This is a genomic window from Pelodictyon clathratiforme (assembly GCF_982375515.1).
Genome location: NZ_OZ455102.1, coordinates 1,922,522 through 2,150,828 on the forward strand (window position 1 = coordinate 1,922,522; position 228,307 = coordinate 2,150,828).

At 47.6% G+C, this 228,307-nt stretch carries 237 protein-coding genes, 4 tRNA genes and 3 pseudogenes (2 of these 244 cut by a window edge); 101 read left to right on the top strand and 143 right to left on the bottom strand.

Annotated elements, in window-relative coordinates:
* Both AC56AD_RS09230 and AC56AD_RS09235 read right to left on the bottom strand, forming a co-directional pair.
* A protein-coding gene (locus AC56AD_RS09230; protein WP_012508545.1) for an ABC transporter substrate-binding protein crosses the window boundary here: on the bottom strand, positions 1-302 show its start. 844 nt of this gene lie to the left of the window's left edge; the window shows 302 of its 1,146 coding nt (coding positions 1-302); the start codon lies at positions 300-302; its stop codon lies beyond the left edge, outside the window.
* Between the two features lie 205 nt (positions 303-507).
* Complete coding sequence (locus tag AC56AD_RS09235; protein ID WP_012508546.1) at positions 508-957, bottom strand: cupin domain-containing protein; 450 nt, start codon at positions 955-957, stop codon at positions 508-510.
* 324 nt (positions 958-1,281) lie between these two features.
* Here AC56AD_RS09235 and AC56AD_RS09240 point away from each other — a divergent pair, with 324 nt between their 5' ends.
* Positions 1,282-2,715 carry a glutamate-cysteine ligase family protein gene (locus AC56AD_RS09240; protein WP_012508547.1) on the top strand — a complete coding sequence of 478 codons (1,434 nt, stop codon included), beginning with the start codon at positions 1,282-1,284 and terminating at the stop codon, positions 2,713-2,715.
* Positions 2,703-3,746: a M14 family metallopeptidase gene (locus AC56AD_RS09245; RefSeq protein ID WP_012508548.1), complete on the top strand. Its 1,044-nt coding sequence runs from the start codon at positions 2,703-2,705 to the stop codon at positions 3,744-3,746. The genes AC56AD_RS09240 and AC56AD_RS09245 overlap by 13 nt, the downstream gene beginning before the upstream one ends.
* A gap of 77 nt (positions 3,747-3,823) precedes the next feature.
* Here AC56AD_RS09245 and AC56AD_RS09250 read toward each other — a convergent pair whose 3' ends face one another.
* The 7 genes from AC56AD_RS09250 to AC56AD_RS09280 form a co-directional block, all read right to left on the bottom strand.
* Positions 3,824-3,982 carry a type II toxin-antitoxin system MqsA family antitoxin gene (locus AC56AD_RS09250; RefSeq protein WP_012508549.1) on the bottom strand — a complete coding sequence of 53 codons (159 nt, stop codon included), beginning with the start codon at positions 3,980-3,982 and terminating at the stop codon, positions 3,824-3,826.
* Positions 3,983-4,116: 134 nt separating this feature from the next.
* On the bottom strand, positions 4,117-5,007 hold the full coding sequence (locus AC56AD_RS09255) for a class I SAM-dependent methyltransferase (RefSeq protein ID WP_012508550.1): 891 nt from the start codon (positions 5,005-5,007) through the stop codon (positions 4,117-4,119).
* A gap of 50 nt (positions 5,008-5,057) precedes the next feature.
* Entirely contained in the window at positions 5,058-5,489 is a 432-nt protein-coding gene (locus AC56AD_RS09260; protein WP_012508551.1) for a thiol-disulfide oxidoreductase DCC family protein, read from the bottom strand.
* A gap of 621 nt (positions 5,490-6,110) precedes the next feature.
* Complete coding sequence (locus AC56AD_RS09265; protein ID WP_012508553.1) at positions 6,111-6,506, bottom strand: type II toxin-antitoxin system MqsA family antitoxin; 396 nt, start codon at positions 6,504-6,506, stop codon at positions 6,111-6,113.
* Positions 6,507-6,518: 12 nt separating this feature from the next.
* Positions 6,519-6,827 carry a type II toxin-antitoxin system MqsR family toxin gene (locus AC56AD_RS09270; protein WP_012508554.1) on the bottom strand — a complete coding sequence of 103 codons (309 nt, stop codon included), beginning with the start codon at positions 6,825-6,827 and terminating at the stop codon, positions 6,519-6,521.
* 166 nt (positions 6,828-6,993) lie between these two features.
* A complete protein-coding gene (locus tag AC56AD_RS09275) occupies positions 6,994-7,524 on the bottom strand; it encodes a hypothetical protein (RefSeq protein WP_012508555.1) in 531 nt (176 codons plus the stop codon).
* Positions 7,521-7,823: a type II toxin-antitoxin system TacA family antitoxin gene (locus AC56AD_RS09280; protein WP_223293891.1), complete on the bottom strand. Its 303-nt coding sequence runs from the start codon at positions 7,821-7,823 to the stop codon at positions 7,521-7,523. Before AC56AD_RS09280 ends, AC56AD_RS09275 begins: the two co-directional genes overlap by 4 nt.
* Positions 7,824-7,997: 174 nt before the next feature.
* Between AC56AD_RS09280 and AC56AD_RS09285 the strand changes: the two genes are divergently transcribed.
* Both AC56AD_RS09285 and AC56AD_RS09290 read left to right on the top strand, forming a co-directional pair.
* Positions 7,998-8,378 (top strand): type II toxin-antitoxin system RelE/ParE family toxin, encoded by a 381-nt coding sequence (locus tag AC56AD_RS09285; protein ID WP_012508557.1) that lies wholly within the window; start codon positions 7,998-8,000, stop codon positions 8,376-8,378.
* Entirely contained in the window at positions 8,365-8,688 is a 324-nt protein-coding gene (locus tag AC56AD_RS09290) for a helix-turn-helix domain-containing protein (RefSeq protein WP_041526503.1), read from the top strand. The genes AC56AD_RS09285 and AC56AD_RS09290 overlap by 14 nt, the downstream gene beginning before the upstream one ends.
* Before the next feature lie 268 nt (positions 8,689-8,956).
* Here AC56AD_RS09290 and AC56AD_RS09295 read toward each other — a convergent pair whose 3' ends face one another.
* The 8 genes from AC56AD_RS09295 to AC56AD_RS09330 all read right to left on the bottom strand — a co-directional run bounded on the left by AC56AD_RS09295 (position 8,957) and on the right by AC56AD_RS09330 (position 13,370).
* On the bottom strand, positions 8,957-9,313 hold the full coding sequence (locus AC56AD_RS09295; protein ID WP_012508559.1) for a helix-turn-helix domain-containing protein: 357 nt from the start codon (positions 9,311-9,313) through the stop codon (positions 8,957-8,959).
* 9 nt (positions 9,314-9,322) lie between these two features.
* Positions 9,323-9,409: a type II toxin-antitoxin system HigB family toxin gene (locus tag AC56AD_RS09300; RefSeq protein WP_083765320.1), complete on the bottom strand. Its 87-nt coding sequence runs from the start codon at positions 9,407-9,409 to the stop codon at positions 9,323-9,325.
* Positions 9,406-9,858 carry a retron system putative HNH endonuclease gene (locus AC56AD_RS09305; protein WP_012508560.1) on the bottom strand — a complete coding sequence of 151 codons (453 nt, stop codon included), beginning with the start codon at positions 9,856-9,858 and terminating at the stop codon, positions 9,406-9,408. Before AC56AD_RS09305 ends, AC56AD_RS09300 begins: the two co-directional genes overlap by 4 nt.
* A complete protein-coding gene (locus AC56AD_RS09310) occupies positions 9,855-11,126 on the bottom strand; it encodes an AAA family ATPase (RefSeq protein ID WP_049759920.1) in 1,272 nt (423 codons plus the stop codon). The genes AC56AD_RS09305 and AC56AD_RS09310 overlap by 4 nt, the downstream gene beginning before the upstream one ends.
* A 250-nt stretch (positions 11,127-11,376) precedes the next feature.
* Positions 11,377-11,859 (bottom strand): helix-turn-helix domain-containing protein, encoded by a 483-nt coding sequence (locus AC56AD_RS09315; protein WP_012508562.1) that lies wholly within the window; start codon positions 11,857-11,859, stop codon positions 11,377-11,379.
* A gap of 4 nt (positions 11,860-11,863) precedes the next feature.
* A complete protein-coding gene (locus AC56AD_RS09320) occupies positions 11,864-12,319 on the bottom strand; it encodes a hypothetical protein (RefSeq protein ID WP_012508563.1) in 456 nt (151 codons plus the stop codon).
* A 236-nt stretch (positions 12,320-12,555) separates the two neighbouring features.
* Entirely contained in the window at positions 12,556-12,864 is a 309-nt protein-coding gene (trxA, locus tag AC56AD_RS09325) for a thioredoxin (protein ID WP_012508564.1), read from the bottom strand.
* 50 nt (positions 12,865-12,914) lie between these two features.
* Positions 12,915-13,370 carry an OsmC family protein gene (locus AC56AD_RS09330; RefSeq protein ID WP_012508565.1) on the bottom strand — a complete coding sequence of 152 codons (456 nt, stop codon included), beginning with the start codon at positions 13,368-13,370 and terminating at the stop codon, positions 12,915-12,917.
* A 212-nt stretch (positions 13,371-13,582) separates the two neighbouring features.
* Here AC56AD_RS09330 and AC56AD_RS09335 point away from each other — a divergent pair, with 212 nt between their 5' ends.
* Together AC56AD_RS09335 and folE are read left to right on the top strand one after the other, a co-directional pair.
* Positions 13,583-14,032 (top strand): 6-carboxytetrahydropterin synthase, encoded by a 450-nt coding sequence (locus tag AC56AD_RS09335; RefSeq protein WP_012508567.1) that lies wholly within the window; start codon positions 13,583-13,585, stop codon positions 14,030-14,032.
* Positions 13,992-14,663, top strand: coding sequence for a GTP cyclohydrolase I FolE (gene folE, locus AC56AD_RS09340; RefSeq protein WP_041526504.1), 672 nt, complete (start codon positions 13,992-13,994; stop codon positions 14,661-14,663). Before AC56AD_RS09335 ends, folE begins: the two co-directional genes overlap by 41 nt.
* A gap of 70 nt (positions 14,664-14,733) precedes the next feature.
* Here folE and AC56AD_RS09345 read toward each other — a convergent pair whose 3' ends face one another.
* From AC56AD_RS09345 to AC56AD_RS09435, 19 genes are all read right to left on the bottom strand, one after another.
* Complete coding sequence (locus tag AC56AD_RS09345; protein WP_041526812.1) at positions 14,734-15,210, bottom strand: HyaD/HybD family hydrogenase maturation endopeptidase; 477 nt, start codon at positions 15,208-15,210, stop codon at positions 14,734-14,736.
* Between the two features lie 108 nt (positions 15,211-15,318).
* Positions 15,319-16,002: a Ni/Fe-hydrogenase, b-type cytochrome subunit gene (gene cybH, locus AC56AD_RS09350; RefSeq protein WP_012508570.1), complete on the bottom strand. Its 684-nt coding sequence runs from the start codon at positions 16,000-16,002 to the stop codon at positions 15,319-15,321.
* Positions 16,003-16,015: 13 nt separating this feature from the next.
* Positions 16,016-17,734 carry a nickel-dependent hydrogenase large subunit gene (locus AC56AD_RS09355; RefSeq protein WP_012508571.1) on the bottom strand — a complete coding sequence of 573 codons (1,719 nt, stop codon included), beginning with the start codon at positions 17,732-17,734 and terminating at the stop codon, positions 16,016-16,018.
* Between the two features lie 15 nt (positions 17,735-17,749).
* On the bottom strand, positions 17,750-18,838 hold the full coding sequence (locus AC56AD_RS09360; RefSeq protein ID WP_012508572.1) for a hydrogenase small subunit: 1,089 nt from the start codon (positions 18,836-18,838) through the stop codon (positions 17,750-17,752).
* 204 nt (positions 18,839-19,042) lie between these two features.
* The gene (locus AC56AD_RS09365) at positions 19,043-20,584 is read right to left on the bottom strand and encodes an NADH-quinone oxidoreductase subunit N (RefSeq protein WP_012508573.1); all 1,542 of its coding nucleotides are present in this window, start codon (positions 20,582-20,584) and stop codon (positions 19,043-19,045) included.
* A 43-nt stretch (positions 20,585-20,627) separates the two neighbouring features.
* A complete protein-coding gene (locus AC56AD_RS09370; RefSeq protein ID WP_012508574.1) occupies positions 20,628-22,262 on the bottom strand; it encodes a complex I subunit 4 family protein in 1,635 nt (544 codons plus the stop codon).
* Between the two features lie 41 nt (positions 22,263-22,303).
* Entirely contained in the window at positions 22,304-24,580 is a 2,277-nt protein-coding gene (gene nuoL, locus AC56AD_RS09375) for an NADH-quinone oxidoreductase subunit L (RefSeq protein WP_012508575.1), read from the bottom strand.
* 55 nt (positions 24,581-24,635) lie between these two features.
* Positions 24,636-24,953 carry an NADH-quinone oxidoreductase subunit NuoK gene (nuoK, locus tag AC56AD_RS09380; RefSeq protein ID WP_012508576.1) on the bottom strand — a complete coding sequence of 106 codons (318 nt, stop codon included), beginning with the start codon at positions 24,951-24,953 and terminating at the stop codon, positions 24,636-24,638.
* Positions 24,954-24,976: 23 nt separating this feature from the next.
* Positions 24,977-25,489, bottom strand: a complete 513-nt coding sequence (locus AC56AD_RS09385) for an NADH-quinone oxidoreductase subunit J family protein (RefSeq protein ID WP_012508577.1) — start codon at positions 25,487-25,489, stop codon at positions 24,977-24,979.
* 4 nt (positions 25,490-25,493) lie between these two features.
* Positions 25,494-26,138, bottom strand: coding sequence for a 4Fe-4S dicluster domain-containing protein (locus AC56AD_RS09390; RefSeq protein WP_012508578.1), 645 nt, complete (start codon positions 26,136-26,138; stop codon positions 25,494-25,496).
* A gap of 45 nt (positions 26,139-26,183) precedes the next feature.
* Entirely contained in the window at positions 26,184-27,302 is a 1,119-nt protein-coding gene (nuoH, locus tag AC56AD_RS09395) for an NADH-quinone oxidoreductase subunit NuoH (RefSeq protein WP_012508579.1), read from the bottom strand.
* Positions 27,299-28,501, bottom strand: coding sequence for an NADH-quinone oxidoreductase subunit D (locus tag AC56AD_RS09400; protein WP_012508580.1), 1,203 nt, complete (start codon positions 28,499-28,501; stop codon positions 27,299-27,301). The genes nuoH and AC56AD_RS09400 overlap by 4 nt, the downstream gene beginning before the upstream one ends.
* Positions 28,502-28,532: 31 nt before the next feature.
* On the bottom strand, positions 28,533-29,051 hold the full coding sequence (locus AC56AD_RS09405) for an NADH-quinone oxidoreductase subunit C (RefSeq protein WP_012508581.1): 519 nt from the start codon (positions 29,049-29,051) through the stop codon (positions 28,533-28,535).
* A gap of 25 nt (positions 29,052-29,076) precedes the next feature.
* Positions 29,077-29,646 (bottom strand): NADH-quinone oxidoreductase subunit B, encoded by a 570-nt coding sequence (locus tag AC56AD_RS09410; protein WP_012508582.1) that lies wholly within the window; start codon positions 29,644-29,646, stop codon positions 29,077-29,079.
* 28 nt (positions 29,647-29,674) lie between these two features.
* Positions 29,675-30,106 carry an NADH-quinone oxidoreductase subunit A gene (locus AC56AD_RS09415; RefSeq protein ID WP_012508583.1) on the bottom strand — a complete coding sequence of 144 codons (432 nt, stop codon included), beginning with the start codon at positions 30,104-30,106 and terminating at the stop codon, positions 29,675-29,677.
* A gap of 211 nt (positions 30,107-30,317) precedes the next feature.
* Positions 30,318-30,569 carry a hypothetical protein gene (locus tag AC56AD_RS09420; RefSeq protein WP_012508584.1) on the bottom strand — a complete coding sequence of 84 codons (252 nt, stop codon included), beginning with the start codon at positions 30,567-30,569 and terminating at the stop codon, positions 30,318-30,320.
* Between the two features lie 6 nt (positions 30,570-30,575).
* Entirely contained in the window at positions 30,576-31,181 is a 606-nt protein-coding gene (locus AC56AD_RS09425) for a tetratricopeptide repeat protein (protein WP_012508585.1), read from the bottom strand.
* A 12-nt stretch (positions 31,182-31,193) separates the two neighbouring features.
* On the bottom strand, positions 31,194-32,243 hold the full coding sequence (locus AC56AD_RS09430; protein ID WP_012508586.1) for a ferrochelatase: 1,050 nt from the start codon (positions 32,241-32,243) through the stop codon (positions 31,194-31,196).
* A complete protein-coding gene (locus AC56AD_RS09435; protein ID WP_012508587.1) occupies positions 32,240-32,833 on the bottom strand; it encodes a hypothetical protein in 594 nt (197 codons plus the stop codon). The genes AC56AD_RS09430 and AC56AD_RS09435 overlap by 4 nt, the downstream gene beginning before the upstream one ends.
* A 112-nt stretch (positions 32,834-32,945) precedes the next feature.
* On the opposite strand from AC56AD_RS09435, the gene AC56AD_RS09440 reads away from it, so the two are divergent.
* The 4 genes from AC56AD_RS09440 to AC56AD_RS09455 all read left to right on the top strand — a co-directional run bounded on the left by AC56AD_RS09440 (position 32,946) and on the right by AC56AD_RS09455 (position 34,644).
* Positions 32,946-33,030, top strand: a tRNA-Leu gene (locus AC56AD_RS09440).
* Positions 33,031-33,041: 11 nt separating this feature from the next.
* Positions 33,042-33,129: transfer RNA gene (locus AC56AD_RS09445), tRNA-Leu, on the top strand.
* A gap of 38 nt (positions 33,130-33,167) precedes the next feature.
* On the top strand, positions 33,168-33,686 hold the full coding sequence (locus AC56AD_RS09450; protein WP_012508588.1) for an HIT family protein: 519 nt from the start codon (positions 33,168-33,170) through the stop codon (positions 33,684-33,686).
* 13 nt (positions 33,687-33,699) lie between these two features.
* Positions 33,700-34,644 (top strand): class I SAM-dependent methyltransferase, encoded by a 945-nt coding sequence (locus tag AC56AD_RS09455; protein WP_012508589.1) that lies wholly within the window; start codon positions 33,700-33,702, stop codon positions 34,642-34,644.
* Between the two features lie 163 nt (positions 34,645-34,807).
* Here AC56AD_RS09455 and AC56AD_RS09460 read toward each other — a convergent pair.
* The 11 genes from AC56AD_RS09460 to AC56AD_RS09510 all read right to left on the bottom strand — a co-directional run bounded on the left by AC56AD_RS09460 (position 34,808) and on the right by AC56AD_RS09510 (position 46,157).
* Positions 34,808-36,024, bottom strand: a protein-coding gene (locus AC56AD_RS09460; RefSeq protein ID WP_150085534.1) for an IS3 family transposase whose coding sequence is annotated in 2 segments (ribosomal slippage) — positions 34,808-35,748 and positions 35,748-36,024 — 1,218 coding nt in all. Because the reading frame shifts where the segments join, the coding sequence is not laid out codon by codon here.
* Between the two features lie 110 nt (positions 36,025-36,134).
* Positions 36,135-36,638: a hypothetical protein gene (locus AC56AD_RS09465; protein ID WP_012508590.1), complete on the bottom strand. Its 504-nt coding sequence runs from the start codon at positions 36,636-36,638 to the stop codon at positions 36,135-36,137.
* Complete coding sequence (locus AC56AD_RS09470; RefSeq protein WP_012508591.1) at positions 36,635-37,744, bottom strand: AAA family ATPase; 1,110 nt, start codon at positions 37,742-37,744, stop codon at positions 36,635-36,637. Before AC56AD_RS09470 ends, AC56AD_RS09465 begins: the two co-directional genes overlap by 4 nt.
* Positions 37,745-37,872: 128 nt before the next feature.
* The gene (locus AC56AD_RS09475; protein WP_041526813.1) at positions 37,873-39,243 is read right to left on the bottom strand and encodes a TolC family protein; all 1,371 of its coding nucleotides are present in this window, start codon (positions 39,241-39,243) and stop codon (positions 37,873-37,875) included.
* Between the two features lie 96 nt (positions 39,244-39,339).
* On the bottom strand, positions 39,340-40,683 hold the full coding sequence (locus AC56AD_RS09480) for a replication-associated recombination protein A (RefSeq protein ID WP_012508593.1): 1,344 nt from the start codon (positions 40,681-40,683) through the stop codon (positions 39,340-39,342).
* Positions 40,684-41,340: a riboflavin synthase gene (locus AC56AD_RS09485; protein ID WP_012508594.1), complete on the bottom strand. Its 657-nt coding sequence runs from the start codon at positions 41,338-41,340 to the stop codon at positions 40,684-40,686.
* 75 nt (positions 41,341-41,415) lie between these two features.
* Positions 41,416-43,395, bottom strand: coding sequence for an alpha-amylase family glycosyl hydrolase (locus AC56AD_RS09490; protein WP_012508595.1), 1,980 nt, complete (start codon positions 43,393-43,395; stop codon positions 41,416-41,418).
* 23 nt (positions 43,396-43,418) lie between these two features.
* On the bottom strand, positions 43,419-43,919 hold the full coding sequence (gene tpx / locus AC56AD_RS09495) for a thiol peroxidase (RefSeq protein ID WP_012508596.1): 501 nt from the start codon (positions 43,917-43,919) through the stop codon (positions 43,419-43,421).
* Positions 43,920-44,027: 108 nt separating this feature from the next.
* A complete protein-coding gene (locus AC56AD_RS09500; protein ID WP_012508597.1) occupies positions 44,028-44,480 on the bottom strand; it encodes a DoxX family protein in 453 nt (150 codons plus the stop codon).
* Positions 44,481-44,520: 40 nt separating this feature from the next.
* Positions 44,521-45,621 carry a bifunctional diaminohydroxyphosphoribosylaminopyrimidine deaminase/5-amino-6-(5-phosphoribosylamino)uracil reductase RibD gene (gene ribD, locus AC56AD_RS09505; protein ID WP_012508598.1) on the bottom strand — a complete coding sequence of 367 codons (1,101 nt, stop codon included), beginning with the start codon at positions 45,619-45,621 and terminating at the stop codon, positions 44,521-44,523.
* 2 nt (positions 45,622-45,623) lie between these two features.
* A complete protein-coding gene (locus tag AC56AD_RS09510; RefSeq protein ID WP_012508599.1) occupies positions 45,624-46,157 on the bottom strand; it encodes a deoxycytidylate deaminase in 534 nt (177 codons plus the stop codon).
* Positions 46,158-46,248: 91 nt separating this feature from the next.
* Between AC56AD_RS09510 and AC56AD_RS09515 the strand changes: the two genes are divergently transcribed.
* Complete coding sequence (locus AC56AD_RS09515) at positions 46,249-47,889, top strand: NFACT RNA binding domain-containing protein (protein ID WP_012508600.1); 1,641 nt, start codon at positions 46,249-46,251, stop codon at positions 47,887-47,889.
* Here the strand turns inward: AC56AD_RS09515 and AC56AD_RS09520 are convergent.
* The 8 genes and pseudogenes from AC56AD_RS09520 to AC56AD_RS09555 all read right to left on the bottom strand — a co-directional run bounded on the left by AC56AD_RS09520 (position 47,873) and on the right by AC56AD_RS09555 (position 53,297).
* On the bottom strand, positions 47,873-48,283 hold the full coding sequence (locus AC56AD_RS09520; RefSeq protein WP_012508601.1) for a universal stress protein: 411 nt from the start codon (positions 48,281-48,283) through the stop codon (positions 47,873-47,875). The genes AC56AD_RS09515 and AC56AD_RS09520 overlap by 17 nt on opposite strands.
* A gap of 1 nt (position 48,284) precedes the next feature.
* Entirely contained in the window at positions 48,285-49,529 is a 1,245-nt protein-coding gene (locus AC56AD_RS09525; RefSeq protein ID WP_012508602.1) for an Nramp family divalent metal transporter, read from the bottom strand.
* Entirely contained in the window at positions 49,529-50,086 is a 558-nt protein-coding gene (locus AC56AD_RS09530; RefSeq protein ID WP_223293893.1) for an NADPH-dependent FMN reductase, read from the bottom strand. Before AC56AD_RS09530 ends, AC56AD_RS09525 begins: the two co-directional genes overlap by 1 nt.
* A gap of 26 nt (positions 50,087-50,112) precedes the next feature.
* Positions 50,113-51,057 (bottom strand): hypothetical protein, encoded by a 945-nt coding sequence (locus AC56AD_RS09535; RefSeq protein WP_012508604.1) that lies wholly within the window; start codon positions 51,055-51,057, stop codon positions 50,113-50,115.
* A gap of 131 nt (positions 51,058-51,188) precedes the next feature.
* Positions 51,189-51,602: a formylglycine-generating enzyme family protein gene (locus AC56AD_RS09540; RefSeq protein WP_049759922.1), complete on the bottom strand. Its 414-nt coding sequence runs from the start codon at positions 51,600-51,602 to the stop codon at positions 51,189-51,191.
* Positions 51,545-52,234 (bottom strand): annotated as a pseudogene (locus AC56AD_RS09545) (formylglycine-generating enzyme family protein). Before AC56AD_RS09545 ends, AC56AD_RS09540 begins: the two are co-directional and overlap by 58 nt.
* Before the next feature lie 250 nt (positions 52,235-52,484).
* The gene (locus tag AC56AD_RS09550) at positions 52,485-52,727 is read right to left on the bottom strand and encodes a helix-turn-helix domain-containing protein (RefSeq protein WP_083765321.1); all 243 of its coding nucleotides are present in this window, start codon (positions 52,725-52,727) and stop codon (positions 52,485-52,487) included.
* Between the two features lie 9 nt (positions 52,728-52,736).
* A complete protein-coding gene (locus AC56AD_RS09555; RefSeq protein WP_049759924.1) occupies positions 52,737-53,297 on the bottom strand; it encodes a response regulator transcription factor in 561 nt (186 codons plus the stop codon).
* A 516-nt stretch (positions 53,298-53,813) separates the two neighbouring features.
* Here AC56AD_RS09555 and AC56AD_RS09560 point away from each other — a divergent pair.
* The gene (locus AC56AD_RS09560; RefSeq protein WP_012508605.1) at positions 53,814-54,206 is read left to right on the top strand and encodes an acyl-CoA thioesterase; all 393 of its coding nucleotides are present in this window, start codon (positions 53,814-53,816) and stop codon (positions 54,204-54,206) included.
* 22 nt (positions 54,207-54,228) lie between these two features.
* On the opposite strand, the gene AC56AD_RS09565 is transcribed toward AC56AD_RS09560, so the two are convergent.
* Complete coding sequence (locus AC56AD_RS09565) at positions 54,229-55,554, bottom strand: LptF/LptG family permease (protein WP_012508606.1); 1,326 nt, start codon at positions 55,552-55,554, stop codon at positions 54,229-54,231.
* Positions 55,555-55,905: 351 nt separating this feature from the next.
* Between AC56AD_RS09565 and AC56AD_RS09570 the strand changes: the two genes are divergently transcribed.
* Positions 55,906-55,978 (top strand) — tRNA-Gly (locus AC56AD_RS09570).
* A gap of 65 nt (positions 55,979-56,043) precedes the next feature.
* On the opposite strand, the gene AC56AD_RS09575 is transcribed toward AC56AD_RS09570, so the two are convergent.
* The gene (locus AC56AD_RS09575) at positions 56,044-56,637 is read right to left on the bottom strand and encodes an Lcl C-terminal domain-containing protein (RefSeq protein ID WP_012508607.1); all 594 of its coding nucleotides are present in this window, start codon (positions 56,635-56,637) and stop codon (positions 56,044-56,046) included.
* Positions 56,638-57,030: 393 nt separating this feature from the next.
* Between AC56AD_RS09575 and AC56AD_RS09580 the strand changes: the two genes are divergently transcribed.
* The 3 genes from AC56AD_RS09580 to AC56AD_RS09590 all read left to right on the top strand — a co-directional run bounded on the left by AC56AD_RS09580 (position 57,031) and on the right by AC56AD_RS09590 (position 57,959).
* Positions 57,031-57,120 (top strand) — tRNA-Ser (locus tag AC56AD_RS09580).
* Between the two features lie 202 nt (positions 57,121-57,322).
* Entirely contained in the window at positions 57,323-57,688 is a 366-nt protein-coding gene (locus AC56AD_RS09585; RefSeq protein WP_041526817.1) for a type II toxin-antitoxin system RelE/ParE family toxin, read from the top strand.
* Positions 57,669-57,959, top strand: a complete 291-nt coding sequence (locus AC56AD_RS09590; RefSeq protein ID WP_012508609.1) for a helix-turn-helix domain-containing protein — start codon at positions 57,669-57,671, stop codon at positions 57,957-57,959. The genes AC56AD_RS09585 and AC56AD_RS09590 overlap by 20 nt, the downstream gene beginning before the upstream one ends.
* 126 nt (positions 57,960-58,085) lie before the next feature.
* On the opposite strand, the gene AC56AD_RS09595 is transcribed toward AC56AD_RS09590, so the two are convergent.
* Positions 58,086-58,376 carry a hypothetical protein gene (locus AC56AD_RS09595; protein ID WP_150085651.1) on the bottom strand — a complete coding sequence of 97 codons (291 nt, stop codon included), beginning with the start codon at positions 58,374-58,376 and terminating at the stop codon, positions 58,086-58,088.
* A 182-nt stretch (positions 58,377-58,558) separates the two neighbouring features.
* On the opposite strand from AC56AD_RS09595, the gene AC56AD_RS09600 reads away from it, so the two are divergent.
* Entirely contained in the window at positions 58,559-59,275 is a 717-nt protein-coding gene (locus AC56AD_RS09600) for a type 1 glutamine amidotransferase (RefSeq protein WP_012508611.1), read from the top strand.
* Positions 59,268-59,603: a deoxyribodipyrimidine photo-lyase gene (locus AC56AD_RS09605; RefSeq protein ID WP_481859564.1), complete on the top strand. Its 336-nt coding sequence runs from the start codon at positions 59,268-59,270 to the stop codon at positions 59,601-59,603. Before AC56AD_RS09600 ends, AC56AD_RS09605 begins: the two co-directional genes overlap by 8 nt.
* 66 nt (positions 59,604-59,669) lie before the next feature.
* Here AC56AD_RS09605 and AC56AD_RS09610 read toward each other — a convergent pair whose 3' ends face one another.
* Complete coding sequence (locus tag AC56AD_RS09610) at positions 59,670-61,229, bottom strand: substrate-binding domain-containing protein (RefSeq protein ID WP_012508613.1); 1,560 nt, start codon at positions 61,227-61,229, stop codon at positions 59,670-59,672.
* 22 nt (positions 61,230-61,251) lie between these two features.
* Positions 61,252-64,110, bottom strand: coding sequence for a tubulin-like doman-containing protein (locus AC56AD_RS09615; protein ID WP_012508614.1), 2,859 nt, complete (start codon positions 64,108-64,110; stop codon positions 61,252-61,254).
* A gap of 702 nt (positions 64,111-64,812) precedes the next feature.
* Here AC56AD_RS09615 and AC56AD_RS09620 point away from each other — a divergent pair.
* Complete coding sequence (locus AC56AD_RS09620) at positions 64,813-65,607, top strand: deoxyribodipyrimidine photo-lyase (RefSeq protein ID WP_499052152.1); 795 nt, start codon at positions 64,813-64,815, stop codon at positions 65,605-65,607.
* A gap of 303 nt (positions 65,608-65,910) precedes the next feature.
* Entirely contained in the window at positions 65,911-66,234 is a 324-nt protein-coding gene (locus tag AC56AD_RS09625; protein ID WP_317623593.1) for a hypothetical protein, read from the top strand.
* Positions 66,235-66,280: 46 nt separating this feature from the next.
* Here AC56AD_RS09625 and rnr read toward each other — a convergent pair whose 3' ends face one another.
* Positions 66,281-68,656, bottom strand: coding sequence for a ribonuclease R (gene rnr / locus AC56AD_RS09630; RefSeq protein WP_041526508.1), 2,376 nt, complete (start codon positions 68,654-68,656; stop codon positions 66,281-66,283).
* A gap of 374 nt (positions 68,657-69,030) precedes the next feature.
* Here rnr and AC56AD_RS09635 point away from each other — a divergent pair, with 374 nt between their 5' ends.
* Entirely contained in the window at positions 69,031-69,516 is a 486-nt protein-coding gene (locus AC56AD_RS09635) for a YqhA family protein (protein ID WP_012508616.1), read from the top strand.
* A gap of 18 nt (positions 69,517-69,534) precedes the next feature.
* On the opposite strand, the gene corA is transcribed toward AC56AD_RS09635, so the two are convergent.
* The 3 genes from corA to AC56AD_RS09650 are packed head-to-tail and all read right to left on the bottom strand — an operon-like array spanning position 69,535 to position 74,339.
* Positions 69,535-70,722, bottom strand: coding sequence for a magnesium/cobalt transporter CorA (gene corA / locus AC56AD_RS09640; RefSeq protein ID WP_223293894.1), 1,188 nt, complete (start codon positions 70,720-70,722; stop codon positions 69,535-69,537).
* Complete coding sequence (locus AC56AD_RS09645; protein WP_012508618.1) at positions 70,710-73,097, bottom strand: phosphoketolase family protein; 2,388 nt, start codon at positions 73,095-73,097, stop codon at positions 70,710-70,712. Before AC56AD_RS09645 ends, corA begins: the two co-directional genes overlap by 13 nt.
* A 42-nt stretch (positions 73,098-73,139) precedes the next feature.
* Positions 73,140-74,339: an acetate/propionate family kinase gene (locus tag AC56AD_RS09650; RefSeq protein ID WP_012508619.1), complete on the bottom strand. Its 1,200-nt coding sequence runs from the start codon at positions 74,337-74,339 to the stop codon at positions 73,140-73,142.
* 509 nt (positions 74,340-74,848) lie between these two features.
* Here AC56AD_RS09650 and AC56AD_RS09655 point away from each other — a divergent pair.
* Complete coding sequence (locus tag AC56AD_RS09655; protein ID WP_041526510.1) at positions 74,849-75,034, top strand: hypothetical protein; 186 nt, start codon at positions 74,849-74,851, stop codon at positions 75,032-75,034.
* A 141-nt stretch (positions 75,035-75,175) separates the two neighbouring features.
* On the opposite strand, the gene AC56AD_RS09660 is transcribed toward AC56AD_RS09655, so the two are convergent.
* The 3 genes from AC56AD_RS09660 to AC56AD_RS09670 are packed head-to-tail and all read right to left on the bottom strand — an operon-like array spanning position 75,176 to position 76,798.
* Positions 75,176-75,490: a helix-turn-helix domain-containing protein gene (locus AC56AD_RS09660; protein ID WP_012508620.1), complete on the bottom strand. Its 315-nt coding sequence runs from the start codon at positions 75,488-75,490 to the stop codon at positions 75,176-75,178.
* On the bottom strand, positions 75,487-75,912 hold the full coding sequence (locus tag AC56AD_RS09665) for a type II toxin-antitoxin system RelE/ParE family toxin (protein WP_012508621.1): 426 nt from the start codon (positions 75,910-75,912) through the stop codon (positions 75,487-75,489). Before AC56AD_RS09665 ends, AC56AD_RS09660 begins: the two co-directional genes overlap by 4 nt.
* Before the next feature lie 43 nt (positions 75,913-75,955).
* Positions 75,956-76,798 (bottom strand): SDR family NAD(P)-dependent oxidoreductase, encoded by an 843-nt coding sequence (locus AC56AD_RS09670; RefSeq protein WP_012508622.1) that lies wholly within the window; start codon positions 76,796-76,798, stop codon positions 75,956-75,958.
* 478 nt (positions 76,799-77,276) lie between these two features.
* Between AC56AD_RS09670 and nifV the strand changes: the two genes are divergently transcribed.
* Both nifV and AC56AD_RS09680 read left to right on the top strand, forming a co-directional pair.
* Positions 77,277-78,437: a homocitrate synthase gene (gene nifV, locus AC56AD_RS09675; RefSeq protein WP_041526512.1), complete on the top strand. Its 1,161-nt coding sequence runs from the start codon at positions 77,277-77,279 to the stop codon at positions 78,435-78,437.
* Positions 78,438-78,453: 16 nt separating this feature from the next.
* Complete coding sequence (locus AC56AD_RS09680) at positions 78,454-80,085, top strand: sigma-54-dependent Fis family transcriptional regulator (protein ID WP_012508624.1); 1,632 nt, start codon at positions 78,454-78,456, stop codon at positions 80,083-80,085.
* A gap of 28 nt (positions 80,086-80,113) precedes the next feature.
* Here AC56AD_RS09680 and AC56AD_RS09685 read toward each other — a convergent pair whose 3' ends face one another.
* The 12 genes from AC56AD_RS09685 to AC56AD_RS09740 form a co-directional block, all read right to left on the bottom strand.
* Positions 80,114-81,136 (bottom strand): rod shape-determining protein, encoded by a 1,023-nt coding sequence (locus AC56AD_RS09685; protein ID WP_012508625.1) that lies wholly within the window; start codon positions 81,134-81,136, stop codon positions 80,114-80,116.
* A 298-nt stretch (positions 81,137-81,434) separates the two neighbouring features.
* Positions 81,435-82,915, bottom strand: a protein-coding gene (locus tag AC56AD_RS09690; RefSeq protein WP_150085532.1) for an ISNCY-like element ISPph5 family transposase whose coding sequence is annotated in 2 segments (ribosomal slippage) — positions 81,435-82,453 and positions 82,453-82,915 — 1,482 coding nt in all. Because the reading frame shifts where the segments join, the coding sequence is not laid out codon by codon here.
* 191 nt (positions 82,916-83,106) lie between these two features.
* Positions 83,107-84,045, bottom strand: a complete 939-nt coding sequence (locus tag AC56AD_RS09695; RefSeq protein ID WP_012508626.1) for an aldo/keto reductase — start codon at positions 84,043-84,045, stop codon at positions 83,107-83,109.
* 22 nt (positions 84,046-84,067) lie between these two features.
* The gene (locus tag AC56AD_RS09700) at positions 84,068-84,256 is read right to left on the bottom strand and encodes a hypothetical protein (protein WP_150085655.1); all 189 of its coding nucleotides are present in this window, start codon (positions 84,254-84,256) and stop codon (positions 84,068-84,070) included.
* Positions 84,219-84,623: a type I restriction endonuclease gene (locus tag AC56AD_RS09705; protein ID WP_012508627.1), complete on the bottom strand. Its 405-nt coding sequence runs from the start codon at positions 84,621-84,623 to the stop codon at positions 84,219-84,221. Before AC56AD_RS09705 ends, AC56AD_RS09700 begins: the two co-directional genes overlap by 38 nt.
* Before the next feature lie 402 nt (positions 84,624-85,025).
* Positions 85,026-85,346: a hypothetical protein gene (locus tag AC56AD_RS09710; RefSeq protein WP_012508628.1), complete on the bottom strand. Its 321-nt coding sequence runs from the start codon at positions 85,344-85,346 to the stop codon at positions 85,026-85,028.
* The gene (locus AC56AD_RS09715) at positions 85,321-85,620 is read right to left on the bottom strand and encodes a BrnT family toxin (protein ID WP_012508629.1); all 300 of its coding nucleotides are present in this window, start codon (positions 85,618-85,620) and stop codon (positions 85,321-85,323) included. The genes AC56AD_RS09710 and AC56AD_RS09715 overlap by 26 nt, the downstream gene beginning before the upstream one ends.
* Before the next feature lie 155 nt (positions 85,621-85,775).
* Positions 85,776-85,955 carry a hypothetical protein gene (locus AC56AD_RS09720; protein ID WP_150085657.1) on the bottom strand — a complete coding sequence of 60 codons (180 nt, stop codon included), beginning with the start codon at positions 85,953-85,955 and terminating at the stop codon, positions 85,776-85,778.
* Positions 85,956-86,176: 221 nt separating this feature from the next.
* Positions 86,177-86,314, bottom strand: a complete 138-nt coding sequence (locus AC56AD_RS09725; protein ID WP_190273985.1) for a hypothetical protein — start codon at positions 86,312-86,314, stop codon at positions 86,177-86,179.
* Between the two features lie 171 nt (positions 86,315-86,485).
* Positions 86,486-86,863, bottom strand: coding sequence for a hypothetical protein (locus AC56AD_RS09730; protein WP_223293895.1), 378 nt, complete (start codon positions 86,861-86,863; stop codon positions 86,486-86,488).
* Positions 86,802-87,017: a PD-(D/E)XK nuclease family transposase gene (locus tag AC56AD_RS09735; RefSeq protein ID WP_083765323.1), complete on the bottom strand. Its 216-nt coding sequence runs from the start codon at positions 87,015-87,017 to the stop codon at positions 86,802-86,804. The genes AC56AD_RS09730 and AC56AD_RS09735 overlap by 62 nt, the downstream gene beginning before the upstream one ends.
* 239 nt (positions 87,018-87,256) lie before the next feature.
* Positions 87,257-87,604, bottom strand: coding sequence for a type I restriction-modification system subunit M N-terminal domain-containing protein (locus AC56AD_RS09740; protein ID WP_041526513.1), 348 nt, complete (start codon positions 87,602-87,604; stop codon positions 87,257-87,259).
* 302 nt (positions 87,605-87,906) lie between these two features.
* Here AC56AD_RS09740 and AC56AD_RS09745 point away from each other — a divergent pair, with 302 nt between their 5' ends.
* The 3 genes from AC56AD_RS09745 (at position 87,907) to AC56AD_RS09755 (ending at position 88,528) form a co-directional block, all read left to right on the top strand.
* The gene (locus AC56AD_RS09745) at positions 87,907-88,065 is read left to right on the top strand and encodes a hypothetical protein (protein ID WP_273278610.1); all 159 of its coding nucleotides are present in this window, start codon (positions 87,907-87,909) and stop codon (positions 88,063-88,065) included.
* A 66-nt stretch (positions 88,066-88,131) separates the two neighbouring features.
* Positions 88,132-88,203 carry a hypothetical protein gene (locus AC56AD_RS09750; RefSeq protein WP_397234044.1) on the top strand — a complete coding sequence of 24 codons (72 nt, stop codon included), beginning with the start codon at positions 88,132-88,134 and terminating at the stop codon, positions 88,201-88,203.
* A 49-nt stretch (positions 88,204-88,252) separates the two neighbouring features.
* Complete coding sequence (locus tag AC56AD_RS09755; RefSeq protein ID WP_012508631.1) at positions 88,253-88,528, top strand: helix-turn-helix domain-containing protein; 276 nt, start codon at positions 88,253-88,255, stop codon at positions 88,526-88,528.
* Positions 88,529-88,553: 25 nt separating this feature from the next.
* On the opposite strand, the gene AC56AD_RS09760 is transcribed toward AC56AD_RS09755, so the two are convergent.
* Complete coding sequence (locus AC56AD_RS09760; protein ID WP_012508632.1) at positions 88,554-88,820, bottom strand: hypothetical protein; 267 nt, start codon at positions 88,818-88,820, stop codon at positions 88,554-88,556.
* A gap of 250 nt (positions 88,821-89,070) precedes the next feature.
* Between AC56AD_RS09760 and AC56AD_RS09765 the strand changes: the two genes are divergently transcribed.
* A complete protein-coding gene (locus AC56AD_RS09765; RefSeq protein ID WP_397232529.1) occupies positions 89,071-89,235 on the top strand; it encodes a DUF4160 domain-containing protein in 165 nt (54 codons plus the stop codon).
* Complete coding sequence (locus tag AC56AD_RS09770; protein WP_012508634.1) at positions 89,216-89,488, top strand: DUF2442 domain-containing protein; 273 nt, start codon at positions 89,216-89,218, stop codon at positions 89,486-89,488. The genes AC56AD_RS09765 and AC56AD_RS09770 overlap by 20 nt, the downstream gene beginning before the upstream one ends.
* Positions 89,489-89,536: 48 nt before the next feature.
* On the opposite strand, the gene AC56AD_RS09775 is transcribed toward AC56AD_RS09770, so the two are convergent.
* From AC56AD_RS09775 to AC56AD_RS09790, 4 genes and pseudogenes are all read right to left on the bottom strand, one after another.
* Complete coding sequence (locus tag AC56AD_RS09775) at positions 89,537-89,887, bottom strand: hypothetical protein (RefSeq protein WP_012508635.1); 351 nt, start codon at positions 89,885-89,887, stop codon at positions 89,537-89,539.
* A 113-nt stretch (positions 89,888-90,000) separates the two neighbouring features.
* On the bottom strand, positions 90,001-90,252 hold the full coding sequence (locus AC56AD_RS09780; RefSeq protein ID WP_012508636.1) for a hypothetical protein: 252 nt from the start codon (positions 90,250-90,252) through the stop codon (positions 90,001-90,003).
* A 64-nt stretch (positions 90,253-90,316) separates the two neighbouring features.
* Positions 90,317-91,131: pseudogene (locus AC56AD_RS09785) on the bottom strand (IS1634 family transposase); the annotation flags it as partial.
* 1 nt (position 91,132) lies between these two features.
* Positions 91,133-92,695: a TIR domain-containing protein gene (locus AC56AD_RS09790; protein WP_481859660.1), complete on the bottom strand. Its 1,563-nt coding sequence runs from the start codon at positions 92,693-92,695 to the stop codon at positions 91,133-91,135.
* Here AC56AD_RS09790 and AC56AD_RS09795 point away from each other — a divergent pair.
* Positions 92,684-92,851 (top strand): hypothetical protein, encoded by a 168-nt coding sequence (locus tag AC56AD_RS09795; protein WP_223293896.1) that lies wholly within the window; start codon positions 92,684-92,686, stop codon positions 92,849-92,851. The two genes, AC56AD_RS09790 and AC56AD_RS09795, sit on opposite strands and share 12 nt — an antisense overlap.
* Before the next feature lie 16 nt (positions 92,852-92,867).
* On the opposite strand, the gene AC56AD_RS09800 is transcribed toward AC56AD_RS09795, so the two are convergent.
* The 8 genes from AC56AD_RS09800 to AC56AD_RS09835 form a co-directional block, all read right to left on the bottom strand.
* Positions 92,868-93,476 (bottom strand): hypothetical protein, encoded by a 609-nt coding sequence (locus AC56AD_RS09800; RefSeq protein WP_012508638.1) that lies wholly within the window; start codon positions 93,474-93,476, stop codon positions 92,868-92,870.
* A 93-nt stretch (positions 93,477-93,569) separates the two neighbouring features.
* A complete protein-coding gene (locus AC56AD_RS09805; RefSeq protein WP_012508639.1) occupies positions 93,570-94,436 on the bottom strand; it encodes an Rpn family recombination-promoting nuclease/putative transposase in 867 nt (288 codons plus the stop codon).
* Positions 94,437-94,755: 319 nt separating this feature from the next.
* Positions 94,756-96,309: an SUMF1/EgtB/PvdO family nonheme iron enzyme gene (locus AC56AD_RS09810; protein WP_012508640.1), complete on the bottom strand. Its 1,554-nt coding sequence runs from the start codon at positions 96,307-96,309 to the stop codon at positions 94,756-94,758.
* A 189-nt stretch (positions 96,310-96,498) separates the two neighbouring features.
* On the bottom strand, positions 96,499-96,633 hold the full coding sequence (locus tag AC56AD_RS09815) for a formylglycine-generating enzyme family protein (RefSeq protein WP_083765324.1): 135 nt from the start codon (positions 96,631-96,633) through the stop codon (positions 96,499-96,501).
* 264 nt (positions 96,634-96,897) lie between these two features.
* Positions 96,898-99,387, bottom strand: coding sequence for a formylglycine-generating enzyme family protein (locus tag AC56AD_RS09820; protein WP_012508641.1), 2,490 nt, complete (start codon positions 99,385-99,387; stop codon positions 96,898-96,900).
* A 2-nt stretch (positions 99,388-99,389) separates the two neighbouring features.
* Positions 99,390-100,472 carry an AAA family ATPase gene (locus AC56AD_RS09825; protein ID WP_012508642.1) on the bottom strand — a complete coding sequence of 361 codons (1,083 nt, stop codon included), beginning with the start codon at positions 100,470-100,472 and terminating at the stop codon, positions 99,390-99,392.
* 15 nt (positions 100,473-100,487) lie between these two features.
* Entirely contained in the window at positions 100,488-101,408 is a 921-nt protein-coding gene (locus tag AC56AD_RS09830) for a hypothetical protein (protein WP_012508643.1), read from the bottom strand.
* 21 nt (positions 101,409-101,429) lie between these two features.
* The gene (locus AC56AD_RS09835; RefSeq protein WP_012508644.1) at positions 101,430-102,329 is read right to left on the bottom strand and encodes an Rpn family recombination-promoting nuclease/putative transposase; all 900 of its coding nucleotides are present in this window, start codon (positions 102,327-102,329) and stop codon (positions 101,430-101,432) included.
* A gap of 731 nt (positions 102,330-103,060) precedes the next feature.
* Here AC56AD_RS09835 and nifH point away from each other — a divergent pair.
* The 9 genes from nifH to AC56AD_RS09880 all read left to right on the top strand — a co-directional run bounded on the left by nifH (position 103,061) and on the right by AC56AD_RS09880 (position 112,225).
* The gene (gene nifH, locus AC56AD_RS09840) at positions 103,061-103,885 is read left to right on the top strand and encodes a nitrogenase iron protein (RefSeq protein WP_012508646.1); all 825 of its coding nucleotides are present in this window, start codon (positions 103,061-103,063) and stop codon (positions 103,883-103,885) included.
* Positions 103,886-103,903: 18 nt separating this feature from the next.
* Positions 103,904-104,260 (top strand): P-II family nitrogen regulator, encoded by a 357-nt coding sequence (locus AC56AD_RS09845; RefSeq protein WP_012508647.1) that lies wholly within the window; start codon positions 103,904-103,906, stop codon positions 104,258-104,260.
* Entirely contained in the window at positions 104,261-104,638 is a 378-nt protein-coding gene (locus tag AC56AD_RS09850; protein ID WP_012508648.1) for a P-II family nitrogen regulator, read from the top strand.
* Positions 104,639-104,674: 36 nt separating this feature from the next.
* Positions 104,675-106,309 (top strand): nitrogenase molybdenum-iron protein alpha chain, encoded by a 1,635-nt coding sequence (gene nifD / locus AC56AD_RS09855; protein ID WP_012508649.1) that lies wholly within the window; start codon positions 104,675-104,677, stop codon positions 106,307-106,309.
* 26 nt (positions 106,310-106,335) lie between these two features.
* Entirely contained in the window at positions 106,336-107,718 is a 1,383-nt protein-coding gene (nifK, locus tag AC56AD_RS09860) for a nitrogenase molybdenum-iron protein subunit beta (protein ID WP_012508650.1), read from the top strand.
* Positions 107,719-107,825: 107 nt separating this feature from the next.
* Entirely contained in the window at positions 107,826-109,187 is a 1,362-nt protein-coding gene (gene nifE, locus AC56AD_RS09865) for a nitrogenase iron-molybdenum cofactor biosynthesis protein NifE (protein ID WP_012508651.1), read from the top strand.
* Entirely contained in the window at positions 109,184-110,536 is a 1,353-nt protein-coding gene (locus AC56AD_RS09870; protein ID WP_012508652.1) for a nitrogenase component 1, read from the top strand. The genes nifE and AC56AD_RS09870 overlap by 4 nt, the downstream gene beginning before the upstream one ends.
* 12 nt (positions 110,537-110,548) lie before the next feature.
* Complete coding sequence (gene nifB / locus AC56AD_RS09875; RefSeq protein WP_012508653.1) at positions 110,549-111,820, top strand: nitrogenase cofactor biosynthesis protein NifB; 1,272 nt, start codon at positions 110,549-110,551, stop codon at positions 111,818-111,820.
* Positions 111,821-111,916: 96 nt separating this feature from the next.
* On the top strand, positions 111,917-112,225 hold the full coding sequence (locus AC56AD_RS09880; protein WP_012508654.1) for a (2Fe-2S) ferredoxin domain-containing protein: 309 nt from the start codon (positions 111,917-111,919) through the stop codon (positions 112,223-112,225).
* Between the two features lie 57 nt (positions 112,226-112,282).
* On the opposite strand, the gene AC56AD_RS09885 is transcribed toward AC56AD_RS09880, so the two are convergent.
* Positions 112,283-112,450, bottom strand: a complete 168-nt coding sequence (locus tag AC56AD_RS09885; protein ID WP_012508655.1) for a hypothetical protein — start codon at positions 112,448-112,450, stop codon at positions 112,283-112,285.
* Between the two features lie 103 nt (positions 112,451-112,553).
* Between AC56AD_RS09885 and AC56AD_RS09890 the strand changes: the two genes are divergently transcribed.
* The 3 genes from AC56AD_RS09890 to AC56AD_RS09900 all read left to right on the top strand — a co-directional run bounded on the left by AC56AD_RS09890 (position 112,554) and on the right by AC56AD_RS09900 (position 114,844).
* Positions 112,554-113,720 (top strand): ATP-binding protein, encoded by a 1,167-nt coding sequence (locus AC56AD_RS09890; protein ID WP_012508656.1) that lies wholly within the window; start codon positions 112,554-112,556, stop codon positions 113,718-113,720.
* A gap of 244 nt (positions 113,721-113,964) precedes the next feature.
* Positions 113,965-114,438, top strand: coding sequence for a hypothetical protein (locus tag AC56AD_RS09895; RefSeq protein WP_041526824.1), 474 nt, complete (start codon positions 113,965-113,967; stop codon positions 114,436-114,438).
* Entirely contained in the window at positions 114,428-114,844 is a 417-nt protein-coding gene (locus AC56AD_RS09900; protein ID WP_012508658.1) for a hypothetical protein, read from the top strand. Before AC56AD_RS09895 ends, AC56AD_RS09900 begins: the two co-directional genes overlap by 11 nt.
* A 127-nt stretch (positions 114,845-114,971) precedes the next feature.
* Here the strand turns inward: AC56AD_RS09900 and htpX are convergent, their stop codons facing one another.
* Entirely contained in the window at positions 114,972-115,847 is an 876-nt protein-coding gene (gene htpX / locus AC56AD_RS09905; protein WP_012508659.1) for a protease HtpX, read from the bottom strand.
* A gap of 346 nt (positions 115,848-116,193) precedes the next feature.
* On the opposite strand from htpX, the gene AC56AD_RS09910 reads away from it, so the two are divergent.
* Genes AC56AD_RS09910 through AC56AD_RS09925 form a run of 4 tightly spaced genes read left to right on the top strand, consistent with a single transcriptional unit; the run spans position 116,194 to position 118,956 of the window.
* The gene (locus tag AC56AD_RS09910; RefSeq protein ID WP_041526518.1) at positions 116,194-116,376 is read left to right on the top strand and encodes a hypothetical protein; all 183 of its coding nucleotides are present in this window, start codon (positions 116,194-116,196) and stop codon (positions 116,374-116,376) included.
* A gap of 59 nt (positions 116,377-116,435) precedes the next feature.
* Complete coding sequence (locus AC56AD_RS09915) at positions 116,436-118,043, top strand: tetrathionate reductase family octaheme c-type cytochrome (protein WP_012508660.1); 1,608 nt, start codon at positions 116,436-116,438, stop codon at positions 118,041-118,043.
* On the top strand, positions 118,040-118,645 hold the full coding sequence (locus AC56AD_RS09920; RefSeq protein ID WP_012508661.1) for a cytochrome b/b6 domain-containing protein: 606 nt from the start codon (positions 118,040-118,042) through the stop codon (positions 118,643-118,645). The genes AC56AD_RS09915 and AC56AD_RS09920 overlap by 4 nt, the downstream gene beginning before the upstream one ends.
* 50 nt (positions 118,646-118,695) lie before the next feature.
* Complete coding sequence (locus tag AC56AD_RS09925; RefSeq protein WP_012508662.1) at positions 118,696-118,956, top strand: hypothetical protein; 261 nt, start codon at positions 118,696-118,698, stop codon at positions 118,954-118,956.
* Between the two features lie 363 nt (positions 118,957-119,319).
* Here the strand turns inward: AC56AD_RS09925 and AC56AD_RS09930 are convergent, their stop codons facing one another.
* Positions 119,320-119,505, bottom strand: a complete 186-nt coding sequence (locus tag AC56AD_RS09930) for a hypothetical protein (RefSeq protein ID WP_150085659.1) — start codon at positions 119,503-119,505, stop codon at positions 119,320-119,322.
* Between the two features lie 44 nt (positions 119,506-119,549).
* Between AC56AD_RS09930 and AC56AD_RS09935 the strand changes: the two genes are divergently transcribed.
* Both AC56AD_RS09935 and AC56AD_RS09940 read left to right on the top strand, forming a co-directional pair.
* Positions 119,550-119,966: a DUF6088 family protein gene (locus AC56AD_RS09935; RefSeq protein WP_012508663.1), complete on the top strand. Its 417-nt coding sequence runs from the start codon at positions 119,550-119,552 to the stop codon at positions 119,964-119,966.
* Positions 119,956-120,846, top strand: coding sequence for a nucleotidyl transferase AbiEii/AbiGii toxin family protein (locus AC56AD_RS09940; protein WP_012508664.1), 891 nt, complete (start codon positions 119,956-119,958; stop codon positions 120,844-120,846). The genes AC56AD_RS09935 and AC56AD_RS09940 overlap by 11 nt, the downstream gene beginning before the upstream one ends.
* Positions 120,847-121,326: 480 nt before the next feature.
* Here AC56AD_RS09940 and AC56AD_RS09945 read toward each other — a convergent pair whose 3' ends face one another.
* The 3 genes from AC56AD_RS09945 to AC56AD_RS09955 form a co-directional block, all read right to left on the bottom strand.
* Positions 121,327-121,725 carry a tetratricopeptide repeat protein gene (locus AC56AD_RS09945; RefSeq protein ID WP_012508665.1) on the bottom strand — a complete coding sequence of 133 codons (399 nt, stop codon included), beginning with the start codon at positions 121,723-121,725 and terminating at the stop codon, positions 121,327-121,329.
* A 124-nt stretch (positions 121,726-121,849) separates the two neighbouring features.
* Positions 121,850-122,200, bottom strand: a complete 351-nt coding sequence (locus AC56AD_RS09950) for a DUF4019 domain-containing protein (RefSeq protein WP_012508666.1) — start codon at positions 122,198-122,200, stop codon at positions 121,850-121,852.
* Between the two features lie 121 nt (positions 122,201-122,321).
* A complete protein-coding gene (locus tag AC56AD_RS09955; protein ID WP_012508667.1) occupies positions 122,322-123,371 on the bottom strand; it encodes a Fic family protein in 1,050 nt (349 codons plus the stop codon).
* Between the two features lie 87 nt (positions 123,372-123,458).
* Between AC56AD_RS09955 and AC56AD_RS09960 the strand changes: the two genes are divergently transcribed.
* Together AC56AD_RS09960 and AC56AD_RS09965 are read left to right on the top strand one after the other, a co-directional pair.
* The gene (locus AC56AD_RS09960; protein WP_041526521.1) at positions 123,459-123,653 is read left to right on the top strand and encodes a hypothetical protein; all 195 of its coding nucleotides are present in this window, start codon (positions 123,459-123,461) and stop codon (positions 123,651-123,653) included.
* A gap of 428 nt (positions 123,654-124,081) precedes the next feature.
* Positions 124,082-124,441 carry a tetratricopeptide repeat protein gene (locus tag AC56AD_RS09965; RefSeq protein ID WP_012508668.1) on the top strand — a complete coding sequence of 120 codons (360 nt, stop codon included), beginning with the start codon at positions 124,082-124,084 and terminating at the stop codon, positions 124,439-124,441.
* Between the two features lie 175 nt (positions 124,442-124,616).
* Here AC56AD_RS09965 and AC56AD_RS09970 read toward each other — a convergent pair whose 3' ends face one another.
* The 10 genes from AC56AD_RS09970 to AC56AD_RS10015 form a co-directional block, all read right to left on the bottom strand.
* Positions 124,617-125,576 (bottom strand): formylglycine-generating enzyme family protein, encoded by a 960-nt coding sequence (locus AC56AD_RS09970; protein ID WP_012508669.1) that lies wholly within the window; start codon positions 125,574-125,576, stop codon positions 124,617-124,619.
* Between the two features lie 25 nt (positions 125,577-125,601).
* Positions 125,602-126,117, bottom strand: a complete 516-nt coding sequence (locus tag AC56AD_RS09975; RefSeq protein WP_049759884.1) for an IS630 family transposase — start codon at positions 126,115-126,117, stop codon at positions 125,602-125,604.
* A gap of 11 nt (positions 126,118-126,128) precedes the next feature.
* Positions 126,129-126,596, bottom strand: coding sequence for a helix-turn-helix domain-containing protein (locus tag AC56AD_RS09980; RefSeq protein ID WP_041526412.1), 468 nt, complete (start codon positions 126,594-126,596; stop codon positions 126,129-126,131).
* Positions 126,597-126,652: 56 nt separating this feature from the next.
* Positions 126,653-127,945: an NACHT domain-containing protein gene (locus tag AC56AD_RS09985; RefSeq protein ID WP_012508670.1), complete on the bottom strand. Its 1,293-nt coding sequence runs from the start codon at positions 127,943-127,945 to the stop codon at positions 126,653-126,655.
* 92 nt (positions 127,946-128,037) lie between these two features.
* Positions 128,038-130,728 carry a DEAD/DEAH box helicase gene (locus tag AC56AD_RS09990; RefSeq protein ID WP_012508671.1) on the bottom strand — a complete coding sequence of 897 codons (2,691 nt, stop codon included), beginning with the start codon at positions 130,726-130,728 and terminating at the stop codon, positions 128,038-128,040.
* Between the two features lie 81 nt (positions 130,729-130,809).
* On the bottom strand, positions 130,810-132,453 hold the full coding sequence (locus AC56AD_RS09995; protein WP_012508672.1) for a site-specific DNA-methyltransferase: 1,644 nt from the start codon (positions 132,451-132,453) through the stop codon (positions 130,810-130,812).
* A gap of 125 nt (positions 132,454-132,578) precedes the next feature.
* On the bottom strand, positions 132,579-132,788 hold the full coding sequence (locus AC56AD_RS10000; protein WP_012508673.1) for a hypothetical protein: 210 nt from the start codon (positions 132,786-132,788) through the stop codon (positions 132,579-132,581).
* A gap of 50 nt (positions 132,789-132,838) precedes the next feature.
* Positions 132,839-133,189, bottom strand: a complete 351-nt coding sequence (locus tag AC56AD_RS10005) for a HigA family addiction module antitoxin (RefSeq protein ID WP_012508674.1) — start codon at positions 133,187-133,189, stop codon at positions 132,839-132,841.
* Between the two features lie 11 nt (positions 133,190-133,200).
* Complete coding sequence (locus AC56AD_RS10010; protein WP_012508675.1) at positions 133,201-136,101, bottom strand: SNF2-related protein; 2,901 nt, start codon at positions 136,099-136,101, stop codon at positions 133,201-133,203.
* Positions 136,102-136,363: 262 nt separating this feature from the next.
* Positions 136,364-138,316 carry a hybrid sensor histidine kinase/response regulator gene (locus AC56AD_RS10015; protein WP_012508677.1) on the bottom strand — a complete coding sequence of 651 codons (1,953 nt, stop codon included), beginning with the start codon at positions 138,314-138,316 and terminating at the stop codon, positions 136,364-136,366.
* A gap of 256 nt (positions 138,317-138,572) precedes the next feature.
* Here AC56AD_RS10015 and AC56AD_RS10020 point away from each other — a divergent pair, with 256 nt between their 5' ends.
* A complete protein-coding gene (locus tag AC56AD_RS10020) occupies positions 138,573-139,382 on the top strand; it encodes a TOBE domain-containing protein (protein WP_012508678.1) in 810 nt (269 codons plus the stop codon).
* A gap of 206 nt (positions 139,383-139,588) precedes the next feature.
* Here the strand turns inward: AC56AD_RS10020 and AC56AD_RS10025 are convergent, their stop codons facing one another.
* The 10 genes from AC56AD_RS10025 to AC56AD_RS10070 all read right to left on the bottom strand — a co-directional run bounded on the left by AC56AD_RS10025 (position 139,589) and on the right by AC56AD_RS10070 (position 150,025).
* A complete protein-coding gene (locus AC56AD_RS10025; protein ID WP_012508679.1) occupies positions 139,589-140,467 on the bottom strand; it encodes an energy transducer TonB in 879 nt (292 codons plus the stop codon).
* A gap of 5 nt (positions 140,468-140,472) precedes the next feature.
* Positions 140,473-141,468 (bottom strand): ATP-binding cassette domain-containing protein, encoded by a 996-nt coding sequence (locus AC56AD_RS10030; protein WP_012508680.1) that lies wholly within the window; start codon positions 141,466-141,468, stop codon positions 140,473-140,475.
* Positions 141,465-142,163, bottom strand: a complete 699-nt coding sequence (locus AC56AD_RS10035; protein ID WP_012508681.1) for a GTP-binding protein — start codon at positions 142,161-142,163, stop codon at positions 141,465-141,467. The genes AC56AD_RS10030 and AC56AD_RS10035 overlap by 4 nt, the downstream gene beginning before the upstream one ends.
* A gap of 12 nt (positions 142,164-142,175) precedes the next feature.
* Positions 142,176-143,252: an ABC transporter substrate-binding protein gene (locus AC56AD_RS10040; protein ID WP_049759925.1), complete on the bottom strand. Its 1,077-nt coding sequence runs from the start codon at positions 143,250-143,252 to the stop codon at positions 142,176-142,178.
* Positions 143,253-143,263: 11 nt separating this feature from the next.
* Positions 143,264-144,364, bottom strand: coding sequence for an ABC transporter substrate-binding protein (locus AC56AD_RS10045; protein ID WP_150085661.1), 1,101 nt, complete (start codon positions 144,362-144,364; stop codon positions 143,264-143,266).
* Positions 144,365-144,485: 121 nt separating this feature from the next.
* Positions 144,486-146,549, bottom strand: a complete 2,064-nt coding sequence (locus AC56AD_RS10050) for a TonB-dependent receptor plug domain-containing protein (protein WP_012508684.1) — start codon at positions 146,547-146,549, stop codon at positions 144,486-144,488.
* Position 146,550: 1 nt separating this feature from the next.
* Positions 146,551-147,366 carry an ABC transporter ATP-binding protein gene (locus tag AC56AD_RS10055; protein ID WP_150085664.1) on the bottom strand — a complete coding sequence of 272 codons (816 nt, stop codon included), beginning with the start codon at positions 147,364-147,366 and terminating at the stop codon, positions 146,551-146,553.
* Entirely contained in the window at positions 147,360-148,355 is a 996-nt protein-coding gene (locus AC56AD_RS10060; RefSeq protein ID WP_012508686.1) for a FecCD family ABC transporter permease, read from the bottom strand. The genes AC56AD_RS10055 and AC56AD_RS10060 overlap by 7 nt, the downstream gene beginning before the upstream one ends.
* Before the next feature lie 387 nt (positions 148,356-148,742).
* Positions 148,743-149,612 (bottom strand): ABC transporter ATP-binding protein, encoded by an 870-nt coding sequence (locus AC56AD_RS10065; protein ID WP_012508687.1) that lies wholly within the window; start codon positions 149,610-149,612, stop codon positions 148,743-148,745.
* A complete protein-coding gene (locus AC56AD_RS10070) occupies positions 149,609-150,025 on the bottom strand; it encodes a TOBE domain-containing protein (protein ID WP_041526524.1) in 417 nt (138 codons plus the stop codon). The genes AC56AD_RS10065 and AC56AD_RS10070 overlap by 4 nt, the downstream gene beginning before the upstream one ends.
* Before the next feature lie 436 nt (positions 150,026-150,461).
* On the opposite strand from AC56AD_RS10070, the gene AC56AD_RS10075 reads away from it, so the two are divergent.
* The 12 genes from AC56AD_RS10075 (at position 150,462) to AC56AD_RS10130 (ending at position 164,411) form a co-directional block, all read left to right on the top strand.
* A complete protein-coding gene (locus tag AC56AD_RS10075) occupies positions 150,462-152,687 on the top strand; it encodes a TonB-dependent receptor (protein ID WP_012508689.1) in 2,226 nt (741 codons plus the stop codon).
* A gap of 103 nt (positions 152,688-152,790) precedes the next feature.
* Positions 152,791-153,516, top strand: a complete 726-nt coding sequence (gene modA, locus AC56AD_RS10080; protein WP_012508690.1) for a molybdate ABC transporter substrate-binding protein — start codon at positions 152,791-152,793, stop codon at positions 153,514-153,516.
* A complete protein-coding gene (locus AC56AD_RS10085) occupies positions 153,483-154,196 on the top strand; it encodes a molybdate ABC transporter permease subunit (RefSeq protein WP_223293898.1) in 714 nt (237 codons plus the stop codon). The genes modA and AC56AD_RS10085 overlap by 34 nt, the downstream gene beginning before the upstream one ends.
* Positions 154,197-154,538: 342 nt before the next feature.
* Positions 154,539-155,492, top strand: coding sequence for a cysteine synthase A (cysK, locus tag AC56AD_RS10090; protein ID WP_012508692.1), 954 nt, complete (start codon positions 154,539-154,541; stop codon positions 155,490-155,492).
* 312 nt (positions 155,493-155,804) lie between these two features.
* A complete protein-coding gene (locus AC56AD_RS10095; RefSeq protein ID WP_012508693.1) occupies positions 155,805-156,941 on the top strand; it encodes a trans-sulfuration enzyme family protein in 1,137 nt (378 codons plus the stop codon).
* Between the two features lie 212 nt (positions 156,942-157,153).
* Entirely contained in the window at positions 157,154-157,366 is a 213-nt protein-coding gene (gene thiS / locus AC56AD_RS10100) for a sulfur carrier protein ThiS (RefSeq protein WP_317623594.1), read from the top strand.
* Positions 157,367-157,381: 15 nt separating this feature from the next.
* Positions 157,382-158,161, top strand: a complete 780-nt coding sequence (locus AC56AD_RS10105; RefSeq protein ID WP_012508695.1) for a thiazole synthase — start codon at positions 157,382-157,384, stop codon at positions 158,159-158,161.
* Entirely contained in the window at positions 158,158-159,258 is a 1,101-nt protein-coding gene (thiH, locus tag AC56AD_RS10110; protein ID WP_012508696.1) for a 2-iminoacetate synthase ThiH, read from the top strand. The genes AC56AD_RS10105 and thiH overlap by 4 nt, the downstream gene beginning before the upstream one ends.
* Positions 159,249-159,998 (top strand): HesA/MoeB/ThiF family protein, encoded by a 750-nt coding sequence (locus AC56AD_RS10115; RefSeq protein WP_012508697.1) that lies wholly within the window; start codon positions 159,249-159,251, stop codon positions 159,996-159,998. Before thiH ends, AC56AD_RS10115 begins: the two co-directional genes overlap by 10 nt.
* 30 nt (positions 159,999-160,028) lie before the next feature.
* Positions 160,029-160,715, top strand: coding sequence for a DUF3307 domain-containing protein (locus AC56AD_RS10120; protein WP_012508698.1), 687 nt, complete (start codon positions 160,029-160,031; stop codon positions 160,713-160,715).
* 139 nt (positions 160,716-160,854) lie between these two features.
* Complete coding sequence (locus tag AC56AD_RS10125; protein ID WP_012508699.1) at positions 160,855-162,222, top strand: hypothetical protein; 1,368 nt, start codon at positions 160,855-160,857, stop codon at positions 162,220-162,222.
* The gene (locus tag AC56AD_RS10130) at positions 162,219-164,411 is read left to right on the top strand and encodes a tetratricopeptide repeat protein (RefSeq protein WP_012508700.1); all 2,193 of its coding nucleotides are present in this window, start codon (positions 162,219-162,221) and stop codon (positions 164,409-164,411) included. The genes AC56AD_RS10125 and AC56AD_RS10130 overlap by 4 nt, the downstream gene beginning before the upstream one ends.
* 46 nt (positions 164,412-164,457) lie before the next feature.
* On the opposite strand, the gene AC56AD_RS10135 is transcribed toward AC56AD_RS10130, so the two are convergent.
* Entirely contained in the window at positions 164,458-165,135 is a 678-nt protein-coding gene (locus AC56AD_RS10135) for a hypothetical protein (protein WP_012508701.1), read from the bottom strand.
* A 335-nt stretch (positions 165,136-165,470) separates the two neighbouring features.
* On the opposite strand from AC56AD_RS10135, the gene AC56AD_RS10140 reads away from it, so the two are divergent.
* The 6 genes from AC56AD_RS10140 (at position 165,471) to AC56AD_RS10165 (ending at position 172,650) form a co-directional block, all read left to right on the top strand.
* Positions 165,471-168,299, top strand: coding sequence for a 2-oxoglutarate dehydrogenase E1 component (locus AC56AD_RS10140; protein WP_012508702.1), 2,829 nt, complete (start codon positions 165,471-165,473; stop codon positions 168,297-168,299).
* 9 nt (positions 168,300-168,308) lie between these two features.
* A complete protein-coding gene (odhB, locus tag AC56AD_RS10145) occupies positions 168,309-169,586 on the top strand; it encodes a 2-oxoglutarate dehydrogenase complex dihydrolipoyllysine-residue succinyltransferase (protein ID WP_012508703.1) in 1,278 nt (425 codons plus the stop codon).
* A 15-nt stretch (positions 169,587-169,601) separates the two neighbouring features.
* A complete protein-coding gene (gene lpdA, locus AC56AD_RS10150; protein WP_012508704.1) occupies positions 169,602-171,038 on the top strand; it encodes a dihydrolipoyl dehydrogenase in 1,437 nt (478 codons plus the stop codon).
* A 102-nt stretch (positions 171,039-171,140) separates the two neighbouring features.
* Positions 171,141-171,422, top strand: coding sequence for a PDDEXK nuclease domain-containing protein (locus AC56AD_RS10155; protein WP_041526525.1), 282 nt, complete (start codon positions 171,141-171,143; stop codon positions 171,420-171,422).
* Between the two features lie 233 nt (positions 171,423-171,655).
* Entirely contained in the window at positions 171,656-172,123 is a 468-nt protein-coding gene (locus tag AC56AD_RS10160) for a helix-turn-helix domain-containing protein (protein WP_041526526.1), read from the top strand.
* A gap of 11 nt (positions 172,124-172,134) precedes the next feature.
* Positions 172,135-172,650, top strand: a complete 516-nt coding sequence (locus AC56AD_RS10165; protein ID WP_049759926.1) for an IS630 family transposase — start codon at positions 172,135-172,137, stop codon at positions 172,648-172,650.
* Between the two features lie 104 nt (positions 172,651-172,754).
* Here AC56AD_RS10165 and AC56AD_RS10170 read toward each other — a convergent pair whose 3' ends face one another.
* From AC56AD_RS10170 to AC56AD_RS10230, 13 genes are all read right to left on the bottom strand, one after another.
* Complete coding sequence (locus tag AC56AD_RS10170) at positions 172,755-173,618, bottom strand: branched-chain amino acid ABC transporter permease (protein ID WP_012508706.1); 864 nt, start codon at positions 173,616-173,618, stop codon at positions 172,755-172,757.
* On the bottom strand, positions 173,618-174,496 hold the full coding sequence (locus tag AC56AD_RS10175; RefSeq protein ID WP_041526834.1) for a branched-chain amino acid ABC transporter permease: 879 nt from the start codon (positions 174,494-174,496) through the stop codon (positions 173,618-173,620). The genes AC56AD_RS10170 and AC56AD_RS10175 overlap by 1 nt, the downstream gene beginning before the upstream one ends.
* Before the next feature lie 459 nt (positions 174,497-174,955).
* On the bottom strand, positions 174,956-175,471 hold the full coding sequence (locus AC56AD_RS10180) for an IS630 family transposase (RefSeq protein ID WP_049759884.1): 516 nt from the start codon (positions 175,469-175,471) through the stop codon (positions 174,956-174,958).
* Positions 175,472-175,482: 11 nt separating this feature from the next.
* On the bottom strand, positions 175,483-175,950 hold the full coding sequence (locus AC56AD_RS10185; RefSeq protein WP_041526412.1) for a helix-turn-helix domain-containing protein: 468 nt from the start codon (positions 175,948-175,950) through the stop codon (positions 175,483-175,485).
* Between the two features lie 195 nt (positions 175,951-176,145).
* Positions 176,146-176,676, bottom strand: coding sequence for a M15 family metallopeptidase domain-containing protein (locus AC56AD_RS10190; RefSeq protein ID WP_499052156.1), 531 nt, complete (start codon positions 176,674-176,676; stop codon positions 176,146-176,148).
* Between the two features lie 46 nt (positions 176,677-176,722).
* Positions 176,723-178,300 carry a B12-binding domain-containing radical SAM protein gene (locus tag AC56AD_RS10195; protein WP_012508709.1) on the bottom strand — a complete coding sequence of 526 codons (1,578 nt, stop codon included), beginning with the start codon at positions 178,298-178,300 and terminating at the stop codon, positions 176,723-176,725.
* Positions 178,284-178,466, bottom strand: coding sequence for a hypothetical protein (locus AC56AD_RS10200; RefSeq protein ID WP_012508710.1), 183 nt, complete (start codon positions 178,464-178,466; stop codon positions 178,284-178,286). Before AC56AD_RS10200 ends, AC56AD_RS10195 begins: the two co-directional genes overlap by 17 nt.
* A gap of 34 nt (positions 178,467-178,500) precedes the next feature.
* Complete coding sequence (locus AC56AD_RS10205; protein ID WP_012508711.1) at positions 178,501-180,462, bottom strand: hypothetical protein; 1,962 nt, start codon at positions 180,460-180,462, stop codon at positions 178,501-178,503.
* A complete protein-coding gene (locus AC56AD_RS10210) occupies positions 180,459-181,580 on the bottom strand; it encodes an ABC transporter substrate-binding protein (RefSeq protein WP_012508712.1) in 1,122 nt (373 codons plus the stop codon). The genes AC56AD_RS10205 and AC56AD_RS10210 overlap by 4 nt, the downstream gene beginning before the upstream one ends.
* 10 nt (positions 181,581-181,590) lie before the next feature.
* Positions 181,591-182,229: an ATP-binding cassette domain-containing protein gene (locus AC56AD_RS10215; protein ID WP_012508713.1), complete on the bottom strand. Its 639-nt coding sequence runs from the start codon at positions 182,227-182,229 to the stop codon at positions 181,591-181,593.
* A gap of 22 nt (positions 182,230-182,251) precedes the next feature.
* Positions 182,252-182,932 carry an ATP-binding cassette domain-containing protein gene (locus AC56AD_RS10220; RefSeq protein WP_049759927.1) on the bottom strand — a complete coding sequence of 227 codons (681 nt, stop codon included), beginning with the start codon at positions 182,930-182,932 and terminating at the stop codon, positions 182,252-182,254.
* Positions 182,929-183,162: a hypothetical protein gene (locus AC56AD_RS10225; protein WP_150085668.1), complete on the bottom strand. Its 234-nt coding sequence runs from the start codon at positions 183,160-183,162 to the stop codon at positions 182,929-182,931. The genes AC56AD_RS10220 and AC56AD_RS10225 overlap by 4 nt, the downstream gene beginning before the upstream one ends.
* 457 nt (positions 183,163-183,619) lie before the next feature.
* Complete coding sequence (locus AC56AD_RS10230; RefSeq protein ID WP_012508716.1) at positions 183,620-184,102, bottom strand: hypothetical protein; 483 nt, start codon at positions 184,100-184,102, stop codon at positions 183,620-183,622.
* Between the two features lie 464 nt (positions 184,103-184,566).
* Between AC56AD_RS10230 and AC56AD_RS10235 the strand changes: the two are divergent.
* Positions 184,567-184,782, top strand: a pseudogene (locus AC56AD_RS10235) (transposase); the annotation flags it as partial.
* Between the two features lie 100 nt (positions 184,783-184,882).
* Here the strand turns inward: AC56AD_RS10235 and AC56AD_RS10240 are convergent.
* Positions 184,883-186,529 carry an IS1634-like element ISPph1 family transposase gene (locus AC56AD_RS10240; protein ID WP_012508717.1) on the bottom strand — a complete coding sequence of 549 codons (1,647 nt, stop codon included), beginning with the start codon at positions 186,527-186,529 and terminating at the stop codon, positions 184,883-184,885.
* 281 nt (positions 186,530-186,810) lie between these two features.
* Here AC56AD_RS10240 and AC56AD_RS10245 point away from each other — a divergent pair, with 281 nt between their 5' ends.
* The 15 genes from AC56AD_RS10245 to AC56AD_RS10315 all read left to right on the top strand — a co-directional run bounded on the left by AC56AD_RS10245 (position 186,811) and on the right by AC56AD_RS10315 (position 204,858).
* Positions 186,811-187,104: a type II toxin-antitoxin system RelE/ParE family toxin gene (locus tag AC56AD_RS10245; protein ID WP_012508718.1), complete on the top strand. Its 294-nt coding sequence runs from the start codon at positions 186,811-186,813 to the stop codon at positions 187,102-187,104.
* Positions 187,031-187,444 carry a HigA family addiction module antitoxin gene (locus AC56AD_RS10250; protein WP_223293899.1) on the top strand — a complete coding sequence of 138 codons (414 nt, stop codon included), beginning with the start codon at positions 187,031-187,033 and terminating at the stop codon, positions 187,442-187,444. Before AC56AD_RS10245 ends, AC56AD_RS10250 begins: the two co-directional genes overlap by 74 nt.
* A gap of 12 nt (positions 187,445-187,456) precedes the next feature.
* Positions 187,457-187,600, top strand: coding sequence for a hypothetical protein (locus tag AC56AD_RS10255; protein WP_190273987.1), 144 nt, complete (start codon positions 187,457-187,459; stop codon positions 187,598-187,600).
* 210 nt (positions 187,601-187,810) lie between these two features.
* Entirely contained in the window at positions 187,811-188,032 is a 222-nt protein-coding gene (locus AC56AD_RS10260) for a hypothetical protein (protein ID WP_012508720.1), read from the top strand.
* Positions 188,029-188,433, top strand: a complete 405-nt coding sequence (locus AC56AD_RS10265) for a pepsin/retropepsin-like aspartic protease family protein (RefSeq protein WP_012508721.1) — start codon at positions 188,029-188,031, stop codon at positions 188,431-188,433. The genes AC56AD_RS10260 and AC56AD_RS10265 overlap by 4 nt, the downstream gene beginning before the upstream one ends.
* Positions 188,434-188,517: 84 nt before the next feature.
* Positions 188,518-189,294 carry a BrxA family protein gene (locus AC56AD_RS10270; protein ID WP_012508722.1) on the top strand — a complete coding sequence of 259 codons (777 nt, stop codon included), beginning with the start codon at positions 188,518-188,520 and terminating at the stop codon, positions 189,292-189,294.
* Positions 189,278-189,871 carry a hypothetical protein gene (locus AC56AD_RS10275; protein ID WP_012508723.1) on the top strand — a complete coding sequence of 198 codons (594 nt, stop codon included), beginning with the start codon at positions 189,278-189,280 and terminating at the stop codon, positions 189,869-189,871. Before AC56AD_RS10270 ends, AC56AD_RS10275 begins: the two co-directional genes overlap by 17 nt.
* Positions 189,872-189,882: 11 nt before the next feature.
* On the top strand, positions 189,883-193,518 hold the full coding sequence (gene brxC, locus AC56AD_RS10280) for a BREX system P-loop protein BrxC (RefSeq protein ID WP_012508724.1): 3,636 nt from the start codon (positions 189,883-189,885) through the stop codon (positions 193,516-193,518).
* Positions 193,519-193,538: 20 nt separating this feature from the next.
* A complete protein-coding gene (locus AC56AD_RS10285; RefSeq protein ID WP_012508725.1) occupies positions 193,539-197,264 on the top strand; it encodes an Eco57I restriction-modification methylase domain-containing protein in 3,726 nt (1,241 codons plus the stop codon).
* 12 nt (positions 197,265-197,276) lie between these two features.
* Positions 197,277-198,479 carry a PDDEXK nuclease domain-containing protein gene (locus AC56AD_RS10290; protein WP_012508726.1) on the top strand — a complete coding sequence of 401 codons (1,203 nt, stop codon included), beginning with the start codon at positions 197,277-197,279 and terminating at the stop codon, positions 198,477-198,479.
* On the top strand, positions 198,469-200,691 hold the full coding sequence (locus AC56AD_RS10295) for a PglZ domain-containing protein (RefSeq protein WP_012508727.1): 2,223 nt from the start codon (positions 198,469-198,471) through the stop codon (positions 200,689-200,691). The genes AC56AD_RS10290 and AC56AD_RS10295 overlap by 11 nt, the downstream gene beginning before the upstream one ends.
* A gap of 30 nt (positions 200,692-200,721) precedes the next feature.
* Complete coding sequence (gene brxL / locus AC56AD_RS10300) at positions 200,722-202,776, top strand: protease Lon-related BREX system protein BrxL (protein ID WP_012508728.1); 2,055 nt, start codon at positions 200,722-200,724, stop codon at positions 202,774-202,776.
* A gap of 110 nt (positions 202,777-202,886) precedes the next feature.
* Positions 202,887-203,135, top strand: a complete 249-nt coding sequence (locus AC56AD_RS10305) for a hypothetical protein (RefSeq protein ID WP_012508729.1) — start codon at positions 202,887-202,889, stop codon at positions 203,133-203,135.
* 1,263 nt (positions 203,136-204,398) lie between these two features.
* A complete protein-coding gene (locus tag AC56AD_RS10310; protein WP_012508731.1) occupies positions 204,399-204,587 on the top strand; it encodes a RelB antitoxin-like protein in 189 nt (62 codons plus the stop codon).
* Positions 204,588-204,606: 19 nt separating this feature from the next.
* Positions 204,607-204,858 carry a type II toxin-antitoxin system RelE family toxin gene (locus AC56AD_RS10315; protein ID WP_083765327.1) on the top strand — a complete coding sequence of 84 codons (252 nt, stop codon included), beginning with the start codon at positions 204,607-204,609 and terminating at the stop codon, positions 204,856-204,858.
* Between the two features lie 45 nt (positions 204,859-204,903).
* Here the strand turns inward: AC56AD_RS10315 and AC56AD_RS10320 are convergent, their stop codons facing one another.
* The 9 genes from AC56AD_RS10320 to AC56AD_RS10360 form a co-directional block, all read right to left on the bottom strand.
* Positions 204,904-205,659: a HipA domain-containing protein gene (locus AC56AD_RS10320; protein WP_012508732.1), complete on the bottom strand. Its 756-nt coding sequence runs from the start codon at positions 205,657-205,659 to the stop codon at positions 204,904-204,906.
* Positions 205,660-205,671: 12 nt separating this feature from the next.
* Positions 205,672-205,923 carry a helix-turn-helix domain-containing protein gene (locus tag AC56AD_RS10325; RefSeq protein WP_012508733.1) on the bottom strand — a complete coding sequence of 84 codons (252 nt, stop codon included), beginning with the start codon at positions 205,921-205,923 and terminating at the stop codon, positions 205,672-205,674.
* A gap of 155 nt (positions 205,924-206,078) precedes the next feature.
* Entirely contained in the window at positions 206,079-207,122 is a 1,044-nt protein-coding gene (hypE, locus tag AC56AD_RS10330; RefSeq protein WP_012508734.1) for a hydrogenase expression/formation protein HypE, read from the bottom strand.
* Positions 207,119-208,213, bottom strand: coding sequence for a hydrogenase formation protein HypD (gene hypD / locus AC56AD_RS10335; protein WP_012508735.1), 1,095 nt, complete (start codon positions 208,211-208,213; stop codon positions 207,119-207,121). The genes hypE and hypD overlap by 4 nt, the downstream gene beginning before the upstream one ends.
* A gap of 11 nt (positions 208,214-208,224) precedes the next feature.
* Complete coding sequence (locus AC56AD_RS10340) at positions 208,225-208,497, bottom strand: HypC/HybG/HupF family hydrogenase formation chaperone (protein ID WP_012508736.1); 273 nt, start codon at positions 208,495-208,497, stop codon at positions 208,225-208,227.
* Between the two features lie 90 nt (positions 208,498-208,587).
* Positions 208,588-211,137 carry a carbamoyltransferase HypF gene (hypF, locus tag AC56AD_RS10345; RefSeq protein ID WP_012508737.1) on the bottom strand — a complete coding sequence of 850 codons (2,550 nt, stop codon included), beginning with the start codon at positions 211,135-211,137 and terminating at the stop codon, positions 208,588-208,590.
* Entirely contained in the window at positions 211,098-211,907 is an 810-nt protein-coding gene (gene hypB / locus AC56AD_RS10350; RefSeq protein ID WP_012508738.1) for a hydrogenase nickel incorporation protein HypB, read from the bottom strand. The genes hypF and hypB overlap by 40 nt, the downstream gene beginning before the upstream one ends.
* Before the next feature lie 4 nt (positions 211,908-211,911).
* Positions 211,912-212,265 carry a hydrogenase maturation nickel metallochaperone HypA gene (hypA, locus tag AC56AD_RS10355; RefSeq protein WP_012508739.1) on the bottom strand — a complete coding sequence of 118 codons (354 nt, stop codon included), beginning with the start codon at positions 212,263-212,265 and terminating at the stop codon, positions 211,912-211,914.
* 121 nt (positions 212,266-212,386) lie between these two features.
* Positions 212,387-212,551, bottom strand: coding sequence for a hypothetical protein (locus AC56AD_RS10360; protein WP_190273988.1), 165 nt, complete (start codon positions 212,549-212,551; stop codon positions 212,387-212,389).
* A gap of 87 nt (positions 212,552-212,638) precedes the next feature.
* On the opposite strand from AC56AD_RS10360, the gene AC56AD_RS10365 reads away from it, so the two are divergent.
* Both AC56AD_RS10365 and AC56AD_RS10370 read left to right on the top strand, forming a co-directional pair.
* Positions 212,639-213,565, top strand: coding sequence for an aspartate carbamoyltransferase catalytic subunit (locus AC56AD_RS10365; RefSeq protein ID WP_041526840.1), 927 nt, complete (start codon positions 212,639-212,641; stop codon positions 213,563-213,565).
* A 52-nt stretch (positions 213,566-213,617) separates the two neighbouring features.
* A complete protein-coding gene (locus AC56AD_RS10370) occupies positions 213,618-214,496 on the top strand; it encodes a DUF1207 domain-containing protein (RefSeq protein ID WP_049759959.1) in 879 nt (292 codons plus the stop codon).
* A gap of 97 nt (positions 214,497-214,593) precedes the next feature.
* Here the strand turns inward: AC56AD_RS10370 and AC56AD_RS10375 are convergent, their stop codons facing one another.
* Positions 214,594-215,100, bottom strand: a complete 507-nt coding sequence (locus AC56AD_RS10375) for an NUDIX domain-containing protein (RefSeq protein ID WP_012508743.1) — start codon at positions 215,098-215,100, stop codon at positions 214,594-214,596.
* A 262-nt stretch (positions 215,101-215,362) separates the two neighbouring features.
* On the opposite strand from AC56AD_RS10375, the gene AC56AD_RS10380 reads away from it, so the two are divergent.
* The 14 genes from AC56AD_RS10380 to mtnA form a co-directional block, all read left to right on the top strand.
* Positions 215,363-216,466 carry a porin gene (locus tag AC56AD_RS10380; RefSeq protein ID WP_012508745.1) on the top strand — a complete coding sequence of 368 codons (1,104 nt, stop codon included), beginning with the start codon at positions 215,363-215,365 and terminating at the stop codon, positions 216,464-216,466.
* 328 nt (positions 216,467-216,794) lie between these two features.
* Positions 216,795-217,232 (top strand): universal stress protein, encoded by a 438-nt coding sequence (locus tag AC56AD_RS10385; protein ID WP_012508746.1) that lies wholly within the window; start codon positions 216,795-216,797, stop codon positions 217,230-217,232.
* A gap of 80 nt (positions 217,233-217,312) precedes the next feature.
* Positions 217,313-218,893, top strand: a complete 1,581-nt coding sequence (locus AC56AD_RS10390) for an MFS transporter (RefSeq protein ID WP_012508747.1) — start codon at positions 217,313-217,315, stop codon at positions 218,891-218,893.
* Between the two features lie 26 nt (positions 218,894-218,919).
* Positions 218,920-219,144 carry a DUF6814 family protein gene (locus AC56AD_RS10395; protein ID WP_012508748.1) on the top strand — a complete coding sequence of 75 codons (225 nt, stop codon included), beginning with the start codon at positions 218,920-218,922 and terminating at the stop codon, positions 219,142-219,144.
* Between the two features lie 102 nt (positions 219,145-219,246).
* On the top strand, positions 219,247-221,130 hold the full coding sequence (uvrC, locus tag AC56AD_RS10400) for an excinuclease ABC subunit UvrC (RefSeq protein ID WP_012508749.1): 1,884 nt from the start codon (positions 219,247-219,249) through the stop codon (positions 221,128-221,130).
* A gap of 115 nt (positions 221,131-221,245) precedes the next feature.
* Complete coding sequence (locus AC56AD_RS10405; protein ID WP_012508751.1) at positions 221,246-222,643, top strand: tetratricopeptide repeat protein; 1,398 nt, start codon at positions 221,246-221,248, stop codon at positions 222,641-222,643.
* Entirely contained in the window at positions 222,640-223,491 is an 852-nt protein-coding gene (locus tag AC56AD_RS10410; RefSeq protein WP_012508752.1) for a shikimate dehydrogenase, read from the top strand. Before AC56AD_RS10405 ends, AC56AD_RS10410 begins: the two co-directional genes overlap by 4 nt.
* A 27-nt stretch (positions 223,492-223,518) precedes the next feature.
* Positions 223,519-224,028 (top strand): signal peptidase II, encoded by a 510-nt coding sequence (gene lspA / locus AC56AD_RS10415; protein ID WP_012508753.1) that lies wholly within the window; start codon positions 223,519-223,521, stop codon positions 224,026-224,028.
* On the top strand, positions 224,018-224,791 hold the full coding sequence (locus AC56AD_RS10420; protein ID WP_012508754.1) for a TatD family hydrolase: 774 nt from the start codon (positions 224,018-224,020) through the stop codon (positions 224,789-224,791). The genes lspA and AC56AD_RS10420 overlap by 11 nt, the downstream gene beginning before the upstream one ends.
* A 117-nt stretch (positions 224,792-224,908) precedes the next feature.
* Positions 224,909-225,601 (top strand): tetratricopeptide repeat protein, encoded by a 693-nt coding sequence (locus tag AC56AD_RS10425; RefSeq protein WP_012508755.1) that lies wholly within the window; start codon positions 224,909-224,911, stop codon positions 225,599-225,601.
* A 33-nt stretch (positions 225,602-225,634) separates the two neighbouring features.
* The gene (locus tag AC56AD_RS10430) at positions 225,635-226,126 is read left to right on the top strand and encodes a peptidylprolyl isomerase (RefSeq protein WP_012508756.1); all 492 of its coding nucleotides are present in this window, start codon (positions 225,635-225,637) and stop codon (positions 226,124-226,126) included.
* 14 nt (positions 226,127-226,140) lie between these two features.
* A complete protein-coding gene (locus AC56AD_RS10435; RefSeq protein ID WP_012508757.1) occupies positions 226,141-226,830 on the top strand; it encodes a YggS family pyridoxal phosphate-dependent enzyme in 690 nt (229 codons plus the stop codon).
* A gap of 67 nt (positions 226,831-226,897) precedes the next feature.
* A complete protein-coding gene (locus tag AC56AD_RS10440; RefSeq protein ID WP_012508758.1) occupies positions 226,898-227,719 on the top strand; it encodes a purine-nucleoside phosphorylase in 822 nt (273 codons plus the stop codon).
* Between the two features lie 16 nt (positions 227,720-227,735).
* Positions 227,736-228,307, top strand: the 5' portion of a protein-coding gene (mtnA, locus tag AC56AD_RS10445; protein WP_012508759.1) for an S-methyl-5-thioribose-1-phosphate isomerase. 493 nt of this gene lie beyond the right edge of the window; only the first 572 of its 1,065 coding nucleotides appear in the window; the start codon lies at positions 227,736-227,738; its stop codon lies beyond the right edge, outside the window.

A 228,307-nucleotide genomic window follows, 5' to 3' on the forward strand; every position in this document is an offset into this window, starting at 1 on the left:
GCACACCCCGAGGTATAAGGGCCAACAACACCGATAACGGCATCACGAGTCACCAGCTTTTCATACGCCGCAAGAGCATTTTTCGGGTCACCGCCATCATCTTCCCTGACAAGCTCAACCTGAATTCCCTTGGCCTTCAGATCTTCAATTGCCATAGCCGCGCCATTGGTCAGATTCTCGCCAATTTGCGCCTCTTTACCGGTGATTGAGTTGATAAATCCTATCTTGACTGGAGCTGCCGATACCTGTAACGGGAAAGCCAACAGGGCGGCTGCGATAATCGATAAAAACTTCTGTTTCATGTACTGTCATCTCCTCTGGTTAGGGTTATTGACCTGCACTGAGTACTACGGATGAAGCTTTTGCTTGAGGGGTTGAAGGCTTTTGATGGTTCATAAAAAAAAACACTATCTGCAATCTACGACACATAAAAATAATAAGGAAGCCTGAGCCTCCTTTATTATCGACAAGATCCGTGATGGAAACAACAGAATGTCATCACGGAGATCATCGCAGAACAGGAGCAGCCGCAGACTCCTCTCTGATCACATTCGGCACACCAACCGCACCGGTATAAAAGACAACAAGAGATGCCGTTACCCTGCCGGAATTATAACCATTATGCAGGGTATTGATAACCTCAAGAATGGCATCACCCTTCCTGAATACAAAGGTACGACCATCTTTCAGCTCAACGGTAAGCTCCCCTTCCAGCATATAGGCATAAACCGGCACCGGATGCTTGTGCCAGCCAGTTGAACCCCCTGGAGGAAAATTGACTACAAGGGCCGTCACCTCTGGCTGGGCCGTCTGCAGATAGACCAGCGGATCCCCATTACTCGACGTTGACGAGGTGATCAGTTTCTTTACCTCAACATTCCGGTACTCCTCACCATTTGCCGCACTGTTCAGGACAAAGAGCAAAAAAAGCGCGATAACACTCTGTACAACTCTCATGCATGCTCCTCTTTTTGAAAAATTAGCATTCTTCGGTGCGTATACTTTCGCCAGAAAATTCAGGCCTCAGCGTACACGCCACCCTGCAATATAATCAGCAGTATTTTAAAGTTTCACGACTGAATCGAGGGCCGCATGGATAAAACAAACCATAACTGCCCGCCCAAACCCCGACCATGAACAGATCGATCAACGGCTGAACGTCCAAGCCTCAACAGCGGTATTTCATAGCTATGAAACCAGCAAAACATTTGCATCTGATCATGCAATTCTCCAGATTGTTCCTGATACCCTATCCGTCAGAACGACCATAACGACTCATTGATGGGCAGTGAAATAACAAAAACAGAGTTCAGCGAGGAGGATTTCCGGCAGTTTCACCAGAATCTGAGAAAGGAAACACGGATTCTGATGGATTGGTTTTCCTCGGATCTCTTCGATAATCACCAGGAGATGTGCGGCTTCGAACTCGAAGCATGGCTCATCGATCAGCATTGCGCTCCGACTGCCAGAAACGAGGAGTTCCTCCAGCGGGTCAACAATCCCCTGGTTGTGCCTGAGCTCTCAAAATATAATTTCGAACTCAATATTGCACCGCATCCTCTGGATTGCCATCTCCCGGAATTTCTGAAAAATGAACTACAGAAGCTCTGGAATATCTGCACCATCAATGCCCTTGACATGGGGTGCAATACCCTTCTGACCGGTATTCTGCCGACCCTGCAAGACAGGATGCTGACGCTTGAGAACATCTCATCGCTGAAACGGTTTCACGCGCTGAACCACGAAATTCTGCGATCGATATCTCGTCACTCGCTTAAAATTCACATAGAGGGAGAGAAGGAGTCGCTGGATATCGTCCATCATGATGTCATGGCCGAGGCGGCAACGACATCACTGCAGATACACTTTCAGGTTCCCGTCAGCAAGGCGGCGGCTGTTTACAACATCGCCCATATACTGTCGGCGCCGATGGTCGCACTCACAGCCAATTCCCCGTTCCTCTTCGGCAAGGAACTCTGGGATGAGACACGCATTCCCCTGTTCGAACAGGCTGTAAAAACCCCTGCATTTGTTGATCTCTCCGGAAGAGTGGTTTCGCGCGTCACATTCGGACGGGATTACGTCCGTGATTCACTCAAAGAGGTTTTCCTCGAAAATCTCGACGGATTTCCGGCGCTCCTGCCGATCACTTTCGATCAGGATTTCAGCCTGCTGAACCATCTGCGGCTGCACAACGGAACCATCTGGCGCTGGAACCGCCCTCTGATAGGATTCGGTGAGGATGGTCGCCCTCATGTGCGGATCGAACATCGCGTACCACCGGCAGGACCTTCGATTCCGGACATCGTAGCCAATATCCTCTTTTTTTATGGCGCGACACTTCACCTGCAGCCCGAAGTTCCGCAGGCTGAGATATCGTTCGAACATGCTCGCTCAAACTTTTACGCCGCCTCACGCTTCGGGCTTGACGCCAGGGTCACCTGGAGTTCGGGAAACGCCATGCCCGTGGATACTCTTCTGCTGCAACAGTTGATCCCCGGAGCCATTCAGGCTCTTGCCGAACGAGGAATCGACAGTCATGAGCTGAAATACTACCTTGTCGATATTCTTGCAAGACGCGTAGCGACGCGACGGAACGGCGCCTGGTGGCAAAAAACCTTCATCCGGCGTCACGGCCCCGATTTCAGGGCGATGACCCAGGCATACCTCGAAAACCAGAGAAAAAACATTCCTGTACACGAATGGAGCATCTGAACCAGTATCATCCACCCGATCTGCACCTCTTCGATCGACTTCCCGACGGCTTCACCGGAATCGCGATAGAAAAGCTCGGCTCAATCCTGCCCGGCCCTTCGCTCATCCGTATCGATGGTAAAAAAGGGGCGCCACTCTTCGTTTCGATACTGCTGCACGGCAACGAAACCACAGGGTTTGCAGCCATGCAGCAACTTCTCACCGGGTTCGGGGCGCCCCACCGTCGGCTGCCGAGACCATTGCTGCTGTTTGTCGGCAACGTCGCCGCTGCTGTACGTGGCGTAAGGAAACTCGACGGGCAGGCCGATTACAATCGCATCTGGCAGGGAGAACGCTATCCGGAACACCTTCTTGCACGGCATGTTCTGGCGGAAATCGTCAAGGCTGCTCCGCTTGCCGGCATCGACCTGCACAACAACACCGGCAAAAACCCGCACTATGGCTGCGTCAACCGGCTCGACCAAAACTCTCTCTCTCTTGCCCGGCGGTTCAGCAAAACCATTGTTTGGTTTACCGAACCGCACGAAGTCCTTGCGGTCGCACTCTCCGCGATTTGCCCTGCGGTCACGCTTGAATGCGGAGTTTCAGGTGATGCGGCAGGGACAAAGCATGTAGAAAATTATCTCCGCCACTGCCTTGAACTGCCCGAGGAGAGCCTTTTCACTCCACCAGCGAATCACCATAACGATCTGTTCCATACCACAGCAAGGATACTCCTCTCTGAAGGCATACGGCCCGGATTCGGCCAGTTCGATGACAATACTGATATCTGTTTCCGTGAGGAGCTCGAAACACTCAATTTCGAGAGGGTGCCAGAGGGAACGGAACTGGGTCGTTACCTTAACGGGCAACCGCCGCTCATGGTCATAGACAACCTGAACCACGACGTCACCGACCGCTACCTTCTTTTCAGCGACAACCGCATTCTCACCAGAGTGCCGGTCGTGCCATCAATGTTGACCCGCGACGTGAAGGTTATCCTGCAGGATTGCCTCGGCTATATCATGGAGCCTTACCAGGCAAAAGAATAATCAGGCCGCGCCACCTGCATTCAGCTCACAAATGATCCTTCTGCCAAAACCACCGATTCATCAGCAAGAAATGTGCCTCAAATGTTTCGCATCTCCCCGAGTAAATCCGGATGGCGATCAATGAGTTTCAATAACTTGACCAGAGGAGCAGGAGGTCGGCTTTCACCTCTTTCATATCTGGAAAAAGCCATTTTCCCGACACCAAATAACAGCCACGCCATCCTGAGTTTAACCATATTTTACTATTGGTTACCGTTCAAGATAGCATGATTATGTTGCATCATGGATTTATGAAAAAAAATCTCAGGCAACACCGAAAACCGAGCTGCAATTGGCAAAAAACAGAATGCGGAGTACATAATGACATATGTCACCCCGATTTCTCCGGCTTTTCAGCATAGGAGAGAATATAGTCAAGGCCAGCGTAGACACTCTCTGCAGAGCGATGGAATGCTGATTTTGCAAACGTCCTGGCAACCGGAGGCAGCTTCCTGACAAACGTTTGATCTCTTGACAGATACTCATGAAGAGGCTGATAGACATCGTCGCGTATTGATTTGATCTCGATACTGACGAATCCGGCGCTCAAGAGCTTGCTGGTGTATGACGGAATCAGATAGTAGTTTTCCTGCGGAATATTGAATTTACCGGCCACAAGACTCCATGAAATCCATTGCTCCATCAGCCTGAAGGGATTACCGGACTGTTTGGTCGGGACAATGTCGGCCGTCACCAGCCTTCCACCCGGTCGTAACACCCGATACGCCTCCCTGAAAAAATCCTCACGGCTCCTGTAGTGGAAAGCGCTTTCCAGAGAAACAACCAGATCGATGGATTCATCTGCAATCGGCATCTCTGTTGCCGAACCTTCCCTCAAATCGATCATATTCCCGAGCCCTGCATCCACAACATGTATCCGGGCCCGTTCAACCTGAGAGCGTGTGATATTCAGACCGATGATTTTTTCAGGTTTCATGATCCTGGCCCAGAGAATATCCTGGTCGCCAAAACCATACCCGCAATCCAGCACCACATCACCTGCAACCATACCACCCCGTTCCGCCACCAGAAGAGCAAGCGCTTCACTGGCCTCATCGATGGTATCCGCATCCCGCCAGTAGCCAAGATTCAGATAGAGCCTGTGCTCGGTAAGAGAAGTGGTACCAATCAGATCATAGACTTCCGTTGTCTCCAGTCCGTGAAATGGATTGAGAAGCCAGTTGAGATATGCAAAAAAACGATCCGCTGTGTTGTCTGACATGGTTTTTATTCTTTTCCGATGAAGAGATCAATGTCGCTTGCGATGGCTGGCTATCCCGACAGTTGTTCGAGAAAACGCCTGCGCAACTCATCGGACGGCAACATGCATTGCTCTTTTTTTCCGAACAACTGATACCGGTTCTGCGCTATCAGATCGTACATCACATCCCGCAGGAGTTCGGGAACCGCCTGGAATACGGTGAGCAGATTCCATGGCATGTCGAGTCTGGAGGCGATTTCAATGGCAGCGGCACTTCGGGTAAAGGCGCGGTCACCCCTGACAAGAACGACAGTGTCAAGACGCGACGTATTGATGCCAAAATGCTTGAGTAACGACGCTCCAAGAGGAGACTGGGCCGGAGTGAAAGAGAAATGCCCGGCAGTATCGTGCTCAAAAATAAAATTCACCAAAAATTCGCACAGATTGCAGACACCGTCAAAAATGACAATGTTTTCCGGAAGAGCGGCAAAGGACTTATGCATCTGTTTCAAGATAACGTTCACGATTGCATTGAAGACTTCCTGACAGGGTACGGCTCTTTTTTTTTATAAGGCCCCTTCAATGGCGTCAAGGGCTCCAACATTCATCTACTCAGACCATCAAGCCCGGAGCTCCAGATAGCTAATGTTCAGGTTTTCATAAAGATGACTGAAACGAACAACTCGAAAACCGATGAAGAAGTTCCTGATGCCAGGGGTTGAACCACGAGTTCCCGCGCAACGCACGGAAATCTGTGTTATCATCGTACCGGTCTCCTGCCACTCCCGAATGTTCCCTCTATGTCGGATAATTTCCGACAGTAACGTTGCCCTGGTAAACAGTCGCGCGACCCTCCTGTCGTGGTAACACCAGCTTGACCGAGCGGTTACAACAGTCGTTGGGCTATCAGACACCAGATGATGTCTATGCTTCTGCATCAGGCGGTTGAGCAAGGATTGTGGATAAATTCGATGAAATGGGGCAGCGCCTTTCCGCTGCATGAACAGGTCAGGCTACCAACTTAAACTCAACCTCTTTTTGTCTACCGGTTGGGGTCCACTTCAATAATCGCCTTGAATTCCTGAACCACTCCCCTGAATCCGTTCATCAGCAGGAAATATGCCTCAAACGTTTCGCATCTCCCCGAGTAAATCCGGATGGCGATCAATGAGTTTCAATAACTTGACCAGAGGAGCAGGAGGTCGGCTTTCACCTCTTTCATATCTGGAAAAAGCCATTTTCCCGACACCAAATACCGATGCAAGTTCAGCCTGGGTAAGATTGAGTTTTTTACGGATACGACGAATGTCTTCCCCGACATCCCCCTTCACCGAACGTAACAACCCGGCCTGCGCCTCTGTATAACGCCGATAACTCTCGTCGTCCCAGACACCTTCGCCGCAATGCGAACAGAACTCTCCATGCATTGCATGCAACGTCAGCGATTGCCCTCCATAAGCAAGCGTTTCATCAAGAACTTTTTTAACCATATCGGGATGGCCGCATACAGGACATTTCATCTGAACCTCACTTCATTTTGCCTTAAACTGAATAACAGGCGGTCTTCCATCAACATAACCGGTAATTTTGATATAAACAGCCACGCCATCCTGAGTCTCACCATGATAGACATCCTGCCATAGTTGATGGTCGGCATGAGTTGTCATAGATTTGTAAAAATCTGATCGTGAAAGAGAAAGCACGACCAAGCGCATCTCAACCTCGGTTAAACCCAACGACAAGCCGCCACGTAATGCTGCTACAGTAAACGGTCGGGAGTTTTCATCGGCGACGATAGCTTGAACCTCGTCGAGATGGTAATGTGGTGTTCGTTTCTCCAATTCAGCACATTTTATCCATTTTGATTAATTTAATCATTTAGGATAATTCTGCAAAAATGTAATCAGATTGCTGACTGAAACTGAACTATGAGCACTATAGGGAAATAAACAGCAGCACCTCTTGTTGAGCTACGTGCTCACCGAGCGAATCCCACAGATCAGCTTTTCAAAGTTTCCCTGCTGAAACAAGGGCCGCATGGATAGTTTTGAACGGCAAAAGAAGTGAAAGCGGTGCATCAAGCAACGGCACTGCCCCATAGCTGGCATACCACTGTGCAACCAGATCATTCTTCGCATCGATGAGAAGAGCAACACCGCCAACCTGTGCAGCAACAAGCAAGCAACGACGAGCGACAGCAAGCAATAACTGCCCACCCATACTGCGGCCCGGAACAGATCGGTCAACTGCTAAACGACCAAGCCTGAAGACCGGCACCTCATGGCGGGCTAATCCTCGTTTGATCACTTCCGGAGTTTTCTCATAGGTAACAGACGCCGGGGCTATACTGTAAAAGCCGAGAATCTTCCTGACGTCACTATTTTCCACTGCCAGAAAAGTTTTGGCCCCGCCACTGATATGAGTTTTTCTGGCATGACGCCACAAAAACTCATTCAAGGCTTCATCCCCGCAATCAAAAGCAAACCGGCGGTCATGGCTTTTGGTGATCGGCTCTTCGTGCCAGGCAGGAAGAGTCATGATCGCTTCGGCAAAGCACGTGCTGCTGCCATGAGTTTTGCATTAGGTAGCGGAGGATCTTCCAGCAATTTCAGGACATGTACGCGATCCCTCCCTGTAAGCTCTATCAGTTCGTACTGATCGATTACCTTTTGAGCCGCAGAAACAACGGTGCGGGTGACAAACTCCGTCAAATGCGTATTCTGTATTGCCGCAGCACGCATCAAAAGAGACTTCTCTTCCGAAGCAATCCGCAGCGACAACCTCTCGTTACCTTCTACCGGAATCTGTGGCATAACCATACCCTCCTGTTGGTTCATGACTATTCACAGGAATATAGGACGTTATTCGAGACGTACACCTTCAAAGCGTACAAAACATCATAACTGCCTTATATTCAGCAAGAGCCTCTCCCGGTAGACGGACTCTTGTAACACAGGACTTGGTTCTATATATTCAAGCATAAGGCAGCTCTCACCAGTTGGGATAAAATCATGAAGATTTTCAAAAACAAGTGGTTTGCCAAGTTCGCCAGGGAAAAGGGCATTCTCGACACTGACCTGTGCGAAACAGTAAAAGATGCCGAGAGTGGGCTTATAGATGCAGATTATGGAGGCGGAGTTATCAAGCAGAGAATTGCTCGACCAAATGAGGGGAAATCAGGCGGCTTTAGGTCAATTGTTCTCTATCGCGCAAAAGAAAAAGCATTCTTTGTTTATGGCTTTCCAAAAAAGGACAAGGATAACATAAAAACAGACGAGATTCGATGGTTCAAAAAGATGGCAAAAAGCACTTTTGCACTTTCCGAGGAACAGCTCGAACAACTCATTACAACCGGGAATTTTATACCTGTAGAACCCAATGAAAATGACTAAAACCTACAAGAGCGATGCATTTGCAGCGATCCATGAAACCATGTCAGGCATGTATGATGCTGGTGTTATCGACAAAAAAACGATGCGCCAGTTTGACGAAGCCTGCCTGACACCGGTACATGAGTTCAGTGCAACTGAGATTAAAGCCTTGCGTGAGCGTGAGGAGGTGAGCCAGACGGTTTTCGCCCTATACATGAATGTGAGCAAAGATTCAGTCAGCCAATGGGAACGCGGACTCAAAAAACCGGCAGGCCCGACACTCAAGCTCCTTTCTCTAATAAAACAGAAAGGGCTGTCAGCTATTGCCTGACTTATCCTTATTGATGGTTTTAGAGCAGCCTACACAAAACTCACCGTAAATCAGACCGAGGCTGCGTTTTAAAAATAGCACCCCGCTCCATTCAACGGATAATCACATAATGCAATGTTCCCGGCGCATCAAGTCTCGCTCCTCTCGGCATGTCACCTCCCCACATGTTATGCTGACTGATTCTTTACTGTGAGTAATATATAAACATACACCGGCCTCTTCTCTTATTGAACAATCTCCCCTGGGGGCGAAGCCCCCTGGAAAAATCTCAATAGACCTTCAGCAATACATCAGCGGGTATGTGCAGTTCCTTGTGCAGAAGCCGAATTTGACGGATCGATAACGGGCGCTTCCGGTTTAACAGGTCACTTGTCCGGCTTTTCGATCCGATAATCCTTGTCAAATCCTGTTGGTCCATCCCCATTTGATCCATTCGAAATTCAATGGCAGCAATGGGATCAGGACTATCAATGGGAAAGTGCTCTTCTTCGTAGTTTTCAATCAGAATTCCGAGGATTTCAAGCTCGTCACCATCCTTTGTATCCGTTTTTGCATCAAATATCTCCTCAAGGCGTTTGAGCGCCTGCTGATAGTCTTGTTCTGTCTTTATCGGTTTGATTTGCATGACATTCTCCTAAATCATTGTTGCATCAATTTTATCATATTCAGCATGCGTTCCCACAAACCGGATGAATACCTGACCGTAATCAGAGTTAATCATTGCAGATTGAGAATTTCATTAAGCTGGCAATCAAACAGAGCATCGTCTGACTTGATAGTCCCGTTAAACTCATAGCGAATCTTCAATCGTGAGTGATGACCGGGTTCAGCAGGGTTAAAAAGAAGGTCATCATCACGTTTTTTGGTATCACAATGAGCCAGAGCATCAGGAAATCCCTCATTACCACAACAGCAACCGAGCAGGTTGGCATAGTTGAGCTGTTGTTCCGGATATTTCTTGCGGGAGTGCCAATGCTCTACTTTCATATTCCTGTCGTCAGGCTCAATGCGACCCATGCAGTAAGCACAAAGATAACCCTGTTCTGCAACAAGTTGAACTCGTATATCCTGTTTTACTGGTGTAAAATTCTGTCCATCAAAAACTGCTCCTTGTTGCAACCTGTAATGCTGCAAGGATTGTGGTTCCGTAGTTTTGGTAATGGGAATCATTCGCCAACTTCCCTCTCGGGCTCCAGCATAGCAATAGTCGCTTCAGCTTCCACAATATCTGGAATCGATCCCTTCAAATCGACTTTCAGTTTTTGGATAAGCTCCCTTGCAACATCAAACTGATCATGGTCGATTTTTGCAGCAATCTCTTCAATACGCTTCGGGACGGCGCTGTTGATTCCCGGATCATCCATCAACTCCCGGAGAATTTCTGCCGAGTTCAAACCGATGGACTGCCTGGGAATGGTAAACTTTATGTGGTTATCCTCCTGGTAAAGCAATCGAATAGATTCGGGTGCAACTTCACTGAGTATCTGTGGCGAATGAGTTGTGACAACAAACTGCACATTCGGAAAGACCTTTGTGAGATTGGTAACCGCTCTTCTCTGCCAAGCCGGATGGAGATGAAGATCTATTTCATCAATCAGGATAACCCCTTCGCCATCAAGTGGATTCTGCTTCCGGGGATTTGCAATTGCCAGACGACGGGCAATATCGCCGATCAGCGCAATAAAGCAGGTTTCACCAACCGAAAGCGAATCAATTCTCAACTCCTGATCTCCTTTCGTTACAACCATGCGAAGGGGCTGACGCTTTATCCTAAAGTCATGGTATTCAGGCAGAAACTTCTCAAGCGCACTCCGCACGGCTTGCAACTGCGGATCAAGAAACTCCATTGGGTCGACGTTATTGAGTATGCCTTTGGCTCGAAGGTTCTCATTTTCAATATCTTCCCGTTCACGGAACCACTCAAAAAAGAGGCGAAAATTCGCACCGCTGCTCAAAAGGTTATCGTAGACTGAGATGGGATCAAATTCGTGCCTTGTTCTTATTCGTTGAGGCAAATCAGTATCCTTCACTGCCCGATCAACAGGATAACAGGTAAAAACAGGCAGGGAATGATCTCTCTCCAACTGATGTCGAAAGTGACGAACGATATCCTGAAGAACGGTAAAGTTACTCATGCTGAGAGCGTGTGTTCCTATGCGGTTTTTTGCTATCAACCACTCGCCAGAAGATGTTTGAACGGAAAGAAGAGAAAATTTCGCTCCATTTTTAATCTCAACGTCTTTGATATAACGTCCCTTGCCTGAATCACGTTTCGTTCGAGCTGTCAACCAGGATAGTAACATGGCCAATGCATCAACAACCGTCGTTTTCCCTCCCCCGTTAACCGCAGCGATAACCGTCAGCCCCGCATCAAACGGGAGGCACAACTCCTCAATACCCCGAAAATTCTTCAGTGTGACTGTCCGGATTTTCATCATGAGTCCATAACGATCTGTAACGTGGCCGATAACTGCTTTTTTCCTCTTTTAAATTTGGTGAACAGTTCGCTTTCAAGCAACAACTATCTCCGTTTTGGCGGATCGTTTTGATCTGGGCTTTTTGGTGCTTTCGAGTTTGGCTTTTTCTTTGAGAATCCGTTTCAGCAGATCTTCTGCGGGTTCGTCGTTGGGGTAAGAGGTGGCGAGTTCGCCTTTGAATGCTTTGGCGAGTACTGACTGTTCGATTTTTTTAACCTCTGATGTTTACCTTTTTCCTTGCCTTTTTTCCATAACCTGACCCGGCTTCGTGAACTTTTTCTGCTGCACGGCCTTGAGGAGCGGATAGCAAAGCTTTTGATCCTCTTATCCTTGATGCAGATTTTTTTTGAACGTGTGCAGTGCTCAATTCAGCCTCACTCCCGCTAACGCTTTCCGGTATTGCAATGAGCACTATACAAAGGGCAGCCTCAAACTTTGCTATGGTTTCAAGGGTAAGATTTTCATTCCCTTTGAGCAGTTTGCTTACCTGCTGAGGGCTGACTCCGGTTTTTTCAGCAAGCTCTTTCTGCGTCATTCTATTTGCCTGTAAAGCACCAAGAATACGCAGTGCAATATTGGAAGACCTCTCCAGCCAAGCCTCATTTACCTCATCGCGTAACGCTTTTTCCATCCACCTCGAAGGCTCTTTTGACAGGAGGTTATCAATTTTTTCTTTCATGTTGCTTATGGTCATCGGTTCATATCTCCAGATATTCAAAATCAGTTTGGTCTCGTAAATCATGGTCAACAAGGAATTGCCTGACTTTTTCAAGTTTCTGCAGCTCTTCCTGCAAATATGGAGCCTCCATGTTCAGTGTTACTTTTATAGCGCCACCGGTGATAACAAAACAGTTTGCCGCAAAGCGTATTGCATAAATTCGCAACCATCGTTTTTCCCTGTTGCCCCGTGCCTTGCTTTTCTGCAGAGGTTTCAGGGTATACTCATTGTTGTTGAGCGGCTGAAAGATATTCTGCAACACTTGCTGGCGACCTGAAATGCCGTTCTTCGCAAGCGAAAACATGGTTTGCTGCAGAAGTTTCGCCTCATGACGAGTAGCTTTAACCGCTTGTTCAACAGATATTCCTTTGTATATGCCACTTTGTACTTCACTCCTGTGATCCTGAAAAAAGCGGTAAAGATAACCCGAATCCAAAGGTCAAAAAGCCGCTCAAACTCGTCAGGCTGACTTGCGGCAAACCGGATTGCGTACAAACCTTCCCCGGTAACCCTGTCGGTAATAATACGAACCAACTTCATAAAAATCAACCTATAAGTTTATTTTTTGAATTTTATTGAGCAACTGCAACCTGATGTTGCGGAGGTCGCTAGAAATTTCAATGCAGTGCCAGCGGCCAAATTCGCACTTATCATGCACGTCACACTTTTAGATTAAATACCGAGCGCCTTCGTCACCTCGGCTTTCAGTTGCGGATAGGAAAGGGCTCCGGCAGTTCGCCATTTCAGCTCTCCCCGGTGAAAGAGCATGAGCGCAGGAATGCTCTGTACCTGGTATCGGGATGCTGCTTCGGGCTGTTTATCGACGTTCACCTTCACCACCGTAAGCCTGCCTTTGAATTCTGCGGCAAGCTGTTTGACCACTGGAGCAACGCTTCTGCAGGGTCCGCACCACTCTGCCCAGAAATCGACAAAGACGGGAAGAGGACTTGACTGAATGAGATCATGGAGTGACTGTGCCATAATGAAATTTTTTGATTGATGATACCGCGGTCAAGAACGTAAAGATTTTATCACTCCTTTACCAACCCTGATTCCTCTTCTTTCCGTTCTCCCTGCACAAGCTCCGCTGACCAGGTTATGTTGCACCCCGACGCTCTCAGCATGGCGGCAACGCTGCAGTACTTCTCCATCGAAAGGCGCACGGCTTTTTCACATTCGGCAGGGGTGCAACCTGGACTTTCAAGGGTGTAGAGTATCTGGATTGCGGTAAAAACCTTGGGGTGCTCTTCAGCCCTTTGAGCCGTTACCTCTGCCTTGAGGAGGAGCGGCTCTCTTCTCATCTTTTTCAGAATGCTGATGATATCCATCATGGAGCAGGCGCCAAGCGCTTCAAGGACGGTATCCATTGGTGAAGCTGCAGAGCCGGTGCCTGAAAACTCGGGAGAGGTGTCAAAAAGGGTTTGATGGCCTTTGCCATCTATGCCGGAGAGCGGCATTTTTTCATTGAACGTGACAGTTACATGCATATCTGTTTAGAGAATAAAATTAGCCGAATAACGAGCTTGTTCTGCCTTTGAGTGGCAGCAGTGCCACTAATGCTTTCGAAACATGAAACTTATAGAGAGCGGCCCCGGTTAGAGCAGAACAAAAAGGAAAATAATCAGAAAAAAGTAACTTACGCTCCCCCCGAAATGAGGCTGAAGCGCCTCGGCAGAGCGGTAAATTATCTGACCAATCTATGAATGATCTTTTAAGGAAGCCAAGGAAGGTCTACGTTTCACGGAAAATCGAGTTTAATGCCGCTCACCGTCTTTTCAATCCGCTCTTTACGGAGCAGGAGAACCTTGAGCTTTATGGAAAATGCAGCAATACATTCGGCCACGGGCACAATTATCTGCTTGACGTGACCATTTCGGGCATTGCAAACCAGGAGACGGGTTTTCTCTTCGATTTGAAAGAGCTTAAAATAATCCTTGAGGAGGAGATCATTGCCCGGTTCGACCACAAACACCTGAACCATGACGTACCGGAACTGCAGGAGTGCGTTCCTACTACCGAAGTGCTCGCGGTGCTGATATGGGATATTCTTGAAAAACGACTGCACAACATCAATAACCGGGAGCTTTCGCTCCATGAAGTGACTATCTATGAAACAGGAAAAAATGCCGTCCGCTATCTCGGAGAGTAACCCCCTTCCTTCAGGCAGGAGGAGCTGCTACGATGATGACGACTGCATGGCGGAACATGTACAAAACGACCCCATGATTATCAACGGGATCTCCAGTGCGGTCTCTGCCATGCTTGAAGGAATCGGAGAGGACCCTCAACGGGAAGGGTTGCTGAAAACACCTGAACGGGTTGCGAAATCGCTTCGCTTTCTGACCAAAGGGTATCGTGAGGATCCTGAAGAGCTTTTGAAAAAGGCGGTTTTTACCGAGGCCTATGATGAAATGGTGCTGGTGCGGGATATCGACCTCTTTTCAATGTGCGAACACCATATGCTCCCCTTTTTCGGCAAGGCGCATGTTGCCTATATTCCAGACGGTAAAATTGTGGGGCTTTCAAAGCTTGCCCGGGTGGTTGAAGTCTTTGCTCGCCGACTCCAGGTACAGGAACGGCTTACCCAGCAGATCCGGGATGCCATTCAGAATGTGCTGAACCCGAAAGGTGTGGCGGTTGTCATTGAGGCAAAGCATCTCTGCATGGTGATGCGTGGCGTTGAAAAAATCAATTCTGTCACCACAACCTCTGCCATGTCGGGTCAATTCATTACTTCACAGTCTACCAGAAGTGAGTTTCTGCGTCTGATCAAGCCGTAGCTCTCCCTTCTCTCTTCCCCCATCGCTCCCGGAATCAAACCTCCGGGACGATGAGAACAGAATGTTCAGGCTACTCCTCCGCCAACCATCCTTCTACAATTTCCCGCCCCGCCTCTACCGCTTCAGGCAGCAGGAGAGCAACTTCAGGACTTAATTCCATGGAGAGTTCAAGCTCTTTGGGAGGAACGCCAATCAGCACAAGCTCATGGGGCATTTTGCCGCGCAGCCGGGCCAGTCCGAGCAATTCGCTGAATCCCATCTGATGCGAGGACATTTTGCGATGAATAAAAGCGGGTAGTTCATCATTGCGATAGACATAGACCCGGCGCTCATAGTCGAGGGGAATGAGTGCGTCAAAAACAATGACGGCATCGCACGACTCGATGTAGTCGAGCAGGTAGATTCCCTGGGTTCCGCCATCGATACAGTTCACCCGTTCAGGAAAATCCGATGATTCACGAAAACGGTTGAGAGCTGCAACTCCGAAACCCTCATCGCCATGGAGCACGTTGCCAAGGCCGATAATATTGATACGATTGTACTTCACAGCAAAATTGATTGGTTGAGCATGATAACAAAAAGCCCACTGCGGGAAGGTTAAACCTCTGCAATGGGCTTTAGACAGAACAAAAACAGATAACGCAATACTTTCCACTCAAACAGGTTCTTCTTCAACCTTGTGCTTGAAACCGGTAATGATTGAAGAGGTAACGCTGGTACGATCGACCACATCGTGACGGATAACCGCATAAAGGTGCATGATGACATAAATCGGCAACATCCATGCCCCAAGATGGTGTATGAAATGAAGGGTGTAGCTACCGCCGAAAAGGGGAATCATCCAGCCAAACAAGGTTTCGTTGAACCCTCCCGGATTGTTTTCACCATACATTGCCAAGCCCGAAAGAATCATGAAGGTCGAGCCGCAGAAAATGAAGACAAAGTGAGCCAGAGCTGCAACGGGGTTATGACCTACGTAGTTCGGCTCATCCGTGCGCAGAAAGAGATAGGACTCAACCTGCTCCCTGAAGGGCTTGCCCCACCAGGAGGGCGACCATGGCCTGAAACCGCCAAAGCGGGCATATTTATCACCACCAAAGAGCGCCCAATAGAGGCGGAAAAGAAAGTTGGCGATAAAAATAAAGGCAAAAACGAAATGCATATAACGCCACCAGCCCATGCCCTTATACCAGACCGCTTCACCGAGCGGAGGGCTCAGCAAAGGGGCGGCGATATACATTCCCGTTACAAAAAGAACCACCATACACAGGGCATTGATCCAGTGATAAAACCTGACAGGCAGCCTCCAGACGTAGATTTCTTCTATTATTCTCCCCATGACACAGCTCCGTTTAGACGATTGTAACCGATGTAATCTCCTTGCCGTTCATGTCAAAGAGATGCGAGGCACAGGCAAGACACGGATCGAATGAGTGCACCGTTCTGAGAATCTCAAGCGGTTGTTCCGGATTGACCATCGGCGTACCTTTCAATGCTGACTCATAAGCTCCTGAATTACCATTGGCATCACGCGGAGAGGCATTCCAGGTGGAGGGAACAACAATCTGGTACTCCTTGATCTTCTGATCTTTGATGTGAATCCAGTGACCAAGCGAACCACGGGGCGCTTCAGTGTAACCGAATCCCTTGCACTCTTCAGGCCAGGTTGAGGGGTCCCACCGCTCACTGTTAAAGGTACGGAGATCACCGGTTTTGATATTGGCAACCAGTTGATCGTAGTAATGGCGCATGAAGCCTGCCGTCTGCTTGCATTCAATGCCTCTGGCCGCAGTTCGGCCCAGCGTCGAAAAGAGCGCTTCAGGGCCAACACCAAGTGTTGAAAGCACCAGCCCGACCGTCTCCTTGATCATGGGGTCGCCCTTGGCATAGGCAATCAGCACGCGAGCAAGAGGGCCCACCTCCATCGGATGATTTTTCCAGCGCGGGGTCTTGAGCCAACTGTACTTTTTGTCGGTATCGAGATGCTCGAAAGGTGGTTTTGGGCCGGTATATTTCGGGGTGGTCTCTCCCTGCCAGGGATGCAGACCCTTTGCATCTCCCTTTGTGTAGGTATACCAACTGTGGCTCACCTCTTCGGTTACCTGTGACGCATCCCTTGGATCGACATCAATAACGGTCGTGAGATCCTTGTTGAGAATCGCTCCCCTCGGCCAGAGCAGCGTCTTGAAATCTTCAAGCGTTGTCTCGGGAAAATCGCCATAACTGAGATAGTTGCCAAGGCCTCCGCCATACAATGAATCCTTGTAGTATCCTGCAATGGCAAGCAAATCGGGAATATAGACCTGGTCGATAAAAGTCTGGGTTTCGTCAATGATTTTCTTGATCATCGACAACCGCTCGATATTGATAGCCGTATCACTGTTGGGATCAATGGCACAGGCCATACCACCCACCAGATAGTTTGGATGAGGATTCTTGCCTCCAAAAATGGTATGGATCTTGACAATCTCTTTCTGGAAATCAAGCGCCTCAAGATAGTGCGCCACAGCAATAAGGTTCACTTCCGGTGGAAGCTTGTAGGCCGGATGGCCCCAGTAACCGTTTGAGAAAATGCCAAGCTGACCACTTTCAACAAAGCCGACAAGGCGCTGCTGCAACTCCTTGAAGTAGCCTGGTGATGATTTCGGCCATGGAGAGATGCTCTGTGCTATAACGGAGGCCTGTTTCGGATCGGCCTTGAGAGCGCTGACAACATCGACCCAGTCAAGAGCGTGAAGGTGGTAAAAGTGCACCAGGTGATCCTGGGTCACCTGTGTTGCATTCATCAGATTCCTGATGATACGGGCATTGGTCGGAACCGCGATACCAAGTGCATCCTCAACGCAACGAACCGATGCAAGGGCGTGTACGGTCGTACAGACACCGCAGATACGTTCGGCAAAAGCCCATGCATCCCTCGGGTCGCGTCCTTTAAGAATCACCTCAATCCCCCGCCACATCGTGCCGCTGGAGTAGGCCTCCTCAATCATATTGCTGTCGTTCAGCGTCGCCTCTATTCTCAAATGTCCCTCAATACGAGGAATCGGATCAACTACTATTTTTTTGGCCATGAGCTACTCCCTGGGTTAAGCTTTATCTTGATGATCATGCTTCTCTGATTTTGCCTTCTTTACAGCGGTCACTGCAGCATGTGCGGCAGCGCCCGCAGCGGCGGCACCAACGGCAATAATACCAATTTTGTCGGCATTGCTGTCAGTGCCAAGGAACGGGACATCGGCAAGTCTCTGGTAGAATGGACCTCTGTCCCAGAAATTCGGCTCAGAGCAGCCAATACAAGGGTGACCGGAACCGATCGGAAAGCTTGTGCCCCCGTTCCACTGTATCTTGGAACAGGAATTATAGGTGGTTGGACCTTTGCAACCCATCTTGTAGAGGCACCACCCTTTTCTTGTCGCTTCATCATCAAAGCTTGAAACAAACATGCCTGCATCAAAAAAAGCACGCCGATAGCATTTATCGTGAATCCTCGTGTTATAAAAAGCTTTTGGACGACCAAAACGGTCAAGTTCAGGTAAGGTGCCAAAGGTATGGAAATGGGTAATAACACCGGTCATCACCTCTGATATCGGTGGACAGCCTGGTACCTTGATAATGGGCTTGTCTTTGATGATATCGGAAACCGGAGCGGCTCCTGTTGGGTTGGGATCAGCATTCTGCACACAACCAAATGAAGCACAGGCACCCCACGCAACGATTGCTGCTGCATCGGCGGCAGTCTCTTTCAGAGTATTCAGAAAAGAATCGCCGCCTACCATGCAATAAACGCCATCATCTTTTGTGGAGGCGTTTCCTTCAACAGCGAGGATGTATTTTCCCTTGTACTCTTTCATGATCCTGCGGCGCTGATCCTCAAGCTGATGACCTGCAGCAGCGCTGAGAACATCATCATAATCAAGGGAGATCATGTTGAAGAGTATGTCTTCAATAGAGGGGTGGGATGATCGGATAAAAGACTCGGAACAGCAGGTGCATTCAAGGCCGTGAAGCCAGATTACCGGAGTCCTTGGTTTCTTCTCCATTGCCTCGACAATAGTGGGCAGCAGAGACGGTGAAAGACCAAGATAGACTGATGTAAGGGAGCAGAACTTCAGAAAGTCTCTGCGGCTTACCCCCCTCGCTCTGAATACATCGGCAAAGGTCTGATTACTTTGCATCACTACCTCCATTTAATAATATCAGTTTATCTGGAACTATTTCTTAAGAAAATAAGAGAATTAAGGGATTTATCCTTTCATTTCCGAAATGATCATCATAAAAACTCATTATCCAAAAGGTAACAATTGTTCTCGGAACTCCCATAAAAAAACCCCGTTCATCCTTGCGAAAAACGGGGTCTAAAGCATTGACTCAGGCTCTGCTCACTTCACTGGAAAGGTAATGCCAAACATGGAGGATGAATGCATGGCAAAATCAGAGAGCGGTGTGAAAAAGAGACCGAAAAAGATGGTCAGAAACATCAGGAAGGCCATCAAAATTTGAGCGGTCATCCCGGGGTTCATATTCCTGTCGTCAGGCTGTTTTGATTCACGAAGGAACATGTTGAGAGGAATCAGCATGTAGTAGTAGAGCGATATCACACTGGTCATGATACCGATAAGGGCAATCCAGATGTAGAGGGAACCTTTGTCGAGCAGTGCAAGGAAGATCATAAACTTGCCATAAAAGCCCACCGTCGGGGGAAGGCCGACAAGAGAGATCAAAAAGACGGTCAATGCAGCGCCTGCAAGCGGCATTCTTTTGCCAAGGCCACGATAATCGTCAAGGTTTTCACTGCCGGTTTTGTTCGAGATAAGAATCACGACATAGAATGCTCCGAAATTCATGAGGAAATAAGAGAGCAGATAGACAAGGGTCGCCTGGGTACCAATCTTGTTTATAAGAATGACACCGAGGAGCAGATAACCCGCATGAGCAATGGAAGAGTATGCGAGCAAGCGTTTGACATTTTTCTGCCAGAGAGCCACGACGTTGCCATAAATCATTGATGCAACAGAGAGGATCAGGAGCAGCGAGAGCCAGTCGAAACCGAGAATATCTTCGTAGGGAAGACCACCATGGGGCACAGCGACATAGAAAAAGCGCATAAGCAGGGCAAACCCTGCTGCCTTTGAGGCAACGGAAAGATAAGCGGTAATGGGAGTCGGGGCTCCTTCATAGACGTCGGGCGTCCAGAAATGGAACGGTACGGCACCAATCTTATAGCCAAATCCAGCCAGAATCAGGAGCGTAGCCAGAATCATCAGGAGCGGATCGTAGCCATGTGTGGCGAGCTCGGCGCTGATCTTGATGAGATTAGTCTGGGCAGTAAGACCGTAGATGAGTGAAAAACCGTAGACCATGAGGCCTGATGAGACTGCGCCATACACAAGATATTTCAGGGCAGCTTCCGATGAACGGGCGTCGCGTTTGAAATAGCCGGTAAGAATGTATGCGGTGAAACTCACCAGCTCCATCGAAAGGAAGATCATCAGCAGATCAGCAGAAGAGGCCATCATGATCATACCGATTACCATAGCTACGATGAGCGCATAATACTCACCCATACTTTTCACCTCCCGCTCGAACTGCTCGTCAGCCATCGTAACGATAACGGCAAGCATACCCGAGAAGACGGAAAAGTATTTAAAAAAGAGAGCAAACTCATCAAGGACATACATCCCGAAAAAAAGCTCTCCCGCTGGCAGGCTATCCTGCTGGTAAATGAAGACGACGCTGCCCGCAAGCCCGAGAAGGGTTGTTATGGAGAGCAGATTGTTTTTGCGCCCTTTTGCAACGAGATCAACCAGGATCAAGAGCATAAAAAGCACGGACAGATAAATTTCAGGTATAAAAAATCCAACGCTTGCTTTCAGACTCGCAATTATACCTTGAATTTCAGCACCTGATGGCAGCTCGAACATAATTCTCTTCGTTTATTCTTTAACCTCAGTCAATTCCATTAAATCACATCTGTGACATCACCACGGGTGAAAGCACTTGAACCAACTTGTTAATGCTCGTCGTCAGCATACCGAGCACAGGCATCGGATAGATACCAAGGAAAATAGTAATCACAACGAGCGGGACAAGCATGGCAAGCTCACGTCCGTCAAGATCAAGCTTTCCCTTCCAGTCATGAAAATGGATATGCTCATGACCATCTTCACCAACTTCAAGATCATAAGCCGCATCATCCCTTCTCTTGCCAAGGAACATCCTTTGCAGAGACCAGAGCAGGTAAGCTGCACCGAAAACAATGCCGAGCACCGAGACAATGGCGATAGGCCTTGTTGTTTCAGAACTGAAAGCGCCAACAAAGACCAACGCTTCAGAGATAAAACCACTCAGACCAGGAAGACCAAGAGAGGCAAACCAGGCAACCGTAACAATGGCCGCATAGACCGGCATGTATGAAGCGAGTCCGCCGAATTTTTCGATCTGGCGAGTATGCGCCCGGTCATAGATAACACCGACCAGAAGGAAGAGCATGGCGGTAATGGTGCCATGATTAAACATCTGATAAAGCGCACCAACCATACCTTCGCTGTTTCCGGCAGAAAGACCGAGCAGCACGTAACCCATGTGACTGATCGAAGAGTAGGCAACCATTTTTTTAAGATCCTTCTGTGCCAGTGCACAGAAAGCGCCGTAGATAATGTTGATGGCACCAAATATTCCTATGACATACATCGAGGCCTGAAAGACCTCGGGAAACAGCGGAAAGTTGATACGAATCATGCCATAGGTACCAAGCTTCAGAAGCACACCGGCAAGGATAACCGAAATAGGTGTCGGCGCTTCAACGTGAGCATCAGGAAGCCATGTATGGAATGGAAACATAGGCACCTTGATAGCAAAACCGATAAAGAGAACAATAAAGGCGACATAACGCCACACAACATTATCGGGGCCGAGAATGGCATCCTTGATATAATTTTCCTGGCTTGCCATGGCAACAAGGCTGAAGGTATGGTTTCCGGTCAGCGGATCGATGACACTGAAATAGAGTCCGATCATGACAAGAAGCATGAACACCGAACCAAAAAGCGTATAGAGGAAAAACTTGATCGCTGCATATTCACGGTTAGGACCACCCCAGATGCCAATAAGGAAGTACATCGGAAGAAGCATAACCTCCCAGAAAACGTAAAAGAGGAAGAAGTCAAGCGCTACAAAACAGCCCATCATAGCCGAGGCGAGCAGGTTGTAGAGGATAAAATAGCCCTTCACCTGTTTCTGTATGGTCCAGCTTGAAAGAATACCAATTGCCGAGACAAGGGCAGTCAGAATCACCATGGTGACCGATATTCCATCAATACCAAGGAAATACTCAATGTTCAGTGAACCAAAACCACCAAGATTGAGACTGATCCACGGAACCCTCTCAACAAACTGGAATGAGCCCAGCGGACTTCCCCCTGGCCCAGCGGTTATTCCGGGTAGCGCAGGATCATAACCTCTCCAGATCAGAACCGCCAGCACTCCCTGGGCAAGAGCCGCAAGCAATGAAACAATTCTGATTATCTGCTTTTGCGATGAAGGCACAGCAAGTATTACCAGACCGGCAATAATAGGCAGAAAAACAATTAAACTCAGCATGTTCCGTGTCTGTAAGTTTTCAGATTAAAAGTAAATCTATCTTAGTAGATCAGTCGTGTAAAATAAAAAACAAAGTAACCAGCAAGCACAAGAAGCAACATCACAACATAGGTTTGCACCTTGCCGGTCTGAAACTTTCTCAATACAGCGCCCGTTGTATTGACGGTGAAAGCTGTAAAATTCACGAGGCCATCAACCACGTTTCTGTCAAATCCGTCATTAAGGAAAGCGAATTTTCTGACCAGAAAAGCAACGCCATTGACTATTCCATCAACAACATTGGTGTCGAACCAGGAGAGCATTTTAGCAATAACCATTGACCCCTTGATAACCGTAGCATCATAGATCTCATCCCAGTACCACTTGTTAAGCGAAAAGAGGTAAAGTGGCCTGATGGATTGGGCTGTTTTATCAGGATCAATAATCCTGAAGACGTAAACAACAAATGCCATGCCAATACCGAGCGCAACCATCAGGGTGGAAATATAGATTGCGGTGTAGTGCGCAGCATGTCCGGCATGAACGATTTCTGCCTGGCGCGGATCCGAGTAGACTTGTCCGCCATGTCCAACTGAAGCAACACCATGTTCGGCAACACCATGAGCAGCTCCATGTTCAGGAAGAGCGACTTCAGCAGCCGGAACAACTCCCGCAAGATGCGGTGCAACCGTACCTGCAGGATGGGCACCTATCTGTGGATTGGCGGCACCCACAACCGTTGCCGGGGTCGGAATCATCTTCATAAACCACCCTTTTGCGCCATCAAGGGGATCCGGGGAATAGACAAAAAATACGGAAAGTGTCGCCAGAACAACAAGTGGCGCCCGCATGTTCCATGAAACCTCATGTACTCCATGAGCAGCATGATGATCGTCGGTATGCGCATCATGACTGGCATGTGCATGATGAGCCTGATGATGATTGTCGGCTGGTTTCAGGTGCGTGCGACTTTCACCGAAGAAGACAAGCCATATCTGACGCCCCATATAGAAAGCGGTAAGCATGGCAGAAAAGAATCCAAGAGCAGGAATGAGATAATAAATACCGCCACCCTCTACCTCAGCAAAACCGAGAGCGCCTGCAAGAATAGCATCTTTGCTCAGAAAACCGCTGGTAAGAGGCAAACCGGCAAGGGCAAGCGTTGCAAGGGTAAAGGTTGCAAAGGTCCATGGCATCTGTTTGCGAAGACCGCCCATCCAGCGCATGTCCTGTTCATGGTGCATGGCATGGATAATGGCGCCTGAACCAAGAAAAAGACAGGCTTTAAAAAATGCGTGCGTAACAAGGTGAAAGAGTGATGCCGAGTAGGCGCCAACACCAAGACCAAGAACCATGTATCCAAGCTGCGAGACCGTCGAATAGGCAAGAACCCTTTTGATGTCATGCTGGGTAATTGCTATGGTTGCTGCCATGAAGGCTGTCATGGCACCGATAAAGGCGATAACATGCAGTGCGTCAGGTGTCAGCATCACAAAGATGCGGGCAACAAAGTAAACGCCTGCGGCAACCATAGTAGCCGCATGGATCAGGGCCGATACCGGTGTCGGGCCCTCCATGGCATCAGGAAGCCATACATGAAGCGGGAACTGAGCCGACTTGCCTACGCAGCCCATAAAGAGAAGGATACCCGCAGCCGTTAACCAAGCATTGGAGAGAGCAAACTTTCCTGCTGCAAGATTGGCATAGATCTGCTCGAAGCTGAAGGTGTGGAACTGGGAATAGAGAATCAGAATACCAAGCCACATACCGATGTCGCCGACACGGTTGGCAAGAAATGCCTTTTTCTGTGCATCAGCCGCACTATCCTTTTCAAAGAAGAATCCGATAAGAAGATAGGAAGAGAGACCGACGAGTTCCCAGAAAATATAGATAGCGAACAGATTATCAGAGAGTACGATGCCAAGCATGGAGAAGGTAAAGATCCCCAGATAGGCAAAATACCTTCCATAATTCTTGTCCCCGGCCATATATCCGGTTGAATACAGGTGAACAAGCAGGCTGATAAGCGTTACCATTGTGAGCATAATGGCCGTGAGGTTGTCGATAACAACGCCCATCTTGATCTGCAGCGGGCCTACCCCCGGTACATTGCCCAAATCAATCCAGGTAAAATCCCAGGCAATCCTGAATGCCGGATCGTAGGCCTGCACAATGACCGACCAGAAGATATAGGCAGAGATGCCAAATGCTGTGCCAAGTATTCCAACTCCAAGAAAATCACCGTTTCTGGGAAGACGACGATTAAAAAAGATAAGAATGACAAACGAGAGCAGCGGCAGCAGCAGTACGACTATTGATAACTGAATTAAACTGTGCATGTTCCTTTAGTTTACACCGAAAAAAAATTAATACTTTTGGAGCTGTAACGCCCTGTTACTCTTTCATTGAATCAATACTTGAAACATCGACGCTCTTGAATATCTTGTAAATATTGATCACGATAGCGAGAGCAATGGCAGCTTCAGCGGCGGCGATAACAATAATAAAGAGAGCAAACATCACTCCTTCCATCCCACCGTTATATTTTGAGAATGCCAGAAAATTGATGTTGGCCGCATTAAGAATAAGCTCAACACCCATCAGGACAACGATGGCATTTCTCCGGGTCATGACGGCAAAAAGGCCGAAACCCAGCAGAAAGGCCGATATTGTCAGGTAATGATTGAGTCCAATAGTCGTCAACTGTTCCATACTGTAATAGACTTATTAATTCGTTATTTACCAGGCTTGTCGAAACGCGCGAGAAATGCTGCCCCGATAAGTGCTGCAAGCAGCAGAATCGAGACCATTTCAAACGGAAGAACATAGCGTGACATGGTTTCAAATCCAATCCGCTCCACAATACTGCCCTGAAGCATGGTTTCGGAGGGCATCCATCCATGCGTGGTATAAAAAGTATAGAGCAAGCCTCCAACAATGGCGGCAAGCAAAAGCGTACCGGGAATGATATGAAGCACCTCACTTTTCTGACCGACATGCATGATGCTGTTGGTAAACATCACACCGAAAAGCAGCAGAACAAGAATACCACCCACATAAACAACAACCTGGGTAACTGCAATGAAATCAGCACTCAAAAAAACATAGAGAGCAGCCACACCAAAAAAAGTGAAGAGCAGCGAAAAAGCAGAATAGATAACATTCCGCGTAAAGACGACAAAGGCGGCTGAAAAGAGCGTTATGGCCGCAAAGAGATAAAAGATGACCGTATAGGTTGGGTTACTCATAGTGTTAGAGCACATTAATTGGTTCGCCTGATTCTCCGCCCTTGCTTGCCTTAAGGGCCTCCGCTGCCTTCTTCTCCTTTTCCGCCTGCGCCTTGGCCTGGATTTCAGCAAGCTTGCGACGTTTGGCCTCAGCCTCAAGATGGGAAAGGTTTCCGAAATGATAGATAAAATTGCTTCGGTCAAACTCAGAAAAATCACTTACCGGAGTATGCACAAGACATTCGGTCGGACAGACTGTTGTGCAAATACCGCAGGTCATGCACTTTGCCACATCGATATCAAAAACAGGAATCCAGAACTTTTTCTGCTGTCCATCGGAGGTTTTTCCACAAAGCGCCATATCATCCGGAGCAACTTTGATAGTCTCCATAGTAATACAGGAAATCGGACATGCCCTGACACACTGACCGCAACCGATACAATCTTCAATTTTATTATAAAGACGGTAGCGACCATGCTTTGGTGTGGGGATCACCTCCCTCGGATACTGCAGGGTGCAGAGACCGTCAACCTGACGGAAATAATCTACATCATCAAGACCAGCATCACCTTTGCGATGGATGGCATTGAAAAAATGCTTCAGGGTGATTCCCATGCCGGCAGCAATCGTAACTGCTCCGGTTTTTATATTCCCGAAATACTCACTCATAATCTATACGTCATTACATTCCCGGTCATTGACTGTTGAACTCTCTTAAGGGACATACACTTCCCATATTGCGGTCAGCACAAAACTGATAAAGGCAAACGGCGTCAATACTTTCCAGCAGAGGTACATCAACTGGTCAACCCTCAAACGGGGAAGAGTCCAGCGAAGCCACATCTGCACGAAAATAAAGAAGAACCCTTTCGATATAATCCAGAATGCACCCCAAACAGGCCCGTTTGTCCAGTCGTTAAGGGCAATTGCTCCGAGGTTAGGCAGAGGAGAATTCCATCCACCAAGAAAGACAATGGAGATAATGGCTGAAACCATGAACATGCTGCCATATTCAGCAAGAAAAATAACGGCGAACTTCATGCCAGTGTATTCAGTAAAGTAACCCGCAACCAGTTCCGATTCTGCTTCCGGAATATCAAATGGAGCACGGTTCACTTCAGCAAGCGAAGCGATAAAATAGATGAGGAATGGAAGCCAGGCAATCGGCGACTGAAAGAGGAAAAAGTGTGCAAATCCCCAGGTGCCCGACTGCAAAACGGTAATCTGCTGCATATCAAGTGTACCAGCCATCATCGCACCACAAAGAAGCGCAATTGCTGCAGGAATTTCATAACTCACAATCTGGGCAACGCTGCGGACCGCTCCATAAAGCGACCACTTGTTGTTGGAACCCCAACCGGCAGCAAGAATACCAACAACTTCAATTGCCACAATGCCGATTGCAAAAAACAACCCGACATTCAGGCTTGCCCCGATAAAGGCGGAACTGAAAGGAAGAACAGCAAAAGCAAGGAAAGAGCCAACAAAAAGTACACCAGGGCCAATAACAAAAAGGAACTTGTCGGCTGATGCAGGAACGATATCCTCTTTCTGCAGAAGTTTCAGAATATCGGCAATCGTCTGCAGAATACCCCATTTGCCAACCTCCATAGGACCAAGGCGATCCTGCATGAACGCTGAAATCTTCCGTTCACCATAGACACCGTAAGTCAGCGAGTAGAGTGCAATAAAGACAAGGGGAATGGCTGCGAGAATAACTAACCCAAGTGGCAAGCCAAAAAGATAGAACCCGGCAAGAGCTTCCGACCAGGAATTGAGACTGTTACCCATAAGAAAAGGCATGCTAAATTGCGATAAAGCCGTTGAACTCATCTATCAACCTCCCCAAGAACGATATCGATACTGCCAATAATAGCAACAAGATCGGGTATCAATTGGCCTTTTGAAAGGTCCTTCATTGCTGAAAGGTTGACAAAGCAGGATGAACGCGCCTTGCAACGAAGAGGTTTTGTCGATTTTCCATCACTCATAATGTAAAAACCAAGCTCGCCACGGGGATTCTCTGCGCGGGCATACACTTCGCCTGCTTTAGGACGGATCCGTTTAGGAATGGCCGATCTCGGATTGAAACCCTCAGCAGTTGGCATCTTGTCGATACATTGCTCAATAATTTTAAGGCTCTCGTCCATCTCATAGGCACGCACCAGATGGCGCGAAAGGCAGTCACCAACCACAGAAACCTTGCCATCGGGCACCGGAACAGAAAAGTCAAGCTCCGGATAGACCGAATAAGGGTCGTTTCTCCGTAAATCCCACTTGACACCTGAACCGCGAAGCATGGGACCCGACCAGCCATAGTTGATAGCAACGTCCGCTGGCATGATACCGATCCCTCTGGTTCGTTTGACAAAAATCTCGTTCTCGGTAAGCAGGTTGCAAAGCTCTACCGCTTTAGGCCTGAAATAAGTGACGAACTCCCCGACCCTCTTGAAAAAATCAGAAGGCACATCATAGGCGAGACCACCGATCCATATATAATTATAGAGCATTCGGGCTCCTGATGCCCATTCAAGGAGACCAAGAATAATTTCACGATCACGAAAACAGAAAAGGAAAGGCGTAAATGCGCCAAGATCAATTCCATAAGTACCGATAGCAACAAGGTGTGAAGCTATCCGGTTCAGCTCGGCAACAATAACACGGATAAATTCGACTCGGCGGGGGATCTCAATATCAAGAAGCTTCTCAACGGCCATAGCGTAAGCCTGCTCACTGTTCATGCTGGCCAGATAGTCGAGGCGGTCGGTATAAGGCACAATAGCCGGATAGTCAACATGCTCACAAGACTTTTCAAAACAGCGGTGGAGGTAACCAAGATAGGGCTCCGCCTCGGTAATCACCTCACCATCGGTAAGACACTCCAGCTTGAGAACACCATGGGTTGAAGGATGCTGCGGGCCCATGGCAAGGATCATCTGCTCTGTAGCAAGATCTTTTTCAATCACAACGACATTGTCGTTTTTTCGGGTAACCCTGACCGAACCCACTCCGGCTATATCTAATTCCTGCATACTTGAGCTGCTTTTACTATTTAAACCACTGTTAGTAGGGTACCTTTATTCCGTGATAGCTCTCCTGCACCTTATAATCCTTGCGGAGCGGAAAACCTTCCCAGTCCTCGGGACAAAGAATTCTTCTCGGATCGGGATGGCCGGTAAAAACCATGCCGAACATATCATAAGCCTCCCTTTCATGCCAGTTGGCTGTATGCCAGACACAGGCAACACTCGGTATGAATCCACCATCACGGGCACACTTCACCTTGACAGCCAGCTTATGATTGAATAAGCCAAGAGATTCAAGATTGCAGACAATACCTACTTTCTCCTCGGCCTGATAATCCACACCACTCAGGCAGGCCATGTAATTAAACTTGAGCTTTGCATGATCACGCATGAAGAGGGCGATATCAACCCAGAGATCTGTGTTGAGAACCTCAAAAAACGGCATGGTCTCATTGGCATCGAAAGCCGACACTGCAGAACCAAATCGTTCCTGGATAATCGCATAAGCCGCTGCACTCTCTGCTGCCGACCGCGAAACAACCTTACCTTCTTCCATCTTGACAGTATGCCTGTTTATTTAATTATGCTCCGGCAGCCTTACGCTCCCGCTCAATAACAAACTGGGGATCAACACTTTTTTCAGCCAGCTTCTTCAGTGCGTCCGCCCTTGAAAGACCAATCTGCTCCATCCGGATAAGCTCCTGAACCTTCATCAAACCACCAATAAGTGACTCAGGTCTTGGAGGACATCCTGGTACAAAAACATCAACAGGAATAACACGATCAACCCCCTTAAGCACATGATAGCCATGCTCCCAGTACGGACCGCCGCAGTTGGAACAGCTTCCCATCGATAACACATAACGAGGTTCAGGCATCTGCTCGTAGAGACGAATAACCCGTTCCGCCATCTTCATGGTTACGGTACCGGCAACAATCATCAGATCGGACTGACGGGGAGAGGAACGAGGGAAAATACCAAAACGCTCCAAATCGTAATTGGAGGCATTGGTCGCCATCATCTCGATAGCACAACATGCGAGACCAAAACCCATAGGCCAGAGCGAAGAGAGCCGAGCCCAGTTCAAAACATTGTCAACCGATGTTATCAGCACATTGTGCTGTGTTATCCCGGCATCAAGTAAACCCATAACATCTAAAAAATATGGTGAATAGGAGTTAACCCCTGAGAGCGCCTGACTTTCCTGACGGCATTTCAGGCATTTTCGGAATATTTGGAGTAGGCCTTACCCAATCCAGATCCCCCTTTACCCAGGCATAAGCAAGACCAAGCACAAGGATACCGGCAAAAACAAGAGCCTCAATCAGCGCAAATTCGCCAAGTTGCTTGAACACGGTCGCCCAAGGGTAAAGAAACACAACCTCAACATCAAAAATGATGAAGATAAGAGCTACAACATAAAACCGGATATTGAACTTTACCCAGGCACTGCCTACAGCCTCTTCGCCACACTCATAGGTTGAGTTTTTGGCTGGATTCGGTCTGCTTGGGCGCAGCATTCGAGCTGTCAGATAACCACCGGCTACAAAGACAACTCCGAGGGCGAGGAAGGCAAAGACATTGCCAAAATTACTCAGGGTCTGATCCATACAAGGCCATTTTGAGTTAATCCCGGTCTAAAAAGCAACACATTTTGATTCTGCATATAACTTCAGTGCAGGTGCGCAAATATAAAAAAAAAATCCTTTGATCACAGAAAAAAAGAGGCTTCATGCTGCACACTCGAGTATTTATTCTCAAACCATGTGCATTCATTCAAAAAATACAGTATTTTCAATAAATAATTATTCTTTCAGGCAATCAATGCCCTTCGCCGTAAAATTTATTGCCAATTTGCATAAATACCCTTAAAAGTACATACACCACAAGAAAAACAATCACAAGGACAACCACTTGCGTGACAAGCCATGAGCCAGTAAGCGCAAACACTCCCTGCCCAAGTGTGGCAATAACCACCATCCAGATAATCGGTGACCAGGCAATTCCAAGAATAATCGGCAGGCCGGTTTTCATAAACCGCTTCTTGGTCTCAAAATCAGGAAAGAGTTTCATAGTATTTTAAAAAAAGAGGCTTCCGATCTGCTCAGCCAATGCTGCATCGAGCGTTTTTAATAATTCATACTCCCTTTTCAGCCCTTTCATATCCCCTCTCGCCAAATAATACATGGCGCTCTTGCTGTGTGCTTCAGCATTTTCAGGTTCAAGATCAAGCGCTTTTTCAAAAGCCTCCTTTGCCTTGTCATACTCACCAAGATCAAGATAGGCATCGCCCAAAACGCAATAAATTTCAACATAGTCAGGGTCAATCTCCAGCGCTCTCTTCAGCGTCTTCAAAGCCGCCTCTTCCTTGCCAAGCGTAAACTGTACAAAACCAAGATGTTTGTATGCCGGTATACAGCCCCTGTCGAGCACAATGGTTTTCAGCAGATCACAGGCCGCTTTTCGATAAACACCCATCGAAATATTGGTGACCGCACGTGCATAGAGGGCCTCCGGGTCACGAGGCCTGACCTTAATGCAGCGGTCGAGCAGCTCAATTGCCTCCGTGTTGCGCTGAAGGTCAATATAGAGTAACGCCAGAGCATATTGGTGAGCGGTATTCCCGGGCTCCTCCCGAAGTGCCAGCTCCAGTTGCTCTCTCTCTTTGTCAAGTACAGCGTTCAATGGCTCTAAATTTTACGGTTTACATGCAACACTCTCAAAAGCTGACTGCAGATTGAAGAGAGCCTGAAGTTCATCGAGCACCTCATCGGCAAGCCAGCGTCCAAATGCCGGGGAATCATTAATACAGCGGACATACTGGAATACAGGAAATCCGGCCTGTTCAAGCTCCTTGCAGGCATCATACTCGGTTTCACTATTATCGGCAAAAAAGCCATAGGGAAACATAACCACTCCATCATAACCCTCACGCTTGAACTCCAGCAGCGCCTTTTCAATCGTATCAGAAGTCCACTCCCCTCCTGTCGAATGATTCATGCAACCCTGACGCACATCGTGAAAAATATTTTCAGGATCTGCCATGATCTTGCGTTTCATCACCTCAAAAAATGCAATAGTCTCCTCAAGACCGGTAAAAAGTTTCGGAGGATTTCCTGCACGATTCTTCACCAGCGTGCCATGAATAACCAAAACAAGACCGATTTTCCCACCTTTACAAAGACGCACAGGAGCGGAAAGCTGGCTGAAAAGGTACTCAATATAAATACGGTGAAGGCGATCCTTTTGCCACAGTTTGCTCATCACTTTTACCTTGCTGAAGGACGTATCACCATAAAGGTCGATAACCATCTGACATGCCACACCGCAGGAAAACGCCGATTCCACAGGGATCATAGGCACAACAACAATACCGTCATAATCATGACGCAACTGCGGAAGCATCACATCGAGATAGGGGGGAACAAAATAATAGGCATCGACTACGGTAATAGAAGCCTTTGCAAGCAAAGGGCTCCCGCTTTCAGAAATAGCCGCCGCAACTATTTTTGTCTGGGCACGATTGATGGCAAGGAGCGAAGAGCAATAACGATTGAGCTTCCAGTTGATATAATGCCTTGTTGAACGAAAATCAGCAATAAAGTAGATCATTGCTGTCGGTATTTTAACAATCTGGCGAGTAACAACCTTAAGAATTTTCCGTGAACTCGGCCAGAGGTTCCTTACAGTAACCTTTTCAACCTCTCCGTATGTAGTGACCACAACGGCATATCGCTTCTTTTTCACAATCCTGTCCACCACTGTAACTCAGCAACCATGAGAACAAAACCAACGATAGCCCCCACAAGGGTTTGCATTAAGTTATGGGCTTTCAGAAAAATTCTCGACCACATCAGTATCGGCACAAGAAGCAACAACCACAAGGCAACAGCGCCAAACTGCATAAAAAGCAGCCCAACAGATGAGGAGAGGGTGAAGAGATGAATACTGATCTTCCATTGCAGGGTAATGAGCAGGATAAAGACCGTATTGACCGCATTAAACAACAAAATACCCGTAAGAATCCTCGGAGGATGCAGTTGTTTCATAAACTCATAACCAAGGGCATTGACCGCAATCAGCACCAGCAATGGCAGAAAGCGCTGCTCCCTGTAAGGAATATTATAATCAGAAATCTTCCCCACCTTTTTCAGGCCGGAAATAAGAAGGACTGGAGCAACCGTACTTGAAAAAAAGAGCACCATCAGGTACGAAAGACTTTTCACGTCATGACCATATCCAAGCAGAACAACCGCGATATAGACTGCAGGCGCAACAACTATCGGACTGATAACCCAGGAGATAACGTTTGCAAAACGGTGTAGGTTAAACGGCATAGGCTCAAAAACGTATAAACCGAAATGAAAATTTTAGCGTCATACGCCGCAAAAGTATCCCGAAATATAGTTTTTTTTAGAAAAAAAACCACGTATATTCTTATCCTGTAATGCGAGAGTGGTGAAATTGGTATACACGCTAGTCTTAGGAACTAGTGCCGTGAGGCGTGAGGGTTCGATTCCCTTCTCTCGCACCACTCAGAAACAGGCCAAAGTGGCGGAACTGGTAGACGCGCTGGACTCAAAATCCAGTGAGTGAATAACTCGTGTGGGTTCGATTCCCATCTTTGGTACCAATATCAGCAACCCAAGCAATTTAGCGGGACACTTCTCCATGAACAGAATGTATTCACCATGGCGTGAAGTTTACATGCAGTCTTTCAAGGATGACAAGCCTGCTGCTGAAGATGGTAAATCGGTTTTTGCCGATATTCCCCCGGAGGAAGATGAAAAGCGCTTTGTTCTTTACAGGGCAAAAAAATGCTTCATCATCATGAACCTCTACCCCTACAACTGCGGGCATCTCATGGTGATTCCCTATCAGCAGACCCCCGACCTGTTAGAGCTTGACAAGGAGACAAAACTTGAGCTCATGGAGTTGACCGATCTCTCCATCAGGGCTTTGAAACTTACCGTTCGGCCCCAAGGGTTCAATGTCGGTGTTAATCTTGGAAGTATCGCCGGAGGAAGCATCGATAACCATATCCATTTCCACATTGTTCCACGCTGGGAAGGTGACACCAATTTCATGCCCGTCCTCGCCGACGCAAAAGTTCTCAGCAATGATATGCGCTCCACCTATAAGAGCCTGAAAAAAGCCTTCACTGACCTTACCCAGGCAGAAGAACAATAGCCTCCTGCATGGAATGGAAACCGTTCCCTGCCCGATAAGCGGCTCTACCAACTTCACACCCTGCCTTCAGGTGCCCGACCGTTTCGACTCTACCGGAAAAGAGCGATGGCAGCTTCTGCGATCATCTGCCTCAGGGCTGATTATGCTCAACCCCCGTCCTGACAGCTCCGAAATAGCCCGGCATTATCACTCTGAACACTATGACCCTCACCTGCTGGCACAAAACAACCCCTCCTTCAGAGATAGAGCATACCTCGCCGCACGATCACTCCTTCTTGGTTACCGAGCCTCACTCATCCTGAGAGAGTGCCGGACACCCCTGCGGCAAGTTCGCGTACTTGAAATCGGCTGTTCAACCGGAGATCTCCTGAACTATTTTCACCGACGAAAAAGGATTCCACTCCATAACCTTGCCGGAGTGGAACCCGACAGCGAGGCTGCGGCATACGCAAGGGAGCGCTTCAGACTGAATATCTCCCCTTCACTGAGCGATGCAACAGACAAAGAGAGAGTGTTTGATCGCATTGTATTGTGGCACACCCTGGAGCATATTCACACCATCCACGACACCCTTGATTATGCCGCTAAACAGCTTGCAAAGGAGGGAGTGCTGATTATTGCCCTGCCCAACCCGGAAAGTTATGATGCAAAACAGTACAAGGAAAACTGGATAGCCTGGGACGCACCACGGCATCTCTACCACTTTGTACCCGAAACCCTTGAAAAGCTGCTGGAACAGCATAACCTGCGGGTTGTCAATCGCCAACCCTACCTCCCCGACTCACTCTACAACACCTTGTACAGCGAAAAACTTCGCTGCAAGAGAGCGAAAAAAGGGTTTCATGCTCCGCAATGGGGAAACGCACTGCTAAAAGGAGTTGCAGCAGCAGGTATCGGAGCGCTGCTGCCAGTGAAAGCATCAAGTCTGATTTATTTCGTCAGAAAATCACAGCCATAAACGAACGGCCAGTGTCAATTCCATATTGGCACGATTGTAGGGGCAGGCCACAGCGTACCCTTTTTCAATATGCGAGAATTGACGAAATATAAAACGAGATATTGAAGTGGACCCCAACCGGTGGACAAAAAGTGGCTGAGTTTAAGTTGGTAACCTGACCTGTTCATGCAGCGGAAAGGCGCTGCCCCTCTTTTACCTTTAACTCTTCTGTCTGCTTGTTCTTGTTATACTTGTCAACTATTCTTGCACCACCTCCAACGGCTGTCCGGTAAACCTTATCTGGCGTACTGTAGCCCAACGACTGATGCTGCCTTTCAACGTTGAACAATACAAAATATTCCTTTAATCCGCACTGTAATTCTGCTGCGGTGGAGTAACCTTTGAGATATATATCCTCATATTTGACACTCCTCCAGAGTCGTTCGACAAAGATGTTGTCCAGTGCTCGGCCACGTCCATCCATGCTAATACTGATGGATGGGTGCTCCGTGAGCGCTCCGACAAAGGCGGCACTCGTAAACTGGGCGCCTTGATCGGTGTTGAAGATATCGGGTGTCCCGTATTTTCGTAACGCTTCTTGCAGACAGTCAACGCAAAAGGTGCTTTCCATCGAGTTCGATAATCGCCAGGAGAGTACTTTCCGGGAATACCAGTCGATGACTGCCACCAGATACATAAAGCCCTTTGGAAGGCGAATATAGGTGATGTCAGTCGACCAGACTTGGTTGGGTTTTGTGACATCAACTCCCCGCAAGAGATAGGGGTAGATCTTGTGCTCCGGATGCGGTTTGCTGGTGTTGGGGCCCGGTGCCATACCGGCCAGACCCAACCTTCGCATAAGCCGCTGAACCCGTTTCCGGTTGATCTGGTAACCCTCGCTACGAAGATAGTGCATGATTTTACGACTACCATAAAATGGATGCTTGGTGTACTCCTTGTCAATCAGTTCAAGCAACTGCAAGTCTTCTGCATCAGGAAACAACACGATAGACGGCAAATATATCGTCGAACGATTAACGGACACAAGGACGCATTGCTTTGCCACCGGCAATGGCTCTTTGTCGCTGACCCACCATCTGCGCACACTCATAGGGACAGTCCGGACTTTTTTTTAAGCCAATCCAGCTCGACCTTTAACCGCCCGATTTCCGTATAAAGCTTTTCAGGATCTGCAGCCGGTTCAACTGGTTTTGGACCCCGTTTGGCTTCAAACAAGCTTGATGCCTGTTCCTGCAACTCTTTCTTCCACTTACCGACCTGAACGGGGTGTACTCCAAATTCCTGACCGATTTCATTCAGCGTCTTGACCCCTTGAATAGCCTCAAGTGCCACCTTGGCCTTAAAGTCACTGCTGAAATTTTTTCGTGTCCTTTTTGTCATTACCTGCTCCTTTTTGGGGCAAGTTAACAACTTAAACCACTGTCTAAAATTCGGGGTCCACTATATAAAAAAACATTAACTCAATTTTCATAAGCATGACGGTTTCTCTTTCAGACACTGAATAAAAATGGCCTGACCGATAACAGGATGCGGCTGAGTTCATCTTCATTATGCTTCATAAGCTCATCCATCCATAGCTCATTTTTGTTATCGGGACAACCATCTGCAAGAATTTCGCCAATTTGCTCAAAACTCTTTCTGCATTTTGTCTTTAACTTCTCTGGTTCAGACAGCACTCCAAGAACAAACACCCTGTTTTTCAGATCATCCGGAATATCGCATGTCACCCTATGTAACCGTTCTTTGTGAGAACACCCTTCGTAACAGTCAAAATCAATCAGCAAGAGGACAATACATGCCCTGTATTTTCGCATTTCCGGAACAAGTTGAGCTGTAAATTTCGACACCACCTTTCGCCAGCCTCCCGCGAATTTGTCAATGATAATCGAGCGGGCGTTAATATTCAGGGAAAGCGTAAAACCGATTGCAATTTTTTCGTTAGCCTCGTCTTCCGGCAAAACAATGACATGCGGCTTTTCCCTGTTTCCACTCATAGCTCTATATCTCCACGAATAAGGGATTCAGCGAGATTGCCGTTGAAAGGTATATCACTGAGCAATCTTATCAATGTTGGTTCCAGATGGCTTTTCCGATCAAGCACAAAAATGTTGTCATTCGAAAACTTGCGGATAGCTTCTTCATTGTGTGAAGTTACCAGAATTTGGCCGCTGCATTTGAATGACCGGCGCAATGCTGTTATAAAATGTCCAACCTCTGACAAGGAGAGATAGTTGTCTGGTTCGTCCCAGAAGCAGAAAAGCGGTCCATAAAACTTATTAGCAGCAAGGACAACAGAACAGAGAAAAAAGCATTTTTCGCCGTCTGATAAGTCTTTAAAGTCAAGTTTAAGTGTTGCCTGGTTTGCTTCAAATTGAACAACCATACTTTTGGCATCTTCGCCAATCACCTTGTTCTGAATATCCTTGATATCAGGGATCACTTCACGGAGATATTTATCAAGCTCCGTATAAGCTGCTGGATAAAGACTGAGCAGGCCGGAAAACCACTCTCCGAAGTTTGATCCATCACGTTTGGCTTGAAAGGTTTCACCGCTGGACTTTCCCGTCATAAAACCCGGAATTGGAGCTAAGATAATCATGTTGGCAAGCCATGTTCTGAAAATACGAAGGGGATCAGTTTCTGACTTTTCCTGAATTACCGGAAGCGCAACAAGATGCCAGTCAACTGAAAACTGAGGCTGATGATTTCCCGGGCTTTTGGCAAGAGTAACGGAAGCCTCTTTTCGGAGATAAACCGGCTGCTCAGAAACGATAAGTTGCTCTTCAAGAACGCGAAGCTCTTTGAATTTTTCCGGCAAATCAAAAGCAAGCACATATTTGTATAAATTCTCGCCCAGCAATATCTCTATTTCAAAGCGCATCGGCACATCGGATCTTCCACGTGAAAAATCCTTGGACTGAACAAGCTCTTTTACTCTGTTTACACCTCTGCCGATAGATTGAAACAGCTCCAGCACATACGATATGGTGGATTTACCTGAACCGTTTTTTCCGATAAGAAGAGCTGATTGGAATTCTTTTAAATTAAGCTCAAAATTTTCCAGACATCTGTAGTTGTGTACATAAAGTCTTTGAATCATCACACAGCAATTTTCTATTAATCAAGCAATACATCCTGAATGACCAACTACGTGAAATTACTGAAGATCACGATCACTTGAACAAGTTAATCAGGAGCAGAACGCACATGAATTATTGTTCCGGTCAATCAACCCTGTAAAGCAACCTCAACACGTGAACGCCCCAAGGCCTTTTCGAGCTGAACGCCTGCTACAAGATAGTCGTAAACGGCCTGCAGATAGTTGGTTTTTGCCTTGTTGAGCTGGAGTTCGGCATCCGTTAACTCAAGACGGGAGCCAATACCCTCCTTGAAACGGAGGAGCGATATGCTGTAACTGCGTTCCGCAACACCTATGGTTTGGGACTGCACCTCAATTCTCTTTTGCGACTCCCTGAAATTTAATACCCGAACCTCAATTTCAGCCCTGATGTTTGCCCTCAAATCTTCAAGCCTTGTGCGGGTCTGCAGTTGGGCTATCTTTGCCTGCTCAACCTGGGAGCTGATGCGATACCCTGTAAAAATCGGCATGGTGAACTGAAGGCCAACTGAAGAGGAGGATGGCCAAACCGAATCAACGGTACGGACATCATCATTAAATGCTGTTTGCGTCTCCAGCTTGCCGAATGCCGAGATCACAGGAAAGCGTTCGGCACGCACAGCGCTGACTTTTTCACCCTCTGCCTTGACCTGAAAATCAAGCTGGCGAAGATCGGGCCTTGCATCAAGCGCTTCACGATATGCCGCAGCAATATCCGCAGGATAGGTGGCCGAAGAGAGTTCAAGCTTGCCACTCAGCACGATGCTGCTGTCGGCAGGAACTCCCATCACATTTTTCAGCTTGGTCATGGTAATCGCCACCCGGTTTTGCGCTTGCAGAAGATCGGGGCGAAGATTTTCAACCGAGAGAAAGGCCTTGAGGGTATCGATATCAGCGGCAATACCCTGACGGAACATGGCGCGAGTATCCTTTCTTGACTGCTCCCAGCGGTCAATACTCTGCTCAATGAGCTTCAACTGATCTTTGGAAATGAGGGCATCAAAATAGGAGATCTTGATGTCGGCAACGACGGACGCTTCAGCATTCAGGTAAGCTGCCTCGCTCATCTTCCGGACAATACTTGCCGCTTTGATACCGGTAAAAGCAGATACATTGAAAATTGGCTGACGAAGATCAAGGGTAGCGTGTCCGGCATTATCGGAACTTGTTTCGAGTGTGCTGGGAAAACCCTGGCCCGGTGGCAAGAGCAGCACGGAGGATTTCAGTGTGCGGGTATAGGTAAATCCGGTTGTAAGCTGAGGCAGCACCTCCGACCATGTCTCCCGGATTTTTTGCCCGGCCATATCCCTGTCAAGCCGCGCAATTTCAAGCATACGACTTCTCTCAAGCCCGATACGCACGGCATCGTCAAGGGTTATTGATTTTGTCTCCCCCGCAGCGGCGGCAGCATGCAACGACAAGGGAGAGGTGAGCACAAGGACAGTCAGCAGCAACAAAAGTATCAGTCTCATCCTGTTCATAAACGGGTCAGTCTTGATGAAAAAAAACTTGCCTCCAGCTTTCTGGAAACGCAACGGCACGAAAGAATATACAAAGAGCATCAGGTTTCATAACAATCAGGGGCTGTATCGCTCACTCCATAAATGGCTGAGGCGCTCCCGAATATATTTTTCCCGCCCCTCATCACCGGGACGGTAATAGGCTTTCGGCTCCATTCCTTCGGGAAAATAGTGCTGCGAAACAAAATGGAAAGGATAACTGTGTGGGTATTTGTAGCCAGCGCCGTACCCTTCATTTTTCATGAGTTTGGTCGGCGCATTGCGCAGATGAAGTGGAACTGCGAGATCCTGCATCACTTTGGCCTCACGCATGGCTTCATTGATGCCCTGATAGCTTGCATTTGATTTTGGTGCAGATGCAAGGTAGGTAACTCCCTGGGCAAGATTGATGCGTGCCTCGGGCATACCAATCATCGCTACTGCCTGAAAAACAGCGATGGCAAGCGTTATGGCATAGGGGTCGGCATTACCGATATCCTCGCTTGCGAAGATGACCATCCGCCGTGCGATGAATTTTGGATCTTCCCCTCCCTCGATCATGCGGGCAAGCCAGAAGAGTGCTGCATCGGGATCGGAACCCCGCATGGATTTGATAAAAGCGGAGATGATGTCATAATGGTTCTCTCCTCCCTTGTCGTAGATCGGCGCCTTGTACTGCAGGGCACGCTCAAGCAGCTCCCTCGTCAGCACCATTTCTGAAGCGCCTTCCGGGAAAAGGGATATGGCCGCTTCGACAGCGTTCAATGCTTTACGTGCATCGCCGCCGGAAAACTGGAGCAGAAAATCGAGGTCGGTAATCTCAATGGAGAGATCCCGTAACAGACGATCCTCTTTCAGCGCGCGCCGAATAACCAGCTCAATCTCTTCACTGCCAAGAGGCTTGAGAATATAGACCTGCATCCTGCTCAACAGAGCGCCGTTCACCTCAAAGGAGGGGTTTTCGGTCGTTGCGCCGATAAGCACGATGAGCCCCTGTTCTATCGCATGGAGCAGCGTATCCTGCTGCGCCTTGTTAAAGCGGTGAATTTCATCAATAAAGAGGATGGTTCTGCGACCTGAACGGCGTGATTTCTCAGCCTGCTCAAGCGCCTTGCGCACCTCCTTTACTCCGGAATCGATGGCTGAAAGCTGTTCAAACGAGTAGTTGAGTGATGTGGCGCAAATTTCAGCGAGGGTGGTTTTACCGGATCCGGGAGGGCCCCAGAAGATCATTGAGGGCATCTGGCCACCGGAAAGAAATTTGCGAAGCGGCCCGTTTGCTCCAACCAGGTGCTCCTGCCCTGCCATATCATCGAGGGTATGCGGTCGAACCCGTTCGGCAAGGGGCTGAAAAGAATCCCCGGCAGATGAAGTGGCAGAAAAGCCGAAAAGATCGGACTGCATGTTTTCCGTTTCCGCCATTTAAAATCCCTGCTCCCTGAGCCATCCCTCATCAATTTTCGAAGCGACTGCGACAGATGAGGGGGGGCGACCAAGCTGGCGGGCCACATATTTGCCAAGAATATCGAACTCAAGGTTCACCCGGCTTCCTGATTTCAGCTCATTAATGGTGGTTTGGGCAAAGGTATACGGGATAACCGCCACAGCAAAAAGCAGGGGCTCAAGCTTTGCAACGGTCAGGCTGATGCCGTCAATCGTTATCGAACCGGCAGAGACAATAAAGGGGCTGAAAGCGTCAGGAAATGCAATCCAGATTTCGCGGCTGGAACCAAGCTCCCTGATTTTTTCGACAACGGCAGCACAATCAACATGGCCGAGCACAAAATGGCCGCCAAGGCGATCCTGGGGACGAACCGCCCGTTCAAGGTTAACGAGAGATCCATGATGGAGCGAGCCGAGCGTTGTTTTGGAGAGGGTCTCCTCGACAGTATCGACCTCAAACCACCCCTCTCCAAGAGCGACAACGGTCTGGCAAGCGCCGTTGATGCTCACACTCTCGTCAACAGAAAGGTCAGCAAACTCTGCAGCATTACTGAACTGCACCCTGAGCCGCAGACCTCCCTGACGCCGTGTCACTCCCCCCACCCGGCCAACATCCTTGATAATTCCAGTAAACATGGTATTCCTATTCACTTCAATAAACAAACAGCATCACAATGATACATCAAAACCCGGCTTTCCCGGCTCAATATATCACCCTTGACCGTAGACCACAAACCCTGCCGCTGGTACCGTAATTTGTACCGCAGAACCCTCAATTGGCATAACAGAAACACTGCGGCCAAGCTGAAGAGCATCAGTAGAAAAAAGGCAGTTCATGGTACTTCCCGCTGCATGAATAGCGCTGTCTACCACAATCCAGAGGGTAAGCTCGCGCTCGGTATCGGTATTGATTGCACAAAGAGATTCCGAACCGGCAAAAATTCGTGACCAGGCAATCACCCAGTGCAATTCACCATTGACTGGCTGAGGATAGTAAAATTCACCATCACGACCACTCTCCGACACAGGCCGCAGATATTGCCGGCCACGGGAAAGCTCAAGATGCTCGCGACGCAGACGGATTACTTTCTGCACAAAGCGGTAAATCTCGTTCTTCTCATTAAAAAAGTGTTTTCCGCTACTCCTGAAGGAGCCGAAATCACCTCCAAACATGCACTCCCGCAGAAACACATCACTATAGGAGTTGTCATCCGTACGGGGATCAGCGCCGTTAAAGCCCTGTTCTGTACCGTAATAAATGCAGGGAATACCCGCTGAGGTCAGGTTAAGACCAAGCGCTGCAGGAAGCAGACGGGCGCTTCGGGCAGCATCACCGGCAAAACGAAACTTGTGATTGACGCCAACCTGGTCATGATCATCAAGCATGGTGACAATATGCTTTGAATACCATTGATGGCTCCTTCGGTTATCGAGAATACTGTTGCGGAAAAGATCGAAATAACCCTCCTGCTCTGCCGTTTCGGGATTTCCGGGGCTCCTCCACCCTTTGACCAGAAACTCAAGTTTATCGGGAAGATCATCAATACCAAGCGCAGCATCAAGACCGGTAGTATCAAGAATGGTTGCCGCATAAGAACGACCACCTGTGATTTCACCAATAATCGTAAAATTTTCCTTACCGATTGATTCAGCAAATTCATGGATAGCGGTCGCAAAAAACCTCACCGCCCCCGGCTCCATATGCTTGACCGTATCAAGCCGGAATCCGTCAAGATCGGCAAAAGCAATCCAGAAGCGATAGACATCGGTCAAATAACGAAGCGCCAGAGAAGGGGTAAACTCCTTGACACGCCGTTCGATATCCTGAACGACAAAAGGATCACGAAGGGCATCTCCAAGATGAATATCCTTGAGCGAACAAAAATCACCATCAAGAAACTCAGGAAAAGAGTCCCACTGCATGATCTCTCCATGACAGGTCCAGGTATCGGGTGACTGCAGCTCCTCAGGCCAGACAGCCCCGTCAGGCCAGGCTCCGTTCTCAAAACAGGCTGGAGCTGTGTTGAAGGGAATGCTGCCCGCCTCACCACTGGAAAGCCGGTAACCGCTGACCGGCCACTCTCTTCCTTCCGAATAAAAATGGCGCTGATTACCCTCGTAAGCAAAAACGTCACCAGCATGATTGATGATGATATCAAGAATCACCCTGATGTCAAGCTCGTGCGCCGCCTTCACAAACTCCTTCAGCTCCTCTCTGCTACCGAAATGAGGATCAACATCAAGAAAATTCTGGATACCGTACCCATGATAATCGTTACTTCCCGTTACCTGCCGGAAAACAGGACTGACCCAGATAGCCGTTATGCCAAGCCTCTTGAGATAACCAAGTTTCTTCTTCATCCCGGCAATGGTACCGCCACACCACTGTTTTCCTGATTCAAACCAACTCGTCCATTCCGCCGTACCACTGTCGGTCAGGGGGTTAAAGGGTGGAGTCGTACGTTTTCCCGAGTGCCTGGCCACCGGCCTCCCTTTTGTATCACCAAATCCACCATACTCCCGGCCATCAGAAAAACGGTCAAGAAAAAGAAAATAGAGCACCTCATCCGACCATGAGGCTGGGGAGGGATAAAAAGGACGTTTTTCAACGAGAGACTGAAAATCTATATCACTGAGCCGTCGTTCAACGGCAGGAACAGATATACCTGCAGCTTTTGCACTCATTATCATGATGATTTTTATGGTTGAAACACTTACGCAAGAACCTTGAGCGCTGCACTGTAGTCCGGTTCTTCGACAATTTCTGCCACCTGTTCGGTGTAGCGCACGATCCCGTCAGCATCAATAATAACAATGGCGCGCGAAAGAAGCCCCTTCAGAGGGCCGGTAGCAAGAGTAACACCATAATCCCTACCAAATTCGGGAGAGCGAAAAACGGAGAGCGAAACAACATTTTTCAACCCCTCGGTTTCACAAAAACGTTTGTGGGCAAAGGGCAAATCGGCGGAGATACAGAGCACAACCGTATTGTCGAGCGATGAAGCCTCCTTGTTGAATTGCCTGACTGAAGCAGCGCAGACTGGCGTATCAAGACTCGGAAAGATATTGAGAACTATTCTTTTACTTCCGAAATCAGCAGGTCCGGCTTCGGTGAGATCGGTTTTCACCAGACAAAAAAAAGGAGCTTCTGAACCTTTGGCGGGAAGAGTCCCGACTGTTTCAACTGGAGTGCCCTTGAAGGTAATCTGTGCCATAAAAATAGTTTCCGGTTAGGATTGATAAGGAATAAAGAGCAATAAACAAAGCGAGCGAAGATACAACAGCAATTCAGGCGAATGCGTTCACTACAAATTCTGGCGCCATCAATCCCACTGACTGCCGCCGCGAGAAACCGTGAACCCTCCTGCACCAAAAAAGAAAACGGCAAGTGAGCCAAAGAGATAGAGTATCTGGAGTTCAAGAGCATATCCACCATGTGCTGTCACCGAAAAAAGCTCTTTGGTATGAACAAGATAAATTGCCATAAGCATAACAATTGACATTGCGAGGGCTGCCTGGCGGGTATAGAGGCCCAGTATCATAAAAAGCGGGGCCAGAAGCTCCCCGACAAGAATTCCATGTGAGAGATAACCCGGAAACCCCGCCTTGAGAAGCATCTGTTCCACAAAACCATATCCGTGCTGCAGTTTATTGACTCCATGAAAAAGCATCATGGTGCCAAGCGAAAGGCGCAGAAGCAATTTGCCAAGGTCACTATTATCAACAAAACGGTCAATAAAAAGGAACCTCCTTTTTGGATATTTTTTTACCATCATAACCACTGTTTTTAGAGTTATCTCCGCTCGATTCCCCCCTTCAGGATGCAATGTAAGCCTCAAGCAGCAGATCATGACCAAAAAAGTGTGGTCTCCCGAAACGCAGATCCACAGCCTGATCCGGCATGCTGACACCAAGCGGCGCAAACGCGCTCAGGGCATCTCCACCAAAGAGTTTCGGCGCAACAAAGATAAGAATTTTATCAACAAGCTTTTCACGTACGAATGCAGCCGACAAGCGGCTCCCCCCCTCTACCAGCACCGAAAGAATGCCTCGTTTATGCAACTCCACAAGCGCCTGGCGAAGATCAAGCTTGCCGACATGCTCATCAACAAAAAGCACCGTCACACCTCTCTCCCTCAACTGTGCAACCTTTGGAGAAGCCGAAAATGAAGTTGACGCAACAACAATTGTTGGCGCCTCAGATCCGAAAATTTTCGATTCGAGGGGCAAACGTAACTGGCTATCAAGAACAACTCTCTGAGGATTACGCCCGGAACAGTTCCTGACGGTCAGTTGCGCATCATCTGCCCGAACTGTAGCCTCACCAACCATCACCGCGTCATAGATACTCCGAAGGCGATGCACCTCACTTCTCGACTCTTCCCCCGTTATCCAGCGGGAGGCTCCAAGCGAGGTCGCAATTTTACCATCAAGGGTCTGGGCCAGTTTCAGGCAAACAAAAGGTAACCCTGTGGTATGGCTTTTGATGAAAGCCTCATTACAGCCGATACACTCCGCTTCCAAAACCCCTTCAGTAACCCTGATCCCCGCTGCCTGCAGCTTTGCAATCCCCTTTCCAGCCACCTTGACATGAGGGTCCCGGCAACCGATGACAACACGGGGTATCCCCTTCTCAACAATCAGATCGCTGCAGGGAGGAGTTTTGCCAAAATGGGAACAGGGCTCAAGTGTAACATAGAGTGTCGAATGATGAAGCAACGCCTCATCCTCCACCGACGCAATGGCATGGACTTCGGCATGAGGCCCGCCAAACTGCTGATGGTAACCTTCACCAATAATCTCACCGTCACAAACAATAACCGCGCCAACCATGGGGTTAGGGCTAACCGATCCGGCACCCAGCACGGCAAGTTCAAGGGCGCGCCTCATAAAAAAAAGATCATCATGCTGCACCATCTTCACCCCCTCTGGTCACTCTGCACGTTGACCTGCACCAGCCGGATGCCGGAAAGCCTGAGCAATTCAGCGATATGCTCTATTTTATAGGGTTTATCATAGTAGATGGTCTTTATACCCACATTTATGAGCACTTTCAAACAGTGGATACAGGGACTGGCCGTAATGTAGATATCGGAATCCTTGATCGATACGCCATGCTTTGCAGCCTGGGCAATGGCATTGATTTCAGCATGGATGGTGTTAACACAGTTCTCCTCGACAGTCCCATCAGGATGAATGCTGCGGTAGATACGGCAATTGCTTTCGTTACAGTGAGGAAGTCCGGATGGCGCTCCGTTGTACCCGGTCGAAAGAATACTGTTCTCCCTGACGATGACCGCACCGATATGACCCCTGGTACAAGTCGCCCTGCGTGAAATAAGATGGGCAACGCTCATAAAATATTCCTGCCAGCCAAGTCGCTTTTCAGTTGCTGAACCTTCATTTCCTTCCACACCCGGGCAGCAACATCCGCTCTTCGTTTCTTCCGGCATAGTCACGTTATTTAATACATTGTAAAAACAGAATCAGGATTTTACCTAAAATAGTCAAAAAGATCGTGCTCACGCAACCTGTTCAACAATCATGCAACGCAATTACTTTACCCTCTACCACGCAGCAATGGAACTGCATCAGCGTCTTGCGGGCGGCCATCTTGAAGAAATCTTTTCAGAGCATAAAAATGAAGTGACCCTCAGTTTCATCACTCTCAGCGGTCAACACCTGCAGATTATTGTTGTCACCCATACCCCTCTGCTCTGCCTCTATACAAGAGAAGGTAAAAAGAAAAAAAACGTCAATTCAGCAAGCCTGATGACCGAACTCGCCTTGCAAACCGTGAAAGGCGTTTCCATCTCTCCCTCTGACCGTGAGATCCATATCCATTTTGCCATTGACGCCTTTCTGGTACTGCAACTCTTCAGTTCAAACACAAACCTCTTTCTTGTCAGGGAAGAACGCATAACCTATGCCTTCAAGCATAACAGTTCACTTGCTGGCCAGCCCTGCCCGGCAGCTCATGACAAGAGCAGTGTTTTACGGGAACTCGAAAGGCTTGCCATGAACAAAACCCTTTTTCTTGAACGCTATAACCATCTGAAAAGCGAAAACAGCGCAGAGAGCGTTGCTGCCACCCTTCCGGGCTTTGACCGTACACTGGTGCATGAGCTGCTGCAACGCGCCAAAAACGAGCAAAACCCGGAAGCGCTCTTCACCAGCTTTCAATCTCTCTTTTTCGAACTGCTCGACCCGCAGGTTACCGTGTCAGAAAAAGAAAACGGGGAACCGGAATTCACTCTCCTGCACAACAGCCATGCATCCTGCCGCTCTTTTGACTCTGTTCTTGAAGGGCTTGCCCACTACAGCATCACTATGCGCCGCTATCTGGAGACAAAAGAGGAGCTGAAAGGGATGCGCTCAAAACTGCTGCGACAACTCGAAAAAAAACAGAAAGCTCTCGAAGGATTCAGCCCCGAACTGCTTGACGGGTTTGCCCGGAACTATGAACAGTGCGGCCACCTGCTCATGGCAGCTCTCTACCAGCCAGGAAATGATCGAAAAAGCATCACGGTCGAAAACATATTTGAACCTGGAGCGCCAGACATAACCATTGCATTGAAAGAGGCTCTGACCTTGCAAAAAAATGCGGAAGCCTATTTTTCAAAAGCATCAAACACAAAAGAAAAACTCCGAATAATGAGGGAGAGGCACCTGCTGCTGCAAAAAGAAAAGAGTGCACTCGAAGAGCTTCTTGCCGCAACAGAGAAGATCTCCAGCCCAAAAGAGGCTCGCCGCTTTCTTGAACAACAGAATCTCCGTCCGGGCGGCGCTCCGGCACTAAAAAATATCCGCACGGCACCAATATTCAGAACAGTAGACCTCACTCAAACCATTACCCTTCTTGTCGGAAAAAATGCGGCAAACAACGAGCTGCTCACCTTCAGCCATACCAAGCCCAATGACATCTGGCTCCATGCCCGGGGAGCCTCCGGCTCACACTGCGTCCTGAAAGGCACAACACTCAGCAACCTCGCAGCAATCCGGAAAGCCGCCGAAATTGCAGCATGGTACTCCTCAGCAAAACACTCCTCACTGGTTCCGGTGATCTACACCCTGAAAAAATATGTCCGGCGCGGCAAAAAGCTCGCTATCGGCCAGGTGATCGTCGAGCGGGAAGAGGTGCTGCTCGTAAAACCATCAAACAGGCTCTTCAGCGATCCTGTTTGATCAGCAACAACGGGATGGAGATATTTTGCCTCAGAGTTCTTGAAACGCTGCCGAAAAGAATTCTTTCCGGCAAACTGTGACCATGGGCAGCCATTGCCACAAGATCATAATGCCTCTCCTCAATCTCCCTGAGAATCTCCTGCTCCGGCTCTCCGCTCCTGATCACCACACGCACCCCAATCCCCTCTGCCTCCAGTTTCTGGCGATATTGATCGAGAATACGCGTTGTCTCTGAACGAAGAAAGCGCTCCTGGTCGAGGGTGTGGGAATGGACAACATGCAGCAGATGCAGCGTGGCGCCAAGCTGCAGGGCAAGCGCCGATACCTGTTCGACAAGAAAATCATCAACCGGCGAGCAGTCGATGGCAACAAGAATCTCCCGGTAAACCTTCATCTCAGTCTCCTCCGGTTATGGTTGTATAAAGAAAATAGCTGTTGAGAGCAATAACAAGCAGAGAGATGAGAGTGGCTGCAAGAAACTCAACGGTACCGCTTCTGAAACTGCCCATCACCTTGCGATCACGACAGAGCATCAAAAGAGGGATAAGGGTAAAAGGAAGCTGAAGGCTCAACACCACCTGGCTCAAAATCAGAATACGAAAGGAATCAAGACTGAAAAGAATGACGAGAAGAGCCGGAATAGCGGTAACAAAGACCGCAACCCGATAGAACATCGTTCGCGGATCCGCCGGTCTGCCCAGAAAACCTGTTATCACATCAGCTTCCGCCATGGAAGAGGTGATGGAAGAGCCGACTCCCGAAAAAACAAGCGCAACGGCAAAGAGCAGTCCGGCAAGTGGCCCGGCAAGCGGTTTCAGTGTTGCCGATGCCTGCTCGATACTGTTGATGGGAACATGATTGTGGAAAAAAACGGCAGCGGCAACAATAATCATCGAAGAGTTCACCACCCACCCAAGTGTCATGGCGAGGATGGTATCCATCTTTTCATAGCGAAGCAGCTCCCTCTTCTCCTCCTCCGATATCCCCCACTCCCTGCTGTGAATGACATTTGAATGGAGAAAAATATTGTGCGGCATCACCAGCGCTCCAAGAATCGCCAAAGCAACATAAATGCTCTCCCGCCCAACCCTCGGCACAACCAGGCCGGAAGCTACCCCGGACCAATCCGGTCTCACAATGAAAAGCTCGGCAAGATAGCAAAGAGTGATAACGCCAAGGAAACCCACAATGATGGTTTCGACCCGATGGTAGCGCTGGCTGATAATCAGAAAAAGCTCCAGAAGCAGCGTCAACAAGGCTCCCATCCAGAGCGGCATCCCCAGCAGCAGGCTGAAGCCTATAGCGCCTCCAAGCAGCTCGGCAACATCAGTGGCAATGCAGGCAAGCACCACACTCACACCCAGAAAAGCGGAAACCTGCTTAGGAAAATGGTCGCGGATATTGACCGCCAGAGACTTTCCTGTGGCAATACCGAGTTTGGCCGCCATATGCTGAATGAGCACCAGCATGAGCGTACCAAGCGTAACAACCCAAAGCAGCTCATAACCAAATTTTGAGCCCCCTTCAATATTCGTCGCCCAGTTGCCGGGATCAACAAAGCCGACCGTTACCAGAAAGCCTGGCCCAAGAAAACCAAGAAGTGTCTTGAGCGAAAAAGTCTTCCTCTCCGACACTTTCATCAGAGAGCGTGCTTTTTTACCCAGGCAACATAGCGCTGCATCCAATTCTGCAAAAAATGCCTGCTCGCAGCGCCAATGTTACCCTCTTCATCAAAAAGCCCCTCTTTCATCTGAATAAAAGCTTCAGGCTGCCCGAGGGTAGGAACATCGAGAAATGCAAGAATGTTACGCAAATGTTGTTGAGCCAGAGCCGTTCCGGTAGAACCAATCGAAACACCAAGAATCCCGGCAGGCTTTCCCGCCCATACACTCTTGCCATAAGGGCGCGAACCATGATCCAGGACATTTTTCAGAATACCCGGTATTGAACGGTTGTACTCAGGCGTCACAAAGAGAATGCCCTGAGCCGCCTTGATATCAAGCTTCAAACGTTTGACAGCATCAGCAGGATTTGCATCATCATCCTCATTATAGAGCGGCAAATCAGCGATCTGCACCTCACTGAACGAAAACTCGGGAGGGGCAAGCCGCACAACTGCATGTGCCAGCTTACGATTAAATGAACCCTTGCGAAGAGCGCCGACAACAACAGCAATATGGTATTGGCTCATCATCATGCCTGATTAAAGGTTTTTTTGCTGCTTTACAATCCTGAGGCCGGGCGCATCGCCTCTCCGGCTTTCTCCTTCAGGGTACGGAACTTGTCACTGACAGCCTCAATTTTTGCCTCCCAGGCCGGATCAGGTCTCGCCATTTCAGCCTCCTTCAAAAAGGTGAGCAAGGTCGAAGTACAGGCAACCGGATCAAAAAGAATCCATTTTGCCGATATGCCAAGAAAAAGAGAGAAGACAAAGAGCGCAAACTTGACCAATCCCCATGAAGAGGGAAGAAACAGGGCAAGAGCGCCAAGGGGAAGCATAAAGGCAAAGGTGGTCAGCAGAACAAATACATAACTGAGCAGCGTCAGCGCCACGGCATTCTTCAGCAGCGCTTTCCATGACTGACAGTAAATGATAATGCCTGATCGGGCAGCATCAAATACATTCTCATTACCGGTACGAAAGGTATAGGCGATAACCGACTCATCAATATAGGTAAGGCTGAAATTCACGATGCGCTGCACAACTTTGGCAAGACCTTCAAGCGCGGGTATGGGCAAAGCATTCATCACATTGAAGAGCGTCCGGTTGAGCGAAACAAGTACCCCCTTCACCAGTTGATCAACGAGAGCGAGAACACTTACCTCTTTGTAGTATTGCATCACCCGCTCTTTTGCCCATGCCGTCTGGGAAATCCCTGATGGTAAACTCCCTTTTGCAGCAATCTCCGTAATCAGGGCAATATGACCTGCCTGAAGAAGATAGAGCACATATTCACGCAGAAGCCTGAAACCAAAACCACCGGCAAGCAGGGCAATAATGAACAGCACAACCGCAGCTCCGCTACCGAAAACACTCCCGATAAGCACAAGAATGGCAAGAAAGAGTGCCACAACAACGGCTATAGAACTGTACACCACTGTCCGGTAGAGAAGATAGACCTTTGTTTGCGCCACAATTTTGATGGCTTCACCAAGTTGCAGACCCATAACTATTTTGATTTATTAAGATTAGTTATCAACGAATGATGATAAGTGACGTATTCCTTTCTTACGCCGCCTAACCCAATAATATAGCAATCCTGCAACTTCAACAGGCACTGAAATAAGCTGCAAAATGATTACTGCTCACAGACAAGTCGGAAACCAATAACATTCGTTCGCAAGGAAGGTCGGGCATTATAACGGTAAGCTGACCGACAGAGCCTCGCCTCGCAATTCCAACTCCCACCACGAAGCACTCGGACCAAACCAGTTGCCGTACCCGGTGGATTGGCAACCGTTCCATTCGATAGAGATTCATCATAGTAGTTTCCGCTGTACCAGTCACTGCACCATTCCCAGACATTGCCAGGCATGTTGTACAGCCCCCAGGCATTTGGAACAAAATTATCAACAGCAACCGTGTTCCGACGCTCAAGCCCCTTATGTTGTCCGAAGTACAAATTGCCTCCTTTATGGTTTGCCTGCCCGGTCGTCAGCTTCTCTCTGGTATTAAAAGGGGTTGTGGTGCCGCTCGGCAAGCATACTCCCATTCAGCTTCCGTCGGCAGGCGAAACACCTTTCCCGTTTTTTCCGTCAACCACTGTCAGTAGGCAACAGCATCATGCCAATTCACATACAAAACAGGATGATTATCTTCACTCCTCGGTCGATCCTTGCCAAAAACTCCTTTAAACCAGTAGACTCCATCTCCCATTTTTTCTTCACCATGACGCTGAATAAAGCGGAAAAGACCTTTTGACGCATCAGACCGGTAACCTGACTCTTCCGCATATCTCCCGAACTCGGCAACGGTTACAGTGTATTTGCATAGAGAAAAAGTATTCACCCGTACCTGATGCTCGGTTTCATCGCTTCCGCGAAGCAATTCACTCGCAGGACTGCCCATCGTAAACTCACCACCGTCTATCAGAACAAAGTTCCGGAGGTAAGAATCATCATTTTTATCAAGAGTACCCGACGTCGCATCCGCGTAAAGCTGTTCAGGTGAGACTTCACTGGAGCGTTCCTGTTTATGGCCCAAGAGTTTCGTAACCAGATTCATTCTACCCTTATTTACGGTTATTAATGCTTTGAAATCATTATTAGATAATTGCGACAGAAAAAGTCCGAATCGACAATCTTCCTGAATCGGCGAGGTTGAGCTGCTAACCACACTGTTCATATGGCGGAATCATAATATCCTGTCATAAGAATACACCCATAACAGGCAATAAGCCCAAATATTAATTATCATATTTCATAACAGTTACAATCAAAAATATGACGTATAACCGCAAGAAAAAGCTCCTGGGCGCGACAGATTTATAAGGATCTTGTGAGGACTTGTTTGATATTTTATTTATTGTGCCATGGCAGTGAGTCACGGCAAATAAAAACAGTTGTTGTCAGGAATAGCAGGGGGGGACAGTAAGTTACTCCACGGTTATATCGTCCAGAAACGTATAACCGACACCATGGGATGTCAGTATTGGAGATTGCATGTTGTGCAATTCTATTTTTTTACGCAAGCGGTTAACGAGCGACTGCAGTGAGTGGTGGCCAGATTCGTTAGGCAGATAGCCAAGTCTCGTCAGCAGTTCAAACCGAGGAACAACTGCGTTAGGGACTGCGACGAGCAGGGCAAGAAAGTCAAGCTCTTTATTGGTAAGCTGAATCGCGTTGCCCTAGGGAGAAAGGAGGATCCATCTCCGGCTTATAAGTCTCCAGTGTGCCTGTGGCTTCGAAGGTATTGGTTGCTGTCGGGTCAGGATGTACGGTTGTATCGTTGGTTGGGCCATACGGCTAAGAAGCCCTGAGATTGCGGCTGAAAGTTGACGAACATCAATCGGCTTAACCAGATAGAGATCAGCGCCAGCATAATGGCCGGCAAGCTGGTCATCAATTGCATCGCGACCGGAAAAGATAATGATGCGCATTTCAGTGTTCTTTCTGACATACTCAGCAAGGATCAGACCACTCTGGTCAGGAAGACCTACGTCGAGTACAACAACCGCGTAGGGCTCTCTGAAGATGTGCTGGTAAAACTCATGAGCTGAGCTAACCGCAGTGACAACATACCCCTTCTGCGTCAGGTAAATTTGAACACATTTCAGGACCGCTTCGTCATCTTCGACAATGAGTATCCTGCTTCCAGCCACTCCCTGCGGTATCGCGCATAATTCCTCCTCCGCCCGCAACAGTTGCGGTGTTTTCAGCCCTCTCTCCTCTTCACCAGCATTGTCCATCGCGACCTTCAGAGTACCCGGATTTTGGAGTACATATACAATTATTGCCACACAGAGCACGACTGAAATGATAGCAAAAAAAGACAGTCAACTCAGCGATACCTGCGTGTAATTTAACGACATATTATCGTTATTCCTAATAGATAAAAAAGGTTACGCCATCGCACAGCTTCGACATAATTTGCCTCTTCCGTATCAAAAAAGGAGGTGAACACAAAAAAACGAAGACCCAACGTCCCGAAAATCCATAAAGGAGCAAAGCGCCTTTGTTGCAACGAAAACCATGACGCCCTTTGCTGGAAGAGTTGAGTTGACCTGCAACACTTCTTTTTACAAAGTACGACGAATGAATAAAAATTTATAACCCAATCTCTTTTTTTCTTTCAACAGTGCAGAGGGATTCGTCCGCAATCAAATCGCTGACGCAATTTTATAAACGGCTATTTTGTTTCTGATCGTTGTTGGACTTACCTTGGTGAGACCTGTGTCTCCCGCTAACTTGTATCTGTTAAATTTATGGAAACCTATAAACTTGTTCTACCCGAACATCTTAACCATTACGGCTTTCTGTTCGGCGGCAACCTTTTGAAATGGATTGACGAAATTGGCTATATCACAGTCTCTCTGGATTATCCCGGCTGCAACTTTGTGACCGTCGGTATGGATAAGGTGGAATTCAAAAAAAGCATTCGGGGCGGTTCTATCCTCTGTTTTGTGACTGAAAAAAACAAAATCGGTCACACATCGATTGAGTACACCGTGCGTGTCTACAAGAAAAGTATTGAGAGCGGTGAACGGGTTATGGCTTTCAGTACGCACATCACCTTTGTCTGTCTTGATGACAAGGGGGCAAAAAAAGAGCTCTGCTGCGGCTATAAAGAGAAGGGTGAAGACAATAACTGCCTCTGAGTTCTTTTTCACCTCCTCCCCGTCAACGGGAAGTATTGAAAACCGAACCGTTCAGGCTGGCCATAAGCGAAATTCCGACAGTAGCCATAACGGCATTGGCCAGCCACATTGAGATCATGGGATCAAGGATCCCCCGCTCAGCAATTTTCTCTCCTGAAATCATCAGCATCCAGTAGAGCACAAACAAAAAAAGCGAGATGGCTGCACCAACACCGAACCCTCCCCGTCTGGCAAGAACTCCAAGGGGTGCACCAACCAGAACAAAAACAAAACAGGCAAGGGAGAGCGCATATTTCTTGTGATAGGCTGCCATATAACGATTGTACATGTTCCGGTTTGCTTCGATATTTTTAAGTTCTCCATCAAGCCGGGCAAGCTGACGATCAACATAACCCGCAGCTTCCGCTCTCGTTTTGTTGGCCATTTTTGCTGTTATCATCCCCCCTTTTGCACGAACAGAACTGCTTTCAGCCATGCGTTCTCCCAGGGTTTCAAGCGGCATCTGAATCCTCTTTTCAGATGCCGCTATCCTCTTCCTGAATTCATCGCCAATAGTTATCAGCTCTTTAGCAGAAAGTTCGCCATCGCCTGAACGCATTCGGCTCTCCGAAGAGCGTGAAAAACCAAAACCGGATGATTCAAAGACAAAACGGTGCTTCTGGAAGCTCATGTTGCGGTAGCTTTTGTGATCGGGTTGACGTACCTGATGAATTTCGCCATTGAAAAGCGTCATCACCAAATAATGATCATCACCACTAAAGTCAATAGTACCCTTTTCAGCCGTCACCATCGTTTTGTAATCCGATCGTGAGGCATCATAGATAACGATACCCCTAAGCTCCTTTGAGTGTTCATCTGTGCTGCGAACAAAGATGGAGTAACCATCCACAAGAGTTGAAAAAGCATTTTCGGCCAAGCCAAAGGCCGGTTTGGAGCGCGCAATATCAACCATCAGCGATTTCGCATAATAATTTGCTTCGGGAAGCACGACATTGTTAAAACGCTCAACAAAGAGTGAAAGAAGCAGGCCTGCAAGAAGAACAGGCATCATCAACCGGTAAAGAGAGATGCCGGAGGCCCTGAAAACGGTCATTTCAGAGGTGGTCGTCAGGGATCCGAATGCCATGACAACCGAAACGAGTACCGCCATGGGCGCCGCAAGCCCAACCATCCAGGCCGACTGCAGCAGAATGAGTTCCACCATCGCAGTAAATCCGATTCCCTTTCCCATAAAACGATCGGCAAACGTAGCAAAGAACTGAAGGATCAAAACAAAAATAATGGTGACAAAAGCAAACAGGAACGACCCGACATGCGCTTTCAGGATATAGCGATCGATGATTTTCATAAAACAGCTCTCTTTTCTCCCCCATGTAATGATGACCTGAGCGTAACGGGCAGGTTCAAACAGCCTGACGAACATGAATATAACCTATTCTCCCATTCTCCATCTATACCTCCACCACCTTTGCCAGAGGCGTTGTGAAAAAGAAACATCCCCGAAATTCTCCTCCCCATAAACCCCAGTCTGGTGTTCACCTGCCCAGATATCGAACAACAGAAGAGGGTAACGGCGTCAGATAATGAGGTCGCATCATCCAAAAACGTTAATGATGAAGCAAAGAGTCAAAAAAGCTTCAAAAAAATGAATCCAAAAGTTGCACAGAAAAAAAATATCTTTATATTTGTCACTCATTAAGCGGGAATAGCTCAGTTGGTAGAGCACAACCTTGCCAAGGTTGGGGTCGCGAGTTCGAGTCTCGTTTCCCGCTCAGAATAAAAACAAAAAAGCCTCGTCACTGAAACGAGGCTTTTTTGTTTTCATAATGTAAACCGTTTAAAAGGCTCGAACAGCCCGAACACGGTCAAGGCCGTATGTCTTGCTGATGACATAATGGGTACCATTACTGAAATTCTGCAACCATGCAATATCCGCATTATACTCCGACGAACTCCAGTAGTAACCATGGTTATCAGCAAACCCGCCAACCGCACGCTTATTGAGATAAAGCTGGTTCAACTGCTCCTTGTTTGGTAAAAACCAGTCTTGATAGCCATTGCTCACAAAATTATCACATACAAGCCTGGCATCACTCCATGTAAAACCCCCTTCCTCCTTGTCTGATGAGTACGCTGGCATATCGGCTTTGGCAACAACAAGACCATGCTTCCCCGTACCATCAACATAAAAAACAATCCCGCCGCCATACTCTTCACCTATTGAGACACTCTCCTTTACGGTTTCCGTCACCTGCTCTTGCAGTAATGGTAAAGAATTACCCCGCTCTCTTGCAGCTTCTGATTGGTATTCAGAGCCTGAGCGCCTCTCATACAAATCACCATGACGAGAACTGTTATGATATGCAGCATGGAACACATGAGCCAATTGCCTGATGGAACTGGTGTAGCCGACCAATAATTTATTTTTCATGGGCTAAAGAATTTATCGATAAACAAAGACTCATGTCCGCATACCACATGTATATATTTTCCGTAAAAAGTACAGCGGAAATATATATAATTATTGCATAACAAATAGTATTTCTTCACCACTTTGCTCTTTTATTGCAGCTCACGCAGAACGAGGCCAATCCATCGCATCTCCAGCTCCACAAGAATACCACTTCATCAGACGGAGCAATATAGTGTATATTGTGCGTATACCAACCAACAATATGGACACAAAACAAACTATGCGGAAAACCAGCTATATTTTTTTAAATTCCCAGCCACATAAGCGGAAAACAAGACTGTCCTCTATTATCCCGGGCTCTCCCGGACCGTCAGAAACAGCTCAATTCTGCTGAATTGTTAGAAAATATACGGAGAGGTGCGAGAGTGGTTGAATCGGACGGTCTCGAAAACCGTTGTGCGCTTCGGTGTACCGTGGGTTCGAATCCCACCCTCTCCGCCATATATTCCAGACTGCGCAGTTAATTGCAAGTTATGAGCCCGAATGCCCGCTCCATTCGAGCTTCCTGGTTTTGTGTTTTCAATCAGAATCTTTTTCTGTCGTTTTATGGTGTGAGTAGGAGCATTTGATGCCCTCATACAGTTTCCCTCTTTTTCCCGAACTACCCCTTGTATTATATACGGCATTGCCGTACATTAGCGTCATGCATGTTGTTATTGAAACGCCGAATTATCTTTCCGATGCCAAAGCGCTTGGGTTAACTGCCGATGAGCGTCGATCAATCGTCGATTGTATCGCGCAAACCCCTGACGCCGGAGTTGAAATGAAAGGTACGGGCGGTGCGAGAAAAATTCGATTCGCTGGAAGGGGCAAAGGAAAAAGCGGAGGGTACAGGGTTGTTACTTTTTATGCCGGAGAAAATATTCCCGTGTTTCTATTGTCTATTTTTTCAAAAGGCGAAAGAGCAAATTTATCGCAAGCTGAAAGAAATGAACTGAAGCAAATTTTAGGATCGCTTGCTGATGTTTACAAGAAAGGAGTTAAAGACTATGTCCAAAGCAGGAAATAAACTTATCAAGTCCGCGAATCAGGCGCTGGCCTATGCTCGCGGTGAAATTTCTGACGGCTTTAACGTCAATGTTCCTGAGGAGATCGACGTTAAGTCTATCCGCAACGGTTTGGGGTTGACTCAACCGGAATTTTCTTCACGGTTCGGGTTTGACGTCAGGGCGGTGCAGGATTGGGAACAAAAACGCCGTCAGCCTGATCGGGCCGCCCGGATTCTTTTAACCGTCATTGCCCATGAACCGGAGGCTGTCGAAAGGGCCTTGGCGCATTAGGGAGTACATACTGTCGGGCTCACATAATTGAATCATGGGGTTGCGGTGAGTGATTTGCAGTATGTGGCGCGGATGTGCAGTGGTCGATGTATAATGATGTCGGAACTGGCGCAGATGGTGCGAGGGTCAAATCATAAGACGCTGCTGAAGATATTTTTTTGAAAAAAAATCGCTATGCTTGGCAGCTATACGCCTAACCCGACGCCGATTCTTGCATACGGTGTTTCGAAATGTTCGGCTGAGATCCATGGTCTGCTCGTCTGGCGATGGGAGGTAGCTGATCTGTTTTCGCTTTTCGGCAAAGTACCCAATGGTCGGCTCATAGAAGAAGGAGATCTCGTCGAAGTCCTCGACGCTGACAAGCGCTGTTAGCTGAAGAGACAGCTTCACCAGAGTGACGTGTAGCTGCGTTAGCATGGCCTTCGTACGGAGGCACTCGTTGCGATGGGCGGGTGGTCCGAGGTCAACTATTGTTGTTCGTTCACTGATTTTAAGGACTGGAACTGAGCAACAGAACTGTTTTGGTGCTATTTTGGTTTCATTTCCAAAATTGCCGTTCCTGTGAACAGGAATTCTTGACCATCTTCCAGCAACAGCTTATGTCCAGAAAAGTACTGATTGTCAAAAACATCACCCACGAAGGGCCGGGTCTGCTTGAAACCCTGCTTTGCGAGCATGGTATCGCATGGCATAGTGAGGATCTTTCTGCGGGCGGAACCGTTCCCGATCCACGTGGCTACAGCGCACTCGTGGTGCTTGGAGGGCCCCAGAGCGCCAACGATGAGAGTCCTGCCATGCTGCTTCAGCTCCGCCGGATTGAGCAGGCTCTGCATGAGGAGATCCCCTCTCTTGGCATCTGCCTTGGCATACAGTGCCTTGTTAAAGCGGGTGGAGGAAAAGTGGTGAACTCTCCGGTAAAAGAGATTGGATTTCTTGATCCTGAAGGGAATCCCTTCCGCATCGACCTTACCCCGGCGGGCAAAAAGGAGGCTCTTTTTGGCGGGCTTGGCAAAAGCTTTCCGGTCTTTCAGCTTCATGGCGAAACGGTGGAGCTTGCATCTTCAGGAATGGAGCTGCTTGCGACCGGCAAACAATGTCCTGTGCAGGCTGTCAGGGTTGGCAAAAACGCCTACGGACTGCAGTGTCATTTTGAACTGACAACTGCGATGTTTTCGGATTGGTGCGATACGGATAGTGACCTGAAAAGAATGAATCGTCAGGAACTCATGGAACAGTATGAAACGATCAGAGAGGAGTACCATTCGACCGGACTCAAGCTCATGCACAACTTCCTCCGGATTTCAGAACTTGTCTGAGCCGCAACGCTTCATGATCGATCCGCGCCGCATCCGCCTCCTGAACGAGAAGCATGACGGAGAGGGTGCGGTGATCTACTGGATGTCGCGCGACCAGAGGGTGCGTCATAACTGGGCGCTGCTCTTTGCCCGCAGAAAAGCGGAACTCCTGCAGCAGCCTCTTGTGGTGCTCTTTACGCTTGCTCCCACTTTTCTCGGGGCCCCGCTCCGCCATTACGATTTCATGCTCAAGGGCTTGCGGGAGGTTGAAGCCGATCTCAAAACACTCAACATTCCCTTTTTGCTCCTCCAGAGCCAGCCGCCAAAACGCACGACAAGCACTGTCTAAGGTGGCAATCTCGATAAGGAGATAAATAGAATCTGGATAACCTGTTTCCCATTCGTAATTTATCCTTTATTTTACCCAAACCTCGATTCTTCTGTTTTTTTCCCTGTTTTCCTGGGTATCATTCGGAGCGACAAAAGCTTCAGCTCCTACCCCTGTTACTTCAGCACATTGTACACCTTCTTCTATGAGCGCTGTAGCAACAACTTCAGCACGTTTTTGCGCGAGTTCCTTATTGTGTTTTATTGAGCCTGCCGCATCCGCAAAGCCAATAAGCACTACTCGTTTGTCTTTGTACTTTGGCTGCGATAATACGGCTACGATTCGACCTATATCCCGGTTTGCTCGGGTATCCAATACTTCACTATCAGCACGGAATCTGAAGCGTGTCGCGATTTCGGTTGCGCCGCTTGTCAGATTTCTCCATCCCATGGAGATATTCCGGGGGTCATACTCAGGCACAACATTTGACGGTTGGCTGACAGGTGTCGGGTCGAGATTGACCAGACCGATAGATGCGACGATTTGCTGGCCGGCAGTTCCTGTGGCAAAATCGATGAAGCGGGCAACCAGAGGATTTTTGCTTGTTTCCGATGCGTACAGGAAGAGGCGCCGTGACAGGATATAGTCCTCTGTCTTTACAGTAAACGGACTGGGTTTGCGCGCCTGTACACCGACATCGGAGAGGGAGAGCGCATGGTTAGAACCGATATAGTTCAAACCGATGAAGCCAATTGCATTCGGATTAGTTGCTACCGAGGCCGAAAGTTTTTTGCTGTTTTCCAGGAGGAGTGCATCACCAGCAAGGGTTTTACCATATTTCTTAAGGACTGCGTCATTGAAGAAATCCCTGGTGCCCGAGTTTTCATCACGAGCATAAATGGTGATAGCGCCATTCAGCCCGCCCACTTGCGACCACTCTTTGATCGTTCCGCTGAAAATATCTGCAAGCTGGGAGACGGACAAAGACTTTATCGGATTTGAGGGATGGACGATGACTGCGATGCCATCGAGTGCCAGAACAAATTCACTGCCATTTGATCTGAGATCGCCCACTACAGGTTTAAGCGCCTGCCATTCATCATTTTTAATTGGTCTTGAGGCCATACCAATATCGCACTGCCCATATTTCAAACCTTCAAAGGCGGTTTTGCTGCCATGAGCGGCAATTTCGATTCGACCCTCAACTCCATTTTGTTCGCCTACGATAGAGCATTCATCTTCGGTTTCTGAAACCTTGTGAACATTACTGTATCCCTCCTGTTTGAGGAATTGCTCAGCCAATGCTGGCAGGAGGTTAACACCGATGGTGTTCGAACCGTGAAAACGTAAAAGCGTTTTGCCGTTAAACGGTTGATTCATGTCTTGAACCAGGGCTGTACCTGGTTTCGGACTTGGGTTCGACCGCATGAAAAACAGCCGACCTCCGCCGATAATCAGAACCAATATGCCGACAATGAGAGCTATGGTTTTGTTGTCCGGCATCTTGAGGACTGTTTTCCCGACAGGAATAAGCTTGGATTTGCATTCAGGACATATCGGATCTGCACCTGCAGGAAGGGCAATCTGTTCCTGATTGTCAGCCTTGTGACAGTTGCCCAGATTCGGACATTTGTATGTGGTTGGCATGGTGAATTCCCGGTTTGATCGTTCAGTTGTTGGTTAATGACGTGATGGCCTTACGCGCAGCGGCTTCGAAGCGTTGATATGTCGGGTCTTCGAAATCTTCCTGCCGTTCGCTCAGGATTGCTTTCAGCTCATTCAGGATGCGCTGTTTCAGTTCGTTGATTTTGTCGATGTGTTTCCACTCATTCTCCTTGAGCTTGTCATTGGCTGTTTGTTCCAGAACCTGGGCCACCTTCAGATCGATGTTTTCGGAGATTTCCGGCAGCGATTTTCCAAGCTTTGTCCGAACGGTCATTCCAAGTTCATCTTCACCGATCAGGAAAAGATCGCTTCTGCCGGTGGTGGGATTGACGACGGCCGTAATCAGTTCCATCGCTTTGGCAATGAACAGGGATGGCAAGACTTTTTCGCGTATATCGCCCTCATTGGCAATGAGCAGTGCAGAATACTGGCTTCCGTCACCTTCGCTATGCAATTCAAGCTTGACCTGCTCCGGATTGTTTGCACTGTTGATGCGCAGATCGTACTTCTCTTTCAAAAAGCGCACCATCCTTGCATAACGCAGGGGGAACAGGTTGGTGATGCCAAGCAGAGTGATTTCGTGTGGTTTGGTGTCGCTCTCGATTATTTCAACGGGAATGCCACCTCTCAGATGATCGCGGAACATCGTTTTCAGGATTTCAGCGAATTCCGAGTGTTCACCGGCATTGGGCATGATGACAATGAATTGAGATACCTTGACAACATTGCCATTTCCTATTACAATAGCCTGTGGGTCGAATTCAAGATAGTTGCCGGCAGAGCGTACAAGATCGTTGACAAACTTCCTCAGCTCTTCAGGCTTTCCTGAATACTCCCGTTCGAGTTGACCGATAATATTGACGCCAAGCAAAGACTGGCGGTTATGGTCTGAGGAAACCAGGTTGTCGTGTGCGATCTGGGAACTGAGCGTACTCTTTTGTTCGAGAACGTTGAAAAAGCGTTGCCTGCTGATCCGGTTATGAAACGTGGCAAATGAAGGTTCCGAAGCGATCTGTTCGATGAGCGCATCTCTGATGATTTGCGAGTGGTTTTTTTGTATGGCAGCCTCTTTTTCCAGATCACGGGAAAACAGACGGACATTTTCGGCGTTATAGAATCGAACCAGAGACTGACGGAGATCGGGTTTTTCATTATCGTTGCACCGTTCATCGATACGTGTGTTGAACTCCTTGATTGTTTCGTCCACCAGCGTGGAGCAGAGCGAAATATCAGTGGCCAGATGGTTGAATTCCGTGATCGATTCCTGCAACAGGCGCTTGGCAAAGTTCCATGCTTCTGCCTGTGTGCGGAAGAGGTACAGTTCACGCAGGAGCTCGCCGTGAGTATCGAGTAGTTTACGGCGTCTACCGAGCATATGTGAAAGCAATCCTACTTTGGCCCACTCGTTCCGGTTTGCGGTAACCTTTTGTTCTGCATCTTCTACGTTAGCTTTAGCCTTGGAGATTCTATCATCTCCGGCACGGGCGCGTTCTTCCAGAGAGGCGATCAATGCCATGACACACCGACTCAGGTCATGCATGGATTTGACGCCATTCTGCCACTCCTGGAATAGCTCACTTTCGACACGCCGGCGCAATTCCTTCACATAGTCCTTTCGTGCTTCCAGTTTGGTCTCATAAAACTTGCGTACGCCCAATTTCCGGTAATTTTCCTCATAGCGCTGCACCATCAGTTTTTCCAGATCGTTCAGCCAAACCTTGTCATCCTGGGCCTGCACCATACCTATGAATAGCGGAACAATATCCAGCCATTCGTTGAGAATCGGTTTCCAGCTCTTGTTGTTGATCTCTTCGGCAAGGATTCCCCGTGAAAGCGTGAAGTGATCATCGGTTAACGACCAGCGCTCAAGGGTCTGCTTGTCTCTGACGAACTCCCCGAAATCCTGGTTTCGCGCATCGTTACGGAAGCCGAAGGTGTCGTCCCAGTTGTTAAAACGCAGTTGAAGCGCCGCCTGCCGGGCAAATTTGTAAGTCAGATATTCCCTGATTTCCGTTTCGGGAACAGCAAGTCTTTTGATACCAAAGGTCAAAAAGCGCTTGCTTCTCGCCTTCCCGACGATTCCATGATCATTTTCGGGGGTGCCATCTCCGTTTTCTGCATTCTCCATTTTGTCAAGGAGGCGCATGGTATCAGCATTGCTGACGGCTATCAGCTTCTGAAAAAGAAAGTCGGCGACGATGGAGGGAAGGGTTTTATTTACATCGACCTGCAAGCCGTTCTCATTCCGGTTGGAAAAGATATAGCATCCGTTGAAGGGATCCATGAGTTGCAGGCGCTTTCCGCTTTCGGCGACATCACAAGGTTGATAGCTCCCGGTGCTGAGGGCGTTCAGTTCGGCAAGCGCGGCATATCCATTGGCATGGTAATTACCGGTATCCCAATTGGGATTGGGTATCTCTTCAGGCAAGAGTGCATACACTACGATGCGGTAGGTTCTCGATTCGGGATAGAGCGCCCTGATTTGTGCAATGACATCGATCAGGCTTCCGCTTCCGGTGCCTCCAGCCAAACCGCAACAGATATGAAAGGTGATACTCGCTTCACCGCCAGTCGTCAGTTCGGAAGCGAGTTGTTTGAGCTGATCCTTGAAGGTTCGCGCCTTACTGGCGAAAAGAAAGCGTCCGAGACGGCGTTTCTGACCTCCCAGCGTTTCTCCGACGATGCTGTTAAGGATAGCTTTCCACTGTTCGTGACTGCCTATCCATGGTTTGATATTTGGATAGCCTCCCAGGTTATCGAGCACCTGCTTGAGATTGCTTCCGGTAATGAGCAGTTGATTGCGCGGTGAAAGTTGAACATTTTCGCCCAATATTCTCCAACTGACATCATCGACAGCCATCATCTCTTTACTGGAGTCTATATAGAGATATTGAAGGTTTATGATTTATGGATGATTGCTGCGAAACTCCTGAAAAACGTTTTTCCGTAATGCGCGAAGTATTTTACCTCCGGTTCCACCAAGGCCGATCAGTAAGTGGTTGTGCATATATATTTGTTATTTATTAGCAAACAATGTTGATCCTGGTGTGACCCGCGATGACGGGTTATTGCTCCAAAGTACTGTTGATAAATCATTGGTCTCAGCAAGTGAAATACAGATATCTCCTATGAAAAAAACAGCAAATTCCAACGGCGAACCAAAACACCTTCGTTAATCGATATAACTTCCCTGCAAATAAGGGAGTAGCTGATCTGTATTTTTATAAGAATTTTAATTTATCAAATACCAACAAATTTCTTTTTTTGTTACGGGGTATTTATGTTAATTCTTTGTGAACTCTTTGTTATAGTGGCAATTACAGTATATGATTGATACCTTCATAGGGCTTGTAGATATTGCTCATCTGCCGATGCTGTCAAGATTATACTCAAGCTCCAGAAAAAAGTCATGAGCAAGATCCTGAGAAATCGGTCTTTTATGGCCAAAGCTGAAAACAATGCTCTTAGTAGCAAAAGACAGTGCGCCCCTCTCTTGGCACTATCAGGGAGGAGTACCATTCGACCGGACTCAAGCTCATGCACAACTTCCTCCGGATTTCCGAGCTTGTCTGAGCCGCAACGCTTCATGATCGATCCGCGCCGCATCCGCCTCCTGAACGAGAAGCATGACGGAGAGGGCACGGTGATCTACTGGATGTCACGCGACCAGAGAGTGCATCATAACTGGGCGCTGCTCTTTGCCCGCAGAAAAGCGGAACTCCTGCAGCAGCCTCTTGTGGTACTCTTTACGCTTGCGCCCTCGTTTCTCGGGGCCCCGCTCCGCCATTACGATTTCATGCTCAAGGGCTTGCGGGAGGTTGAAGCCGATCTCCGGGAACTCAACATTCCCTTTGTGCTCCTGCCGGGTGAACCGGGAACAGCACTCCCCCGCTTTGCAGAAAAGATCAAAGCAGGGGTGGTGGTCACCGATTTTTCACCGATAAAGATTGCACGAGGGTGGAAAAAAGAGGTGGCCCGGCAGCTCACCGCTCCGCTCTATGAGATTGATGCCCACAACATTGTCCCCTGCTGGATCGCTTCCGGCAAACAGGAGTATGCTGCCAGAACGTTCCGTCCAAAAATAAACGCCCTGCTTGGTGAGTTTCTGACCGACTTTCCCGAGCTTGAGCCGATTGCTTCGCCCTCTGCATACCCGACTGTCGATTGGAGCGCTGTTTACCGTACCCTGAAGGCTGACCCGGAGGTGTCGCCTGTTGAGTGGCTGAAACCGGGAGAAAAGGCGGCAAACGAGTGCCTTGAGAGCTTCCTGCAAAACAGGCTTGCCTCCTATGCGGTAGAGCGCAATGATCCCAATGCAGGAGCAACCTCCCATCTCTCCCCCTATCTGCACTTCGGCTAGATCAGCGCCCAGTTCATCGCCATAGAGGCCGGTAAAAGCGAGGCACCGGAATCCGACAAAAAAGCCTTTCTTGAAGAGCTGATTGTACGGCGGGAGCTGGCCGATAACTACTGCTGCTATAATAATCACTATGACTCCTATGAAGGCATCCCGGAATGGGCCAGAGAGAGCCTGAAGCAGCATGGCGACGACCAGCGGGACTATCGCTACACCGTCGAAGAGTTTGCCGCCGGAAAAACGCATGAAAAGCTCTGGAATGCCGCGCAGCATGAGCTGATAAGAACAGGGGTCATCCACGGCTACATGCGGATGTACTGGGCAAAAAAAATTCTTGAGTGGAGTGAAACCCCTGAGCAGGCATTTGAGACGGCAATCTTCCTCAATGACCGCTTCGCCCTTGACGGAAGGGAGCCGAATGGTTACACCGGGGTCGCATGGTCAATCGGAGGGCTACATGACCGTCCCTGGTTTGAGAGGCCGGTCTATGGAAAAATCCGCTACATGAACGCATCAGGGTGTGCTCGGAAGTTTGATGTCAACCGATATATCGCCCGCAATGAAGGTGGTTCGAAGGGTAGCGCAGAGGGGTACACAGGGGCAAAGGAGCAGCACGACCTGTTCCCCTGAAGGTGCAAGAGCGCCATCAGGGGAACAGGTGAGCATATAAAAGGCCTTATTCGATAACCAGATCAATGGTGCGGCGCTGCAAATCCACACTGTTCACCTTGACCTTGACCCGCTGACCAATCTGCAACCGCTTTTTGCGCCGTTTGCCGACCAGAGAGTAGGTTGCCTCGTCATATTCGTAATAGTCATCGGTGAGATTGCGCATGTGCACCATCCCCTCAATGGCAAAATCAACCATTCTCACATAGATGCCGTAATCGGTCGCGCCTGAGATAACACCGGGATAGACCTTGCCGACATGGCTGGCCATATACTCAACCTGCTTGAGCTTGATCGACTCGCGCTCGGCCTCCACAGCGCTTTTTTCACGCTCGTTTGATATCTGGCAGACCGTCTGGATCTTGTCGGTCAGTTCAGCAAGGCGTGTTGCCGAGATTTTCCGGCGTTTCTTCCGGAGGTTCTCATACTCAAAGAGCATACGGTGCACAATCAGGTCAGGATAGCGCCTGATGGGCGAGGTGAAGTGGGTGTAGTGCTCAAAGCCGAGACCGTAATGGCCCACATTGTCGCCGGTATAGACCGCTTTCGACATACAGCGCAGCACCAATTCGCTGACTAGAAACTCAATATTGGAACCCTTCACCTGCTGCAAGAGCTGCCGAAGCGCTGAGGCTGAAACAATCGGCCCCTCCTTGCCCCGGTTCAGCTTGAGATCAAAGCCGAGCCTCTTGACAAAGTTTGCAAGAATAAGCACCTTCTCCTGCTGGGGAGCGCCATGCACCCTGTAGATCACCGGCTGCGGCTCCTTCTTGTTCTCCTTGAAGGTCTTGGTGAGATATTTGGCCACCTTGCGGTTGGCAAGCAGCATGAACTCCTCGATAAGACGATGGCTGCCGAGACGCTCCTTCTTCATCACTTCAAGCGGTTCGCCCTTGCTGCCAAGCTTGAAACGCACCTCTTCGGTTTCAAAATCGAGACCGCCATGCTTGAAGCGTTTTTCACGCAGAAGAACACTGAGGCGGTCAAGCGCCTGCAACTCATCAACAAAATCACCCTTGCCCTGCTTCAGAATCTCCTCGACATCCTCATAGGCAAACCGGCGCTTGGAGTGAATAACCGTTTTGTTGAACTCATGCTTGCGCACTTCACCATCAGCGCTCAGCGTCAGAAAAACGGAAAAGGCCATCCGGTCAACACCAGGATTGAGGCTGCATATCTGCTCGGAAAGCCGTGCAGGCAGCATCGGAATCACCCGGTCAACCAGATAAACCGAGGTAGCCCTTTTGAGCGCTTCACGGTCAAGAGGAGAGTTTTCCGGCACATAGTGCGATACATCGGCAATATGGACGCCTATTTTATATTGTCCATCCTCAAGCATCTCAATTGAGAGTGCATCATCAAAATCCTTCGCATCGACAGGATCAATGGTAAAGACAACCTTGTCGCGAATATCAAGTCGCCCTTTCAGATCCTCATCGGTAATACCCTCACGAATGGAGGCCGCAAAATCGAGCAGTGGTTTGTCGAAGGTTTCGTCAATGCCACGGCTCCGGGCAATGGCGCTCACTTCAACCGCTGAGTCGCCCGCAGTACCCAGAATTTCAAGCACCTTGGCCTGGATCTGCCCCTCCTTGCTGAAATCAAGCTCCCCTACAAGCACCTTCTGACCATCAACCGCCTTGCGGGCATTTCTGATTGGTACAATGATTTCAGGCAGAATCTTTCTGTCGTCAGCCTTAAGCACAAATTTGCGGTTTGCCTTGGTCAGTGTACCGACAATTGTGGTAATACGACGGGTAAGAACCTTCTGCACCGCGCCTTCACAGCGCTGATGGGGAGTGGATTTGGAAGAATAGGTATCCGGAACCTTCGAAACAAGCACCTCGACTTCGTCGCCATGGATGGAGAGACCCATATCGCCAGCCTTGATGAAAATATCGTCATCAAACCCTTCGACATCAACAAAACCATAGCCATTGGGATGGGTCGAGATATGGCCGGTATAGCTCTTGGCCACGGTGTACTGCTTCTTTCCGGGAAGAGGAAAGGGCTTGGCAAGCTCAAGATGATCTTCATAGGTGGTCGCCTCTGTGCCCGACATGCCATAACAGCGGTTGGAGTCCTTGTCAACGGCCCCCTCTTCCTGCAGTTTGTGCAGCACATACCAGAAACCGGGAAGTTGTTTTGATTCGGTATACCCAAGAGCTTTGGCCAACTCTACCGACTTGAAGCGCTCACCATCATGGTCAGCAAAAAAAGTAACAATTTCGGCACCGAGAGAGCTCTCTCCCCGCCTGAAAAGAAACTCGTTAATAAGAATATGGTCATTCGGCTTCACCCGCTCACCGGTAAACTGCACAGAAGGCCTGTGCCCCTTGTTGCCAGGGCTCCTTGTTTTTCGTTTAAAACGCTCTTTTGCCACTACATTCAATCGTTTATGTTAGCATTCCATTTCCGGCATCACGCACTATTGCGCAACACCGGATCTGTTCAACCAAAACCTTTTTATGCTTCCGAAAATTATTAACATCAGAATACTTCAGCAAAAAAAAATCAGCAATAGAAGCAATAGAGACAATGAACACGCTTGAAACTCATGAAGCTGCAAATGCAAGAGAAAAAAACCGGCGCGTTGAGGAAAAAAAGTAACGGCAAAAAGGTTAAATTCCTGTTTCAGGGGAGTTCTGTCAATAAGGTCTTGAATGAAACTTTAGAATTTTAACATAATGAAAAGTCGCCACAAAACACTCTGAAGAGCGGGAATTTTCATTGTTTTCAATAAGAAAAGAACCAGATATGAATCGATTTCTCTCATCAAGCCGTTACCTTATCCTGATTGCTGTTGCCGGAACATTCCTTGCTGCCAGCACTTTGTTGCTCTACGGTGGCATTTCCGTTTTTCAGCAGATCATCTATACCGTTATGGAGAGCTCGGTCAGCTCCAAAGGGGCAAAGGTGCTTATGCTCGGATTCATAGAAAACGCGGATATCTTCCTTGTGGGAACAGCCCTCTATATCATGTCACTGGGGTTGTTCGAGCTCTTTATTGACGATTCCATAGAACTTCCCGAATGGCTTGTCATTCATACGCTCGACGACCTCAAAGAGAAGCTAATCGGCGTGATTGTTGTTGTTATGGCTGTTGTCTTTCTCGGCCACGTCGTAAACTGGCATGGTGAAACCGAAATTCTTTACCTTGGTGGAGCCATAGGTCTTGTTGTCGTCGGACTGACCTATTTTACCGAACACAAGAAAAAAGCGCCTTACGAAAAGAAACCGTAATCTTCGACTGTTTGACGTTCAAAACCACCTTCGCGTACGAAAATAAGCCATCATGGCAACGAGAATGACACTCATGACTCCAACCATCGCCCAAAAGCCCCACTGCCACTCAAGACCCGGCATGGAACGAAAATTCATGCCGTAAACTCCTGCCAGAAAAGAGAGCGGCATGAAAATGGTGGCGATTGTGGTCAGCACCTTCATGATCTCGTTCATCCGGTTGTTGACTATGGCCAGCCAGGTATCGTACATGCCAAGAACAATATCTCGATAGGTTTCGATGGTTTCATTGATAAGAATGACATTGTCGTACACATCCCTGAAAAAAGGCCAGGTTGCCACATCATCAATAACCTTGTAGTGATCACGGCTGATACTGTTGATAATCTCCCGCATCGGCCGTACCGATTTCCGTAAAAGAATCAGCTCCTTTTTTAGGATATAAATAGATTGAAAGATATCCCCGCCAGATGTTGTGAAGAGCTCCTGGTCGAGCAGTTCAATACGACTTTCAAGCTCTTCAAGAACGGTAAAATAACTCTCCACAATGGCATCAACGAGAGCATAGGCAAGATAGTCTGCTCCCCGTTTTCGTATTCCAGTCCCCTGACTTTTGATTCGCTCCCTTACCGCATCAAACATATCTCCCGGTTTTTCCTGAAAGGTGAGGACATAATTACTGCCGATCACCATGCTCAACTGCTCTTCAACAACATCTCCAGTTACCTTTTCAAGTTCAAGCGTCCGGAGCACCAGAAAAAGGTAACTCTCAAAGTCCTCAAGTTTGGAACGCTGCTCCGTATGCAGGATATCTTCAAGGGTCAGGGAATGAATACCGAAAAGCTTGCCAGCCTCCTCAATTACCGACACATCATGCAGTCCGTCAATATTGATCCAGAGAACCCGCTGCTGATCTTTCCATTCCGCACATTCGGTAACATTGCCCACCGGCATGTGAAACTCACGCTCTTCATCATAGCCGAAAACCGTTATGACGCAATCGGCTGTTTTCTGTTCGCCGATATGAAGCAGTGTACCGGGAGGCTGCCCTATCGTCCTCGACAGGTTGCGCATCACCTTTTTCATGGGCTTGGGCGGAGCATGAACTGCCTTCCCCTTGCGTCGCACACTCTTTTTGGCTGTCATAACCATACGCTCCTGTTTTCCCGGCTCCTGACCAGTCGGCACCTTTGTTACCGCGTCCATTGCCAGTTCCTGATTTCCGGCATATCCTCGCCGTATTTACGGATATACTCCTTGTGGGCAATCAGTTTGTCGCGCACATGCTGCTTTACGTAAGCTGCCCGCTGCCTGAGACGGGGAACCCGCTCCACAACGTCGGCTACAAGATGAAAGCGGTCAAGATCGTTCATCACCACCATATCAAACGGCGTGGTGGTTGTTCCCTCCTCCTTGTATCCCCTGACATGCAGATTTTTATGGTTGGTACGCCGGTAAGTCAGACGGTGAATCAGCCAGGGGTAACCATGATAGGCAAAAATGATCGGCTTGTCGGTGGTAAAAATATCATCGAAATCCCGGTCTTTGAGTCCATGAGGGTGCTCTTCGCTGGGCTGAAGGGTCATCAGATCAACAACATTGACCACACGAATCTTGAGATCGGGGATTTTGTCCCGTAAAATATCGACAGCCGCGAGCGTTTCAAGCGTAGGAACGTCCCCGGCGCAGGCCATAACCACATCCGGATCACCATCTTCGGCATCGTTTGAAGCCCACTCCCATATACCAATGCCGCTCGTGCAGTGCCTTACAGCAGCATCCATGTCGAGCCACTGCCATGCGGGCTGTTTACCGGCAACAATCACATTGATATAGTTGCGCGAACGCAGACAGTGGTCGGTAACCGAGAGCAGCGTATTGGCATCAGGGGGAAGATAGACCCGAATCACATCAGCCTTCTTGTTCACCACATGATCAATAAAACCGGGATCCTGATGGGAAAAGCCGTTATTGTCCTGCTGCCAGACATGGGAGGTCAAGAGATAGTTCAGCGAGGCGATGGGACGACGCCAGGGAATTTCATCATTGGTTATCTTCAGCCACTTTGCGTGCTGATTGAACATCGAATCGATGATGTGGATAAAGGCCTCATAGCAGGAAAATAAACCATGCCGACCCGTTAGCAGATAGCCCTCAAGCCACCCCTGGCAGGTATGCTCGGAAAGAATCTCCATAACCCTGCCGTTCCGGGAAAGACTTTCGTCATAGGGCATAACGCTTTCCATCCAGGTGCGGTCGGTAACTTCAAAAAGCGATCCAAGCCGGTTGGATGCAGTTTCATCAGGGCCGAATACCCTGAAATTGGAATCATGCTCATTCTGCTTCATGACATCCCGTAAAAAGGTACCCATGACCCTTGTTGCCTCAGCCCTGACAGAGCCAGGTGAGGACACTGAGACCGCATACTCCCGGTAATCAGGCATATGCAGCGACTTCAAAAGCAATCCCCCGTTGGCATGAGGATTATCACCCATCCGCCTCTGCCCTTTGGGTGCAAGTTCTTTCAGTTCCGGCTTCAGCGCCCCTTCGGCAGTAAACAGCTCTTCCGGGTGGTAGCTCTTCATCCACTCTTCAAGCAGCGCAAGGTGGGCAGGATTTTCGCGCACCGCTGAAAACGGCACCTGATGGGAACGCCAGAAATCTTCAGTTTTTTTTCCATCAACCTCTTTCGGGCCAGTCCACCCTTTGGGAGAACGCAACACAATCATGGGCCACAACGGCCTTTCCGTTGCTCCATGCGCCCGTGCTTCGTGCTGAATTTCAGCAATCTCGTCCAAACAGTTATCGAGTGCGGCAGCCATCTTCTGGTGCATGATTGCAGGATCAGAACCTTCAACAAAACAGGGTTTGTACCCATACCCGATCATCAAGCTCTCCAGCTCATCGTGCGGCAGACGGGCAAGAAAAGCGGGATTGGCAATTTTATACCCGTTCAGGTGCAGAATCGGAAGAACCGCTCCATCACGGGCCGGATTGAGAAACTTGTTTGAATGCCATGATGTAGCCAGAGGGCCGGTTTCAGCTTCACCATCGCCCACAACACAGGCCGCAACCAGATCAGGATTATCAAAAACTGCCCCAAAAGCATGGGAAAGCGCATAACCGAGTTCCCCCCCTTCATGAATGGAACCGGGAGTTTCGGGCGCAACATGGCTCGGAACACCGCCTGGAAAAGAAAACTGCCTGAACATTTTTTTCATACCCGCAGCATCTTCCGAAATATTGGGATAATACTCGCTGTAGGTGCCTTCAAGCCAGACATTTGCTACAATAGCAGGACCGCCATGCCCTGGACCGGCAAGATAGATCACATTCAGGTCACGCTGGCAAATCTCACGATTCAGATGAGCGTAAATAAAATTGAGCCCCGGAGTCGTTCCCCAATGCCCCAATAAACGCGGCTTGACCTGCTCAGGTTTCAGTGGTTCCCGGAGCAGTGGATTGTCCATCAGGTAAATCTGCCCTACAGAGAGATAGTTCGCCGCACGCCAGTAGGCATCGATGCGTTGCAGTTCATCAACCGATAGCGGGCCGCCAGAAGAGAGTGGAGAGAGTGCCATACGTTCAGGAGCTTTAAATGAAAGAAGAGAGTGCGCTATGCATTACGAACGGTGAACAGTACCGGCAAGAATGGCCAAAGTATGCCGGACAATCATCAGCTCTTCGTTTGTTGCAATAACCCTGACAGTAACCGCGCTGCCATCAGGCGAAATAACCGGTGATGAAACAACGTTACGGGACAACTCAACAGCAATACCGAGAAAACCAAGCCCTTCGCAGATACGACTTCGAATTTCAGCGGCATGTTCACCGATCCCCCCTGAAAAAACAAGGGTATCTACACCACCCATCACCGCTGCATAAGAGCCAAGAGCCATTTTCGCCCTGTAACAGAACATATCAACAGCTTCGCGGGCTTTAAGGTTCTGTTCCATCGAAAGCAGCACCTGCATGTCATCACTGATCCCTGAAATACCGAGCAACCCCGATTGACGGTTGACCATCTCCTTGATCTGTGCTGCACTCATTTTCTCCTGCTGCAGGAGAAAGAGAATCACCCCCGGATCGAGATCGCCGGTGCGGGTACTCATCACAAGCCCGCCAGCCGGAGAAAAGCCCATAGTGGTGTCGATGCTTCTGCCCTCTTTCACAGCGGCCATACTGGCGCCATGACCCAGATGGGCAAAGACGACTCTTCCCTGCGCCACATCGCGGCCCCCCTGCTGTTCAAGCTCGTCCAATAAAAACTCATAGGAGAGCCCATGAAAACCGTAACGCTGCACCCCCTCGCTACGAATTGATTCCGGCAGCGGATAGAAGCGTGCAACCGATGGCATGGAGGAGTGAAACGAGGTATCAAAGCAGGTCACCTGAAGCGTTCCGGGAAAAAGTTTCGCGGCCTGACTGAGAGCCTTCAGTGCCTGCGGCAGATGCTCGGGAGCATAGGGAACCAGCTCCTCAAGTGAGGCAATCAGCTCAGGAGAAACAACCTGCGGGCTTGAGTAACGGGGGCCACCATGCACCATGCGATGCCCGATGGCATCAGGCCTGTATGCCTCACCCTGCTTGAGTATCCAGGAAAAAAGCCAGGCACAAGCTGCGTCATGATCCGACAGGGAAACGCTTGCACTGGCAAGAGAGCTTCCCTGCCCGTCCCTTGCAGAAAAGGCTCCTTTCTCATGGCCAATCCGCGTCAGGGAACCGGTACACAGAAGCACTTCGCCCTCACCGGTTTCGTACAGCGCAAATTTGATGCTCGACGAGCCTATGTTCAGCGCTAAAATCTTTTTTTTCGGATTCATGGCATGAAGAATAAAATCAGTTCCGGCATGATTATGGGAGTTGATTCATCGTTTATTCGACTGTTCCCAAAACCATTTTTACATGCAACTTCCCGCATCGCACCCACATTAGCAAGCAAGTAAAAAGACACCGATTAAAGTTAACCCTTTACGACCGAGTCTGTAGGGCCATTTTTTCCATGGCGACGACCCTGCGAAATTTAACAGAAAAACGGGAAGAATACCACAACCGCAAATCAATGTCCGGAGATCCTTGGGTTGGGGGTGTATGAGCACAGTTATCCTGCATCTTTCCCACATGCACATGTACACGAGGAATCTGTTGCTCCCATGCCCTCCCCTTCTTGCTGATGAAGCCATCAAAAAAGTTATACAATTTGCACTTTCAATTCGCAATTTGTATAACTTCAAGAATGCATTCTGATCGATTTTCAGCAATTCTCCCTGCTGGCTCCTTGGCATTCGTTCATCTGAACTCCTTGCTTTGCATCCCATGAGGGGAGCAATTTTTGAATCAGATAAAATCAGGCCAGACCATCACCAGCGACTCAATCCGTGCAGGCCAAAAAGCCGCACGATTTGCCGGTGAAGAGGCGCTTCAGCCCTGGCTTATCTATGGTGGTGACGACTCATACGAGCGAAACGGAGTAACCGTCATGAGCTGGCACGATTACAAGCAATGGAGTGAAGCCTGATATCAGCTCGCCGCTGCCACTCAAGCTCGCCGAATAACCGCTACCCTGCAATGGATAGCCGAAAACCTTCATGTGTCGAGCAAAATAGGATGAACAGATCTCAAGCAACGGCTTGCGGCCCGTTGCATTTGTCTGGCGCAGTTACTGGCCTACACTGATTTTGCAGTGTGGCAGCTCAACCTGAAATTTTACTTTTGCCTGCAAGGCATTGAAAACGCGCATCAGGGTGTCAATGGTAACATTGCTCGCATTACTTTCAATCCTTGATATCTGTGACTTTTGAACACCAATAAGTTTGCCCAATGCTTCCTGGGTTAAATTGCGTTCCTGGCGAGTCTGCTTGATGGCTTGCCCAATCAAGTCCATTTGTAATTCATACTCAAACCTCTCCCGCTCCGGGGTACCATGTTTGCCAATAAGTTTATCCTGAACTTCGTCTAATGTGTAGGTTTTCATCTCCTTTCACTGTTTTCTTTGTCTTCAAAATATTTTACCCGTAGTTGTGTCGCCTTTTGAATTTCATTATCAGGCACTTTACTGCGTTTTTTCACAAATCCATGCGTAGAGATAACCAGAGTGTTTTCGGAATTTGTCTTGTCCCAAAACGCAAGTAAACGGTAGTGTATTCCTTGAAAAAGCGTTCTGAATTCCCAAATTTCGTCGTTGAGCTTTTTGAAAAGTTCAGGATCGTGTTGTGTCTGAGCTTTACGTATGTTGAAAAGGATTTTTTCGTAGTGCTTCTTATCAAGGCAGCCGAGAAAATCAAAGGCCTGATCTAAAAATTTGATGTCAAAAAGTTTGTCCATTTCTCCTTTTCTTTTCAAGTCAAAGATAGACAAGGTTTCGTTAAATAGTAACTTTTTTTGCAGACAGATCATCTATCAGCTTTTTTATATGACCTATAACCATTTAACGATTGCCTCAACATGATCCCTGTGGACGCTCTTTTCGTTCCGCAGCAAGAACGTGCTGACCAAACGTATGGACGAGGCCGGGAGCGAGGCGATAAATCAGGGCTGTAAGACGGGCTCGGGCTGGAACAAGAATAAGGGCCTGATTGCGCTCCACACCGCGCAGGGCAGCATGAGCCAGCTTGTCAGGCGGAAAGGGTGTGCCAGCCAGCCTTTCGAGATAGCGCCGAACGTTTGGTCGCCAGGGAACCTCGTGCAGATCAGGCGGCATCCCCGCATCAAGAAGAGGAGTATCAACGGCGGCAGGGCAAAGGGCACTGACTCGAACACCGTAGCGGGCAGCCTCGAAACGAAGACTGGTTGTGAGCCCGACGACGGCGTGTTTTGTCATGGCATAAGATGAAAGCAACGGTGAAGGAGCAAGGCCAGCAAGAGATGCCGTGTTCACGATATGACCTCCACCCTGCCGGATCATCAACGGGTATGCAGCAACAATACCGTTGACGACACTGCGGATGTTGACGTCAATGATACGATCAACATGTTCTGTATCAAATTCATGGAACTCGCCAGACATGATGATCCCGGCATTGTTAAAGAGAAAATCAATGCTGCCAAATTCTCTTGCTGTGCTCTCAACAACATCACGCACTGCAGAAGCATCGCGCACATCAACTACCACCGGATGCGCATTCGAGCCAAGTACCCGTGCAGCCTGCCTGATGCCGTCGGCGTCAATATCGGCAACCCGGACTTGAACACCACGGACAATCAGCGCCTTCGCGAGGGCAAAACCAATGCCGGAAGCTGCTCCGGTTACGACAGCGCTTTTACCCTCCCAATATTTCTTCATGAGTTGATCATTCTGATGATACCCCGGTACCCATCCCCGGAGAGAAGCTTATAACAGTAAATATTAGGTATGTTAGTACAGATTTCCATAACTTGCAAACAGGACAGAAAAGCAGAGAGCTGCCCGGCTTCCATCCCCCCCTGTTGCCCTATGCAATCGCCTGTCACGTCTCTTGCAAGAAAACTGAACTGCACCTACAAGCCGGATCGTATGGTCGCCCCAGCCCCATAACTCAAAAGCCTCACCCTCTGGAGAAGAAGAGTCTGGTTAACGATATCATCTGCTTCTGCAACCAAAAATGCATGAGCAGGATATTTTTCTGAATCAACCACAAAATAGCACAAAAATGTATTAATTTTTATTATATTTGTTGCGATTGGCCTAATATATTCAGGAAATATGCAGTTAAAGGCTAAATAAAAAATATCGAATTATGATCTCGATACCATGTTTTGTTCACTGAAGAAACCTCCAGGATATGCGTATAGACAGCAGAACATCTTCTCATTCCATGATCAGGCCCTGGATTATCGACACAACACTTAGAGATGGCGAACAGGCTCCCGGTGTTGTCTTCAGCAATACGGAAAAAATTGACATTGCCTCTCTGCTTGCTGATGCGGGAGTCAATGAACTTGAAGTCGGATACCCAGCCATCAGTCATGATGAACGCAAGAGCATACAGAAAATCGTTACACTGAACCTGCCGGTACGCCTGACCAGTTGGGCTCGGGCAAAATGGCAGGATATTGAGGATGCCTGTACCTGCGGGACCGAAGCGGTTCACATCAGCTTTCCTGTTTCGGCGATGTATCTGGAGCTTATGGGAAGGGATTATGTATGGGTACAGCAACAGTTGCAGGAACTTGTTCCACGGGCAAAAAAATATTTTAGTTATGTGAGCGTTGGGGCACAGGATGCCACAAGGGCAGATGCTGAACTGCTCGAAAGCTTTGTGCTTGATGCTGAAGCATGTGGCGCGGACAGGGTAAGAGTTGCCGATACGGTCGGTATCGCAACACCAACATCCCTGATCGGGCTGATACACCGCCTGAAATCAGTAAGCCATGCGGCGCTTGAATTTCATGCCCATAATGATCTCGGTATGGCAACAGCCAATGCTTATACTGCCCTTGAAGCGGGATGCCAGGCGGTCAGTGTTTCCGTTACCGGACTTGGTGAGCGAGCGGGGAATGCTGCGCTCGAAGAGCTTGCCATAGCCCTGAAGCTCTCAGGAAAATATGAAACAAGCATTGATACCAGAAAGCTCTCATCGCTCTGCACAGCAGTAAGCAAAGCATCCGGAAGAGAGATCGTAGATCAAAAACCCGTTGTAGGCAAATCGGCATTCCAGCATGAATCAGGTATTCACTGTGCAGCGTTGCTGAAACATCCGCTCTCCTACCAACCATTTCTTCCAGATCAGGTTGGCCGTAACGGGCATGAGATAGTGATCGGAAAACATTCGGGAAGCGCGTCGCTGCAGCACTATTTTTCAGGCAAGGGCATCACCATGACAAGAGGCGAAGCAAACCATCTGCTTGCTCTTGTTCGTACAACCGCCACTGAAAAAAAACGGGCATTGCAGCCCGATGAGCTTGAACACATCTACAACACACTCTTGGTGAAACACGGATAATCATATTGCAAGCATCATGCTCATCGCACAGGAACAGGATCATAGCATCATCAGCCTGCTTGCTGAAGTCAGCAGGACCATAACCCATGAAAATGATATCAATAAGGTATTGCGGCTTGTTCTTTTCATCATGTCTGAAAACATGAACATGCTCAGGGGCATGATCACCATTCTTAACCGCGACAGCGGTGAAATTGTCATTAACGAATCATTTGGGCTTACGGAAAAAGAGAAGGAGAGAGGACGTTACCAGATCGGCGAAGGAGTTATCGGCCATGTCGTTAAAACCGGCAAAGCGGTCATTGTTCCCTCTATTGACAACGAACCGCTCTTTCTCGACCGAACCCGATCTCGAAGCAAGGTAAAAAAAGAGAGTCTCTGTTTTATCTGCATTCCCATCAAGGCGGGCACGGAAATCATCGGTACCCTGAGTGCAGACCGTCAACTGGAACCCGGAGCGGCAGACAAGCCCTCAAAAACAGGCAAAGGGGGAGAACAGCGCACCGATATGCTTCAGCACTATGTCGACCAGCTCTCCATTATCGCATCCATGATTTCACAAGCTGTTCGTATAAAACAACTTGCACATGAAGAGAGCGAAAAAAAATCTCTGCAAACAACCATCCTGGAAAAACCTTCAAGACAGCTCTATCAAGAAGAAAAGGGAGATGATGAGAAAATTTCAGAGGCCGAACGCCCGGCAAATATTATCGGCAACACAAAACCGATGATCTCGCTCTACAAAATGATCGACAAGATCGCAAAAACCAACGCAACCACCCTTGTGCTCGGAGAGAGCGGCGTTGGAAAAGAGCTGGTGGCAGGTGCCATTCACTTTAAAAGCCATCGAAACGAGAACCCATTCATCAAGTTCAACTGTGCAGCATTGCCTGAAAGCATTGTTGAAAGCGAACTCTTCGGACATGAAAAAGGGGCTTTCACGGGAGCCTCGGCTACCCGACAGGGGAGATTTGAACTTGCCCATACCGGCACCATCTTTCTTGATGAAGTGGGCGAACTCAGTCTTGCAGTGCAGGCAAAACTGCTCAGAATCATACAGGAAAAAGAGTTTGAGCGGGTAGGAGGATCAAAAACCATCAAGGTTGATGTACGGGTCATTGCCGCAACAAACCGCAATCTTGAAGAGTTGATACGAGGCGGACTTTTCCGCGAAGATCTCTATTACCGGCTCAACATTTTTCCCATAACCGTTCCCCCGCTGCGCGAACGCAAAACCGACATCTTGCTGCTGGCCGACTATTTTGTCGAAAAATTCAATGCCGCTAACCATAAAGGAATCAGGCGAATTTCGACAACATCGATCGACATGCTGATGCGCTATCACTGGCCAGGTAACGTCAGGGAACTGCAGAACTGTATGGAACGGGCGGTCATCCTGAGCGAAGATAACGTCATTCACGGCTATCATCTGCCGCCGACACTCCAGACTGCCGAATCGAGCGGAACGCCCTATACCGGATCGCTGCAGCAGAAACTTGATGCAATAGAAAAAGAGATGATCATGGAGGCACTCAAACGCACACAGGGAAACATGTCTCGTGCGGCCGTGCAACTTGGCCTTTCAGACCGAATCATGGGGCTTCGCATAAAAAAATTCGATATCGACTACCGCAAATTTCGTCCCTGACCCAAAACAGGAGGGCGGGGAGCAAACGTCAGTTGGTATAAAGGCCTCTATACTTTCGAAGGTTTTCAAGAATCTCGCCCGCACCCTTTGCCACAACCGTCTGGGGGTCCTCACTGATATGCACAGGAACGTTGGTCTCCTCCTGGATTTTTTTGTCAATACCCTTTATCAGCGCTCCTCCACCGACAAGAAACAAACCATGATCAAAAATATCCACCGACAGTTCCGGCTTGATCACCAATGCCTCAAGACATTTTTTAATCGACGAGATGATCTGGCCAATCGGAATGGCAATAACATTCCTGATAGAACCAGAACCGATCATCCGTACTTCGGGAAGCCCGGACTCAACATTGATACCCCTGATTTCCATGCTGGTCTCCTTTTCCTCCTTGTATGCCGAGGCAAGGGTTATTTTGATCCTTTCGGCTGTTGACTCACCAACCGCTATATTGTACTCCTGGCGAAGATGACGAATAATCAATTCAGTAATATCTGCGCCAGCCACCTTCAGGCATTCACCGGAAGCGATACCGCTCAGTGAAATAACAGCGATTTCCGATGTTCCACCCCCGATATCAACCACCATATTGCCTATTGCCTCCCTGACCTCAAGCCCGATACCAATAGCCGCCGCCATGGGATTGGTAACCATATAAAATTTTTTTGCACCAACATGCTGGGCAAAATCGCGTACCGCCCTCTTTTCCACTGGCGTGATACCCGAAGGAATACTGATAACCAAATGGCGAATACCCAGGGAAAAGCGCATTTTCGTTTTATTGATCAGCCCTTTGATCAACTCCTGCATAGCCTGATAGTCACCAATGGCACCATTAAAAAGCGGTCGGACCGTAACAATACCGGGATGCAGTTTATCATGCATAACAAGCGCTTCCTGCCCGATGGCCAGTACCTGACCGGTATTACAATCACGGGCAACAATTGAGGGCTCATTCAACACAATACCAAGCCCCCGGACATAAATCAACGTGTTCGTTGTTCCAAAATCAATAGCAATATCCCTGTACAAACTGCTGAAAAACGACATAGCCAAACATCTTGCTTGTTGTTTACAAAAACGATAACACTACCAATAACCAAACTGCTCTTCCAACCTATTTCGGCATATCAGCAATATACTTAGTGCCAGAAAGAAAACCCCTGTTTTTTGAAAATTTGACAACCTCCCGCCGGATTAAAAACCATTTTTAATGATCAACAAAAGGCGTTTTTGTGCTGATCGTGACACGCCATGGGTAAACTACCGAATTTTGCTCCAGGAAGCGTCATAACGAACGGATCTCTCCCTGCGAATTGGTAAAAAACTCTTTTTTTGGGGAGAGAACTCAGGCAGCTTTTTTGTAGGGCCCTCGATGTCGCTTCGCATCCTGCTTGTACAAGAGTGCTCCATAACGATGAATGTTGCGAGCCAGCACTGCAAGGGCAACATAGCGATTGAATCCTTTGATGCCATCATCAGGGCATATATCCAAGCCGTGAACCTCAAGTGCGTTGATTGCTGATTCAACTGCCGAATGCTGCCGTCGCAGTCTCCTGAATTCCGGCTCGGATTCATGAGCTTTGTCGATTTTTGAGAGCTTGCCTTTTTTCGGCATAACAACTTTTTCAAGAAGCGCTTTCAGGTCGCGTTGGTTATCCGGGCTATGAAAGCCTTTGTCGTAGCTGATCGATCGCAAGTTTGGAAAACGTTGCTTGGTCTCTTCGATAATGGACACTGCGATGTCGCTATCGACAACTTTTTCCATGACCTGATGATGCAGGATAAAACGATACTGATCTTCGATAATACAGACCCGTAATCCCAACTCAACCGGCACTCCCGCCTTGCCTTTACTGATCCACTCGGTGTGTGGCTGAAAAATTGAAAAGACTTTCTCCGCATGCGGAATAACCTCGTCATTTATCCGACGACGAATTTGCCCCATTTGTACCTCAGCATGAGCAATATAGCCGTTAAGCTGGCTGAGCCGCAACGGATTTAAGCCACCCAGTTCTGCGCCGGTACGCACTGCCCGTTGTAACTGATAATCGACTGCCGCAAGGTAATCGAGGAGTGCTTGCTTTATTTGTTGATCTTTGAGAGCTTTCTTTTCCGGCTTTTTTGATGTCGAGTGCTTGAGCTGTTGCACAATACGACGCATTCTTTTGATATGCCGGATGTTATGATCGTATTGGCGCCATTGACTTAATCCTTCATCAAAAGACCATTTCGCACAGACCTCAATGGCTTTGCGAATGGCATCGAACAACTGGCTTGTATCAGCAGGAAAGTGAACGTTGGTTTCCACCACAAACGAATCACCTCGGGCCATTAAAGGGAAATTTTCTTCCTCTTTTTTTTTACTAACGTATGACCTGCACGGACAATTTCCTGGTTGATTCGATCAAGCAATTCGGGGGTAAACAGTCGGACATTATCTTTGATGGTCTGGAGTTCATAAGATGTTTTATCAGTCCAATCGTTGTGACCAAGCATCTGGCGAAGCGTATCGTGGTGATTGACCAATTCATGAAGCCGATCGTAATCAGCGTTGATTCCCAGTCGAACGACACCCAGTACCAAAATTGCCCATTGCTCCATACCGGGACGCCCTGTGTTTGGGTCAGCTTTTCCTTCTCCTTTTTTCCGTTCAGGACGAACCTCTTCGAGGATGGCAAAAACACGCTTGCGCAACTCCTCGTCGGTGTAGATGCCCTGAAGGCCCCTCAAGATTTTTGGGATATCATCTCGTGATTTCGGATCGAAAACAATGGCAGAAATATCGGTACGACCGAACATCATTTGGTGGTTGATGACGCTACGCATAGTGGATTTCAAAAAACGAAGTTTGGAGTCTGTTTCTCTTTGAGGGCACCCTGCAACACCTTTTCTCTATCAAAAATGCTTCTAATGGGGTATTATTACGCTTTAGCTCAGGGTCCGTCAAATATCTTTGACCATGAAATAACAATATAAACTATTATTTTATAATATCATAACAGTTTTTCGTTCATCCACTACTTACCGATAGCATCAATCTCCTCTCCGCTGAGCCTGAACTCCCCTGCTCCGATAGTCCCCTCAACCTGGGCAGCATTGCGCCCGCCAACGATTGCGCCAGTTACCGCCGGGTTACGCAAAGTCCAGGAAATAGCAACCTCCCCGGCAGAGCATCCATGTGGCGCACCAATCCGCTTGAGCAACTCAACAAGTTCAAGATTGGCAGAAAGCCTCGGCTCCTGAAACTCCTTGTTCTGACGACGCCAGTCATCTGCAGAAAAATTGGCTGCCCGTTCACGACTCATAGCGCCTGTCAACATGCCCGAAAGCATCGGAGAATAGACAATCACACCGATATTCTGCTCCAGACAAAACGGCAGAATCTCCTTTTCAACTGCAGGCCGCAACATCGAATAGGGCGGCTGCAGAGAGGCAACAGGTGCAATCGGGATAACCCGGCGCAGTTGCTCAACAGTGAAATTCGAAACCCCGATATGACGAACCAACCCCTCCTCCTTCAGACGAGCCATCTCCTGCCAGCCCTCTTCAAGATCACCTTCAGGGTTCGGCCAGTGAATCTGGTAAAGATCAAGAGCATCAACCTGCAGCCGTTTCAGACTCGCCTCACACTCGCGCCGTATCGAATCAGCCTTGAGACTATTGCCAACCTGACGCTCAGCATTCCAGACCAATGAGCACTTGGTAAAAATATAGGGCTTCTGCTTCATACCAGCCAGAGCCTTCGCTACCAGCTCCTCCGAATGGCCAAGCCCATAAACCGCCGCCGTATCAATCCAGTTGATACCAAGCTCAACCGCACGCTCAATGGCCGTTATCGCATCGCCATCATCCTGTGCACCCCATCCATAGGCCCAATCAGCACCCCCGATTGCCCAACTGCCAAAACCGATCGGGGTGATCTGCATATCCGTATTGCCTAACTGTTTTTTCTGCATCATCGTTTCAACTTGTTTAAAATTATGCCGCCACTGTTTTTTCATAAAATGGTGACGGAATGGTCGGGTAAGCACGAGAGACGTGACGGAAAATCTCCTCTGACCTCTCCTTTACCTCCTCTTCTGTATAAAACTCCACCGACAAACCTGTAGCATCACTCCAAAGAAAATCCTCAATTGCCGTGCGAACCGCATCGCGAATCAAAGTCAAACACCCGCAACCGCTGCTTCAGGCGCTCCCCCTTTTCATACTGGAAGGTGACCAGCACCCCGTCGCGGAAGAGCGTGTACTTCTCCAGGTTCGTCGCCAGCAGCGTCTGCGTCGCCGTCGTTGTCACAATCTGGCGCAGCGCATCGTCATAAGCCGTATCAGGCAGCCCCGGATTCAGCTCAGTCAGCTTTGCCCGTAACATGCGCGTCAGCACCACCTCCCGGTCATCCTTGCGCCCCAGGATACTTTCAGGGCCAAAATCCTCCCGGTTACAGGCATAGACTGACTCCCAGCGCAATTGCTGCTCAAGATAGTCCGCCGTCGTCTGTTGAACAAGGGAGTCTTCGGTGTAGGGTGATGGGGTCATAGGCTCTGCGATTGCAATGTCGCCACCTTTTCAGTGATTACTCTTGCTGGCACGTTTAACCCTAAATTAACGTATCTGAACGAATAAAGCACCATACCTTTATCGTTTACGCCAGGATTGCGTAGCTCATAAGGTATTGAAAAAGAGTGGAATGCCTTTTATCCTTTAAGAAAAGGGTTTTCATCAAGGATGGAAGAAGAGGTCGACGATTGCACTGTATTGATATTTCGACAAACAACGTCAACATTGTAAAACACTTTAAAACAAAATCTGAAGTTTGGTCAGGTGGTGATACTCACCCACAGAACAATATGACTTGCTACCAGAAGTTTTTGAGCAGTTCAATGTGTTCGAAAGCTGGCAAACTCAATCAGCAGAGCGCGATACAAGACAAATTGAACATCAAACTGCGTTTATCCCGCGTCTTTTTCCTTTTTTTGTCGGGCTTGTGATTGATAGTTTTCCTTCATTGTACTTATGAATCAGCATTGATATAAAAGATTGATATGGAATACCTTCTTCGACCGCCTTGGCACGAATTTTCATTAAATCGCGCTCACTCATTGTTATGTTGATTTGTTTTTGTGTGTTCAGGCTATAGAGGGCAGTCTTTTCATATTGATTTTTTTCTTTAGCGTCAAGATCGGAAATCCAGTTTTCCGTTTCAAGTGATTCCGCTAATTCTTGTTCATCTTTATCAACGTAGCTCGTCTTTTTTTTCATTTTTTTCTCCAAAAAATCTCTTTGTTGCTTTGCTGTTTGGTATTATCGTTTTCAAAAATATTTTTTCTTCATCTTCAATGTACGGTACTGAATAGACATAACTTTCAAGCTCTACCAGAAAAATTTTCTGGTTTGGATATTTTTCCTGGTTTGGATGTCTTACGCGGTCGAGCAGTTTTCCGGAAGCTATTGCCAGTTCAACCTGCTCAAATGAGACACCTCGCTCTTTTTTGAGTAAATCATTTTTATCATCATTCCAATCAAAATATTTCATCAGCGGATACCTGTTGTCTTCAATTTTAATGATAGCAACAGCTTATGATTTCTGTCAAACAAATTCTCTATTTTATTATGAAAAAGATAATGTAACGCCATTGTAGCGAAATAATAGCAACACATCAAAAAACCAGCCAAAAATACATCAGAATATCAGACATAAACCTTGTGAAGATAAAATTCCTGGCCAAACTGCTGCTCCAGATAGTCTGCCGTCGTTTGCTGAACGAGGGAATCTTCGGTGTAGGGCGATGAGGTCATGGGCCTCATCATGGGCCCCGACATGAGGGGTTGACTCTGGCTGTAACTCTGGCTGTCCAGAAACTGGCTCAAGAAGAATAAAATCTTTACACAGATTGCTCTTCATCCGTTTCAGGCTTTATGACAAGGGATTGACCGTCTATTGACATTTCGACAAACAATGTAAATACTATAACTCATTATTAATTAATCACTTAATAATCTATCAGAGAAGTTATCGACGCAAGTTATGAACGTAACGCCCTTTATTCGGGCCAATTGCGACAATAACTTGATAATATTGTGCGCAATGCTCATACCACCACCTCCCCGCTCATCAGGCGCGGGAGGAGAATGTCGCGGGCTTTGCTGAGATTACGATTTTCAAAACTGAGTGTTTTCAGTTGCTGAAGAATTGGGTCAATAATGCTGTTGTATCCCCAACTCCTCAAAATTCTTCTTGATGGCGATGGGCGGGCGGGCGCGGTTGAGGAACCAGAGTTCGCAGCTCAACAAGGAGCGTTACAAAGCCTTTTTCAGGCTATTCGTCACTTTTTGACGGCAACGCGGAGCAGACAGTATCCCGGGAAGTGGATTACCACGCATTCTGCTTTATTGCATCATCAATCATTCATGCAAAGTAAAAATACTGTAATAACTAACATGTTTAGCCCTGTAAAGTCGGCTATCGTGTTCATATCAATACCCTTACCTGCCATATTCAATACAATGGCCTTTGATGCTGCATTGACTCCTTCCTCTCTCCCTTTTTCCATGCCCTTTTCCAGTGCCGAGGCAATTTTACTTTCTGCTTCCACCAATGATTGCTTGCGAACTTCATATACCTGACGCTCCTCTTCATCAAACATGCGATCTATGGCTGTAATAGCTTTCACTATATTTTTGTCGATGGCCAGCTCTTTGGGCGTATGCTCCCGGTCAAGCTGATGCGCTGTCATAAAAAAAGGTCGTCCAGCGATCAAGTGTACTGCTAATTTCATGGTGCAGTTTATTGAACTTTTTCAGCTCAATCTCCACCACCTGATCCTCTTCGGAGACAATGGCGTTAATGAGGGAGATGAGCAGATCCTTATTCTCTTCGCTGCCAAAAAGCTTTTTAAAGGCGAAATCGACGCGGGGATTTATTTTGCATATGGTTCTATCCGGTTCAGCCGCTCATCAAACTCCAGTTCCATGTCTGGTGATGGGTTGATGTTATGCAATTTCAGAAGTGTCCGCATGATGGTCCTCTGTTGTCAGTTTGTGCCTGGCGTTTTTGGGCTTTAAAGAAATATTCTGAAGATAGTTCGTGTATCTGAAAGGAAACCCTTGTGTTTTTTTGAGAACAGGTCACCGTTTTAGCGTAATGACCACTATTTTTATGATGCACCAGTTCATAATACTCTTCTTTGGGCAGCAAACACAGCAGATTGATGTACCCGACTCTCACCCTCCTTCAGCGATGCCAAATAGTCAAACTGCGCTTCCGGTTTCAGGTAGATGGCGCTCTTGCCGGAAAAATCCTCCTTGGAGAGCGGACGGGTTTTGCCCCCGCGAGTGGGCAGAGCAGCTTCGAGCCCCTCCCGCACTGCCAGAAAGCGGCTGTAGGCATGGCGCAAAAAAATCAGCCCCATGACCGGCAGAAAGTACTCGTTACTCGCATAGTTTGAGCTCGCCCGCAAGGTATCCGCCGCGTTCCAGAGGCGCTTTTCTATAGCTTCGATGTGTTCAAGTTGCGACAAGTGGTTGTTTTGTTAATCTGTTAAAAGGAATCCATACAAGCATCCATCATCTGAGTCTTGTCGTCTGGTTAAGATATGCTGTTGTAATGGCACAATTTACTTTTTATTAAGGCGTTACCCATGCAATTTGCTGGATACAACAGTTAAATACAGCTTGTCATTTTCAATTCTAACGTCTATAAAAACGGAACATCCAGCCCCATGAGCCATGAAAATCGTCAAAAAAGCCTGAATGTCATGGCTTGGTATTACAAAATATTCAGTTAATTTTGGCATTGAGTCAACTTTTGAGGGTATCGCGGATGCGAGAAATAATTTTCTTCAAAAATTCTGCCGGAAAAAGTCCTGTTAAAGATTTTTTGAGTGCCTTGTCTGCAAAAGAGAAACAGAAAGTTTTTTGGGTACTTGCTTTAATCAGAGATATTCAGATAGTACCAAAAGATTATTTTAAAAAGCTTTAGAACACCGACGGAATCTGGGAAGTTCGAGCAAAACACGGCAACAACGCATTCAGATTGCTTGGTTTTATGGATAAGGGTAGCCTCGTTATTTTAACAAACGGGTTCATCAAGAAAAGTCAGAAAACACCAGATCAATAGATCGCTCTGGCAGAGCAACGAAAAAATATATACAAGGAGGGAAAAAGGCATGGATGAGCTACAGGCATTTATTGATGAGCAAAAAGCTCTTGATCCAGAGTTTGCGGAGTCGTTTGATGAAGGGTATGAACAGTTCAAGATAGGGGTGCTCCTTCGTCAGGCTCGTGAGAGTGTTGGTTTAACACAGGATGATATTGCTGGTAAAATGAAGACCAAAAAATCCACGATCTCCCGTATTGAAAATCACTCGCAGGATGTACGACTTTCAGTGTTGATGCACTATACTGAAGCTCTTGGAAAAAAACTGAACCTTTCGATTCAGTGAGTGGGAACAGCGCGCCTATTCACCCTTACCCATCTGCTGCGACAACTGCTCCCAGCCGTTGAAGCTTCATAGCCGTTTGCTTTAAGGGGACTGATTCTACCACAGCATCATCTCCGCCCATGAACTTCAGCGCCGTAGCATACAAGCCGGGAATGGCAAGATTCAGCGTCACCAGTTGTTTGGCCAGCTCGTCAAGCAGTTTTGGCTGGTCAATAATCGCCGTTACAAAGCCCTTCTCAAGCTCTTCGTCACTTTTTGACGGCAGCGCGGAGTAGACAATATCATCATCCATGATCGGGCTCTTGTTGCAGGTTGGGGGATGCTGCGATAGTGTCGCAATTTACTCTTTATTCTGACGTTGCTTATGCAGTTCACAGAAAAAATCAGTAAAATACAACTAAACAAGCAAAGCGAATCTATTCGATGGAGTTATCAATAGAGTCCCTGTAATAAATAATTTCTGCATCATGCCAACGATTAAAGAACTGTCGAATGGATTTCGATTCTTTTTCTTTAGCTTCGATTGTAACGAGCCTTTGCACGTGCATGTGAGTAAAGAGAGCAAAATCTGCAAGTTCTGGGTGGAACCTCTTTCGTTGGCAAAAAACCACGGCTTTTCGTCAAAAGAGCTTAATGCCATTTACAAGGTAATCCAGCTTGAAAGCAACCTCATAAAAAGTTACTGGTATGAACACTGCGGTCAATAATGAACCAAGGATCAGTGCCGTTGAAATCACTGACGAGGTGATTTCCGCAACTCTTGATGACGGGCGAACGATCAGTGTTCCCCTGATTTGGTCATGGCGTTTAACCGAAAGCTCCGTGGAGCAGAGAAACAACTATGAGATCATTGGTAACGGTATCGGCATTCACTGGCCTGATATTGACGAAGATATCAGTGCAGAAGGGATGCTGTATGGAGTTCCCGCACAACGATCAAGAAAAAAAATATCGGCGTAAGGAGAAGGAAAAATGTAGTATCTGACAAACTCCATCAACAAGCACGCTTCACTTCACGCTGCAAGGCTCTTCTGCGCTCTTGCTCCCTTCACAGTCACATTCACAATGCGCGACAAGCAACTTGCCGATTTCAAGCTCACCAATACGCGCTTTGCCAATGACAAGTTTACCAAGAGCGAGTCGGCCAATAGCCACGGCGCCGATAGCGAGCGCACCGATGGAGAACGCTCCAATGGCGAAGAGGCCCAAAGAGGCGAGCAATGAAGAGCTGACAAGAGAGGGCTTGAGTGGTTCAGCTTTCAGCCTGGAAGAAACAGAATCGGAGCCACAACATGAAAAGGCTGAACCCTTCTGCCCTTTTGCTCCAATGTTCAGATGACGATGCAGGAATGATTGCATAATGATAGATGATGAGTTTGATGCCGGGGCGACGACTACCATAACTCAAAATTGCAAAAAAAATATGATTCCATTACCGTTCACAAAGCAGTTTTTTTATTGCTTCGACCTGATTATTCATCCCCGCCCTTTTGCGAAAAAGAGGTGATTTCCAACACCGTCAAACCTGTGGCCTCAGCAATGGTGGCGATCTCGATGCCTTTGCCCAACAAGTTCATTGCAATGGCTTTCAAAATATTTTTGTCGGAAGCCAACTCGTTTGGAGTATGCTCCTGGTCAAGCTGATGCGCTGTCGTTAAAAAACTGCTCCAGCGATCGAGAGCACTGCTTATGGCGAAATCGACGCAGAGGGATTTATTTTGCACATGGTTGTATCGTAGAATCACCCGAAGGCCCAAAAGATTGACAACAGTTATCGCCGCTTTACACGGTCGAAAGACGCTCTTTCTTTACATCGGTTTTGATCACATAACAGCCGTCGAACAGAGCTGCTCCTTTCAGGATCTCTTCATTGATCGTTACCTTGAACACCCTCTCCTAATGGGTCAGTTCCAGTACATCGTTGAGCTTGTACTGGCTGATCTTTTTCTGAAGAAAGCGTTGTGCAACATCCTGGTCACGTTTGACGGAACCGGCGAGATAGCTGTTTTTTTCTTCAACGTAACGCTGGATTTTTTTAACCCGTTCTTGGCGATTCTTTGCCATCTCTGCCTCTCGAACAGGATTTCTTCTCAGCACATATCGTACGCTTTCTGTTTTATTTTCAACCTCATACAGATCATTATCAAAAAAATCCATTTGCAGCACTTCCGTCTTGAGCAGTGTCCTGATTTCTGGTTTTGAGAGTGAGGTGATGTAATGAAATCCCGCCTCGGTCAACTCTTTGGCCTGTGGTGTTTTGATCATTCCTTTGTCGCCAACCATCGTGATCTCGTCAATTCAAAAGGTGTTGGCAACAGTACGAATCTGCTCTGCAACCGTTGACTTGTCGCCGGTATTGCCTGCAAATACCCGGACAGCAACCGGATCGCCATCTGCTGTACACAACAAGCCGATAACGCGATCTGCTTCTTCCCCTTTTTTCCATCTCGGTTGTACCCAAAGGCAGCAAGCACATTCTCCATCCCTTCAAGATATGATGAAGTAAAATCATAGAGCAATAACTCAGGGCCTGCAACTGTCGAATGCTACTTGAATAACTTCCGCTCAATGCGCTCCTGATTCTGTGTCAACCATGCCAGGTTTTCAATACTGTATTTTTATTCTTGACTGTGTTGTACCAGATAGAATTTTCGGCAACTGCGCGACGCGCACAGAATTGATATTAAAAAAGAAGGCGGTATTGGCGACTGGATTTGTGACCGGGTTCAGTGCTCCGTTGAAGGCGATTGGCCAATCAGCCGCCGGAGCCCAGATGTTCATGTGAAGTGCCATCGGATGCTGTGGAATAGCATTTGTCTGCTCCCGAACCAACTGACCATCAACATACCATAATATTGCATTTTTGAACCACTCAATGCGGTAGGTGTGCTCATCGGTTAACGCACCTGAAATTGGATTAAAAGCAGGATGACCTGCGCCAAGGGGTTCATTCGCATAGAAGTTTGTCTGAATTTGATTGGGCCTATTCGATACCGCTGTAAAATCGATTTCGTCATGGAAGGTACCGGTGGAATTATAGAGAAACATGCCTCCGACAATACCAGCCGCCAACGGTTTTTCGAAATAAGCCTTGATTTCGACAGAAACTCCAGGGGAAAATGTCTGATTAGAGATAACTTCTGTTCCATAGAAGGATGGTGAAGAGCCATTGATTGGGTTGTATGTATCGAGTTCGAGACGTAACACACCGTTTTTTCCTTCTGGAAGCAATTGGCGCTGTTGAGTGCGTCCGTAAAACGAAAAGTTTGAAGTGCCATTTTGCCAGTGGTTGTAGTCCCAGTTATTGAAACTATCCGCAAAAAGGATTTTTAAGTCATTACCTTCATTATTTCCTGATTCAGTGTCGTTCAGTATCTTTTGGCCTTTAGGTATTTCAACGGTTTTAGATGTATACGAAATAACTTTTGGTAGAATAAACACCATGACTACTGCTAATGCTAATAAGGCAATAATTAATGTTTTCCAGCTTATGACTTGCCAGGTTCTTAGGCCCGCAACTGCTGAGATCCCTTTTTCAACCCTCGTACGCAGAGGCTGCAGCTTCGACATTGAGGATACCTTTACTGGTGCTGACTTCGGGACTGGAGCTGAAACCGTATCTGGCGCTTTACCCGGGAGAGCTGGTTTTGAAGAATAGATTTTTGAGGTAACAGCATTCACAAGTTCCCTGAATGCCCTACAAGAGGTATCTTTTTTCCAGTCAGAAAGGTCTGCGGCATGAATATGACTCAATCCAAATGGAGGCTCAACGGCGTCAAGAAGCGCTGGAACAAGAATCCCCCTTTTATCCGCTTCATCTGCTTCGGCAATGACCCATTCGGAAGTGATGGAAAAATGAGACCATAAAACAAGCACGCACCGTGATTCATCCAGCCTCTTCTTGATATAACTCCGCCAGCTCTCACCCGGAGGAATCTCCAGATCCCAGAAAACACTCCAGCCCTTTTTTTGCAGCTCTTTGACAATTGGCTGAACCCGTTTCAGGTCTTTGCGGGCATAGCTTATAAAAATATCAGTTTTAAACTCATTGCGTTGCGGTCCGGGTGGCGCCTCTGCTCCATCGGTTGCACCAACACTACAGCCATCATACACCGACAAAAAGTTTTTCATTTCGCCGACCCAGCGCGGCCGTTCATGATCACTCAATCCATCAATATAGTGTTGTCGTTTTTGTTCGAAGCGTACCTTGTCGTCACCCCTGAAGGGCAACTTCGCCGCTTCAAGCAACGCCTCGCCAATGGTCGCTGGATTTTCGAGCATCCTGATGATCTCTTCAACGGTCATTCGTTTTGCCTCTTCTGAATATTATGGGGTACAATCAAAGGTACTGTGCAAGAAAAATTTTCATTTCGCCAACCCAACGTGGCCTGTCATGATCACTCAGTCCATCAATGTATCTCTGCCGTTTTTGTTGAAACCGTACCTTGTCATCACCCCTGAATGGTAACTTCGCCGCTTCGATCAGGGCTTCACCAATGGTTGCAGGATTATCGAGTAGTTGCATGATCTGCTTGCCTGCTTTACTGACGGAGGAAGCAAGAATAGTGTCGGTGGTGCCCTCTGCCCGTTTCAGTTGGCTTTCGCTCTGAGTCGGGTTCAGCTCCCGGTGCTCGTAGGCTTCAGGGTGTGCGGCCATACGCATCATCTCCATCTTGATCTCTGCAAGTTTGCTGAACATCCTGTCGCGCTCGCTTTTGTCCCTGATATTGGCAATGGTCTGGCAGAGGTCGTGCTGCTGCAAATCAAGGAGCATAAGCTTCTCGGATACTTTCACAAATTCGGGAGAGAGCTTGATTTGACCGAGATTGATATCAACATCTGCCAACGCAAGGGAAGACAAACCCGCAGAGAGTGCGGTGAAATCAAGCGTTTTTTCTGCGTAGGTGAAAAATTTCCGGCAGGCTGGTTTTGGAGAGAAGAATCCCATCGTTGTTTCCTTATGTTGAGAAATGAAGTGTAAAGGCCGTTGTACTTCTGTGTATGCCACTTGCCCTGAACAACTCACCCGCGAAACCAACCCTTATTGTTCGCCACTCGTATGCTGCGATAAAGAGGTGATTTCCGACACACTCAACCCTGTGGCCTCGGCAATGGTGGCAATAGCAATGCCTTTGCCCAACAAGTTGAGTGCAATGGCTTTCGATGCTTTTTCCATGCCCTTTTCCATGCCCTTTTCCAGTGCCGATGCAATTTTGCTTTCTGCGTCCACCAATGATTGCTTGCGCACCTCATAAACCTGACGTTCCTCTTCATTAAACATGCGATCTATGGCCGCAATGGCTTTCACAATATTTTTGTCGACGGCAAGCTCTTTGGGTGTATGCTCCCGGTCAAGCTGATGCGCTGTCGTTAAAAAGGTCGTCCAGCGATCAAGTGTACTGCTAATTTCATGGTGCAGTTTATTGAACTTTTTCAGCTCAATGTAGTGCAGTTCAAAAACGTCGTGCAGCCGGTCATCCTTTCCTGTGGCGGTATTGATGATTTTGTAGCAACTGTGAACATCCGTTGTATCAGGAACAAAGTTATAGTCGAGAATGTTGATACTGATAGTTTTCTTCAGCTCTTTGTACATCATCCCTTCGCTGAGCTGTTCGGTGACCAGCTTGGCCCAGTAGAAAATAGCCCGTTTGTCGAAGTTGTAGTCTTCACTTATCTGCATCTCAACGTTGAACCAGCGGCCATTTTCAGCTTTAGCCTTGATGTCGAGAATAGAGATTTTTCCTGCACGGTAATCCGCCAGATTGTACGGGTTTTTCAGCTCAATCTCCACCACCTGATCCTCTTCGGAGACGATGGCGTTAATGAGGGAGATGAGCAGATCTTTGTTCTCTTCACTGCCAAAAAGCTTTTTAAAGGCGAAATCGACGCGAGGATTTATTTTGCACATGGTTGTATCCGGTTCATGTATCAACAATACTTGGGAGAAAATTATACTAACGCTGTTAATCGGCGCAACATCTTGACTGCATATTTTAACGTATAGTTGATCGAAGTACAAGAATTTTTGTGCTCACCATGCGTATCACAGGAAACCGAACCGGGGAACAGGCGCTTCCTTGCTCAAAAATCCGGCCGCCACGAGGCGGCTCTGTGTCGTTCGCTGAAGCAAAAGAGTTGTGCACGGCGCTCATCCTTCGCTGCCGTTCTCAACTCTTTTGTCAGCTCTCTCTTGCTCAAAGTAAAGAGCGGAATGAGCTGCCAACTGACTACGGGACGAAGACCAGGCGGAAGCCAACAAAGTAGCTACGGTAGTCGGGGGGGCCGAGGCTGCGAAAAGCCGACCGACAGTACCTCGCATAGCTGACCCAGCGGCCACCACGCAGGACCCGGCACGAACCAGTTGCTGGCCCTGAAGGATTTTCAACCGTACCTTTCGTCTTGCACTCTTCGTAATATTTATCTCCGTACCAGTCTCCGCACCACTCCAAGACATTGCCGTGCATGTTGTACAAACCCCACGCATTAGAGGAAAAACTGTCAACTGCAACCGTATTATCCCGATACACTCCTTTCTGATTACTCTTATATGGATAGTTGCCGTCATAGTTCGCCTGTCCGGTCGACAGATTCTCTCCCGTATTGAAAGGCGTTGTGGTTCCTGCCCGACAGGCGCACTCCCATTCGGCTTCCGTCGGCAAACGAAAAGCCTCTCCTGTTGTTGCCGACAGCCATTTGCAATAGGCAACCGCATCATTCCAGCTCACATGTAATACTGGATGGTTCTCTTCTGCATCATTCCGCTCACTGCCCGAGATGCCATAACGCCAGTTAATGCCAGCCATCTTGTTCCACTCATTGCCATTCCAAACATAGCTACCATCTCCTTTTTCAGCATCAGTGCGATACCGTGACGCTTCGATAAATTCCCGAAACCCGGCAACCGTCACCGTATAACGACACAGATAAAAGTCACTAACCTTCACCTGATGCTGGGTCTCGTCATCAAATCTGTCAACTTCACCTGTCGGACTTCCCATAGGAAAAATACCGCCACGGATAAGCACAAAGTCCGAAAACACCTTCGGCTGGATGGGTGGTGGAACTGGTGATCGCACGGCACTCTCTCTCCGCTGCAAATCTCCAGGCAAAGGAACTTGGGATGCAATTGCTTCAATAAGTTGCAGGAACTTGGGATGTGAAGTGTTCTGTTTCCAGTTAACAAGTGTTTCAGCCTGAATTGTCCGAAATCCAAGTGGCGGTTCCACATCATCAATGCAGAGGGGAACAAGAACCCCCCTCTTTCTTCCCGTCTCGGCCTCCTCCCTAACCCAATGATGTTTATTCAAATCTACTGAAGCAAAAGACCAGAAGACAAGCACACAACGCGACTCATCAAGGGCTCTGGAGATTTCAATGGGCCAATTGTGACCAGCTCGAAGATTTCTGTCCCAGAAGATACACCATCCAAGTTTTTCAAGCTCTTGCACAATCGGCTCAACCCGTTGCCGATCTTCCTGGGCATAGCTGATAAAAATATCGTTCTTGAACTCCCAGCTTCTATACACTCCGTCAGACGTGCTGGCTCTCTTAACCTCACGGGGGTCACCATCAAATAAACTTTCACACAACGACAGCAAATTTTTCATTTCACCAACCCAGATTGGCCTTTCATAATCGCTCAATCCTGCAATGTATTTTTGCCTTTTTTGCTGAAACAAAATCTTGTACTCGCCCCTGAATGGCAACTTCGCCGCTTCAATCAAGGCTTCGCCAATCGTTGCCGGATTATCGAGCAACCTGAAAATTTCATCCACAGTCATACCTTTTATCTTTTTTTTCGGGCGTTGCTCTGCCGTTTTTTCCAGGTAAAAAAAATGCCCGTAGTCTTCGAAACGGCTATCCGGCTCGTCCTACCAACAACGGGCATTGCATCGTCTGCTCTTCGCCCTGAAATTTCAGGGACAGGGCCATCAATCTGTTCAGAGGCAGTCATCCGACTTTACTTTGAGCTACGGGACGAAGACCAGGCGGAAGCCAACATTGTTGCTACGGTTGTCGGGGGTGTCGTTGTTGCGATAAGCCGACCGACAGTTCCTCGCATTGCTGTTCCAGTTGCCACCACGCAGGACACGGTTCGAACCCACGACTGATGCCCTTACTCTTCACAAGCAAACCAGTTACTATACACTTTTTTTCTGAATTCTCTTGCATTGGCATACTCTGTAAAGGCCACCAATGGCATGGTATGGTCTCTGTACTCCCCAAAAAATCCGGCCGCCACGAGGCGGCTCTGTGTCGTTCGCTGAAGCAAAAGAGTTGTGCACGGCGCTCGTCCCTCGCTGCCGTTCTCAACTCTTTTGTCAGCTCTCTCTTGCTCAAAGTAAAGAGCGGAATGAGCTGCCAACTGACTACGGGACGAAGGCCAGGCGGAAGCCAGCACTGCGGCTGCGGTAGTCGGGGGCGTCGCTGCCGCGATAAGCCGACCGACAGCCCCTCGCACTGCCGTTCCAGCCGCCACCACGCAAGACACGGCCCGAACCGGTTTCGGGGCCAACCGGATTTTCAACCGTACCTTTCGTCTTGCACTCCTCGTAATAATTGCCCCCATACCAGTCGCTGCACCACTCCCAGACATTACCGTGCATGTGAAATAATCCCCATTGATTAGGCTCAAATCGTTCAGAACTACCAACCGCAACCGTAGTCTCTCTGTATCTTCCCTTGGCATTATTGTTATACGGATAGTTGCCGTCATAGTTTGCCTGATCGGTTGTAAGATTCTCACCGGTATTGAAGGGTGTGGTTGTTTTTGCCCGGCAGGCGTACTCCCACTCAGCCTCCGTTGGCAAACGGAAAGTCTTTCCTGTTTTATCCGTCATCCACTTGCAATAGGCCACAGCATCATTCCAGCTTACATGCAAAACCGGATGACTGTACTGATCCGATGGCCTTTTTTTACCCGATACGTCATGCCGCCAGTTTACTCCCTCTTTGTCTTTCCACTCCTTTCCATCCCAAATCCCGCTGCTGTTCGCTTTTTCGGCGTCAGTCTGATACCCGGATTCGTCAATGAATGTTTTAAACTCGGCAGGGGTAACTGCATATTTACACAGATAAAACTCACTCACCTTGACCTGATGCTGCGTTTCGTCACTGCCATATCGCTCTGGCTCTCCTTCCGGGCTGCCCATGGCAAATTCGCCTGCGGGGATGCGCACAAAGTTTGGGGGCACCTTTCTTGCTGTTCTGATCAGTGCCGGGTCCAGTCCCATACGTCGCAAAACATCGTCCGGAATGTCAAAAAATACCGGACTATACTCATGCTCATTGATCAGATGAATGCTCACCATATCGAGCAACTCTGTTGTCTGCTCAAGGGTATTGACCAATTGCCGCGCTTTTTTCTCGAAAAGCTCTTTATCCGTTTCGGCAAGCAATTCGTAAACGGCAAGTTGCAGGGTACAGCTCTCAAAATCAGCTTCACCCTGAAGTGGACGGTTCTGACTGAGCTGATCGTAGAGAAATTGATAGACACGGGCACGCTCTTCAAAAGTCAGCCACTGCTGCTGAAGTGCCCTGCGAAAATCGTCAGGAATTGTCCCTTTTGTGAACCAGTTGAGACGCAACAACTGGCTGATACTCTTGCATGACGGCAAAACGCTCTTTTCAGTCGAAAACATCTTGCCCAATGCGAGGGTCAGATTCCAGTCGAGTTCGGGGTAGATCGCACAGGCTGCAATCCAGCGCTTGAGTTGATCGTCAAGAAACAATCCGATGTAGTCGAGCTTTTTTCCTTCGGTTTTTATGGGCACCAATGAATAGTCGGCATGATCAGGCCAGTAGTGGAGGCAATCGAAATCGGCGCCTGCATCCGATGAAAGGTCAGCAGCCATTATCTGCATTCCCTCAACTGAAAGCGGCAAGACGAAGGGAAAGAGCTCCTGCAGCAGTCGCTCCCGTTCACCCCACAACGCGGGGGGCTCGGACGTGTAAAAATAGCGACGCTGCCAATTTTTGAAGATCTCTGTCCATGAAAACACGGCGGCTCGACGGGTATCAACACATTGCAACCCATCAGTAAAAATCAACAGCACGGCCTGTTCGTGAAGACTCAGAATCTCCTTCAATGCAATACCCCCGGGATGGCGGGGATTGCTGCAAAGTAAAGGCGAATAACCAAAATAGAAGCGCTCAACGAAGATGTTGTTTGCTTTCAGTGTTTCATAAAGGTTATTGTGGAGGTGCGCCTGATGGTCACGCGAGTTGTTGCGGTCAATGAGCATCAGGTATTCGACATGGCGGCGGGCAGGACTGAAAACAGGTTTTGCCAAACCACCTTCTTGGATAGTTTGGCGAATCGTTTTTTCGATGTCGAAGGAGTAGCGACCTGAGTGTTCTGTGTAGCGGAGTTGGCGCACAACCCTGAGCAACAGAGGGTCGCTCTCAATCTCCGTCGATTGCACAAAGCGCTCAAACATGTAGGAGCCGCTGCTTCGGGCTTTCAGCGAGGCCACTATTTTTTGATTCTCATCATCGATCTCTTTCTGTTGTTGCCTTGCCGGGCCGCCTGTTTTTGGTACATCGCTCTTTCCTGTTGACATCGGCGATTTTTCTTCCTTGCCGTCAGCTTCGGGCTTCTGCTGTTCAAGAAAAGGAATAAAAAAACGCTTGTAGAGTTCAATAAATGTCGCCTGCTGTTCTGCGGAATGAGCGAGCGCCGGACATAACCACATATCGAGCTGTTCCAGGTCACCCGATTCAATGGCCTTTATGATGAGGTAGTGTACTGTTTCAAAAGTGTCAATACCAAAGCTGAAACCCTGTTCCTGCAGGATTGTAAAAAACTCATCGAACGGATAGTGCCGATTGGCTGAAATAGAGGTTGCCAGCGAATCCATCGTTATTCCTTGAGAGCATGTGATGTTATGGCCTCGGTAAGATTCGTCAGATCAACTTCCTCCTTGGCTAAAACAGAGATTCCGCTCAAAAGGGTTTTCGCATTTTCTGCTGTTTCATCATAATGGTAGATGTCAGCGGGTGTAAACCCCTGCTTTCGCATCCACCATATCCATAAAATCAATTCGTGTGTGGCCGGTTTTTTCCCTTTTACCAGATCGCGAATCGTAAAAAAAAGGTTGATAAACGCACTGCTCTCCGGTTCCGTGATACCGCGTAAAATCGACTTTTTGCCCGCCAGAATTTCCATCAGGTGCTCTTTATCAGGCATGTTGATATGAAAAAAGACGCAACGGCGAAGAAACGCTTCGGGCAGGGTCTTCTCGGAATTACTGGTGAGAATAACAACCGGTTTGAATGCATCATTACCTGTTTTTTTATAAATGGCCCCTTCTTTACCATTGAGTGTTTTGAGTTGCGGCACCTCAAAGCTCATATCCTCAAGAATCGTCAGTATATCGTTGGGCAGGTCGCGGGGCGCCTTGTCGATTTCATCAATAAGCACAACCCTGCGTTTCGGAAGGCCTTTGTTATTCTGGCCGATTGAATCACAGATTGCCCGGCCCAGCGCAACATAACTGATGAACAGCGTCTCAATCTCTGAAGCAGTCAATTCGCTGCCACACTCTTTTTGAATATTCACCTTATGAAAGTGGGCAAGGCTATCGTACCGGTAGAGCAGGTCGGTTGCCACGGAATCGGTTCTTGTAGCAAAAGGCTCCACCTCGCCCCAACCGAAATGGTCGGCAAGATGATAGGCAAGATCTGACTTCCCCGTGCCGGGTTCACCGGTGAGCAACAAAGGCTTGTGCAGCATCAACGCCACATTGACTGCCCGCTTCAGCTCCTCGGAAGGTGTATACCCTTCGCCCCGTCTGATAGCATCCGAAACCGGAGAACCGTCACCCCGTCTGGTCATGGGAAACTGCTCATCCGGACTAAGATGGAACGGCTTTAAGTTCTTTTCAGATGGATGGCAGTTCCTGTTCTCTTCGTCCCTGTTCGCGTAGAAATTATATTTTTTCATTGCTCAATTTCAGGGTTAACAATAGTGTAGTTTTTTTACCGCATCACTAAAAGACATTGGAGTGCACCTGCATAGATCTTCATCCCTCAGATAGCATTTATTGTCTTTAAAAAAACAGGAGAAATGATACGGCGTTACGGTTTCATATTGATCGCAATAACAGAGTATCCAGTGGGGCAAAGGCTCTATATCCCTCGGCAATGAATGCTCTTCCAAAAACAGGCAAAGAAAAACAGGGTGCTCGGGATCCAATGCTGCCCAGAAGCTGTAATAGAGCTGAAAATTGTCACGAAAAGCGCTGTCAAGCTTGCCAACAGAGTGCACAATAATATGTGACTTGGCGTAAAAGTCCGTTTTTCGTAACTCCCCGGGAATCTTTTCATGGATTGGTGGAACATGAAAAAACTTTCTCATAAAATCAGCCCAGGACTTTTCCAGTTTTTCCCTGTTGTCGAAGTTAATAATATGACCCATTTTCCCCTCGGGAGGGCTCAAACTCTTATGAATCTCTTCATGATCTTCCTTGATAAATGATTTCAGGATTTCATCCATCTGATCTGAAAGCGCATCTTCGTTTTTCTCAATAAAAATCACTTTAACAGCATTATCACTGTCCCAGCAGATCTCTCTTACTCTCTCTCTGAAATTCACCTTGTCCAGATAATGCCACTGATTGTCCCTGTCAAATGTATAGTTTCTGAAGCCTTCTCCATCGGTTGTGGCAACAATTAAGCCATCATACATTGAGAGAAAGTTTTTCATTTCGCCAACCCAGCGTGGCCGCTCATGATCGGTCAATCCATCAATATAGTGTTGCCGTTTTTGTTCGAAGCGTACCTTGTCGTCACCCCTGAAGGGCAACTTCGCCGCTTCGAGCAAAGCATCGCCAATAATTGCGGGATTATCGAACATCCTGATGATCTCTTCAACGGTCATTCGTTTTGAATATTCTGAATGTTATGGGATGCTCGTTTTCTGGGATAAAGAGGTGATTTCCAACACACTCAAACCTGTGGCTTCGGCAATGGTGGCAATAGCAATGCCTTTGCCCAACAAGTTGAGCGCAATTGTTTTTGATGCTGCGTTGATTCCTTCGTCTCTTCCTTTTTCCAGTCCCATTTCCATGCCTTTTTCCATGCCCTTTTCCAGTGCCGATGCAATTTTGCTTTCTGCGTCCACCAATGATTGCTTGCGAACCTCATAAACCTGACGTTCCTCTTCATTAAACATGCGATCTATGGCCGCAATGGCTTTCACAATATTTTTGTCGAGGGCAAGCTCTTTGGGTGTATGCTCCCGGTCAAGCTGATGCGCTGTCGTTAAAAAGGTCGTCCAGCGATCAAGTGTACTGCTAATTTCATGGTGCAGTTTATTGAACTTTTTCAGCTCAATGTAGTGCAGTTCAAAAACGTCGTGCAACCGGTCATCCTTTCCTGTGGCGGTATTGATGATTTTGTAGCAACTGTGAACCTCCGTTGTATCAGGGACAAAGTTATAGTCGAGAATGTTGATACTGATAGTTTTCTTCAGCTCTTTGTACATCATCCCTTCGCTGAGCTGTTCGGTGACCAGCTTGGCCCAGTAGAAAATAGCCCGTTTGTCGAAGTTGTAGTCTTCACTTATCTGCATCTCAACATTGAACCAGCGGCCATTTTCAGCTTTAGCCTTGATGTCGAGAATAGAGATTTTTCCTGCACGGTAATCCGCCAGATTGTACGGGTTTTTCAGCTCAATCTCCACCACCTGATCCTCTTCGGAGACGATGGCGTTAATGAGGGAGATGAGCAGATCTTTGTTTTCTTCGCTGCCAAAGAGCTTTTTAAAGGCGAAATCGACGCGGGGATTTATTTTGCACATGGTTGTATCCGGTTCATGATCAATAAAAACGGGGAGTAAATTGTATTGCTGCTCAGCACCGTGGCCACCGGTGTTAATCGGCGCAACATCTTGACTGCATATTTTAACGTATAGTTGACCAAAGTATACAACTTTTTCTTCTTTAACTGCTTATGAGGGCAACTTTCCAGCTCAGCAAACCACTCTGCTGGCTGGACAAATGATGGGTGTGGCTTATTTTTTATGAAAAGCAAAAAATGGCGTCACACGGCACAATCCTCAGTAAGCGGACACGCTTTCCTACATTTTTGTGGGATTCACTCTGATCAACGGCCAGTTTATCTACGGTTACAGCGTTTTACCGTGAGCTGTGGCAAGGAAGAGCTGATTTTTCGGAGAGAGAGCGCTCACAGCTACCCTCTTGTTGCTCGTTTCTATCCCTCAGGTTTCCTACCAATATGTAGTTTTCGAGACTTTCCTACAGCTTTGTAGCCCTTTCCTTCATTCATGGCCCGCTGCATCCTGCTCATTCTGCTCCTCAAATAAAAAAAACAGCCCTCTCGCAAAAGGCTGAAACCCTTCTGCCATGCGGCTGTACGGCCACTTCCCTGTTTATTCCAAAAAACTTTTCCGGCAAAAGCTACGACTTTGGCACGCATCTTGCTCCTTAAAAGCATAACTATTCAGGGCAAAGACAGGATAAGCCTGAAGAGTTGACGAGAAAGGCAATGAAAACCTAAAAAAGTACGAAAATGAGAAAAGTAGCTATTTACGGAAAAGGTGGCATCGGCAAGTCAACCACGACACAAAACACGGTTGCCGGTCTTGCGGAAATGGGCAAGAAAATCATGGTTATTGGCTGTGACCCGAAGGCTGACTCTACCCGTCTGCTACTCGGTGGACTGCAGCAGAAGACCGTGCTCGACACACTTCGCGAGGAGGGTGAAGAAGTTGAACTTGAAGATATCATCAAAGATGGTTACAGAAATACCCGTTGCACCGAATCCGGTGGTCCTGAACCAGGCGTAGGCTGCGCAGGTCGTGGTATCATAACCTCTGTTAACCTTCTCGAACAGCTTGGCGCTTTTGATGATGAATGGGATCTCGATTATGTCTTCTACGATGTGCTTGGTGACGTTGTATGCGGAGGATTCGCCATGCCGATCCGCGACGGTAAAGCTGAGGAGATCTACATCGTCTGTTCGGGTGAAATGATGGCCATGTACGCTGCCAACAACATCTGTAAAGGTATCCTGAAATATGCCGATACCGGTGGAGTTCGCCTTGGTGGCCTTATCTGCAACAGTCGTAATGTTGATAACGAACGCCAGATGATTGAAGAGTTGGCCAAAAAAATCGGTACGCAGATGATCCATTTTGTACCGAGGAACAACTTTGTGCAGCGTGCCGAGATCAACCGTAAAACCGTTATCGAGTACGATCCAACTCATGAGCAGGCAGATGAATACAGGGCTCTTGCACAGAAAATCAACGATAACAAGATGTTTGTCATCCCCAAGCCGCTTGAGATCGAAGAACTGGAAGCTCTTCTCATTGAATTTGGTATCGCTAACTAATAAAAGGAGTACTCAAACATGTTAATGATCAGAACAATCGTCAGGCCGGAAAAAGTGTACGAAGTTATGCAGGGACTGCTTGACGCAGGCTACCCTGCTGTCACCAAGATCCCGGTTGTCGGTCGCGGCAAACAGCGCGGACTTCGCGTCGGGGATGTGATTTATGATGAAATTCCCAAGGAGATGCTGATTGTGGTGGTACAGGATAGCGACAAGGATTTCGTGATTCGCGCCATTCTTGATAAAGCGAAGTCTGGCCCTGATGGCAAGTTCGGTGATGGTAAAATCTTTGTTTCAGCCGTTGAAGAGGTCTATACCATCAGCACCGGCGAACAAGAGGGTGAACCAAAGCTCGCAGCAGCAAAGGAGGCCTGAATGAAAGAGATCATTTCAGTAATCCGGATCAACAAGGTGAACGAAACCAAGAAGGCGCTGATCGATGCAGGTATTCCGGCATTCACAGCAACAGGAAGGGTGATGGGCCGAGGCAAGGGCCAGGTTCATTATGATATCCTCAATGGCGCTGCTGAAGGTCATCCGGAAGCCATTGCCCAGCTTGGCGGTGCACCAAGACTTGTAGCCAAGAGAATTCTGACTGTCGTTGTCCCTGATGATTTATGTAAAACCGCAGTAGATGTCATCATCAAGACCAACCAGACGGGTAAACCTGGAGACGGAAAGATATTTGTAACACCAATTCTTGAGACCATCAGGGTCAGAACTGGCGAAACAGGGCGGGATGCGCTGAACTAAGAATAACATTTTCAAGGTGTAAACGGAGAGAGTTTTATGGAGGCGAACAGAGTTTATCCGGATCCTTCCCAGGTCAGGGAGGAACTGATACAAAAATATCCGGCCAAGGTTGCAAAAAAACGGGCCAAGTCGATCATCATCAATGACCCGGAGATCATTCCTGAGGTGCAGGCCAACGTGCGTACCGTACCGGGTATCATCACACAGCGCGGCTGTTCTTATGCTGGATGTAAAGGTGTTGTGCTCGGCCCTACCCGTGATATTGTCAACATCGTACACGGACCAATCGGTTGCAGCTTTTATGCCTGGTTGACCCGCCGGAACCAGACCAGACCCGAGACCTTGCTGGATGAGAACTATATCCCTTACTGTTTTTCAACGGACATGCAGGAGGAGAATATCGTCTTTGGTGGTGAAAAGAAGCTGAAAATTGCAATCCAGGAGGCTTATGACCTCTTTCATCCAAAGTCCATTGCCATCTTCTCGACCTGTCCGGTTGGCCTGATTGGTGATGACGTTCATGCCGCTTCACGTGAAATGAAGGAGAAACTGGGAGACTGCAACGTTTTCGGTTTCAGTTGCGAAGGGTACCGGGGTGTCAGCCAGTCGGCAGGCCATCACATTGCCAACAACGGTGTGTTCAAGCACATGGTTGGCCGCAACAACACGCCGAGCGTGGGCAAGTTCAAGCTGAACCTGCTGGGTGAATACAACATCGGCGGTGACGCTTTTGAGATTGAACGCATTTTCAAGAAGGTCGGCATTACTCTTGTGGCCTCATTCAGTGGCAACTCGACGGTCGGCCAGATTGAAAACGCTCACACTGCCGATCTGAACGTGATCCTTTGTCACCGGTCGATCAACTATATGGGTGACATGATGGAGACGAAGTACGGAATTCCGTGGATGAAGATCAACTTTGTCGGAGCAGAATCAACGGCAAAGTCGCTCCGCAAAATTGCTGAATACTTTGGCGACGAGGAGCTCAAGGCGAAGGTTGAGGCTGTGATTGCCGAAGAGACACCAAAGGTGAAAGCGGTGATTGAGGAGATATTGCCAAGGACAAAAGGCAAAACTGCCATGCTCTTTGTCGGTGGATCACGTGCCCATCACTACCAGGATCTTTTTTCCGAGCTGGGCATGACGACGGTAGCTGCAGGGTACGAGTTTGCTCACCGCGATGATTACGAAGGGCGTGACGTACTGCCTAAAATCAAGATTGACGCCGACAGCAAGAATATTGAGGAGCTGAAAGTGGTCGCAGATCCCGACTTCTTCAACCCGAGAAAAACCGAAGCGGAACTTGAAGCGCTGAAAGAAAAGGGGCTTGAAATCAACGGTTATTCCGGAATGATGAAGCAGATGACCAGTAAATCGCTGGTTGTTGATGACCTCAGCCACTATGAGTCTGAAAAGCTGATCGAGATCTACAAGCCGGATATTTTCTGCGCCGGTATCAAGGAGAAGTATGTGGTTCAGAAGATGGGTATTCCGTTGAAACAGCTTCACAGCTACGACTACGGTGGACCTTACACTGGCTTTGAAGGAGCGATAAACTTCTACAGAGACATCGACCGTATGGTAAACAATCCCGTTTGGAAGCTGATCAAGGCTCCATGGGAAAAAGCCGGAAACGGTGCAGGACTTGCGGCCAGTTACGTGACACAGTAATGAGGGAAAACGGAGACTATTAAATTATGCTATTACGACACACATCAAAAGAGGTTAAAGAGCGTGAAGGGCTGACGATCAACCCGGCAAAAACCTGCCAGCCAATCGGCGCCATGTATGCTGCGCTCGGTATTCATGGCTGTCTGCCTCACAGCCATGGCTCACAAGGATGCTGTTCCTATCATCGCAGTACCCTGACCCGCCATTACAAAGAGCCTGTCATGGCGGCAACAAGTTCGTTCACCGAAGGTGCTTCAGTGTTCGGCGGCCAGGCAAACCTCCTTGCTGCCATCGAAACCATCTTTTCGGTCTATGATCCCGATATCATTGCGGTGCACTCTACCTGCCTTTCTGAAACCATTGGTGATGATTTGCAGCAGATCACACGGAAAGCAAAAGATGACGGCAAAGTCCCGGAAGGCAAGCATCTCATTTTTGCCAGCACTCCAAGCTTTGTCGGGTCGCACATTACCGGTTACGCCAATATGGTGACGGGTATTGCTACACAATTTGCCGTCTCAAGCGGAGTGAAAAAGCGCCAGTTCAATATTATTGCCGGCTGGATGGAACCTTCCGACATGCGCGAAATCAAACGCCTGACGAAAGAGCTTGGCGTCAAGATTGTCCTGTTCCCCGACACCTCGGATGTGCTTGATGCACCGCAGACCGGCAAGCATGAATTTTATCCGAAAGGGGGCACAACAGTGGCAGAGTTGGTGAGCGCTGGCGACAGCCTCTCCTCCCTTGCGCTTGGAAGCATCAGTGCAGAACCGGCGGCTATCGCTCTCGAAAAGAGCTGCAAAGTGCCGTTCGAAACGCTCGATATGCCCATCGGTCTCTCTGCAACCGACCGCTTTATCATGACGCTCAGCCAGCTCGCCGGGGTAAAGGTACCTGATGAGATCACTGCTGAAAGGGGACGTCTTGTCGATGTTATGGCCGACATGGAACAGTACCTGTACGGCAAACGAGTCGCGCTTTTCGGCGATCCGGATCAGTTGCTTCCGCTTACCGAGTTCCTGCTCGATCTGAACATGAAACCCGTTCATATCGTCAGCGGCACACCCGGTCAGCGTTTTGAGAAACAGATGCGCCTGCTGCTTGATGCACGGTCACCGGAAACAAACTTCCGCAACGGTCTTCAGGCAGATATGTTCCTGCTGCACCAGTGGATGAAAAATGAACCGGTTGACCTGCTGATCGGCAACACGTATGGCAAGTACATGGCACGTGACGAAGATGTTCCTTTTATCAGGTTCGGATTCCCGATTCTCGATCGTATCGGCCACAGCTACTTCCCGAATGTCGGCTACAGCGGTGGACTGAGACTGCTCGAAAAACTGCTCAACGCTCTCATGGATCGCCAGGATCGTGATGCTCTTGAGGAAAAATTTGAACTGGTCATGTAAACAGCAATAGTTCTTCGGCCCTGCAGGGGCGGCATTTTGTTCATAAAGAATGCCTGCCCCCCAGGGGAGAGAGGGACAACAATATTTTATGTAAAGGGGTAGACGCTATGGAACAGATCTCGATTCTCGAAGGACGGCAGAAGCAGATTTTTGAAAAGAAAAAGGGAGTGCCGCAGGCCGATATCGCATGTGACACCTCAAGCCTTTCAGGTTCTGTGAGCCAGCGTGCCTGCGTTTTCTGCGGATCACGCGTGGTACTCTATCCCGTAGCTGATGCCATTCATCTTGTTCATGGACCGATCGGGTGTGCCGCTTATACCTGGGACATCCGGGGAGCGGTCTCTTCGGGACCTGAATTGCACCGGTTAAGCTTTTCCACCGACCTGCAGGAGATGGATGTAATTTACGGTGGCGAAAAAAAGCTCTACCACTCGTTGATTGAACTGATTGAGCAATACAAACCCAAGGCCGCTTTTATCTATTCGACCTGCATTGTCGGCCTTATCGGCGACGATATTGATGCCGTCTGCAAAAAAGTTGCGAAAGAGACTGGAATTCCGGTATTGCCGGTTCATTCCGAAGGGTTCAAGGGCACCAAAAAGGATGGCTACAAGGCTGCCTGCCATGCCCTGATGAAGCTGATCGGTACGGGATCGACCGAGGAGATCAGCAAGTACAGCATTAACATTCTCGGCGAATTCAACCTTGCCGGAGAGGCGTGGATTATCAGAAAGTACTATGAAAAAATGGGCATCGAGGTTGTCGCAACCCTGACCGGTGACGGACGTATTGATGCAGTACGGCGGGCACACGGAGCAACCCTCAACGTTGTGCAGTGCTCGGGATCAATGACCTGGCTTGCCAAGGAGATGGAAGAGAAATACGGCATTCCCTATATCCGGGTCTCCTATTTCGGTATTGAAGATATGTCGAAATCGCTCTACGATGTTGCAAAATATTTTCCCGACCGCCCGGACATCATGGAGGCGGCAAAACAGGTTGTCAGTGAGGAGGTAAAAACACTCTACCCTTCACTGCAGAAGTTCAAAAAGGCGCTGACGGGCAAAAAAGCGGCCATCTATGTCGGTGGCGCATTTAAAACATTCTCGCTCATCAAGGCCTTGCGTTCAATCGGCATGTCGGTCGTTCTTGCCGGTTCACAGACTGGAGACAAGAACGATTATGCACGACTGAAAGAGATGTGCGACGAAGGAACGGTGATTGTGGACGACTCCAATCCCGTCGAGCTTTCGAAATTTATTCTTGAAAAAGAGGCCGATCTGCTTATCGGCGGGGTCAAGGAGCGCCCGATAGCTTTCAAACTCGGCATCGGCTTCTGCGATCATAACCACGAGAGGAAGATCCCTCTGGCCGGATTTGAGGGCATGTATAATTTTGCACTGGAGGTCTATCAATCGGTCATGAGCCCGGTATGGCAGTTTGCTCCACGAAAAGGAGGTACCCTATGAAACACGCAAAAACAGCAACACAGAATGCCTGCAAACTCTGCAACCCGCTTGGAGCATGTCTTGCCTTCCGGGGCATAGAGAATTGCGTACCGTTCCTGCACGGTTCACAGGGGTGTGCCACCTATATACGGCGGTACCTGATCAGCCATTACAAAGAGCCGATCGATATTGCCTCATCGAACTTTCATGAAGAAACCGCCGTCTTCGGCGGCAGCCATAACCTGAAAATCGGACTGAAAAACGTCTCTGATCAGTACAAACCAGAGGTTATCGGGGTGGCAACCACCTGCCTGAGCGAAACCATCGGCGATGATGTGCCCGGAATTTTGCGGGAATATAAAAAGGAGTTCAAAAACGGCACACCAATGCCGATACTGATTCACGCCTCAACGCCGAGCTACCAGGGCAGTCACATTGACGGTTTTCATGCCGCAGTCAGGGCGACCGTCAAAACGCTGGCCGAGAAGGGCGAAGAGCAGAGCCTGATCAACCTCTTTCCGAACATGGTCTCGCCAGCCGACCTGCGCTATCTCAAGGAGATCTTCGCTGATTTCAAGGCTCCGGTGATGTTGCTGCCCGACTATTCCCAGACCATGGATGGCGGCCCCTGGGGCGAATATCATCGCATACCGCCTGGCGGCACTCCGGCAAGCGCTATTGTATCGGCAGGAAGCGCCGCAGCAAGCATTGAGTTCGGTTCAACCCTTGAAGCATCGAAATCGGCTGCCGGCTATCTTGAAGAGGCGTTTGATGTGCCAAGATATCATCTCTCCCTGCCCATCGGCATCAAGGAGAGCGACAAATTTTTCAGCCTGCTTGAAACACTGACCGGCAAGGCTCGGCCCGATAAATATGACGATGAACGACGCAGGCTGATTGACGCCTATGCCGACGGCCATAAATATGTTTTCGAGAAAAAGGTAATTCTCTACGGTGAAGAAGACCTTGTGGTTGCCATGACCGCATTTCTCACTGAGATCGGTATGACGCCCCTCCTCTGTGCTTCGGGAGGAAAAAGTGGTCTTCTAAAAAAAAGGATCAGGGAGCTGATCCCCACAATGGATGAACTCGGTATCAAGGTACGTGAAGGGGTTGACTTTGTCGATATCGAGGATGAAGCCAAAATACTGAAACCCGATTTTCTTATCGGTAACAGCAAGGGCTATACCATGTCAAGAAAAAACAACATCCCCTTGCTTCGGCTCGGTTTCCCCATTCACGACCGTTTCGGAGGACAAAGAATGCACCATCTTGGGTACAGGGGAACCCAGGAACTCTTTGACCGGATCGTCAACACCGTTATCGAAGAGCGGCAGAATGCTTCATCAATCGGTTACACTTATATGTAAAGGGAGGAAACCATGACACTGAAATTAGCAAACCACCCCTGTTTCAACGATGCGTCGCGCCACAAATTCGGGCGTATCCACCTCCCCGTTGCACCGAAATGCAATATCCAGTGCAACTACTGCAACAGGAAATTCGACTGTATGAACGAAAACCGTCCCGGCGTGACGAGCAAGATCCTCTCGTCAGGTCAGGCCATGCACTATCTTGATCAGGCAATGATCCTCTCACCGAACATTGCCGTTGTGGGCATTGCCGGTCCGGGAGATCCCTTCGCCAATCCGGATGAGACAATGGAAACCCTTCGGCTGGTTCGGGCAAAATATCCCGAAATGCTGCTCTGCATGGCAACCAACGGACTCGATCTGGCGCCATATATCGATGAGCTTGCTGAACTGCAGGTAAGCCATGTCACCATTACCATCAATGCCATTGACCCGGTTATCGGATCGGAAATCTACGCATGGGTACGGCACAACAAAAAAATGTACCGCGACCTTGATGCGGCAAAACTGCTGATCGACAAACAGCTTGAAGCCCTGAAAAAGCTCAAGGCGGCAGGAATCACCGCCAAAGTGAACTCCATTATTATTCCGGGTATTAACGATAACCATGTCATTGAGGTCGCACGGAAAGTGGCTGAACTGGGCGCCGATATCCTGAACTGTATGCCCTATTACAGCACGACTGAAACCGTATTTGAAAATATTGCCGAACCATCTCTGGATATGGTCAGCGAAATTCAGAGTGCGACAAGCGAATATCTGCCACAGATGAAACACTGCGCCCGCTGCCGCGCCGATGCAGTCGGCATTATCGGCGAAATCAACAGTGAAGAAATTATGCAGAAACTTGCAGAAGCTGCTGCACTGCCTAAAAATCCCGATGAGATACGCCCCTATATCGCCGTCAGCAGTATAGAGGGGGTACTGATCAACCAGCACCTTGGCGAAGCGGATCGCTTTCTCATCTATGGCATGGACGATACCGGAACATGCGTACTTGTCGATTCAAGAACCGCTCCTCCTCCCGGCGGCGGGCAGGAGCGGTGGGCAGCACTGGCCGATACCCTGAAAGACTGCCGGGCGCTGCTTGTCAACGGAGCAGGCGACTCGCCCACAAAAGTGATGAAGGCCAACGGGATTGAGGTCATGGTTCTTGAGGGGGTCATTGAGGAGGCAATCTACGGCCTCTTTAACGGTCAGGATCTGAAACACCTGATGAAAAGCAGCCAGATCCATGCCTGCGGATCAAGTTGCAGCGGCACCGGCGGAGGATGCGGATAAACTACTGACCACTGACTACTGACTACTGACTACTGACTACTGACTACTGACTACTGACTACTGACATAAAATTTTTAACATTCAAGAAAAACGATCATGGACAAACCAAAACATCACATTCTTGTCTGCGCAAGCTTCCGGGCACAGGGAACACCTCAGGGAATCTGTCACAAAAAAGAGTCGCTCAGCCTGATTCCCTATATCGAAAGCGAACTCTCCGACCGCGGCATGACCGACGTCACTGTCTCGGCAACAGGGTGCCTCAACCTTTGTGAAAAAGGGCCGGTTTTGGTGGTCTATCCTGAAAATTTCTGGTACGGCGAAGTGGACGGCGAGGAGAAAATCGACGAAATCCTCGACGCTCTTGAAGAGGGGGAAGCCTGCGAAGCACACCTGATAAGCTGATTCATTGTGGTTGTGCTATCTTTTAGCTTCAAAAGATAGCACGACACATTTTTTTGGTCAGTTTCCTGCGACTACAGCAGACTGGTTTGTCTCTGTAGAACTTGCAACACTGTTACCATTTTTTGAAGCATCCTGATTACCGGCGGCGCCGACGCTGCCTTTGAGTGAAGTTGAACACCCTGCCAGAGCTACCAGCATTACCATCAATACGGTATAGATTTTCATAATTTCTGAAGCTCCCGTACCGTTCACCTTGGCATATTTTTGTGTTTTCGAGAAATAAGTATGTAAATTGAAATTGGCATATTCAATCTGCATACTTACGACAATGAAATATCTGAAGCGCTTGATAACAACCGAGGTCGAGAACGGGCTGAAGAATTCCCCGGTCACCGCAGTTATCGGGCCAAGACAATGTGGAAAATCAACCCTGACACGCCATCTTCTGACCTACAATCGTCCATTTCTCTACCTCGATCTTGAAAAGCCCTCCGACCTGCGAAAACTCGAAGAGCCGGAATGGTTTTTTATCTCGCAAAAGGAAAAGCTGATCTGCATTGATGAAGTACAACGAAAACCCGATCTCTTTCCCCTTATCCGCAGCATGGTGGATGATTGGGGTGAAAATGGCCACTTTCTTGTTCTCGGTTCAGCCTCCCGTGATCTTCTAAGGCAGAGTTCGGAATCACTTGCCGGACGCATTACCTACAAGCAGTTGACCCCTTTTTTGTGGGAGGAGGTTAACGATCATGTCTCATACGAGCACTATCTCACCGTTGGCGGCTTCCCGCGAAGTCTGCTGCAAAAGATACCGGAAGTTTCATATCAGTGGCGGGAAGATTTTATTGCAACCTTCCTTGAGCGCGATCTACTGCAATGGAGCGGTTTTTCACCACAGACCATGCGACGATTGTGGCTGATGCTGGCCCATAACAACGGACAGACCGTGAACCTCTCGACAATCGGTGGTTCTCTCGGAATCAGCCACACCACCGTGCGAAACTACCTTGATTTGCTGCAGGAGACCTTTATGGTGCACATCCTGCCGCCGTTCATCTCCAATACCGGCAAGCGCCTGATCAAAACACCCAAAGTCTATATTACTGACACCGGCATTATTTCTGCGCTGCTTGGATTGTACGATTTCAATCAACTTGCAGGCCATCCGGTTTTCGGTTCATTATGGGAGAGCACGGTGATTACCAATCTCAAAGGGATATTTCCGCGTGCAGAACTCTCATTTTACAGAACCTCCAACGGAACAGAAATCGACATCCTGTTCCAGCTTTCAGGAAGCCTGCTTGCCATTGAGTGCAAGGCATCCGCAGCGCCAACACTTTCAAGAGGGAATTATTCTGCAATAGAGGACATTGCACCCTTACATACATTCATTGTCGCCCCGATTTCACAGAGCTACCCGCTCAAACAGGGATTCTCCGTTGTGACGCTCACTGATCTTTTCAAGGAAATACGGGAGTACATCAAAAGCACCTGAATACGCAATGTTTGAGAATTCTTGACCATTCGGGTCACCAACGTCCTCAGGGTTTCCGTCAGCATATCGTCAACGAAGGGCGCCTTCCCGGTGGTTACAGAAAACGGAATGATAGGCAAGGCTTTTTAGCTCACTCCACAACGCACGACATGGATATTTGAAGATAGAGAGAGAGCCCCGTATCTTGACAATGGAGGAGGACGCAAACGTGCACTCCTATAACGTTAAACCGGGAGAACAAGCGATGCAAAACGCTCAATCAGAATTGCTGGAGGCTGCCAGAAAGAAGTTTTCGAGATTCAGGGGACTTCGCGCAGAGTATGGAGAGGAGCAGGCCTGGGAAACGATGCTCATAGGGTTTCCCGAGTTGCAGAAGCAGCGCATGGGGCCGCTGCTTGCACTGCCAACCCTCATCGAAGGGTTCCGCCAGTCCATCCCCATATTCAATACAATCGGCATGGAGATGGAGGCCGTAGACATCTCAAACAGAGGTATCGACGCCGCCCTCGAAATACAGAAGGTCTGCCCCTACCTTGAAGTATGCAAGGAATTCGGCTTCGATATACCCTGCCATGTCATCTGCGAACTCGATATGGATGCAACCCGCAGGGCTTTCCCGGAGATGAAAGGCGAAATTCTCTCTCGTCAGGCTCTCGGCAGCCCCGTCTGCATCTTCAAATATGAACGCCCGGCAAAACAGAAAGCAGATGCAGAATAATCAAGAAAAAAAGATCGAAGCGGTAACAAAAATGGCGCTGCAGTTCCTTGCTGAAGCGATCGGGCAATGCCCTGTCGGATTGGAACGCAGCACGAACCCGGATATCGTCTTTGCGGTAGTTGGCTTCCAGTACGGCGCAATACAGAGCGCCGCCTACGTTGCCGGTCTCGGCGAGGATGCCTCTGCCGGTATCACAGCAGATGTCCTCGGCAGAATCAACGGCATGGACAAAGAGAGGATATCGAAATTCCTTGCCCTGATGCCGACACTTGCCGAAAAAGAGTATCCCCCGATCGGTATCGGCGGCAACTCCATTATCGGTTTTTTCAATTCCATCACTGACGAAGAAAAGTTGGCAAAGAGCGTTTCACTGCGGGAAATCCTCCATCAGATCGAAGAGATGTAAATCCTGAATCAAGAGATCCTCCGCTCCCCCCTCACTTCTGTGCAGGGATCTCTTCCGTGACCTCACAGCATAAGGGAGTGAGTAAATTCATGAAGGCTGATCATCCTCTTTGCTGATAGCATTACTCTCAACGTGCCGATTCCAGCGCTGCAATCCGGGATTCAAGGGGCGGGTGGCTGCTGAAAAGCGCCATCATGCCACCGCCGGCAATCCCACTGGCTGCCATCTCTTTCGGCAACTGACCGGCATCGAGGTTCCCCAGGGCACGCAGGGCGTCAATCATCGGACGCCGGTCACCCATCAGTGCAGCCGCTCCCGCATCGGCCCGGTATTCCCGCTTGCGTGAAAAGAACATGACAACAATGCTGGCCAGAATACCGAAGAGGATTTCACATGCAATACTGCTGATCCAATAGCCAATGCCCGGACTGCCCGACTCATCTTCGTCCCTGCGAAGAAAGCTGTCCACCGCATAGGCAATGATACGCGACAGAAAGATCACGAAAGTATTGAGCACTCCCTGTATCAGCGTCAGGGTCACCATGTCGCCGTTGTTGATATGGGAAACCTCGTGAGCCAATACGGCTTCCACCTGTTTGCGATCCATGCTGTGCAACAGTCCGGTCGAGACCGCCACCAGCGATCTGGACTTGCTTGGGCCTGTGGCAAAGGCATTGGGAGCGCCATCATAAATGGCCACCTCGGGCATTGCGAAACCGGCTTTAGTGGAAAGTCTTCTCACAGTCTCCACAAGCCATACCTCCTCCTGGCTGGAAGGCTGTTTGATAACCTGTGCGCCAGTGCTCCATTTCGCCATGGTTTTGGACATCAGGAGCGAAATAAAGGAGCCACCAAAGCCAATCAGGGCAGCAAATACCAGCAGCATACCCATATTCAATCCATTGCTGGTCAAAAAGCGGTCAACACCCAGAATACGGGCAGTGACCGACAGCACCAGCATCACGGCAAAGTTTGTCAACAAAAAAAGAATCACCCGTTTCATACAAATCCTCCTGCGTATATGTTATAATTTTCGATTAATGCATGCATCATTTACAAACCCAAACAGCTCTTCCCGCGTTATCGACCCAAACCCGGCTCCCCTGTTCTATATCCCGAATCATCACATGATAGCCAGGTTCACAATGCGTCCAGTCTCGCTCGTCATGGCATTGACCTCTCCTTTATCAGATTTTCATAGTGGAGATACCCTTGCCAATATACAAAACAGGGCAACTTTTTTTTATTTCCGGATCAGCATCTCCAGCTCATCCACTCCCTCACATCCATTGCTGCGTTTCCCGACAACCATCTCTCCTCAATCCGAAAGCTGATCAACACGATCCCGTATGGATATCATCCCATACCTGGCGGCAATACCGAACATCAACCCCCCAAAATCAAAAGCAATACCTGCAGAAAAAGAGCAGAACAGAGTGTCAAACCAGCTCAATAAAAACCATCAAAAAGCTGAAAAAGCCATGCCCAGAGAGAATAAACAATTGTTATATAGTTTAAATTCAATAAGATAGCTGTACATTACGGTCAGTGGTACGGTTTACTATAAATCACTAACCAAACACCGGATATCATGAAAAAACTGATCCTCCTCCGGCTGGTACCGGTTCTTGTTTCTCTTTTTCTTTTCTCTTTACTCTTTGCCAAACCTTTCCACCAGCCAGTTGATCCCCTGATCAGGTCAACTGCTGATCATTCAAAATTCCAGGAGCTGAAAAAGGAGTTCAAAAGCGGGCCCGAGGTAACGGAAGCCTGCCTGAAATGCTATACCGAAGCCGCCAAACAGATTCATCGAACCAAACACTGGACATGGGAAGTTCCCATGACAGATGGAAAAATGCTCGGAAAGCAGCACGTCGTCAACAATTTCTGTATTTCTGTTGGGGGTAACGAACCGAGATGTACATCATGCCACATCGGCTACAACTGGAAAGACAAGCAGTTCGATTTCACCAGCGAAAAAAACGTTGACTGTATTGTCTGCCACGACGGAACAGGCACCTACAAAAAGCTCCCTGCCGGAGCGGGACATCCGGCCTATACCAGCACCACTTTTGAAAACAAGCTCTATCCTAAAGTCGATCTCTCTCACATTGCCCAGCATGTGCAGAATCCCGACCGTCACAATTGCGGCGTCTGCCATTTCGAAGGCGGCGGAGCCGATGCGGTAAAGCATGGCGACCTCGATAACTCACTGATCAAACCCGACAAAAGCGTCGATGTGCATATGGCAACCGGAAAGGGTGAGCTCGACATGACCTGCATCGACTGCCACAAAACCAAAGGGCACCAGGTGCCGGGCAGCCGTTACGAACCTACGGCACGCGATATGCATGGTTTCGACTATCCCCTTCCCGATGACTACCCGACAACATGCATCTCCTGTCACGGTTTGAAACCGCATAAAAAGCTGAAAAAACTCAATGATCATATCGACAAGGTCGCCTGTCAAACCTGCCATATACCAACTATCGCAAAAAAAAGAGCGACAAAAATGTGGTGGGACTGGTCTCAAGCAGGCAAATTTGATAAAGAGGGAAAAGAGATTACCCGCGTGGACGCTTCCGGCATACCTCTCTATATCAGCAAAAAAGGGGAATTCAAGTGGTCGAAAAATATTGAACCCGAATACCGTTGGTTCAATGGCAAAATGAATTACGTAACATTCCTGACAAAAATCAACGATTCGACCGTTGTCGCCATCAATCATCCTGATGGCCATCCGGGCGACACCCTTTCGAGAATCTGGCCATTCAAGGTTCACCGGGGAAAACAGCCCTACGATCCAGTGCTGAAACAATTTGTAAAACCACTGCTTTACGGAGAGAAAGGGTCGGGAGCCTACTGGTCTGACTTCAACTGGGGTACGGCAATACAGAAAGGTATGGAGTATGCAAACCTCAAGTACAGCGGAACGTATGGCTTTGTTGAAACGGAGATGTCCTGGCCCATTTCGCACATGGTATCTCCCAAAGAGGATGCAATGAGTTGCGCTGAATGCCATTCCCGGAACGGAAGGCTTGAAAAACTGGGTGGCTTCTACCTGCCAGGAAGAGATGCCAGCCCGTTTGTTGAAATTGCAGGCTTTGTTACCATTGCTGGCTCCCTTATCGGAGTGTTGATTCACGCCTTCATGAGATATTTTTCCCATAAAAAAACCAAGTCGGAAGGTGCATCATGAAAAAAATCTACCTTTATGCAAGATTTCAACGTTTCTGGCACTGGATGCAGGCGTTCATCATCTTCTCGCTCCTGATTACCGGTCTCGAAGTGCATGGACTGTTTAACCTCATGGGATACGAAACCGCATTCCACGTACACAACCTCTTTGCCTGGGGCCTTGCAAGCTTTATCCTCCTGGCATTTTTCTGGTACATCACAACAGGTGATTTCCGCCAGTATCTGACCGAAGGAAACCTGCTTGAAAAAATAATGATGCAGGCTCGCTACTATCTGATCGGGATCTTCAAAAACGAACCGCATCCGTTCAAAAAAAATGAAATTTCACGGCTCAATCCGCTGCAGCGCATTACCTATCTGATGCTGACGCTCGTAGGATTACCGCTGCAGATCATTTTCGGGTTTGCCTACTACTACTTCAACGAACTTGTTGCAGCAGGCATGAACCCCGGCTGGATTGAGCCTATTGCCCTTATTCATACCTTTCTGGCATACATGCTTGTCGGGTTTGTCATCATGCATATCTATATGACCACAACCGGCCATACCCCGACATCCAACATCAAGGCAATGATCACGGGTTGGGAAGAAGTTGAAGAGTGAAACAGCAGCCACGATTAATCATGCAAAGAAACCTGTAATGGAGGAGTTCCATGAAAAAAGTTATTTCAATTCTGGCCACAGCAGGCATAATCATTGCCAGCGCCACTCTCCAACCGGTATATGCTGCCGGGTTTGATCTGAAACTCCCGAATTTGTCGGGGATTATCCTTAATGGCGGAAATGAGGAGGAGACAACTGCTGATTCCGCTCCAAAGGGCTCTGGCGGCGAATCAGAAGGCCCAGCACCTAATTCCGGTGACGGTATCGCCGACGGAAGCGGCATGAGCGCTCCCAATGGGCCAAAAAAGTAACGTAACGCTCTCTGCGATTGCGTCAACGTCTGCAGATCACCATGAGTGAAAATATTCCCCGTTCAGTTCAGTAACCATCACTGTCCTGAACGGGTAATAAATCCATGCACGTCGACATTGTCCCAAATAGAAACTCTCGTCACTCCATCTTGCTCAGTGAGTCCTGGCGTGAGAACGACAAAGTCAGAAACGCACCTTGGCGAATATTTCGAACTGGCCTCCGGAAACAGGTTACTGCGTTACGACGGGGTTTGAAGCATGAACCAATGCCCTTGTTGCCGAAGGATGGCCAGAAGAATCTTTGCCCGCGGTTCGTACACTTTCAAATATTTTGAATCGTCAAAACTACCGTCTACGTACCGTTCAGAAAACCAAAGTCGAAAAAAAACAGCAGAAACAGATGCCATCTTCGACAATGTCAGGCAAATGAATACGCAGGCAGATGCTGATCCTGAATTCGTCAAGCCGGATCGGATGGATAGTCGACAATCCTTTTTTCAGGCGGATGAGGGTCTGTATACTCTTGCTTACAATATCTCTAAGTGCCATATAAATGAGTTGATTTTCTCTGCTCTATGTCGTAAATTGACAACATGAAAAAGTTACAAGAGACACTGCTCTTCAAGATGAGCAGCCGCATCAGGCGCAAGCGCAATGACGTTCTTGTGCGACAAGATTTTCTTGATCTTGGAGGCTATGATCAGGTTGGCCGCTGCCTGCTTCGGTTGGTTAAAGAGGGAACACTTATCAAAATTGGCCAAGGCATTTATGTGCGTGCGACTCTCTCACCGATTGATGCCCGTCCCTCCTTGCCCAAAAGCCTTAACAGTCTGGTACTGGAGGCACTGAAGAAGCTGGATATTCCTACAGGCCCAACAGCAATGGAAATCAAGTACAATGCGGGCAACACGACTCAGGTTCCAACAGGTCGCGTGATCGGTGTGCGAAAACGTGTTCGTCGCCGTATTGGATTCAGCGGGTATAGCATGAGGTTTGAACATGCCGATTAATCAAGTTCTACCAACAAAAACGGCCATTGAACGTGCTGCTGGTATACTCGTTACAACTGACGAAGCCTTTATTGAGAAAGATTGGCATGTGGTTCGAGCGCTTACATTGCTTAACGGTCTTCACATCCAAGGGTTACAATTGGCTTTTGGCGGTGGAACATCGTTAGCAAAAGCAGGACTTATCAAGCGCTTTTCTGAAGATGTTGATTTTAAAGCCACCATAACCCCTGCCGGGCACAAGTATTATCGTGAAACTCGCAAGAAAATAATTGCTGCTCTTGAAGATGGAGGATTGGTTCTGGTCGCCAAACCGATGGTACGCGATGGAAGCAGATTCTTTTCACTTGAACTGGATTATGGTGCAACATTTATGCGGAACCAACGATTGAGAACACATATCCGTGTTGAGGTGCGTTTTGTAGCGCCACAAATGCCTGTTGTGTTCAAGCCAGTGCAGTCGCTGTTAAGATTTACGGAAGGGCAGCCCGCCGAAATTGGCTCTATGCCATATATCGATCCGGTCGAAATCGCAGCGGACAAGTTAAGTGCGCTTTCGTGGAGATTGTTGGACGAAGAGGAACGCCAAGATAAAACCCTGATACGGCACGTTCATGATCTGGCAGCACTTGAAACGTTGATTGCATCGAACGTCAAGTTTCCAGACCTTGTTCGCCAATCCATTGCTGGCGATTACAATCGCAGTGATATTCCTCAAGAACAGCGGCTTCGTGGCGTTATGACAAATTTGCAAAATGCCGTATGGAAAGAAGCCTATCAATCGTTCGTGCAGGATATGTCTTTTGCTCGGGATGATGAAATCATTCCATATGAATCAGCGCTTGATGCGTGTGAGCGTTTGGTTTATCTGGTTGATCGCTAACGGAATTTTATTTCGCCATAGCTTCTCAAACCTTGCCGAATTTGCTCCCGTGTACATCGCGGTTTGATGCGTGTTCCGGTTTCAGAATTGGATCCTGCCGTCGGATCAGTGATGAAATCCTCAAAGAGTCTCTTGATGATTTTGAGTTGCGGGAGGGATGCTGCAAAGGAGTGATTGCCTGGTGTAGCCGGTATGGATGCTCGCTTTTGGGGCGGCATCCATTTTCCGCTTTTCCGTCGTTGTCTCCCCGGTTTACTGTTACAGGAGAACAGGCAAAACCGAGGGAGGCCCAGCATAGACGAAGCGTTTTTCATCGTCCTTTCGATTGAACATCGGGATGCCATTCCCGAACGGGTTATGCTCATTCCCTGTTTCGTACCTGAGTCTGCATCTGCAAAAAAGCTCAGCGTTGTAACCTATTCAGCTCCGACCTCCGGGGGGGGGAGTGCCCCCCCCGTTTGGCATGTTTTCCCCTATTTCTTATTGTTTCTCCTTCAATTTATTCAACAACTTTTGTGCTGGTGCATACCCCTGCTTTGCGGATAACTGCAACCAGTTATCCGACTCGGAATCGTCCTGTTTCACACCATTGCCGGTGCCATACATTACTCCCAGACTGTATTGGGCTTCTGCATTACCCTGATCTGCAGCAAGATGCCACCACTTTATCGCCTGGGAATAGTCCTGGGTAAGACCTTTTCCTGAAGCATACAGCACTCCGAGTTTGTATTGAGCCTCTGCGTCACCATGCCCGGACTTATACCGTAATTCCGACAGCTTATCGGCATGTTCTGTCCCCATACTATAAAGCAGATGAGTGTCTGCCAGAATGCTTCCCAAAGCCAGGCACACTGAAAAAAAGAGATATTTACTTTTCATGTTCTTTTCAAGTAATGTTTCCCCGATATTTACGGAATGGCTTGCTCTGCAGTTCTTTTGCGCATTATTGTATTCGTGTTGCGGTCTCAAGGAAAAGGATGATGCGAAGCGACGTTACGGGCTATCAATTGATCCAGTACCCTACAGATCTCCATGCGCTATCGTTTTCGAACATTAATGTCACTGTTTCAACGGTAGATTTATTATGCTCAAATTCTGTTTGAAACGTGATGACGGCATACTTTCCATCTGGAACGCCCGGAAGAGTGTTTGACTCCTTGACGTTCTTTACTTTGCGATTGAGGAGCTTGCCGAGCGGCGTGCGAATCCCTACCGATAGTTGTACCCATCGTTCTTCAGTTTCAACCTTTTTGAAATAGGTAGAAGCTTCATTCCAACTTCCAGAGTAGTTCCCGCCGTCTAATAAAGAGAGACAAGGTTCAGACCGTCCCGCGTGAATAAATTGTACCGACATTTGGAAAACTTGATGATGCCTCAATGCTTGCCGTTAACCGGGTGCTCGCGGTGTGGCTTGGATTCGCATAGGCCGTTCTCATCTTAGTCCATACATACCCCCGTGTTGCATGCTCTCCAAGCTACCTCAGTTCGTACCAGACACCACGCCCACTGCCGTGCCGAATAAGATGACCGCGTTCGACCAGGTTTCGGAAATGTCCCTTCAAGGTGTTGCGGTTGCCGCCAGTCAATTTGATCGCATCTCCTATTGTTATGCGCCCATGTTCACGGGTAAACTCGACGATTTGGAGTGAGAGTTCCGGCAAGGAGGCTAAAACGATCTTCTCTCGCGCAACCTTTTTCTCAAGACGGTTTACCTGATCGGAGAGCGAACGCAGGAAAAACACCAGCCATGGCTGCCAGTTTGGCGCATCGGTACGGATCGTCCCCTGGGTAGAGCGCAGTGCCAGATAGTAGGCTTCCTTGTTGAGTTCGATAACACTTTCCAATGAACTGTACGGGACGTAGGCATACCCCGCCTGAAGTAACAGCAAGGTGGTCAGCACACGACTGAGCCGACCGTTACCATCCTGGAAGGGATGGATTCCGAGAAAGAGCACCACGAAGATAGCAATGATCAGCAGCGGGTGCAGTTGCGCAGACTCACGTTCATCCTTCACCCAAGTCACCAGTTCGGCCATGAGACGAGCGGTGTCGAAGGGGGTCGCTGTCTCGAACACGATACCGAGCTGCTTGCCATGTACATCAAAGGCAGCGACGCTGTTGGAGTTGGTTTTGTACTGCCCCCTGTGCCGGGCATCTTTCTCACTGTGGTGCAGCAAGATTTGATGTAACTGTTTGATGTGGTTCTCGTTGAACGGGATGCTCGGCCACGATTCGAACACCAGGTCCATCAGCCCGGCATAACCGGCAACTTCTTGCTCATCACGCGTATCGAAAGAGTTGATTTTTAGGTTAGAAAGCAGACGTTCTACCTCTCGATCAGAGAGTTTGCTGCCCTCAATGCGAGTTGATGATCCAATACTCTCAATGGTCGCGACCCTGCGTAAAGCTGAGAGGCGATCTGGAGCGAGTGTGCTTAAAGCACGCCAAGCGCCTTTGAACTCGTCGATCTGAGCGATCAGGTTCAGGATCTCCGGGGTAATTTGAAGAGTGTCGGTTCGAAGCATAAACCAATAATACACCCATTAACACCCATTTCCAAGTCAAAGACCCAAAAAAACGGGGCAAAATGTACCCTTGACGAGATCCGACACTTGCCAAAAGAGTTCACATGGAGGGTTGAAAAGAAAAGGGAGGGGTGGAGATGTGATCGGAAAACAAGAATAGGCCAAAAACGGAAAATCAGACTTGATATTGACGGTTGGTACCCTCATCTTTATCAGGGAAGGGGGAAAAAGCTAAAAAAACTTGCAAAGAAGTATCTGTATGGATACGGTAGTGGCGCATGAATACTTTTATTCGATCATCCTTTTTTGATGCGTGATTGTCGGCTCTTTCAGACCTGAAGGCGAAAGCCAGAATCCTGACCCACCTTCAGAGTGCAATCCAAGGGAACTTTGGCGACTCTGAGCCTGAGGGGTAAGGCATTACAGAAATGCGGATCTGTAAAGAGCAATTCAATTCGACGACTTCACGTCGCACCGGATTTTAAAACTCGTTAAGGATTATTAGATGCAGGAATCCATCGGTAAGGCGTCGAAACAGATACCCCGAGATCTTTTGCGACATCCCAAGGGGTAGGCCATTATTAAAAAAGTTTATCCAGTTATCTGAAAATGGCTCCAAAACAAAGTAATATCGCTATGAATAACAAGTATTACATGTTATCTCTTCCAAAAAAGTTTACTTCTTTTTTTGCTTCTATCCTTCTTTTGGCATGAAAAAATCTTTTCATAACGTCGCTCCAGTTGCACTTACCGGTGTTCGAGTATTGATCATTATGGTAATAGCTCTTATCGGTATTGGCTTTGACTGCTTTGGTGAAATCACCAGAATTGATAACCGTGCCAGGGAATTATATCTGCAAGGTCAGAACTATGAACGCCAGATTAACTACCCCGAAGCCGAGCGGTGCTATAAGCAAGCGGCCACGACTGATGATCAGGATCCTGTGTATCTCAATGCTTACGCACTAATCCTTCAAACGGTAGGCAGGTACACTGAAGCAGAGCCGCTTTTCAGGCGTGCGCTTGTGATCAGGGAAAAGCGGCAGGATAATAAGACATCGGAGCTATGATGGGCGGCTATTTCCTTTTTCAAAAAAATCGTCGGACCACCTTCGGTGGTCATTTCTGTAGTCGGTTGTTACCGGAACATTTTGGCGTGCAGCGGTTCGTCCCTCTCCGCTGCTCACCAAAATGTTGGTACTGCCCTCTCACTCAAAAACAAAGCCGGAATGAGCTGCCAACTGACTACGGGACGAAAACCGGGCGGAAGCCCACGAGGTCGTACCGGTAGCCGGGGGCGTTGTTGTCCCGATACGCCGACCGACAGTAAACGGCAACGTAGTTCCAGCCCCCGCCACGAATTACACGGTGCGAACCCGTTGTCGGACCTTCAGGGTTCTCAACAGTGCCTTTCGCCCTGCATTCGTCGTAATAATTCTTACCATACATGTCACTGCACCATTCCCATACATTGCCGTGCATATTATACAAACCCCAGACATTGGGTTCTAAACTGTCAACAGGCAGAGTGTTTTTTCTGAAAATCCCTTTTACACTATTGTTAAAGGGATAGTTTCCATTATAATTTGCCTGGCCAGTCGTAAGATTATCACCAGTATGAAACGGTTTTTCTGATCCTGCACGGCAAGCGAACTCCCACTCAGCTTCAGTCGGCAATCGGAAAGTATTACCCGTTTTTTTACTCAACCATGCGCAATATGCTTCCGCATCATTCCAGCTTACATGCAATACCGGATGATTATATGCTGATGGCTCACGCACATTACCCGACAAATCATGAGACCAATTGATACCATCTTTTCTCTTCCCTGATTTCCCATCATAAACAAAACTGAAGTTCTCTTTTTCAGCATCAGTCTTATAGCCCGAATCATCAATAAATCTTTTAAAATCCCCGACACAAACAGCAAATTTATACAAAGAATAATCAGCTATTTTTACAGAATGCTGTCTTTCATCTTCTCGATGACCCGCTTCATTTTCCGGACTTCCCATGACGAATACATCGCCTTTAACCTCGATATAATTTGAAAGCACAAAAGGATTTATGCCAAATTCAAAACAGAATGACCTTGCCATATCCATACCTGAAAAATCAAGGGTACAGGCAAAATCAAAACGTCCAACCGCTTCTTTTGCAACAAGAAACTCCAGAATTGATTTGTGTGAAAATTTCCAGTTCATTTTTGCGTCACAGGTTAAGCGCTCATCAAAAAGTCATTACGTAATCAGTACCAAAACCAGCTAAGATTTTTCGAACATCTTCTTCAAGGGTTTTTTCATTTCGCGTCTTGAATTCCATCAATTCATACTTCACCTTGTGCCAATACTTTTCAATTCGATTGAGTTCTGGACTGTAAGGTGGCAAGAAATAAAGAGTCAGCCCCTTTTGAGCCAGCACCTTTAACATCGGTTGAACCGCTTTCGCTTTATGGAATGACGCATTGTCCAGAATGACCGTTAAAGGTTTACCCACGTAGTTCATCAGCAGACCAAGAAAGCCGGTAAATATAAGTGAATCTGTTGTTTGCCACAGCGCAACTGAGAACAAATCACCCGTTGAGAGCATGGCTCCGATGACATTCAGGCGTTTTCCCCGGTTGGCGTCAATCTTGTGACATTTGCCTATCGGAGTCCAGGCGCTGCGGTTTGGCTGGGCCAGTGCGAAACCAGTCTCATCTACAAAGGCTAAGATCCTCTCATCGCGTTCGACTTCATCTTTCATCAATTCTATTTCTAACTGTGCTTGTCGAAACCGGACTTCATCTCGTTTTTTTTTAACCACAGGCGTGTACGTTTCCAGACAAAACCAAGTGCTTTCAACGCATTAGTTGCGGTACCAACGCTCACGTTTACATTGCACTCTTCCTTTAACCGAGCCACTATCGCTGGAGCTGTCAGTGCTTCCTTTTCCGCCCAAATCGTGATCTGTTCAAGGTGAATGGCGTTTAGTTTCGGAGGTGCGCCGCTTCGATGCCTGTCATATAAAGCAGCAAACCCCTTTGATAACCAGTTCTTACGTCGGTCATAAACCGTATCGATATTCAGGTCTTGCAATGCCACGATGGTCTTTGCACTCAACCCGTCGTTGAAATATAACAGTGTTTGAGCCCGATGACGTGCTTGCCAATCTCTTCCTTTTGCCACAATTTGTTGTAGCTTTGCACGATCGATGGCAGATAATTCAAAGTAACTTAACTTCATGATTTACAAGGGCAGGTGTTTGTGTTTACCTTCTTGCCCTTATATTACGGAATAATTTATTGTTGAGCGCTTAGCAATGATTTTCCTGTTGCTTCGTGACGATCTATTGGATATTCACACTTTCCGGCAATTTCTATTGCCTTGTCCTTTGTAATATAAAATGTCCGATTATTCAGCCAATTGTTATAGATTTCTATAGCAACCTGTAGTGAAAAATTTTTCAATGCGCGAACAAAAACTTCCCGTTCAGACACCCTTTTCCATTTCGCACCTTCCCTCATGAGCCATTTTTCAATAAGTGCCTCATAAATCTGTACACTACTGGTATAAACCCTGTCATCTTCAACCAAATAATCAATATAGCTCATCAACATGGGACGAACCATCAGATTATTGCTGTTTTTCACAACCTGCAAGGCTATTTCTTTTTTTCTTCCATGAAGGTATTGCAAAACACTAGAACCATACTTTTGATTAAGATATTTATGCACATCTGCATCAGAAAAAGGATAAATATAATATTTCTGAAATGTATGAAATCCGCCTCCACCTTTTCTTATACTCAGTTCATAGAGGTCATCCTCTTGTTGGGGGAAATACTGTGTACGGCAGGTAATAACGACCTCTTTATACCGGCAAGTAGCATCAACAATTTGATCGACCCGCAGCTTAAATGCCTCTTCATCTGATCGGGATTTATCTTTTGGAAAGATAAAGGGATCTTCATCAAGACCATCAAGCAAGAGAATCGTATTTGGAATATCATCACAATTCATATTTTTTATTCTTTCCAGAATATCATCCGGTTTATCGGCATTCCGGCTTTGAAAGCGAAGAAGCTTGATGGTATATGTTTTTCCGAAAAGAAAATCAAAGAAATTTACATACGAATAATTCTGCAAATACAGATTAAGCATAAATGCAGTCTTGCCCATCCCTGAATCAGCAAGGACAAGATAATATTTGTGACTTTCTACGTTTTCATTAAATGATTTTTTTAACATAAAATCAATAAGATCGTATGTTTTCCCTGTATACTTATAGGCTTCACCCGGATTATCATACCTGTTAGGCGACTTTTCCGCCGCAGTTGTCCTGATGAATATGTGACTTAATTCCTTTATATCATCCTTTTCAAACTCAGGCTTCAAATCACGTGCTTTTTTAATGATACTATGCCACTCATTAATTTTTATCCATATTTTTCTGACAAATGTAATGATCACAACACTTACAGCAACAACAATAATCAGCGATAATAATGAAACATATTTTTCATCAATTCCTGCCAACTCAAGCAGCCCTTTAATCCAGGGCAATTCCGCTATCTGCTCATATATTGGGTCCATTTAATGAACTTGATTGATTATGATTGAAGAAATCAGCTCTGCAGAACAATCATCTGATTTTAACAAAAATACCATACCGAAAAATATCCATTTCAGCACTTCATCTCAAACCGCCCAGCCAGATATTCAAAGCTTGAAGTCGTAGCGACCTGATCATGGGGAATCAACAGGTATTTCCAGGGTTTTCCGTTGTTGGCGGTGGTAAAGCCGGTGGCATAGGAGCAATACCGCAGTGCAGCAGCGGTTTTTTCCAGAACTTCCCGGCTGTCGAGTTCGTTGGCAGCTTTTGTTTCGATCATATAGATAGAATAGGCGGTTTCAACAATGAAGTCGGGTTCGTAGCGTTTTGTGTTGTTCTGCCAGTAGATCCTGAACTGGTTTGGAGCAGGACGGAGCCATTTGAGCACCTGAATGTCGTGTTCCAGCACAAAAGCAAGCTCTTTTTCAGCTTTGGAGTCAAATTTGTATTCGAAGTGGCAGGCTTTTTCAAAGCCGCGATAGACGTATTTGGGGATGGTGTTGACGGGAGTTACCGGATCACGGTAATCCTTGTAACCATTTAGTGCGAGAGCAGAGCCGTCCCATTGTTCAATTTTGACAAAGGGCAGCACTTTCGGCTCCCGGTAGTGCGGTTCACCCATCCGGAAATGTTTTTTCATCTGATCACCGATATTGGCCGCAATAAACTTGCGAGCTTGATAGACCAGTGTCGGAAGTTGAGTCGTGTCGTCAAGAGTGGATTCAAGTTTCTCCAGCGCCTGCCGGGCAAGCTTGTGCAGAAGATCGGCATTGCTGTCGTAGTCAACCTCGGTGGAGTAGTTGAGCACTTCAGCAACAATCTGGTTTTTCGGTGTTTCCCGTCCCAATGCTCCCTGCTGCACACCGATCGTGTCCACCATGTTGTCTTTCAGGTTGCGGCGGATGATCTCTTCAGCCATGATGCGGAAATCGAATCCGCTCGTCACATCAAGATCAAAATCCTCAAACCACACGGGAACGTCACCCTTCACCAGATCCATTCGGGGAATATCAATGCTGTTCTTGCGGTAACTGGCTACGGTATCGGCATAAGCGATCCCGGCTTCAACCAGAATCTCTCCGGCAAAGAGGTTAATTTGCCCCTGACCAAGATCGTGCTCTACCTTTTGCATCACCAGTTGCCTGACCTCCGGCTTCAGCAGATCTGCGCTGCTGGTGACTCCCTCGGCAGCACTGAAGGATGGCAAGGCATTGATAATCGCTTTTTTGGCATCAAGTGATCGCGTTGCTTTCCGCCGTTCCCCTTCATCCTTTATGGAAGCTATGCGCTCAGTTTCCTGCTGCACCTCATTTTCAACACGGGGCAGTGCGGTCACCGCCACAGTTTTTGCTCCAAGCTCCTCTTCCGGAATCTCGATATAGGTGAATTTATTGAGCACCGATTCGGGGTTCTGAGCCTCGGCAATAACCTTGTCAAAATTATCATGGGCTACAACGGTCAGCTTGTCGATTTTGTCAACACCGGTCCGTTCACCGTTATAGGGAAGACGCAAACCCCGCCCGATTGTCTGTTCAATTAAAATAGAGGCGTTTGCTGCTCGCAGGGGAACAATGGTGTAGAGATTCCTGACATCCCACCCCTCTTTGAGCATGTTGACATGGACAACAATTTCAATATCGTTATCGGCGTTTTCAAGCTCGACAAACTGCCGCTCAACCTCATCATCCTTGCGCGTTGAGGAGTCAATCTGGAGCACCTTGTCACTGAACGCGCCATTGAAAAAAGAGGCGGATCGGAGATAATCAGCCGTTTCACGTGCATGGTTGATGTCGCGGCAAACCACAAGGATAAAGGGTTTGACCTTTTCAACGCCATTCGTTCGGGAATAGACTTCAAGCTCGGTTTTCGTATCCCAATGAAGGCTGACGGCATCCTCAAGCTTGATGATCTCGATCTCTTTATCGGTAAGCCCTTTCGGCTGAAAATTTTTGCGGGTTGCAATGGCCGGATTCTTGATGTATTTGCCGTCAGCCAGCGCACGGGCAAGCGTATACTCATAGACGATATTGCGGAACGGCAACCCTTTTTCATCGGTCGGGGTCGCCGTCAACTCCAGACCAAGCACAGGTTTTAATTCATTAATGGCATTGCGGGAGGCATCAGCATGGTAACGGTGCGCCTCATCCATCAGAATCACCAGATCATTCAGTCCGGAGAGATAGCTCCAGTAGGAGTGGCCAAGATACTCCGCCAGCCGTTTCATTCTGGGCGGCTTCCCTTTCTCTTTGCCCTTGCTTGCCGGAGCGGCATCACGGTTGAACTTGGAGATATTGAAAATGTTGATCCTGATTTCCGTATCACGAAAAAGGATACCCTGCTGCTCATAATTGTCGCCGGTAATAACCACCGGCCGGTTATAGACAAACTCGGCAATGCCGTTGAAGACATATTTGCTGTAGTTGGGATTACCGAAATCCTCAATCAGCTTTTCGTAGATGGTGAGATTCGGCGCAAGCACAAAGAAGTTCCTGATCCCTTTCTGCAGATAGAGCCAGGCAATACAGGCACCCATCAGGCGGGTCTTTCCGACTCCGGTGGCAATGGAAAAACAGAGTGAGGGAAATGCCCGTTCAAAATCGGTACAGGAGGGATAACGGGAAGAGACGATCTCAAGCGCACCATCAAGATCACCGTTTTTTTCAAGGGAGAGAGCTTCGGCAAGTTCTGCCACAATATCGAGCGCTTCACGTAGCGGTTCACGGAGGGAGAGGCGTTGCTTGATGTATGCTGCTTTAGAATTCATGAAGGGGGTTCTTAAACGTTTTGGTTGTATTGCCACTTCGCCCTTAATAACGATCTCTGCCTCAGGACAAGCTCTGTATCATCACTCAAAAAGGTCGGTCTGTCTTGACTCTTCAACTTCCTCACTCTCAATAGCCAACTCCGGTTCATCCGGCACCTCCTCCTCCGCACGATCGTAAGGCACCTGCACAATATTCAGGCTGTAATCCTCCCGGCCAAATTCGCACCGGCCAAGCAGCATGTTCGGAATTTTTTTGATGGAAATATTCGGGTAGCGATGGGCACACTCTTTCTGATAGGCCTTGCAGGCAAGCAGCAGGCTTTCATCCGGCTGCATCTCTTCATGAATTCCGTCAAGCATTTCAACCGTCATAAAGCCGGTTGTGGTGAAGAGAAAATCCTTTTCGCTGCTTCGAGCCTGCTTCCAGTAGACATGTTCATCTGGCAGGTATCGGAACCCCTCCTGCTTTGCCATTGCGGCTGCAAGCATATCGGGATTGTACTTCTTGCTGATAATCCAGTTCCCGTATTTGTCCCTGTTCAGGAGAGAAGGGGCAAGCGTATAGAACCTGAAGCCGCCGCCACCCTGCCACTCAACAGCTTTGCTGATACCACCCTGGTCGGTACCATCAACTACCTGCTTCAGGCGAGAATAACAATGCGTTTTTGCATGTTCACCAAGCTCAATACCGATCCATTTTCGGCCCATTTTATGCACTACGGCTGCAGTTGTGCCGGAGCCAAGGAAAGAGTCGAGAACAAGATCTCCTTCTCGGGAGGCAAGTGCCATTATCCGATAAACAAGCTTTTCTGGTTTTGGCGTAGCAAAAACATTCTCAGAATTGAATTGCTTCCCTTCTCTTTTTGCATCCTGGTTATCACCAACTTCTATACGATACCAAATTGTTTTTGAGACTAATCCTTCTTGAACATCACTTAAAAAACGCTTTATCGAAGGAACATTATTACCATCTTTTCCAAACCATATTCGATTATCCTTAACGAGTTCCTCGAATTTTTCTTTTGAAACTCTCCAACTATAACCAGCAGGTGGATTAACGATTCTGCCACTTGGTATTTGTATTGGGTAGTCAGTTGACGAGCTATATGTCTTTACGGATAAATCACTTGATTTCCAGAGACCCCGTAAATCATTATCATAATTTTTATATCGCTTATCCATTTCTTCAGTTCTCGGCAATAAATACGGCCTCCAGATCTCCTTGTTTTTGGCATAGACAAGAATATGATCATGGCTGTCAGAGAGCCATTTCGCATCATTTTGAGGTGAATATTTTTTCTCCCAGATCACATTATTGACAAAGTTGCGCCTTCCGAAAATCTCATCACAAAGCACCTTGAGGTAATGGCTTTCATCATCATCAATCGAGATCCAGATTGAACCATCATTAGCCAGCAGGTCGCGCAGGATTTTCAGCCGGGGTGCCATCAGGTTCAACCACTGGCTGTGCTCAATCCCGTCGTCATAATGCTCAAACGCATTGCCTGTGTTATACGGTGGATCAATATAGATGCATTTGACCTTCCCCGCATAGTCCTGCTCCAGCGCCTTCAGTGCAAGCAGGTTGTCACCCTGAATCAGCATGTTGCCGCTACCGGGGTCACCACAACTGTATTCCGGCTGCTCGATGAGAATCCTCGGCTCAAGCTTCGGCTCTTCACCCTTTCCTATCCAGGTCAGCTCTAATTTTTGATTTGGTTTCATTAATGCAATTCAACCCTTCAGTTTCAATACTCCAACAATCCGTTTTTAAAAACAAGTTATATATGACGCTTTTCGTTGTAAACACACCTCTGCACAAACCAGCGTGGGGTAATACAACACATCACTTACCATCTTTGCGTATGAGAGGCCAAATCAGACACTCCTAGATCCATTGCTTTTTCTGAAAGTCGCTGCAGAACATTCTTTTTGGGCTCAGCTCTTTGTTGCTGTGGACTCTCAATTTTAATCAAATACCTGTGATTCGGTAATAAGTCAACCTCTCCTTCGGGCAGAAGAACATGACCGTCATAGGTTGCATACAGCTTGTGTACCATAGTCTAATTCCTCTTTTAAATTATAGATAGCTCTCAACAATGCCTGCTTGTTATTGAAGCAAAACTTTGTTCGAACAACTGTTTGCCCGCTCTGCCTCAGCAAGGCGCTCTTCAGCTTCATTAATTTCAGCAATCCTCAGGCGGTAGTTGCGATCAAGATTCATCCAAAAATCAGCAGGGATACCGACAACGCGCTCAAGCTGTAGCGCCGTTTCAGGTGTAAGCTGAGCTGAGCCTTGAATAATATCATTTATGCTCTGTTCCGGCCTGCCCATGCGATCAGCCAACTCCGCCAGCGTTATCCCCGTAAACTCAAGATGTTCGGCAAGCGTAACACCCGGGCAGGAAACAAGTTCACGCGCAACAGCAATATCCTCTCTTGTTTTATATGCACTCTTCATGTCAGTTCATATTATTGTAATTCCCATCGAATTGAAAACAGAATGTTTTGGCTTACCTGTTGTTTCATTCTCGCTTCTACATCCTCTAATAATAGATCTTTTTTGCCTTCAATCTGATCCTGCGCCTCAAAAAGGTGGCGCCGTTTTTCGTCGCGCTGCTTTTCAAGTTCTTTTACGTTGCGACGCTCCTTTACCTTGCTTTCAAGATCGGAGAGCTTTCTGGCTTCAGCCTTGCGGAGCCTGATTTCCGCATCAAGGTCTTTAATCTCGCGCTCAAGGCTGAGCTTCATGTCTTCAGCCCATTTGTCGAGCTTTTCGTATTCATCATCAAAAAACTGCGCGTTTCGGGTGTTGTTTTCCTTGAGGATTACTTCGGCAGCCTCTTTATTCATGATTGTAAACCGCTCTCCAACTTCCTCCGGGAGCACAAGAGTTTTTCCCACTGTTGCGTCGAGTGAGAAAAATTTACGGCAGAGGTCGTGGTCGAGCAGTTCGCCTGTTTCGGTAAATCCGGTATGCAGCAGAAAGTCCTCGGTTTCAAAAGAGGAGATGGTCAGGCAGCGAAGCTGGAGCCATCCGCTCTTTCCAACGAAGGGCTCAAGAAGAGTGATCTGTTTGGGGGTGCCGGAATAGTCGAAGAGCAGCTCTCTCGGCTCAAGTGGTTGCTTTTTGCATGTTTCAATAATCCGGCGGGCAAGCGGATGGCCGACACGGTAGATGTTGGTATCGTCCTCTACTTCTATTTCAGACTTTTTTCTGTTGGCCGCCGTTCGCAGCAGCAGATAGGGTCCGGGGTGTATCTGTTCGCCGGGAAATGGATTGCTATGCAGCCTGAAGGCATTATCGGATTGATCGAATGCCGCACAGTCGCGCAGGAAGTACCGGGTGATCTGCCAGAGCCACTGCTCATACTGGTTGAGGTAGTGCCGTCCTGTTTCAAGGCTGAAGCGGAGCTTCTGGTGAACCTCTTCATCAAAGTTTTCCAGCAGGTTCTGACGGGTATTTTCGAACCGTTCCTCGATATTGTGTTCAAGCTCCTCCTGCAGTCGGTCAAAAGCCTCCTGTATCTCTTCAGACCTGCGACATTCCTGATAGATAGCGGCAATCCGTTTTTCGAAATCAACGCCGCCCTCTATGCTACCAAGTACCTCATCGCTGGCTCCGAATACGCCGCTGAAGAGCCGGAATTTCTGGTCGAGCAACTGAAAAACCCTGTTATCGGCTTCATTGGCCATGTTCAGAAAGTTGACGACAACGACATCAAAGCGCTGACCGTAGCGATGGCAGCGGCCAATGCGCTGCTCGATACGCTGAGGATTCCAGGGCATATCGTAGTTGACCACCAGCGAGCAGAACTGCAGGTTGATCCCTTCGGCAGCAGCTTCTGTAGCAATCATGATGGTTGCTTCGTGCCGGAAATAATCTACCAGAGCCTGACGCATATCGGCCGTAGGCGAACCGCTTACCCGGTCGGTACCTTTATGCTGCTCAATCCATGCCTTGTAAATTTTTCTCGATTCCGGATCGTTATTTGAACCGTTGAAGAGCACGATCTTGCCGCCAACTCCCTGCAGTTCGAGATTTTTTTTCAGGTAGAGCTGTGTACGGGTTGATTCGGTAAAAATAATGGCTTTTTCTGGCGCTCCGAGCTCCTGCAGTTTCCTGAATCCGCCGCTCAGGGCGGTTACCAGCTTGTCACCTTTCGAGTTTTTCTGAATGATTCTGGCAAGTCGGGCGAACTCCCTCAGTTCGTTCCGTTCAGCAAGTACCGCTTTCCGCTCTTCCTGCGTGAGAGGTTCTTCAGCTTCATCAAGAGGAGGTTCGCCGTTTTCCTGCCACTCTTCACGCAATTCGTCAAAGGTCTCGAAGTCGAGGGAAATGGTCTCATTATCACTGTTCGGTGCCTGCCGGTCAAGCAGGGCGTCAAGCTTTGCGGCAAGTCCTTCAAGGGTACCCTGAATGGCAAAGGTTGACGAGGCAAGCAGTTTTCGGAGTATCAGCGTCATGAGCTTGCGCTGACTGACCGGCAGGGCGTACAGGTCGGGCTTGATCAGATAGTTGGAAACGAGATCGTAAAGCTCCTGCTCCTCCTTGTAGGGATAGTACTCCTGAACAATGGCGAGGCGGTTGGTGTATTTGACATATTCAAGCACTTGGCGCCTCAGCGTTCGCTTACAAAGCGGCTTCAGGCGCTCTTTCAGCTCATTGAAATTACCATCTTCGAGGATGCGGGAGTAGCGGCTCTTGAAGCTTTTCAGGTCACCGAAAGCGTAGTCGTCAATGATGCTGACCATGCCGTACAGCTCCAGAATCGAATTCTGCAGCGGTGTGGCCGTCAGAAGCACTTTTTTGCAGGCGGAAAGTGAGTTCTTTATTGATTGCCCGATGCGGTTGGACGACTTATAGACATTACGAAGCCGGTGAGCCTCGTCAATAATGACCAGATCCCATTGAACAAAGCCAAGGAGATCTTCCCTGGCACGTGCAAACTGAAAGGAGCAGATAACAATTTCCTGGCACTCAAAGGGGTTTCGATTTCCTTTTTTTTTCTCGGCATTAAATGATTTCGATTCAAGAATAACCGAGGGAAGGTAAAACTTGTCGGCCAGTTCCTGATTCCACTGCTTGCGCAGACTTGCCGGACAGATTACCAGCAGCTTTCTTTTACGCTCAGCCCAAAGCTGGGAAAGTATTATACCGGCTTCAATCGTTTTTCCAAGACCGACTTCATCAGCAAGAATTGCCCCTTTGGATAAGGGCGATTTGAAAGCGAATAAAGCAGCATCAATCTGGTGAGGGTTCAAGTCAACCTGGGCATCCTGCAGCGATGCCGTCAACTTGCAGAGATCAGCAGAAGAGTGACGGCGTGTCAGCTCCCAGGCTATATATTTGGCATGATACTCTGTATTCACTGAAAGGATAAGGTTGAAGCCAGAAAACAACGCGTAAGGTAACTGATTGTATCGTTTTTAAATATACGATTACAGCCAAAGCACGGCAAGAAAAATAATTGTGTTTTTTGATGGTACCTCTAACCTGGCAGCACGATTTTGCAGTCTAAAAAAAACTTCGTTTGATGCAACAAAGCGCCTTCCTTTCTGCTGCATACAGAACCACTGAAACCGAATGCCATGCATTCGAAAAAATCATCGGCACCGCTGATCAGCGGCTTTTTTATTTCCGCTGCAGCACGCTTTGTACTTTCTCCATCAACACCTGTATCGTGAATGGCTTGTACAAGAGCTCCCGACCATTCTCCGGAATACCATACAGTTCGATCACATCGCTTGCATAACCGGTCATATAGATCACCTTCACCTGCGGCAGCAATCGCAGCAGTTGCTCACTGAACTCCCAGCCGTTCATGCCCGGCATAATCACATCCGTAATCACCAGATCAGGCTTCAACAGGCCCTTCGTCACCAGCCTGAGCGCCTCCTCTCCACCTGGTGCATCTGCTACCTCGTAGCCCTTCATATTGAGTGCCTGCACTGTGAACTTGCGCAGCAAGTCGTTGTCATCCACCACCAGCACTTTCTGTTGCAACACGGCTGGAGCGGCCTCCACTGCCTTCTGCACGGCAGTCTCCTCATCAAGAAGTGGCAGCAACACCCTGAAAGAGCAGCCATCACCTTCCGGGCAGGATACCACAATATTCCCTCTGTGCTGTCGCACGATACCGTACACCGTAGAGAGCCCAAGCCCGGTTCCTTTGCCAGGGCCCTTGGTAGTAAAAAACGGCTCGAAAATTCTCGGCATGTCCTCCGGCCTGATGCCACAACCGGTATCGGCAACCTCAAGCACAGCATACCGTCCCGGAGGAAGCCCATCCCTCTCTTCGCTCAACTTCTCGAATGAGGTTCTGAAGCACAACCTGCCTCCGGAAGGCATAGCGTCACGCGCATTCAGCGCAAGGTTCACCAAAACCTGCTCCAACTGTCCCGCATTGGCATGCAATGGCAGCAGGGAGGGAGCAAGCTCGAACTCCACCCTCACACCACTGCCCACGCTTTGGCGCAGCATCTCCCCAAACTCCTTGAGCATGGCGTTCAGTTCAACCTCCCCAAGCTCCAGCGTCTGGGTGCGACTAAAGGCAAGCAACTGCCAGATCAGCTTCCGCGCACTGGTCGATGCCCGCTGGATTGCCCTGACCTCCTCCTGTTGCCCTGCATTCCCTGCCAGCTCCATCTCAAGCATCTCCGCATACCCGAGTATCGGTGTGAGCAGATTGTTCAGGTCATGCGCTACACCTCCGGCCAACCGGCCGATCGACTCCAGCTTCTGCGCCTGTTGCAGTTGTGTTTCCAGCCGACAACGCTCCTCCAGTGAGCGTTTGCGCTCCCTAATGTCCTGTACGGAGGCTATCGTGTAAATCGGCACCCCGGCTGCGTCTTTCACGCATACCACGTCCATCTGCACCGGAAAGCACAAGCCATCCTTTCGACAGCGCTCGGTTTCGAAGCTCACCATCGCCGCCTCCTGCAATTGCGCTATGCACGAAAGCACAAAGGGATGCACCTCTGCAGGGTAAAAATCCAGAATCCCCCGGTTCGCCACCTCTTCAGCCTCCATGCCATGCAGGGCTGCAAAGGCAGGATTACATGCCGTAATGGTATTCGTCGCCGGATCGCCCACTGCAAGTCCGTGTACACAATAGCGAAAGGCATCTGCCCACAGCAGCAACTGCCGTTCCTCATCGCGCCGCGCGGTAATGTCACGCGCCACAGCAAAGAGGGTTCCGTCGTCCGCAGGTGAAGTATTCCACTCCAGCCAGCGATAACTGCCATCCTTTGCCCGGTACCTGTTAACGAAATGTGCCGTCTTGCTACCCGCGAGCTGCTGCTCCACCTCCCGGAGAGTCGATTCCCGGTCGTCCGGATGGATCAGCTCCATATAGGAAATTGAGAGCAGTTCACTCTGGCTGTAACCCAGCACCTCTTCCCACGAAGTACTCAGCCGCTTGAAATAGCCATCCGTCGAAGCGATGCAGGCCATATCCGGCATGGCCTCGAAGAGTGAACCGAGGTGCGAACGTTCCTTCCGCAGCTCCGCCTCGAGCTGCTTGCAGTACGCCTGCAAAACCTCTGGGCTGTCCAGAAGCTTCTCCTTGTCATCAAGAGGAGCCATAATACTGTATCAAAAACAGTTGAGGGAAAAAGAGCTGTAAGAAAAAGAACTTACCAAAATCGGTCAATACCGCAAAAGGAGAAAATAAAAGAGAATGGTTTCATTTTCTCCTTTGCCTGTGATCATGTATCTTGCCGATGCAGGGGCATTTTCCTGAGAATGACCAGAGGCAGCTCCGTGTCCGCTCCCCTGTCCGGTCATGGAGTATTCTGACTGTTAACGGCAAAAGAGAAACCACTTCAGGAGGAGGGTCTGGATGAAATGCAATAAAGAGGCGATAGGTCTTGAGGGTTCCATCTGGTTTCAGAAGGCGGAAAACAGGTTTCTCGGCGGTGACCGGATTGCCCTGCTGGAAAAGATTGATGAACTCGGTTCAATCAGCAGCGCAGCCAAAGCCGCAGGAATCAGCTATAAAACGGCCTGGCATCTGGTCAACATGATGAACAATCTCTCTGAAAAACCGCTTGTTGACCGCATGACGGGAGGAAAAGGGGGAGGAGGCACTGTACTGACCCGGGAGGGGAAAAAAATTATCGAACAGTTCCGGGTTGTTCAGGAAGAGCATCGGAAATTTCTCCAGAATCTTGAGGGGCGTCTCAGCAATGCCCATCTTTTTTATCAATTTCTTAAAAGGATATCCATGAAAATCAGTGCACGTAACGTTTTTGCAGGTACAGTGGAAAAAGTTACCAGAGGCGCAGTCAATGCCGAAATCACCCTCCAGCTCAAAGGCGACACCCGTATAACCTCGATTATCACGATCGGCGCGGTTGACAACCTCGGACTGAAAGAGGGAGTGAATGCCTATGCCATCATCAAGTCAAGTTCAATCATTATCGCCCAGGAGCTGCACGACACAAAACTGAGCGCAAGAAACATCCTGCCCGGCAAGATCACCAAAATTATCGAAGGGCCTGTCAGCACGGAAGTTGATCTTGAAGTTGGTGACGGCAATATCATTTCGGCCATCATTACCCACGGAAGTTCTGAAAAACTTGCACTCAAAGAGGGTGACACTGCCTGTGCGGTGTTTAAAGCCTCAAGCGTTATTATCGGTGTAAACTGAGCCCCCGCATCTCCCACTATTCTCGTCGTCATACCAGAAGGAGAATGAGATGAAAATGCTCTTTCCCTTTCTGGCATTAAACCGCTTCCTTGATCGAGGAGATGCTCCATTTATAAAAAATGGGTGCACACCACACGCTCATCACGACCTGCAAAGCTTCGGTACGAGATCCACGGACAGCCCCCACTCCTTAACTCCCTCATCCTTTACGACTCATCAATCCTGAAACTGACTGGAATCATACACCATACCTTTACTGCCCTGCCATTCTGAACAGCCGGGGTATATGTTGATTCAAGCACCGATTGCAATGTGACTGCATCAAACGCATTGCACTCTTCGGGAATACGTTTGATGATCATTGCCTTGAGAGGAGAGCCGTCAGCGCCGATTAAAACCTTGACTAACAGCCTGGCTGTAATGCCCGCGATTCTTGCCGCCTCAGGGTAACGAGGTTTTTTCTGTTCAAGAAAGGCGGGCATTACCTCGCATCTTCCAAAAATCGTTCCATCTTCGCCAAAACCTTCAAGAGCTGATGATTCACCCCCTTTTCCGGAACCAATACCGGAACCAATACCAGATCCCGACGTACTCTGGGCGCCCTGGGCCTCCTCATTCCGGTTGAGCTCTTTGAGTTCACTCTGCGTTGCTGCAGGCTGTGCAGCGATCACCTCCTCCTGCCTGACCTTGACAATTTTTCCAACCGTGAAGGGGGCCGCAGGGAGTGTCACTGCGCGAGCTTTCCCTGATTCCGGAGCAGATGGAGGCGCTGTAAACGCTATCATGGTGGTAAGCGTTTCATAGGTGTCGCCAGGAACTGCACGGCCTGACACTCCTTGTCCGGAAGCGATGAAATCCCAATTGATGATGACAAGCCAGAAAAACAGAAGAAGCGCTGTTGAAGCAAGAACTCCGCAGCCAAGAAACAGATGTGTCTGCCGTCGAAGAACAAGGTTACCATAATCCAGCTTCAGCAAGCAATCGGTATCCAGAAACTCTTCGCCCAAAAAGCCAGGCCGAAATCCCGGAAAACAACTCTTCCAACGACCTTTTTTGCTTGCCAATAAGTGAACTGCGTTTTTCATTGATGTTATAACTCTTCAATAAGCTCACCACTTCTCAGACGGGTGCGAAGTGCCAAGAGTTTATTGTCAAACTCTTCAAGTCGGACAAGATTCTCTCGTTCCTTGCCTGTTGTCTCGATGATTTTGTGAATTCCGCCATTTTTGATGATAAGACGCTGCTCGGCCATCAGGGCAAGAATGGGATCATGGGTTGCCATCAGCACAATTTTCTCCTTTCTGACCAGAAGAGAGAGTGCTTTTTTGCGATCGATACCGGCGTTTTCAATTTCGTCAATCAGCACAACCGGTGAAGAGCTTAAAAAAGCAGTATCGGCAATCATCAAGGCTCGTGACTGCCCTCCGGAAAGCGCAGTCAGGGGTGTTTGCGCTGTAAACGGCTCACCGGCAAGAAGATTGGCTTGCGCAATAATATCGGCGACAAGAGTATCGAGCGTGTTGATCATCCGGCTTTCAGCATGCATGAAAACAAACTCGGCTACGGTGGCGTCCATCACAAAGTTCATATTCTGCGACAACTGAGCGACAAGCTTATACTCAAGGGAAAAGCGAAGTTCAGGATCAGGTTTTTTGCCATTAACCCGTATCGTTCTGCCCGTTGGTGTATCGTTCTGCGCCATCCACTCAATATCGGCAAGCAGACGACTTTTCCCGGATCCGGTTGGCCCCACAATACTTGTAATGGAGCCACGCACAAGTGTCAGCTCGACCTCTTCAGGCGTTCCGCTTTTATCGTGACCACCGAGTATGGTAATATCTGACACCAGGGGCCTTTCGTCGATTTCGGCAAGGGCAATGCGCTGTAAAAAGCCATCGAGATTTTCAAGCAGTTTCTCACGATCAATCCCCATATCTTCATAGATCTCTTCCGATAAAAGGTCAAGTGAATCTCCAAGTGTTGCATGGAGATCGTTGAAGGTGATGCCGTAATCACTGAAAAATCCGGTGAGTGGAGGAAATTCAGCAGTCAAGTGCCCGATTTTCTTTTCAAGTATTGCAATCATGGTTGTTCCTGCTTGATTTTGATTCTTTTGACGTTTCCGAGCTGATGCTCCATGCCGATTTTAGTTTCACCGAGGCAGTAGGAGCATAATGCTGCCGGCATGGAAAAGCGCAGTATTCCGCCATCAAGGCTTTCTGTTTCAGGCGCCTTTAAAAAAAGAGAGGTCAGCTCGCTTGCTCCCTGGCCGGTAATGCCGTTAACATGCATGATTCTCGCTTTTGCATTGGCCCGTCGTACCTGAAAGGCAAAAACTTCACGTTCAGCCTGTGAGACGATATCACCCTTCGTAATGACAACGATATCGGCAAACTTGAGCATGGGCCCAATCTTTTTTGGCGTGGTGACTCCCATGAGATTATCGATGACGCATACGGCAAGCACTCCCTTGATATGCGGAGAACAGCGGTTGCAGAGCCCGGCGCTTTCGGAGACAAGGAGATCAAGATTCAGGGAGATACCCCACTTCAGGCACTCCTCAATATTGCTGACAAAATAGTGGTCGGGACAGAGATTACCGGAGAGCCCCGTCTGAACCGGAATACCAAGAGAGCGAAAAAGCTGATCATCGTCCGTAGCAAGACAATCGTATTTTACCGCTCCTGTTCGTAACCCGGAACTCTTGAGCGATTTGATGACATTGACCAGCACTGCAGTTTTGCCCGATGAGGGAGGTCCGGATATGGTGACAAGTTTCATGTGTTCATTCCATCAGAGTTGAAAAGCATCAGGACGAAGCCCTTGTTTCAGTTCAATATCGAGCATGGCGGTCAGCTCTTCATAGTCATTGTTCAACAGATAATCCCACGAGGGAAAGCTGAACGGCTCCTGCCAGTTAACATCTTCAGCAAAAGAGAGGTCTCCCCTTTTCAACGCCTGCCGAATAATATCGGTGTGAAAAAAGTTGACAATCGGCTGGCACTCTTCCATTCGTGATGTTTTGACGAACAGCAGCATAGGCGCAAGAACAGGCCCATCTTCAAACTCAAGAATGGCTGCATTTTTGCGTGACGGCATCTGCACCGTTGCCGCGTTCGGCAGCAGATTGAAGGGGGTACGGCGCGGTTCGGAGGAGTCGATGCGCTTGAGTATTTCAGCGAAATGCCAGATGTTACGAATATTGCGGGCGAAATCGGTTGCGGCCCCACTACCGAGCTGCTCCTTGAGAATCATCAGAAGCGTAGCGATGCTCGCCTTGCCATTGTAACCATGCACCGTCACAAGATCCTTGAAACGCGGCTCAACCAGATCCCGCCACCGGCGAGGATACGACTCAACCGGATTGATCGATAAATCGAGTACAATACTCCAGTATCCGATACCAAAAATCCCGATATTGTGCTCCGTGGCAAGCTTCCGAAAGCTCTCCGGCATAACCGCCAGCGCTGCAGGGCTGGTGATACCGGTATAGATACCTGTATCGATAAAGCTCTTTTTGAAATGCCGGGAGAGCACCGTATGCAAACCTGAGGCAACCAGCACTTCAGGCAGTTCATCCTCCGACTGCGCTGCTTTCAGCTCTCCCTCAATGCCTTTTGAATTTCCATCGTGCAGCATGGGTGAATAGAGCTGAATGTCGTGCGAAGCATTGTATTGTTCTGCAAATTCACCAATCGCCATTTTAGCGACCACCTTGAGCGGACAAGGCATATTCACATAAAGGTTCAGGGCTCCCTTTCTGAGCAGAGGCACACCATTTTCAGTGGTTTTTGCGTGCAGTGGCGGCGGTGCTCCACACACAGCCAGCACACCGCCGGTGTTTTCCATTATCGGTAATGGTTTCAGCATGAGATCTGGATTTAGTGGTTTCCTGATGTCGAATTTATCAGCAGTTGAGGGTTGGGGTGAAGGAGTGCGGCAAGCTCTTCATCAGTCAGTTTATAGTGATAAAAAATGTCGAAATACTCACGGGTAACCTTTTTCAGATCGTAGTGATAGATGCCGGGATAAAGCTGCTGCGCCGTCCAGATGGCCCCCATGATTCTGTTGGTAGAGGGAGGACGGTCGAACCATCCAAAAGGCATAAATGGTATCTGATAGAGTTTTTTATTTTTAACCGCCCGCACTGTTGCCCAGAGGTTATCATTCTGGATGGCATGCATGGTGCTCATTGAGGAGCCCATGCCTGTCCAGACAAGCACCACATCGGGATTCCACAACAAAAGCTGTTCCATGGATACGGCACTCATGCCCTGACCGGAGGCTACTGCCACCTGAGCGACGTTGATGGCGCCGACAACGTCGAGAATCTGGCTATGGAAAGAAGCTGAAGGATCGGTATTGAGACCACGCTCTCCCTCTGCGTAATAGACCCGAACGCGCTGCTTCTCAGGTATCTGTTTCGACTTGAGAGCAATCCCGTCAAAACAGGTATGGAGAAAAGCTCTCATCCGGCCCGTCTGTTCCTTACGGTTCAGAAGCTCGCCCAGCGCCTTGAAGGTCTGCTCATACATCCCCATATCAATGGGAACCATATAGACCGGAATACCAATTTTTTGGCTGAGTCTCTCCGCCTCATCTTTTGTTTTTGGATTAATGTTGAAACTGGAGATGATGATATCGGGTTTGAGCCTGACAATCTCCTCAACGGAGCCATCAACGTAGGGTAATTGCAGATAAGAGCTTTTCAAATAACGCTTTGTGTTATAGGTCAGCCATAACGATCGACTGACAAGCATATCGGGAGCAACGGCATACATCAGCACACTGCCGGGCTTGTTCACGTAGATACGCCTGATGACAGAGGGGACGACCATTTTCCGTCCGGCCATGTCGGTCACTTCACAAGTGGCGTGTGGCAATTTTCTCTCCGTGGAGCTGTAAGCCGAAAGCAGGGTAACAAAAAGCGCCAGCATAACCAGGATGCTCGATCGAACCAGTCTCATGCTATACCTCTTCATATCACTCTCGTTGATTTTCTGAAAATGATCCACATACCAGCATCTCCTCGCTCCACCATTCCGTCAATACCAAGCTTCAGCAGCAGAGCTTCAAAGTGACCGGGCGGATTTTTCTATTTTTTTAAAACGCCATGCTCAATTCCAGGCCAAGCGTGCGTCCTCTGTCTGGATAATAGCCTGTTACATAACGGGTTGAGTAGTGGACATCACCAAGGTTGTGACCATAGAGTGTTGCCGTCAGCCGTGAGCCCGAGAAGGTAAATGTCCGCATGATATTGGCATCAACCGTGGTATACTCCCCAAGATCTGCGTTCTGTATCCCAACCGGACTGGCTGATGTTTGCCACGAACTGACCTGTTTGATAGAGAGATTTGCCCGATACTTCTCCCACGAGTGGCTGAGCAGTGCTGAAAAATAATTCTCCGGGGTCGAGACTCCGACACCATCAGTAGTTACGCCGTTTGTTGTTGTACTGTTGGTGGTTAAATGTGTCCACGAAAAGCTGTATGAGGTGCTTTGCCGAACGTCACCCTTCACTGCAAGCTCAATACCTCTGCGCAAAACATCAGCTTCGGTGTAGTAATAGTAGGTTTCACCATTGACGGTATAGGTTTGCAGAACATTGTTCCCCATAGCAAGCACCGATTTTTGATTATCAATATCGTAGCTGAACCATGTGAGCATTGGCTTGAAATAACTTGCTGGCGCGGCTTCAAGAGCTAATTCAAAGCGCTTTTGTTTTTCAGCATGAAGTGGCGCTCCTGATTGCGTCGTCATGGTGAAATCACTTGGCGTACCTTCATCACCATGAAAATAGCGGGCATTCAATGCCAGGAGTTCATTCATTTTCCAGCGAGCGCCAAGTGCAACAACTTGTGCCGCTTCCATATCAACGTCATGGTTCGCAAGTGGTTTAGCGGCCACGGTACTCGATACATCACTATGTGTCAGGTCACGACGATAGCCACCGTCAAGCGATAAGGCCCCATCAAAGAGTTTTTGCTCAACACTGCACGACCATCCTTTAACTGTTGTATCAAAATTGTTATAGGGATTGCTCAGGTTCGGACCAAAACCATTACTGTTGTTAATTTGCCAGCCAAGCTGCACTAAAGTATTGCCAAATTGTGCATTATGGCGAATGCTGTAGCCACTCGACTCTTCCGAATAGTTCCGAAGCGACACCATGGCGTTTGCAAAACTTTCATTATGCTCTTCTTGTTCATATCTGGTTTTAAAGAGCGATAAAATCGTTACCTGATCACGATTCCACGCCATGGTCACCGTGGATGAAAGAAGTGAAGTTGTCAGCGGATCGTAGTACCATTTATCTGGAGCTAACGCACCCGAATAGGTTACACCTCGCTGCATTTCCAACCTGCCGGTATCGGTATAACCAGTTGCATCAACGCTTAACTTGCCAACCGTTACGCCTGCATTGATCATGCCGGATTGTCCATTTTGTCCATCAAACCACCTGTCGTTACTGGAGCGATCATAAGCGGCAGCACCACCAGCAACATAACCACGCAACGACGAGGCAGCAGTACCGAAACGGGTGCCTGCATAGAGATTTTCGCCTGTAGCAAATGGCAGTGAACCTGATTTTTCGGTATAGGCAGAAACCACACCTTCAGTTTTTTGGGGATGTTTTGTGCGAATCACGATAAATCCGGTATTGACGCCTGAGGTTGTGCCCCACTGACCGGGTGTACGTGTGGGACCAAGAGCAAGAGAGGTCGCTCCACGAACAATTTGAATCTCCTCAATATCCTGGAGGGGAATTTTTTGCAGAATTCGACTCGAAGAGGAGGGCAAAACAGCGCCATCAAGAATATAGGTAAGTTGTCCACCGCCTCGCTGGTCAAGCGAAAACGGGCTCCGCCTGCCCTGATAGGTCAGGTTCATACCGGCTGCTTTATTCAAAAGATCAAAGAGATCTTTGGGCGCATATGCTGCAATCTCTTTCCGGGTGAATATCTCTGTTCCAAAACTGGCGCTCGACTCTACCCGATAGGGGTTGGTGATGCTTTCGGGATCAAGATCATCACGCTTCGATACCGATGGTGCGGTAACGTTGATGCCGTCAAGTACTACAGGTTCTGCACTGGCGATGTTGGCGCTCTGGATCAGCAGAAGCGTCATGATAAACGACATGGAACCTTTCATTTTTGTCGCTGACATATCAGTTCTTGTTTGGGTTTAGAAAAAACGGAGCACATACTTTTCGTGAACAGATTCCATTATCTGGCGTATCAAACACCTGTACATCGACGCCATAGATCTGTTTCAGCGTTTCAGGGGTAAGCATCGTCTCAGGCGTTCCACAGCAGAACAAGGAGCCGTCGTTAACCACAACAACTTTTGAGGCAATCATAAAAGCGTGGTCGGGCGTGTGAGTAGCCATGAGAATGCCCACGGACTGTTTGCATAGCTCCCCGATTTTACGAATAATCCGTACCTGATTGCCGTAATCGAGGTTTGAAGTCGGCTCATCAAGAATGATGAATCTGGCCTCCTGCGTCAAGGCACGGGCAATAATCACCATCTGCCTCTCCCCACCGCTCAGCTCCGAAAATGCTCTCTCGGCGAGATGAGTGATATCGAGCAGTTCGAGAAAACTGTCGGCAATATCCCAGTCTTTCTTGCACGGAGAAGCAAAAAGAGGGAGATGTACCGTTCGACCGAACAGCACAACATCACGTACCGTGTAGGGAAATGGCGAGTGGTGAAGTTGAGGCACATAGGCAACCAACCGGGCAAAATCTTTTGGTGCAAAGCGTGAAATATCGGTTCCATCAATCGTAATCACTCCCCCAAGAGGCTTGATAAAACCGAGAATGGTTTTGAAGAGTGTTGTTTTCCCCACGCCGTTTGGCCCAAGCAGGCAGACAATCTCACCGGTCTGAATGGTCAGGCTGACATCGCGTAAAACCACCCGACCATTGTAGCCCAGATTGGTATGACAGAGTTCCAGCGATATGTTGTTCTCCATTACCATGACTTTCTGGATGATTTTTTCAGGAACCAGATGAAAAATGGGGCGCCGAGAAGCGCCGTGATAATGCCGATGGGGATTTCAACTGAAACCACTGAGCGAGCAATGTTATCAACCAGTAACATAAAAATGGCGCCAAAGAGGAATGAGACCGGCAGCAACATCCGGTGGTTTGGCCCTGCAACAAAGCGGGCAAGATGGGGCACCATAAGACCAACCCAGCCGATAATACCGGTGATTGATATGATGCTCGCCGACATGAGTGTTGCGCAAAGAATCACCAGCGCTCTCATCCAGCCCGTATGCACACCAAGCGAGCGGGCTTCATCTTCGCCAAATGAAAGCACATTCAGCCTCCAGCTTACCAGCATCAGGGGAATACTCCCGACCAACAGAAGCGGCAGAATCACCATCAGATCGTTCATCCGGATATTGGCAAGGCTGCCCATGAGCCAGTAGGTGATGGCGGGCAGCTTGTCATCAGGATCAGCAACATATTTGAGCATCGAAAGAAGGGCGCCAAAGAGAGAGGAGATAATGATTCCCGAAAGCACCAGCACAAGAACAGAATCGTGACTGCGGCCGATTGTCTTGCTGATGCTGACCGCTATCAGCACAGCGGTTATGCCACCGCCAAAAGAGAGAATCTGTATTCCGGCCACAGGCAATGAAAGCAAAATGGCCAATGCCGCCCCAAATCCGGCGCCGGAACTGACACCGAGGATATCAGGACTCACCATCGGGTTTCTGAACATCCCCTGATACGCGGCTCCGGACATTGCCAGAGCTCCCCCGGAGGCTATCGCCCCAATAAGCCGGGGCAAGCGAATGTTGAAAAGAATAACCGGAAGATTATCGTCTGTACATTGGCCGGTAGCGATCCATGAGAACAATGATGCCGGCGATACCGGATACCTCCCGATTCCCATTGAAAAAAAAGTGACCACTGCAAGAATAAACAGACAAACCACAATCAGAGAGAGACCTTTCATGGCTTGATCAAAAAGTTATCGTTATAGAGATGAAAACATAACGATGATTAAAAAAAAGAGAGCACATCAACACTGATCACCCCTGTCGGTATATACATCACTCTATAACGAAAACAAAATATATCAACAGATTATTGGCAATAAACCTTAACTATTCAGGCAAAAATCAAATTAAGCCCCTATTTCTTAAGAAAAGAGCAATAAAACACGCCGCACCTACCAACAACTGTTTCATCTCGAATACTCCTCTTGCCAGAAGGAGAGTATCCTGATATTGCGGATTTTCTCCCCCGAAAGGGTTTGAGACGCTCAGACAGATAAACGAAAATAATTTCCGGAAAATGGAAAGGAAACTTCTTTCAGGATGAATCAAGGGGCGCTGCATGTTCACAATTTTATGACAATCGGATTAAATGCTTTCGAGGCAACAAGCACCTCATCGCCAACCTTGAGTGTTGCGATGTCGCTTTCGCTGAGCACAACTTCAACCAGTTCGTTTCCAGCACCGATAACGGCAAGATAGATGCAGTCCACTTGACGGATACTCAGGATAGTGCTTGCAAAAGAAAATTTATTTGAGCTCTTGCGATCAAGAAAAACCTGAAGAGGGGTTCCACTGCGGATGATACCCCCCCGATCAAGCACGTTAACCGTATCGGAAAGTTTAAAAACCTCCTGTTTATCATGAGAGACCAGAATGGTTGTCAATCGGAAGCGCTTGTGAAAATTCAGGATTTCATCCTGAAGCCTGTTGCGGGTAACTTGATCGAGAGCTGAAAGCGGTTCATCAAGCAGCAGGATGTGGGGTTCCCGAAGTATGGCTCTTGCCAAAGCAACCCGCTGCTGCTGACCTCCGGAAAGGGTTGCCGGATAGCGATGTTTAAGGGCCTGAAGATCGGTCAGTTCAAGAAGCCGGTTTACCTTCTGTTCATCTCTTTTTTCCTGGGCAAACAGCAGGTTTTCCTTCACCGTCATCGTCGGAAAAAGCGAATAATCCTGAAAAACAAGCCCCACCTTTCTTTTCTGTGGCGGCAAATTGATTCGTGCAGTACTGTCGAACCATATCTGGCCATTAACTTCAATATGTCCGCTATCGGGTTTTACCAATCCGGCAAGAATACGCAACAGTGTGCTCTTGCCGCTGCCCGATTTGCCGTACAGGGTCTGCAGCGTCCCGGGCTGCAAAGAGAGATCCACCGAAAGTTCAAAAGTCCCTTGAGTGCCTGAAAGCGTTTTGGAAACCGAGAGGTGGATCATCGTTTAGCGGAATGTTCGTTATGAAGCAGCTCAAGCGAGAGTTGACTTGCCTTGATCAATACCGTAACGTCATCTTTTTCCTGCAGCCCCAGCCGTTCTGCAGCTTTCGCTGTAATGATACTCACGATCTCCCCTGCACTGCATTGAAGGGTGATCTCGGCAAGGAGAGAGCCTGCTCTTATTTTTGTGACTGCAGCAGGAAAGCTGTTACTGAAACTTGTTTCTCCCATGAGCCCCTTTGCAAGGGCAACCTCGGTTTCCTTAAAAAGAACATTTACCCTGCACCCTTTCCTGAAAAACGGCTGCAGGTCAAACAGCAGCATTCCAAGCTCTATGCCTGATGCATTGAGTTCAAGAAAACAGAGTGATTCCCGCTGATCTATGCCAGTAATGAGGACAGAGAGTTTATTCATGGTACAGTACGCCATCGTATTTCCTGAAAAGCTGACGCGCCGCTTATCAAAAAATAACTGTTTTGGTTTCTCCTGGAGCCTCCTGTCAAAACTGGCTGAATAACAGATGACGGTTCGGCTCTTCTGCAGAGCAAGCTATTAATCACAGAAAATAAGGCCTTTTCGATACTTTAACTAAATTTATTAGGTAAAATGAGTTTATTTTTTAATATTATCACGTATTACAAGCTCTTTTCAACATAAAGATGCACCACTACTTGATTGAGGCCAGCTTTTTTTTATTTTCCGTTATATAATTTAGTAAACAACGTATTGATTGCATAACCATGATATCAGACCACACCTCTTTCATGATGCCTGGAGAAGGTAATAAGGAATGAATAAAAAAATTTCACTTTCGCTATATTTTTAAGGTAATAACGAATAGGTAACAACTATGAAAAAAATAGCTCTTCTGGTTCTTCTCCTTGCTGTTTCCGAAATGGCTTCAGGCACTGAAATCCCTCTAAATTCTTCGGCAAACGGAGCAAGTGAGGTCAGCGCCACTGAAATAACCGTGACCGGGAAGAAAGGCGACATTCTGCAACGCGTAACCGGAAAGGAGTCGGAGCTGCTGAATCCCTCACAGATGTCAGTCTACAAGGCGATCAATCTGATGCCCTCGCTCAGCCAGCAGAGTGTTGATCCCTATGGGCTTGCCGATATTGTCAACTATCATGAATCATTTCGTTTCCGGGGTGTTGAGGCAACATCCGGTGGTGTTCCGGCCACAACGGTGAACGTTGAAGCTCTTCCGTTAACGGGAAGACCAGGTGGCGGCGCAACCATTTACGACCTTGAGAATTTCAGCAATATCAACATCTATACCGGTGTCATGCCCGCCAATGCAGGACTGGGGCTTGCTGATGTCGGCGGCAAAATCAATATGGAAATCCGTCGCCCCGAAGAGAGCTTTGGTGTGCTTCTCAAGCAGGGAATCGGCAGTCAGAATTTTTACCGCACCTTTATGCGTATTGATTCCGGCTCGCTCCCTGGCAAGGTCAAAAGCTTTATCTCATTTTCTGACAGTGCTGCGGACAAATGGAAAGGCGAGGGTAACAGCGAGAGAACCAACGTCATGGCAGGAGTGACAAAAGAGTTCAGCGACAACGTCAAACTTGAGACATTTGTAACCTACAGCAAGGGAGATATCCATGCCTACAAGCCACTGAGCTATGCTCAACTCTGTAACCCTGAAAGCGCCTATACGAATGATTACGGCACAAATCCTGACAGTTATGACTATTACGGCTACAACCGTAACAAATTTGAGGACTGGATGGTGATGGCCAACCTCGAGGTCAAAACAGGCGAGCATTCGAAACTCAACGTTAAACCCTACTACTGGAGCGACAAGGGATACTATCTCGAAACCATTACCCTTGCCAATAGCCAGAACCGGATCAGACGGTGGGACATCGACCACGATCTCAAGGGAGTTCTTGCCGAGTACACAACCAGACTCTCCGATATCGATCTTGATTTTGGCTACCTCTATCATACACAGGTTCGTCCCGGTCCACCGACTTCGTGGAAAAACTACAAGGTCGTCAACGGCAAGCTGGTTTTTGATCAGTGGAACATTCTCTCAAACAGTTCAAGCCATGAACTGCACTCCCCTTTTCTTGAGGCGACATACCGCTTCGGCGCCTATAAGCTTGAAGGAGGGGTAAAATATATCAACTATACGCTGCCATCGATCATTACCTGCAACACAACGGGGGTTGGCGACCTCAGTTACGATGCGGCTCTTGCCAGTGACCCGGCGATCAATACCAAAGCCAGCGCCCTGGATACAAAAAGCTTCAGCAGGCTCTTTCCCAATCTGACCCTTACAAGAACTGTTGGCGATAATGCCACCATTCATGCCGCATACGGGGAAAACTATGTAACACATGTCGATATCTATCCCTACTATATCTCACAGTTCAGCAGTTTTGACAGCAAGGGCATCACCTTTCAGCAGCTCTGGAGCGAGCGGGAGATGGAAACATCAAAAAATGTCGAACTCGGCATGAACGTACAAGGCAGCAACTGGAGCATTGCCCCAACCATCTACTATGCGCTGCACAAGAACAAGCAGGCTGTGCTCTATGATCCGGCGCTCAATGCAATATACCCGATGAACAATGCCGATGCCAGAGGTTACGGGTTTGAACTGGAAGCCGAGTACAAGCCTGTTGATAACCTGAGTTGTTACGGGTCATTCTCGTGGAACAGATTTTCTTTCTCCCAGGAGATCAACTCCGATGCTCCGGGAGGAGGAATCATCAAGGTGAAGGGCGAACAGGTTCCCGATGCTCCCGAATTCCTTGCAAAAGGGATGGTCAGCTACAAAACCGGAAACCTGACCATATCGCCCATTGTCCGATACACCTCTGTTCGTTATGGCGATGTGCTGCACAAGGAAAAGATTGACGGAACAACACTTTTTGACCTCGATCTTACCTGGAGCAGAAAAATGCCCGGTTTTAAACAGGTCGATTGCTCACTCTCTTTCCTGAACATTTTTGACAAGCAATATGTCAGCATGATCAGTACATCGGACTACAAAACCCTGAAAACATCCTATCAATCCGGAGCGCCATTTACCATGTTGGCAACGGTTGCATTCCATTACTGAGTTTTTTCCCATCAGCACCTGTTCTTTCTCTGTTACACCTTCCCGGCGTTTCTCCGGCGCCGGGATTTTTTTCCTCTGCACCTTCTCAAACGAAACTCACAGCATGAACAGAAAACTGTTTTTCCCGCTTCTTCTTCTCTTTTCCCTTTTTTCGCCAATCCTGAAAGCGGAAACCATAACCATTGCTGCAGGAGCAGGCTACAAGCGGCCCCTTATGGAGATCGCTGAACAATATGAACGGAAAAGCGGAAGTCACGTCGATGCCGTTTTTGGCAATATGCAGCAGGTTATTTCCCAGGCCCAAATGAGTGGCAATGTCTCGATTATTTTTGGAGACAGAACCTTTTTTGACCACTCTCCCATCACTTTTTCCAACTACTATCCCGTTGGCAAAGGAACACTGGTGCTTGCATGGCGCAGTGGCCTCCACATGAAGAAAATAACGGATATACGGGAAAGAGGGATTACAAGGGTTGGTATCCCTGATGCCAAAAAAGCCATTTATGGACGTGTTGCGGCTGAATACCTGAAAAAATCAGGGTTATCAGAAGCGGTAGGGAGCAAACTCCTGGTGGTCTCCACAGTTCCCCAGGTCTCCGCCTATCTGGTATCAGGGGAAATTGATGCCGGTTTTATCAACATTACGGATGCCATTGGCATTCAGGATAACATTGGTGGCTATCTTGCTGCCGATCCGTCACTCTATACACCGATTCATATTCAGGCAGGAGTTGTCAAAGGATTTGAGACGCAAGCGCAAGTAAAAGGGTTCCTGCAATTCCTGAAAGAGACCGAATGCGCTGCTATCCTTCGGAAATACGGGCTCTGATGGAGAGCAACAGTACCATGCTTTTCAGTCGTGAGGTGGCAGAACCGCTCATGCTCACGCTGAAAACGGCTGCCATAACTCTGACACTGCATCTTGCAGCAGGAGTGATTTCAGGCTACCTTCTGACAAAGGGCAAGAGCTTTTTTGGCTTTATTGCTGACGCTGTCATCACATTGCCACTTGTTTTTCCCCCCATTGCCACCGGCTTTTTGCTTCTTCTGCTTCTGGGACGAAACGGAATTATTGGCCAGCCCCTCCTCGCTATGGGGTCGGAAATCATTTTCAGCCAGAGTGGTGTCTTCATCGCTTCATTTATCGCCGGGCTGCCCCTGGTTGTCAAGTCAGTCCAGGCAGCAATTGCCGCCATGAACCCGGCACTTTCTGAAGCTGCCTGGACTCTGGGGAAAAGCAGATTGCAGACCTACCTTTTCGTAGTGCTTCCCGCAATCAGGCACGCCTTGCTTACAGGGCTCATCCTCTCACTTGGCCGTTCGCTCGGTGAAGTTGGTATTACGCTCATGCTGGGGGGCAATATTATCGGAAAAACCGAAACCGTCTCGCTGGCCGTCTATAACGCTGTTTTTGAAGGTAACTTTGAAAAAGCCGCTCTGCTTTCGTTCATGCTCGGCCTCATCTCTCTTATCATGTTCTATGCCCTGAAAAAAATCAGTAACACCTGAAAAAAAATGATGACCACTCTTTATTTCAAAAAAAGTTTTTTGGAAATGATCAAAAAAAGAGTTAACAATCGTTAAGAAACAACCAAAGAAAAGACAACCTATGAAATCGATAGCTTCGAACCCCTTTCCAATGCCCTGTTGCTGTTGCATAGGGCTGCACTATTCTGACAAAAGAATATCGGGAAAGAGATGGTAACTCGCACATGATTTCATGAAGTATGTAACCTCTTGCAAGCCGGTTCTGAATGTCAGAATCGGCTTTTTCGTTGTTTAACGAGATTTTTAATTTAACGGCTTATTCATTCATCGTGTTCTTTTCAACCCTCAAAACAGGTAACAACTATGGAACGCATCGCAAAAAAACTGACCGATCTGATCGGTAACACTCCTCTTCTTGAACTTGGAAATTTCACTCTTGAGCATCAGGCCCTGGCAACGATTATTGCCAAACTCGAATACTTCAATCCCGGCGGCAGTGTCAAGGACCGCATCGGTTTTTCAATGATTGAAGCTGCTGAAAAACAGGGTTTACTCCATAAAGAGAGCATCATCATCGAGCCGACAAGCGGCAATACCGGTATTGCACTGGCGTTTATTGCTGCGGCCAAGGGATATCGGCTCATCCTCACCATGCCTGAAACCATGAGTATCGAACGCCGAAACCTGCTCAAGGCGCTTGGCGCCGAACTGGTACTGACACCTGGTACGGAAGGAATGGGCGGAGCAATCAGGAAAGCAGAGGCATTGAGTGCTGAATATCCGAACTCATTTGTTCCACAGCAGTTCAAAAACCCTGCAAATCCGGAGATCCACCGCAAAACAACGGCCGAAGAGATCTGGAACGATACCGACGGGAACGTTGATATTTTTGTCAGCGGCGTAGGCACCGGAGGCACCATTACCGGTGTAGGAGAGGTACTCAAACAGCGGAACCCCGAGGTAAAAATTGTCGCTGTTGAACCCTTCGATTCACAGGTTCTTGCTGGCAATAAACCCGGTCCGCACAAAATACAGGGAATCGGCGCGGGCTTTGTACCTGCTATCCTGAACACTGCCATTTACGATGAAATTATCCCGGTAAAAAACGAAGATGCCCTGCGTACGGGTCGCAAACTGGCAAAAACCGAGGGACTTATTGTTGGTATCTCGTCAGGTGCAGCGGTTTATGCCGCCCTGCAGCTTGCACTTCGTGAGGAAAACAGAGGAAAACGTATTGTCGTCATTCTGCCGGATACCGGAGAGCGCTACCTCTCAACACTGCTCTATCAGTTTGAAGAAGAGCCCATTACTATCTGAACTGGCAGACGCAATTTGATCAATCCGGAGAAACATTCCGGTTCAACTATTATAAATCCTCAATGACAACCGCACCGATGAAATTCAGGCAACATGAGAGTTGAGGATTTATAAAAAAAATGGAAAATATCGGTTAACTTTGCTGCAGCCCTCTCCCGGTCAACCGTACCGAAAACCATTTCGACCTCCACAGAAAGGAGTTCTTTGAAGCATTCGGTCTGGCGCAGAACGAAACCGGGCGCAAGAGCATGGCGATCGAAAGAACATCAACAAAGCGGGAATCGTCTCTGATCCGCATTAACGCAGAAAACAATGCAGTTTGAAACCCTTGCCATTCATGACGGACAGGCTCCTGATCCCCATACAGGATCAGTAACCGTCCCTGTTTACCAGGCCTCTACCTTCGAGCGTGCTGACCTGCAGCGTCACGGTGAGTTCTTCTATTCGAGAATCGGCAATCCGACGAGAGCGGCGCTCGAATCAACCATCGCACTGCTTGAAAACGGTCGTTATGGCCTCGCCTTCGCCTCCGGAGTTGCCGCTACCCTGGCCGCGCTCCAGGTGGTCAAACCCGGAGAGCATATTGTGGCAAGCAACGATATCTATGGGGGAAGTTACCGCATTTTTGAGCAACTCCTCCGTCCGCTGGGGGTCACAACAAGCTATGCAGAAAGTTCAGATACCGCGAGTTATAAGGCATGCATCACCCCGGAAACCAGACTGATCTGGATTGAAACCCCGAGCAACCCGCTTCTTCAGCTCTCCGACATCCGCGCTCTTGCCTCACTGGCAAAAGAGCGCGGCATCCTGCTCGCGGTCGACAACACCTTTTTAAGCCCCTACTTCCAGCGTCCGCTTGAACTTGGAGCCGATATTGTTGTCCACAGCACCACAAAATATCTTGGCGGGCACAGTGACGTCATCGGTGGCGCTGTCATCACCTCGGATGCAGCGCTGCACACCATCATCAAAAACTATCAGGCCGCAGCGGGAGCCATACCGGCGCCCTGGGACTGCTGGCTCATTCTTCGTGGATTGAAAACGCTTAAAATCCGCATGAAAGAGCATGAGGCAAACGCCCTGCATCTTGCCAAATTTCTTGAACAGCACCCGGCAGTGGAGCAGGTTTTTTATCCAGGCCTCCCATCCCACCCGCAGCATGAGCTGGCGAAACAGCAGATGAGCGGGTTCGGGGGAATGGTAACCTTTGCCCTTAAAGGGGGGCTTCCGGCTGTCGAACAACTGGTCGCACGAATCAAACTGTTTATCCTTGCCGACAGCCTCGGCGGTGTAGAGTCGCTCATCGCATCACCGGCCAAAATGACACTCGGAGCCCTCTCGATTGAGGAGCGTGCGCGGAGGAGATGTACCGACAACCTCGTACGCCTCTCTGTCGGGCTTGAAAATGCAGAGGATCTGGAGGCGGATTTGTTGAACGCGATTACGTAAGGGCACGCCATGGCGTGCCCCTACAATGGCGGGATATTACCCGATATGATTCATGGTATGATTGCGGGTTTGCAGGGTTTGTGGGGTATGGCCCGATGTGATTCATGGTATGATTGCGGGTTGGTGGGGTTGGTGGGGATGTACCACGGCATATCTCCCCCCGCATGATTCATGGCATGGCACAATTTGACGACAAAAGAAACAATGAAGAAATGGCACAAATGATTACTATTGAACTGAACGGGCAGCAACAGCCACTCCCTGCCGGTTCTGCCGTGAACGATCTTCTCTCAATCATCGGCTCTGACGGAAAAAGTGTGGCAGTAGTGGTCAATCAGCAGATCATCCGCCCTGAAAACCGCTCAACCCGCCTCTTGCAAGAGGGTGATCAGGTTGAGCTTCTCATTTTCGCAGGCGGTGGTTAACCTTTTTTATTTATTATGGATGCTTTGCAACTCGGCTCTTATACCTTCTCTTCCCGCCTGATTCTCGGAACAGGAAAATTCAGCAATGCAACGGTCATGCTTGAAGCCGTCCGTGCATCCGGCGCACAACTTATTACCGTCGCTCTGCGCCGATTCAACCGCGAACAGGCTGAAGATGACCTCTTTGGCCCTCTTTCAGCAATTGAGGGCGTAACCCTCATGCCCAATACTTCGGGCGCTTCAACCGCCGCTGAAGCAATACGCGCCGCCCATATTGCCCGTGAACTCTCCGGAAGCCCCTTCATCAAGGTTGAAATTCACCCGAATCCACAGCATCTGATGCCCGACCCTATTGAAACCCTGGAGGCCGCGCGGGTTCTGGCAAGTGAGGGTTTTCTTGTCATGCCCTACATCACAGCAGACCCGGTACTGGCCAAACGGCTTGAAGATGTCGGATGCGCCTCGGTCATGCCTCTCGGCTCAGCAATTGGCAGCGGTCAGGGAGTCGCCACCGCAGCGATGATCGAGATCATCATCCGTGAAAGCGGCATCCCGGTCATTGTTGATGCCGGACTGCGCTCCCCCTCCGAAGCTGCGAATGCCATGGAGATGGGATGCAGTGCGGTGCTGGTCAACAGCGCTGTGGCGGTCGCAGGCAATCCACCGGAGATGGCTGAAGCCTTTGCGGAAGCCGTTGCAGCAGGACGAAAAGCATTCAGGGCCGGGCTCATGCAAAAAAGTGGCTCTGCCATAGCAACAAGTCCGCTTACCGCTTTTCTGGGAGCAAAGGGATGAGGGAGATACCCGACTGGCTCACGGACAATCGGGAGACGATGGCGCTTGCCGCCATGCTTGCGCCCCCCTATGCATCGGATTCCCTCGAAGCGCTTGCTGCCGAATCGAGAGCGATCACCCTGCGTCGTTTTGGACGCACCATGACGCTCTACGCCCCGCTCTACCTTTCGAACTACTGTTCCAGCGGCTGCGTCTACTGCGGTTTTGCCTCCGACCGAAAAACTCTGCGCCACCGCCTTGAACCCGATGAGATCGTCCGGGAGCTGAAGGCCATGAAAAAGCTCGGCATCAGCGACATCCTTCTCCTCACCGGCGAACGGACAGCCGCTGCCGACTTCGACTACCTCCGAAAAAGTGTTGAAATCGCTGCACAGGAGATGCAACGGGTCTCGGTTGAGGCCTTTCCTATGAGCGTCAGTGAATACCGCGCACTTGCCGACTGCGGCTGCACCGGCATCACCATATACCAGGAGACCTACAACCGGGAGCGTTACGAGGCGCTGCACCGCTGGGGGCCAAAAAAAGATTATATCGACCGGCTTGAAACCCCGGCAAGAGCCCTCGAAGGGGGCATAAAAAACGTCGGACTCGGAGTGCTGTTCGGCCTCTCCGATCCGGTTGAAGATGCTCTGGCCCTCTACCGGCACCTTCGATATCTTGGCAGAACCTGGTGGCGTGCAGGCATGTCACTCTCCTTTCCCCGCATGAGACCCCAGACCGGCGGTTATGAGCCCCCGTTCCCCGTTGATGACCACCTTCTCGCCCGCATGATCTTTGCCTTCCGCATAGCGCTGCCGGATACGGAGCTGGTTCTCTCAACAAGGGAGAGCGCAGCTTACCGCGACGGCATGGCAGGACTGGGCATTACCCGAATGAGCATTGAAAGCCGCACCACCGTTGGCGGCTACGATAACCCGGAGAACAAGGAAGAGGGACAGTTTGAAATTTTTGACGACCGCACCGCCAAAGAATTTTGCACCGCGCTGCGCAAAAAAAATATAGAACCTGTCTTTAAAAACTGGGAACCAGCCTATAATGGTCCGTCTGATGGCAACAAGACAACAATGCATCATGGAGAAGCGGAAACATGCCATTGAGTGACAACCAGCGGGAGCGATACGCCCGCCACCTTGCACTGCAGGAAATCGGCGAAGAGGGGCAGGAAAAACTGCTTGAAGCGAAAGTACTGATCATCGGCGCCGGAGGGCTCGGCTCTCCTGTCGCCTTCTATCTTGCAGCGGCAGGAATCGGTACCATCGGACTGATGGATGGCGACAAGGTCGATCTCAGCAACCTCCAGCGCCAGATCCTCCATACCACGGCATCAATCGGACAGGAGAAGGTCAACTCCGCAGAGGAGCGACTGCACAGCCTTGATCCCGATATCAGGCTCACGCTCTATCCCTATCGACTCACAACCGACAACGCGCCAAAAATTATCGCCGGATATGACTTCATCATCGACGCCACCGACAATTTTGATGCAAAATTCCTGATTGCACGAGCCTGCCACCATGCAGCCAAACCCTACTCCCATGCCGGTATCAGGGAGTTTCACGGCCAGACCATGACCGTTCATCCCGGCAAAACCGCCTGCTACCAGTGCGTTTTCCACGAAGAGGGAGTCCCTGCTGCATCCATCCCGAAAGGGCCACTTGGAGCGCTCCCCGGCCTCATCGGCAGCATACAGGCAACTGAAGCAATAAAAGAGATTCTTTCAATTGGAACTCCCCTCGTCAATACACTTCTGACCTGCGACCTCCTCTCCATGACCATGCGCAGGATCAGCGTTCAGCGTGACCCCTCCTGCCCGATCTGCGGAGAGCCGCATCAATAAAACAATTCAAATCCGTAAAAAGCCGTTGGAATGGAAAAAATTGCCGCGATACTCATTGCCGCCCACTTCATAGGTGACTATTTCCTCCAGCCAGACAAAATGGTTCGGAACAAACGGCTGCCCCTCATGCTCATCCTGCATGGAGCCATACACGCCGGAACCACCTGGCTGCTGCTCCAGCTCTGGCATAACTGGCAGGCGCCCCTCGCGGTTTTCCTCCTTCATACCATCATTGATCTCATCAAACAACGGCTGGGAAAGGCGAACACCGCCACCTTTATTACCGACCAGACTGCTCACCTCTTCAGCCTTCTCATGCTTGCCATGCTCCTTTCCCAGGGAGCGAATGGGGCCACATTTACCGGTTTCGGATATCAGCTCATGATCGGGTTTGCAGGCTTTATTGCAACGGTAAGAGGAGCCGGTTTTCTCGTCACCTTCATAACCAGAGAGCTGACGATCAAAAACAATCTCAGATTTGAGGGGCTGCAAAACGGAGAGACGCTCATTGGTCAACTGGAACGGGGGCTGATCTTTCTCTTTTTTCTGGCAGGCCACCCGGAAAGCATCGGCTTCCTGCTTGCAGCCAAATCAATCCTGCGATTTGAAGAGTCAAAAAAAGCCAAGCAGGGAGAATACATTCTTATCGGTACCCTGCTCAGCTTTTCGGCAGCCATAGCGCTCTCCTCCGCCACACTGTGGGCCATGCGGCTCTGAAGAGCGTTTGTTTGCCTCCATCCCCGAAAAGCAGAGGGTTGTTTCCGGAATTTCCTCACCGGTATGTATATTGAAAAAAGCGCAAGAGAGTTGCTCGCAAGTCGAGTGCTATCCCTATCAAAACAGAGATCATTATCTGATGCAGCAAGCCAAACAATTGATGGAGATTGAGACCGTCGTTGACCGCTTCACGCCGGTAACACCGGAAAGCCCTTTCTATGTTGATTTCAAAAACCTGAGAGGCGATTTTCAGGAACGTGAAGTTCTGAGCATGTTGAATGTACAGGCAAATGCCAACGGGCAGTATGAATTTCAATATGATCCGAATCGCACCAGTAAAACCCTTCTCTTCCTGGCCGGAATGCGTGGATCGGGCAAAACATCCGAACTTGCCAAATATGCCTTGTTGCTCAACTCACCCAAATGCTTTTTTGTGGTCACCTGCAACGTGGATGAAGAGCTCGATATGGATAACGTGCAGTACATGGACATCCTGATCTTTCAGCTCGAAAAATTGCTGATACGTGCCAGTGAGGTGAATCTGAAGCTCGACAGCACCATTCTCGAATCGATGAGCAAATGGTTTCAGGACAGGGTAAAGGAGATCAATACCTCGCTGAAAGGTGAGGGCAGTGCCGAAATAGAGCTTGATACCGACAAACCTCTCTCATTAACCTCTCTGTTTGGGCGAATGCTGGGGCTTACCGCCAGGCTGAAAATGGGACTCTCCGGCACTCGGGAACATGCTGAAACAATCCGCAACAGCTTTAAAAACCGGTTTGTTGATTTTTCCGCAAAATTCAACACCTTTATCGATCTAACCAAAGAACAACTGCGCAAGGAAGACAAGGCACGAGAGATTCTCTTTATCGTTGATGGTCTTGAAAAAACCATGAGCGCTGATACACGCCGCAAAATTATCATGGAGGAATCAAACCGCATTCGCCAGATAAAAGCCAACACCATCTTTACGCTGCCCATCGAGTTGATGAAAGAGGAGCAGCATATCCGCCACTTCAGTGAAATCATTGCCTTTCCCTTTATCAAACTCAAAGAGCGCGACGGAACTACCGTTACAGAAGCTGTCGCCCTGTTTGAAGAGTTCGTCTATAAACGTATCAGCCCCTCACTTTTCGACTCACCCGAAACGGTCAAAGAGGCGATCCGGTACAGTGGCGGTTCACCGAGGCAGTTGCTCCGCATTATCAAGCAAGCCAACTGGTATACCGACGAAACGAAAGGAAAGATCACACAACAAAGCATGGAAAAGGCTCTTGACAAGCTTGGAAATAATATGGCCAGATATCTTGAACCTGGCGATTTTGAGCTGTTAAAAAGACTGAAAACCGACCTTGCGGCAGGAAATCCGATTGGTTTCAACAACGACATTCAGGGACTCCTCGAGAAAGAGGTTCTTTTTGAGTATAACGATGGCACCCACAAAAGCGTCAATCCGCTGCTCGAACGCTCGAAGCTCTACAAGCACTACGTCTCTGACCGCCCATGAATGAGAGCCGCTTCACCGAGGAGCTGGATTTGCTTGCAAAGGCTTTGCGCCAGCATTCATTTCACTTTATCATCATCGGCTACAACCATCCCGACGTTTACCGTGACGTGTCGGAGTGGCTCCGTGTTCATCTGCCGGGGCGAGCGATACAGGAGTTGACGGTATCAGGCAAGAGTTACCGGGAGATCACCGGAGAACTTGAAGATGCCGGTCAGAACATTGTCATGATACCGGACTTTGATTGGCTGTTCAACCCTGAAAATGAACCAGTTTGTGTAGCGCTCAACCAGCGTCGTGATTATTTGGTACGTCGGGAGCTGAATCTCCTCTGCTTTATTCAAGCCAGCAAGTTCAAACTGCTTCCGGTCAAAATCCCCGATCTCTGGTCACTCCGCTCACTGGAGCTTGATTTTGCCTATGCACTCAAAGAGGAGAAATTCCCGATTGCAGGTAAAGCCAATATCGACTCCTCTTTGGGAGGAAGCACTATCCCGGAAAAAGAGGCTGAGGTGAGAAGGCTGAAATATCAAATCAGCAAGAGTGACAAGAGCAATACCGCACTGTTGCAGGCGCTCAAATCACAGTTGGCTACACTGCAAATCGAGCTGCCGCCACGACAAGAGAGTGAAGCATTTGAAAAAGATGAACCCTCCGTAGTTCAGAAAACCGGCAGGATCAAAATATTGCCGGAATTTTTAGATGTCAGCCTTGATCTCGGTAGGGAGAGTCCGGAAAAGATCCTTGCTGCCATGAAAGAGCTTGAAGAGGAGGAAAAAGCGATGCTCTCGGTATTTGCGCTCCTTCCGGCTGAACCGGTTACCTATACAACACTTGATGAGCTGCTGCCAGGAACAGAGAACCTCGAAAAAATCCTGCTCAAACTTGCACAGCAAGGGTTGATTGCATACCACAAAAAGGATGCAAGTTTCACATGCAGCCCTGTTGTGCAGGAGGTGTCCCGACGCCAGAACAGGGAAAAACTTTTTGAGCATGGTAAACTGCTGATTGCGACCCTCATCGAGAAGCTTGATTATGAACCTGGCATCGGCCATTTTTTAAACGCCACCTACAGTGAGGCTGCCCTCTTTGCGCACTATGCCGAGAGTAACCTGCGAACAATCAGCAAGGCAGATAACCAGTTAGCCATCCTTGCCGAGCGCATCGGCAACTTCCATAAAACAACAGGCAATATCGACAAGGCCCTGATCTTTTTTGAAGAATATTTCCGGTTACGCAAAGAACTCTATGAGGCTGATCCTCAAAATGTCGAATTCAAAAACGGGCTCGCTATTTCGTACTCTAAACTCGGCAATACCCACTCCGCTCTCGGCAATCTCGACAAGGCCTTGACCTTTTATGAACAAGACGCCCAATTAAGTAAAGAAATCTACGAGGTTTATCCTCAAAATGTCGAATTCAAAAACGGGCTCGCTATCTCTTACGAAAAACTCGGTGAAACGCACTCAGCTCTCGGCAATCTCGACAAGGCCTTGACCTTTTATGAACAAGACGCCCAATTAAGTAAAGAACTCTACGAGGTTTATCCTCAAAATGTCGAATTCAAAAACGGGCTCGCTATCTCTTACGAAAAACTCGGTGTAACTCACTCCGCTCTCGGCAATCTCGACAAGGCCTTGACCTTTTATGAAGATTTTTCCCGATTAGAGAAAGAACTCTTTGAGGCTTATCCCCAGAATGTATCCTTCAAAAACGGACTCGCAATTTCTTACGAAAAACTCGGAGGGACTCACTCCGCTCTCGGCAATATCGACAAGGCCTTGACCTTTTTTAATGATGAAACCCGATTATTTGAAAAACTCTATGAAGCTTATCCTCAAAATGTCTCCTTCAAAAACAACCTCGCCATCTCTTACGAAAAACTCGGAGAGACTCACTCCTCTCTCGGCAATCTCGACAAGGCCTTAACCTTTTTTGAACAGGATGCCCAATTAACTAAAGAACTCTATGAGGATTATCCCCAAAATGTATCCTTCAAAAACGGGCTCGCCATTTCATACGCGAACCTTGGGTTGTTCCACCGTGATAAACGGAGTGACAACGCAACAGCACGCACCCTTTTTGAGCAGGCAAAGACCTTGTGGGCTCAATTGGTGGCGGATTCTCCCTCAAACGCCGAATTTCAGAAAAACTTGTCACAGGTTAATGACGTTTTGGAGAAAATGCAATAAGCAAAAACACCCTGTTGAGTCAAACAGGGTGTTTCTGAATCTACAGTCACTTTGGTTTGGGTAAAACGTTCTTGAATATTCCTGCAAACTTGTTCACAAGATAGGGTGCAAACAAGGTCAATCCCCCGGTCAGGAACTGGATAACCTTGTCGGTAGAGTCTGGCATCTCTCCCGTAAAGGCATAGGAGTAGAGGGAAAATACCCCGAACCCGATAAATATCAAGAGGATAACCATCATACCCATAAATGCAATCAGGCGGCTTGTGCTTGCACGCATGACGGTAACCATCGTTGGCTTGCCCGCATCGAGTTTCACCTCTTCTTTCCCCTCTGCATCAGTGGTTACATTACTGATCTCAACGTCCTCGGAGAGTGCATCACCCAAATTCCAGTTGGTATTGCCGAGAGCTGCACGGATGAGCCACATTGCTATAATCGATCCAAACAAGACCACACCGATAACTGTATAGACAACCAAATCGGATGGCGCTTTCCAATGCATTGGCTTCTGTTCTGCCTTTTGCTCTTCTGCTTTTTGCCCTGTTGCCGCAATTGCTGGCGAAACGTTGACGGTTACCGCAGCTCCTTGTGCAGCAACTCTTTCTGGCAAAATGACTTCCGCCACGGAGGAGTCCGGAGGTACAGCCATGGCGGTTAACGATGAAATCAGGATAAACAAAAGGGCAATCAGACTGGTACAAACATTGCGATACAACGTTTTCATATCCTCTCCTGTTTTATATTGCCGCAATAACGCTGAATAAAAAACGAAAAATAAATATTCTGTCGCATAATTTCAAACAGATTCCTTTATGGCTATCGCTTTTGCATTGAGACAGCAAACGGGAATTCTTGTACTGTTCCACGTTATTTTTTGAATTTCTTCGCAATAGGCGCCGGGATGTCTTATAATTAGGAACGAGTCACGCTACAGGTGAAAACAGTACCATAAAAAATGGAGCAACAGCTCATGCCTTTACCTTCTTTTGTGCCGAGCACGTACTTCCGCTGTTGCGGCCATTTCAGTCACAAACCATTCGCAGACAAGCCCGTCAAACCATGATGCAGCAGTATAGCAGCAACTCCTATCTTTTTGGAGGCAACGCCCCTTATATCGAAGATCTTTACGAAGCCTATCTTGATAATCCCGCTTCTGTCTCTGAAAGCTGGCGGGCCTACTTTGACGCGATGCAGCATGTGCCGGGTGCCAATGGGGATGCCCGCGATATCGCACACTCGCCTGTACAGGCATCGTTTGCTGAAAGAGCCCGTCTTGGCCCGATCTGCCGTGTCATCGCCAGTCCTGATGCGGAACTGGGACGTAAACGGGTTTCGGTGCAGAAGCTTATCGCAGCCTACCGCAACATCGGCTCCCGCTGGGCGAATCTTGATCCGCTGAAGCGGCAGGAGCGACCTGCGTTGCCTGATCTCGAACCCTCGTTTTACGGTTTTTCCGATACCGACATGGATATTGTTTTCAATACAAGCAATACCTATTTCGGCAAGGAGACCATGCCGCTGCGCGAACTGCTGCAGAATCTGCGCGAGACCTACTGCGGCACCCTCGGCATCGAGTTCATGTACATCACCGACCAGACGGAAAAGCGGTGGTGGCAGGCGAAGCTTGAAACCATACGCTCAAAACCGGATTTCAGTACGGAGAAAAAAAAACATATTCTTGAACGGCTGACGGCGGCTGAAGGATTTGAGCGTTATCTGCATACCCGTTTTATCGGCCAGAAGCGCTTTTCTCTTGAAGGCGGAGACAGCTTTATTGCCTCCATGGATGAGCTGATTCAGCGTGCCGGAAAAGCGGGAGTTCAGGAGATTGTCATCGGGATGGCACACAGGGGACGGCTCAATGTGCTGGTCAATATCATGGGAAAAAATCCGCTTGACCTCTTTGCCGAGTTTGAGGGGAAACATGCCGATGATCTTCCTTCTGGCGATGTGAAATATCATCAGGGCTTTACCAGTGACCTTGCCACTCCCGGAGGGCCGATCAATCTCTCTCTGGCCTTCAACCCGTCACACCTTGAGATTGTCAATCCGGTAGTCGAAGGGGCGGTAAAGGCGCGTCAGGTTCGCCGTGGCGACCGTGATGGTTCGCAGGTGCTGCCGATACTGGTTCACGGCGATGCTGCATTTTCGGGGCAGGGTGTGATCATGGAGACGCTGAACCTTGCTCTTACCCGTGGATACGGCACGGGTGGCACCGTTCATATTGTCATCAACAACCAGATCGGTTTCACCACCTCCGATCCGCGCGACAGCCGTTCAACAACCTATTGCACCGATGTTGTCAAGATGATTGAGGCTCCGGTGCTCCACGTCAATGGTGACGACCCTGAATCGGTCGTCCTTGCAACACAGATGGCGCTTGATTACCGGCAGGCTTTCAAGCGTGATGTGGTGATTGATATTATCTGCTTCCGCAAGCTTGGTCATAATGAGCAGGACACACCGGCCATGACCCAGCCGCTCATGTATAAAAAAATTGCCCAGCACCCCGGCACCCGGAAACTCTATGCGGAGCGGCTTGAGTCGCAGGGGGTTATCGGCGAAGCGTATGGCGCAGAGTTGAGCAAACAGTTCCGCAAGGATCTTGATGCGGGCAAGTACAGCACCAATCCGGTACTGGTGAATAAAACGATCTTTACGGCTGAACCGACGGCGGGCCGCAATGAGGCCTCCGAAACCGGCGTGCCCCTTGCCGAGCTCAAACGGTTGTCGGAGATGCTTACAAAAATCCCTGAGGGGTTCAAGCTTCACCCGCTGGTTGAAAAAGTGGTCACCGACCGTGCCCGCATGGGACGCGGTGAACAGCCTCTCGACTGGGGCATGGGCGAGCATCTGGCATTCGCTTCGCTGGTTGCCGGAGGCTACCCGATCCGTATTACCGGCCAGGACAGCGGCAGGGCAACATTTTCGCACCGTCATGCGGTCTTTCATGACCAGAATCGTGAAAAATGGGACTCTGGAACCTACATCCCGCTGCAGAATATCGCCGACAATCAGGCCACCTTCACGGTCATTGATTCGGTGCTCTCCGAAGAGGCGGTGCTTGGCTTTGAGTACGGCTACTCCATTTCAGCGCCCGATACGCTGGTGATCTGGGAAGCGCAGTTCGGCGACTTTGCCAATGGAGCGCAGGTATTAATTGACCAGTTTATCACCTCCGGAGAGGTGAAGTGGGGCCTGGCATCCGGCCTTACCCTCATGCTGCCTCATGGCTATGAAGGACAGGGGCCGGAACACTCTTCAGCCCGTCCTGAGCGTTTCCTGCAACTCTGCGCCGAAAATAATATCCAGGTTTGCCAGCCATCCAACCCTGCCCAGATTTTTCATCTGCTCCGTCGGCAGATGACCACGATGAGGCGCAAACCGCTGATCATTCTCACGCCGAAATCGCTGCTCCGCAACAAGGATGCGGTCTCTCAGCTTGCCGATCTTTCGCAGGGAAATTTCCGGAACATTATCGGCGATGCAACGGCAGCTCATGAAAAAGTTGAACGACTCATAGCCTGCTCCGGCAAAGTGTATTATGACCTTATCAACCGGCGACAGGAAAACACGCAGGAAAAGGTCGCCATTATCCGTATTGAACAGCTTTACCCCTTCCCGTTCGATGAGTTCAAGGGGGTGCTTGATCACTATCCGAAACTCAAAGAGATTGTCTGGTGCCAGGATGAACCGAAAAATCAGGGGTACTGGCGTTTTCTCCAGCACTATATCATGAACGCGATGAGCCCCGGCCAGCAGTTCGGCTATGCAGGAAGGCTCGCATCTGCATCTACTGCCTGCGGATACGCCGCAACACATGCGATACAGCAGAAAGCATTGCTCGATCAGGCTTTCGGTGAGTTCAGTGTTTTTTTTAATAAATAATCTGTACGAATGGCAATCATTGACGTCACCATATCCCAGTTGTCGGAATCCGTTGCCGAGGCAACGCTGCTGAACTGGAAAAAAAAGCCCGGAGACGGCGTTGTTGAAGATGAAATATTGTTTGAAATTGAAACCGACAAGGTGGTCTTCGATGTTCCTTCACCCGCCTCTGGCGTTCTCTTTGAAATTCTTGTCGGCGACGGAGGAACGGTGGTCCCCAATCAGGTACTGGCACGAATCGACAGCGAAGGCAAGGCCACGGTTACCGCTCAGGAGGAGGCTATCCGCGAGGCAAGGGCACCTGAACCGACAGCCGTAGAAGCTGAAGAGGTCATCGTCATGCCTGCAGCGGCAAAACTGATGGCCGAAACCGGAATAAAGCTCTCACAGGTTGAGGGTACAGGACGACAGGGACGAGTGACCAAAGGCGACGTACTGCAGGCCATTGCGACAGATGCTGAACCCTCTTCGCCACAACCACCTCCTCAGCCCGTGCCCAGGCCTGCACCAACACCTGCGCCCGCACCCGCACCCGCACAGAAGCCCAAACCGGTAGAGGCACACCTTGAAGCGCCGCTGATGACCGATCGACCGGAACAGCGCGTCCCAATGACCCGTCTCAGGGCACGCATTGCCGAGCGGCTGCTTCAGTCGCAGGCCAGCAACGCCATTCTCACGACCTTCAATGAGGTCAACATGCAGGGTGTGATCGAATTGCGCAACCGCTATAAGGCCACCTTTGAAAAAGAGCACGGCGTAAAGCTCGGATTTGTCTCCTTTTTTGTCAAAGCTGCGGTGCACGCTTTGCGCAAATATCCGGTTCTCAATGCATCGGTCGATGGCAAGGATATCATCTATCATGGCTACTTCGACATTGGTATTGCCGTCAGCTCTCCCAGAGGACTTGTGGTACCCATTCTGCGCAATGCCGACCAGATGACCATTGCCGATATTGAACGAAAAATCGCTGACTACTCCACCAAAGCAAAGCTCGGCAACCTCTCCCTCGAAGAGCTGACCGGCGGCACCTTCTCCATTTCCAACGGCGGCGTTTTCGGTTCGATGCTTTCAACTCCCATCATCAATCCACCCCAGTCGGCCATTCTCGGCATTCATGCCACAAAAGAGAGAGCTGTAGTGGAAAACGGCCAGATCGTCATACGGCCAATGAACTATCTGGCCATGTCGTACGATCACAGAATCATCGACGGCCGCGAAGCTGTCCTTGGCCTCAGTGCAATCAAGGATGCGCTGGAAGATCCGGCACGTCTCTTACTTGATCTTTAAGGAGAGAACCATATCATGAACAAACAATTTGACGTTCTTGTCATCGGAGCCGGACCGGGCGGCTATATCGCAGCAATCCGCGCTGCCCAGCTTGGTTTTTCAGTAGCCTGCTGCGAGTTCAGCGCTTACGACGACCCTGCGGGAGAGCCCCGTCTCGGCGGCACCTGCCTCAACGCAGGCTGTATCCCCCTGAAAGCGCTTGTCGCCTCTTCTGAACTCTTTGAAAAGGCCTCTCATCACCTTGCAGAACATGGCATTACGTTTGGCGGGGTAAACATCGATGTTGCAACAATGCAGCAGCGCAAAGAGGCCATTGTTACAAAAATGACCGCAGGGGTACAGTTCCTCTTCCGCAAAAACAGAATCACCCTCCTCAAGGGACGGGGCTCCTTTGCCGGAAGAACCGATGCGGGGTACCGGATCATGATCAATGGAAAGGATGGTGAGGAGGAGCTGCTTGCCCAGAAGGTGATTATCGCTACCGGCTCCAAAGCGCGGCAAATTCCAAATATTGCCGTAGATAATGTTTGCATCTGCGATAACGAAGGGGCATTGAAATTCACTGAAGCGCCGAAAAAACTGGGCGTCATCGGCGCTGGTGTCATAGGCCTTGAAGTTGGTTCGGTCTGGCGCAGGCTCGGCGCGGAGGTTACCATTCTTGAGGTGATGACTTCATTTCTTGGCGCTGCCGATGAGAGCGTTTCAAGAGAAGCATCAAAGCTCTTTTTAAAACAGGGACTGCACATCAAGCTCGGCGTCAGGATAGGCCAGGCCAAACAGACAGCAAATGGTGTCAGCATTGCCTATACCGATGATCAGGGTTCCGAACATATACTCGAATGCGACAAGCTCATTGTCTCTGTTGGCCGCACTCCCTACACTGAAGGACTTAACCTTGAGGCAATCGGCCTGCAGACCGATGAACGGGGCTTTATTCCCGTCAACGACCATTGCGCCACCGCTGCTCCAGGGGTCTACGCCATCGGTGACGTGGTGCGCGGCCCCATGCTGGCCCACAAGGCAGAGGATGAGGGCGTCATGGCAGCAGAACTGATTGCCGGACAAAAGCCACACCTCGACTACAACAGTATGCCCTGGGTTATCTACACCACCCCGGAAATTGCCTGGGTCGGGAAAACCGAACAGCAGCTCCGCAAGGAAGGACATGACTACAAAACAGGACAGTTTCCCTTTGCGGCCAACGGACGGGCACTTGGCCTTGGCGACGCAGAAGGATTCATTAAAATGCTGGCCGATGCAACAACCGATGAAATCCTCGGTGTACACATTATCGGAGCAAGCGCTTCCGACCTGATTGCCGAAGCGGCCCTTGCCATGGAGTTCCGCGCCTCATCCGAAGATGTTGCCCGCACCTGCCACCCGCATCCAAGCCTCTCGGAAGTGATGCGCGAAGCAGCCCTCGCCATCGAAAAACGGGCGCTGAATATGTGAACCAGTTTCAAACAAAGAGAGCCGCCGGGAGTTGCAGCAAAGAGCCGCCCGCTCGGTCGATAGCTCTCTTGTGAGTCGGAACTGGCTTTTCAGAAACAAGCCTTGCGCTCTGCTGTAAGTTCTATCTCACCTCTTCCGGAATTTTGCAGGCACCGCTATGTCAAAACCGACGATGAACTGCTGACCATCTGCATTTTATTGTGCCATCGTAAGAATGATGCACTGGTTGAGCTTACTCTCCCCAGGGATTCAAATATCTTCGCATCAAAGTATCAGCTCTATCTGCCCTCAAAAGAGGAGCTGAAAAGGCAACTGGAAGAGGCATCAGGCATTACCGGGCACTGCGATAATCCCAATCAGGAGGGTATGAACGATGTTCGATAAATGGATCAATCAGGATATCTGGAAGGTCCTTTAACGCTGCTGTAGATGGTTAACGTTTTGAACTGTGACCTCATAGCTCTGATGTTGTTTACGCTAACACTGGGTGATTCTTATCTTCCGTTTTTGGCTTATTCTTGTTTTCCGATCACACCTGTCAAGTTAAGCGTTCAACAACAAATTATTCCGTAATATAAGGGCAAGAAGGTAAACACAAACACCTGCCCTTGTAAATCATGAAGTTAAGTTACTTTGAATTATCTGCCATCGATCGTGCAAAGCTACAACAAATTGTGGCAAAAGGAAGAGATTGGCAAGCACGTCATCGGGCTCAAACACTGTTATATTTCAAGGACGGGTTGAGTGCAAAGGCCATCGTGGCATTGCAAGACCTGAATATCGATACGGTTTATGACCGACGTAAGAACTGGTTATCAAAGGGGTTTGCCGCTTTATATGACAGGCATCGAAGCGGCGCACCTCCGAAACTAAACGCCATTCACCTTGAACAGATCACGATTTGGGCGGAAAAGGAAGCACTGACAGCTCCAGCGATAGTGGCTCGGTTAAAGGAAGAGTGCAATGTAAACGTGAGCGTTGGTACCGTAACTAATGCGTTGATAGCACTTGGTTTTGTCTGGAAACGTACACGCCTGTGGTTAAAAAAAAACGAGATGAAGTCCGGTTTCGACAAGCACAGTTAGAAATAGAATTGATGAAAGATGAAGTCGAACGCGATGAGAGGATCTTAGCCTTTGTAGATGAGACTGGTTTCGCACTGGCCCAGCCAAACCGCAGCGCCTGGACTCCGATAGGCAAATGTCACAAGATTGACGCCAACCGGGGAAAACGCCTGAATGTCATCGGAGCCATGCTCTCAACGGGTGATTTGTTCTCAGTTGCGCTGTGGCAAACAACAGATTCACTTATATTTACCGGCTTTCTTGGTCTGCTGATGAACTACGTGGGTAAACCTTTAACGGTCATTCTGGACAATGCGTCATTCCATAAAGCGAAAGCGGTTCAACCGATGTTAAAGGTGCTGGCTCAAAAGGGGCTGACTCTTTATTTCTTGCCATTTTACAGTCCAGAACTCAATCGAATTGAAAAGTATTTGCACAAGGTGAAGTATGAATTGATGGAATTCAAGACGCGAAATGAAAAAACCCTTGAAGAAGATGTTCGAAAAATCTTAGCTGGTTTTGGTACTGATTACGTAATGACTTTTTGATGAGCGCTTATTACTTTGTTCTTCTATCATCAATTATTATTTTAAATCACTATAGGACTTATTCCTCGAAGCTCTGCTTAGTGATAGAATTCTTAAACATAAACTTATACCCCGTAGCTCTGCTGCGGGGTAGTTGATTTAAAAATTACTAAAATCAAAATAATACCATAAATTATCTGTCTAAGATTTGCTGCAATATTATTTGGCAACCCAACAAAACGAAGTGCTTCAGGCAATAATACCAAAAATGCAGCAGCAAATATAATCCCCCAAAGGTTACGCATCCCTCCAATAATGACAATTGATAAAATAAATATGGACTCATTAACTGTAAAGCTTGACGGATCAACAAACGATGTGTAATGTGCGTACAATGCGCCAGGAATAGCTGCAATCATTGAACTTATAGTGAACGCAATTACTTTAGATAAATAGACATTCTTTCCTACTGATTGAGTATATATTTCATCTTCGCTCAATGCTTTTAATACTCTACCAAAACTTGACTTAACAATTAACTTGATAAAAATGAAGATAACTACTGAAAAAATAATACTTAAAATTAAAAATGATAATTTATTACTAAAATCAATTTGAAAAACAGAAATTGAGGGGATGCCCATTATGCCCATTGGGCCATTTGTTAAACTCATCCAATTATTTAAAATTGTGAAAATGACAATTTGTATCCCTAATGTACAAATAATAAAATAATCGTCAATAGTTCTTAGTGCAATTATTGAAACTAGCATTGCTATTATCCCACAAATAAGGATCCCAAAAAAAAGAGTGTAAATGAATGGCATCTGATAATTGATTGATAATAATGCAGTTGTATAAGCCCCAATGCCATAAAATCCTGCATGAGCCAAAGAAATCATACCAGCAAAGCCAGCTGTAAGACTTAAGCTTTGAGATAGCATAACGTAAATAGAAACAATAATTAGAAGGTGTAAAATATATTCCATTATATCTCTGTTTTTTTGAGGCGTTTACCACTAAAACCAAGAGGTTTCCAAATTAAAAATAATATTAAAATAGAATAGGTGATTGCATCTATCCATTTGCCATCGAGAAAAAATGCAGTTAGATGCTGTATAGTGGCCAATAATAAGGCACCACCGATTAGCCCCCAATTACTGCCAATGCCGCTAATAATCATTACAACAACACCATAAAGCAACAAACTAAATCCCATTGTTGGTGTCAAACCAGTATCCGCAGCAACCAAAACTCCAATAATTGAAGCTATACCACTCCCTATCGCAAAAGACCATAAAATTATTCTATTGGAATTAATACCCATGATATTAGCCAATTCAGTATTTGTCGAGATTGCTCTAATATTTCGTCCTATTTTATGGAATTGGAGGAATAACATTTTAATAAGAAATATGATACAACTTAACCCTATGGTTACAATTTGTATATTAGTTATGTGAGCCCCGAATATTTCTGTTCCTGTTTCTATTTCATTTTTGACTATGCTCTTAACACCGTCACTCCAAATTAATGATATGACATTTTGTAATACTATATAAATCCCAAGCGAAACTATAAGTAATGAAAGTGATGAGACTTTTCTTCTCTTTAACGGTCTGTAAATTAATAATTCTATTAACAATGACACAAAAATTGATAAAAATACTGTAAAAGGAATTGCAATAAATAAAGGCAAATTAAGCTGTAGATAAAAAAAGTAACTAAAATATGCTCCTAAACTTATAATAGCTCCATGTGCAAAATGGAAAAACTTAACTGAATTATATATTATTGAAAACGAAGTCGATATAAGCAAATATATAGAAAATGAAACTAAAATATTAAAACATATTTGTGCTAGCATATTCATAAGATTAATTTCGAATAAAATACTTTCTTGTTATCTGAAAGAATTGCCCACATCTGATCACCCCATGAATAATGCCACCATTTCAAATGGATAATTTACTATCCCTTCTTCTTTCATTGAATGATATAATAATCTTCTGTTTTTTAAAGCTTCTTCTTCAGATATTGTCAGTTGTTCTTTTAAGCTTTTATGCTTTTAAGTTCTAAATAGTCTGTATGTACAAAATTGGTAATTTCATCAAATATAGTACCCATAAATAATAGCTCCTTTGTGGGATATTCGCGGAATTTAATGGGTTGAAGTGAAACATTAATACGTCGTCAGACGATAAGAAGGTTCCGTTTTCTAAGGTAAACGAATATTTTGGTTTGGTAGTTTTCAAAGCTTTCTTAGCAGATCGCCGAGGCATTTCTAAGGTAGATTTAGCTGTATAGGCCTATTCCTAAGCGCTCATCAAAAAGTCATTACGTAATCAGTACCAAAACCAGCTAAGATTTTTCGAACATCTTCTTCAAGGGTTTTTTCATTTCGCGTCTTGAATTCCATCAATTCATACTTCACCTTGTGCCAATACTTTTCAATTCGATTGAGTTCTGGACTGTAAGGTGGCAAGAAATAAAGAGTCAGCCCCTTTTGAGCCAGCACCTTTAACATCGGTTGAACCGCTTTCGCTTTATGGAATGACGCATTGTCCAGAATGACCGTTAAAGGTTTACCCACGTAGTTCATCAGCAGACCAAGAAAGCCGGTAAATATAAGTGAATCTGTTGTTTGCCACAGCGCAACTGAGAACAAATCACCCGTTGAGAGCATGGCTCCGATGACATTCAGGCGTTTTCCCCGGTTGGCGTCAATCTTGTGACATTTGCCTATCGGAGTCCAGGCGCTGCGGTTTGGCTGGGCCAGTGCGAAACCAGTCTCATCTACAAAGGCTAAGATCCTCTCATCGCGTTCGACTTCATCTTTCATCAATTCTATTTCTAACTGTGCTTGTCGAAACCGGACTTCATCTCGTTTTTTTTTAACCACAGGCGTGTACGTTTCCAGACAAAACCAAGTGCTTTCAACGCATTAGTTGCGGTACCAACGCTCACGTTTACATTGCACTCTTCCTTTAACCGAGCCACTATCGCTGGAGCTGTCAGTGCTTCCTTTTCCGCCCAAATCGTGATCTGTTCAAGGTGAATGGCGTTTAGTTTCGGAGGTGCGCCGCTTCGATGCCTGTCATATAAAGCAGCAAACCCCTTTGATAACCAGTTCTTACGTCGGTCATAAACCGTATCGATATTCAGGTCTTGCAATGCCACGATGGTCTTTGCACTCAACCCGTCGTTGAAATATAACAGTGTTTGAGCCCGATGACGTGCTTGCCAATCTCTTCCTTTTGCCACAATTTGTTGTAGCTTTGCACGATCGATGGCAGATAATTCAAAGTAACTTAACTTCATGATTTACAAGGGCAGGTGTTTGTGTTTACCTTCTTGCCCTTATATTACGGAATAATTTATTGTTGAGCGCTTAATGCCTTGGCTGTGTTGTGCTTGCATAGTTGAAGATGTTGTCTCTATGGGTTATCGGCATGGTCATCACCTTTATCATAGGTGTATGTTCTGACTCATTCTATGAATTGAGATTACGCTAAGCTAAGCCATTATTACTCTGTTTCCATTAAATGCCGCGAAGAGCCCCTTTGTGTCTTTAAATCTTAGTGTAACATCCATCGCTGCACCAGTTGTGTGAGGGGGAGGTGCATTCCTGTCAAACTCATCTTCTGATATTGGAGGTTTAGCTGAATAAAAGTTTAATTCCATAGTAATGTCACCCTGAGTGTAATGGGGATGAATTTTTTTTAAATACGCTGGTAGCCAAACATTATAAAGAAATTGTTGGACTTTAATAGGTCTATAGAAATCAAATAAATAGAGTTCAATTCCATTTTTATTTAGTTTCTTATTTATTTTGATAAGTTTAAGAACAACAATTTTTCTGAGTAATAGTTTTTCCGTTGAACCTTTGATTGAAGTATAATATGGAGGGTTATTTGTTATGAAGTAATGATTATTACCAGATAACCCCATCGCTCTAACATCAACATAATCTTCATTTGAAAGTTTATGATAAAAATTAATAGGCACAGTTCTTAAGTCAACAATTTTTGTTCGTTGCATTTCCAAAATAGGAATTTTTTTTCTCTTAGGTTAATTATCATAGTTTAAATATTTATTGCCATGCTGTGTACATTCTGTATATTGGATGTGTCCATTGGGGCTTGGTTTGAATCACTATACTTTCAAGTCCATTAGCCAAAATTTGTGCTTCTTTTGAGTTAATATAAGAACTGTTTTCAGCAATAAAATCATATTCAATAGCCCAATCTTTACTTGTTTCAATTAATGGCGTTACTCCATTTATTTGCGTATGTTTAGAATAAACAAAATGAGAAACATCTATTGTGTCAATCAAATCTGAATTATCAAATAAAAACTTAACCGTGTCTATCGCATCTAGTTCATTTGTACCGGGGAACCCAAACATTGTAAACAAATGCACTTTAATTCCATACTTTTTAAATTTTTTTAAAAATTCAACTATCTGATTAGCATTATCATTTTTATTTAAATTGTTTCTATTTTTATTTGAAATCAACTCCATCCCAATAAACACTTTTTTTAATCCAGAATTTGAAAGTAATAACAATAAAGAATCATTAAGCCAAATACTCTCAAACCGAATGTAGCCCTCAAAATTTATATTAATGTTTGACTCCGCAACAAGTTTAGCAATTTCTTTAATGGTTTTTGGGTGCATAGTTTCTTCAACGAAACTAAAATTATGAATATTATATTTTTGAATAGATTCATTAATACTATTAAATACATGTGTTGGATTATCTAAACCAACAAATCCATCATTGCCCCAAGCATAGGGGATAGAACAAAAGTTACATTTCCCATAATAACATCCTCTTGCACCAATTATTGGCAAATAATTAATACCCCAATATTCGCCAATTGGATAACCTTCAAAATTTGGCATTGAAAATTGTGATTTTTCAATATGTTTATATCCGTTATAAATAATTTTACCATTCTTTCGCCATAATAGATTAGGGATGTTGTCGAATTTTCCATTGTTTTGTAGAGAGTCAAATATTAATTTTAATGATTCTTCTCCTTGATTTAAAACAATACAATCGACAACATCATAAATCCAATCTAAAAATAATTCCTCTTTTAATCTTGTTATTGTATTGCCCCCCAAAACTATTATTCCTTTATAACCGCTCTTTCTAATTATTCGTGATATTTCGAAGGCAGATAGTAATTGACTTGGTACAGTAACAGAAATCCCAATAATAGAATAACTATGGTTACTAATCTTTGAAATGATATTGTCTTCGTAAAATTTAGTAAATGGTGATTCGATTTTGGAAAAATATTCAATATCTTTTGATGAACTTAGGTCACACCCATCGTAAACAAAACCACTTTTTATTCTCCATTGTCCTTTATATTTTTCTGCAATTTTTTGTAGTTTATCAGAAAAACTAAAGTAGAATTTGTATGCGTTTTCCGAATCAAAATCTGTCATTAATGATAATAACTTTTGTTCCGAAAGGGTTACACCAAAAAAACGTGAAGACTCAATATTTAAATCTTGAATGTCACAGCTAATATTATATTTACTAAGATAACCTTTGATTATGGGCAAACCAATATGAGGAGCACCATAATTTAATGACCAACCTGGAGGGAAAAACAACAATACTGAAGGCTTATCTTTAAATCTGCTTTGCACTTTCAGATATTTTTTTATCGATTATGACCTGTTTAGAAAATATCTCTTCAATTTTCTTATAAACAGATTCCTTAAACGCATTGATGTCTTTGCCATTAAATTCAGTTTTGATAATTATTTTTTTTATTTCTTCCATAAGGTTTTCCGCTTTATTTTTCTGTTTCATTGATTAAATAATTGGATACAAATAATATTCCATTCTATTTAAAATCCTTGATGGGTATTATTTTAAAATTCTTGATTTTAGGATAAGTACAATTTAATGGATCGTTACAACTACAATATTCATTTTCATTATTTTGAATGTTTTTTACACATTTTGTTAAGTTAGATTCATTGCTTTTATTAAGAAAGAAAATTTCATTTAATTGTTCTTTAGTTTTTTCCCAATTTTTATTTTGTGTTTTATCTCCGTCTTTTTTAAACAAGAACTCAACCTTTGCGGTATCTATATCTTCATCATAAATACTTTTAACGCAAAATAACCATTCCTCATCTTTAGTAGTAGTATTTTCTATGCGAATAGCTAAATAATCAATCAATTTGTTTGTGGGTTTTTCACGAGTAGTAGTATTATCGTTTGTATCAGTTAACAACTTGTTTAACTCAATTTTGTTAAAATTACGAATCATACAAGAACCTGTCTTATGAATTACATCATTCAATAAATCTTTCAGCTTTATTTCTTTCCTGTTTGCAGCACTATTTTGAAATAGTAATTTGTCGCCGTACTTCTTAGGGTTACTTTGTAACGACTTTATTTGTTGCTCGTCGTAGAAGAATATATCATCAAGATTCTTACTTACATTTGTTGCGTTGATTGATTCTACCTCTCTTAGATAAGGAGTGTTTTTGAAAATTGTAAAATTTCCATTCCCACATTTTAAATTGTCATAAAATTCTTTGTTCAAATCCTTCATAACTGTTTCATCTATAACAGCAAAATACCTGTTTACATGATTATTTGCAATGTTGAAATTGATAAACTCCATCCATTCCTTATTGTTTGGCTCAAAATATTTTTGAATAAACTGATAAGGAGATTTTAACTGCAAGGCATAAAATGAAATTTCATAACCATTAAAAATTTTAGGATTACTTAAAGTTGTTTCAACAAGATTTTTTGAAATAGTACCTAAATTGTTCCATGTAGTTAATATTGAATCTCCATCAGAAACTCTTCTACTTTGGTTACCAAGCATACTATTGTAACTATTAATTAAAGAGATAAGTACTTTTTCTTCATCATGAGCAATCTTACTTGTCATACCTTCCGTTAAACTTGCAATTCCGGCAACAAACTTAAAAGCCTCGGATGATATTCCTGTCCCTTTATTTTTTGTGTCGTTTAGAAATTTAGTAATCGAGTTCGAGGTATCAACATACTTTAGCGCAACTTTTGATTGTTCCAAAAGATGATGCATTTCAGTATTTGCAATTTCGATACTTTCTTTTAATGATTTCATTTCATCTTTTCCTTCAACATATTGTTCTCTTAGTTGAAGTAATTCGTGTATGACATTTGTCGCAATGTAGGCTATAATTGAAATGATAATTGCTTTAAGTAGTCCGCTTGACAATATATTAAAAGCATTAATATCAACTTGAGAGTTAAAATCAATTTTAATATTCTCAGTCGTAAAAACAGTTGCAATACCGAATATCAAAGTCCATATCCAAATAGTGCGAAATGTCAATGGGATAATAGTATATAAATATTTTATTAATGATTTGAGTGCATTTTTAAATTTGCTATTTTCAATACTTAATAAGTATTTTGAATATTCATCTACAGATTTATTTTTTAGTTTTCGGGTCAAAAACAAAAAAAACCAACAAATTAGAATAGGTATTAGATAAAGCCATACCGCAACTGAAAAAGGATGAAAAAAGATTTTGCTAAAATTTGTATTGAGAAAACTCTCCCCCCTACACAGCCAAAAGAAATTTAATGAAATTTGAGCAATCATTAAAACAACAAGGAAATAAATTGTATTTCTTGTTATTTCACGAATTGCTTTTTTTCCAAAATGTTTATATTCAGTTTCTATGCCAGATATTGAAAAAGGGTTTTCAATAAAATGAGATAGTATAATAACTATTTCATTTTTTTGACTTTCCTCTTTTGTATTATTATATTTAATCGAATTAAAAATACTCATTTGAAAAGACTGAATTTATTATTACTAACTACATATATTGAAAATGATTTGTCCACCTCTCCATAAGTATCAAAACTTGTTAAACCAGTTATTCCATTATAGGCATTTTCCCCATTTATTGAATAAAGAATTTCTTTTATTTGACCAATGTTGCCATTAGCTTTTTTTAGAGCATGTGCTAAGATATAAGTTACTTCATAGTAGTATGCTGCATAAACATCAGGCTCTTTATTGTATTTCTTTTTAAAATTTGTGTTAAAACTGTTTATTAGGCTATCATTCATACCATAAGCTAATGCTAAGGAGGTATAATATGTACCTTCTGCCGCATTTCCTGCAAGCTTAAGAAGGTCATCTACCATAGCTCCATCACAACTAATAAATTTTACATTCAATCCAAGTTCTTTGGATTGTTTAAGAAAATTTCCAGATTCTGCAACATGAAGGGGAAAGAAAACAACATCAACCTGCTTAGATTTAATTTTTAAAATCTGAGTTTTAAAATCTTTGTTTCCTAAATCAACTCCTTCAACAATGAGAACTTCGCCGCCAAGTTTAAGATATTCTGATTCAAAAGCAGTTTTTAGGGTAGTACCATAATCATTTGTTTGATAAATAATTGCTGCTTTTTTTGAATTAAGTGAATTGAAACAGAAACTTGCAACATCATTACCTTGCTTCGAGTTAGGAGGAGTGATTCTGAAAATATAATCGCCTGCATCTTTAATATTATCAGCAGTGGCACTAGCTCCCAGTAAAACAACTTTGTTTTTGTTTGCTATTGGAGCAACAGCTAATGTTATTGAAGACCCAAAAGGACCAATTATTATTGGTACATTGTCCGCAGTGATAAGCTTATTAATCGCATTTACACCTTCCCTTGGATCCATTTTATCATCTTCATAAATAACTTTCAAAGGCAAATCAAACATTTCACTTTGATTTATTTCTTCAATAGCTAAATCAACTCCTTCTTTTACAGATCTTCCATAATTGGCTCCTTCACCAGTTAGGGGCAATGAACATCCAATGTTAATAGTTTCTTTCTTACTATTTCCACAAGCAAATAAATAAGCGGAAATAATGATAATGATAGCTAATACTTTAAACTTTCTCATATTTTTTGTTTTAAATTATTTTTCCTAAATACATACTTAACTCTTTTGTTGCATAAGCATTAAGATTTTTTTTGTGCTCAACAATCAACATACTTATTTTCTTTTCTTTCAGACTCAATAACTCTTCAACCATTATTTTAGTATTCGCTTCATCTAAACCTGCAAATGGTTCGTCAAACAATATTAGCTTTGGTTGGTGCATCAGCGCATTCCCTAAAGCAAGCATCTGCCTTTCGCCACCACTAAGACTAAACGGTGTGCGATCTCGGAATTCGTATAGATTTGGCAATTTATAAACGTCTTTAACTCTTTGCTTAATATCAACATTTGAATATGTTGAACCACTAACGACAAGATTTTCATGTATCGTTAATGATTCAAAATAGTTGTTTTTTTGAGGTATATAAACAATACCCTTTTTAACCATTTTTGAAGAAGGAAGTCTTGAAATATCGTCACCATTAAAAATAACTTTTCCATTTTTATTCCAAATAGGAAGCAATCCATAAATACATTTTAAAACCGTACTTTTCCCGCTACCGTTACCACCGGTTAATAAGATAATTTCGTTGTCACCAACTGTGAAAGATACATCGAAAAGAACCTGTTTTTTTTCGTAACCTGTAGATATATTTTTAACTTCTAGCATTTTGAAATTTTAAATAGCAAAATTAACAATTATTGTTTATTTCCAATATTTTTAATCCCTTATCTTCTAATTGAAAAACCAAATCGCTTGTTTCTTCAATAAATTCCATATCGTGTTCTATTTGAAGTATGGTTATCTCTTCATTCTTAAGTTTTAAAATGATATCTTTAATAATCTTTTTATTATCCTTGTCGATGCCTGCAATTGGCTCATCTAGAAGCAGAAGTACTGGTTTATTGGCAAGACAACAACCCAAGGTTAGAAGTTTTTGCTGACCAAAAGACAAGTTACTACCCAAATGGTCAGCATATTCAAGAAGAGAGACCTTTTTAAGAATCTCATTTACTTTATTAAATTCTTCAAATGTAGCAATATGAAACATTTTCTTTTCCATCACCATTAGTACATTTTCCCTAACCGTAAGACCATGTATTATTCTTAAATCTTGAAATGTTCTGGCAATACCAAGCCTATTGATTTCTGTAGGTGATTTAGAACTTATGCTATTATTATTGAATTGGATTTTACCACTGTCAACTTTTACAAACCCAGTTAAAATATTAAATAAAGTTGTCTTGCCCGAACCATTTGAACCCATTAGAGAATATATCTTTCCTTTCTCAAGATATAAAGAGAGATTTTCAAAAAGTCGCCTTTCGCCAAATGATTTGTTTATATTTTCTACTGATAAAATCATTTTCATTTTTCTGCTAAATTAATGAATTTGTGCGGTTGTAAAAGCAAACTCTTTTTTTTAGGCAAGAAGGCTGGGCTTGTGGGAAAAACAAAATGTGTTTGCTGTGGGGCGGCATTAAAAACAAAAAATGCGGGTCGGCAAAAAAATAAAACTTTTTCGGATCGGCTGGTGTGGTCGGCAGTCATTCCGATTTGTTTTTCTTTTCTGTCTTTGTATGTCATCTTATCAATTTTCATGTCGCTGTCTTTTTTTTAGGCTTGCTTGTAACGTTTTATGGTATGGTGTCGTGTGGGATTACGAAGCGATTTCCTATCAGTTTACACCGGCTTTTTTTACGAGCCAACTGCCTTCGAAAACCTCTGAAACCCACATGCACTATACCATGTGTTAGCAAGCGTTATTCATGTAATTCATTAATTTTGCATATTCTTTCATGTATTTCCCTTTATGAAACTTCCAATTTTGATTTTCATTAAATATCTGTTCAAACAAATCAGCACTCATAGAAGGTCCAAAACTATGAAATACCATTACTAAAATCATATCATATGCTCTGAAAACGATTTTATTTATGTCATAGAACATTTTAGCCGATTCAAAACCTATGGTATGACCATTACCGTAATTCAACATTTGTTCATCTATTTGCTTTTTTGACGGATGAACATAAGCACAGGCTTTATAGAAGAAATCTTAAATTTCACTTCTAAAATCTTCTTTAACTGGACTTAAGAAAGGTGTAGAATATTCTTCAACAATTTCAATTGACGAATTAGGAATTTCATTTTTCAAATATTCAGTTTTAGTTTCAAAAGATTCGCCCATTTTTGCATAATCTACAATCACGTATTTGGTTATCATTTCAATCAAATATCTAAGTTCTCTCCTTGCAGTATTATGAATTCCATTTTGAATCATAACTAAAACACCAATTGAAGATTGAATCATATCATCAATTGCTCTAATGCATAAAAACTTATCGTAAATATCACCCGCACGAGAAGAATAAATGGATACAGCTCTTATACTATCAAGAAAATCTTTTGTAATATCATTCAGATATTTGATTTCTTGTTGATACTGTTGGCTATTATATATCTTTTCTTCCCAATCAGTTTTTTTGTTAGAAAGGGATTCTATAACTTGTTTTCTTAATTCTTCAATTGGGTCTTCCATGTATTTTCTACTGTCAATCTTATTTTGTAATAAGGGTCGTTTATTTAATGCTTGCTAACTTCTTTATCTATGCACCATATCCCACCAAAAGGTGTATAAAACCAGCTATTCTGGCATGCTTTATACACCTTTGAGGTGCATAATATTTTTTACAAATTGTCAAAGGGACTGGAAATTTTCAGTAAACTCTGTTCGCATACGTGGGTATAGATAGTTCTTGTATGTAACGTAGGCCCGTTCATGCTTCCAGTAAATGAGTTACATAAGAGTGCCGCAAACAATAAAGCGTTACTGGTTTTTTGATTTTGGCATGATCGAGTGCATGTTTTAAAACTTTTTGCAAGCTGATGCCAACCTCTTAAGCTACAAAGTACAGATATATTTCAAAATATTTATGCTGAATTATTCGCCATAAAAGTTGCTCTAGATTTTGATGGTGGCATCAGCAGCTTGCTGACCAAGGTCGTTTACCTGAGACCGGCCTTGATTTAGCCAGTCAACTGACGTTCAGCAGGTTGGAAAACATGATTACCCGTCGTGATCTCTATCGGATTGCAGAGGGTTTTGTGGATCATTTTCTCGCTTCGTATGTCGAACCTCCCGAGGTCATTGTCCTGGATTTTGACGATACGGAAGATGTTGTGCACGGCCATCAGCAATTGGCTCTGTTCAGCGGTTTTCTTGCAAACCAGATTGATCGGAAAACCGGCACACCGGGGTTTACAACGGAAGTTCCAGCAATAAAAGAACGAAAAATCCCTATAACACCTTATTTCAATTTTATTTACGCTTCGGGGCCAGTTTTTTCCTTGTGACTACATCAACATTTTTGGCATCAATGACCGAAGGAAGGGTAATCCCGGCAGCGGCAAGCAACTCAGCAGCCAATCCTTTCGACTGGGGAATTTTCTGACAGCTTGACCCTTTGAGGGTGACGATTGTGCTGCGTATTGCGCCAAGTTCATCAATTCCTTCCGGTACCGTGCATTCACATTTTTTCCAGAGTTCTGATAACTGCCTCTCGATTTTATAGGCAAGCATAACGGCAAAGACATTGCCACGAGTGCTCGCTTCGGTTCGCACATGAACCGGTCTGATTTCAAGATGACTTTGCTTGAACGTCCGGAATGCATGCTCCACTTTGGCCAGATCTTTGTACCGATCATGGACTTGTTCGGTCGAAAGCAGCTCTTTCTTGACATCGGTTTTGATCACATAACAGCCGTCCAGCAGAGCGACTCCTTTCAGGATTTCTTCATTGACCGTTACCGTGAACACCCTCTCCTGATGGGTCAGTTCCAGCACATCATTGAGCTTATACTGGCTGATCTTTTTCTGAAGAGAGCGTTGTGCAACATCCTTGTCACGCTTGAGGGAACCGGCGAGGTAACTGTTTTTCTCCTCAACAAGACGCTGGATTTTTTTCACCCGTTCCTGGCGATTCTTTGCCATCTCGGCCTCTCGAACCGGATTTCTTCTCAGCACATATCGAACGCCATCGGTTTTATTTTCAACCTCATACAGCTCTGAATCGAAAAAATCCATTTGCAGTACCTCTGCCTTCAGCAGGGTTCTGATTTCGGGTTTCGAGAGTGAGGTGATGTAATAAAATCCCGCATCGGTCAACTCTTTGGCCTGCGGCGTTTTGATCATACCCTTGTCGCCAACCATCGTTACCTCTTCAATGCCAAAAGTGTTGGCAACGGTGCGAATCTGCTCTGCAACGGTTGACTTGTCGCCGGTATTGCCTGCAAAGACCCGGACAGCAACCGGATCGCCATCTGCGGTACACAACAAACCAATAACGATTTGCTTTTTCCCCTTTTTGCCATCCCGGTTGTAGCCAAAGGCAGCAAGCACATTCTCCATCCCTTCAAGATATGATGAGGTAACATCATAGAGCAACAATTCCGGGCCAGCACCCGCTGAATTGTGCTTGAATAACTGCTGCTCAATGCGCTCCTGATGCTCCGTCAACCAAGCCAGGTTGGCATAGAGGTCATCTTCTGTAAAGCGTTCTAATTCAAGGACATCACAGGCGCCATAACTTGCTGCCATCCTGACCGCACCGAGTCGTGAACCCTGCCCGATCAATCGAGCCATAATCTGCCACAATGCAAGCTTTCCCTGGCGGGTATTACCAAGCGTCTTGCTGATACCAAGCCTCTCGGCAAGAGTTTTGAGTGCATATACCACACCAACACGAAGCCCCTCATGTAGTTCAACATCCTCAATATGCAACAGGGCTGCCAAATTGTCTTTGTACTTCAGGGCAAGTTTAATGGCGGCAATCTCTCCTTCCGAACATTTTGAGATCTTGCCCAACGTGCGATTTTTCACCTTCCCATCTTCACGATAGGATTCACGAAAAAGATGGCGCTGGTAGGTTTTGCCATTAATGGTGGTCTTGCTGGAATCGACGTACATTGTGACTATATCATAGGTTTGCTAAACGCTTAAATATATGATATAAAAAATAATGTTCCAAATATTTTAGTGACTACAATTTTCACATCTTTTCCTTGTAAAAATACTGCCTATAAAGAGTTAATGAAAAATAGACCTGGAACTTCCGTTACAACATGGAGTTGTCCACCGAATCTACCGATGAATTCTGACGTCATGCAATGCCTCACGGGCTATTTCTCGTTTGACTATCTCAGGATTTTGTGTAATTTGGAACAAAATAGCATGATAGCCGTGTTAACATGATACACTCTTTTAAGAATCAGGCAACTGAGGATATTCTTAACGGAAATCCGACCAAAAAAACGGCGAGAATCTGTCCTTCAGTATTATGGAAACAGGCGTACAGAAAACTTGATCAGCTTGATTCTGTTCTTACCCTTGACGAGTTGCGCATTCCCCCGGGAAACCGTTTGGAATCCTTGTCCGTCGATCGTAAAGGACAATTCAGTATTCGGTTAAATGACCAGTACAGAATATGCTTCCAATGGTCTTCTATTGGGCCGGAGGATGTTGAAATCGCTGATTACCATTAAAAGCCAACAAGAAGTGACTATGATACGCATACCAACGCATCGGGCACCGACTCATCCCGGAGAAATGCTGCTGGAGGAATTTTTGAACCCTATGAAAATCACTCAGCGTCAGTTAGCTGACGCTATCCATGTTCCTTATCAGCGGGTCAATGAAATCATTAATGGCCGACGGGGTGTGACACCGGCAACAGCCTTACGGTTAGCCAAATTTTTTGGCATGTCGGCTGACTACTGGATGAATCTCCAACAGCGATGGGATCTCTATCATGCAAAAAAATCAGAGGATAAGCTGTTAAACACGATTAAGACTGTAACACCAAAGGTGGCGTCTGTACTTTAAAGATCAGTGTTCATGAACTATCAACAGTTACTTGCCCTCTTCAAAGAGACCCACCTTGAGTTACAGGATCTGCCGCCTTCAGTGCTCGGAGCAACGGATGTGCCGTTTTACAGCAATAACCAGATGCTGATGCAGAAGGTGATTTTGGGGGAGTGAGGAGGTGAAATGAAGCACGAAGTATTATTGTTGAATAATTGTTTGAGGATCTTTTGCTACCTTTACCTTTAGTTTATTGCGGATCTGTACAAGCCAAGGGAGCAGAAACAGCGAGTTTTTCTTGTATATGATTTTAAATAAATGAGATAAGACGATTAGTAAGACGCGTTTCGAAACAGCATCTTTAGTGAACAGCAGAGAAATGAAATTATGACTTTGACAGATATTCTTCCGTTTGTTCAGCAGTTACGGATAGTTGACAAACTCAGACTGATTCGGATTATAGCGGAACAGCTTGATGCTGAGGGAAATGTTTTTCCGCTTGAACAGGGCAAAATTTACGAAATGCCAACACCGTACAATACGTTCGGAGTGGCAGAGATATTGATGAATAAACTCGAAATAACGAATACGAATAGTCAAACATTTTGAAATTCAGATACTCTGTCAGCAATCCGTCGCAAAATGAATATGACAGTCTTCCCCGTCTGACATTTCCTCTCTTTTGTAACAATCAGCAGGTTGAGGTTGTCGGCCTGGTTGACAGCGGCGCAACGGTCAACGTGCTTCCGTATGAGGCAGGTCTTCAGCTTGGAGAAATCTGGGATGATCAAAAAGCAAACATCCGGCTGTCAGGCAACTTGGGGAATTTGCCAGCAATACCGTTGAGTGCCATAGCAAAAATAGGAGATTTTGAACCTGTACGTCTCGTTTTTGCATGGGTTAAAAGTGATGTGCCGCTGATTCTCGGGCAAACGAATTTTTTTATGGAATTCGATGTCTGCTTTTACCGCTCGAAGTCAGAGTTTGAAATCATGCCGAAATCATCATAATTTAGACATCGCAAGCGAACATCACCTCTCGGAGTTACTGTACAAGCTCCCCTCGAAAGGACATTTCTGGTAGATGAAAAAGTAATGGAAGTATATAACGCAGACATCAATGTCATTGGCAGCATTCCGGATTTCCGGCTGATTGAGGTTGCGCTGGCAGAGTTTGCCAAAGGAAAGGGGCGGGTTGATCTCAGGGAGTTACTGGTGACCAACAACGCCTTCGATTTTCGGACGGAAAGCACCCGAAAGCGCTTTCTTGCCGCAGTGGAGCGTACCATTCTGGTTTTTGCCAGTGAACGGCACCGGCAGTTAATGGTGGCACTTTTTAATGCCCCCGGTCTGGAAACTCTGAAACGGTGGGCTATTTTTTTGCAGTTACTTGCCGGGAACGATCTTTTCCGGATTCTTACCAAAGAGGTTTATCTGAAGGTCTACTTTTCCGGTCGGACAACAATTGCCGGGGATGAAATCTTTGCCTACCTGAAAGATCGCCAGAGTCACTCTCTGCCGTTGAAAAAATTCTCGGATTCGACTCTGGAAAAAATTGGTTCAAAGTATCTCACGATTCTCAAGAAGCTGGGAATGGTTGAGGGTGCAGTAAAAAAACGGTTGCTCAATATCAGGCTTTCTGAGGATGAACTTCTTTTCTTTTTGTATGTTATCCTCAGTGTGGATGATGCTGCCACCGATATTCTGAAATCGCCATATCGGGAGTTCTTGTTTCTTGAACGAGAGCAGTTGATTCTGTCGCTGAAAAACATCAGCTTCATGCCATTTATCAATATAGCCTCTACCGGTGAGGCCTTGACTGTGCAGTTAAAATTGTCACCACAGGAGCTTGTTGATGCCATTTCTCACTGAACAAAAGCAGAAATTCGATGATCTTCGTGTGGTTTTACATGAAGACAACCGGACGCAACTAAAGCGAACGGCAAACGGTGGAAACACCGTTTTATTTGTCTATCCCCCGGCAGAAGAGGAGGAGTATATCGCTAAGGCGAGAGAACTCTATCCGGACGGTTATTTTATTGATATCGCGGAGCTGTTTGTCAAAAGCATTGACCTGCTTGGTGATGAATACAACAGCGTCAACGGAACAGACAAGGAGCGTAAGGCGCTGGAGGGTTTCAAGGCATTTTACCGCGAGAACAGCAGCACCTCATTCAAGGTGTTCACAAACGAATACCCAAACTGCCTCTTCTCCTTGATTGTCACGGAGATATGCCAGGCAAGCCGTGTTGAAAAAACAGCCTTTCTCATTCACACCGGCGCTCTTGAAGGTACCGGCATTGAGAATGTCAACATTATGGAACACAAAACCGTGATGATGCAGGGTATACCGCTTGTCATCTTCTATCCTGCCAGCTACATGAACAACGAACTGCTCTTCCTCAACCATAAACAGGCATCAAACTACCGATGCCATCTTGTCAAATAGTGGAGTGCCCTATGCCCAAAATCAAAGAGCTGTTGAGTCTCAACCTCGATATTGATATCAAGAATGTCATTGACCTTGAAGAGCAGGTTGAAGAGGAGATTCGTTACGAGATCGACAACTACATTATCACCGAAAATATTGGCCGTCACCTCTCCACCTTTGCCTCAAAATATAACTCCAGCATCAAGGAGACTGGCGTCTGGCTCTCAGGTTTTTACGGCTCCGGCAAATCCTATTTTGGCAAGATGCTTGGCTACCTGCTCGACAACAGGGTAATTATGGGAACCCAAGCCATAGAGCGCATCATCCCGCGACTCTCCGGGCTCAATGATGCCGCCCTTATCGAAAACGACCTGCGCAAATTCGCCAGTAGCAACAACCGGGTTATCTCTCTCGACATCGCCAAACAGAACACCGACAAGGGGCTGACCTTTACCCTCTTCCGCAATTTTTTGAAAAGCCTCGGATTTCTTGACTCTGTGTACGGCTATATTGAGTATCAGCTCTTTCTTGACGGCCACTATCCAGCCTTTGTAGAGAAGGTAAAGCTGCTCACGGGTGAAGAGTGGCAGAGCATTCGGGCAAGCTCCATGCGCGTCCCCTCAACCATTCGCAAAGTCTTGACCGCATGGAAATATACCGAACAGGAGTACGACGAAACCGTCATCCATCTGAACTCGATCATTGACAGCTTCAGCGCATCGAAGCTCAAGGATGAACTGAGCCGCTACCTCGAAAAGCAGCAAGGCGAAACAATCGTCTTTATTTTTGACGAAGCAAGCGAAGCCATCAGCCAGAAAAAGTTTACTCTGCTTGACCTTGAAGGGCTAAGCGAATCACTCTCCGCCATCGCCTCCAGAGTCTGGACCATCGCCATTGCCCAGGAGAAGCTCGACGATGTGATCAACAACAACAGTATCAGCAAGAGTCAGCTCACCAAAGTGACTGATCGCTTTAAAACCAAGATTCACCTTGAATCAACTGAAGTCGATGTCATTATCCGCAGCCGCCTGCTCCAGAAAAGTGACGAAGGGCAACAGTTGCTCAACACCTTTTTCGACCAGAACGCAGGGAAAATTGCCGACATCACCAACCTCAAAGCCTCCATCCCGACCAAGTCAGAGAACAGGGAGCTGTTCACCATCTACTACCCTTTCCACCACTACCAGTTCCAGTTGCTGCAGAATTTTCTCTTTGCCTCCAACGCCCTGACGGCCTCGCAGGTGGCTGCCCGAGGGATGATTATCACCACCTTCGACGTTCTTCGCAACAAGCTTGGCAAGCTCAATGCATACAATTTTGCCACCGCCTTTGACATCTGTGACGAAGCGCAGACGGCCCCAACCGCTGCCCTGGTCAACAAGTACGACCTTGCCCGCCAGATGCTCAAAGAGTCAGCCATTGACGGCATCCGGCTGCTCAAGGCCATCCACTTTCTCTCGGTATCAGAGCTTGTTGCAACTACGGCTGAGAACATCACCAAAGTCTACATCTCTACAGTTGACGACTACTACAGCGTAAAGCCCCTGATTGAAGAGGCGCTTACAACCTTGACCACGGCAAAAGTACTTCTTGAGAGCAACAACTCCTTCAAAATCACTTCTGATCTGGAGACAAAGCTCCTCGATGAAATGAAGGATTTTACGGTTGAGCACTTCAAACGCAAAAATGAGCTGGTCGCCCGATTGCAGAAAAACAGCTCCATCCGCTCAATCGGAACCATCAGCGACAAGAGCGTCACCTACAATTTTCATGTTACCACTGACCTTGGCGATGAACTTATGGGCTCATCAAACAAGGATCTCCAGATAGAGGTGTGCAGCCTCTACAGCATCACCGAAAACCGGCTCGACTTCATGGAGAGCATCAAACAGCAGACCCGCGACATCAAGCACAAAATCACACTTCTCCCCGACAACGCACAATTCAGCACCATCAGCCACCTGATTGAGGAGATCCTGCGATTCGCCTACATGGACGACAAGTACAAAAACGACAGCGATGCAACCATCAAGCAAATCATCCGCTCATTCTCGGTCATCCGGGACGAACGGGAAAAGGATCTCCTTAACCTGATCAACAGCGCCTATACCAACGCCAAAGCGATCTACCTCTTCAATACGGTGCAGCTCAGTGAAGCCAGTTTCAAGAGTGAAATAAACACCCTTCAAAAAAAGGTGCTCGATAATGTTTTTTACAAACGCCCCTCCAGGCAGCTCTCCGAAGCGCTGGCTACCTCAATTATAAAGGAGCGGCAGAACGACAAGCTGCCAAAGTTCAATTTCAGTGAAAACGGCGGCAACGACTTTACCTTTTTCGACTCCAACGGCAACTTCGTGGGCGACACTCTTGAGTGCATTGAGTCGGTAACCGCCAAAATCAAAAGCCAATACCTCAGTGGCAAAGATCTTGAACTGGAGTTAAAGAGCGCCCCCACCGGCTACGAATATGGCACGGTAGCTACCCTTGTGGCTGTACTCTTTCGTACCGGTCGCCTCACCGCCAGGTTCAACGCCAAAGATATTTTTTCGTACCGCGACGATGTTGTCGAAAGCATCTTCAGCTCCAGCCGGAACTTCCAGAAAGCCTCCTTCAAGTCACTCTCCAAATCGCTGACGACCGCCCAGAAATCCGATATGGTCACCCTGCTTCGAGCCCTCAAGATCGAAGAGGTGACCAAAGAGCGGGTTGACTGGAACAGCAATGACTTTGCGCTCATTGAGGCCATCCGTGCCCTCTCGGAGTACTACATCAACGCCGTCCGGACGCTGAAAAAGACCGTAACGGACTTTGAACCGCTCTTTGGCAGCGAAACCACCCTTATTGGCAAACTGCACCAGTTTTCCGGCAAGGTGACTGAGGGCAACTTTCTTGACACGGCTGACAACTTCCTACTCAATCAGGCGGTGTTTGAGGCAACGGTCAAAAAAATCGAGAAGATTGAAAAATTCATCAAGTCGAACCTGCAAAAAGCCAGATTCATCAAGCGCTTTGTTGATGAGCTGAAAATCGAGCTTGAAAAGGCCAACGTCACCAGCCGCGAAATTCAGGAGACCATTACACGCTTTGATGAAATCTACTCATCATCCGTGGTTGAAGGGTATAGGGAGATTCTTGTTGAAGGGCAGAAGCTCAAGGACTTTTACCACACCCTGATGGTTGATGCCAATACAACGGCCAGCGACGCAAACCGGGAGCTGCTTGCCGTCGCAACCGCACTCATCACAGAGATCAACAGCTATCCCGAAACACAGAACCGTGACCTGTTGCGGCAGGTTCAGTTCGTCAAAGAGTATGCTGAAAAGCGCATCAATCAAGAGGTCAAGCTCGACTACACCATCAAGTGCGCCAGTTCCCACTTTTCACTCTCGGAGATGATCACCTGCACCGCGCTTGCTCCGCAGAAGCTTGCCGAGCTGGAGGTTGCCGCAATGAGTATTGTCAAGGAAGCTCCTCCTGCCCCCGTACCGGTGGAAGAGAGCAATAGCGGAGAAGTCATCCCCATACCACCACCGAAAGCATTAAAACGGATCTCGCTCAAAATTGCCCGCACCACAACGGTCGGGGCATTCAAGCAGATGCTTCAGCTCCAGTTACAACAGGTTGCCGGAATGCAGGAGAGTGACCAAATTGAAATAGACCTCTAAAAAGGCAAAGGCCCCGAACAATGAAACTTTCCGACCACGTCAAGAGTATCCGTGAGCTGATTTCGTCAGCCTTTGCGAACCAGTTTGCCCGGCTCGGTATCACAGCAGAGCGCCAGAGTGAACCTGCCACCCTCGACCAGCCACAGCAAGAGCTTCGGGCAACGCTTGATGCCATCCTTGAAAGCCACAACAAAGAGACCGGCACACCTGCCGCAGCCTACCAGAAAGCGCTTGACGACTACACCTTTACCCTCTTCAACCGGCTTGCCGCGCTCAAGGTGATGGAGGCACACCGGATGTTCCCCGAAGTGCTCACCAAACGGGCTGAAAATGGCGGTCACTCTTTTGGCCACCGTGCATGGCTGGAACAAAACCCGTTCATGTCTTCCGAAGAGCTTGAGGGATTGCTCTTCTATATCCGCTTTGCCTTCGACACCCTCAGCGACAAAATCCGACTCTACTCCCGTGAGAGCACCTACGACATGCTTCCCTACGTGCTCGACCTGAACGCCATTATCGGCGCATTCAATGCCGTTGAGGAGGACAGTGATGTTGGCTCTGAAATCTGGCTCTCGGACGACATTATGGGGTGGCTTTACGAAAGCTACAACCTCTCCAAAAAACAAGCATTTAAGGAGTCTGGCGACAAGATCGAGTTCGACAAGGTTGCCCTCTCCTCCCAGGTCTATACGCCGCGCTGGGTTGTTGAGTTTCTGGTGAACAACTCCCTCGGCAAACTCTATCTGGAGATGTACCCAGATTCAGAGATTGGGCGAAAGTACAAAATTGCCAACATCCCCGCCACACGGGTGCGCGAGCCGAAACCCTTGACTGAAATTCGGCTGATTGACCCGGCAACAGGCTCCGCAAACTTTCTGCTCTACGCCTTCGACCTCTTTTATGACCTCTACCTCGACCAGATTGAGAACTATGGCGCTGAGTATGACGAAGAGGAGATCGGGAAGCTCATTATTGAGCACAACCTCTACGGTGTTGACCTCGATGACAGGGCAATCCAGATTGCGCAGTTGGGTCTCTACATTAAGGCATTGCGACGGAACAGCCGCATCCATATCGAGCGCTTCAATGTGGTCTCCTCCGATTTTTACCTGCCCGATTTTGATGTGGTGGCAAGCTCCTTCTCCGGCAGTCTGGCTACCGACTCCCAGCAGATGAGTTTGATCAAGGCAATCTGGGCCGACCTGCAGCGAGCATACCAGTTTGGCTCACTCATCAGGATTGAAGAACGCTTCAATGCCAATTTTGCATCACTCTTTGAAAAGGCAAAAGCTGACCAGCAGGATCTTTTTGCCACGGCTGAATTTGAGAGCCAGGAAAAGTTCAAAGCGGAGCTGTTCCGTGATTTGCACAACGCCGTATCGGCATACAGCCAAAGCAGCGGCAACAGCTTTTTGCGGAGCAAGAGTAATGATGCCATCACCTTTCTGGAGATCATGACCCGGAAGTACGATGTAGCGGTGGCGAATCCGCCCTATACCGATTCAAGTGATTTCGGGAAGGAGTTGAAAGCTTTTATTGAAGGGAATTACAAGAAGCCTTATGGATTTCACTCAAACCTCTATGCGACTTTTATAAAACGATGTGCGGAGATTATCACTGATACCGGCAAGATTGCGATGATTCATCCGCTCACCTTCATGTATATCAAAACCTTTGAGGGGGTTCGGGAATATATCCTTAACAATTTGCATATCAATATTTTTGTCGATTATGGCTTGAGCAACCTCTTTGGCTCCATAATGGTTGACCCTGCGTTTTATGTTCTGGAAAAAGGGATAACGACCAATGACAAATCACTCTTTATTTCACTGGATCAGTATACCCGTACTCCACAGGAGAAATTCAAGAAAGATTATGCTCTCACAGCTCTGGAGAATTTTGTTTCAGGAAAGACGGATAAACATAATATTCTCATTAATCAAGACAAGCTGAAAATCATCAAGTCATGGCCATTTATTTACTGGATTAGTGATGCTTTTCGGGAGAAGTTTGGAAGTAATGCTCTTCAAGATTCATTTTATGTCGCTCAAGGTTTAGTTACTTCAAACAATGAGAGATTCTTGAGGTACACATGGGAGGTTTTTAATGATTATGCAGAAGAAAATATTTTAGCGAATCAAAAATGGTTCTTTTATCCTAAAGGAGGTATATACTGTAAATGGCTTGGAAATAATTGGTTATTGGTAAATTGGGAGGACAATGGGTATGAGATTAAAAATTTTTGTGATGATCAAGGCAAACAAAAATCACGGCCTCAGAATGAATCCTTGTATTTTAAGGCAGGGATAACATATGGAAGCAGTGGCTCGAAAGGCATATGTTTTAGGTATATGCAAACAGGGCAAATATTTTCAGGCGGCGGCCCCGGAATTATTCCTAAAGCTTTTAACAACATTCCTTATGTGATTGCTTTTTTAAATTCAAAGCTTTCCGCATACCTTCTTGGGTCTCTTAATCCTACAGTAAATACTACACAAGGGGATTTAAATAGGGTTCCTTTTTGTCTTCCAACAAAAAAGCTTGAGGACTCTATTACGTATTTTTCAAATACGGCGATTGACGTAAAAAAACGGTTATATTCATTTTCTTTGGTGGAATCAAACTATGAAGCTAATCCTTTTTTGATTGGCATTTCAAATATAGACCTTCGAGAAAAGATCAAATCTTTTTTCACCTACGAAAACCACCTCCTCACCCAAGTCCTGCTCAACGAAGCCATCATCAACGAAAAGATCTTCGAAGTCTACGAACTCACCCCTGAAGACAAGGCAATGGTGCTTGCCAAAGAGGGCGAATCCATCGGTGGTCTCCCTGTATTTCCCGAAGCCCGCGCAGCATATCTGACTGAAACAGAGGTCACGGCAGAGTTCCCGCTTGATAAAATCTTTACTTTCATTGAATCCCTGCCCACCATGACCATGAGCGGGCAGGAGATTGCCGACCTCACTGCAAAGTTCGAGACGCTCTACCAGAGCAACAACGACCTCGAAGAGTTCTGCATCAGGAACAAGATCAACCCGATTAACGTCTGGTACCTCTTCAAGAAAAGTGGAGTGCTGCCGCAGCAGCGGGCCAAAACCATTGCGATGGAGTTCCTCGCCGACCTGATCCGCGAAATTCTCAATGAGGACGACGACGGTATTGTCCCTCTGGTACGTAACACCGGCGAAGAGATATTGATTGACCGCATTGAAAAGAAGTTTGAGGAGAAGGGGCTCACTTCCGCGCAGTTTGCCGCTTTCCCGACCGTTCTTGGCAAGGAGATCAACGACTACATCAACAACAAAAACTTTTTTAGCGACCTCTCCGATCACCTCAACCTCTTCATGTACCTGCCAAAGACACCATTTATCTGGCATATCACCTCCGGGCCACGTCAGGGATTTGATGCCTTCATCATCATCTACAAATGGAGTCGCGACAAGCTCTTTACCCTGAAGTCGGTCTATATTGAAAAGCGTGAGACGGCGCTGCGCAACCGCCAGTCAGACCTGCTTGGCGAGAAAAGCGCACAGGCAGAAGAGGAGAAGGATACCATTTTCCATCAGCTCAAGGAGATTGAGAGCCTCCGGAAAAAGATTGACGAACTGCTCTCCGAAGGCTACGACCCCAAGCTCGACGACGGTGTCGGCAAAAACATCGCTCCCTTGCAGAAGAGGGGTATCATCGCTTATGAGGTGCTGAATCCGGGACAGCTCAAAAAGTATCTGAATGCAGAGTGGTAAATCGCAAAACCTATGAACTATAAACAGTTACTTGCCCTCTTCAAAGAGACCCATCAGGAGTTACAGCAAAGAGCCGCCCGCTCGGTCGATACCTCCCTGGTGATCCGGAACTGGCTGTTCGGGTGGTACATTGTAGAGTTTGAGCAGGGCGGCTCAGACAGAGCGGAGTATGGCGCCAATTTGCTAAAAAAAATCGCGGCTCAGTTGACGATCAAAGGCTGTTCAGAACGAAGCCTCGCGCTCTGCTGTAAGTTCTATCTCACCTATTCTGGAATTTTGCAGGCACTGCCTGCAAAATCTGAAAGCAGGCAGAATGAGTTCCAAAAGATTGGGCAGACACTGCCTGACCAATCTTTTCGTGAGCAAAGTGAACTACCGGAGATTCAACAGGCACTGCCTGTTACATCTTTTGATGCCATAGCCAGTGCTCCCAAAATGGTTCAGGAACTCTCCGAAACATTGGCTGGCTGCTTTTCTCTCGGATGGACACATTACGTTGCTTTGCTGACCATATCGAACACTGATGAGCGCCGATTCTACGAAATTGAAGCCAGCGAAAACAGTTGGGGTGCCCGAGAGCTTGAGCGGCAGATAGCGGCCTCGCTGTATGAGCGGCTGGCACTCAGTCGTGACAAGGAGGGAATCCGGCAGCTCTCAGAGAAGGGGCTGATTATTGAAAAACCGGCGGATGTGATCAAAAGCCCCTTTGTGCTTGAGTTTCTGGATCTGGAAGAAAAAACCGCTTATTCGGAACATGCACTTGAAACGGCCATTATCGACCACCTCGAACACTTTCTGCTTGAACTGGGCAAAGGGTTTCTCTTTGAGGCTCGCCAGAAACGGTTCACCTTCGATAACGACCACTTTTATGTTGATCTGGTTTTTTATAATCGGCTCTTGCGCTGCTATGTGCTTATTGACCTCAAGCGCGACAAGCTGACGCATCAGGATCTTGGGCAGATGCAGATGTATGTGAACTACTTTGACCGCTATGTCAAAACGGAGGATGAACTGCCGACCATTGGCATTCTGTTGTGCCATCGCAAGCATGATGCGCTGGTTGAACTGACACTCCCCAAGGATTCAAATATTTTTGCATCAAAGTATCAGCTCTATCTGCCCTCAAAAGAGGAGCTGAAAAGGCAACTGGAAGAGGCTGCAGGCATTGGGCACTGCGAAAATCCCGATCAGGAGGGAATGAACGATGTTCGATAAATGGCTCAATCAGGATATCAGGAAAGTCCTTGACCGGCGAAACAGAGTAGTTGTGGGGGCTGAAGCCTCTCTTCTGGATCTTTTGCGCAAGGTATTGACGAAGGAGCTGACAATTTTTGTGGTTCATGGCTCCCTTGAGGAGCTGGAGTGCAAGTACACTGTAGAAAAATTCCACAAGGGTGATAAAGTTGTAATAATAGCGACATCACAAAAAAACAAGCTGACCTTTATTCGCGACTACGCTGAAACCTGTGGGTATGTGGATATCCGCATGGTGGAAAATTATGTGGCGGCGAGGGTTTTTCAGGAGCTTGGCTTGAACATTTCGCTTACACCGGAAGAACTCAAAGTTGCTGCGTACAACAGCATTGGTAAAGGACGTGAGTATTGGGAGGAGCTTTGCCGCAAGGGTGGAGAGCGGCTTTTTGATATCGGCAGTGATATCCTCCCCTTTCTCCATGACCCAGTGGGTTTCTGCGCTACCCGTGATGCAGTGGTGGTTGCGGCCTTTTTTGAAAAAATCAATACCTGGCTTGGGCGCGGCAACATCAGCCAACCCCCCGAAATCCTTGCGAAAGAGGTGGCTGAGCAGATTCTGGGGTCGCTGCTGACAGGTAAACCGAAGAAGAAGTACCTCGATGTGTACAAGAAGTGGGGCGATTCCAAAGCGATGGAGGGTTCGTTGCTGGGCTATTGCCAAGAGCATCCGGTCCGGTTGGAGCTGCCGGAACTTTGGAAAGTTTATGCCGCCCATCCGTTCGATTTGGTGGATCTCCAGTGGCTGAAAGACCTGGTAGCGCACTTATCGGACAGAGTCTCCATTAAGGATAAACTCCCGCTCATACACGCCCGTTTCAGGAGCAGCCACGGCAGGCAATGGCGCAAGGGGTTGTGGGGCCATCTGCTGCAACTGCTGGAGTTTGATACTTCCAGAATCAAGGGGATTGCGTCGCTTGAGGAGGCGACAACCTTTTACACGACCGAACTCTACCGGGTTGACACGGCTATACGCAGCATCTACGAGGAGTTCTGGGGTGACGAAAAGGTTATTCGCCCATTCCAGGAGTATTACAACCAGTTGGTTTCACCCTTTCTCCATAAGTGGTTTCAGTACTTCGACGACTACCGGGAGAACCAGAAGGGGCTTTTGATAGAGAGAATCCGTTCCGCTCAAGGACGGATAGCAATTATTGTGGGTGATGGTATCTCTTATGAAATTTCACAGAGAGTCACTGCGAAAATAAGTGATACGATCAAGGTTGATAACCAATATCGCTGCTGCGGCATTCCGTCGATTACCGAAAACAATATGAGCCTGCTTTATCGTGACGATGGAGTTGTTGAGCCATTGCAGTCCCGGCGAGAGGCATATCTTGCCGCACAAGTCGCAATGCGGATTGAGTTTGTTCAGTTGGAGGAGGTCAACTTTCAACATGCTGAAGTGGATGTGCTTCTCTGCTCCTGCAAGGATATTGACGACATAGCCGAGAAGATGCAGCACAAAGCGCTGAAATTCATCGGTGAAATTGAGAATATGCTTGCCGAAAAGGTAGGGTTTCTGCTCAATAACGGTTTTCAGGAGGTTGTGCTGACCTCCGACCACGGATTTGTGCTTACCGGTATTCTTGATGAGTCCGACAAGGCCGAAGTGCAGTTTCAAGGAATTGTGTCAAAGGCAGAGCGATACATTCGTACCACCGGCAGGCAGAGTCCATCACCTGAATTGATCGAATACAGGCAACAGTATAAGGAGTTCAACTACGTGTACTTTGCCAAACATATGAAACCATTCAAAACCCCTGGGAAGTACGGATATGCTCATGGCGGGTTGTCGCCTCAGGAGTTGATTATTCCTTTTATAACCTTCAGCCACACAATCTCTTCCCTTCAGGAACTGAACATCAGTGTGGCGAACGAAAGGCAGTTGAGCGGTGTTGTGGGCGACTATTTTTCACTCCACCTTAAAGCTGATGATGGAGCGGGTGATATCTTTACCCAGGAACGGAAGGTGCAGCTCCTCTTTATCGACAACGGGAAGGAGTTCAACAAGAGTGACATCGTGGCCATTAAAGCGGGTGAACTCATCAAGAAGGAGTTCTCATTTGACAACCATCTCAATATTGAGGTGATTGTGGTGGATGCCCTGTCGCGGCTGACCCTGACGAAGGTGGCTGTATCGCAAACCGTTGCTCGTGACCTTGGCGGTCTTTAAAAATCGTTCGTTGAAACCAGAGAGTAACCTATGAGTATCGTTTTAGACCAACTGGATGAAAAGCTTCTCGAACATTTTCGAGGCTTTGTTGTCAAGAAAGACCTGGTGCAGATGCTCAAAGTCGGCGAAAATGTCCCTGTGTTCGTACTGGAATATCTGATTGCTAATTCATGTTCTACGAATGACGAAGAGGCTATCAAAAAGGGGCTTGATAATGTCAAGCGCATCCTCAGCGACCACTATGTCAACCCCGAAGAGAGCGCCCTTATCCATTCCAAAATCAAAAATGAGGGCCGCTACAAAATCATCGACAAAATCAGCGTTGAACTTGATACCGGCAAAGATGTCTACTGGGCAAAATTGCAGAACAGCAATATCAAGCACGCCAACATCAGCGAAAGCCTGGTAAACCAGCACGAAAAGATGATGCTTGGCGGTATCTGGGCAATCATCGAAATGCGATACGATCCCGGCATCATGATTGGCTCAACCATCTATCCCTTCGTGGTGGAAGAGATCAAACCGATTCAGCTCTCCAATTTTGAGAACGGCCACTTTGTGCGCAACCGCTCACACTTCACTACGGAAGAGTGGATCGACATCCTTTTGCGCAGCTCAGGGATTGAACCCTCGGCGGAAGGAATCACCCGCCGCATCAAGTTGCTCCTGATATCGCGCCTCATTCCGCTGGTGGAGGCGAACTTCAATTTTCTGGAAATAGGGCCACGATCTACAGGAAAAACCTATGTGTTCAAGGAGCTTACCCCTTATGCTGTTGTCATTTCTGGCGGGCAGGGAACCGTTGCCAAGCTCTTTGTACACGGTTCCACCGGCAAGGTTGGCGCTGTCGGGCAGTGGGATGCTATTACCTTTGATGAAGCAACCGACAAGCTCTTCAAGGAGCGGGATGCCATCCCGCTGATGAAAGATTATATGGAATCCGGCTCCTTCTCCCGTGCAGGTGCCGGTGGCGAAATTACAGGCAGCGCTTCAATTGTGCTGAACGGCAACATCAACCAGCCGATTGAAACCGTGTTGCAGAACTCAAACCTCTTAAGCCCGCTTTCCCCTGAAATCAACACCGATACCGCCTTTCTTGACCGTATACACTACTATTTGCCCGGCTGGGAAATGCCTAAGTTCGCGCCAAAGCATTTCACTAAAAACTTCGGCTTCAGCACGGACTTCTTTTCGGAATGCCTCAAGTCACAACGCAAGATAAACCATACCGACGTTGTCGAGGAGTTCTTCGCGCTCGGCTCTCACCTTAAGCAGCGTGACACCAAACCTGTGAAGAAAACAGTTTCAGGATTTATCAAGCTGATCCATCCTGACGGCAAATACACACGGGAGGAGGTGCAGGAATATTTGACCATTGCTCTCGAAATGAGGCGTCGTGTGAAGGAACAGCTCAAACGTATCGGAGGCATGGAATTCTGGGACACTAACTTTTCCTACATCGACAAAAACACTCAGGAAGAAACCTTTGTCTCCCTGCCCGAAGAGCGAAGCTCTCACCTCATCGAAAACTCGCCCCTTCAGCCGGGCGTCTGCTACACAGCAACAAGCGATGGAGAGAACCTGACTCTGGTTAGGATCGAGACCGCCGTTGTTACCGGAAGCGGAAAACTGAACATCTCCGGCACCAACAGCACCACACCAAAGGAAGACATTAAAAACACCTATCAATACATCAAGGCCAACGAGAAAACCATCCTCAACGAGCAGCACTCCCTCAAGAACTACGATATCTCCATTCAGGTGACATCACTCCTCGGCTCAACGATTGCGTCAGGGATAGGGGCCGCCGCCTACGTCGCCATCATCTCCGCTATCTACAAAAGAAACCTCAAGCCAGCCCTGTCGATTCTGGGGAACATCTCCATCGGCGGCGCCATCGAGCGGGCAATGAACTTCTCTGACAAAGTATCAATGCTCTCCGAAAATGGAGCCAAGCTCGTGCTGGTACCCATGAGCAACCTCAACGAGTTGCAGGATCTGCCGCCTTCTGTGCTCGGGGCTACCGATGTGCCCTTTTATGGCAATAACCAGATGCTTATGCAAAAGGTGATTTTGGGGGAATAGGAGGGTACGGAGCCAAAAGTATTATTGTTGCATGATTATTAATTTATGTTTCGTAAAATCATGCATAATGAGAACAAACAATAACCTTCAGCGAAAAAAGTGGAGAACGTATGACGATTCGAGTATCGGAAACAACTCGAAACATTGTCTGTAAAAGCCTTGGTATTGACAGGTTATCAGCGGTTATAGATATGAGTTATGGAGGCTTTTCAACAGCAGCCGATGTTGATCGGGAGACAACAAAGCTTTACTCCGACAGCAACAGAGGTTCTGTCGGGCTCAATGCCGGACGATTCTACACAGCCAGAGAATATGAAGAGCGTATCAACCGCATAAAAAACTTGAGACTTCCTTATTAGAGATGAAAAGATAATAGAAATTGCGCCTGGCAAACAAAATGAGAATGGATTTTCACCAAAAAAGATTGCTCAATTAGAAAATCTCGCATCTCTTTATATGCAGGCGAAGTCACTGATATTATCCTCTGAGGAGGTGGACCCTGATTACCGCTCAAATTTACAGACAATAAAGGAATTACGAGACGCTTTTGACCATCTCATGCGGATCATCGTTGAGCGGTTTAGCGATGATAAATCCGCCCTTGGAGACACTTCTGGGAGTGAATATTTCCAAAAAAACATCCAGAAGTCTATTGGCCACGTCTATCGCGCCGCATTCGACGCTTTAGATGGGGCTGTAATGTCTTTGAGAGAAAAAATCATATCCAAAAAACAAACGCACCTGACAAACAGGCGCCCCCTCAAATGTCTTCTCCGGCTACAAAATAAGTTCACAAGAATTCTGACTATCTGCTGACATGAAACTGCAGGCATATTGATAACGCGGAGATGAAGCCTGTAAGAAAATGACACAAAGAGCTGAAGACTCCGGATTTGGCAGGGAAAGCCTATACCAAAACCTTAAGGATTAGTGCTCATGAACTATCAACAGTTACTTGCCCTCTTCAAAGAGACCCACCACGTGTTGAACTAGAGAGCTGACTGGTCGGTCGATACCTCTCTCGTGCTCCGGAACTGGCACTGCAAAAATCCCGATCAGGAGGGCACTGACGATGTTCGATAAATGGATCAATCAGGATGTCGGGAAGGTTCTTTAACGCTGCTGTAGATGGTTAACGTTTTGAACTGTGACCTCATAACTCTGTGGTTTGGTTGGCACCTTCAAACTAATATTTTAAAAGAGGTTGCGGATAGCTTTTGTAACAAGAGGGGAAAATAAAATCTGCTTCTGCTTTTGTTTTTAAAAGGATTTAACATATTCTGATGTTTATGGAATAGCTGTGAACGTAACAGTCCGATAGGAAATGAAAATCCTGAATTGAGCGATTAGTAATGAAAAAGCGCTTTATGTAATAATATTTATAAAGCATTATTATGAAAATAAGCGTCGATTTCCCATTTCAAAATAGCCAAACCCAATGGGTTAAGAGCACCATAGCATATAACACAATCTATAACGATTAGAGAAATAAATAGTTAAAACCTGTAAAGCTTGAACCAATTGCGGATGAATCGCTCAATTCAGGAAAATAGTAACTATTTTTGCAGTGACAATAACTTGTTACGCTCGTAGCCGAATTTTTGACATAAGGATAATGTAAAATGAATATTGCGAAATCATATATAACTGACGAGTCAGGAAATATACAAAGTGTTATTCTTGATTATCAGATATATCAGAAAATTGAGGAACTTCTTCTTGATGACGGATTGCTGAAAGCTATGGAAGAAGTTCAGGATGAAGAAACTGTGGAATATGAGGAGGTAAGAGAACTGATTAAGCAATTATGAAAATTATCCTCAGAAAAACATTTTTAAAAGATATTCAGAAAGTCAGCGAACCGCAAAGAGTCAGGTAAAACTTTTTCTTGAAGAACTTTATGCCAGCCCTTCGATTTCAGAAAGCTCTCATAGCATTAAGAAGTTAAAAGGAGAAAAGAAAAAGGGTGACTTTTTCAGAATCCGCTTCGGAGAATACAGATTGGGATATGAAAAAAGAGAAGACGGAATAATCATATATCGTATTCTGCACAGAAAGGAAATTTATAGGTATTTTCCATAAGGTAATCATAAACTTAAAGCCACTTCCGCATCCATATCGGAGCCGTCAACTATTTTGCCCGATAGCCGTCAGCCCTTCATTCCACTCTCTGAGCATGGCCTCACCAACAGGCTTAAAGTCCGAAAAATCGAGGGTATGCTGGCGCAAGCCTGCAACGGTTTCAGCAACGGCATCGGCAACCTCTTCGATAATGAGTTTTGCTTTTGCTGGCTGAAGATTACAGTGCATTTTTGCGAAAGCAATGAGTTTCTTTGCTGTCGGAAAGCGCTTGCTGCCGTCCAGAGTAAGCGCCAGAGTGTCCTTTTTGATATACGCTGTTGTTGAAACGATATCGTAGGTGGGAGCAAGGCGCACTGGTTTGTTTGATGCCGTGTAGAGTACTCCGAAATTTTTGAGATGGGCATCGCCGTTCCTCACGATACAAGAAAGAGATAGTGAGCGGAAGTAAGCCTCCAGGGCAGAGGCCTGAAGTTCAGGAGAGACAAACTGGCGAATCCGTTTGGCCAGCTTTTCATAGCTCCCGTCATACTTTTCTGCCGTACCAATACCATTCAGGGAACAGAAATCCTCAAACCCAAGATATTGCCCCTCTTCTGTCAAGTCAAACCTCTTGACTATCAGAAACTGGTTGTTTTCCGAAAGAGTAAACTCCGGCACTTCCAACCCGCTTCGGCGGGCAGCATTCATGCAGAAAAACTCGTTAGCTGCCAAATGGGGATATTCATTGTTGTTCCAACCCTTGACAATATGAGTAGCTCCTTTTACCGTTCCAGTGAGCCAACAACATGAGGAGTAACCCATACATCCAGCATACTAATTCTCCCGTTCGTTTATCAGCTCCTGCAAGGTTGGGCGCGGTGAAGCATCTTTTACGGTGAGTTCAAGCCCAAGTGTTGCGCAGATGGCCATAACCTTTCGTATACCGATTTCCGGCAGTTTGCCATTTTCAAAACGGCTTAGCGTAACGCGGCTTATTCCATTTGCGCTGGCTACCTGCTGCTGCGATAATCCTAACGTTTTCCTCCGACGATAGAGAAGCTCTCCGATTTCCTGAATATCGCTCATATCTGTATCATATGTACTACATTTGAACGCTTTTTCTTTTGAAATGTAGCGTATACTATACACTTCAACAAATTATTTATTCCAATGTGGAATGCTTCATAACGGAGAATAAACCATTTTGAAATTCAGATACTCTGTGTTACCCATCGCCCCCTTCAGCAAATACGGGGCAATTGTTCGCCAAGGGGAAGGTCGATAATGCGACGGCTGCCGAATGCGGTGCGCATGACCACCATACCGGGGTGCTCGTTTGTCACTGATCCGATGATGACGGCATCGCGCCCCTCTTCAAAGGAGTGCATCACCTCAAGAACTTGTGCGGCATCGGCGGCGGCAACGGCCACAACGAGTTTGCCTTCGTTGGCCACATGCAGGGGATCGATGCCAAGCAGTTCGCAGGCGCCGCGCACCTCTGCTTTTACGGGAATGGTTGTTTCATTGATTTCAATACCAACACCGGAGGATACGGCAAGTTCATTCAGGGTTGCAGCCACACCTCCCCTTGTCGGGTCGCGCATGGCTTGAATTGCGGGCACAGCGTCGAGCATGGCAGCAATCATACCATTAAGTGCGGCGCAATCGCTCGTAATGCGTGACTGGAATGAGAGCCCTTCACGCGAGGTCATGATGGCCATGCCATGATCGCCCACGGTTCCTGAAAGAATGAGGCTTGTCCCTTGTTGCAGATTACGGCATGAGAGATTGGCTCCCTCCCTGATCACACCGATTCCCGAGGTGTTGATGAAGAGTTTGTCGCACTGCCCTTTGCCAACCACCTTGGTGTCTCCGGTAACAATCACCACCCCTGCTTTCCGGGCTGCTTCGGCCATGCTTTGAACAATGGTTTCAAGTTCGACAAGCAAAAAACCCTCCTCAAGCACAAACCCGGCGCTGAGATAGAGCGGCCTTGCACCACCTACTGCCAGATCATTAACCGTACCGTTCACAGAAAGCTCTCCGATACTGCCGCCAGGGAAAAAAACCGGACTCACTACATAGCTGTCGGTGGTAAAGGCCACTCTTCCGGGCGGAAGATCAAGCTTCGCCTGATCGTCGAGAAGATCGAGAAAAGGATTATGAAGATGCGGCATAAAAACCCGCTGCATGAGTGCCTGGGAGAGACGCCCTCCGGCGCCATGTGCCATTTGAACGGTTTCATGCTGCATGATCGGGGATGGGCAGAGAGGAGCTATGGTCATAGTGCGAAATTTCGGTGATAGTTGTAATAGGCAGCACAGGCCCCTTCGGAGGAGACCATGGTGGCGCCGAGGGGGTGTTCCGGGGTGCACTCACGGGCAAATGCAGGGCAGCCGTCGGGCTTGAGAACACCCTGCAGCACACTCCCGCTCATGCAGAGGGGCGACTCGGCGGCACAGAGGTGTGCAACATCAAACTTTTTTTCAGCATCATAGCGGCGGTATGATTCCCTGAGGCCAAGTCCGCTTGCGGGGATAAGGCCAATCCCCCGCCACTGCCGGTCGGTTACTTCAAAGACCTGGCTGATAATCCCTTGCGCCACACGGTTCCCTTCACGACTCACCACCCGTCCGTAGCGGTTCACAACCTCTGCACGCCCCTCTTCAAGCAGTTCGACCGTTTTCAGTATTCCGGCAAGGAGGTCAACCGGCTCAAAACCGGTCGGCACTATCGGCACATGAAACTCACGGGCGACTGGCTCATATTCCTCGTAGCCCATGACTGCGCAAACGTGCCCTGCTGCAAGAAAGCCCTGAACCCTGTTTTCGGGAGATGAAAGAATGGCTCGCATGGCTGGCGGCACCATGACCTGGCTGACCAGCACGCTGAAATTTTCAATTCCTTCTCGCGCTGCCTGCCAGACTGCCATGGCGTTGGCTGGCGCAGTAGTTTCAAATCCAACGGCAAAGAAGACCACCTCTTTTGAGGGATTGTCACGAGCAATCTGGAGGGCATCAAGCGGGGAAAAGAGAATGCGCACATCGCCCCCTTCACTGCGCACCATAAAGAGATCTTTTGAACTGCCAGGCACGCGCAGCATATCGCCGAAACTGGTGAAGATCACCTCTTTTCTTGCCGCTATAAGAAGAGCCCGCTCAATCGATTCAAGCGGTGTTACACAGACCGGGCAACCGGGGCCATGCACCAGTTCGATGGTATCTGGCAGCAGTTGATCGATGCCGTTGCGGATAATCGAATGGGTTTGTCCACCGCAGATCTCCATGATGGTCCAGTGGCGGGTGGTTTTTCTGCGAATCTCGTCAAGCAGCTTCCGGGCAAGCTGTGGATCGCGATATTCATCGATATATTTCATGGGAGTCGGCTTCACAGCAATTCGGGTGAAGGGGGCTCTTCATCAGGCTGAAACGCCCCGCTTTCAATAAGCTCCTGCCACAGTTTCAGACTTTCGGCAGCCTCCGCATCATCAATGATTTTCAGGGCAAAACCGGCATGAATAATGGTGTACTGGCCAACCTGTATATCGGGCACATATTCAAGACATGCTCTTGTTTTTGAACCGTTCACATCAATAATGCCCATTTTCAGGCCGTTTTCAATGGAGAGTTCAAGGAGTTTTCCGGGAATGGCAAGGCACATTGGCTTGGTGGTTTTTTTGACTGGTAGTGATCAGGTAAAGATAATAAATATGGGATATATGAGACTTATAGGACTTATAATAAAGAGGAACTATTGGATTCCTTGATAGTTGCCGTTGAGGTAAGTTCTGCCAATGAGGGCCTGGCCAAGGGAGAGGCCTCCGTCGTTGGAGGGCACAAGGGCTTGGGTAAGCACCTTGTAGCCTGCACGTTGCAGTTCAGTCACGAGGGCTTCAAAGAGGAGGGCGTTCTGAAAAACTCCTCCACTGAGCGCTACGGTGGTTATGCCTGTCGCTTTGGATGCCTTCCCGATAATTTCATAAAAACAGTTTACAAGCGTACGGTGAAAGCGCCGGCTGATTTCACCGGCAGCCATCCCTGTTTGCAGGGCAGTGACAACATCACGGATAATTGGCGAAACCAGCATCGTCCAGCGCCCTTTTTCCTCATGCAACAGATCGTGCTTGTTCGCGATAGTTCCTCGCGGGGTATTGATCAGCCTCTCTGTAACTGCCGGTATATCGTTCGTGCCTATGGTACCTCCTGCGGATTGCACTGGCGCAAGTGCAGGCTTTTGCTCATAATGCAGCCCGTAGCGGAACGACTTGCTGCCCATACTCCCCCCTGCCTCATGCATCAGTGCAATGGCGGCCTCTCCCTCATAGCTGATCTCACCCCGCAGAGCGCAGAGTGCGGCAACGGCGTCAAAAAGTCGGCCACAGCTTGAGGTTTCAACAATAGTAACCCTCTTTTGAAGTAACTCAAGAACCGGCTCAATGCTCCGTCCTTTCATGAAGGGAAGGTCGGGCAGGTCGGGACAACTTCGGTGAAGATAGCCAAGCGCAGCCCGCCAGGGGTGCATGACTGCGGCCTCCCCTCCCGGCAATGGCATAAGCTCAAGTGAAGCAAAGCGTGCTGCTCCGGCAGCATCCCCAATCAGTACCTCTCCACCCCAGATCGTGCCATCAGTTCCATATCCTGTACCATCAAGTATGAGCCCAATCGCTGGCCCCTCCTCCCTGTTTTCAGCGAGGCATGACACCAGATGAGCATGATGATGCTGGACACCAAGCAAGGGAATATTCTGCATCATCGCCCACTGTGTTGTCATGTAGGCAGGATGCAGATCGTGCACCAGAAGCTTGGGTACAGCCTGAAAAAGATGCTGAAGATGGGCAACAACCTGCACAAAATGGCGGTATGCTTCATAGTTTTTCATGTCACCAATATGCTGGCTCATCAGTGCATGACTACCCTTCAGAATCGTAATGGTATTTTTCAGCTCACCTCCGGCAGCAAGAACAACCGGACCATCTTCGCGAAGATATATTGGCGCCGGAACATATCCCCTGCTCCGCCTGAGCTGCCGCAACGTTCCCGATAAAGCGATGGTGACCGAATCATCGCATTTCAGGTAGATGGGGCGGTTATGCACGAGAAAAGCATCGGCAATACCCTTGAGACGCAGAAGCGCTTCCTCATTCTCACTTGCAATTGGCTCCTCGCTGAAATTGGCACTGGTCATCACCAGAATGTCGAGAGTTTCATCGAAAAGCAGGGTGTGCAGTGGCGTGTAGGGCAGCATGACGCCAAGGCGCTCATTGCCTGGCGCTATGGATGGCGCAAGGTTGCTGCTCTTTTTCTTTTTCAGAAGCACAATGGGGGCTTGCGCAGCGCTCAGTGCGGCCATTTCCGTTTCACTGACCTCACAATAGCCGTGAACAAGCGACCTGTCGCGTATCATCACTGCAAAAGGTTTTGCCTCTCGACCTTTCCGCTCCCGAAGTCGCCGTACCGCAGCTTCATTTCGTGCGTCTACGGCAAGATGAAAACCGCCAAGCCCTTTCAGCGCAACAATCATCCCTCTCCTGAGAAAAGCAACGGCTTCGGCGACGACATCACCGGACAGGGTGTGAGCACAGGACAAAGCGGTTTTTGGCTGTGCATGAGAAGTGCCATCGACCGGGTTGTGCTCCACGACACTCTCCCCCAAAAGGAGCGTACCTGAAGCATCAAACAAGGAAAGAGTGGGGCCGCAAACCGGACAGGCATTGGGCTGTGCGTGAAACCGACGATCAAGCGGGTCATGATACTCGCGCTCACACGCTTCACACATGGTAAACCCATGCATGGAGGTAAATGGACGGTCGTAGGGCAACCGATCGACAATGGTATAGCGGGGACCGCAATTGGTACAGTTGATGAAAGGATAACGAAACCGGCGATTGGCAGGATCCAGAAGCTCTCGTCGGCAATCACTGCAAAGCGCAATATCGGGCGGAATGAGTGTTTCGACCCCAACGCCGGAACCCGAATTCCCGATCAGAAAAGCCTCTTCTGAAACACAGGGAAGAGACATCTCTTCGATGGTTTCGATGAACGCAAGCGGCGGGCGCTCCCCCAGCAAACGACGCGAAAACTCATTGAGAAGCGAGAGTTGACCCTGCACCTCAATCAGCACACCAGAGGCTGTATTGCAGATAAACCCTTTCAGGTCACAAGCAACAGCCAGACGGTAAACAAAAGGGCGGAACCCCACACCCTGTACCATACCGTTGACCCGAAGACGCCTCCGCTCTTCAGCGCTGCTCTCCTTGATGCTCAGTGCTGTAACAGTTTCTTTTCGAGCCACTCCTGCCATACAGTCAGCCCCTCTCCTGTTTTTGCTGAAAGTTCAAACCATTCGAGATGGTGGTTGACCCGCATGGCATTTTCACGGCATCTGGCAACATCAAATTCCACATAGGGAAGAAGATCGATCTTGTTGAGAATGCAGAGATCGGCCTCATGAAACATGGTTGGATACTTCAACGGCTTGTCGTCTCCCTCCGTCACACTGATAATGACAACCTTGAGTGCTTCACCGAGATCAAAGAGCGCCGGACAGACAAGATTTCCGACATTTTCAATACAAAGCAGCGAATTATCCTGCAGGTCAAGCTCCTTTACAGCACGGTTGACCATCAAGGCATCAAGATGACATCCCGAACCGGTGTTGATCTGGATTACCGGCACACCGAGAGCCTGAATTCGCTCGGCATCATTGGTAGTTTGCTGGTCGCCCTCTATGACTGCAACCGGAAAGCGCTGTTGCAGTACCGGAATAATTTTTTCAAGCAGTGACGTTTTGCCTGAACCAGGGGAACTCAAAAAATTAAGCGCAAAAATCTTTTTTGCCTCAAAATATCCCCGGTTTCTTTCAGCGAGAAGATTGTTTTTCTGAAGCACATCCTGTTCAAGAACAACCTTCCGGCTTGTGCCTTCATGATGATGATGGCCATGATCATGGCTGTGATGCTCCTCATGCGTGTGGCTATGATCGTGGTCACTGACATGAACATGATAATCACTCTGGCCGGGTTTACGGAGCACAGCCCCTTCGTCAGTTGAACATCCGCAGGTATCGCACATGTGTTTACTCCCCCTCCTCTTCTATGGTCATTGATTGAATCAAAAATTCCTCACCCGAGACGATCTTCACCCGTAATGAACGACATCGGGGACACTCTGCATAATAAAAGTTGACGGGAAAGCTCATGCCGCACTCCCCGCACTCGCCAACACCTTCCGGCTCTTCAATGTTGAGTAGCGCTTCTGCAGCAAGCGTCTCCCTGGCTGCCGCTGAAAAACAGAATTTCAGTGATTCAGGCTCAATACCAGCCAATTTGCCGATCAGCAGGTCAATAGCCGAAATCCTGACACCGCCCTCTTGCCTGGCTTTTGCCACAACTGCATCCACAATGGAGAGTGCAATACTCATTTCATGCATAACATTCAGAAGGAGAACCAATTGAAGGACAGTTTACAAAAAAAAGAGGAACTGCCATTTCTCATAGCAGCATTTTTACTTTGACCTGTCCACCATGCAGGCGACAGCATTGCCCGTCTCTTCATCGGTCAAAAAAGAGGTAATCTTTCCTGAAGGTGCTCTGCATCATAATTTCCCCGGAGATTTCATGAAGCGGCTCCGAAGCAACCTCAGCCATACGGCCATCAAGCATTTCTTTCGGCTCGCAGGCAACCTGACTCTCTTGTACCAGCCATCTCTTCATCATAACTCATGCAAGGTTGTTTTTGATCATGATTTTTTTTGTACCTTTGAGAAATTTTTTTCCTGAAAAGACACAAAAGATATGTCGGATTTGAAGCACCTTACTGGATTATGCAATATTCCGGCCAGCAACATCACCAGCATCCTTGATATGGCTGCCGGTTATAAAAAGAAGTTGATCACCCCCTGCCCCTCTTTTGAACCATCCCTTCAGAATAAACGCATTGCACTGGTTTTTTTTGAAAACTCAACCCGTACCCGATTTTCTTTTGAGATAGCAGCACGACACCTTGGCGCAGGCACGCTGAACTTCAGTGCATCGTCAAGCAGTGTCAGCAAGGGGGAAAGCCTGAGTGATACCATCAAAAATCTTGAGGCCATGCAGGTGGATGCCTTTGTTCTTCGTCATCCCTCTTCCGGAGCTGCAGATCTCATAACCAGAATAACCTCAAAAAACGTGATCAATGCCGGAGACGGATCGCATGAGCATCCGACACAGGCGTTGCTCGACATGTTTACGCTCCGCGAATATTTTGGAACAATTGATGGGCTCAAAGTGATCATTATTGGCGATGTGCTGCATAGCAGGGTCGCCCGTTCAAACATTTACGGCCTCATCACTGCCGGCGCCGAGGTTGGTATCTGCTGCCCGGTCACCCTCATGCCTCCCGATGCTGACCAGCTTGGCATCACTCTCTTTACCGACCTTGACCGTGCCATTGCCTGGGCCGATACAGCAATCGTGCTTCGACTGCAACTTGAACGAGCTACGGGAGGATACCTGCCCTCGCTGGAAGAGTATTCTGTCCATTATGGTCTGACCGATGAGCGCCTTGAACGGGTACAGAAACATCTGCTGGTACTTCATCCCGGCCCGATAAACCGGGAAATTGAAATAGCAAACAATGTGGCCGACCGCATACAGCCTCCGGGCTATTCAAAAAGCATGCTGCTTGAACAGGTAACTAACGGAGTCGCTGTCCGCATGGCAGTGCTGAACACCCTGCTAACCCTGTAAAACATGATTCTGTACCATGATTTTCCGCCCGCTAACACATCAACTCTTCGCCATGAAAAGTACACGTTACCTCTGCAGAGCACTCTTCATCATCACTGCGGTACTCCTGATACCGGTGAAAAAAGGGGCTGCCGAACCGATCCTGAACCCGACCACCAAAACCCTCTTCAAGCCGCTCCTTGCTGACCCTTCGGAACCGAAAATTGCCGTTATGCCCTGGCTTGGCGACCGTTATCTGCAGCTCGATATCGGCGCCTCGGCTGACCTTTACCAGAGCAAAAACAAGAAATTTGCCGCTGGTGTTGATTTTGCCACCTACTCTCTCCTGCAACGGGGCGACAATTTCAAGTTTCCGGTTGATGCTATCGATTATCTCTTTGGTGTCAACGCAAGCTGGAAAAAACCGATCAGTAATGATGCGCTTCCTTTTGATGAATTCAGCGGAAAAGTGAGAATCAGCCACATTTCGGCCCATTTTGAAGATGGCCACTATGATGCAGATACGCACCAATGGATTCAGCAGAGCGACTGGCTGGGCACCATTCCCTTTACCTACAGCCGGGAGTTTGTCAATCTCGTTGTAGCGCTCAGTTCACCAAATCATCGTATCTATGCCGGATACCAGTACCTCTACCACACTCTTCCTGACGGTATCAATCCACACTCTTTCCAGGCTGGTGTTGAACTTTCCACTCCTGGAAATACCTATCTTGCCGCAGACTTCAAACTGCTTCCAATCTGGCAACCATCGCTTGAGGAGACGAAAGGACACCGGGGAACATGGAACGTGCAGGCAGGCAGGCGTCTTGATGACATAGGGCTGAAGAATGTCAGGGTAGCCTGTAACTATTTTTCAGGCATGAGCCGCCAGGGCATGTACTTCTATCGCCCCGAAAGCTTCAGCACCATAGGAGTCATTGTCGATCTCTGAGGAAAGAACAAAGAGCGTAGCCGCAAAGAATAAAAAGAGTTCCCGGCATGAGTGAAAACGTCAGCAGATGCCATGCCGGGATAAATAAGCTTTCGCCTTACTGCAGGGAGTTTAAAAACTCGGGCACGGCATCCTGTAATCCTTCAGGGTGGTGCGCAAGAATGTAGTTGACAAGGAATGGGGGATAAAGATTATAATGCTCAAGATCGGCGAGCGGAATCCAGCTCACCTTGAGAATCATCTGTTCATCATCGGGATATTCCGGATCTTTACCGGTTATCATCTCACCTCCGGTAACCGTACAATAAAAGCCAAGAGAGACCGAGTGATGAAGAGCACCCTGATCGAACGCACCAGGATAGGGATAGAGCAGCTCCTTGATGAAAAGCAGACTACCGACCGTACACTCAAGAGCGGTCTCTTCCATCATTTCACGTTTCACCGCCTCGTCAAGGGTTTCACCCCGTTCGACCGCCCCTCCAGGAAGAATCCAGTAACTTTCAGGAAGGTTTGGATCCTGAGGAGCAAAACTTTTATGTTCGACAAGGAGTACCTGATCCTCCCTGATACACAACGCGCTGACGCGGAGTCTGACTTGTGACATGAAACAATTCCGGTAGAGATGAAAATAGTACGTATTTTTAAAGGAGAAGAGAGTCGTCAATGCCGTTAAATGAATCAATGCAAGAAACAAAAAATCACCACTGTTTGTTTCATAGTATTTTTATTACATTTAACCATGAAATGGCAGGTACCGTTCTTTTTTATACCCTTCAGCTTCAGTTCACAAGGGTATTTAGCTTTTTTTTTCTTTCTCGCACACACACAACAACACACAAACACACACAACCTAACGGAGAAAACACATGAAAAAAATGCTATCACTTGCTGCAATGTTTGCAGTACTGTCTTATGCATCACCGGCATCAGCCGAACTGAAAATTGGTGGCGACGCTGCTGTACGTCTGAGAAGCGAGTTCACCGATACAGAAACAAACAATGTCAAGACATCGAACACTGATGAACTCAAGCTCCAGTACAGAATCCGCCTGAAAGCATCTGCTGACCTCGGTAGCGGCTACTTCTTTAAAACAATGATTCAGAACGAGTCGAATCCTGGCAGTTGGGTAACCGTAGCCGGTAATCCTGGTAATAATGATGAACATTATGCTCTTGAAGTATCCAACTTCTACTTCGGACGTGTGATGGAATGCAGCCACTACCAGATTGGCCGTCTTCCGCTGAACAGTGTCAACAACCCAATTTTTGACCTGACCCTTGTACCAATCCCTGCTGGTAACATCTATGCTGTGGATATCCCGGTAGCTACTTATAGTTTTGATCGCGTTTTTGGTCTTAACTATGGCACGAAAGTAGGAAATGGTGACCTGAATGCCACACTCGTTGTGCTTGATAATGACATCACTTTAGGTGACACTGCAGCAGAAGGCGATGGCATCTTCAATGATGGTTATGCATTGCATCTTGCATACAAGACTTCCATTGGAGATGTTACTCTGGAACCACAGGCTCTCATTGCCTTGACCGATGTCGATGGCGGAGCTTATCAGAATGTATCACCGAACACCTTTGGTGCAAATGTGACCATTCCTGCAGGCAAATCAAAAATAGGCATGAGTGGCTTCTACACGGTCTGCGATGACACAAACCCGAACACAAATGCCAAAGTTGACTACAACGGCTACCTTCTCAGACTCAAAGGTGAGTCTGGACCAGTTATGGCCTGGGTTGACTACAACCACACCAACGACAACTCACCAGTTACTGATGTTGACTACGACAACCTCTTCGTCTGGGCACAGTACAACTTCAAGGTACACGAATCAGCGATGGGCTCTTTCAGCCTGACACCGACTATCCGCTACCGTGCTTCAGGTAAGGATAACGGCTTAACAGAGACTGACAACAACCAGCTTCGTGGTGAACTCTATGCAACAGTGACCTTCTAACTTGCACGTTTGTTATCTGAAAAGCCGCAGGCAACTGCGGCTTTTTTTTACCTGACTGACCGTTTATATTCAGTTTCCACTCTTTACTGATATTATTTCCTGTTACTAACAATTGTTACTTAAGGAAATTTAACGATATTAGGGAAGGTCATCATGTACAGCACGAGCAACCTTTTTCCCTTTCGTTTTCATTTTATTTCGACATACAGAAACCGCCAAATCAACGTCCGGTTTCTCTTGTCTTTCAGGTAAATCGCTTTTTTGCTGTTCTTTTTTATTTTTCTATTAAAATATTTTATTATAACAACTTAAACACAACAGCGGTACTATGATTACCATTAAAAAAATCATCTGCCCGGTTGATTTCTCTGGTTTGTCGCGCAAAGCGCTGCAATACGCCAACGAATTTGCAAGACTCTCAAGCGGAAAAGTCTTTCTTGTCGGCGTTATTGAGAACGACCCCACAATCACCTACTCTCACGGACTGGAAACAGAACGCGCTGAGGCTGAATCGAAGCTGACATCGCTGATCGACGAAGAGAATATGGCTGGTATTGTCGCCGATTACGTGATCTATGAAGGATTTGCCGAAGAGTGTATTCTCGACTATGCAAAACGGCAGGAAGCGGATATCATTATCATGGGTTCACACGGTCGCCGCGGCCTGAAACGGATGATCCTCGGCAGCGTTGCTGAGCATGTGATTCGGCGTGCTCCTTGCCCGGTACTTGTTGTCAAGGAGAACGAGCATGAGTTTATCAAGTAGGATGCCGTTTTATGCCTGAAACGGTGGCACGAATGAGTTAAGGAATTACATTTTTTTTCAAACAATCAAAGAAAACTTTTATGGCACGAAATGTCACAAACGTTTCCCAAACCGAAGAGGTGTCCAGCACCCGGCGGGTTATCGCTGCTTCCTCGGTCGGGACGCTCATCGAATGGTATGACTTTTATATTTTCGGTACTCTTGCAAAAATCATTTCCGAGCAGTTTTTCCCGAAAGACAACCCGACGGCGGCCCTGCTTGCCACACTGGCAACCTTTGCCGCCGGTTTTGTTATCAGGCCGTTCGGCGCACTCTTCTTTGGACGCCTGGGCGATCTTATCGGACGGAAGTACACCTTCCTTGTCACTCTGGTGATCATGGGTGGTTCAACGTTTGCTATCGGTCTTGTTCCCGGCTATAAAACCATCGGATTTTTTGCTCCGGCGATTGTCTTTATTTTACGACTGTTGCAGGGTCTTGCTCTTGGAGGTGAGTATGGCGGTGCAGCAACCTATGTCGCTGAACACTCTCCTGCAGGTAAGCGTGGATTCTGGACAAGCTTTATCCAGACAACGGCAACTCTGGGACTCTTTCTTGCGCTCGGCGTTATTCTTATTGTACGCCAGACTCTCAGCGTTCCTGTCTTTGAGGACTGGGGATGGCGCATACCGTTCATTGTTTCAGCATTCCTTGTTGGAGTTTCAATCTTCATCCGTTTGAAGATGTCAGAGTCTCCAATGTTTGTAAAAATGAAAAAAGAGGGTAAAACATCAACAAACCCTCTTGCCGAAAGCTTCAAGCAAAAGGATAACCTGAAAATGGTGCTGATTGCTCTTCTTGGTGCAACCGCTGGTCAGGGTGTTGTATGGTATACTGGTCAGTTCTATGCGCTCTCCTTCTTGCAGAATGCGTGCAACATTGAATTTGAGCAGAGCAACATGATCATTTTGATTGCCCTCGTTATCGGAACTCCTTTCTTTATCATCTTTGGTGCCCTCTCTGATAAAATCGGGCGCAAGTACATCATGATGGCCGGTATGTTTATCGCTGTGGTCGCATACAGACCTATCTATACCATGATGTATAATGATGCAGACCTTAAGCAGAAAACCGAGATCGTAGAACAAACAACTGTCTCTGAACCAAAAGTTGAGGTAAAAGGTACTGATACGATTACCACAATCGTGACGAAAAAAACCTTTACTGATGGAACTTCCTACAAGGAGACGAAAAAAGAGACCATCCCGCTGGACGCAGCCAAAAAAGCTGAACTTGCTGCGGCAGGCAAACTGAAGCCAGAGATAAAAAAGGCTGTCATTCTTCCTCAGAACCTGTTCTACAAAATGATTGCCTTTGTCTTCATCCAGGTGATCTTCGTCACCATGGTATACGGCCCGATTGCTGCATTCCTCGTTGAAATTTTCCCAACCCGTATCCGCTACACCTCAATGTCTTTGCCGTACCATATCGGCAACGGTGTTTTTGGCGGTCTGGTTCCGCTTATTTCAACCCGTCTTGTTGAAGCAACCCGTCCGGCGCCAGGCCTTCCGCCTGCCGATCCTCTTGCTGGTCTCTGGTACCCTATCTTGATTGCCAGTGTCAGCTTCGTGATTGGAATGCTCTACATCTCCAACAAAACCAACAACATGGACGTTGAATAAACAAGAACCTTTTAATTTCATCCATTATGTCAGCAATAAAAAAACTTTTTGGAATTCTCTGGTCTGTCATGGGGATAGGAATCATCCCGCTGGTGATCATGCAGGCGATGAAAGAGATCGCAGCCAAGCCCAGTGAAGAGAACTGGATTTTCTGGTCGATCGTGATTGTCGTGCTTATGCCAATTATCTCTTTCAGCCTGATTACCTTTGGAGTGTTTGCGCTTAAAGGTGAGTACGATGTGATTGAGTGAGCAGTAGAGGCCATACCTGTTCTTTTTTCTCAAGGAAAAGCCGCATCTTTCGTGCGGCTTTTCCTTTTTTTGGAAAAACAAGAAACAAACCCCTGTTGACCAATGGATATCGAGGATGAACTCCCGGCCCGTACCGATAGAAAAAAAGCTCTTGTTGAAAAGCTCGGCACACTGCCTCCATCACCAGGCGTCTACCAGTTCAGGAATTCGAGTGGCCGGGTAATCTATGTTGGCAAGGCAAAAAATCTCCGCAACAGGGTTCGCTCCTATTTCAGAAATCAACAGCAACTTTACGGCAAAACGCTGGTACTGGTCACTCATATTGCTGATTTCGAGGTCATTATCACCTCTTCTGAAGTCGAGGCGCTGATTCTTGAGAACAATATGATCAAGGAGCTGAAACCGCGCTACAATGTGAACCTGAAGGACGACAAAACCTACCCCTACCTGGTGATCACCAATGAACCTTTCCCTCGGATCCTCATCAGTCGCCAACGAAGAAAGGATGGCTCCACCTGGTTTGGACCCTATACAGAGTCCCGTCAGCTCCACTCCATTCTTGATCTTATCGGCTCAATTTTTCCGGTACGAAGCTGCAAATTCCGTCTGAGTGAGGAAAATATTGCTACCAAAAAATACAAAGTCTGCCTCGATTACCACATCCATAAATGCAAGGGACCATGTGAAGGGCGGCAGTCAGAGGAGGAGTACCTCCTGATGATTGCTGAAATTACCCGTCTGCTGAAAGGAAAGACCTCCACCATGATACGCTCGCTCACCAGCGCCATGCAACTCTTTGCCCGCGAGCTGAAATTCGAGCGAGCAGCAGAGATAAAAATGCAGCTTGAGAGCCTGAAACGGTATGCCGAGCGCCAGAAGGTAGTTGCGGGAGATGGGCTCGACAGGGATGTTTTTGCTGTCGCTACCGGTGAAGAGGATGGTTGCGGCGTCGTCTTCAAAATCCGGGAAGGGAAACTGCTTGGCTCGCAACGCATCTACATGAACAATGTCACAGGGGAAACCGACTCCGGGCTGCAGGCAAGAGTTATGGAAAAATATTATCTCGAGACCCTTGAGCTTCTGCCTGATGAAATTCTTCTTCAGGAATCCCTTGGCGCCGATGAAGAGGAGACCTTGAGAGCACTCTTTTCGGAAAAAGAGAGAGAGGAGGCGCAGGAGAAAAAAAATATTCGCTTTTTGGTGCCGCAAATCGGCGAAAAAGCTCACCTGGTTGAGATGTGTCGTCAGAATGCACGGCATCATCTTGAGGAATATCTGATCCAGAAACAGAAACGGGGCGAGGCTGCCCGAGAGCACTACGGCCTTACTGCTCTTAAGGAGCTGCTGCATCTGCCAAAACTCCCCCAGCGAATCGAATGTTTTGACAATTCTCATCTTCAGGGTACCGATTATGTCAGTTCAATGATCTGTTTTGAGAAGGGCAAACCCAAAAAAGCGGATTACCGCAAGTTTAAAATAAACAGTTTTGAAGGATCAGATGACTACGCGGCAATGGAAGAGGTGATCAGGAGACGTTACAGCGGATCGCTTTCGTCGAAACTCCCCTGGCCTGACCTTATCGTCGTCGATGGCGGAAAAGGGCAGGTCAATATCGCTTTTCAAACCCTGAATGCCCTCGGACTCTCTATCCCGATTATCGGTCTGGCCAAGCGCATTGAAGAGATTTTTACCCCGCAGGCCCGAGACCCATTCAACCTGCCAAAAACCTCTCCCGCACTCAAACTGCTCCAGCAAATGCGCGATGAGGCTCACCGTTTTGCCATTACCTATCACCGCAAACTGCGATCGGAAAGAATGTTGCAGACAGAACTCACCACCATTGCGGGAATTGGAGAGAAAACAGCATTCAAACTGCTTGAACGGTTTGGCTCGGTTGACGCTGTTGCGCAGGCAACTCTGGAGGAGCTGACGGCAGCAGCAGGAGCAAAAACAGCAACGGCTATCTACCGTTTTTACCGACCATAAATGTTCTCCTTCTCTACCATGCCAAACCGTCAGAATGTTTTTGTTAAGAAAATTCTGTTATATTTGGCTTATGTGTACTCTGCCCTGAGAATGGACAACCTCTTTACGATTGCTTATGAATGTGCCTGATTTTTTTGACGATAATCGCCATAACCCTGCGGGAGCATCAGGAAGAGAACAGCCCGACCTTGATGGTCTTGATTCCATGTTTGATTCGGAGGATCTTCTTGACCGAATCAGTCAATATAATGAAGAGGGGTTTCAGCTTGAAGCACTTGCTGTAGCCCGTCGTCTTGAAGAGATAGCGCCTTTTAATACGGAAACCTGGTTCCATCTGGGTAATTGCCTGACGCTGAACGGTTTTTTTGATGATGCACTTGAAGCGTTTCAGCGGGCGGCCGTCTTCAGTCCCATGGACAGCGAAATGCGGCTGAATCTCGCTCTTGCCTGGTTCAACACCGGTAATCATGATGAAGCGCTCAGAGAACTCGAAGATATTCTTGTTGACTCCTCCATTGAAAAGGAGTTCCATTACTATCGCGGAATTATCCTGCAGCGTCTTGAACGGTTTGTGGAGGCCGAATCGGACTTTGAATATGCATTGCAACTTGATGACGAGTTTGCTGATGCATGGTATGAACTTGCCTACTGCAAAGATGTTCTTGGCAAACTTGAGGAGAGCACCTCATGTTACCGCAAAACACACGATTATGATCCATACAATATCAATGCCTGGTACAATAATGGCCTGGTACTGAGCAAAATGAAAAGCTATGACGAGGCGCTTGACTGTTACGATATGGCCATCGCCATCTCCGATGATTTCAGTTCGGCTTGGTATAACCGTGCAAACGTTCTTGCCATCACCGGACGTATTGAGGAGGCTGCTGAAAGCTATCTGAAAACGCTGGAATATGAGCCCGATGACATTAATGCGCTCTATAATCTCGGCATAGCCTATGAAGAGCTGGAGGAGTATACCGAAGGCATCATCTGTTATCGGCGCTGTATCGAGATCAGCAGTGATTTTGGTGAAGCATGGTTTGCACTTGCCTGCTGCCATGAAGCGCTTGAAGAGTACGAAGAGGCATTTACAGCAACTCTGGAAGCGCTGAAATCAATACCCGACAGCATTGAGTTTCTGCTGCTGAAAGCGGAGATCGAGTACAATCTCAACGATCTTGAAAATTCCATGGCAACTTACCGGCAGGTCATAGCGCTTGATCCGGAAAGTCCCCAGATTTGGGTTGATTTTGCCATCGTTCTCAGGGAAGGTGGCCAGATCAATGCATCAATCGATGCACTGCAGCAATCATTGAAGCTACAGCCACTTTCGGCTGATGCTCACTTTGAAATTGCCGCTGCCTATTTTGCCATGGGCGACAAACTCAGTACCCTGAAGGCACTAAGCAAGGCATTCAAAATTGACCCCGAGAAAAAAGAGCTTTTTCAGAGCACTTTTCCGGAACTGTACCAGCAGGATTCTGTCAGACGGATGCTCGGGATTGCATGACGAAATCAACAAAAATTCTCGGTCTTATCGGCCGTGCCGTTGATTATTCCTACTCTCCGCTTATCCATAATACGGCATGTCGGCTGCTTGGGCTTTCATACCATTATACGGTTTTTAACATTGCGGATCCCTCCATGATCCCTGATGCCCTTCGCGGGGCAAAAGCACTCGGGATTGCAGGATTCAATGTCACCATACCATACAAGAAGAGCGTTGTCCCCTTTCTTGACGCGCTCTCCGCAGAGGCAGCTTCCATACAGGCGGTCAATACCATTGTCAATGAGGGAGGAAAACTCACCGGGCACAACACGGATATTGCCGGATTTGCCGCACCCCTTCTGCCATACCGGGAGAGTATCCGAGGCAAAACACTCTCTATTTTCGGCGCAGGCGGAGCAGCGCTGGCTGCCATAGAGGCATTCATCCGTTTTTTTTCTCCAAAAGAGATTCTGCTCTTTGTCCGTAACCCCGAAAAAGCCTCTTTGCTGCTTGAGGAGAGTGGCCATGACAAAAGTGCTCCTGTCAGGATTCTTTGTTCTGATAATCCGGAAATAATCAGGGAGTGCCGCGTTATCGTCAACGCCACTCCAATCGGCACCAGAGGCAATAACGACTCACCTCTCCCTCTTGACCGGGAGTTGCTCCACCCTGGCCAAATTGTCTATGACATGGTTTACAACCCTCTCGATACGCCACTTCTTCTGGCTGCACAGAAGGCTGGCGCTGCAACCATATCAGGTATTGAGATGCTGATCGGCCAGGCTGAACACTCGTTTACGCTCTGGACTGGTATGCAGATGCCCGTTAAAGCGGTAAAAGAGAGCCTTCTGCAAGAAATTCAACAATAATAACCCTGTTCCCCGGGCATCCGACTCATGAAACTCTTTTTCTCCATTGTCCTGCTGGTCATCACCCTTGACCAGTTCACAAAAAAACTTGCCCTAACCTTTCTCCGCGATGGAGTCCAAAGTATCACCATTATTGCAGACCTCTTCTCGCTCACCTATGCGGAAAACAGAGGAGTCGCCTTTGGCCTTGAATTTGCCCCACCAACCGTCCTCCTCCTTCTGACTGGAGTGATTACGATCATGGTACTCGCATATGTCATCTGGTCAAAAAACCGGACGACTCTCTTTCTTCTCCCCTTTGCCCTCATTACTGGTGGTGGTATTGGCAATATGATTGACCGGGTTATGTACGGCAAAGTTGTTGACTTTATCTATTTTGATCTTTATCAAGGGCATATTTTCGGTAGATGGGTTTCATTGTGGCCTATTTTTAATATCGCAGATTCAGCCATCACCATCGGAGCCTGCATGTTGATGATCTTTCATAACAAGCTCTTTCCCGCAGAGAGCCCGACAGGAACAACCGATGTTCGTTGATATTCACTGTCACCTCTCCTTTCCGGAGTTTGACGAGGATCGGGATGAGGTCATCAAACGCCTGAAAGAAGAGGGTATCGGACTGCTCATCGATCCTGGCGTTGATGTACCAACAAGCAAAAAATCCATTGACCTGGCTCACAATGTTGACTTTATCTATGCCAACGTCGGTCTTCATCCTCATGAGGCCGCGCTTCCAGTCGATGAAAGCATTTTCGGGGAACTGCTCACTCTTGCCCGGTCGCCAAAAGTTGTTGCCATTGGTGAGATAGGGCTTGACTATCACTATCCCGATTTTAACCGCACGGCACAGCAGGATGCATTCCGCGAGATGCTGAGAGTTGCCCGCACCCTCGATATGCCGGTCGTTATCCATTGCCGGGACGCATGGGATGATATGCTCGACATCCTCTCCGAAGAGAGTCACTCAGCCATGCGCGGCGTGATGCACTGCTTTTCAGGAGACAAGGCAATTGCTGACGAGTGTATCCGAAAAGGATTCAAGCTCTCTATTCCCGGAACGGTCACCTACAAACGCTCCCTCCTGCCTGAGGTTATCAGGAGTGTTTCGCTTGATGATCTGCTCACAGAGACTGATGCTCCGTATCTCTCTCCGGTACCTTACAGGGGAAAACGAAATGAACCGGCTTACGTTCGTCTGGTCACGGAAGCCATCGCCCGTATCAGGGAGATCCCGCTGGAAGAGGCCGCAGAAGGCATTGCGAAGAATAGCGTTGAATTGTTTAGATTGCCAGCGTTATAGAAATGCATTGGGGTGGCGGGTTTACCTGTTGCAGTTCTGCACTTATTTTGAAAATCATGCAAACTTGCTTAGGTTGAGGGCCAACCGTAACCGATGCAGCAACCATAACAACGAGCTATGAACGACATACAATCCAGCACTCCCGTCCAGCAGGGCGTCAAACCATCTACAGAAGACAATCTTCTTTACATTGCCATCAAATATAAAGTTGCAATTATCAGTACACTGGTACTCCTCGCAGCTCTCGGAGCCGGAGCCTTCTTCTGGGTGCGCTACCAGCAAAGCAATGAACTGGATGCTGCACTGCAACTCTCAAGAATAGCTCCACTTCTTGACCGTGGAGAGTTCAAGGCTGCCATCAACGGTACCGATAAAACTGCCGGATTGAAGAAAATTGCTGATGACTATGCCGGAAAATATATGGGGACTCCAAGTGGAAATATGGCCAATCTGCTGCTCGCTAATGCGCTCTACTCCATGGGAAATTTTGACGCAGCTCTTGAGGTCTTTAAGAGCGTATCCATCAATAATGATGATCTTGCTGCCGCTGCCCTTGCTGGCGCCGGGGACTGCTACGTCAATAAAAATCAGTTAGCATTGGCCGCAGAGAGCTATCAGGATGCATCATCCAAGGCTGAAAGCAAACCGCTTAAAGCGCAATACCTCGCACATGCAGCCAACAGTTTCCAGCAGATAAACCAGCTTAAAAAAGCATCAGAGCTGTATACAAAAATCATAGCAGACTATCCAGGAACAACCGCAGCAGCCGTAGCTCAACGGTCGCTCTGGCAGCTTCCCTCAAATCTTTAATAACGAACAATAGTTCCCTAAAATACATTGTACATGCCTGAACAGTTTCTTATCAAGACAAGCCTTGGTGACATTACCATCAGTCTTTACGACGACACCCCTCTGCATCGCGATAACTTTATCAAACTCGCCACAGAGAACTATTACGACGGTATCCGCTTTCACCGGGTTATCGAAGGGTTCATGATCCAGACCGGAGATCCGTTATCACGCCATGAGGATAAACGCTCCATGCACGGCACCGGAGGCCCTTCTACCCGTATCCCTGCTGAAATCAAACATCCCAACAAGAAAGGAACACTTGCTGCAGCAAGGGACAACAATCCCCAGAAAGCATCATCCGGCAGCCAGTTTTATATCAATCATTCTGACAATGGATTTCTTGACGGACAATATACCGTCTTCGGTGTGGTTGAGGCTGGTATGGATGTGGTAGAAAAAATTGCTGTTGTCAAAACCGATCCCAACGACAATCCTCTTGTACCGGTCACTATCGACACTATCGTTCCACTGGCAAAGTCCTGAGAAGATAAAATCACATGGATAGCATTGCGGCTAACATAGAAACAATACGGGAGCAGATTCATGCGGCCTGCATCGAGGCAGGCCGCGATCCGGCTGGAGTACGTCTGATCGCTGTTTCAAAAACCCACCCGGCATCACTGATAAAAGAGGCCTTTGATGCCGGTCATATTGTTTTCGGAGAAAGCTATGTCCAGGAGTTTCTGGAAAAGTGTGAAGATCCCCTGCTTGCACAGCTCGGAATCGAATGGCACTTTATCGGACACCTGCAGTCAAACAAGATACGCTCGATTATCGGCAAGGTGAGCCTTATTCATGGCATCGACAAGCTCTCAACAGCCGAAGAGCTCTCAAAACGAGCCCTCCGGAACAACCTGCAGGTCGATTATCTTCTTGAAGTCAATACCTCCGGCGAAGCATCCAAATATGGCATGTCGCCAGAAGAGCTGCTTTCACTGGCTGAATCGCTCTTCACGCTCCCGAACATCACCCTTCGCGGCCTGATGACCATCGCGTCACCAGACAGGGTTCTTGCACAACAGGAGTTTCGCCTGCTGCGCACCCTTCTGGACGCGCTGAAACCCATTTCTCCGGATCCATCAAAACTTACCGAACTCTCCATGGGCATGAGCGGCGATTTCAGGGAAGCCATTCATGAGGGAGCAACCATGATCCGTGTCGGAACGGCAATCTTCGGCTGGCGCTGATATGGTTTGCATTTCGGTTCATACTCGCTTTGTAACACTTGTCAATTAACCTGTAAACAACCCTATCATGATCTCACAGCAGGCAAAAATCCAGGAAGCAGTCGCCTTTATCAGAACAAAGACAGGTGCTGATTATCCGGTTGGTATCGTTCTTGGAACAGGCCTCGGCGCTCTGGTCAAGGAGATTGATATTGACTTTTCCCTCGACTACAGCGACATCCCGAACTTCCCTGTCTCCACGGTTGAAACCCACCACGGCAAACTGATTTTCGGAACCCTTTCGGGAAAAAATGTTGTCGCCATGCAGGGGCGCTTCCATTTTTACGAAGGCTACTCCATGCACCAGATTGTCTTTCCAATCAGGGTCATGAAGTACCTCGGCGTCAAAACCCTCGGCATCACCAACGCCTGTGGCGGCCTGAACCCTGCCTACAGAAAAGGGGAGATCATGCTGATCGATGACCACATCAACCTGCTCGGCACCAATCCGCTCATCGGGCCAAACGACCCTGAAATCGGCTCTCGCTTTCCTGACCTCTGCGCACCCTACTCTCCCCGGATACTGGAACTTGCTGAAGAGGTCGCATTAAATCAGAGAATCAAGGTTCAGCGCGGAGTTTATGTAGCCCTCTCAGGCCCTTGTCTTGAAACCCGTGCCGAATACCGCATGTTACGTACCCTTGGCGCCGATGTTGTCGGCATGTCAACCGTGCCAGAAGTGATCGCTGCCGTACATCAGGGCACAGAGGTCTTCGGCATGTCCATCATCACCGATGAATGCTTCCCGGACAACCTCAAGGCGGTCAGCATCGAAGAGATCATTGAGGTCTCCAACCATGCCGAACCCAAAATGACCTCTATCTTCAAGGCTATTGTCGCAAACCTTTAATTATCACCATACCAGTATGATAGACGCCATTTCTTTCAACGACAGCACCCTTCGCTACCTCGACCAGCGCTATCTGCCGCTGAGGGAGGAGTATGTTTCCACCAGAAATTACGAGGAAGCCATAGAGGCGATCAAAACCCTTGCAGTACGCGGCGCTCCCCTGATTGGCGTTGCTGCAGCCTACACCATTATTCTCGGCATAAACAGCTTCCAGGGCACAAAAGAGGAGTTTCCTTCTTTTTTCAAATCGCTTGTGGCTGAAGTTGAAGCTTCACGCCCGACAGCGGTCAACCTCTTTTTTGCAGCGGCACGACTCAAGAAGGTCTATGCTGAAAACTATGAAACTGACACAATCGAGGCGCTCTTTGCAAAAATGAACACTGCTGCCCGCAAAATCCATGATGATGAGATCGCAAACTGCGATGCCATGTCGCGCCACGGTGTTGATCAGATCAAGATTGACCTTGCCCACATCCTGAAAACACGTAAGCTCAATGTTCTGACCCATTGCAATACCGGCACCCTTGCCTGCTGCGGCACCGGCTCAGCGCTTGGGGTCATCAGGCTTGCCTGGCAGGAGGGGCTCAT

What these genes read in the sequence shown, in the direction of transcription:
- AC56AD_RS09235 (WP_012508546.1), bottom strand. Translation starts at nt 957, where the DNA reads ATGAGAGTTGTACAGAGTGTTATCGCGCTTTTTTTGCTCTTTGTCCTG.
- AC56AD_RS09240 (WP_012508547.1), top strand. Translation starts at nt 1,282, where the DNA reads ATGGGCAGTGAAATAACAAAAACAGAGTTCAGCGAGGAGGATTTCCGG.
- AC56AD_RS09245 (WP_012508548.1), top strand. Translation starts at nt 2,703, where the DNA reads ATGGAGCATCTGAACCAGTATCATCCACCCGATCTGCACCTCTTCGAT.
- AC56AD_RS09250 (WP_012508549.1), bottom strand. Translation starts at nt 3,982, where the DNA reads ATGGTTAAACTCAGGATGGCGTGGCTGTTATTTGGTGTCGGGAAAATG.
- AC56AD_RS09255 (WP_012508550.1), bottom strand. Translation starts at nt 5,007, where the DNA reads ATGTCAGACAACACAGCGGATCGTTTTTTTGCATATCTCAACTGGCTT.
- AC56AD_RS09260 (WP_012508551.1), bottom strand. Translation starts at nt 5,489, where the DNA reads ATGCATAAGTCCTTTGCCGCTCTTCCGGAAAACATTGTCATTTTTGAC.
- AC56AD_RS09265 (WP_012508553.1), bottom strand. Translation starts at nt 6,506, where the DNA reads ATGAAATGTCCTGTATGCGGCCATCCCGATATGGTTAAAAAAGTTCTT.
- AC56AD_RS09275 (WP_012508555.1), bottom strand. Translation starts at nt 7,524, where the DNA reads ATGACTCTTCCTGCCTGGCACGAAGAGCCGATCACCAAAAGCCATGAC.
- AC56AD_RS09280 (WP_223293891.1), bottom strand. Translation starts at nt 7,823, where the DNA reads ATGAACCAACAGGAGGGTATGGTTATGCCACAGATTCCGGTAGAAGGT.
- AC56AD_RS09285 (WP_012508557.1), top strand. Translation starts at nt 7,998, where the DNA reads ATGAAGATTTTCAAAAACAAGTGGTTTGCCAAGTTCGCCAGGGAAAAG.
- AC56AD_RS09290 (WP_041526503.1), top strand. Translation starts at nt 8,365, where the DNA reads ATGAAAATGACTAAAACCTACAAGAGCGATGCATTTGCAGCGATCCAT.
- AC56AD_RS09295 (WP_012508559.1), bottom strand. Translation starts at nt 9,313, where the DNA reads ATGCAAATCAAACCGATAAAGACAGAACAAGACTATCAGCAGGCGCTC.
- AC56AD_RS09300 (WP_083765320.1), bottom strand. Translation starts at nt 9,409, where the DNA reads ATGATTAACTCTGATTACGGTCAGGTATTCATCCGGTTTGTGGGAACG.
- AC56AD_RS09305 (WP_012508560.1), bottom strand. Translation starts at nt 9,858, where the DNA reads ATGATTCCCATTACCAAAACTACGGAACCACAATCCTTGCAGCATTAC.
- AC56AD_RS09310 (WP_049759920.1), bottom strand. Translation starts at nt 11,126, where the DNA reads ATGATGAAAATCCGGACAGTCACACTGAAGAATTTTCGGGGTATTGAG.
- AC56AD_RS09315 (WP_012508562.1), bottom strand. Translation starts at nt 11,859, where the DNA reads ATGACCATAAGCAACATGAAAGAAAAAATTGATAACCTCCTGTCAAAA.
- trxA (WP_012508564.1), bottom strand. Translation starts at nt 12,864, where the DNA reads ATGGCACAGTCACTCCATGATCTCATTCAGTCAAGTCCTCTTCCCGTC.
- AC56AD_RS09330 (WP_012508565.1), bottom strand. Translation starts at nt 13,370, where the DNA reads ATGCATGTAACTGTCACGTTCAATGAAAAAATGCCGCTCTCCGGCATA.
- AC56AD_RS09335 (WP_012508567.1), top strand. Translation starts at nt 13,583, where the DNA reads ATGAATGATCTTTTAAGGAAGCCAAGGAAGGTCTACGTTTCACGGAAA.
- folE (WP_041526504.1), top strand. Translation starts at nt 13,992, where the DNA reads ATGAAACAGGAAAAAATGCCGTCCGCTATCTCGGAGAGTAACCCCCTT.
- cybH (WP_012508570.1), bottom strand. Translation starts at nt 16,002, where the DNA reads ATGGGGAGAATAATAGAAGAAATCTACGTCTGGAGGCTGCCTGTCAGG.
- AC56AD_RS09355 (WP_012508571.1), bottom strand. Translation starts at nt 17,734, where the DNA reads ATGGCCAAAAAAATAGTAGTTGATCCGATTCCTCGTATTGAGGGACAT.
- AC56AD_RS09360 (WP_012508572.1), bottom strand. Translation starts at nt 18,838, where the DNA reads ATGCAAAGTAATCAGACCTTTGCCGATGTATTCAGAGCGAGGGGGGTA.
- AC56AD_RS09365 (WP_012508573.1), bottom strand. Translation starts at nt 20,584, where the DNA reads ATGTTCGAGCTGCCATCAGGTGCTGAAATTCAAGGTATAATTGCGAGT.
- AC56AD_RS09370 (WP_012508574.1), bottom strand. Translation starts at nt 22,262, where the DNA reads ATGCTGAGTTTAATTGTTTTTCTGCCTATTATTGCCGGTCTGGTAATA.
- nuoL (WP_012508575.1), bottom strand. Translation starts at nt 24,580, where the DNA reads ATGCACAGTTTAATTCAGTTATCAATAGTCGTACTGCTGCTGCCGCTG.
- nuoK (WP_012508576.1), bottom strand. Translation starts at nt 24,953, where the DNA reads ATGGAACAGTTGACGACTATTGGACTCAATCATTACCTGACAATATCG.
- AC56AD_RS09385 (WP_012508577.1), bottom strand. Translation starts at nt 25,489, where the DNA reads ATGAGTAACCCAACCTATACGGTCATCTTTTATCTCTTTGCGGCCATA.
- AC56AD_RS09390 (WP_012508578.1), bottom strand. Translation starts at nt 26,138, where the DNA reads ATGAGTGAGTATTTCGGGAATATAAAAACCGGAGCAGTTACGATTGCT.
- nuoH (WP_012508579.1), bottom strand. Translation starts at nt 27,302, where the DNA reads ATGAGTTCAACGGCTTTATCGCAATTTAGCATGCCTTTTCTTATGGGT.
- AC56AD_RS09400 (WP_012508580.1), bottom strand. Translation starts at nt 28,501, where the DNA reads ATGCAGGAATTAGATATAGCCGGAGTGGGTTCGGTCAGGGTTACCCGA.
- AC56AD_RS09405 (WP_012508581.1), bottom strand. Translation starts at nt 29,051, where the DNA reads ATGGAAGAAGGTAAGGTTGTTTCGCGGTCGGCAGCAGAGAGTGCAGCG.
- AC56AD_RS09410 (WP_012508582.1), bottom strand. Translation starts at nt 29,646, where the DNA reads ATGGGTTTACTTGATGCCGGGATAACACAGCACAATGTGCTGATAACA.
- AC56AD_RS09415 (WP_012508583.1), bottom strand. Translation starts at nt 30,106, where the DNA reads ATGGATCAGACCCTGAGTAATTTTGGCAATGTCTTTGCCTTCCTCGCC.
- AC56AD_RS09420 (WP_012508584.1), bottom strand. Translation starts at nt 30,569, where the DNA reads ATGAAACTCTTTCCTGATTTTGAGACCAAGAAGCGGTTTATGAAAACC.
- AC56AD_RS09435 (WP_012508587.1), bottom strand. Translation starts at nt 32,833, where the DNA reads ATGCCGTTTAACCTACACCGTTTTGCAAACGTTATCTCCTGGGTTATC.
- AC56AD_RS09450 (WP_012508588.1), top strand. Translation starts at nt 33,168, where the DNA reads ATGAACAGAATGTATTCACCATGGCGTGAAGTTTACATGCAGTCTTTC.
- AC56AD_RS09455 (WP_012508589.1), top strand. Translation starts at nt 33,700, where the DNA reads ATGGAAACCGTTCCCTGCCCGATAAGCGGCTCTACCAACTTCACACCC.
- AC56AD_RS09465 (WP_012508590.1), bottom strand. Translation starts at nt 36,638, where the DNA reads ATGAGTGGAAACAGGGAAAAGCCGCATGTCATTGTTTTGCCGGAAGAC.
- AC56AD_RS09470 (WP_012508591.1), bottom strand. Translation starts at nt 37,744, where the DNA reads ATGATTCAAAGACTTTATGTACACAACTACAGATGTCTGGAAAATTTT.
- AC56AD_RS09475 (WP_041526813.1), bottom strand. Translation starts at nt 39,243, where the DNA reads ATGAACAGGATGAGACTGATACTTTTGTTGCTGCTGACTGTCCTTGTG.
- AC56AD_RS09480 (WP_012508593.1), bottom strand. Translation starts at nt 40,683, where the DNA reads ATGGCGGAAACGGAAAACATGCAGTCCGATCTTTTCGGCTTTTCTGCC.
- AC56AD_RS09485 (WP_012508594.1), bottom strand. Translation starts at nt 41,340, where the DNA reads ATGTTTACTGGAATTATCAAGGATGTTGGCCGGGTGGGGGGAGTGACA.
- AC56AD_RS09490 (WP_012508595.1), bottom strand. Translation starts at nt 43,395, where the DNA reads ATGATAATGAGTGCAAAAGCTGCAGGTATATCTGTTCCTGCCGTTGAA.
- tpx (WP_012508596.1), bottom strand. Translation starts at nt 43,919, where the DNA reads ATGGCACAGATTACCTTCAAGGGCACTCCAGTTGAAACAGTCGGGACT.
- AC56AD_RS09500 (WP_012508597.1), bottom strand. Translation starts at nt 44,480, where the DNA reads ATGATGGTAAAAAAATATCCAAAAAGGAGGTTCCTTTTTATTGACCGT.
- ribD (WP_012508598.1), bottom strand. Translation starts at nt 45,621, where the DNA reads ATGGTGCAGCATGATGATCTTTTTTTTATGAGGCGCGCCCTTGAACTT.
- AC56AD_RS09510 (WP_012508599.1), bottom strand. Translation starts at nt 46,157, where the DNA reads ATGCCGGAAGAAACGAAGAGCGGATGTTGCTGCCCGGGTGTGGAAGGA.
- AC56AD_RS09515 (WP_012508600.1), top strand. Translation starts at nt 46,249, where the DNA reads ATGCAACGCAATTACTTTACCCTCTACCACGCAGCAATGGAACTGCAT.
- AC56AD_RS09520 (WP_012508601.1), bottom strand. Translation starts at nt 48,283, where the DNA reads ATGAAGGTTTACCGGGAGATTCTTGTTGCCATCGACTGCTCGCCGGTT.
- AC56AD_RS09525 (WP_012508602.1), bottom strand. Translation starts at nt 49,529, where the DNA reads ATGAAAGTGTCGGAGAGGAAGACTTTTTCGCTCAAGACACTTCTTGGT.
- AC56AD_RS09530 (WP_223293893.1), bottom strand. Translation starts at nt 50,086, where the DNA reads ATGATGATGAGCCAATACCATATTGCTGTTGTTGTCGGCGCTCTTCGC.
- AC56AD_RS09535 (WP_012508604.1), bottom strand. Translation starts at nt 51,057, where the DNA reads ATGGGTCTGCAACTTGGTGAAGCCATCAAAATTGTGGCGCAAACAAAG.
- AC56AD_RS09540 (WP_049759922.1), bottom strand. Translation starts at nt 51,602, where the DNA reads ATGGGAGTATGCTTGCCGAGCGGCACCACAACCCCTTTTAATACCAGA.
- AC56AD_RS09555 (WP_049759924.1), bottom strand. Translation starts at nt 53,297, where the DNA reads ATGGACAATGCTGGTGAAGAGGAGAGAGGGCTGAAAACACCGCAACTG.
- AC56AD_RS09560 (WP_012508605.1), top strand. Translation starts at nt 53,814, where the DNA reads ATGGAAACCTATAAACTTGTTCTACCCGAACATCTTAACCATTACGGC.
- AC56AD_RS09565 (WP_012508606.1), bottom strand. Translation starts at nt 55,554, where the DNA reads ATGAAAATCATCGATCGCTATATCCTGAAAGCGCATGTCGGGTCGTTC.
- AC56AD_RS09575 (WP_012508607.1), bottom strand. Translation starts at nt 56,637, where the DNA reads ATGAAAAATAAATTATTGGTCGGCTACACCAGTTCCATCAGGCAATTG.
- AC56AD_RS09585 (WP_041526817.1), top strand. Translation starts at nt 57,323, where the DNA reads ATGCATGTTGTTATTGAAACGCCGAATTATCTTTCCGATGCCAAAGCG.
- AC56AD_RS09590 (WP_012508609.1), top strand. Translation starts at nt 57,669, where the DNA reads ATGTCCAAAGCAGGAAATAAACTTATCAAGTCCGCGAATCAGGCGCTG.
- AC56AD_RS09595 (WP_150085651.1), bottom strand. Translation starts at nt 58,376, where the DNA reads ATGCTAACGCAGCTACACGTCACTCTGGTGAAGCTGTCTCTTCAGCTA.
- AC56AD_RS09600 (WP_012508611.1), top strand. Translation starts at nt 58,559, where the DNA reads ATGTCCAGAAAAGTACTGATTGTCAAAAACATCACCCACGAAGGGCCG.
- AC56AD_RS09610 (WP_012508613.1), bottom strand. Translation starts at nt 61,229, where the DNA reads ATGCCAACCACATACAAATGTCCGAATCTGGGCAACTGTCACAAGGCT.
- AC56AD_RS09615 (WP_012508614.1), bottom strand. Translation starts at nt 64,110, where the DNA reads ATGATGGCTGTCGATGATGTCAGTTGGAGAATATTGGGCGAAAATGTT.
- AC56AD_RS09625 (WP_317623593.1), top strand. Translation starts at nt 65,911, where the DNA reads ATGCGGATGTACTGGGCAAAAAAAATTCTTGAGTGGAGTGAAACCCCT.
- AC56AD_RS09635 (WP_012508616.1), top strand. Translation starts at nt 69,031, where the DNA reads ATGAATCGATTTCTCTCATCAAGCCGTTACCTTATCCTGATTGCTGTT.
- corA (WP_223293894.1), bottom strand. Translation starts at nt 70,722, where the DNA reads ATGGACGCGGTAACAAAGGTGCCGACTGGTCAGGAGCCGGGAAAACAG.
- AC56AD_RS09645 (WP_012508618.1), bottom strand. Translation starts at nt 73,097, where the DNA reads ATGGCACTCTCTCCACTCTCTTCTGGCGGCCCGCTATCGGTTGATGAA.
- AC56AD_RS09650 (WP_012508619.1), bottom strand. Translation starts at nt 74,339, where the DNA reads ATGAATCCGAAAAAAAAGATTTTAGCGCTGAACATAGGCTCGTCGAGC.
- AC56AD_RS09660 (WP_012508620.1), bottom strand. Translation starts at nt 75,490, where the DNA reads ATGAAAACCTACACATTAGACGAAGTTCAGGATAAACTTATTGGCAAA.
- AC56AD_RS09665 (WP_012508621.1), bottom strand. Translation starts at nt 75,912, where the DNA reads ATGATCTGTCTGCAAAAAAAGTTACTATTTAACGAAACCTTGTCTATC.
- AC56AD_RS09670 (WP_012508622.1), bottom strand. Translation starts at nt 76,798, where the DNA reads ATGAAGAAATATTGGGAGGGTAAAAGCGCTGTCGTAACCGGAGCAGCT.
- nifV (WP_041526512.1), top strand. Translation starts at nt 77,277, where the DNA reads ATGCGTATAGACAGCAGAACATCTTCTCATTCCATGATCAGGCCCTGG.
- AC56AD_RS09680 (WP_012508624.1), top strand. Translation starts at nt 78,454, where the DNA reads ATGCTCATCGCACAGGAACAGGATCATAGCATCATCAGCCTGCTTGCT.
- AC56AD_RS09685 (WP_012508625.1), bottom strand. Translation starts at nt 81,136, where the DNA reads ATGTCGTTTTTCAGCAGTTTGTACAGGGATATTGCTATTGATTTTGGA.
- AC56AD_RS09695 (WP_012508626.1), bottom strand. Translation starts at nt 84,045, where the DNA reads ATGCAGAAAAAACAGTTAGGCAATACGGATATGCAGATCACCCCGATC.
- AC56AD_RS09705 (WP_012508627.1), bottom strand. Translation starts at nt 84,623, where the DNA reads ATGACCCCATCACCCTACACCGAAGACTCCCTTGTTCAACAGACGACG.
- AC56AD_RS09710 (WP_012508628.1), bottom strand. Translation starts at nt 85,346, where the DNA reads ATGAAAAAAAAGACGAGCTACGTTGATAAAGATGAACAAGAATTAGCG.
- AC56AD_RS09715 (WP_012508629.1), bottom strand. Translation starts at nt 85,620, where the DNA reads ATGAAATATTTTGATTGGAATGATGATAAAAATGATTTACTCAAAAAA.
- AC56AD_RS09730 (WP_223293895.1), bottom strand. Translation starts at nt 86,863, where the DNA reads ATGAAATTAGCAGTACACTTGATCGCTGGACGACCTTTTTTTATGACA.
- AC56AD_RS09745 (WP_273278610.1), top strand. Translation starts at nt 87,907, where the DNA reads ATGCGAGAAATAATTTTCTTCAAAAATTCTGCCGGAAAAAGTCCTGTT.
- AC56AD_RS09755 (WP_012508631.1), top strand. Translation starts at nt 88,253, where the DNA reads ATGGATGAGCTACAGGCATTTATTGATGAGCAAAAAGCTCTTGATCCA.
- AC56AD_RS09760 (WP_012508632.1), bottom strand. Translation starts at nt 88,820, where the DNA reads ATGGATGATGATATTGTCTACTCCGCGCTGCCGTCAAAAAGTGACGAA.
- AC56AD_RS09770 (WP_012508634.1), top strand. Translation starts at nt 89,216, where the DNA reads ATGAACACTGCGGTCAATAATGAACCAAGGATCAGTGCCGTTGAAATC.
- AC56AD_RS09775 (WP_012508635.1), bottom strand. Translation starts at nt 89,887, where the DNA reads ATGCAATCATTCCTGCATCGTCATCTGAACATTGGAGCAAAAGGGCAG.
- AC56AD_RS09795 (WP_223293896.1), top strand. Translation starts at nt 92,684, where the DNA reads ATGATCACTCAATCCATCAATATAGTGTTGTCGTTTTTGTTCGAAGCG.
- AC56AD_RS09800 (WP_012508638.1), bottom strand. Translation starts at nt 93,476, where the DNA reads ATGGGATTCTTCTCTCCAAAACCAGCCTGCCGGAAATTTTTCACCTAC.
- AC56AD_RS09805 (WP_012508639.1), bottom strand. Translation starts at nt 94,436, where the DNA reads ATGTGCAAAATAAATCCTCGCGTCGATTTCGCCTTTAAAAAGCTTTTT.
- AC56AD_RS09810 (WP_012508640.1), bottom strand. Translation starts at nt 96,309, where the DNA reads ATGACTGTGGATGAAATTTTCAGGTTGCTCGATAATCCGGCAACGATT.
- AC56AD_RS09820 (WP_012508641.1), bottom strand. Translation starts at nt 99,387, where the DNA reads ATGGATTCGCTGGCAACCTCTATTTCAGCCAATCGGCACTATCCGTTC.
- AC56AD_RS09825 (WP_012508642.1), bottom strand. Translation starts at nt 100,472, where the DNA reads ATGAAAAAATATAATTTCTACGCGAACAGGGACGAAGAGAACAGGAAC.
- AC56AD_RS09830 (WP_012508643.1), bottom strand. Translation starts at nt 101,408, where the DNA reads ATGACCGTTGAAGAGATCATCAGGATGTTCGATAATCCCGCAATTATT.
- AC56AD_RS09835 (WP_012508644.1), bottom strand. Translation starts at nt 102,329, where the DNA reads ATGTGCAAAATAAATCCCCGCGTCGATTTCGCCTTTAAAAAGCTCTTT.
- nifH (WP_012508646.1), top strand. Translation starts at nt 103,061, where the DNA reads ATGAGAAAAGTAGCTATTTACGGAAAAGGTGGCATCGGCAAGTCAACC.
- AC56AD_RS09845 (WP_012508647.1), top strand. Translation starts at nt 103,904, where the DNA reads ATGTTAATGATCAGAACAATCGTCAGGCCGGAAAAAGTGTACGAAGTT.
- AC56AD_RS09850 (WP_012508648.1), top strand. Translation starts at nt 104,261, where the DNA reads ATGAAAGAGATCATTTCAGTAATCCGGATCAACAAGGTGAACGAAACC.
- nifD (WP_012508649.1), top strand. Translation starts at nt 104,675, where the DNA reads ATGGAGGCGAACAGAGTTTATCCGGATCCTTCCCAGGTCAGGGAGGAA.
- nifK (WP_012508650.1), top strand. Translation starts at nt 106,336, where the DNA reads ATGCTATTACGACACACATCAAAAGAGGTTAAAGAGCGTGAAGGGCTG.
- nifE (WP_012508651.1), top strand. Translation starts at nt 107,826, where the DNA reads ATGGAACAGATCTCGATTCTCGAAGGACGGCAGAAGCAGATTTTTGAA.
- AC56AD_RS09870 (WP_012508652.1), top strand. Translation starts at nt 109,184, where the DNA reads ATGAAACACGCAAAAACAGCAACACAGAATGCCTGCAAACTCTGCAAC.
- nifB (WP_012508653.1), top strand. Translation starts at nt 110,549, where the DNA reads ATGACACTGAAATTAGCAAACCACCCCTGTTTCAACGATGCGTCGCGC.
- AC56AD_RS09880 (WP_012508654.1), top strand. Translation starts at nt 111,917, where the DNA reads ATGGACAAACCAAAACATCACATTCTTGTCTGCGCAAGCTTCCGGGCA.
- AC56AD_RS09885 (WP_012508655.1), bottom strand. Translation starts at nt 112,450, where the DNA reads ATGAAAATCTATACCGTATTGATGGTAATGCTGGTAGCTCTGGCAGGG.
- AC56AD_RS09890 (WP_012508656.1), top strand. Translation starts at nt 112,554, where the DNA reads ATGAAATATCTGAAGCGCTTGATAACAACCGAGGTCGAGAACGGGCTG.
- AC56AD_RS09895 (WP_041526824.1), top strand. Translation starts at nt 113,965, where the DNA reads ATGCAAAACGCTCAATCAGAATTGCTGGAGGCTGCCAGAAAGAAGTTT.
- AC56AD_RS09900 (WP_012508658.1), top strand. Translation starts at nt 114,428, where the DNA reads ATGCAGAATAATCAAGAAAAAAAGATCGAAGCGGTAACAAAAATGGCG.
- htpX (WP_012508659.1), bottom strand. Translation starts at nt 115,847, where the DNA reads ATGAAACGGGTGATTCTTTTTTTGTTGACAAACTTTGCCGTGATGCTG.
- AC56AD_RS09910 (WP_041526518.1), top strand. Translation starts at nt 116,194, where the DNA reads ATGGATATCATCCCATACCTGGCGGCAATACCGAACATCAACCCCCCA.
- AC56AD_RS09915 (WP_012508660.1), top strand. Translation starts at nt 116,436, where the DNA reads ATGAAAAAACTGATCCTCCTCCGGCTGGTACCGGTTCTTGTTTCTCTT.
- AC56AD_RS09920 (WP_012508661.1), top strand. Translation starts at nt 118,040, where the DNA reads ATGAAAAAAATCTACCTTTATGCAAGATTTCAACGTTTCTGGCACTGG.
- AC56AD_RS09925 (WP_012508662.1), top strand. Translation starts at nt 118,696, where the DNA reads ATGAAAAAAGTTATTTCAATTCTGGCCACAGCAGGCATAATCATTGCC.
- AC56AD_RS09930 (WP_150085659.1), bottom strand. Translation starts at nt 119,505, where the DNA reads ATGGCACTTAGAGATATTGTAAGCAAGAGTATACAGACCCTCATCCGC.
- AC56AD_RS09935 (WP_012508663.1), top strand. Translation starts at nt 119,550, where the DNA reads ATGAAAAAGTTACAAGAGACACTGCTCTTCAAGATGAGCAGCCGCATC.
- AC56AD_RS09940 (WP_012508664.1), top strand. Translation starts at nt 119,956, where the DNA reads ATGCCGATTAATCAAGTTCTACCAACAAAAACGGCCATTGAACGTGCT.
- AC56AD_RS09945 (WP_012508665.1), bottom strand. Translation starts at nt 121,725, where the DNA reads ATGAAAAGTAAATATCTCTTTTTTTCAGTGTGCCTGGCTTTGGGAAGC.
- AC56AD_RS09950 (WP_012508666.1), bottom strand. Translation starts at nt 122,200, where the DNA reads ATGTCGGTACAATTTATTCACGCGGGACGGTCTGAACCTTGTCTCTCT.
- AC56AD_RS09955 (WP_012508667.1), bottom strand. Translation starts at nt 123,371, where the DNA reads ATGCTTCGAACCGACACTCTTCAAATTACCCCGGAGATCCTGAACCTG.
- AC56AD_RS09965 (WP_012508668.1), top strand. Translation starts at nt 124,082, where the DNA reads ATGAAAAAATCTTTTCATAACGTCGCTCCAGTTGCACTTACCGGTGTT.
- AC56AD_RS09970 (WP_012508669.1), bottom strand. Translation starts at nt 125,576, where the DNA reads ATGAACTGGAAATTTTCACACAAATCAATTCTGGAGTTTCTTGTTGCA.
- AC56AD_RS09975 (WP_049759884.1), bottom strand. Translation starts at nt 126,117, where the DNA reads ATGAAAGATGAAGTCGAACGCGATGAGAGGATCTTAGCCTTTGTAGAT.
- AC56AD_RS09980 (WP_041526412.1), bottom strand. Translation starts at nt 126,596, where the DNA reads ATGAAGTTAAGTTACTTTGAATTATCTGCCATCGATCGTGCAAAGCTA.
- AC56AD_RS09985 (WP_012508670.1), bottom strand. Translation starts at nt 127,945, where the DNA reads ATGGACCCAATATATGAGCAGATAGCGGAATTGCCCTGGATTAAAGGG.
- AC56AD_RS09990 (WP_012508671.1), bottom strand. Translation starts at nt 130,728, where the DNA reads ATGAATTCTAAAGCAGCATACATCAAGCAACGCCTCTCCCTCCGTGAA.
- AC56AD_RS09995 (WP_012508672.1), bottom strand. Translation starts at nt 132,453, where the DNA reads ATGAAACCAAATCAAAAATTAGAGCTGACCTGGATAGGAAAGGGTGAA.
- AC56AD_RS10000 (WP_012508673.1), bottom strand. Translation starts at nt 132,788, where the DNA reads ATGGTACACAAGCTGTATGCAACCTATGACGGTCATGTTCTTCTGCCC.
- AC56AD_RS10005 (WP_012508674.1), bottom strand. Translation starts at nt 133,189, where the DNA reads ATGAAGAGTGCATATAAAACAAGAGAGGATATTGCTGTTGCGCGTGAA.
- AC56AD_RS10015 (WP_012508677.1), bottom strand. Translation starts at nt 138,316, where the DNA reads ATGGCTCCTCTTGATGACAAGGAGAAGCTTCTGGACAGCCCAGAGGTT.
- AC56AD_RS10020 (WP_012508678.1), top strand. Translation starts at nt 138,573, where the DNA reads ATGAAATGCAATAAAGAGGCGATAGGTCTTGAGGGTTCCATCTGGTTT.
- AC56AD_RS10025 (WP_012508679.1), bottom strand. Translation starts at nt 140,467, where the DNA reads ATGAAAAACGCAGTTCACTTATTGGCAAGCAAAAAAGGTCGTTGGAAG.
- AC56AD_RS10030 (WP_012508680.1), bottom strand. Translation starts at nt 141,468, where the DNA reads ATGATTGCAATACTTGAAAAGAAAATCGGGCACTTGACTGCTGAATTT.
- AC56AD_RS10035 (WP_012508681.1), bottom strand. Translation starts at nt 142,163, where the DNA reads ATGAAACTTGTCACCATATCCGGACCTCCCTCATCGGGCAAAACTGCA.
- AC56AD_RS10040 (WP_049759925.1), bottom strand. Translation starts at nt 143,252, where the DNA reads ATGCTGAAACCATTACCGATAATGGAAAACACCGGCGGTGTGCTGGCT.
- AC56AD_RS10045 (WP_150085661.1), bottom strand. Translation starts at nt 144,364, where the DNA reads ATGAAGAGGTATAGCATGAGACTGGTTCGATCGAGCATCCTGGTTATG.
- AC56AD_RS10050 (WP_012508684.1), bottom strand. Translation starts at nt 146,549, where the DNA reads ATGTCAGCGACAAAAATGAAAGGTTCCATGTCGTTTATCATGACGCTT.
- AC56AD_RS10055 (WP_150085664.1), bottom strand. Translation starts at nt 147,366, where the DNA reads ATGGTAATGGAGAACAACATATCGCTGGAACTCTGTCATACCAATCTG.
- AC56AD_RS10060 (WP_012508686.1), bottom strand. Translation starts at nt 148,355, where the DNA reads ATGAAAGGTCTCTCTCTGATTGTGGTTTGTCTGTTTATTCTTGCAGTG.
- AC56AD_RS10065 (WP_012508687.1), bottom strand. Translation starts at nt 149,612, where the DNA reads ATGATCCACCTCTCGGTTTCCAAAACGCTTTCAGGCACTCAAGGGACT.
- AC56AD_RS10070 (WP_041526524.1), bottom strand. Translation starts at nt 150,025, where the DNA reads ATGAATAAACTCTCTGTCCTCATTACTGGCATAGATCAGCGGGAATCA.
- AC56AD_RS10075 (WP_012508689.1), top strand. Translation starts at nt 150,462, where the DNA reads ATGAAAAAAATAGCTCTTCTGGTTCTTCTCCTTGCTGTTTCCGAAATG.
- modA (WP_012508690.1), top strand. Translation starts at nt 152,791, where the DNA reads ATGAACAGAAAACTGTTTTTCCCGCTTCTTCTTCTCTTTTCCCTTTTT.
- AC56AD_RS10085 (WP_223293898.1), top strand. Translation starts at nt 153,483, where the DNA reads ATGCGCTGCTATCCTTCGGAAATACGGGCTCTGATGGAGAGCAACAGT.
- cysK (WP_012508692.1), top strand. Translation starts at nt 154,539, where the DNA reads ATGGAACGCATCGCAAAAAAACTGACCGATCTGATCGGTAACACTCCT.
- AC56AD_RS10095 (WP_012508693.1), top strand. Translation starts at nt 155,805, where the DNA reads ATGCAGTTTGAAACCCTTGCCATTCATGACGGACAGGCTCCTGATCCC.
- thiS (WP_317623594.1), top strand. Translation starts at nt 157,154, where the DNA reads ATGGCACAAATGATTACTATTGAACTGAACGGGCAGCAACAGCCACTC.
- AC56AD_RS10105 (WP_012508695.1), top strand. Translation starts at nt 157,382, where the DNA reads ATGGATGCTTTGCAACTCGGCTCTTATACCTTCTCTTCCCGCCTGATT.
- thiH (WP_012508696.1), top strand. Translation starts at nt 158,158, where the DNA reads ATGAGGGAGATACCCGACTGGCTCACGGACAATCGGGAGACGATGGCG.
- AC56AD_RS10115 (WP_012508697.1), top strand. Translation starts at nt 159,249, where the DNA reads ATGCCATTGAGTGACAACCAGCGGGAGCGATACGCCCGCCACCTTGCA.
- AC56AD_RS10120 (WP_012508698.1), top strand. Translation starts at nt 160,029, where the DNA reads ATGGAAAAAATTGCCGCGATACTCATTGCCGCCCACTTCATAGGTGAC.
- AC56AD_RS10125 (WP_012508699.1), top strand. Translation starts at nt 160,855, where the DNA reads ATGCAGCAAGCCAAACAATTGATGGAGATTGAGACCGTCGTTGACCGC.
- AC56AD_RS10130 (WP_012508700.1), top strand. Translation starts at nt 162,219, where the DNA reads ATGAATGAGAGCCGCTTCACCGAGGAGCTGGATTTGCTTGCAAAGGCT.
- AC56AD_RS10135 (WP_012508701.1), bottom strand. Translation starts at nt 165,135, where the DNA reads ATGAAAACGTTGTATCGCAATGTTTGTACCAGTCTGATTGCCCTTTTG.
- AC56AD_RS10140 (WP_012508702.1), top strand. Translation starts at nt 165,471, where the DNA reads ATGATGCAGCAGTATAGCAGCAACTCCTATCTTTTTGGAGGCAACGCC.
- odhB (WP_012508703.1), top strand. Translation starts at nt 168,309, where the DNA reads ATGGCAATCATTGACGTCACCATATCCCAGTTGTCGGAATCCGTTGCC.
- lpdA (WP_012508704.1), top strand. Translation starts at nt 169,602, where the DNA reads ATGAACAAACAATTTGACGTTCTTGTCATCGGAGCCGGACCGGGCGGC.
- AC56AD_RS10160 (WP_041526526.1), top strand. Translation starts at nt 171,656, where the DNA reads ATGAAGTTAAGTTACTTTGAATTATCTGCCATCGATCGTGCAAAGCTA.
- AC56AD_RS10165 (WP_049759926.1), top strand. Translation starts at nt 172,135, where the DNA reads ATGAAAGATGAAGTCGAACGCGATGAGAGGATCTTAGCCTTTGTAGAT.
- AC56AD_RS10170 (WP_012508706.1), bottom strand. Translation starts at nt 173,618, where the DNA reads ATGGAATATATTTTACACCTTCTAATTATTGTTTCTATTTACGTTATG.
- AC56AD_RS10175 (WP_041526834.1), bottom strand. Translation starts at nt 174,496, where the DNA reads ATGCTAGCACAAATATGTTTTAATATTTTAGTTTCATTTTCTATATAT.
- AC56AD_RS10180 (WP_049759884.1), bottom strand. Translation starts at nt 175,471, where the DNA reads ATGAAAGATGAAGTCGAACGCGATGAGAGGATCTTAGCCTTTGTAGAT.
- AC56AD_RS10185 (WP_041526412.1), bottom strand. Translation starts at nt 175,950, where the DNA reads ATGAAGTTAAGTTACTTTGAATTATCTGCCATCGATCGTGCAAAGCTA.
- AC56AD_RS10200 (WP_012508710.1), bottom strand. Translation starts at nt 178,466, where the DNA reads ATGAAACAGAAAAATAAAGCGGAAAACCTTATGGAAGAAATAAAAAAA.
- AC56AD_RS10205 (WP_012508711.1), bottom strand. Translation starts at nt 180,462, where the DNA reads ATGAGTATTTTTAATTCGATTAAATATAATAATACAAAAGAGGAAAGT.
- AC56AD_RS10210 (WP_012508712.1), bottom strand. Translation starts at nt 181,580, where the DNA reads ATGAGAAAGTTTAAAGTATTAGCTATCATTATCATTATTTCCGCTTAT.
- AC56AD_RS10215 (WP_012508713.1), bottom strand. Translation starts at nt 182,229, where the DNA reads ATGCTAGAAGTTAAAAATATATCTACAGGTTACGAAAAAAAACAGGTT.
- AC56AD_RS10220 (WP_049759927.1), bottom strand. Translation starts at nt 182,932, where the DNA reads ATGAAAATGATTTTATCAGTAGAAAATATAAACAAATCATTTGGCGAA.
- AC56AD_RS10225 (WP_150085668.1), bottom strand. Translation starts at nt 183,162, where the DNA reads ATGAAAATTGATAAGATGACATACAAAGACAGAAAAGAAAAACAAATC.
- AC56AD_RS10230 (WP_012508716.1), bottom strand. Translation starts at nt 184,102, where the DNA reads ATGGAAGACCCAATTGAAGAATTAAGAAAACAAGTTATAGAATCCCTT.
- AC56AD_RS10240 (WP_012508717.1), bottom strand. Translation starts at nt 186,529, where the DNA reads ATGTACGTCGATTCCAGCAAGACCACCATTAATGGCAAAACCTACCAG.
- AC56AD_RS10245 (WP_012508718.1), top strand. Translation starts at nt 186,811, where the DNA reads ATGATACACTCTTTTAAGAATCAGGCAACTGAGGATATTCTTAACGGA.
- AC56AD_RS10250 (WP_223293899.1), top strand. Translation starts at nt 187,031, where the DNA reads ATGACCAGTACAGAATATGCTTCCAATGGTCTTCTATTGGGCCGGAGG.
- AC56AD_RS10255 (WP_190273987.1), top strand. Translation starts at nt 187,457, where the DNA reads ATGAACTATCAACAGTTACTTGCCCTCTTCAAAGAGACCCACCTTGAG.
- AC56AD_RS10260 (WP_012508720.1), top strand. Translation starts at nt 187,811, where the DNA reads ATGACTTTGACAGATATTCTTCCGTTTGTTCAGCAGTTACGGATAGTT.
- AC56AD_RS10270 (WP_012508722.1), top strand. Translation starts at nt 188,518, where the DNA reads ATGGAAGTATATAACGCAGACATCAATGTCATTGGCAGCATTCCGGAT.
- AC56AD_RS10275 (WP_012508723.1), top strand. Translation starts at nt 189,278, where the DNA reads ATGCCATTTCTCACTGAACAAAAGCAGAAATTCGATGATCTTCGTGTG.
- brxC (WP_012508724.1), top strand. Translation starts at nt 189,883, where the DNA reads ATGCCCAAAATCAAAGAGCTGTTGAGTCTCAACCTCGATATTGATATC.
- AC56AD_RS10285 (WP_012508725.1), top strand. Translation starts at nt 193,539, where the DNA reads ATGAAACTTTCCGACCACGTCAAGAGTATCCGTGAGCTGATTTCGTCA.
- AC56AD_RS10290 (WP_012508726.1), top strand. Translation starts at nt 197,277, where the DNA reads ATGAACTATAAACAGTTACTTGCCCTCTTCAAAGAGACCCATCAGGAG.
- AC56AD_RS10295 (WP_012508727.1), top strand. Translation starts at nt 198,469, where the DNA reads ATGTTCGATAAATGGCTCAATCAGGATATCAGGAAAGTCCTTGACCGG.
- brxL (WP_012508728.1), top strand. Translation starts at nt 200,722, where the DNA reads ATGAGTATCGTTTTAGACCAACTGGATGAAAAGCTTCTCGAACATTTT.
- AC56AD_RS10305 (WP_012508729.1), top strand. Translation starts at nt 202,887, where the DNA reads ATGACGATTCGAGTATCGGAAACAACTCGAAACATTGTCTGTAAAAGC.
- AC56AD_RS10310 (WP_012508731.1), top strand. Translation starts at nt 204,399, where the DNA reads ATGAATATTGCGAAATCATATATAACTGACGAGTCAGGAAATATACAA.
- AC56AD_RS10320 (WP_012508732.1), bottom strand. Translation starts at nt 205,659, where the DNA reads ATGGGTTACTCCTCATGTTGTTGGCTCACTGGAACGGTAAAAGGAGCT.
- AC56AD_RS10325 (WP_012508733.1), bottom strand. Translation starts at nt 205,923, where the DNA reads ATGAGCGATATTCAGGAAATCGGAGAGCTTCTCTATCGTCGGAGGAAA.
- hypE (WP_012508734.1), bottom strand. Translation starts at nt 207,122, where the DNA reads ATGACCATAGCTCCTCTCTGCCCATCCCCGATCATGCAGCATGAAACC.
- hypD (WP_012508735.1), bottom strand. Translation starts at nt 208,213, where the DNA reads ATGAAATATATCGATGAATATCGCGATCCACAGCTTGCCCGGAAGCTG.
- AC56AD_RS10340 (WP_012508736.1), bottom strand. Translation starts at nt 208,497, where the DNA reads ATGTGCCTTGCCATTCCCGGAAAACTCCTTGAACTCTCCATTGAAAAC.
- hypF (WP_012508737.1), bottom strand. Translation starts at nt 211,137, where the DNA reads ATGGCAGGAGTGGCTCGAAAAGAAACTGTTACAGCACTGAGCATCAAG.
- hypB (WP_012508738.1), bottom strand. Translation starts at nt 211,907, where the DNA reads ATGTGCGATACCTGCGGATGTTCAACTGACGAAGGGGCTGTGCTCCGT.
- hypA (WP_012508739.1), bottom strand. Translation starts at nt 212,265, where the DNA reads ATGCATGAAATGAGTATTGCACTCTCCATTGTGGATGCAGTTGTGGCA.
- AC56AD_RS10360 (WP_190273988.1), bottom strand. Translation starts at nt 212,551, where the DNA reads ATGATGAAGAGATGGCTGGTACAAGAGAGTCAGGTTGCCTGCGAGCCG.
- AC56AD_RS10370 (WP_049759959.1), top strand. Translation starts at nt 213,618, where the DNA reads ATGAAAAGTACACGTTACCTCTGCAGAGCACTCTTCATCATCACTGCG.
- AC56AD_RS10375 (WP_012508743.1), bottom strand. Translation starts at nt 215,100, where the DNA reads ATGTCACAAGTCAGACTCCGCGTCAGCGCGTTGTGTATCAGGGAGGAT.
- AC56AD_RS10380 (WP_012508745.1), top strand. Translation starts at nt 215,363, where the DNA reads ATGAAAAAAATGCTATCACTTGCTGCAATGTTTGCAGTACTGTCTTAT.
- AC56AD_RS10385 (WP_012508746.1), top strand. Translation starts at nt 216,795, where the DNA reads ATGATTACCATTAAAAAAATCATCTGCCCGGTTGATTTCTCTGGTTTG.
- AC56AD_RS10390 (WP_012508747.1), top strand. Translation starts at nt 217,313, where the DNA reads ATGGCACGAAATGTCACAAACGTTTCCCAAACCGAAGAGGTGTCCAGC.
- AC56AD_RS10395 (WP_012508748.1), top strand. Translation starts at nt 218,920, where the DNA reads ATGTCAGCAATAAAAAAACTTTTTGGAATTCTCTGGTCTGTCATGGGG.
- uvrC (WP_012508749.1), top strand. Translation starts at nt 219,247, where the DNA reads ATGGATATCGAGGATGAACTCCCGGCCCGTACCGATAGAAAAAAAGCT.
- AC56AD_RS10405 (WP_012508751.1), top strand. Translation starts at nt 221,246, where the DNA reads ATGAATGTGCCTGATTTTTTTGACGATAATCGCCATAACCCTGCGGGA.
- AC56AD_RS10410 (WP_012508752.1), top strand. Translation starts at nt 222,640, where the DNA reads ATGACGAAATCAACAAAAATTCTCGGTCTTATCGGCCGTGCCGTTGAT.
- lspA (WP_012508753.1), top strand. Translation starts at nt 223,519, where the DNA reads ATGAAACTCTTTTTCTCCATTGTCCTGCTGGTCATCACCCTTGACCAG.
- AC56AD_RS10420 (WP_012508754.1), top strand. Translation starts at nt 224,018, where the DNA reads ATGTTCGTTGATATTCACTGTCACCTCTCCTTTCCGGAGTTTGACGAG.
- AC56AD_RS10425 (WP_012508755.1), top strand. Translation starts at nt 224,909, where the DNA reads ATGAACGACATACAATCCAGCACTCCCGTCCAGCAGGGCGTCAAACCA.
- AC56AD_RS10430 (WP_012508756.1), top strand. Translation starts at nt 225,635, where the DNA reads ATGCCTGAACAGTTTCTTATCAAGACAAGCCTTGGTGACATTACCATC.
- AC56AD_RS10435 (WP_012508757.1), top strand. Translation starts at nt 226,141, where the DNA reads ATGGATAGCATTGCGGCTAACATAGAAACAATACGGGAGCAGATTCAT.
- AC56AD_RS10440 (WP_012508758.1), top strand. Translation starts at nt 226,898, where the DNA reads ATGATCTCACAGCAGGCAAAAATCCAGGAAGCAGTCGCCTTTATCAGA.